Annotated in this window: 203 protein-coding genes, 2 tRNA genes, 1 pseudogene and 1 riboswitch (2 of these 207 cut by a window edge); of the genes and pseudogenes, 124 read left to right on the forward strand and 82 right to left on the reverse strand. The window is 71.8% G+C overall.

The genetic code is table 11. The annotated features are described in order from the left end of the window. The 5 genes in view from IE258_RS02925 to IE258_RS02945 are tightly spaced (at most 58 nt apart) and all read left to right on the forward strand, a layout consistent with a single transcriptional unit that may run on beyond the window. Positions 1-365, forward strand: partial view of a putative T7SS-secreted protein gene (locus tag IE258_RS02925; protein ID WP_189738525.1) — the 3' portion only. The gene continues 1,000 nt to the left of window position 1, outside the view; the window shows 365 of its 1,365 coding nt (coding positions 1,001-1,365); its start codon lies beyond the left edge, outside the window; the stop codon is at positions 363-365. Between the two features lie 17 nt (positions 366-382). After that, the gene (locus IE258_RS02930; protein WP_189738527.1) at positions 383-1,042 is read left to right on the forward strand and encodes a hypothetical protein; all 660 of its coding nucleotides are present in this window, start codon (positions 383-385) and stop codon (positions 1,040-1,042) included. An 18-nt stretch (positions 1,043-1,060) separates the two neighbouring features. Next, complete coding sequence (locus IE258_RS02935) at positions 1,061-1,723, forward strand: hypothetical protein (RefSeq protein WP_189738530.1); 663 nt, start codon at positions 1,061-1,063, stop codon at positions 1,721-1,723. Between the two features lie 58 nt (positions 1,724-1,781). After that, the gene (locus IE258_RS02940; protein ID WP_189738533.1) at positions 1,782-2,657 is read left to right on the forward strand and encodes an LLM class flavin-dependent oxidoreductase; all 876 of its coding nucleotides are present in this window, start codon (positions 1,782-1,784) and stop codon (positions 2,655-2,657) included. 2 nt (positions 2,658-2,659) lie between these two features. Next, a complete protein-coding gene (locus IE258_RS02945) occupies positions 2,660-3,541 on the forward strand; it encodes a class I SAM-dependent methyltransferase (RefSeq protein ID WP_229891914.1) in 882 nt (293 codons plus the stop codon). 33 nt (positions 3,542-3,574) lie between these two features. On the opposite strand, the gene IE258_RS02950 is transcribed toward IE258_RS02945, so the two are convergent. Beyond that, positions 3,575-4,786 carry a winged helix DNA-binding domain-containing protein gene (locus tag IE258_RS02950; RefSeq protein WP_189738536.1) on the reverse strand — a complete coding sequence of 404 codons (1,212 nt, stop codon included), beginning with the start codon at positions 4,784-4,786 and terminating at the stop codon, positions 3,575-3,577. Between the two features lie 1,075 nt (positions 4,787-5,861). Between IE258_RS02950 and phoH2 the strand changes: the two genes are divergently transcribed. From phoH2 to IE258_RS02965, 3 genes are all read left to right on the forward strand, one after another. After that, positions 5,862-7,187 carry an RNA 5'-3' helicase PhoH2 gene (phoH2, locus tag IE258_RS02955; RefSeq protein ID WP_189738539.1) on the forward strand — a complete coding sequence of 442 codons (1,326 nt, stop codon included), beginning with the start codon at positions 5,862-5,864 and terminating at the stop codon, positions 7,185-7,187. Positions 7,188-7,626: 439 nt separating this feature from the next. Then, the gene (locus IE258_RS02960; protein ID WP_229891915.1) at positions 7,627-8,328 is read left to right on the forward strand and encodes an aggregation-promoting factor C-terminal-like domain-containing protein; all 702 of its coding nucleotides are present in this window, start codon (positions 7,627-7,629) and stop codon (positions 8,326-8,328) included. A gap of 163 nt (positions 8,329-8,491) precedes the next feature. Then, on the forward strand, positions 8,492-9,946 hold the full coding sequence (locus IE258_RS02965; RefSeq protein ID WP_189738546.1) for an AI-2E family transporter: 1,455 nt from the start codon (positions 8,492-8,494) through the stop codon (positions 9,944-9,946). Positions 9,947-10,085: 139 nt separating this feature from the next. On the opposite strand, the gene IE258_RS02970 is transcribed toward IE258_RS02965, so the two are convergent. Together IE258_RS02970 and IE258_RS02975 are read right to left on the reverse strand one after the other, a co-directional pair. After that, positions 10,086-10,625 (reverse strand): alkyl hydroperoxide reductase, encoded by a 540-nt coding sequence (locus IE258_RS02970; RefSeq protein ID WP_189738549.1) that lies wholly within the window; start codon positions 10,623-10,625, stop codon positions 10,086-10,088. A gap of 6 nt (positions 10,626-10,631) precedes the next feature. Further along, positions 10,632-11,186 (reverse strand): peroxiredoxin, encoded by a 555-nt coding sequence (locus IE258_RS02975; protein WP_003973945.1) that lies wholly within the window; start codon positions 11,184-11,186, stop codon positions 10,632-10,634. A gap of 138 nt (positions 11,187-11,324) precedes the next feature. On the opposite strand from IE258_RS02975, the gene IE258_RS02980 reads away from it, so the two are divergent. Next, on the forward strand, positions 11,325-12,263 hold the full coding sequence (locus IE258_RS02980; protein WP_189738552.1) for a LysR substrate-binding domain-containing protein: 939 nt from the start codon (positions 11,325-11,327) through the stop codon (positions 12,261-12,263). A gap of 51 nt (positions 12,264-12,314) precedes the next feature. Here the strand turns inward: IE258_RS02980 and IE258_RS02985 are convergent, their stop codons facing one another. The 5 genes from IE258_RS02985 to IE258_RS03005 all read right to left on the reverse strand — a co-directional run bounded on the left by IE258_RS02985 (position 12,315) and on the right by IE258_RS03005 (position 17,250). Beyond that, positions 12,315-14,657, reverse strand: coding sequence for an ABC transporter permease (locus IE258_RS02985; protein WP_189738555.1), 2,343 nt, complete (start codon positions 14,655-14,657; stop codon positions 12,315-12,317). Continuing rightward, positions 14,654-15,343 (reverse strand): ABC transporter ATP-binding protein, encoded by a 690-nt coding sequence (locus tag IE258_RS02990; protein WP_102927099.1) that lies wholly within the window; start codon positions 15,341-15,343, stop codon positions 14,654-14,656. Before IE258_RS02990 ends, IE258_RS02985 begins: the two co-directional genes overlap by 4 nt. Continuing rightward, positions 15,340-15,864, reverse strand: a complete 525-nt coding sequence (locus IE258_RS02995) for a PadR family transcriptional regulator (RefSeq protein ID WP_003973941.1) — start codon at positions 15,862-15,864, stop codon at positions 15,340-15,342. The genes IE258_RS02990 and IE258_RS02995 overlap by 4 nt, the downstream gene beginning before the upstream one ends. A 172-nt stretch (positions 15,865-16,036) precedes the next feature. Further along, entirely contained in the window at positions 16,037-16,315 is a 279-nt protein-coding gene (locus IE258_RS03000) for a type II toxin-antitoxin system antitoxin (protein ID WP_189738558.1), read from the reverse strand. Further along, entirely contained in the window at positions 16,312-17,250 is a 939-nt protein-coding gene (locus tag IE258_RS03005; protein ID WP_159324143.1) for an SPFH domain-containing protein, read from the reverse strand. Before IE258_RS03005 ends, IE258_RS03000 begins: the two co-directional genes overlap by 4 nt. Positions 17,251-17,498: 248 nt before the next feature. Between IE258_RS03005 and IE258_RS03010 the strand changes: the two genes are divergently transcribed. Then, on the forward strand, positions 17,499-19,823 hold the full coding sequence (locus IE258_RS03010; RefSeq protein ID WP_189738560.1) for a transglycosylase domain-containing protein: 2,325 nt from the start codon (positions 17,499-17,501) through the stop codon (positions 19,821-19,823). Between the two features lie 83 nt (positions 19,824-19,906). Here IE258_RS03010 and IE258_RS03015 read toward each other — a convergent pair whose 3' ends face one another. From IE258_RS03015 to IE258_RS03030, 4 genes are all read right to left on the reverse strand, one after another. Continuing rightward, entirely contained in the window at positions 19,907-22,090 is a 2,184-nt protein-coding gene (locus IE258_RS03015; protein ID WP_189738562.1) for a SpoIIE family protein phosphatase, read from the reverse strand. A gap of 297 nt (positions 22,091-22,387) precedes the next feature. After that, positions 22,388-23,098, reverse strand: a complete 711-nt coding sequence (fomD, locus tag IE258_RS03020; protein ID WP_159324145.1) for a cytidylyl-2-hydroxypropylphosphonate hydrolase — start codon at positions 23,096-23,098, stop codon at positions 22,388-22,390. Positions 23,099-23,187: 89 nt separating this feature from the next. Next, the gene (locus IE258_RS03025) at positions 23,188-24,591 is read right to left on the reverse strand and encodes a class II fumarate hydratase (protein ID WP_189738565.1); all 1,404 of its coding nucleotides are present in this window, start codon (positions 24,589-24,591) and stop codon (positions 23,188-23,190) included. 77 nt (positions 24,592-24,668) lie between these two features. Further along, complete coding sequence (locus IE258_RS03030; protein WP_189738568.1) at positions 24,669-26,336, reverse strand: fumarate hydratase; 1,668 nt, start codon at positions 26,334-26,336, stop codon at positions 24,669-24,671. Between the two features lie 200 nt (positions 26,337-26,536). On the opposite strand from IE258_RS03030, the gene IE258_RS03035 reads away from it, so the two are divergent. Together IE258_RS03035 and IE258_RS03040 are read left to right on the forward strand one after the other, a co-directional pair. Next, positions 26,537-27,217, forward strand: coding sequence for a DUF1707 SHOCT-like domain-containing protein (locus IE258_RS03035; RefSeq protein ID WP_189738572.1), 681 nt, complete (start codon positions 26,537-26,539; stop codon positions 27,215-27,217). Positions 27,218-27,322: 105 nt separating this feature from the next. After that, positions 27,323-27,700: a WhiB family transcriptional regulator gene (locus IE258_RS03040; RefSeq protein ID WP_052840899.1), complete on the forward strand. Its 378-nt coding sequence runs from the start codon at positions 27,323-27,325 to the stop codon at positions 27,698-27,700. Between the two features lie 349 nt (positions 27,701-28,049). On the opposite strand, the gene glpX is transcribed toward IE258_RS03040, so the two are convergent. After that, positions 28,050-29,081 (reverse strand): class II fructose-bisphosphatase, encoded by a 1,032-nt coding sequence (gene glpX, locus IE258_RS03045; RefSeq protein ID WP_030145768.1) that lies wholly within the window; start codon positions 29,079-29,081, stop codon positions 28,050-28,052. A gap of 135 nt (positions 29,082-29,216) precedes the next feature. Between glpX and IE258_RS03050 the strand changes: the two genes are divergently transcribed. Continuing rightward, entirely contained in the window at positions 29,217-29,741 is a 525-nt protein-coding gene (locus IE258_RS03050; RefSeq protein ID WP_159324418.1) for a DUF4245 domain-containing protein, read from the forward strand. A 108-nt stretch (positions 29,742-29,849) separates the two neighbouring features. Here IE258_RS03050 and IE258_RS03055 read toward each other — a convergent pair whose 3' ends face one another. Next, entirely contained in the window at positions 29,850-30,440 is a 591-nt protein-coding gene (locus IE258_RS03055) for a malonic semialdehyde reductase (protein WP_003973928.1), read from the reverse strand. A 321-nt stretch (positions 30,441-30,761) separates the two neighbouring features. On the opposite strand from IE258_RS03055, the gene IE258_RS03060 reads away from it, so the two are divergent. From IE258_RS03060 to IE258_RS03075, 4 genes are all read left to right on the forward strand, one after another. Beyond that, positions 30,762-32,036: a nucleotide sugar dehydrogenase gene (locus tag IE258_RS03060; protein WP_229891916.1), complete on the forward strand. Its 1,275-nt coding sequence runs from the start codon at positions 30,762-30,764 to the stop codon at positions 32,034-32,036. After that, positions 32,033-33,496: a glycosyltransferase family 2 protein gene (locus tag IE258_RS03065; protein WP_189738578.1), complete on the forward strand. Its 1,464-nt coding sequence runs from the start codon at positions 32,033-32,035 to the stop codon at positions 33,494-33,496. Before IE258_RS03060 ends, IE258_RS03065 begins: the two co-directional genes overlap by 4 nt. Before the next feature lie 100 nt (positions 33,497-33,596). Next, on the forward strand, positions 33,597-35,129 hold the full coding sequence (locus tag IE258_RS03070) for a polysaccharide deacetylase family protein (RefSeq protein WP_229891917.1): 1,533 nt from the start codon (positions 33,597-33,599) through the stop codon (positions 35,127-35,129). Positions 35,130-35,260: 131 nt separating this feature from the next. Further along, positions 35,261-35,479 carry a DUF4287 domain-containing protein gene (locus tag IE258_RS03075; protein WP_164458779.1) on the forward strand — a complete coding sequence of 73 codons (219 nt, stop codon included), beginning with the start codon at positions 35,261-35,263 and terminating at the stop codon, positions 35,477-35,479. A 4-nt stretch (positions 35,480-35,483) separates the two neighbouring features. Here IE258_RS03075 and IE258_RS03080 read toward each other — a convergent pair whose 3' ends face one another. The 3 genes from IE258_RS03080 to IE258_RS03090 form a co-directional block, all read right to left on the reverse strand. Further along, a complete protein-coding gene (locus IE258_RS03080; protein ID WP_189738584.1) occupies positions 35,484-35,753 on the reverse strand; it encodes an exodeoxyribonuclease VII small subunit in 270 nt (89 codons plus the stop codon). Positions 35,754-35,762: 9 nt separating this feature from the next. Further along, positions 35,763-36,971, reverse strand: coding sequence for an exodeoxyribonuclease VII large subunit (gene xseA, locus IE258_RS03085; protein ID WP_087807451.1), 1,209 nt, complete (start codon positions 36,969-36,971; stop codon positions 35,763-35,765). 395 nt (positions 36,972-37,366) lie between these two features. Then, positions 37,367-38,749 (reverse strand): APC family permease, encoded by a 1,383-nt coding sequence (locus IE258_RS03090; RefSeq protein ID WP_189738586.1) that lies wholly within the window; start codon positions 38,747-38,749, stop codon positions 37,367-37,369. 128 nt (positions 38,750-38,877) lie between these two features. Here IE258_RS03090 and IE258_RS03095 point away from each other — a divergent pair, with 128 nt between their 5' ends. Beyond that, entirely contained in the window at positions 38,878-39,894 is a 1,017-nt protein-coding gene (locus IE258_RS03095; RefSeq protein WP_189738589.1) for a 4-hydroxy-3-methylbut-2-enyl diphosphate reductase, read from the forward strand. A 68-nt stretch (positions 39,895-39,962) separates the two neighbouring features. After that, complete coding sequence (gene ppgK, locus IE258_RS03100) at positions 39,963-40,703, forward strand: polyphosphate--glucose phosphotransferase (RefSeq protein ID WP_159324157.1); 741 nt, start codon at positions 39,963-39,965, stop codon at positions 40,701-40,703. Between the two features lie 73 nt (positions 40,704-40,776). On the opposite strand, the gene IE258_RS03105 is transcribed toward ppgK, so the two are convergent. Next, positions 40,777-41,382, reverse strand: a complete 606-nt coding sequence (locus tag IE258_RS03105; RefSeq protein WP_189738592.1) for a DUF6542 domain-containing protein — start codon at positions 41,380-41,382, stop codon at positions 40,777-40,779. Positions 41,383-41,567: 185 nt separating this feature from the next. Here IE258_RS03105 and ychF point away from each other — a divergent pair, with 185 nt between their 5' ends. Both ychF and IE258_RS03115 read left to right on the forward strand, forming a co-directional pair. Further along, positions 41,568-42,656, forward strand: a complete 1,089-nt coding sequence (gene ychF, locus IE258_RS03110) for a redox-regulated ATPase YchF (RefSeq protein ID WP_189738594.1) — start codon at positions 41,568-41,570, stop codon at positions 42,654-42,656. 227 nt (positions 42,657-42,883) lie between these two features. Further along, positions 42,884-43,562: pseudogene (locus IE258_RS03115) on the forward strand (ATP-binding protein); the annotation flags it as partial. A 25-nt stretch (positions 43,563-43,587) separates the two neighbouring features. Here the strand turns inward: IE258_RS03115 and IE258_RS03120 are convergent. Further along, positions 43,588-46,311 carry a helix-turn-helix transcriptional regulator gene (locus IE258_RS03120; protein ID WP_189739279.1) on the reverse strand — a complete coding sequence of 908 codons (2,724 nt, stop codon included), beginning with the start codon at positions 46,309-46,311 and terminating at the stop codon, positions 43,588-43,590. A 400-nt stretch (positions 46,312-46,711) separates the two neighbouring features. Between IE258_RS03120 and IE258_RS03125 the strand changes: the two genes are divergently transcribed. Continuing rightward, a complete protein-coding gene (locus IE258_RS03125; RefSeq protein WP_189739282.1) occupies positions 46,712-47,632 on the forward strand; it encodes an MBL fold metallo-hydrolase in 921 nt (306 codons plus the stop codon). A gap of 128 nt (positions 47,633-47,760) precedes the next feature. Beyond that, positions 47,761-49,260, forward strand: a complete 1,500-nt coding sequence (locus IE258_RS03130; protein ID WP_189738597.1) for a carboxylesterase/lipase family protein — start codon at positions 47,761-47,763, stop codon at positions 49,258-49,260. A gap of 7 nt (positions 49,261-49,267) precedes the next feature. Here IE258_RS03130 and IE258_RS03135 read toward each other — a convergent pair whose 3' ends face one another. After that, entirely contained in the window at positions 49,268-49,867 is a 600-nt protein-coding gene (locus IE258_RS03135) for a TetR/AcrR family transcriptional regulator (RefSeq protein ID WP_189738600.1), read from the reverse strand. Positions 49,868-50,021: 154 nt separating this feature from the next. Between IE258_RS03135 and IE258_RS03140 the strand changes: the two genes are divergently transcribed. Further along, positions 50,022-50,978, forward strand: coding sequence for an NAD(P)-dependent alcohol dehydrogenase (locus IE258_RS03140; RefSeq protein ID WP_189738603.1), 957 nt, complete (start codon positions 50,022-50,024; stop codon positions 50,976-50,978). Positions 50,979-51,092: 114 nt separating this feature from the next. On the opposite strand, the gene IE258_RS03145 is transcribed toward IE258_RS03140, so the two are convergent. After that, entirely contained in the window at positions 51,093-52,397 is a 1,305-nt protein-coding gene (locus IE258_RS03145) for a M14 family zinc carboxypeptidase (RefSeq protein ID WP_189738606.1), read from the reverse strand. A 285-nt stretch (positions 52,398-52,682) separates the two neighbouring features. Here IE258_RS03145 and IE258_RS03150 point away from each other — a divergent pair, with 285 nt between their 5' ends. Both IE258_RS03150 and IE258_RS03155 read left to right on the forward strand, forming a co-directional pair. Then, entirely contained in the window at positions 52,683-53,885 is a 1,203-nt protein-coding gene (locus tag IE258_RS03150) for a HesA/MoeB/ThiF family protein (RefSeq protein ID WP_189738609.1), read from the forward strand. Continuing rightward, positions 53,882-55,216 (forward strand): hypothetical protein, encoded by a 1,335-nt coding sequence (locus IE258_RS03155; RefSeq protein WP_373309706.1) that lies wholly within the window; start codon positions 53,882-53,884, stop codon positions 55,214-55,216. The genes IE258_RS03150 and IE258_RS03155 overlap by 4 nt, the downstream gene beginning before the upstream one ends. A gap of 33 nt (positions 55,217-55,249) precedes the next feature. Here IE258_RS03155 and IE258_RS03160 read toward each other — a convergent pair whose 3' ends face one another. Beyond that, the gene (locus IE258_RS03160; protein ID WP_189738612.1) at positions 55,250-55,756 is read right to left on the reverse strand and encodes a DinB family protein; all 507 of its coding nucleotides are present in this window, start codon (positions 55,754-55,756) and stop codon (positions 55,250-55,252) included. 28 nt (positions 55,757-55,784) lie between these two features. Then, entirely contained in the window at positions 55,785-56,411 is a 627-nt protein-coding gene (locus IE258_RS03165; RefSeq protein WP_189738615.1) for an SAM-dependent methyltransferase, read from the reverse strand. 236 nt (positions 56,412-56,647) lie between these two features. On the opposite strand from IE258_RS03165, the gene IE258_RS03170 reads away from it, so the two are divergent. Then, positions 56,648-57,220 carry a helix-turn-helix domain-containing protein gene (locus IE258_RS03170; protein WP_159324172.1) on the forward strand — a complete coding sequence of 191 codons (573 nt, stop codon included), beginning with the start codon at positions 56,648-56,650 and terminating at the stop codon, positions 57,218-57,220. A 129-nt stretch (positions 57,221-57,349) separates the two neighbouring features. On the opposite strand, the gene IE258_RS03175 is transcribed toward IE258_RS03170, so the two are convergent. Then, positions 57,350-58,273: a LysR family transcriptional regulator gene (locus IE258_RS03175; protein WP_189738618.1), complete on the reverse strand. Its 924-nt coding sequence runs from the start codon at positions 58,271-58,273 to the stop codon at positions 57,350-57,352. A 99-nt stretch (positions 58,274-58,372) separates the two neighbouring features. On the opposite strand from IE258_RS03175, the gene IE258_RS03180 reads away from it, so the two are divergent. The 9 genes from IE258_RS03180 (at position 58,373) to IE258_RS03220 (ending at position 67,693) form a co-directional block, all read left to right on the forward strand. Continuing rightward, the gene (locus IE258_RS03180; protein WP_189738621.1) at positions 58,373-59,203 is read left to right on the forward strand and encodes an oxidoreductase; all 831 of its coding nucleotides are present in this window, start codon (positions 58,373-58,375) and stop codon (positions 59,201-59,203) included. Between the two features lie 74 nt (positions 59,204-59,277). Further along, positions 59,278-59,619: a YrdB family protein gene (locus IE258_RS03185; protein WP_189738624.1), complete on the forward strand. Its 342-nt coding sequence runs from the start codon at positions 59,278-59,280 to the stop codon at positions 59,617-59,619. Between the two features lie 108 nt (positions 59,620-59,727). Beyond that, positions 59,728-60,861, forward strand: coding sequence for a DUF4190 domain-containing protein (locus IE258_RS03190; RefSeq protein WP_189738628.1), 1,134 nt, complete (start codon positions 59,728-59,730; stop codon positions 60,859-60,861). Positions 60,862-61,008: 147 nt separating this feature from the next. Continuing rightward, entirely contained in the window at positions 61,009-61,761 is a 753-nt protein-coding gene (locus IE258_RS03195; protein ID WP_087807425.1) for a GntR family transcriptional regulator, read from the forward strand. 413 nt (positions 61,762-62,174) lie between these two features. Continuing rightward, positions 62,175-62,366 (forward strand): SPOR domain-containing protein, encoded by a 192-nt coding sequence (locus tag IE258_RS03200; protein ID WP_159324176.1) that lies wholly within the window; start codon positions 62,175-62,177, stop codon positions 62,364-62,366. Positions 62,367-62,492: 126 nt separating this feature from the next. Continuing rightward, positions 62,493-62,906 (forward strand): (deoxy)nucleoside triphosphate pyrophosphohydrolase, encoded by a 414-nt coding sequence (locus IE258_RS03205; protein ID WP_164458762.1) that lies wholly within the window; start codon positions 62,493-62,495, stop codon positions 62,904-62,906. Between the two features lie 58 nt (positions 62,907-62,964). Beyond that, positions 62,965-63,396 (forward strand): ATP-binding protein, encoded by a 432-nt coding sequence (locus tag IE258_RS03210; protein ID WP_189738631.1) that lies wholly within the window; start codon positions 62,965-62,967, stop codon positions 63,394-63,396. A 300-nt stretch (positions 63,397-63,696) separates the two neighbouring features. Further along, entirely contained in the window at positions 63,697-66,324 is a 2,628-nt protein-coding gene (locus IE258_RS03215) for a SpoIIE family protein phosphatase (protein ID WP_189738635.1), read from the forward strand. Positions 66,325-66,565: 241 nt separating this feature from the next. Beyond that, entirely contained in the window at positions 66,566-67,693 is a 1,128-nt protein-coding gene (locus IE258_RS03220) for a glycoside hydrolase family 18 protein (protein ID WP_189738638.1), read from the forward strand. Here the strand turns inward: IE258_RS03220 and IE258_RS03225 are convergent. The 4 genes from IE258_RS03225 to IE258_RS03240 are packed head-to-tail and all read right to left on the reverse strand — an operon-like array spanning position 67,690 to position 71,617. Further along, positions 67,690-68,469 (reverse strand): succinate dehydrogenase/fumarate reductase iron-sulfur subunit, encoded by a 780-nt coding sequence (locus tag IE258_RS03225; RefSeq protein WP_189738641.1) that lies wholly within the window; start codon positions 68,467-68,469, stop codon positions 67,690-67,692. The two genes, IE258_RS03220 and IE258_RS03225, sit on opposite strands and share 4 nt — an antisense overlap. Beyond that, positions 68,466-70,415, reverse strand: coding sequence for a fumarate reductase/succinate dehydrogenase flavoprotein subunit (locus IE258_RS03230; RefSeq protein WP_189738644.1), 1,950 nt, complete (start codon positions 70,413-70,415; stop codon positions 68,466-68,468). The genes IE258_RS03225 and IE258_RS03230 overlap by 4 nt, the downstream gene beginning before the upstream one ends. A 16-nt stretch (positions 70,416-70,431) precedes the next feature. Then, positions 70,432-71,268 carry a succinate dehydrogenase subunit SdhC gene (gene sdhC, locus IE258_RS03235; protein WP_189738647.1) on the reverse strand — a complete coding sequence of 279 codons (837 nt, stop codon included), beginning with the start codon at positions 71,266-71,268 and terminating at the stop codon, positions 70,432-70,434. Between the two features lie 58 nt (positions 71,269-71,326). Beyond that, positions 71,327-71,617, reverse strand: a complete 291-nt coding sequence (locus tag IE258_RS03240; RefSeq protein WP_189738650.1) for an Rv0250c family protein — start codon at positions 71,615-71,617, stop codon at positions 71,327-71,329. 322 nt (positions 71,618-71,939) lie between these two features. Here IE258_RS03240 and IE258_RS03245 point away from each other — a divergent pair, with 322 nt between their 5' ends. From IE258_RS03245 to IE258_RS03300, 12 genes are all read left to right on the forward strand, one after another. After that, positions 71,940-74,234 carry an ABC transporter family substrate-binding protein gene (locus IE258_RS03245; RefSeq protein WP_189738653.1) on the forward strand — a complete coding sequence of 765 codons (2,295 nt, stop codon included), beginning with the start codon at positions 71,940-71,942 and terminating at the stop codon, positions 74,232-74,234. A gap of 132 nt (positions 74,235-74,366) precedes the next feature. Next, positions 74,367-76,283 (forward strand): translational GTPase TypA, encoded by a 1,917-nt coding sequence (gene typA / locus IE258_RS03250; RefSeq protein ID WP_189738656.1) that lies wholly within the window; start codon positions 74,367-74,369, stop codon positions 76,281-76,283. A 910-nt stretch (positions 76,284-77,193) separates the two neighbouring features. Further along, positions 77,194-78,225, forward strand: a complete 1,032-nt coding sequence (locus IE258_RS03255; RefSeq protein WP_159324188.1) for an ABC transporter permease — start codon at positions 77,194-77,196, stop codon at positions 78,223-78,225. 110 nt (positions 78,226-78,335) lie between these two features. Continuing rightward, positions 78,336-80,138 (forward strand): ABC transporter substrate-binding protein, encoded by a 1,803-nt coding sequence (locus IE258_RS03260; protein WP_189738659.1) that lies wholly within the window; start codon positions 78,336-78,338, stop codon positions 80,136-80,138. A 113-nt stretch (positions 80,139-80,251) separates the two neighbouring features. Next, a complete protein-coding gene (locus IE258_RS03265) occupies positions 80,252-81,229 on the forward strand; it encodes an ABC transporter permease (protein WP_159324190.1) in 978 nt (325 codons plus the stop codon). A 10-nt stretch (positions 81,230-81,239) separates the two neighbouring features. After that, positions 81,240-82,301 carry an ABC transporter ATP-binding protein gene (locus IE258_RS03270; RefSeq protein WP_127892959.1) on the forward strand — a complete coding sequence of 354 codons (1,062 nt, stop codon included), beginning with the start codon at positions 81,240-81,242 and terminating at the stop codon, positions 82,299-82,301. Positions 82,302-82,328: 27 nt separating this feature from the next. Continuing rightward, a complete protein-coding gene (locus IE258_RS03275) occupies positions 82,329-83,474 on the forward strand; it encodes an ABC transporter ATP-binding protein (RefSeq protein WP_189738663.1) in 1,146 nt (381 codons plus the stop codon). A gap of 204 nt (positions 83,475-83,678) precedes the next feature. Beyond that, positions 83,679-85,313 (forward strand): peptide ABC transporter substrate-binding protein, encoded by a 1,635-nt coding sequence (locus IE258_RS03280; protein WP_189738666.1) that lies wholly within the window; start codon positions 83,679-83,681, stop codon positions 85,311-85,313. A gap of 9 nt (positions 85,314-85,322) precedes the next feature. Continuing rightward, positions 85,323-86,246, forward strand: coding sequence for an ABC transporter permease (locus tag IE258_RS03285; protein WP_087789635.1), 924 nt, complete (start codon positions 85,323-85,325; stop codon positions 86,244-86,246). Further along, positions 86,239-87,219, forward strand: coding sequence for an ABC transporter permease (locus IE258_RS03290; RefSeq protein ID WP_189738668.1), 981 nt, complete (start codon positions 86,239-86,241; stop codon positions 87,217-87,219). The genes IE258_RS03285 and IE258_RS03290 overlap by 8 nt, the downstream gene beginning before the upstream one ends. 8 nt (positions 87,220-87,227) lie before the next feature. After that, on the forward strand, positions 87,228-88,211 hold the full coding sequence (locus tag IE258_RS03295) for an ABC transporter ATP-binding protein (protein ID WP_127892956.1): 984 nt from the start codon (positions 87,228-87,230) through the stop codon (positions 88,209-88,211). Beyond that, entirely contained in the window at positions 88,204-89,292 is a 1,089-nt protein-coding gene (locus tag IE258_RS03300) for an ABC transporter ATP-binding protein (RefSeq protein WP_189738671.1), read from the forward strand. The genes IE258_RS03295 and IE258_RS03300 overlap by 8 nt, the downstream gene beginning before the upstream one ends. A gap of 148 nt (positions 89,293-89,440) precedes the next feature. Here the strand turns inward: IE258_RS03300 and IE258_RS03305 are convergent, their stop codons facing one another. Next, the gene (locus IE258_RS03305) at positions 89,441-91,564 is read right to left on the reverse strand and encodes a S9 family peptidase (RefSeq protein WP_189738674.1); all 2,124 of its coding nucleotides are present in this window, start codon (positions 91,562-91,564) and stop codon (positions 89,441-89,443) included. A 185-nt stretch (positions 91,565-91,749) separates the two neighbouring features. Between IE258_RS03305 and IE258_RS03310 the strand changes: the two genes are divergently transcribed. The 8 genes from IE258_RS03310 to IE258_RS03345 all read left to right on the forward strand — a co-directional run bounded on the left by IE258_RS03310 (position 91,750) and on the right by IE258_RS03345 (position 99,406). Then, positions 91,750-91,944, forward strand: a complete 195-nt coding sequence (locus tag IE258_RS03310) for a DUF2304 family protein (RefSeq protein WP_087807392.1) — start codon at positions 91,750-91,752, stop codon at positions 91,942-91,944. A gap of 69 nt (positions 91,945-92,013) precedes the next feature. Then, positions 92,014-92,901 (forward strand): N-acetyl-1-D-myo-inositol-2-amino-2-deoxy-alpha-D-glucopyranoside deacetylase, encoded by an 888-nt coding sequence (mshB, locus tag IE258_RS03315; RefSeq protein WP_189738677.1) that lies wholly within the window; start codon positions 92,014-92,016, stop codon positions 92,899-92,901. Further along, a complete protein-coding gene (locus IE258_RS03320; protein ID WP_189738680.1) occupies positions 92,898-93,320 on the forward strand; it encodes a DUF6113 family protein in 423 nt (140 codons plus the stop codon). The genes mshB and IE258_RS03320 overlap by 4 nt, the downstream gene beginning before the upstream one ends. Before the next feature lie 155 nt (positions 93,321-93,475). Further along, entirely contained in the window at positions 93,476-95,806 is a 2,331-nt protein-coding gene (locus IE258_RS03325) for a hypothetical protein (RefSeq protein ID WP_189738683.1), read from the forward strand. 144 nt (positions 95,807-95,950) lie between these two features. Next, the gene (locus tag IE258_RS03330; protein ID WP_189738686.1) at positions 95,951-96,895 is read left to right on the forward strand and encodes an ABC transporter ATP-binding protein; all 945 of its coding nucleotides are present in this window, start codon (positions 95,951-95,953) and stop codon (positions 96,893-96,895) included. Further along, on the forward strand, positions 96,892-97,632 hold the full coding sequence (locus IE258_RS03335) for an ABC transporter permease (RefSeq protein ID WP_189738689.1): 741 nt from the start codon (positions 96,892-96,894) through the stop codon (positions 97,630-97,632). Before IE258_RS03330 ends, IE258_RS03335 begins: the two co-directional genes overlap by 4 nt. Next, the gene (locus tag IE258_RS03340) at positions 97,629-98,795 is read left to right on the forward strand and encodes a sensor histidine kinase (RefSeq protein WP_189738693.1); all 1,167 of its coding nucleotides are present in this window, start codon (positions 97,629-97,631) and stop codon (positions 98,793-98,795) included. The genes IE258_RS03335 and IE258_RS03340 overlap by 4 nt, the downstream gene beginning before the upstream one ends. Then, the gene (locus IE258_RS03345; protein WP_189738696.1) at positions 98,792-99,406 is read left to right on the forward strand and encodes a response regulator transcription factor; all 615 of its coding nucleotides are present in this window, start codon (positions 98,792-98,794) and stop codon (positions 99,404-99,406) included. Before IE258_RS03340 ends, IE258_RS03345 begins: the two co-directional genes overlap by 4 nt. Positions 99,407-99,550: 144 nt before the next feature. Here IE258_RS03345 and IE258_RS03350 read toward each other — a convergent pair whose 3' ends face one another. Together IE258_RS03350 and IE258_RS03355 are read right to left on the reverse strand one after the other, a co-directional pair. Beyond that, the gene (locus tag IE258_RS03350) at positions 99,551-100,447 is read right to left on the reverse strand and encodes a transglutaminase-like and tetratricopeptide repeat-containing protein (protein WP_189738699.1); all 897 of its coding nucleotides are present in this window, start codon (positions 100,445-100,447) and stop codon (positions 99,551-99,553) included. A 104-nt stretch (positions 100,448-100,551) separates the two neighbouring features. Beyond that, entirely contained in the window at positions 100,552-101,568 is a 1,017-nt protein-coding gene (locus IE258_RS03355) for a GNAT family N-acetyltransferase (protein WP_189738702.1), read from the reverse strand. A gap of 140 nt (positions 101,569-101,708) precedes the next feature. Here IE258_RS03355 and fdxA point away from each other — a divergent pair, with 140 nt between their 5' ends. After that, the gene (fdxA, locus tag IE258_RS03360; protein WP_003973842.1) at positions 101,709-102,029 is read left to right on the forward strand and encodes a ferredoxin; all 321 of its coding nucleotides are present in this window, start codon (positions 101,709-101,711) and stop codon (positions 102,027-102,029) included. Between the two features lie 117 nt (positions 102,030-102,146). After that, a complete protein-coding gene (locus tag IE258_RS03365) occupies positions 102,147-103,244 on the forward strand; it encodes a bifunctional succinyldiaminopimelate transaminase/glutamate-prephenate aminotransferase (RefSeq protein ID WP_189738705.1) in 1,098 nt (365 codons plus the stop codon). A gap of 197 nt (positions 103,245-103,441) precedes the next feature. Here the strand turns inward: IE258_RS03365 and IE258_RS03370 are convergent, their stop codons facing one another. Next, entirely contained in the window at positions 103,442-103,873 is a 432-nt protein-coding gene (locus tag IE258_RS03370) for an ATP-binding protein (protein WP_189738708.1), read from the reverse strand. A gap of 380 nt (positions 103,874-104,253) precedes the next feature. After that, entirely contained in the window at positions 104,254-105,222 is a 969-nt protein-coding gene (locus tag IE258_RS03375) for a heavy metal transporter (protein WP_444545797.1), read from the reverse strand. Between the two features lie 83 nt (positions 105,223-105,305). Between IE258_RS03375 and dapE the strand changes: the two genes are divergently transcribed. Both dapE and IE258_RS03385 read left to right on the forward strand, forming a co-directional pair. Continuing rightward, the gene (gene dapE, locus IE258_RS03380; protein ID WP_189738711.1) at positions 105,306-106,385 is read left to right on the forward strand and encodes a succinyl-diaminopimelate desuccinylase; all 1,080 of its coding nucleotides are present in this window, start codon (positions 105,306-105,308) and stop codon (positions 106,383-106,385) included. A 108-nt stretch (positions 106,386-106,493) separates the two neighbouring features. After that, on the forward strand, positions 106,494-107,252 hold the full coding sequence (locus IE258_RS03385; RefSeq protein WP_127895185.1) for an LOG family protein: 759 nt from the start codon (positions 106,494-106,496) through the stop codon (positions 107,250-107,252). A gap of 74 nt (positions 107,253-107,326) precedes the next feature. Here IE258_RS03385 and folP read toward each other — a convergent pair whose 3' ends face one another. Then, complete coding sequence (gene folP / locus IE258_RS03390; protein WP_189739291.1) at positions 107,327-108,187, reverse strand: dihydropteroate synthase; 861 nt, start codon at positions 108,185-108,187, stop codon at positions 107,327-107,329. A 215-nt stretch (positions 108,188-108,402) separates the two neighbouring features. Between folP and IE258_RS03395 the strand changes: the two genes are divergently transcribed. Together IE258_RS03395 and IE258_RS03400 are read left to right on the forward strand one after the other, a co-directional pair. Next, a complete protein-coding gene (locus IE258_RS03395) occupies positions 108,403-108,762 on the forward strand; it encodes a DivIVA domain-containing protein (protein WP_159324211.1) in 360 nt (119 codons plus the stop codon). Continuing rightward, a complete protein-coding gene (locus IE258_RS03400; RefSeq protein WP_189738714.1) occupies positions 108,759-109,343 on the forward strand; it encodes a DNA-3-methyladenine glycosylase I in 585 nt (194 codons plus the stop codon). Before IE258_RS03395 ends, IE258_RS03400 begins: the two co-directional genes overlap by 4 nt. Positions 109,344-109,348: 5 nt before the next feature. On the opposite strand, the gene chcB is transcribed toward IE258_RS03400, so the two are convergent. After that, positions 109,349-110,152 carry a 2-cyclohexenylcarbonyl CoA isomerase gene (chcB, locus tag IE258_RS03405; protein WP_189738717.1) on the reverse strand — a complete coding sequence of 268 codons (804 nt, stop codon included), beginning with the start codon at positions 110,150-110,152 and terminating at the stop codon, positions 109,349-109,351. 380 nt (positions 110,153-110,532) lie between these two features. On the opposite strand from chcB, the gene IE258_RS03410 reads away from it, so the two are divergent. Beyond that, a complete protein-coding gene (locus IE258_RS03410) occupies positions 110,533-110,700 on the forward strand; it encodes a DUF3117 domain-containing protein (protein ID WP_003966491.1) in 168 nt (55 codons plus the stop codon). A 117-nt stretch (positions 110,701-110,817) separates the two neighbouring features. Here IE258_RS03410 and IE258_RS03415 read toward each other — a convergent pair whose 3' ends face one another. After that, positions 110,818-111,516 (reverse strand): O-methyltransferase, encoded by a 699-nt coding sequence (locus IE258_RS03415; protein ID WP_078884611.1) that lies wholly within the window; start codon positions 111,514-111,516, stop codon positions 110,818-110,820. A 245-nt stretch (positions 111,517-111,761) separates the two neighbouring features. Here IE258_RS03415 and sigE point away from each other — a divergent pair, with 245 nt between their 5' ends. From sigE to IE258_RS03440, 5 genes are all read left to right on the forward strand, one after another. Beyond that, complete coding sequence (gene sigE / locus IE258_RS03420; protein WP_127895190.1) at positions 111,762-112,433, forward strand: RNA polymerase sigma factor SigE; 672 nt, start codon at positions 111,762-111,764, stop codon at positions 112,431-112,433. Further along, positions 112,430-113,437, forward strand: a complete 1,008-nt coding sequence (locus IE258_RS03425; protein WP_189738721.1) for an anti-sigma factor family protein — start codon at positions 112,430-112,432, stop codon at positions 113,435-113,437. Before sigE ends, IE258_RS03425 begins: the two co-directional genes overlap by 4 nt. A gap of 541 nt (positions 113,438-113,978) precedes the next feature. Beyond that, entirely contained in the window at positions 113,979-115,919 is a 1,941-nt protein-coding gene (locus IE258_RS03430; RefSeq protein ID WP_444545798.1) for a S1C family serine protease, read from the forward strand. A gap of 147 nt (positions 115,920-116,066) precedes the next feature. After that, positions 116,067-116,537, forward strand: coding sequence for a sec-independent translocase (locus tag IE258_RS03435; RefSeq protein WP_159324219.1), 471 nt, complete (start codon positions 116,067-116,069; stop codon positions 116,535-116,537). A 231-nt stretch (positions 116,538-116,768) separates the two neighbouring features. Further along, positions 116,769-117,443: a hypothetical protein gene (locus IE258_RS03440; RefSeq protein ID WP_189738726.1), complete on the forward strand. Its 675-nt coding sequence runs from the start codon at positions 116,769-116,771 to the stop codon at positions 117,441-117,443. Between the two features lie 73 nt (positions 117,444-117,516). On the opposite strand, the gene IE258_RS03445 is transcribed toward IE258_RS03440, so the two are convergent. From IE258_RS03445 to IE258_RS03455, 3 genes are read right to left on the reverse strand one after another with little or no spacing between them, the layout of a single operon-like run. Further along, positions 117,517-118,650: an Mrp/NBP35 family ATP-binding protein gene (locus IE258_RS03445; protein WP_189738729.1), complete on the reverse strand. Its 1,134-nt coding sequence runs from the start codon at positions 118,648-118,650 to the stop codon at positions 117,517-117,519. A gap of 44 nt (positions 118,651-118,694) precedes the next feature. Beyond that, entirely contained in the window at positions 118,695-119,294 is a 600-nt protein-coding gene (locus IE258_RS03450; RefSeq protein WP_189738731.1) for a DUF1003 domain-containing protein, read from the reverse strand. Continuing rightward, a complete protein-coding gene (locus IE258_RS03455; RefSeq protein WP_189738733.1) occupies positions 119,284-120,597 on the reverse strand; it encodes a magnesium transporter MgtE N-terminal domain-containing protein in 1,314 nt (437 codons plus the stop codon). The genes IE258_RS03450 and IE258_RS03455 overlap by 11 nt, the downstream gene beginning before the upstream one ends. 298 nt (positions 120,598-120,895) lie before the next feature. Here IE258_RS03455 and IE258_RS03460 point away from each other — a divergent pair, with 298 nt between their 5' ends. Beyond that, complete coding sequence (locus tag IE258_RS03460; protein ID WP_189738735.1) at positions 120,896-121,633, forward strand: hypothetical protein; 738 nt, start codon at positions 120,896-120,898, stop codon at positions 121,631-121,633. 15 nt (positions 121,634-121,648) lie between these two features. Here the strand turns inward: IE258_RS03460 and IE258_RS03465 are convergent, their stop codons facing one another. Further along, entirely contained in the window at positions 121,649-122,161 is a 513-nt protein-coding gene (locus IE258_RS03465) for a hypothetical protein (protein WP_189738737.1), read from the reverse strand. A gap of 33 nt (positions 122,162-122,194) precedes the next feature. Continuing rightward, entirely contained in the window at positions 122,195-123,310 is a 1,116-nt protein-coding gene (locus IE258_RS03470; protein ID WP_159324228.1) for a magnesium and cobalt transport protein CorA, read from the reverse strand. Positions 123,311-123,863: 553 nt separating this feature from the next. Here IE258_RS03470 and IE258_RS03475 point away from each other — a divergent pair. Beyond that, positions 123,864-124,460 carry a suppressor of fused domain protein gene (locus IE258_RS03475; RefSeq protein WP_159324230.1) on the forward strand — a complete coding sequence of 199 codons (597 nt, stop codon included), beginning with the start codon at positions 123,864-123,866 and terminating at the stop codon, positions 124,458-124,460. Between the two features lie 68 nt (positions 124,461-124,528). Here IE258_RS03475 and IE258_RS03480 read toward each other — a convergent pair whose 3' ends face one another. Further along, entirely contained in the window at positions 124,529-125,788 is a 1,260-nt protein-coding gene (locus tag IE258_RS03480; RefSeq protein ID WP_189738739.1) for an MFS transporter, read from the reverse strand. Positions 125,789-125,969: 181 nt separating this feature from the next. Here IE258_RS03480 and IE258_RS03485 point away from each other — a divergent pair, with 181 nt between their 5' ends. The 3 genes from IE258_RS03485 to IE258_RS03495 all read left to right on the forward strand — a co-directional run bounded on the left by IE258_RS03485 (position 125,970) and on the right by IE258_RS03495 (position 128,418). Next, positions 125,970-126,620 (forward strand): DUF6758 family protein, encoded by a 651-nt coding sequence (locus tag IE258_RS03485; RefSeq protein ID WP_159324233.1) that lies wholly within the window; start codon positions 125,970-125,972, stop codon positions 126,618-126,620. A 249-nt stretch (positions 126,621-126,869) separates the two neighbouring features. Beyond that, a complete protein-coding gene (locus IE258_RS03490; protein WP_159324235.1) occupies positions 126,870-127,727 on the forward strand; it encodes a PHP domain-containing protein in 858 nt (285 codons plus the stop codon). Between the two features lie 85 nt (positions 127,728-127,812). After that, entirely contained in the window at positions 127,813-128,418 is a 606-nt protein-coding gene (locus IE258_RS03495) for a MarC family protein (RefSeq protein WP_003973815.1), read from the forward strand. A 65-nt stretch (positions 128,419-128,483) separates the two neighbouring features. Here the strand turns inward: IE258_RS03495 and IE258_RS03500 are convergent, their stop codons facing one another. After that, a complete protein-coding gene (locus IE258_RS03500) occupies positions 128,484-128,636 on the reverse strand; it encodes a DUF8834 family protein (RefSeq protein WP_007444413.1) in 153 nt (50 codons plus the stop codon). Between the two features lie 235 nt (positions 128,637-128,871). Between IE258_RS03500 and IE258_RS03505 the strand changes: the two genes are divergently transcribed. Further along, the gene (locus IE258_RS03505) at positions 128,872-129,777 is read left to right on the forward strand and encodes an NYN domain-containing protein (RefSeq protein WP_189739294.1); all 906 of its coding nucleotides are present in this window, start codon (positions 128,872-128,874) and stop codon (positions 129,775-129,777) included. A 36-nt stretch (positions 129,778-129,813) separates the two neighbouring features. Here the strand turns inward: IE258_RS03505 and IE258_RS03510 are convergent, their stop codons facing one another. Both IE258_RS03510 and IE258_RS03515 read right to left on the reverse strand, forming a co-directional pair. After that, positions 129,814-130,710: an alpha/beta fold hydrolase gene (locus IE258_RS03510; RefSeq protein WP_189738741.1), complete on the reverse strand. Its 897-nt coding sequence runs from the start codon at positions 130,708-130,710 to the stop codon at positions 129,814-129,816. Positions 130,711-130,839: 129 nt separating this feature from the next. Then, positions 130,840-133,479, reverse strand: coding sequence for a DEAD/DEAH box helicase (locus IE258_RS03515; protein WP_229891932.1), 2,640 nt, complete (start codon positions 133,477-133,479; stop codon positions 130,840-130,842). Between the two features lie 491 nt (positions 133,480-133,970). Here IE258_RS03515 and IE258_RS03520 point away from each other — a divergent pair, with 491 nt between their 5' ends. Further along, positions 133,971-134,744 carry a ferritin-like domain-containing protein gene (locus tag IE258_RS03520; protein ID WP_189738744.1) on the forward strand — a complete coding sequence of 258 codons (774 nt, stop codon included), beginning with the start codon at positions 133,971-133,973 and terminating at the stop codon, positions 134,742-134,744. Positions 134,745-134,774: 30 nt separating this feature from the next. Here IE258_RS03520 and IE258_RS03525 read toward each other — a convergent pair whose 3' ends face one another. From IE258_RS03525 to IE258_RS03540, 4 genes are all read right to left on the reverse strand, one after another. Next, positions 134,775-135,044 (reverse strand): hypothetical protein, encoded by a 270-nt coding sequence (locus IE258_RS03525; protein WP_127895825.1) that lies wholly within the window; start codon positions 135,042-135,044, stop codon positions 134,775-134,777. A gap of 284 nt (positions 135,045-135,328) precedes the next feature. Continuing rightward, complete coding sequence (locus IE258_RS03530) at positions 135,329-135,556, reverse strand: DUF3107 domain-containing protein (protein ID WP_007444428.1); 228 nt, start codon at positions 135,554-135,556, stop codon at positions 135,329-135,331. 142 nt (positions 135,557-135,698) lie between these two features. Continuing rightward, positions 135,699-136,340, reverse strand: a complete 642-nt coding sequence (locus IE258_RS03535) for a TetR/AcrR family transcriptional regulator (protein WP_061446908.1) — start codon at positions 136,338-136,340, stop codon at positions 135,699-135,701. A 210-nt stretch (positions 136,341-136,550) separates the two neighbouring features. Next, positions 136,551-136,778 (reverse strand): Rv3202a family protein, encoded by a 228-nt coding sequence (locus IE258_RS03540; protein WP_189738747.1) that lies wholly within the window; start codon positions 136,776-136,778, stop codon positions 136,551-136,553. 200 nt (positions 136,779-136,978) lie between these two features. Between IE258_RS03540 and IE258_RS03545 the strand changes: the two genes are divergently transcribed. The 7 genes from IE258_RS03545 (at position 136,979) to moeZ (ending at position 146,073) form a co-directional block, all read left to right on the forward strand. After that, a complete protein-coding gene (locus IE258_RS03545; RefSeq protein WP_189738750.1) occupies positions 136,979-138,028 on the forward strand; it encodes an alpha/beta fold hydrolase in 1,050 nt (349 codons plus the stop codon). 8 nt (positions 138,029-138,036) lie between these two features. Next, positions 138,037-139,635 (forward strand): DUF3152 domain-containing protein, encoded by a 1,599-nt coding sequence (locus IE258_RS03550; RefSeq protein ID WP_189738753.1) that lies wholly within the window; start codon positions 138,037-138,039, stop codon positions 139,633-139,635. A gap of 281 nt (positions 139,636-139,916) precedes the next feature. Continuing rightward, positions 139,917-141,668 (forward strand): DUF3492 domain-containing protein, encoded by a 1,752-nt coding sequence (locus IE258_RS03555; RefSeq protein ID WP_189738755.1) that lies wholly within the window; start codon positions 139,917-139,919, stop codon positions 141,666-141,668. After that, the gene (locus IE258_RS03560; RefSeq protein WP_229891918.1) at positions 141,665-142,921 is read left to right on the forward strand and encodes a hypothetical protein; all 1,257 of its coding nucleotides are present in this window, start codon (positions 141,665-141,667) and stop codon (positions 142,919-142,921) included. The genes IE258_RS03555 and IE258_RS03560 overlap by 4 nt, the downstream gene beginning before the upstream one ends. Positions 142,922-143,032: 111 nt before the next feature. Further along, positions 143,033-144,094, forward strand: coding sequence for an SDR family oxidoreductase (locus IE258_RS03565; protein ID WP_189738758.1), 1,062 nt, complete (start codon positions 143,033-143,035; stop codon positions 144,092-144,094). Then, positions 144,082-144,831: a spherulation-specific family 4 protein gene (locus IE258_RS03570; RefSeq protein WP_189738761.1), complete on the forward strand. Its 750-nt coding sequence runs from the start codon at positions 144,082-144,084 to the stop codon at positions 144,829-144,831. Before IE258_RS03565 ends, IE258_RS03570 begins: the two co-directional genes overlap by 13 nt. Before the next feature lie 63 nt (positions 144,832-144,894). Continuing rightward, positions 144,895-146,073 (forward strand): adenylyltransferase/sulfurtransferase MoeZ, encoded by a 1,179-nt coding sequence (moeZ, locus tag IE258_RS03575; RefSeq protein WP_159324251.1) that lies wholly within the window; start codon positions 144,895-144,897, stop codon positions 146,071-146,073. Between the two features lie 71 nt (positions 146,074-146,144). Here the strand turns inward: moeZ and IE258_RS03580 are convergent, their stop codons facing one another. From IE258_RS03580 to IE258_RS03590, 3 genes are all read right to left on the reverse strand, one after another. Continuing rightward, complete coding sequence (locus tag IE258_RS03580) at positions 146,145-147,686, reverse strand: alpha/beta hydrolase (RefSeq protein ID WP_189738765.1); 1,542 nt, start codon at positions 147,684-147,686, stop codon at positions 146,145-146,147. Positions 147,687-147,827: 141 nt separating this feature from the next. After that, complete coding sequence (locus tag IE258_RS03585; protein WP_189738768.1) at positions 147,828-149,378, reverse strand: alpha/beta hydrolase; 1,551 nt, start codon at positions 149,376-149,378, stop codon at positions 147,828-147,830. An 80-nt stretch (positions 149,379-149,458) separates the two neighbouring features. Next, on the reverse strand, positions 149,459-152,236 hold the full coding sequence (locus IE258_RS03590) for a lysylphosphatidylglycerol synthase transmembrane domain-containing protein (protein ID WP_189738772.1): 2,778 nt from the start codon (positions 152,234-152,236) through the stop codon (positions 149,459-149,461). Positions 152,237-152,421: 185 nt separating this feature from the next. On the opposite strand from IE258_RS03590, the gene IE258_RS03595 reads away from it, so the two are divergent. The 5 genes from IE258_RS03595 (at position 152,422) to nudC (ending at position 162,943) form a co-directional block, all read left to right on the forward strand. Further along, positions 152,422-152,808: an MGMT family protein gene (locus tag IE258_RS03595; RefSeq protein ID WP_308434121.1), complete on the forward strand. Its 387-nt coding sequence runs from the start codon at positions 152,422-152,424 to the stop codon at positions 152,806-152,808. Positions 152,809-153,095: 287 nt separating this feature from the next. Continuing rightward, positions 153,096-156,725 (forward strand): UvrD-helicase domain-containing protein, encoded by a 3,630-nt coding sequence (locus IE258_RS03600; RefSeq protein ID WP_189738778.1) that lies wholly within the window; start codon positions 153,096-153,098, stop codon positions 156,723-156,725. Positions 156,726-156,882: 157 nt separating this feature from the next. Then, positions 156,883-160,407 (forward strand): ATP-dependent helicase, encoded by a 3,525-nt coding sequence (locus tag IE258_RS03605; protein WP_189738781.1) that lies wholly within the window; start codon positions 156,883-156,885, stop codon positions 160,405-160,407. Positions 160,408-160,417: 10 nt separating this feature from the next. Then, entirely contained in the window at positions 160,418-161,830 is a 1,413-nt protein-coding gene (locus IE258_RS03610; protein ID WP_189738784.1) for a dipeptidase, read from the forward strand. Positions 161,831-161,998: 168 nt separating this feature from the next. Next, entirely contained in the window at positions 161,999-162,943 is a 945-nt protein-coding gene (gene nudC, locus IE258_RS03615) for an NAD(+) diphosphatase (RefSeq protein ID WP_189738786.1), read from the forward strand. Between the two features lie 94 nt (positions 162,944-163,037). Here nudC and IE258_RS03620 read toward each other — a convergent pair whose 3' ends face one another. Then, the gene (locus IE258_RS03620; protein WP_030400692.1) at positions 163,038-163,280 is read right to left on the reverse strand and encodes a mycoredoxin; all 243 of its coding nucleotides are present in this window, start codon (positions 163,278-163,280) and stop codon (positions 163,038-163,040) included. Between the two features lie 192 nt (positions 163,281-163,472). On the opposite strand from IE258_RS03620, the gene IE258_RS03625 reads away from it, so the two are divergent. The 4 genes from IE258_RS03625 (at position 163,473) to IE258_RS03640 (ending at position 167,041) form a co-directional block, all read left to right on the forward strand. Next, the gene (locus IE258_RS03625) at positions 163,473-165,680 is read left to right on the forward strand and encodes an ATP-dependent DNA helicase UvrD2 (RefSeq protein WP_189738790.1); all 2,208 of its coding nucleotides are present in this window, start codon (positions 163,473-163,475) and stop codon (positions 165,678-165,680) included. A gap of 164 nt (positions 165,681-165,844) precedes the next feature. After that, positions 165,845-166,177, forward strand: a complete 333-nt coding sequence (locus tag IE258_RS03630; RefSeq protein WP_189738793.1) for a hypothetical protein — start codon at positions 165,845-165,847, stop codon at positions 166,175-166,177. Positions 166,178-166,352: 175 nt separating this feature from the next. After that, positions 166,353-166,721, forward strand: coding sequence for a WhiB family transcriptional regulator (locus tag IE258_RS03635; protein WP_003973786.1), 369 nt, complete (start codon positions 166,353-166,355; stop codon positions 166,719-166,721). Then, on the forward strand, positions 166,718-167,041 hold the full coding sequence (locus tag IE258_RS03640; RefSeq protein WP_189738796.1) for a putative WhiB-interacting protein: 324 nt from the start codon (positions 166,718-166,720) through the stop codon (positions 167,039-167,041). The genes IE258_RS03635 and IE258_RS03640 overlap by 4 nt, the downstream gene beginning before the upstream one ends. A gap of 106 nt (positions 167,042-167,147) precedes the next feature. Here IE258_RS03640 and IE258_RS03645 read toward each other — a convergent pair whose 3' ends face one another. Both IE258_RS03645 and IE258_RS03650 read right to left on the reverse strand, forming a co-directional pair. Continuing rightward, the gene (locus tag IE258_RS03645) at positions 167,148-168,575 is read right to left on the reverse strand and encodes an ABC1 kinase family protein (RefSeq protein ID WP_189738799.1); all 1,428 of its coding nucleotides are present in this window, start codon (positions 168,573-168,575) and stop codon (positions 167,148-167,150) included. Further along, positions 168,568-169,782, reverse strand: a complete 1,215-nt coding sequence (locus tag IE258_RS03650; RefSeq protein WP_189738803.1) for a TOMM precursor leader peptide-binding protein — start codon at positions 169,780-169,782, stop codon at positions 168,568-168,570. The genes IE258_RS03645 and IE258_RS03650 overlap by 8 nt, the downstream gene beginning before the upstream one ends. A gap of 267 nt (positions 169,783-170,049) precedes the next feature. On the opposite strand from IE258_RS03650, the gene IE258_RS03655 reads away from it, so the two are divergent. The 4 genes from IE258_RS03655 (at position 170,050) to IE258_RS03670 (ending at position 173,976) form a co-directional block, all read left to right on the forward strand. Beyond that, entirely contained in the window at positions 170,050-170,646 is a 597-nt protein-coding gene (locus tag IE258_RS03655) for a M48 metallopeptidase family protein (protein WP_189738806.1), read from the forward strand. 138 nt (positions 170,647-170,784) lie between these two features. Continuing rightward, positions 170,785-172,509, forward strand: a complete 1,725-nt coding sequence (locus IE258_RS03660; protein ID WP_189738809.1) for a TerD family protein — start codon at positions 170,785-170,787, stop codon at positions 172,507-172,509. Positions 172,510-172,522: 13 nt separating this feature from the next. Next, positions 172,523-173,203 carry an AIM24 family protein gene (locus IE258_RS03665; protein WP_030145911.1) on the forward strand — a complete coding sequence of 227 codons (681 nt, stop codon included), beginning with the start codon at positions 172,523-172,525 and terminating at the stop codon, positions 173,201-173,203. A 17-nt stretch (positions 173,204-173,220) separates the two neighbouring features. Next, positions 173,221-173,976, forward strand: a complete 756-nt coding sequence (locus IE258_RS03670; protein WP_189738813.1) for an AIM24 family protein — start codon at positions 173,221-173,223, stop codon at positions 173,974-173,976. Between the two features lie 59 nt (positions 173,977-174,035). On the opposite strand, the gene IE258_RS03675 is transcribed toward IE258_RS03670, so the two are convergent. Continuing rightward, positions 174,036-174,551: an NUDIX hydrolase gene (locus IE258_RS03675; RefSeq protein ID WP_189738816.1), complete on the reverse strand. Its 516-nt coding sequence runs from the start codon at positions 174,549-174,551 to the stop codon at positions 174,036-174,038. Next, complete coding sequence (locus tag IE258_RS03680) at positions 174,548-176,002, reverse strand: zinc-dependent metalloprotease (protein ID WP_189738818.1); 1,455 nt, start codon at positions 176,000-176,002, stop codon at positions 174,548-174,550. Before IE258_RS03680 ends, IE258_RS03675 begins: the two co-directional genes overlap by 4 nt. 192 nt (positions 176,003-176,194) lie before the next feature. Here IE258_RS03680 and IE258_RS03685 point away from each other — a divergent pair, with 192 nt between their 5' ends. From IE258_RS03685 to IE258_RS03700, 4 genes are all read left to right on the forward strand, one after another. Continuing rightward, a complete protein-coding gene (locus tag IE258_RS03685; RefSeq protein WP_159324279.1) occupies positions 176,195-177,316 on the forward strand; it encodes an SDR family oxidoreductase in 1,122 nt (373 codons plus the stop codon). A 107-nt stretch (positions 177,317-177,423) separates the two neighbouring features. Beyond that, positions 177,424-177,882 (forward strand): molybdenum cofactor biosynthesis protein MoaE, encoded by a 459-nt coding sequence (locus tag IE258_RS03690; protein WP_161377101.1) that lies wholly within the window; start codon positions 177,424-177,426, stop codon positions 177,880-177,882. A gap of 141 nt (positions 177,883-178,023) precedes the next feature. After that, positions 178,024-178,188 carry a hypothetical protein gene (locus IE258_RS03695; protein WP_189738820.1) on the forward strand — a complete coding sequence of 55 codons (165 nt, stop codon included), beginning with the start codon at positions 178,024-178,026 and terminating at the stop codon, positions 178,186-178,188. Between the two features lie 73 nt (positions 178,189-178,261). After that, on the forward strand, positions 178,262-179,356 hold the full coding sequence (locus tag IE258_RS03700) for a YlbL family protein (protein WP_189738823.1): 1,095 nt from the start codon (positions 178,262-178,264) through the stop codon (positions 179,354-179,356). Positions 179,357-179,396: 40 nt separating this feature from the next. On the opposite strand, the gene IE258_RS03705 is transcribed toward IE258_RS03700, so the two are convergent. Next, complete coding sequence (locus IE258_RS03705) at positions 179,397-179,939, reverse strand: PPA1309 family protein (protein ID WP_161377103.1); 543 nt, start codon at positions 179,937-179,939, stop codon at positions 179,397-179,399. 164 nt (positions 179,940-180,103) lie between these two features. On the opposite strand from IE258_RS03705, the gene IE258_RS03710 reads away from it, so the two are divergent. From IE258_RS03710 to IE258_RS03720, 3 genes are all read left to right on the forward strand, one after another. After that, entirely contained in the window at positions 180,104-183,106 is a 3,003-nt protein-coding gene (locus IE258_RS03710) for a UPF0182 family membrane protein (protein ID WP_159324432.1), read from the forward strand. Positions 183,107-183,191: 85 nt separating this feature from the next. Continuing rightward, positions 183,192-183,265, forward strand: a tRNA-Met gene (locus IE258_RS03715). A gap of 230 nt (positions 183,266-183,495) precedes the next feature. Then, positions 183,496-185,328: a tetratricopeptide repeat protein gene (locus IE258_RS03720; RefSeq protein ID WP_373309708.1), complete on the forward strand. Its 1,833-nt coding sequence runs from the start codon at positions 183,496-183,498 to the stop codon at positions 185,326-185,328. 205 nt (positions 185,329-185,533) lie between these two features. Here the strand turns inward: IE258_RS03720 and IE258_RS03725 are convergent. Then, positions 185,534-185,607, reverse strand: a tRNA-Met gene (locus tag IE258_RS03725). Positions 185,608-185,656: 49 nt separating this feature from the next. After that, positions 185,657-186,073, reverse strand: coding sequence for a Fur family transcriptional regulator (locus IE258_RS03730; protein ID WP_189738831.1), 417 nt, complete (start codon positions 186,071-186,073; stop codon positions 185,657-185,659). Between the two features lie 153 nt (positions 186,074-186,226). Here IE258_RS03730 and IE258_RS03735 point away from each other — a divergent pair, with 153 nt between their 5' ends. Then, positions 186,227-187,678 carry a catalase gene (locus tag IE258_RS03735; protein ID WP_189738834.1) on the forward strand — a complete coding sequence of 484 codons (1,452 nt, stop codon included), beginning with the start codon at positions 186,227-186,229 and terminating at the stop codon, positions 187,676-187,678. 117 nt (positions 187,679-187,795) lie between these two features. On the opposite strand, the gene IE258_RS03740 is transcribed toward IE258_RS03735, so the two are convergent. Continuing rightward, the gene (locus IE258_RS03740; protein WP_164883787.1) at positions 187,796-188,203 is read right to left on the reverse strand and encodes a CBS domain-containing protein; all 408 of its coding nucleotides are present in this window, start codon (positions 188,201-188,203) and stop codon (positions 187,796-187,798) included. A 132-nt stretch (positions 188,204-188,335) separates the two neighbouring features. Beyond that, positions 188,336-189,136 (reverse strand): histidinol-phosphatase, encoded by an 801-nt coding sequence (hisN, locus tag IE258_RS03745; RefSeq protein ID WP_159324295.1) that lies wholly within the window; start codon positions 189,134-189,136, stop codon positions 188,336-188,338. A 157-nt stretch (positions 189,137-189,293) separates the two neighbouring features. Here hisN and IE258_RS03750 point away from each other — a divergent pair, with 157 nt between their 5' ends. Then, positions 189,294-189,905 carry a TetR/AcrR family transcriptional regulator gene (locus tag IE258_RS03750; protein ID WP_189738837.1) on the forward strand — a complete coding sequence of 204 codons (612 nt, stop codon included), beginning with the start codon at positions 189,294-189,296 and terminating at the stop codon, positions 189,903-189,905. A 34-nt stretch (positions 189,906-189,939) separates the two neighbouring features. Here the strand turns inward: IE258_RS03750 and IE258_RS03755 are convergent, their stop codons facing one another. The 4 genes from IE258_RS03755 to IE258_RS03770 form a co-directional block, all read right to left on the reverse strand. After that, positions 189,940-190,263 carry a DMT family transporter gene (locus tag IE258_RS03755; protein WP_003973762.1) on the reverse strand — a complete coding sequence of 108 codons (324 nt, stop codon included), beginning with the start codon at positions 190,261-190,263 and terminating at the stop codon, positions 189,940-189,942. A 156-nt stretch (positions 190,264-190,419) separates the two neighbouring features. Next, on the reverse strand, positions 190,420-191,433 hold the full coding sequence (rsgA, locus tag IE258_RS03760) for a ribosome small subunit-dependent GTPase A (protein WP_189738840.1): 1,014 nt from the start codon (positions 191,431-191,433) through the stop codon (positions 190,420-190,422). Positions 191,434-191,445: 12 nt separating this feature from the next. Further along, positions 191,446-192,762 (reverse strand): 3-phosphoshikimate 1-carboxyvinyltransferase, encoded by a 1,317-nt coding sequence (gene aroA, locus IE258_RS03765; RefSeq protein ID WP_189738843.1) that lies wholly within the window; start codon positions 192,760-192,762, stop codon positions 191,446-191,448. A gap of 155 nt (positions 192,763-192,917) precedes the next feature. Continuing rightward, positions 192,918-193,640 carry a M50 family metallopeptidase gene (locus tag IE258_RS03770; protein WP_159324303.1) on the reverse strand — a complete coding sequence of 241 codons (723 nt, stop codon included), beginning with the start codon at positions 193,638-193,640 and terminating at the stop codon, positions 192,918-192,920. A gap of 50 nt (positions 193,641-193,690) precedes the next feature. Here IE258_RS03770 and IE258_RS03775 point away from each other — a divergent pair, with 50 nt between their 5' ends. From IE258_RS03775 to IE258_RS03820, 10 genes are all read left to right on the forward strand, one after another. After that, positions 193,691-194,506: an SOS response-associated peptidase gene (locus IE258_RS03775; RefSeq protein WP_159324305.1), complete on the forward strand. Its 816-nt coding sequence runs from the start codon at positions 193,691-193,693 to the stop codon at positions 194,504-194,506. Positions 194,507-194,528: 22 nt separating this feature from the next. Further along, the gene (locus IE258_RS03780; protein WP_189738846.1) at positions 194,529-195,164 is read left to right on the forward strand and encodes an alpha/beta hydrolase family protein; all 636 of its coding nucleotides are present in this window, start codon (positions 194,529-194,531) and stop codon (positions 195,162-195,164) included. Between the two features lie 278 nt (positions 195,165-195,442). Next, on the forward strand, positions 195,443-196,126 hold the full coding sequence (gene sigR, locus IE258_RS03785; protein ID WP_003973756.1) for an RNA polymerase sigma factor SigR: 684 nt from the start codon (positions 195,443-195,445) through the stop codon (positions 196,124-196,126). Beyond that, a complete protein-coding gene (gene rsrA, locus IE258_RS03790; RefSeq protein ID WP_007444529.1) occupies positions 196,123-196,434 on the forward strand; it encodes a mycothiol system anti-sigma-R factor in 312 nt (103 codons plus the stop codon). The genes sigR and rsrA overlap by 4 nt, the downstream gene beginning before the upstream one ends. Before the next feature lie 152 nt (positions 196,435-196,586). Further along, entirely contained in the window at positions 196,587-197,909 is a 1,323-nt protein-coding gene (locus IE258_RS03795) for an HD-GYP domain-containing protein (RefSeq protein ID WP_189738849.1), read from the forward strand. Next, on the forward strand, positions 197,906-199,171 hold the full coding sequence (locus IE258_RS03800; RefSeq protein ID WP_189738852.1) for an HD-GYP domain-containing protein: 1,266 nt from the start codon (positions 197,906-197,908) through the stop codon (positions 199,169-199,171). The genes IE258_RS03795 and IE258_RS03800 overlap by 4 nt, the downstream gene beginning before the upstream one ends. A 113-nt stretch (positions 199,172-199,284) precedes the next feature. After that, entirely contained in the window at positions 199,285-200,265 is a 981-nt protein-coding gene (locus IE258_RS03805) for a tetratricopeptide repeat protein (protein WP_059300660.1), read from the forward strand. A gap of 87 nt (positions 200,266-200,352) precedes the next feature. Further along, entirely contained in the window at positions 200,353-201,003 is a 651-nt protein-coding gene (def, locus tag IE258_RS03810; protein WP_087807313.1) for a peptide deformylase, read from the forward strand. A 269-nt stretch (positions 201,004-201,272) separates the two neighbouring features. After that, positions 201,273-202,358, forward strand: coding sequence for an epi-isozizaene synthase (gene cyc1 / locus IE258_RS03815; protein ID WP_189738856.1), 1,086 nt, complete (start codon positions 201,273-201,275; stop codon positions 202,356-202,358). Then, a complete protein-coding gene (locus tag IE258_RS03820; protein WP_189738859.1) occupies positions 202,355-203,731 on the forward strand; it encodes a bifunctional albaflavenone monooxygenase/terpene synthase in 1,377 nt (458 codons plus the stop codon). The genes cyc1 and IE258_RS03820 overlap by 4 nt, the downstream gene beginning before the upstream one ends. 12 nt (positions 203,732-203,743) lie before the next feature. On the opposite strand, the gene IE258_RS03825 is transcribed toward IE258_RS03820, so the two are convergent. Then, positions 203,744-204,712: a GlxA family transcriptional regulator gene (locus IE258_RS03825; RefSeq protein WP_189738862.1), complete on the reverse strand. Its 969-nt coding sequence runs from the start codon at positions 204,710-204,712 to the stop codon at positions 203,744-203,746. A 92-nt stretch (positions 204,713-204,804) separates the two neighbouring features. On the opposite strand from IE258_RS03825, the gene IE258_RS41075 reads away from it, so the two are divergent. Further along, positions 204,805-205,065, forward strand: a complete 261-nt coding sequence (locus tag IE258_RS41075; RefSeq protein WP_229891919.1) for a hypothetical protein — start codon at positions 204,805-204,807, stop codon at positions 205,063-205,065. On the opposite strand, the gene IE258_RS03830 is transcribed toward IE258_RS41075, so the two are convergent. The 6 genes from IE258_RS03830 to IE258_RS03855 all read right to left on the reverse strand — a co-directional run bounded on the left by IE258_RS03830 (position 204,978) and on the right by IE258_RS03855 (position 212,133). Beyond that, the gene (locus IE258_RS03830; protein ID WP_159324324.1) at positions 204,978-206,009 is read right to left on the reverse strand and encodes a ribonucleotide-diphosphate reductase subunit beta; all 1,032 of its coding nucleotides are present in this window, start codon (positions 206,007-206,009) and stop codon (positions 204,978-204,980) included. The genes IE258_RS41075 and IE258_RS03830 overlap by 88 nt on opposite strands. After that, positions 206,009-208,384, reverse strand: a complete 2,376-nt coding sequence (locus IE258_RS03835; protein WP_189738865.1) for a ribonucleoside-diphosphate reductase subunit alpha — start codon at positions 208,382-208,384, stop codon at positions 206,009-206,011. The genes IE258_RS03830 and IE258_RS03835 overlap by 1 nt, the downstream gene beginning before the upstream one ends. A 128-nt stretch (positions 208,385-208,512) precedes the next feature. Beyond that, positions 208,513-208,656: riboswitch (cobalamin riboswitch) on the reverse strand. Between the two features lie 78 nt (positions 208,657-208,734). Further along, complete coding sequence (locus IE258_RS03840) at positions 208,735-209,262, reverse strand: GNAT family N-acetyltransferase (protein WP_189738868.1); 528 nt, start codon at positions 209,260-209,262, stop codon at positions 208,735-208,737. 73 nt (positions 209,263-209,335) lie between these two features. Continuing rightward, on the reverse strand, positions 209,336-210,946 hold the full coding sequence (gene mctP, locus IE258_RS03845) for a monocarboxylate uptake permease MctP (RefSeq protein ID WP_189738871.1): 1,611 nt from the start codon (positions 210,944-210,946) through the stop codon (positions 209,336-209,338). Then, positions 210,943-211,233: a DUF3311 domain-containing protein gene (locus tag IE258_RS03850; RefSeq protein WP_189738874.1), complete on the reverse strand. Its 291-nt coding sequence runs from the start codon at positions 211,231-211,233 to the stop codon at positions 210,943-210,945. Before IE258_RS03850 ends, mctP begins: the two co-directional genes overlap by 4 nt. A gap of 135 nt (positions 211,234-211,368) precedes the next feature. Continuing rightward, positions 211,369-212,133 (reverse strand): GntR family transcriptional regulator, encoded by a 765-nt coding sequence (locus IE258_RS03855; RefSeq protein WP_003973740.1) that lies wholly within the window; start codon positions 212,131-212,133, stop codon positions 211,369-211,371. A 454-nt stretch (positions 212,134-212,587) separates the two neighbouring features. Between IE258_RS03855 and dasA the strand changes: the two genes are divergently transcribed. From dasA to IE258_RS03875, 4 genes are all read left to right on the forward strand, one after another. Beyond that, entirely contained in the window at positions 212,588-213,865 is a 1,278-nt protein-coding gene (gene dasA / locus IE258_RS03860) for a N,N'-diacetylchitobiose ABC transporter substrate-binding protein DasA (RefSeq protein ID WP_159324334.1), read from the forward strand. An 88-nt stretch (positions 213,866-213,953) separates the two neighbouring features. Further along, positions 213,954-214,940 (forward strand): carbohydrate ABC transporter permease, encoded by a 987-nt coding sequence (locus IE258_RS03865; RefSeq protein WP_189738876.1) that lies wholly within the window; start codon positions 213,954-213,956, stop codon positions 214,938-214,940. Beyond that, positions 214,937-215,767, forward strand: coding sequence for a carbohydrate ABC transporter permease (locus tag IE258_RS03870; protein WP_127893046.1), 831 nt, complete (start codon positions 214,937-214,939; stop codon positions 215,765-215,767). The genes IE258_RS03865 and IE258_RS03870 overlap by 4 nt, the downstream gene beginning before the upstream one ends. Positions 215,768-215,775: 8 nt before the next feature. Further along, positions 215,776-217,266, forward strand: a complete 1,491-nt coding sequence (locus IE258_RS03875) for a glycoside hydrolase family 3 protein (RefSeq protein ID WP_189738879.1) — start codon at positions 215,776-215,778, stop codon at positions 217,264-217,266. A 349-nt stretch (positions 217,267-217,615) separates the two neighbouring features. Here the strand turns inward: IE258_RS03875 and nagB are convergent, their stop codons facing one another. Together nagB and IE258_RS03885 are read right to left on the reverse strand one after the other, a co-directional pair. Then, positions 217,616-218,401, reverse strand: a complete 786-nt coding sequence (gene nagB, locus IE258_RS03880) for a glucosamine-6-phosphate deaminase (protein WP_189738882.1) — start codon at positions 218,399-218,401, stop codon at positions 217,616-217,618. Between the two features lie 134 nt (positions 218,402-218,535). After that, positions 218,536-219,288 (reverse strand): SDR family oxidoreductase, encoded by a 753-nt coding sequence (locus tag IE258_RS03885; protein WP_189738885.1) that lies wholly within the window; start codon positions 219,286-219,288, stop codon positions 218,536-218,538. A 96-nt stretch (positions 219,289-219,384) separates the two neighbouring features. On the opposite strand from IE258_RS03885, the gene IE258_RS03890 reads away from it, so the two are divergent. After that, a complete protein-coding gene (locus IE258_RS03890; protein ID WP_189738888.1) occupies positions 219,385-220,029 on the forward strand; it encodes a TetR/AcrR family transcriptional regulator in 645 nt (214 codons plus the stop codon). A gap of 438 nt (positions 220,030-220,467) precedes the next feature. After that, the gene (locus tag IE258_RS03895; RefSeq protein ID WP_059300646.1) at positions 220,468-221,934 is read left to right on the forward strand and encodes a sensor histidine kinase; all 1,467 of its coding nucleotides are present in this window, start codon (positions 220,468-220,470) and stop codon (positions 221,932-221,934) included. Between the two features lie 190 nt (positions 221,935-222,124). On the opposite strand, the gene IE258_RS03900 is transcribed toward IE258_RS03895, so the two are convergent. Continuing rightward, on the reverse strand, positions 222,125-222,382 hold the full coding sequence (locus tag IE258_RS03900) for a WhiB family transcriptional regulator (protein ID WP_003973730.1): 258 nt from the start codon (positions 222,380-222,382) through the stop codon (positions 222,125-222,127). A gap of 320 nt (positions 222,383-222,702) precedes the next feature. Next, the gene (locus IE258_RS03905; RefSeq protein WP_087807298.1) at positions 222,703-223,671 is read right to left on the reverse strand and encodes a diacylglycerol/lipid kinase family protein; all 969 of its coding nucleotides are present in this window, start codon (positions 223,669-223,671) and stop codon (positions 222,703-222,705) included. Positions 223,672-223,798: 127 nt separating this feature from the next. Between IE258_RS03905 and IE258_RS03910 the strand changes: the two genes are divergently transcribed. Beyond that, positions 223,799-224,260, forward strand: coding sequence for a hypothetical protein (locus IE258_RS03910; RefSeq protein ID WP_189738891.1), 462 nt, complete (start codon positions 223,799-223,801; stop codon positions 224,258-224,260). Between the two features lie 34 nt (positions 224,261-224,294). Here the strand turns inward: IE258_RS03910 and IE258_RS03915 are convergent, their stop codons facing one another. The 3 genes from IE258_RS03915 to IE258_RS03925 form a co-directional block, all read right to left on the reverse strand. Further along, positions 224,295-225,359: an RNA polymerase sigma factor SigF gene (locus tag IE258_RS03915; protein ID WP_189738894.1), complete on the reverse strand. Its 1,065-nt coding sequence runs from the start codon at positions 225,357-225,359 to the stop codon at positions 224,295-224,297. A gap of 17 nt (positions 225,360-225,376) precedes the next feature. After that, entirely contained in the window at positions 225,377-225,790 is a 414-nt protein-coding gene (locus IE258_RS03920; protein ID WP_003973726.1) for an ATP-binding protein, read from the reverse strand. Between the two features lie 249 nt (positions 225,791-226,039). Then, positions 226,040-226,300, reverse strand: a complete 261-nt coding sequence (locus IE258_RS03925) for a UBP-type zinc finger domain-containing protein (RefSeq protein WP_127894563.1) — start codon at positions 226,298-226,300, stop codon at positions 226,040-226,042. 61 nt (positions 226,301-226,361) lie between these two features. Between IE258_RS03925 and IE258_RS03930 the strand changes: the two genes are divergently transcribed. Beyond that, positions 226,362-227,954 (forward strand): Na+/H+ antiporter, encoded by a 1,593-nt coding sequence (locus IE258_RS03930; protein ID WP_159324348.1) that lies wholly within the window; start codon positions 226,362-226,364, stop codon positions 227,952-227,954. Positions 227,955-227,991: 37 nt separating this feature from the next. Here IE258_RS03930 and IE258_RS03935 read toward each other — a convergent pair whose 3' ends face one another. Both IE258_RS03935 and IE258_RS03940 read right to left on the reverse strand, forming a co-directional pair. Then, entirely contained in the window at positions 227,992-228,900 is a 909-nt protein-coding gene (locus IE258_RS03935; RefSeq protein WP_189738897.1) for a 1-aminocyclopropane-1-carboxylate deaminase/D-cysteine desulfhydrase, read from the reverse strand. A 115-nt stretch (positions 228,901-229,015) separates the two neighbouring features. After that, on the reverse strand, positions 229,016-229,594 hold the full coding sequence (locus IE258_RS03940; RefSeq protein ID WP_189739304.1) for an N-acetylmuramoyl-L-alanine amidase: 579 nt from the start codon (positions 229,592-229,594) through the stop codon (positions 229,016-229,018). Positions 229,595-229,932: 338 nt separating this feature from the next. Between IE258_RS03940 and IE258_RS03945 the strand changes: the two genes are divergently transcribed. Beyond that, positions 229,933-230,686, forward strand: partial view of a family 2B encapsulin nanocompartment shell protein gene (locus IE258_RS03945; protein ID WP_159324352.1) — the 5' portion only. 653 nt of this gene lie beyond the right edge of the window; 754 of the gene's 1,407 nt are visible here — the first part of the coding sequence; it begins with the start codon at positions 229,933-229,935; its stop codon lies beyond the right edge, outside the window.

The raw sequence follows: 230,686 nt of genomic DNA on the forward strand, positions 1-230,686 counted from the left end.
CCAAGGGATCCTTCGAAGCCACGCGGGCCATTCGCAGGAGTGGGCAAGTGCTCGACTTCTGGCAGCGGGCCGGTACCTACGGTTCCAAGGTTCTTGACGAGGCCGGAGCGATCTCGAACCTGGAGAACTCCATGGTCGCACGAGCGGTGCGTGGCTTCAGCGATCCCGAGGGAGCCGCCAATGTCATTGCCGGTGCTTCGGGCATGGTCGGCGTTGGTACGGGAGGGTTTGGTCTGTACAACAAGGCCGTCGACGCAGAGGACGACGGAATCAAGGATGGTGCTGTTGCCGGCATCGACGGCTCGCGTCTCGTTCTTGATGGCGGAGGCATCGTAGACGTCGCACGATACGTCTTCTGTCATTGAGTAGGAGGGAATGACTCATGGACCCTGTCGCCTGCGCGATTGCATGGGATCACCGCCCCACCCGTCGCGCTTGGGCCGGGCACATGGTGATGAACGTCGTCGGCTTGTTCGGTTGGGTAAGCGGCTGGGTCCTATTGCTCGGCGTATCGGTGTACTCGGCCGATTGGCTCGTCTGGGTGTTTCTTCCGTACTTCGTTTACGGGCCCTACCGTGTACTGACGCAACTGCGCTATTTTCCGGCAGCGCTGTCGATGCTGCGCATCTTGCGTGCCTATAGGTGGCAGCTCCTGCGGGAGGTTCCCCACGGACTGACTGATCGTCCGGAGGTCTCCAGTAGACACTACGGTTGGTTCGAGTTTCCCAACCCTGCTTGTCCAGAGCAGTGGCTACCCATGGTTTTTACCCGGCATCTGCGCTTGGAATGGTGGTCCCGACGTATGGCTCCTCGCGCCAAGCCGCATTTGAAGGCTCAGATCGAGGAAATCTGGTTCGCGGGCGACGCCCGCTTCGCAGGAGTCATCGCCGCACCGGGACGGAATGGAAGGGGCCCTCGACGCATGCACGTCGTGCAACAGCGCAGCACCCCTCTAAACGATGAACGGCTCAACGACTGCGGCGCCGGACCCGACGACGTTGCGCGGGGCCGCCGGGTGGATGGCCCTTCAGCCCGCTTCTGAGCCGGAGAGGAAGGCTCCATGACCACTCCCCGGATTTTGCTGGATGAATCCGTCAAAGACCTGCGAGCGGAGTTGTGGTTCGCTGAACCACATGGGTTCATGCCCATGCCGCTCAACTCCCTCCTGGCCGAACCCGGCTCCTCGGACGCCGATGCGATGCGTGAGGCTGTTGCCCCGCTGCTTGATGGCGCGCCGAGTGAATTGGTGCGTCAGCGGTTCGTTGCGCAGCTTGCGTTGGGGCAGCGAATGCTCGGGGAGCTGTGCGGTTTCGGCACTGTGTACTGCTCGGTCGGCCTGCATCGTGACGACATCGATCCCAGGAGTGCGCACCTGCTCTCGCTCTTCACCATCTCCTGGCGCGACACGAAGGTCGCATCCCGTGGCGTAACGGCGGCCCGCGCTGCCACGTCGGCCAAGGGACACACGCACATCACCTTTGATGAGTTTCCCTGCGGCCCCGCAGTCCTCAGCGAGAACACGTTGCGTTACGCAGCTGAAAGCGGGCTTCCCCAGTTCCCCCTCCTTCAGGTCCACGCTCACCTCCCGCACCCCGACTGCAAGCGGCTGGTCGTGTTGACGATCAGTAGTACCGCGGTCGCGCGTCGGGAGGAGTACCGGGCGTTGTTGAGGGGGATCGTCGAGACCGTTCGTTTCGAGGATCCGATGCGGGTGGCGTCCTAGGTCTCGTGGGCTCAGTAATCACGTTGAGCGGGGCCCCGGTCGGAGGTAGGAAGGCACCATGACTGGACTCGGTGCCGTATTCCGCCCCCAGCTTGCCCCCGAGCGGCTGCGTGCCGTGGCGCGTGTCGCCGACGAGGTGGGGCTCGAGGAGTTGTGGTTGTGGGAGGACTGTTTCCGGGAGGGCGGGATCTCCACGGCCGCCGCTGCCCTCGCGTGGACCGAGCGGGTGCGGGTCGGGGTAGGGCTGTTGCCCGTGCCCTTGCGGAACGTGGCCGTCACCGCGATGGAGGCCGCCACGCTGCACCGGATGTTCCCCGGCCGCGCCGTGCTCGGCGTGGGGCACGGGGTGCAGGACTGGATGGGGCAGGTCGGGGCGCGGGCCGAGTCGCCGCTCACGCTGCTGAGGGAGCATCTCCTCGCGTTGCGGGCGCTGTTGGGCGGGGAGAGGGTGACGACGAGGGGACGCTACGTCCGACTCGACGACGTCGCGCTCGACTGGCCGCCCGAGCAGGCCGTCGAGGTGCTCGCCGGCGCCACCGGGCCCCGTTCGCTGCGGCTGGCCGGTGAGGCCGCCGACGGGACCGTGCTCACCTCGAACACGCCGCCGGACGGGGTGCGCCGCGCCCGGCGGCTCATCGACGAAGGGCGGGCGGCCGCCGGGCGGTCGGAGGCGCACCGGGTGGTCGTGTACCTCCTCACTGCCACCGGCCCCGGCGCCGATGAACGGCTTCGGGACGAGCTGGTCGCCGAAGGTGTCGGGGACGTGCCGGATCTCGGGGTCGCCGGAGACGCGGAGGCCGTCGCCGGCGCCGTGCGGCGGTTGGCCGAGGCCGGGGCCGACACCGTGATCCTCCAGCCGACCGGGGACGAACCCGACCCGGAGGGGTTCGTGCGGTTCGCCGCCGAGCAGGTCCGGCCCCTGGTGGTGGCCTAGTCATGTCCGCCGACCGTTCCTTCGACCCCGACCTCGACCCAGACCCCGACCTCGACCCAGACCGCTCACCGCATCGTTCCGTCCGCCGTGGCTTCGACGACCTCGTGGCCGAAGGCGCCGCCGTTCCCACCGAAGGGTGGGACTTCTCCTGGTTCGAGGGGCGGGCCACCGAGGCTCGGCCGTCCTGGGGGTACGCGCGGTCCGTGGGGGAGCGCCTGGCCGGGGCCACCGCCGTACTGGACGTGCAGACCGGGGGAGGGGAGGTGCTGGACTTCGCCCTCGACGCCGCCGGGGCTCGGCGCGCCCCGCTCGTGGTCGCCACCGAGGGATGGGAGCCCAACGTCGCAGAGGCCACCCGGCGGCTGCGACCGCGCGGTGTCCCTGTGGTCGCCTCGGCGGACGACGCGCCCCTTCCCTTCGCGGACGGCGCCTTCGACCTGGTCGTGAGCCGGCATCCGGTCGAGCCGCACTGGGACGAGGTCGCCCGCGTGCTCGCGCCCGGGGGCACCTACTTCGCCCAGCACGTCGGGCCCGCCAGTGTCTTCGAGCTGATCGAGTACTTCCTCGGGCCGCTGCCGGAGGAGAACCACCGGCACCGTGATCCCGAGCGCGAGCGAGCCGACGCCGAGGCGGCCGGGCTGGAGGTCGTGGAGGTACGGGCGGAGCGGCTGCGGATGGAGTTCTTCGACGTCGGTGCCGTGGTCCACTTCCTGCGCAAGGTGGTGTGGATGGTCCCCGGGTTCACCGTCGAGGCGTACCGGGACCGGCTGCGCGACCTGCACGAGCGCATCGAGGACGAGGGACCCTTCGTCGCCCACAGCTCCCGTCACCTCTTCGACGTGCGCAAGCCGGATGCCCCGAGCCGACCCCACGCGCAGCCCTGAGATCCACCGGACGAGCCCCCGCCGGCGTCGTCCTCACGCGTGCGCCCCCACCGTCACCTCCCCGATCACCAGCTCCGCCTCCGCCTCCAGTACGGCACCCACCCGTTCCGCACAGCCCGCCAGCTCGCGTTCCTGCCGTGCCGTCAGGCGGCCCAGCGGCTCGACGGTGACCGTCGTACGCCGGCCCCGTCGGCGCTGGTGCCAGACGCCCGCCACGACCCCGTCGACCAGCAGCACGGGGAAGTTGCCCGCCTGCCCGCCCGCCAGCGCCCGCTGGTACGCGGCTACCGGGAAGAGCAGTTCCCGCGGCTGCGCGGCGACGACGTACGCGTCGAAGTAGGGGAGCAGGCGCACACCCCGGGTCGGTTCGTCCCGCTCCGCGGCGTCCGGGAAGGCGGTGTCGCCGGCCACTACCCACGCCGGAGTGCCCTCGAAGCCGACCTCCTCGATCTCGCCCGCGGCGGCCAGTTCGGCGTAGCGGGCCCGTGCCCAGGCGGGCGGTGCGGCCAGCCAGCGGGCGAAGTGCTGCGGGGTCGCGGGCCCGTACGCGTACAGGTATCGGCGTACGAGGAGCCGCGACGCCTCCTCGGGCGGCAGCGGGGTGAAGTGGGGCGGGCGGGTGTACGTCACCCGGCGGCCGCGGTTCGGGCCGAAGGACAGGGCGCCGCACTGGCCGGCCCGGTGCAGGACCTGGCGCCAGCGGGGCCACATGGTCTGGAAGGCCGGCATGACCAGGTCGCCGGCCCAGGAGCCGGTGCGGGCGACGACCGCCTCGTCGAGTTCGTCGACGGTCAGGAAGGCGCCGTCGAGCGCCTCGGCGATCGCCGCCACGACCTGGTCGGCCTGCTCGGGCCCGAGGCGTACGTCGCTGGGGAAGGCGGTCGTGCGGCCCGGGACCGCGGGCAGGGCGGCGCACCACATCGGCAGGTCGCGGGCCGGGAGCAGGTGCACCGTGCCGCGCGGGCCGTGGGTCTTCACCAGCGAGGACGAGGGGGCGGGCGGTGGGGGAGGCGTGGTGGGCGGAGCCGTGGGCCACAGGGCCTCGCGTACGTCCGCGCGGGTCACGCCGTCGGCCCGCAGGCCCACCGACAGCTCGGCCGCCGACAGTACCTGGGCGTGGACGCCGAGCATCGCGGCGGCCACGTCGGCGACGGGCGTGCCCGTTCGGGCGGGCATGGCCAGGAACTGCCGTTCGTAACGCCGTGCGCTCGCCGCGGCCCAAGTGATCCCCGTCGTCTTCGTCATGAGGTGACGTTAGGGGAGAAGTAGGGCGGCAGCCGTCCTACTCCTCCCTCCGGACGCTTCGGCCGTCCGGAGGGAGGGGAGAGGGGGACCTTCCGGGCCTAAAGGGCGCACCTTCGCAAATGTCGGCGCGTCCGGAGGCACGGTGCGGAATCACCCGTCGATCCTCACAGGGTTTCCACATCGTTATCCACCGTTGTCCTTCTCGGGTCGAACTCGGCCCACCCGGTCGCGTAAGTTCAAACCCAGGTAATTCGCGTGAGCAAAGCTACGCGCGTGGCACCGCGCAGTGGAGGGGGCTGCGCGGTGCCGGATCGGACGCCGGTCATGCACCGGTCGAGCGGGGACCGGATGCCGGGTCAAGTCCGTGCGGGCCGGGGGCGTCACCCGGACGGGGGAAGCGGGATTCCGTGCCGCGCGCCCGTCGCCGGGCCGGCCGGGCCACTCCCGTCACACGCGAATCGGCCGCCCACCTGGAGATGTGCGGTGATTTGGCCACCGTTCGAGGCGGAATGCGGGCTTCCGCGGTCATCCGGGCGTCGCCGGACGACTTCGGAGAGTAGTTGTGGCACGCCGATGCACGCAGCATCACTTACGAAGGGTTATGGTGGAAACCCCCCCTCGGGCCGGTCCGTATCCCCCCCACGGACCGGCCCGTTTTTTCTGTCCTCCCGGGCGTCCCGTTGAGCGGTGCGCGAGCGGTACGCCCGTAACGAGGAGTTCACCGGTGCGCCGTCCTGTGTCGTGGCATGGCTGCGCTTGTTCGAGGGCATAAGCCAAGCAGGTCGACGCCCGAACCACGGGTGTCGGTTCTCAGCGGACGGCACGGAGCCGTCCGCCCGGGAGGCCCTTTGCACCAGCCCCACCGTGCGGTCACGGCACGGAAGACGCGGCGGAGGACCGGTCCCCGGTCCGCGCCAGTGCAGGGCGGCCCCAGGGACCTGCCTGACGACGACCGTCCGGCGGCCCCCCGACCGGTCGGCTCGTTCCCGCCCTCCCGGCGCGGCTCGTTCCCGCCCTCCCGGCCCAGCGTCCACTCCGTCGCTCCCCGACCTCTTCCGAGGGGGTACGTCCTTCCGTGGTGACCAGCACAAAGCGCCACAAGCCCGACAGGCGCACCTACGTTCTCGACACCAGCGTCCTGCTGGCCGACCCGAACGCCCTGAGCCGCTTCGACGAGCACGAGGTCGTGCTCCCCATCGTCGTGGTGACGGAGTTGGAGGCCAAACGGCACCATCCCGAACTCGGGTACTTCGCCCGGCAGGCCCTGCGCCTGCTCGACGAGTTCCGGGTGCGGCACGGTCGCCTCGACGCCCCCATCCCGATCGGGGACCTCGGCGGCACCGTCCGTGTCGAGCTCAACCACTCGGACCCCAGCGTGCTGCCCACCGGCTACCGTCTGGGGGACAACGACTCCCGCATCCTCGCGGTCGCCCGCAACCTGCAGGCGGAGGGCTTCGACGTCACCGTCGTATCGAAGGACCTCCCGCTCAGGATCAAGGCGTCCTCCGTCGGGCTCCTCGCCGAGGAGTACCGCGCCGAGCTGGCCATCACGGACGCCTCCGGCTGGACCGGGATGTCCGAACTCACCCTGCCCGGTGAGCAGGTGGACGTGCTCTTCGAGGAAGGCCGGGTCTACGTCCCCGAGGCCGCCGACCTGCCCGTGCACACCGGTCTGACCATCCAGTCGGAGCGCGGCAAGGCGCTCGGCCGGGTCACGCCCGACGGGAACGTCCGGCTGGTGCGCGGCGACCGGGAGGCGTTCGGCATCAAGGGCCGCAGCGCCGAGCAGCGGATCGCGCTCGACCTGCTCCTCGACCCGGACGTCGGCATCGTGTCGATGGGCGGCCGGGCCGGCACCGGCAAGTCGGCGCTCGCGCTGTGCGCGGGACTGGAGGCCGTGCTGGAGCGCCGGCAGCACCAGAAGGTGATGGTCTTCCGGCCGCTGTACGCGGTGGGCGGGCAGGAGCTCGGCTACCTGCCCGGCTCCGAGGCCGAGAAGATGAGCCCCTGGGCGCAGGCGGTCTTCGACACGCTGTCGGCGGTCACCAGCCGGGAGGTCATCGAGGAGGTGACCGCGCGCGGGATGCTCGAGGTGCTGCCGCTCACCCACATCCGGGGGCGCTCGCTGCACGACGCGTTCGTCATCGTCGACGAGGCCCAGTCCCTGGAGCGGAACGTCCTGTTGACCGTGCTGTCCCGGATCGGGGCCAACTCACGGGTCGTTCTCACCCATGACGTGGCACAACGGGACAATCTGCGGGTGGGCCGGTACGACGGAGTCGTCGCCGTCGTCGAGAAGCTGAAGGGGCATCCCCTCTTCGCGCACGTCACCCTGACCCGCTCCGAGCGGTCCCAGATCGCGGCCCTCGTGACCGAAATGCTGGAGGACGGGCACATCTGACCCGACTCCCGCCCATCCGGGAACTCCGACCCGACACGGGCCGGTTACCCGTCAGTTCGGCGCCGTCCGGAAAGGCCCAGAGCCTAGCCGGGCGGCGCCTCGGTGTGTGCGGATTTCCGTGAATCGGCTGGGCCAAACGGGATGTGAGCTTTCACACGCAACACAGAATTGCCTCGCCCCGCCGGGTTACGGCAGAGTCTCATTCCTGTCAGGCCCCGCATACGACACAGCTGTACCCCCAGCGGTACGGCGCCCCAGAAGCACCAGATCCAACTCCATAGCAGAGTCGTATGCCGCCCGAGCACCACGCGGCGCTCCCGCCGAGGGAGTTGTCCACCGGGCCCGTGCCTCCCGTGACCCGTAGTTGGGGAGGCCAGTGCCAGGGGCACGATTGCGTCCGCGAGGGTCACCGAAGCGGGCGATGCTGGAAGGAAACCGTGTGAGCCGGATCTCGGTCCGGGGATTCGCAGTGGCCTCGGCCACGGCGGTCACCGCCGTCGGAAGCGTCGTCGGAGTTGCCTCGGGCAGCGTCGCGCAGAACAACGACGACGCGGAGGCGACGGCAGCAGGCACGACGCTGCTCGCCGACATCCCCATGGGTGAGCAGGCGCAGGTGCAGACCGCGTCCCTGACGCAGCAGGCCGACGTACAGGCCATCGCCGCGGACGCGAGCGCCAAGAAGGGCGCCGAGGAGGCGGCCCGCAAGGCAGCCGCCAAGACCGCCGTGGCCAAGCAGGAGAAGGCCAAGCAGGCGGCCGAGGAGGCGGCCAAGAAGCGCGAGGCGGAGAAGGAAGCGGCCAGCCGCGACGCCCAGCGCGAGTCCACCAGCTTCGCCGTCCAGAGCTCCTACAGCACCGGCCAGATCCAGGCGATGGCCCGTCAGATGGTGCCCAGCGGCCAGTTCCAGTGCTTCAGCAACATCGTGGACCACGAGTCCAGCTGGAACTACCAGGCCGTCAACGCCTCCTCCGGTGCCTACGGTCTCTTCCAGGCCCTCCCCGCGGGCAAGTACGCCTCCGCGGGCGCCGACTGGCGGACCAACCCGGCCACCCAGATCAAGTGGGGCCTCAGCTACATGGACAACCGCTACGGCAGCCCGTGCGACGCCTGGGCCTTCTGGCAGGCCAACCACTGGTACTGAGCCCGCCGTCCGCCCGTCGTCACCGTCGGCGCGGCCCACGCTCAACCCCGCGCAGCCCCTCACCGTCCTAGGGTGAGGGGCTTTCGCGCTCCTGCCATGTACGGTCGGACCGGAACGACTCCAGGGGGGAGTGGTGGGGAAAGACGGGGGAAGAGGACGGATCATGTCACGAGTGCCAGGGTGGCTCGGCCGGGTCGGCGCCGGACTGACGCGCATGAGCGAGCGGTTGGAGCAGCGCCGGGAGGAAGCGCGGCGGGAGGACGCCGACGAGGGACCGGTGACCCACTCCGACCACGCGCGAGGGCCCCTGGACGACACCGCCGGGCACGTGACCGAGGGAACGGCCGAGCACGCGAGCGGGGGCGCTGTCGCGGTCGCGGAGCACGCCGGGGCGCCCCGTCCCGGCGCGGGCGACCACCGCCCCGACCCGGCGCAGGCCGTGCCCTGGGGAGTACGGGTGGCCGCGGAGGCCGGCTGGCGGCTGCTGGTGCTCGCGGGCACCGTGTGGGTGCTGATGCGGGTCATCAGCGCCGTACAACTGGTGGTGCTGGCCTTCGTGGCCGCGCTGCTGATCACCGCGCTGCTCCAGCCGGCTGTGGCCTGGCTGCGCCGGCACGGGGTGCCGCGGGGGCCGGCCACCGCGCTGACCGCCATCCTCGGGTTCGTGATCATGGGGCTGATCGGCTGGTTCGTCACCTGGCAGGTGATGGAGAACATCGACAACCTCTCCGACCAGGTCCAGGACGGCATCGACGAACTGCGCAACTGGCTGCTGAACAGCCCGTTCCACGTCACCGACAAGCAGATCAACGAGATCGCCAAGAACCTGCGCGACGCGGTCGGCGCCAACACCGACCAGATCACGTCGGCCGGTCTGGAGGGCGTCACGGTCGTCGTCGAGGCGCTCACCGGCATCCTGCTGGCCGCCTTCTCGACGCTCTTCCTCCTCTACGACGGCAAGCGCATCTGGCAGTGGTCGCTGAAGCTGGTGCCCGCGGCCGCCCGGCCGGGCGTGGCCGGTGCCGGCCCGCGCGCGTGGCGGACGCTGACCGCCTATGTGCGGGGCACGGTGATCGTCGCGCTGATCGACGCCATCTTCATCGGCCTCGGCATCTACTTCCTGGACGTGCCGATGGCCGTCCCGCTGGCCGTGTTCATCTTCCTGTTCGCCTTCATCCCGCTCGTCGGCGCGGTGGTGTCGGGCGCCCTCGCGGTCGTCGTGGCGCTGGTGACGCAGGGCGTGTTCGCGGCGGTCATGACGCTCGTCGTGGTGCTGGCGGTGCAGCAGATCGAGGGGCACATCCTGCAGCCGTTCATCCTCGGGCGCGCCGTGCGGGTCCATCCGCTGGCGGTGGTGCTGTCGGTGGCCGCCGGCGGCATGGTGGCCGGCATCGGCGGCGCCGTGGTCGCCGTACCGCTGGTGGCGGTGACCAACACCGTCGTCGGCTATCTGCGGGCGTACTCCCGTGAGGCGGCCCTGCGGCAGACACCGAAGCCGCACGGGGCCACGTCGACCGACGCCGCCCCGGCGGCCGACCGGGTGCCCGGGCCGCCGAAGACCCCGGATCCGCCGCGGCCCCCGGCGGACGGTCCGCCGTCGGACACCGCCCCGGCGTAGCGACGGCCACCGCCGCACGGCCTCGCCCACGCGTTCCGGCACCCGCGCGGCCACGCGAACGGGCCCCGCCCACCTCTCGGTGAGCGGGGCCCGTGCCGTGTGCGCCGCGTCGGGTCGAGGCCCGCGCGGGAGCGTGGGACTACTGGGCGTCGGCCAGGACCGCCTCGGCGTCCAGCGTGACGCCGACGGCCTCGACCACGGAGGCGATCTTGAACGCCTCCTGGATCGTCTCGCGGTCCACACCGGCCTTGCGGAGCACCTGCTCGTGCGAGTCCAGGCACATGCCGCAGCCGTTGATGGCGGACACCGCGAACGACCACAGCTCGAAGTCGACCTTGTCGACGCCCGGGTTGCCGATGACGTTCATCCGCAGACCGGCGCGCAGGGTGCCGTACTCGTGGTCCGACAGCAGGTGCCGGGTGCGGTAGAAGACGTTGTTCATCGCCATGACGGCGGCGGCCGACCTGGCGGCCGAGTACGCCTCCGGCGAGAGGTTCGCCTTCGCCTCCGGCTCCAGCTCACGCAGCACGATGGGGGAGCGCGAGGCGATGGCGGTCGCCAGCACGGTGCCCCACAGCTGCTGCGCCGGCAGGTCGGAGTTGCCGATGACGGAACCCAGGTTGAGCTTCAGGTCCTTGGCGTAGTCCGGTACGGCGGACTTCAGGGAGTCGAGGGACATGTCAGCTCACTCCCCCGACAGCAGCGCGACCGGGTCCAGGGTCTCGTCGCCCTTGCTCCAGTTGCACGGGCAGAGCTCGTCGGTCTGCAGGGCGTCGAGGACCCGCAGGACCTCCTTGGGGTTACGGCCGACGGAGCCGGCGGTGACCATCGTGAACTGGATCTCGTTGTTCTGGTCCACGATGAAGACGGCGCGCTGCGCGAAGCCGTCCTCGCCCTCGATGCCGAGGTCGCGCATCAGCTCGTGCTTCGAGTCGGCCAGCATCGGGAAGGGCAGGTCGGTCAGGTCCGGGTGGTCCTTGCGCCAGGCGTGGTGCACGAACTCGGAGTCGCCGGAGAAGCCGAGGATCTGGGCGTCACGGTCGGCGAACTCGTCGTTCAGCTTGCCGAAGGCGGCGATCTCGGTCGGGCACACGAAGGTGAAGTCCTTGGGCCATGCGAAGACGACCTTCCACTGACCCTCGTAGGTCTTGTGGTTGATCTGCTGGAACTCCTTGCCCTTCTCCAGCGAGACGCAGGCGGTCAGGTCGAACTCGGGGAACTTGTCACCGACAGTGAGCACGCGCTCTCCAAAAAATGCAGCGAAGAAACACCCATATTGCGAGTGTTTCCCATGGGTTGGACGTCAGTGATGTTGGCACAGAGTGCATTGATTAGTGAAATAGCTACAATCGGTCGAGTTGATCGGAGGTGGCTATTAGTGTCCAGTAAGAAGAGGCAGCCCAGCCTCGCCCAGCTGCGGGCTTTCGACGCGGTCGCCGAGCACCTGCATTTCCGTGACGCCGCCGCCGCGATCGGCATGAGCCAGCCGGCGCTGTCCGGAGCCGTCTCCGCCCTGGAGGAGGCACTGGGTGTCACCCTCCTGGAGCGTACGACGCGCAAGGTGCTGCTCTCGCCGGCCGGTGAACGGCTGGCGGTGCGGACGAAGGCGGTCCTGGCGGAGGTCGGCGCGCTCCTGGAGGAGGCGGAGGCGGTCCGGGCGCCCTTCACCGGCGTGCTGCGGCTCGGCGTCATCCCCACCGTGGCGCCGTACCTGCTGCCGACGGTGCTGCGGCTGGTCCACGTGCGCTACCCCGACCTCGACCTCCAGGTCCACGAGGAGCAGACCGCCAGCCTGTTGGAGGGACTGACGACCGGTCGCCTCGACCTGCTCCTGCTCGCGGTCCCCCTAGGTGTCCCAGGCGTCACCGAACTCCCCCTCTTCGACGAGGACTTCGTCCTGGTCACGCCGCTCGACCACCGGCTCGGCGGCCGGGAGGGCATCGAGCGCTCGGTGCTGCGCGAGCTGAAGCTGCTGCTGCTCGACGAGGGCCACTGCCTGCGCGACCAGGCGCTCGACATCTGCCGCGAGGCCGGCCGCGCGGGCGTCCCGGCGACGACGACGGCGGCCGGTCTGTCGACGCTGGTGCAGCTGGTGGCGGGCGGCCTCGGGGTGACGCTGCTGCCGCGCACCGCCGTCCGCGTGGAGACCTCCCGCTCCAGCCAGCTCCTCACCGCGTCCTTCACCGACCCGGCCCCCACCCGCCGTATCGCCCTCGCCATGCGCACGGGGGCGGCCCGCTCGGCGGAGTACGAGGAACTGGCGGCGGCCCTGCGGGAGGCGATGGCGGACCTGCCGGTCCGCACGGTGCACGACTGAGCGACCGCCCGGTGCGGCGGTCGCTCAGTCACTCCTCGTACGCCGGTGCGGCTACTCCGTCCGCAGCCCCTCCGGCCGCATCAGCCGCAGCAGCGGCGGCAGGCTGCACAGCGTCACCACCAGGACGACCGCGGCGCCGATGCCGGTCATGGACAGCACGCCGGTCCAGTCGACGCCGACGGGGGTGCCCGTCATCTTCAGCAGTACCGTGCCCAGGGTCAGGCCCACGACCATGGAGAGCACCAGACCGAGCACGATGGGAATCGCCGTCTGCCACAGCACCGACAGGCTGAGCGTGCGGCGCCGGGTGCCGAAGGCGACCAGGGCCGACAGCAGCTTCTTCCGCTCGCGCAGCTGCTCGAGCTGGGAGACCAGCAGACTGGCGCCGATCAGCGCCAGCACGCACGCCGCCCCCACGAAGAGACCGGTGCGGATGGCGTCGAACCGGTCGGTCCGCTCGGTCTCCGCCCAGGTCACGGTGTCCGACAGGGGATCGATGGCGGCCGAGGTGTTCCGTACGAGGTCCTGCACGTCCGCCACCGACTGGTCCACCTTGAGGTAGGCGTGCCCGTCCAGCGTCGGCCCGAGCGCGTCCGGCAGCGCCCCCGGCGTGATCAGGAAGCCGCCCCGGTCGGTCCCGGCGACCAGCCCCGGACGCGCCTTCGCCGTCTTGATGCCCTGCGGCACCGTCCAGGGGACCGACTCCCTCGTCGGGCCGCCCTCGTAGGTCGGGTCCGAGTACAGCTTCCGGCCGGGCGCTGCCAGCTTCGACATGTCCTCCCCGGTGTCCCACTCGGCACCGTGAACGGCGAACACGTCCCCGTCCGCGCACGAGGGCAGCTCGGAGACCTCCCGCAGCGACGCGCAGTCGCCCACGGTGATCATCGTGCCGTGCTCCGGGTCCCGGGGGCGGTCGCCCAGGTAGCCCTCGGAGAAGGCGTAGACCGCCCGCACGCCCTTGGTGTCGCGGAACTTCTCGGCCGCCGAGGTCATCGGGACCCCGCTCGACAGCTGTGCCTCCATCTGCGCCCGCGACACGTCCTGCCCGGTGGACTTGGTGTAGTCGTCGTCCACACCGGCGAACAGCATCTGCAGGGCGATCGCGCCGGCGACCGCCACCGCGATGCCGTTGACCATGCGGGCCGCCGTACCGCTGCTCAACTGGAGCCTGCGCACGGCCAGCTGCCAGGCCACGCCGCCGGAGCCGAGCCGGGCGACGGTGCTCTCCACGATCCACGGCAGCAGCGCGGTCACGCCCACCAGGAGCAGGACGACCCCGCCGGTCACCAGGTACTGGTTGAAGTCGCCGTTGTCGCGGCCGTTGCCGATCATCGGGTAGAGCATCGCCAGTCCGGCCAGCGGCAGCAGCAGCCGCCACCACAGCCTGCGCCGGGCCGGACGGCCGGCGCGCACCACGCCGAGCGGTTCGATGACGACCCCGCGCAGCGCGAACAGCGTCACCAGCACCGCAGCCGCGGGCACCGCCACCGCGACCAGCAGGGCCAGCAGCGGCGAGGGATTGAGATAGCTGGGGAACACGCTGATGCGGAAGACCTCGGCGCTGCCCGCCAGTTGCCGCCCGACCATGAAGAACCCGGCGCCGAAGACCAGCCCGAGGAACGCGCCGGCCATGGCCTCACCGGCGGCGATGCGCCGGGTCATGCGACTGTCGGAGCCCACCAGGCGCAGTGCCGCGAGCCGCCGGTCCCGCCGCTCGCCGCCGAACCGCACGGCGGCGGCGATGAACACCGCGACCGGCATCAGCAGCACCACGAAGACGACGAGGATCAGCAGGAGCAGTACCGGGTCGGAATCCTCCTCCCCGGGGTTCGGGTCGCCGAACCGGTCGATGCGCTCGATCCGGCCCGGGGTGATCTGCTCCGCGAGCCCCTCCGCGCCGCGGTAGTAGGCGAGTTCGGCCGAGCCGATCAGCCCGTCCTCCGCGATCGTGCCGACGATCCGGTCCGGCAGCCGCTCGCGCAGCAGCGCGCCGGAGTCCGACTCCAGCAGCTCCTTCAGCGCGGGGGAGACCACCATCTCGCCCACCGCCGGGAACTTCTCCACCCCCGGCGGCAGCGGTGCCCGCGGCCCCTCGGGCTCCAGGGCCCGGCCCCGGACGTCGTCGTCGCGGAAGTAGTCGTCGACGCTGGCGAGCACGAGCGTGTCGTTCGCCTTCGGCATCGGGTCGGAGGCGAAGGTGATGTCGGAGCGCGCCGCCTCCCGTTCGTGGCGCACGCCGAGGGCGTTCGGGATCGCCGTCGTCAGCAGCAGCAGGGCCACGCCGAGCCCGACGCCGACGGCGGTCAGCACGGCCCGGGTCCAGCCCTCGCGGCCGCCGGTGAAGGCGAAGCGGACGCCCAGCGTCAGGTCGGCCGCCCACTGGCGCACGTTCATACGACCCGCTCCATGTCCCTGGACTTGCCGTCCCGTACGACGATCTCGCGGTCGGAGTAGGCGGCCACCCGCGCCTCGTGCGTGACCAGCACGACCGCGGCGTTGGTGGAGCGGGCGGCGTCCGTGAGGAGTTCCATCACGCGCTCGCCGTTGAGGGAGTCCAGCGCGCCGGTCGGCTCGTCCGCGAAGAGCACCCGCGGGTTGGTGACCAGCGAGCGCGCCACCGCGACCCGCTGCCCCTGGCCGCCGGAGACCTCGCCGGGCCGCTTCTTCTTGAGGTCGTCGACCTCCAGCCGCTCCATCCAGGTCAGCGCGGCCCGCTCGGCCTCCTTGCGGGAGGTGCCGTTCAGGCGCAGCGGCAGGGCGACGTTCTCGACGCAGGTCAGCTCCGGCACCAGCTGGCCGAACTGGAACACGAACCCGAAGTCCGAGCGGCGCAGCGCACTGCGCTGGGCGTCGGACATCGCGGACAGCTCGCGCCCGTTGTACGTGATCGTCCCGGAGTCGGGCGTCACGATGCCGGCGAGGCAGTGCAGCAGCGTGGACTTGCCGGACCCGGAGGGGCCCATGACGGCGACGACCTCGCCGGGGTGGATGGAGAACTCGGCGCCGTCGAGGGCGAGGGTGGGGCCGTAGGCCTTGCGGAGCTGGTCCGCCGAGAGCAGGGAGCCTGCGGGGGGAGTCATCGGGTTACCGCCTCACGGAGCTTGTCGAGGCGCGCGGCGGTCAGTTCCAGCCAGCGCAGGTCGGCCTCGAGGTGGAAGAGGGCGTGGTCGCAGATGAGCTGGTCGGCGAGGTCGCCCTTGCGCTTGCGGTCGGTGAGGATGCGCATGCTGCGCAGGTGCTCCGAACGCTGGGTGTCGAGGATGTCGGCGGCGTCGCGGTGGGTGAGCAGCGCGAGGACGACCTTGGTGTACAGCGTCGACTGGAGGTACGGCTCGGGCTTCTCCGGCGTGGCGAGCCACCGCTGTACGTCGGTGATCCCCTCGTCGGTGATCGCGTACCGCTTGCGCTCGGGACCGCCGCCCGCCTCGATGCCGTCGACCACGACGAGGCCGTTCTTCAGCAGGCGGGACATCGTCGAGTAGACCTGGCCGTAGTGCAGCGGCCGGTCGTGACCGAACTTCTCGTCGAAGGCGCGCTTGAGGTCGTAGCCGTGGCGCGGCCCGGACTCCAGGAGCCCCAGGAGGGTGTGACCGATGGACATGCGGAGCACTCTACACACGGTGTATACGCCCCATGTATACGCACCGTGCAGAGATCGTGGCGACGGGTTCATCATGGCCACAGGGATGCAGGTCGGAGGCGATTGTCACGGTTCCGCTACGACGGAGGCCGCACCTCCGCATCGCTGCGGTGGTGCGGCCCGCGCGGTGCGGTCACGGTGGTGGCGCCGCCCCCGGGTCGCCGCCCCTCGGCGGGCGGCCGCGGCGCGGCAGCGGCCCGGTGTCGCCGGGCAGCCGGCCGGCCTCCGCAAGCGCCCTGCGGAGCAGGAACTCGATCTGGGCGTTGGCCGAGCGCAGTTCGTCGCCCGCCCAGCGGGCCAGTGCCTCGTACACCTGCGGGTCGAGTCGCAGCAGCACCTGCTTGCGCTGCCGCGGCCGACGCGTCGGTGCCGGGTCCTCGGACGGCGCGGAGCCCTCGGACGGGGTCGTCACTGGTAGAGCGTCCCCGTGTTCAGCACCGGCTGGGCGGCGCGGTCCCCGCAGAGCACGACCATCAGGTTGGACACCATCGCCGCCTTGCGCTCGTCGTCCAGCTCCACGATGTCCTGCTCGCTGATCCGGGCGAGCGCCGCCTCGACCATGCCGACCGCGCCGTCCACGATCTGCCGCCGCGCCGCGACCACCGCGCCGGCCTGCTGCCGCTGGAGCATCGCCGAGGCGATCTCCGGCGCGTACGCGAGGTGCGTGAAGCGGGACTCGATGATCTGCACGCCGGCCGCCTCCACGCGCGCGTGCAGCTCGACGGCGAGCTTCTCGGTGATCTCCTCGGCGTTGCCGCGCAGCGAGAGGCCGTCCTCGTCGTGGGCGTCGTAGGGGTACTCGATGGCGATGTGCCGCACGGCCGCCTCGGTCTGGGTGGAGACGAACTCGACGTAGTCGTCGACCTCGAAGGTGGCCTGCGCGGTGTCCTCCACCCGCCAGACCACGACCGCCGCCAGCTCGATGGGGTTGCCGTAGGCGTCGTTGACCTTCAGGACGGCCGTCTCGTGGTTGCGCACCCGGGTCGAGATCTTGGTGCGGGAGGTGAAGGGGTTGACCCAGCGCAGGCCGTCCTGCCGGATCGTCCCCCGGTACCGCCCGAAGAGCTGCACCACGCGGGCCTCGCCCGGCGCCACCATGTTCAGCCCGCACATCGCGAGGAAGGCGGCCAGGGCGATCACGATGCCCGCGATGATCAGCACCGCCTTCCCGCCGGTGGAGGCGACCGCGGTGGCGGTGACGATCAGGCCGGCCCCGACCAGCAGCCCGACCAGCCCCAGCAGCAGCGCGAAGCCGCCGCCGATGCTGTGTGCCTGGTTCTCGCGTACCCGGGGTGTCGGCATCTCGGGCACATCGGCGGTGACCTGCGGGGCATCGTGCGTGGACATGGGTGGTCCCCCGTTCTCTCTTTGCTGGCAAACTGATATCACTTTACCCGACGATCACAACCCTGAACCCCTCTCGTACGTCGGTTCCTATGGAACGGGTGCTGATTCTCACGTCCGTACAAGGCTGGATCGGTTGCCGTTTGTCACATCTCCCGGTGTTAGCTTTCTGAGCTGACCTGAGCGACGAACCTGTGTGACGCGTGAGCGAGACGTGCCCACAGATGACCGAAGCGGAGCGGATCGGATCCATGGGACGAGCGGAAGAGAGAAGAGCGCGACAGCGCGGTGGACGCCGCGCGGCGCCGAAACGCCGCCGTTCGTCGGGCGCGGCCCAGGGCGCGGGCGGGAAGAGCCGGATACGCCGGCTGTTCACCTGGAAGAAGATCCTCGGCACCTTCTTCGGCCTCTGCCTGCTCGGCATGGGCGCCTTCATCGTGCTGTACATGATGATCGACATCCCCGAGGGCAACCCCGAGGCCGAGCTGCAGAGCAACGTCTACAAGTACAGCGACGGCAGCATCATGGCCCGCACCGGCGAGCGCAACCGTGAGATCGTCGACCTCGCCAAGATCCCCAAGGACGTCCAGCGCACCTTCGTCGCCGCCGAGAACAAGACCTTCTACAGCGACGCCGGCGTCGACCTCAAGGGCACCGCGCGCGGTGTGCTCAACACCCTCTCCGGCAAGGGCGCGCAGGGCGGTTCGACGATCACCCAGCAGTACGTCAAGAACTACTACCTGACCCAGGAACAGACGGTCTCGCGCAAGCTGAAGGAACTGGTCATCTCCCTGAAGCTGGACCGGGAGAAGTCCAAGGACTACATCCTGGCCGGCTACATCAACACCAGCTACTACGGCCGCGGCGCGTACGGCATCCAGGCCGCCGCCCAGGCGTACTACCGCGTCGACGCCGAGGACCTGACGGTCGAACAGGGCGCGTACCTCTCCGCGTTGCTCCAGGCGCCGAACCAGTACGACTGGGCGATCGCCAGCGAGACCGGCAAGAAGCTCGTCCAGCAGCGCTGGAACTACGTCCTGGACAACATGGTCGAGCAGAAGTGGCTGAGCGCGGGCGACCGGCAGGGCATGAAGTTCCCGACGCCCAAGGAGCCGAAGGCCGCCGCCGGGATGGACGGCCAGACCGGCTACCTGGTGGACGCGGCCAACTTCGCGCTCAAGAAGCAACTCGTCGCCCAGGGCGCCGCCGAGGACATGGAGCAGGCCAAGGCCCTGGTGGACCTCGGCGGCTACACCGTCACCCTCAACATCGACAAGAAGAAGCAGGCCGCGCTGGAGAAGGCGGTCAAGGAGAAGCTCACCAGCAAGCTGGACCCCGACAAGCGCAAGGTCGACGCGGACGTCCAGGCCGGTGCCGCCTCCGTCGACCCGAAGACGGGCTCCGTCGTGGCGATGTACGGCGGCGTGAACTACCTGAAGCACTTCACCAACAACGCCACCCGCGACGACTACCAGCCCGCGTCCACCTTCAAGCCGGTGATCCTCGCCGCCGCAGTGGACCACGACGCCGAGACCCAGGACGGCGTGCCGATCACGGCCAACACCTTGTACGACGGCGACAGCGAGCGCCCCGTGATGGACGGCGACCAGGAGGTCGGCTTCGCCCCGCCCAACGAGGACGACAGGGACTACGGCGAGATCGACGTCCAGGAGGCGATGAACAAGTCGGTCAACTCCGTGTTCGCGCAGATGGGCATCGACGTCGGCATGACCGAGGTCATGAAGGTCGCGGGCGAACTCGGCATGGACACCGAGGGCGAGCAGGCCGTGCCCGCGCAGACCCTGGGCAGTATGGGCGCCAGCCCGCTGGAGATGGCCGGCGTCTACGCCACCCTCGACAACCACGGCAAGAAGGTCACCCCGGCGATCGTGAAGGCGGTCGAGCACAAGGACCGCACGATCGAGATGCCCGACCCCATCGGCGAGCAGGTCATCAGCCGGGAGGCCGCCGACACGGTCACCTCCGTGCTCACCGGCGTGGTCGACGACGGTACGGCCAAGACGTCCGTGCGGGAGAACCCGCTGCGGGACGGTCAGCAGGTGGCCGGCAAGACCGGTACGTCCGACAACAACAAGTCGGCCTGGTTCACCGGCTTCACCCCGGGCCTCGTCACCTCGGTCGGCCTGTTCGGCGAGGACGACAAGGCACCACACCCGCAGGTCCCGATGTACAAGGCCGCCGGCGTCGACTACCGCGTCAACGGCGGTGGCCCCCCGGCGGAGATCTGGGCCGCGTACACCTTCGGCGTCATGGACGAGGTCACCAAGTTCAAGCTGGACACCAAGCAGGGCGCCGCGGTGAAGCCCAGCAAGTCGCCGTCCACCTCACAGTCGCCGACCCAGTCGCCGACCCAGGAGGAGACGACCGAGGCACCGCCCCCGTCCAACGATCCGACGACCGAGGCACCCCCGTCGAACGATCCGACGACCGAGGAGCCGCCCGAGTCGCCGACGCAGTCGCCGTCGAACAGCCCGTCCACCGAGCCACCGCCGGACGGCGGAGGGTCCACGGAGCCGGAGAATCCGGACTTCCCCGGCGGGGACTGGCAACCGTAGCCGCGAGCGGTCGCGGACACGCGCGAAGGGGCGCCCGGTGCTCACCGGGCGCCCCTTCGTCGCTGCTGCTCTTCGACCGCTCCTCAGCCGCGGTTCAGCTCGAACCACACCACCTTGCCGGTGCTCAGCCGTGTGGCGCCCCAGCGCCGGGCCAGCCGGTTCACCAGGTACAGCCCGCGCCCGCCCTCGTCGGTGGCGCGGGCCTGCCGCAGCCGGGGCAGCTGCGGCACGTCGTCGCCGACCTCGCAGCGCAGCACGTCCGTGCGCAGCAGCCGCAGGGTGACCGGTTTCGACGCGTACCGCACCGCGTTGGTCACGACCTCGCTGACGAGCAGCTCCACGGCGTCCGTGAGGTCCTCCATGCCCCAGCGGGCGAGCGCCCGCCGGGCCAGGCGGCGGGCCTTGCCCGGGGCCGCGTCCTCCGGATCCAGGAACCAGTACGAGACGTCGCTGGGCGCGATGCCGTCGAAGCGGGCGGCGAGCAGGGCGATGTCGTCGTCCCGGTCGCCCGGGCCGAGCATGTCGAGCACCTCGTCGCACAGGGCTTCCAGGGGCGGCGGATGGTCGGGACCGGTGAGCTGCGCGGTCGCCGCCAGCCGCTCCCGCAGCTGCTCTATGCCGGTCCACACGTCCCGCAGCCGGGACTCGACCAGCCCGTCCGTGTACAGGAGCAGGGTCGCGCCCGCCGGGGCGTCCAGCTCCACGGCCTCGAAGTCCACCCCGCCCACCCCGATCGGGGCACCGGCCGGCACCCGCAGCACCTCGGCGTGGCCGCCCAGGTGCAGCAGGACGGGCGGCGGATGGCCCGCGTTGGCGACGGTGATCCGGTGCGCGACCGGGTCGTACACCGCGTACAGGCAGGTCGCCATCCGGTCGGTGCCCAGGCGCTGCGCCTGCTCGTCCAGGTGGTGCAGCACCTCCTGCGGCGGCAGGTCGAGCCCGGCCAGGGTCTGCGCCGTGGTCCGCAGCTGGCCCATGATGGCCGCCGAGGTCATGGAGTGGCCCATCACGTCCCCGACGACCAGCGCGACCCGGCTGCCGGGCAGCGGAATGGCGTCGTACCAGTCGCCGCCGACCCGTGCGGTCTCGGCGGCCGGGAGGTAGCGGGAGGCCAGCCGCACGCCGGTGCAGCGCGGCAGGTTCTCCGGGAGCATCGTGCGCTGCAGCTCGTCGGCGATGTACGCCTCGCGCCCGTACAGCACCGCCTTGTCGATGCCCAGCGCGCTGTGCGTGGCGAGTTGCGCCGCCACCAGCAGGTCGTCGGCCTCGAAGGCGATGCGCTCCGGGCCGCGCAGGAACAGCGCGGCGCCGATCACCCGGCGGCGGCCGCGCAACGGGGCGAGGATCGCCCTGCGGCCGTCGGGCAGCGCGAAGTCCCGTTCCTCGCCCAGCAGTTCCGGCAGCGCGGCGCGGGCGGCGGGCGTGTCCGTGAACACCGGGCGCACCCCGCGCAACACCTCGGCCAGCGCGCTGCCCGGCCGCACCTCGCACAGCTCGGCGCCGACCGTCTCCAGCTCGGAGGGCTCCGGCTGGGGCGCCGGGGTGAAACCGCCCTCGGTGTCCCGCTCGGCCGGTATGCGGTCGGTGCGCCGCAGCCGCAGCACCAGGGGGCCGGTGGGCCGCTCGTCGCCGACCGGCAGCGGCTCGCGCAGGTAGACCAGGATGGCGTCCGCGAACGTGGGCACGGTGGCCCGGCACAGCCCCATCACGATCTCGTCGAGGTCCATGCCACGGGCGATCCGCCGGGTCGCGGCGCCCACGAACCGCAGCCGGTCCCCGTCCCGCCGCATGGGCGTGGGCCGGCCGGGCGCGGTGGGCTGTCCGGTGCGCCGGTCCGGCTCCGGCGGCGCGTCACGGCGGCCGGGGTCCGGCGCGCCGGAGTCCGGCCGCACGAGACCGGCCTGCCCGCCGCCCGCGGACACCTCGCCCGGGGCGACGCCACCCGGGGCGACGCCCGCCGAGGCCGTGTCATCCGACGGCGCACCGCCCGGCTGCTCGCCGTCCGGCTGGGCCGGGACGCCCTCGGACGTGGGCCGTGGCCGGTGTGTGTCCGGCTCGGCGGCCTGCTCGGCGCCCGGCTGGGAGTGCTCGAAGGCCCCCGGGGAGCCCTCGCCCGCGGCGGGCGGCGACTGGCCGGCGCCCCCCTGGGCCGGTAACGCGGACCCGGAGGCCCGCGGCGGCACGGGGGTACGCAGGAGCGCCCCGCGGGGATCCGTGGGGTCGGCGCCCGTCGAGGGGCGGTCGAAGGAGGTCGGGTGCTCCGTCACGCGTGTCGAATCCGTCCGTCCGGGACTGCGCGCGGCGCGTGCAGTTCGTCCCGCAGAAATCCCGATACCCGCAATCCGTGCCCAAGGAACGGGGTTCCCGCGTGGTCAGAGGCTGTTCCTGTGTCACCGGCGGACCGTCTGCGGTCCGTCTGCGTGTTGCCCTCGTACCCCTCGCTCACGTCCTGCCGCCCCTCGGTGACGATCGGTCAAGCACAGCGCACGCTCCGCCGGTTGCCGCTGCCGCGCTCTTTGCGGAGGACGATCCTACGTTTCCTGCCGGGGGGCACATCAAGGGTCTCATGAGGAGACGTGCGCGGGCGTGCGATCCCAGTCGCCCGGCAGGGGCGGTACCGGCCACGCGGGATCGGGGCGCCAGTGCTCCCAGCCGTCGGCGAACGGGGATCCCCAGGCGCGGATCTCCGCGACCGCGGCCCGGCCCGCCCGGCGCACCCGCTCGGCCGACGCCGGGTCCATCAGCCGGTCCCGCTGGGCCTGCGCGAACTCGTCCTCGTCCCGCCAGTGCCAGCTGCGGTCGGGGTGCACCGAGATGTCCAGGAAGTGGTCCTCCGAGTCGACCCCGCCCTCCCAACGGGTCAGCGGCTCCTCCAGGTTCACGTACCAGTTCTTGAACCGCCAGCCCGGATCCCAGAACAACCACACCGACCACGCCTCGCCGGGCCGCGCCAGCTTCAGCACGCCCGTGCCGAACCACCGGTCGCGCTGCACGGTGCGCGGCTTGGTGTAGCGCGTGGCCAGCGGCTCGAGGTGCACGGGCGTGCCGTCGGCCAGGACCGGCTTCACGCACTCGGTGCCGGGCGCCAGCCACACGGCGAGCAGTTCGGCGTCGTCCCGTACGACGGTGACGGGGCGCGCGATGTGGACGTGCGGTCCGCCGTTCTCCCGGTACCGCCACAGGATCCGGCTGCCGGGAGCCCAGTGTTTCACCGGGCCCGCCGGACCGTCCGCTCCCGGCCCCGCCGTCGCGCTCACCGCTTCTCCATCTGCCATGGAGAGATATTAGGTGCCATGGCCAATCGACGCGCCGAAGATCGCGGGAGCGTGCGCCGGCGTACGCGCCCCGGCCGCGCCGGGACTCCTCACGGGCGGGTCATCCGCAGCACGTCCAGCGCCTCGTCCAGCTGTTCGTTCGTCAGGTCGCCGCGTTCGACGTACCCGCCCTCCAGCACGACCTGACGGATCGTCTTCCGCTCGGCCAGCGCCTTCTTGGCGACCTTGGCGGCCTCCTCGTACCCGATGTACTTGTTGAGCGGCGTGACGACGGAGGGGGACGACTCGGCGTACTCGCGGGCCCGTTCGCGGTGCGCGACGATCCCGTCCACGGTCCGGTCGGCCAGCAGCCGGGAGACGTTGGCCAGCAGCCGCACCGACTCCAGCACGTTCTTGGCGATGACCGGCAGCATGACGTTCAGCTCGAAGTTGCCGGCCGCTCCGGCGGCGGCGACCGTCGCGTCGTTGCCGGTGACCTGGGCGGCGACCATGAGGACCGCCTCGGGGATCACCGGGTTGACCTTGCCGGGCATGATGGACGACCCCGGCTGGAGGTCGGGCAGCGAGATCTCCGCGAGCCCGGTGCGCGGCCCGGACGCCATCCACCGCAGGTCGTTGGCGATCTTCGTGAGCCCGACGCCGATGGTCCGCAGCTGCCCGCTGGTCTCGACGATGCCGTCCCGGGCGCCCTGCGCCTCGAAGTGGTCGCGCGCCTCGGTCAGCGGCAGCCCGGTCGCGCGGGCCACCTCCTCGATGACGGCCGCGGAGAAGCCGGGCGGGGTGTTGATGCCGGTACCCACCGCGGTGCCGCCCAGCGGCAGCTCGGCGAGCCGGGGGAGCGACGCCCGGAGCCGCTCGATGCCGTACCGCACCTGGGCCGCGTACCCGCCGAACTCCTGGCCCAGGGTGACGGGCGTGGCGTCCATGAGGTGCGTACGCCCCGACTTCACCACGTCGGCGAACTCCTCCGCCTTGCGCTCCAGCGCGCCGGCGAGGTGGTCCAGGGCCGGGATCAGGTCGCGGGTGACGGCGGCGGTGGCGGCGATGTGGATCGAGGACGGGAAGACGTCGTTGGACGACTGGGAGGCGTTGACGTGGTCGTTGGGGTGCACGTCCCGGCCGAGCCGCTCGGTGGCCAGGGTGGCGAGGACCTCGTTGGTGTTCATGTTGGACGAGGTCCCGGACCCGGTCTGGAACACGTCGACGGGGAAGTGCTCGTCCCACTTCCCCTCGGCCACCTCGGCGGCCGCCTCCCGGATGGCCCCGGCGACGTCCTCGTCGAGCACCCCCAGCTCGGCGTTGACCTTGGCAGCCGCGCCCTTGATCCGCGCGAGCGCCTCGATGTGCGCGCGCTCGATGCGCTGCCCGGAGACCGGGAAGTTCTCCACCGCCCGCTGGGTCTGCGCGCGCCACTTGGCGTGGGCGGGCACCCGCACCTCGCCCATCGAGTCGTGCTCGGTGCGGTACTCGGTCCTGTCCTGCTCGTCGGCCATCGACGATCACCTCCACGTGTCACAGCGTCCGCGCCGGGACCACTGTTCCCCGTGGAGGCGAATCGTCACCGCCCTTGTCAGGCGAGTCCGGGACCGCGTACCGGAATGGACGTGAACGTCGGCGCGGGCGCCGGGTCCTGGAAGAAGTCGTTGCCCTTGTCGTCCACCACGATGAACGCCGGGAAGTCCTCGACCTCGATCTTCCAGACCGCCTCCATGCCGAGCTCCTCGTACTCGACGACCTCGACCTTCTTGATGCAGTCCTGCGCGAGCCGGGCCGCGGGGCCGCCGATCGAGCCCAGGTAGAAGCCGCCGTGCGTGTCGCACGCGTCGGTGACCTGCTTGCTCCGGTTGCCCTTCGCCAGCATCACCTTGGAGCCGCCCGCCGCCTGGAACTGCTCCACGTAGGAGTCCATGCGCCCGGCGGTGGTCGGACCGAAGGACCCGGACGCGTACCCCTGCGGCGTCTTCGCGGGACCCGCGTAGTACACCGGGTGGTCCTTCAGGTACTGCGGCATCTCCTCGCCCGCGTCCAGCCGCTCCTTGATCTTGGCGTGTGCGATGTCGCGGGCCACGACCAGCGGACCGGTCAGCGACAGCCGGGTCTTGACCGGGTGCCTGGTCAGCTCGGCGAGGATGTCGTCCATCGGCCGGTTGAGGTCGATCTTCACGACGTCACCCGCCTCGTCGAGGTGCTCGTCCGTCGTCTCCGGCAGGAACCGGGCCGGGTCGGTCTCCAGCTGTTCCAGGAAGACGCCCTCCGCGGTGATCTTCGCGACGGCCTGCCGGTCGGCCGAGCAGGACACGGCGATGGCGACCGGGCAGGACGCCCCGTGCCGGGGCAGGCGCACCACACGCACGTCGTGGCAGAAGTACTTGCCGCCGAACTGCGCGCCGATGCCGATCTTCTGGGTCAGCTCGAAGACCTTCTCCTCCAGCTCCTTGTCCCGGAAGCCGTGCCCGAGCGCCGAGCCCTCGGCCGGGATCTCGTCCAGGTAGTGCGCGGAGGCGTACTTCGCGGTCTTCAGCGCGTACTCCGCCGACGTGCCGCCGACCACGATCGCCAGGTGGTACGGCGGGCAGGCGGCCGTGCCGAGCGAGCGGATCTTCTCCTCCAGGAACTTCATCATGGAGGACTCGTTCAGGACGGCCTTCGTCTCCTGGTAGAGGAAGGACTTGTTGGCCGAGCCGCCGCCCTTCGCCATGAACAGGAACTTGTAGGCGCCGCCGTCGGTCGCGTACAGCTCGATCTGGGCCGGGAGGTTGGAGCCGGTGTTCTTCTCCTCCCACATGGTCAGCGGCGCCATCTGCGAGTAGCGCAGGTTCAGGTTCTTGTACGCGTCGTAGATGCCGCGGCTCAGGGACTCCTCGTCGCCGCCCGCCGTGAGCACGTTCTGGCCGCGCTTGCCCATGACGATCGCCGTGCCGGTGTCCTGGCACATCGGGAGCACGCCCGCCGCCGCGATGTTGGCGTTCTTCAGCAGGTCCAGGGCGACGAACTTGTCGTTGCCGGACGCCTCCGGGTCGTCGATGATGCGGCGCAGCTGCGCCAGGTGCGCCGGGCGCAGATAGTGCTGGATGTCGTGGATGGCCTCCTCGGCCAGCTTGCGCAGCGCCTCCGGCTCCACCTTGAGGAAGGTCCGCCCGTCGGCCTCGAACGTGGAGACACCCTCGGCGGTCACCAGCCGGTACGGAGTGGTGTCCTCGCCCTGGGGGAGCAGATCGGTGTACGCGAACTCAGGCATCTCGCCCATTCCTCACTCGACATCACGCGCGGCTGGATTCCTCAGCAACGACGGCTGGCCTCCATTGGCAGCGCCAACCAGCGTAAAACCTGCCCGTGACGCCGAGCGGGTGAGGTAAGACTCAGTTGGCGGCTTCGGGCCCGCGACAAGGTTGTCCACGGGGCTAGTCGCGATCTATCGCGTTTCGGTACGCTACTGCCGTGGACCTTCACAAGCACGCCCCCGCCGCACCGCGCACCACCGAGCTGCGCGCCTCGGACGCCGACCGCGACCGCGTCGCCGACATGCTGCGCGAAGCCCTCGCCGAGGGACGGCTCACCGCCGACGAGCACGCCGAGCGCGTCGAAGGCGTGCTGGCCGCCAAGACCGTCGGCGAGCTGGACGTCTTCGTGCGGGACCTGCCCGCCGCCCACCGCGGCCGGGACACCACCGCCGCGGCCCCCCACCGCCCCACCGCCGGCGCCATCCCGGCGGAGCCCGACGAGAACGTGGTGGCGGTCTTCAGCAGCGCCGTCCGCAAGGGCCGCTGGCGGGCGAACCGCCGCATCCACGCCTACGCGGTCTTCGGCAGCGTCGAGATCGACCTCAGCGAGGCGGTCTTCGAGTACCAGCAAGTGGTCATCAAGGCGTTCTCCGTCTTCGGCAGCGTCGACGTGCGCGTCCCGGAGAACGTGTCGGTGCGCGGCGCGGGCGGCAGCGTGCTCGGCAGCTTCGAGGTCCACACCGCCGACTCCGGCGAGCCGGAGGCCCCCGTCATCTACATCGACGGCTGGGCCGTGCTGGGCAGCGTGGAGGCCCGCCCCAAGCGCGGGAAGATCGTCGCGGACATCCTCGACCGCGTGCACCGCCGGGTCGAGAAGGGTTTGCGCAAGCACGTGTAGCGCGGCACCGGCAGCGGTTGCGAACCCAGTGCATAGGCACGCGTACAACGGGTAAGCCTTGACGCATCGTCTCTCGCTAGCGAAGCCGTCGTCAGGAGTAGACCCGTGCTGCAACCGCCGCATTCGTCCCTGCAGGTAGCTGCCGTTCCGGCCCAGCGGGTGCCCGTGCGGGACAGGGACCAAGACGCTCCCTGGCACACCGAGGCGGTGTGCCGGCGCGACGAGGCCGGACTGTTCTTCGCCCCCTCCAAGGAACCGACCGCAGCCCGCCTCTCCCGCGAGGAGGCCGCCAAGCGCGTCTGCGCGCGCTGTCCGGTCATGGTCGAGTGCCGCGAGCACGCCCTGCTGCAGCCCGAGCCCTACGGCGTCTGGGGCGGCCTCACCGCCGCCGAACGCCGCGTGGTCCTGGCCCGGCGCCGCCGCCGCGACGTCGAACTCAAGAAGGCCGCCCGCACGACGGGCCGCATAGCCGCGGCCGGCTAGCACCCAGCCACGCGAAAGGGCACCCTCTCCGCACAGAGGGTGCCCTTCCAACGCCGGGGTCCGCAGCCGACCCGAAAGGGGCGCGGGGCTGTGTCCGATCTGCGGCTCCGCCGCGCGGGCGCGACTGGCGGTGCCTTCTGACGCCGGGGGCTGCAGTCAGCCGAGGGGCGCGGGGCTGTGTCCGATCTGCGGCTCCGCCGCGCGGGCGCGACTGGCGGGGCCTTCTGGCGCCGGGGGCACAGCCGACCCGAAAGGGGCGCGGGGAACTGCGCGACCAGCCACGACGGCGCCGCAGACGCCACGCGACACGCGCCCCCAACTCACTGGGCGCCCCGCGCAACCGACAGAGTCACTTCGCCCGGTCGAAATCAATCGCGCTGTAGGCCCGCAGCTTGCTCAACCGGTGCTCGGAGTCGATCCGCCGCACCGTCCCCGACTTGGACCGCATCACGATCGAGTCGGTCGTGGCCGTCTCCGACCGGTACCGCACCCCCCGCAGCAGCTCGCCGTCGGTGATGCCGGTCGCCACGAAGAAGACGTTGTCCCCGGAGACCAGGTCGTCCGTGGTCAGCACCCGGTCCAGGTCGTGCCCCGCGTCGACGGCCCGCTGCCGCTCCTCGTCGTCCTTGGGCCACAGCTTGCCCTGGATGGTGCCGCCCAGGCACTTCACGGCGCAGGCCGAGATGATGCCCTCCGGCGTGCCGCCGATGCCGAGCAGCAGGTCGATGCCCGTGCCCTCGCGCAGCGCCAGGATGGAGCCGGCCACGTCGCCGTCGGAGATCAGCTTGATCCGGGCGCCGGTCTCCCGGACCTCCTTGATGAGGCCCTGGTGCCGCGGCCGGTCGAGGATGACGACGGTGACGTCCTCGGGCGTGCGCCGCTTGGCCTTGGCGATCCGGCGGATGTTCACGGCGACGGGCGCGTTGATGTCGACGAAGTCGGCGGCCTCGGGGCCGGTGACCAGCTTGTCCATGTAGAAGACCGCGGACGGGTCGAACATGGAGCCGCGCTCGGCGGCCGCGAGCACCGCGATCGCGTTGGTCATGCCGTTGGCGGTCAGCGTGGTGCCGTCGATCGGGTCGACGGCGATGTCGACCTCGGCCCCGGTGCCGTCGCCGACCCGCTCCCCGTTGAAGAGCATCGGGGCCTCGTCCTTCTCGCCCTCGCCGATGACGACGACGCCGTTCATCGAGACGGTGTGGACGAGGGTGCGCATGGCGCGCACCGCGGCACCGTCGGCGCCGTTCTTGTCACCGCGCCCGACCCAGCGGCCGGCGGCCATCGCCGCGGCCTCGGTGACCCGCACCAACTCCATGGCGAGGTTGCGGTCGGGGGCCTCCGAGGGGACGTCCAGCTCGGACGGGAGATGATGCTCGGTCATCGGAACGCACCTTTCTGATACGACGACGGCCGGATGAGGGTGTGGCCACGACTCTATCGTCAGTCCGACAAAATGAGCAGGGGACCCCACGTATGAGCGGATCAGGCACCTGCGACGATAGGGGACGTGGCAGGTATGAAAGGCAAGCAGAAGTCGGCCCGGGACATGATTCTGTCCCTCGGGGTCATCGTCCTCGCGGCGGGCGTGATCTGGATCTTCATCCCGCACGACGACGGCGAACCGGACGTCAAGCGGGTCGACTACCGGGTCGAGCTGCTGACCGCGCAGCGCGCCGCGTCGTACCCGGTGGCGGCGCCGGAGGGGCTGTCCGAGGACTGGAAGCCGACCTCCGTGCGCTTCCGGGGTGACGACTCCGACGCCTGGCACCTCGGGTTCAGTGCCCCGGACGGCGAGTACGTGGCGATCGAGCAGTCCACGAAGAAGTCGTCCACGTTCATCCACGACGCCAGCCAGGGCGCGCGGGCGACGGAGCGGACCGAGGAGATCGGCGGCCGGACCTGGACCCGGTACACGGGCGGCCGGTACGACGCGCTGGTGCTGCACGGCACCGACGACATGAAGGGCGCGACGACCGTGGTGGCCGGCACCGGCTCGTTCGAGCAGCTCGGCAAGATGGCGGCGGCCCTGAAGCTGACGTGACCCGTCGGCCCGCCCGCCGGCCGAGTGGCCGCGGCCCGTCCCGCAGGACATGACGAAGCCCCCGGCGGGGATGCCGGGGGCTTCGTCGCGCGTGCGGTGCCGCGTGCCTCAGACCGTGGTGACGACCTGGTCGTAGGCGAGGCGCGGGGAGCGCGGGAACCAGGCGTCCGGGCCCGGACGGCCGATGTTGACGACCATCAGCGGGGTGTGGTCGTCGTCCAGGAACTCCTTGCGCACGCCCTCGAAGTCGAGGCCGGTCATCGGTCCGGCGGCCAGACCCGCGGCGCGGACGCCGACGATGAAGTACGCGGCCTGCAGGGCGGCGTTCAGGGTGGCCGCGCCCTCGCGGACCGGGCGCTCGCTGAAGAAGGCGTCCTTCGCGGCGGGGAAGTGCGGGAAGAGCTCGGGCAGCTCCTCGTGGAACTCGTTGTCCGCGGACAGGATCGCGACCAGCGGGGCGGCGGCGGTCTTGGGCCGGTTGCCCTCGGCCATGTGCGCGACCAGGCGCTCGCGGGCCTCGGGGGAGCGGACCAGCGTGATGCGCAGCGGCGACTGGTTGAAGGCGGTCGGACCGTACTTGACCAGGTCGTAGATGGCCTGCACCTGCTCGTCGGTGACGGGCTCGTCGGTGAAGGTGTTCGCGGTGCGGGCCTCGCGGAACAGCAGGTCCTGGGCGGCGGGGTCAAGAACGAGAGACATGCGTGAACTTTCTCCGGGGGGATGCGTCGGCTCCGCGCGGCTGTGGGGGCCGGGAGCCGTTGACGCCCACGACACTACGACAAAGAAGTTCAAGCTTCAACCAAAAAGGGAGTGCGGTGATCCGCTTCACACGGCCGCACGAGTGCGCTCGCACAGCCGCGCGAGTGCGCATCACGCAGCCGCACGAGTGAAGGGGCCCTGGCGTGTTCGGCGGCATGTGTGTCGGGGGACTGGGGCTTCCCGGGAGTGCGTCTATATGACGATGTGAAATTCAAGCCAGGTTTTTCGAAGAATGATGTATCCGGACCAACCGTCGCGGTCGTGGGACTCGGCTACGTCGGACTCCCCACCGCGCTCGCCCTGCGCGACGCGGGCGCCACCGTCATCGGCATCGACAACAGCGCGGACCGGCTGCGGGACATCGCCCGCGGAGCCGTGGACCTGCTCCCGCTGCACCACGCCCAGCTCGCCTGCGCCTCGGCCGGTGACGGCTTCCGTCTCACCTCGGACGCCACGGCCGTGCGCGCCGCGGACGCCGTGGTCATCTGTGTGCCGACCCCGGTCGACGCCCGGCGCGAGCCCGACCTCACCGCGCTGTCCGCCGCCTGCGCGTCGGTGGTGGAGCACGCCGTGGCCGGTCAGCTGATCGTGCTCACCTCCACCAGCTACGTGGGCACCACCCGGGACCTCCTGGTCGAACCGCTGCGGGCCCGGGGGCTCACCGCCGACGAGGACGTGTACGTGGCCTTCGCCCCCGAGCGCATCGACCCCGGCAACGAAGAACACACCCCCGAGCGCACCCCACGCCTGGTCGGCGGCGCCGGACCGCACAGCAGCCGCGCGGCCGCTGCCCTGCTGGCCCCGACGGCCTCCGTCGTCCGGACGGTCCCCGACCCCGAGACCGCCGAGATGGCCAAGCTCTGGGAGAACACCTACCGCGCCGTCAACATCGCCCTGGCCAACGAACTCGCGGACGCCTGCCACTCGCTCGGCCTGGCACCGGCCCCCGTGATCGAGGCCGCCGCGACCAAGCCGTACGGCTTCATGCCCTTCTACCCCGGACCCGGCGTCGGCGGTCACTGCATCCCCTGCGACCCGCACTACCTGCTGTGGCAGCTGGGCAAGGCCAGGCAGCAGGCGCCGTTGGTCGCCACCGCGCTCGCGGCCAACAGCGACCGCCCCACGCGGATCACCGAGCGGGCCCTGGACCTGCTGGCGGGCGCCGCCGTCCCGCCGCGGGACGCCCGTGTCCTGCTGATCGGCGTCGCCTACAAGGAGGGCGTGGCGGACGTCCGCGAGAGCCCCGCCCTGGAGATCCTCGCCGGGCTCGCCGGAGCCGGCGCGGACGTCGCCTACTGCGACCCCCTGGTGCCGTCTCTGCGCGTCGGCGCGGACACGCTGCACCACGTACCGGATCCGCACACCCGCCCGTGGGACCTGGTCGTCCTGCACACCGTCCAACCCGTGCACGACCTGACCTGGCTGTGCGCCGCCGACGCCCCGCCCGTCCTGGACACCCGGCAGCGCGGCCCCCTCGCCGGGGCGGCGGAACGTGCCGGGAGCGGCGCGCGTTCCGCCGCCGAGGTCACCGCATGACCGTCCTGCGCCCCGGACCCGGTCCGGGCACCCCGGTCCGCACCGGCGTCCGCCACCGCGTCGGCGGCCGACTCGACGCCCTCGAAGCCGGCGTCCGCCGCGACGTCGTACGGCTGCTCACCCTGCTCGCCCTGCTGCCCCTCCTCCTGCTGCTGGCCCGCAGCGCCGTCCGCCTGCCGCACGCCTTCGACCCGCTCACGCTCTACGGCGTGACCGTGCTGGGCGGCACCGTCTGCCTCCTCCACCTCGCCTACAGCCGCTACGACGACCCGGCCGTACGCCCCCTGCGCCGCCGCCCGCGCCACGCCGAGGCATTCCCGGCGCTCCCCGCGCGGCCCCGGGTGAGCTTCCTGATGGCCGTGCGCAACGAACGCGCGCACATCGAGGACTGCGTGCGCTCCATGGCGGCCGTCGACTACCCGGACCTGCAACTGGTCGTGGTCGACGACGCGTCCGACGACGGCACGGCGGACGTCCTGGAACGCCTCGCCCAGGAGCTGCCGCTCACCCTCATCAGGCTGGAGGAGAACCTCGGCAAGAAGGGGGCGCTGGTCCGTGCCTGCGCAGTCGCCGACGGGGACGTCCTGCTGTTCACCGACTCCGACTGCGTCGTCGCGCCGGACGCCGTACGGCACTGCGTCACCGCCCTGGTCCGGCACCCGCAACTGGGCGCGGTCGGCGGACACTGCCGGGCGCTCAACACCGGCGCCGGACTGCTGGCCCGGGTCCAGGACATCTGGTACGAGGGCCAGTTCCGGATCAGCAAGGCCGCCGAGGCCGCCGTCGGCTCGGTGACCTGCGTCTCCGGACCGCTCGCCGCCTTCCGCCGGGAAGCTGTCTGGAACTACCTGCCCGCCTGGGCCGAGGACCGCTTCCTCGGCGCCCCCTTCCGGTTCGCCACCGACCGCCAGCTCACCGGCTACGTCCTGGGCCAGGCCTGGCACGGTCGCGCGCTCAAGGAGCGGCACGCCGACTCCCCCTTCGTCCGCGAGCACGACTACCCCGAGCTGCGCTGGGAGGTCGGCTACACCCGCTCCGCCCGGGTCTGGACCCGGGTGCCGTCCCGGCCCTCCGCCTTCCTGCGCCAGCAGATCCGGTGGAAGAAGAGCTTCATCAGGAACCTGTTCTTCACCGGGCGCTTCATGTGGCGCCGGGGCCCGGCCGCCGCCGCGCTGTACTACGGGCACGCCCTGTGGGTGATCGCGGCACCGGCCCTGGTCGTCCGGCACCTGGTGTGGGCCCCGCTGCACCTGGCCGGCCTGCTGACCCTGCTCTACCTGAGCGGGGTCGTCCTGAAGGGGTGCGTCTGGGGCCTCGCCTACCGCCTCGACCACCCGGGCGACCGCGCCTGGCGCTGCCGCCCCCTGATGAGTCTGCTGTCCTGCTGCGTACTGGCCTGGCTGCTGCCGTACGCCCTGCTCACACTGCGCCGGAACGTCTGGGCGAGGAGCGCCGCATGAGGATCCTGCTGCGCGGGCTGGGCCGCTCGCTCGCCGTCGGCCTCACGTTCGCCGTCATCGCCCTGGTCTACCTGTTCGTCATCACCCGGGGACGGTGGACGTGACGCGCGACGCTTCCCCCGCAAACCGGCCGGGACGGCCCCTGCTGCGTGCCGCCCTCGGACTGCTCACGGCGGCCGTCGTGGCGCTGCCGTTCACCGTGGCCTGGCACTACGACGCCGCCCGGCGCGCGGTCGCCGAGCAGGCCGCCCCGCCCGCGTCCGGTGCCGCCGGCGCGGCGGCCGGCGCCGAGGCGACGCCCGCCGGGGCTGCGCCGGTCGTCCTCGCCTACCACGACGTCGGCCCCGACGGCCGCAGCCGCTACACCGTCTCCCCGGAACGCTTCGACGCCCAGCTGCGCGCCCTGCGCGAGGCCGGCTACCGCACCCTGTCCACCCGCGAGTTCACCGGCTTCCTGAGCGACGGCCGCCTCCCCGGCCCGCGCACCGTCTACCTCACCTTCGACGACGGCACGCACGGACTGTGGACGCACGCCGACCCGGTCCTGGCCCGACACGGAATGAAGGCGGCGGCCTACCTGATCACCGGACGGGTGGGCACCCACCGGCCGTACTACCTCTCCTGGGCCGAGATCGAACGGATGGCCCGGTCCGGGCGCTGGGACTTCCAGGCCCACACCCACCTCAGCCACGAACGTGCCGCCGTGGACGCCGCCGGACACGAGCGCTCGGCGTTCACCAACCGGCTGTGGCTGGCGGACGAAGCACGCGTCGAGACCCCCGACGAGTACCGGCGCCGGATCGCGGCGGACCTCGACCGGTCGGTCCGCGACCTCGTGGCACACGACCTGCCCCGCCCTCGGCTGTTCGCCTACCCGTTCTCGGAACGGCCGGCCGAGTCCAACCTGGGCGCGCACGGCGCCGACACCCTGCGGTCCATGCTGCGCGCGCGCTTCACGGCCACGCTCACCAACAACTCGGCCCGGCCCCTGCCGGCCGGCCCCCGCGCGGCCGCCGCCGGACAGGTGCAACGGCTGGAAGTCACCAGGGACACCACCCCGGCCGGGCTCCTGCGCGAACTGGCCCGGTGGACCCCGGCGGCGCCGTCCGACGCCGACCGGCCGTTGTCCCACCCGGAGCACTGGCAGACGACCGGCGACACCGGGCGGACCGGACCGGGGACGCTCACCGGCGAGGTCCGTCCCCCGGACGGCACGGACTACGTCTCGGCCGCCTACCGCCCGCTGGCCACCGCCGACTGGCACACCTACCGGCTGCGCGCCACCGCCAACGGGCTGCACGGCACCTCCAACGGCGTCGGCATCACCGTACGCGTGGGCAGCGAGCACCCGGTGGCGCTCTCCGTCGGCCACCACACGGCGAGCCTCACCACGAGCGGGCCGGAGGGCACCGGCGACCGGCGGACCTGCCGGCTCGCTCCCGCCGCCGAGCACCGGATCACCGTGTCGGTGACACCCCGGCGGGTGCGGGTGAGCATCGACGGCGAACCCTGCACCTCGGTCCGCGCCGGCCGGTGGCGGGCGGCGGAGGGCGCGGGAGGGTTCTCGCTCAGCGCGCGCAACGAGAGGGCGGAACAGGGCTGGCCCCGCTTCACCTCACTGAAGGTCGAGTGACGTGAGTCGAGTGACGTGAATCACACGAGGTCGGCGACCACTTCCCTCGCCGACCGCGGTCCTACAGGACACATCGCCACTCGTACTTCTTGTCCCGTACCTCGTACCTCGCACACAGGGAGCGCATCGACATGACCGCCACCGTGAAGGGCCCGGCCAGCTACTTCCCGTCCATCGAGAAGAAGTACGGCCGTCCGGTCGCGGAGTGGAAGGACCTCATCCGCACATCGCCGCTCACGAAGCACATGGAACTCGTCGCCTGGCTCAAGACCGAGCACGGACTGGGCCACGGACACGCCAACGCGCTCGTCGCGCACACCCTGGCCGAGGACACGGCGAAGGACGCCTAGCCGGTCAGGCCCCAGGGGTGTCGCCGCTCTCGGCGGCGTCCTCGGCGTCCGCGTCCTCCTCGGCCAGCGCCGCGTCCAGGCGGGCCCGCGCGCCGTCCAGCCGGCGGCGGCAGACCTTCGCCAGCTCCTCGCCCCGCTCCCACAGGGCGAGGGACTCCTCCAGCGTCGTACCGCCGGCCTCCAGGCGCCGGACCACCTCGATCAGCTCGTCCCGCGCCTGCTCGTAACCGAGCGCCTCGGACATCGCCGTCGGCTGCTCCACCTCGCTGGTCATCCACCCACCCTATGCGTCGACTCGTACGGAGAAATCGCCCTCGGACACGCGTGCGCGCAGCGTCTCGCCGGGCTCCACCTCGCCGGGGTCGCGAACGGCGTGGCCGTCGGCCCGCTGCAGTACGGCGTACCCGCGCTTGAGGGTCGCGGCGGGGGAGAGCGCCACCACGCGCGCGTGCGTGTGCGTCAGCTCGGAGTCGGCCCGGTCGAGGTGGTGCCGCAGCGAGCGGCGGCCCCGCTCCAGCAGGGCAGTCACCTGCTCGGCCCGCTCCTCGATCATCCGGTGCGGGTCCTGTATCGACGGCCGGGCCAGCGCGTGGGCCAGCCCGCGCTCCTCGCGGTCGACGAACGCCGCCACGCACCGGCGGGCGCGGTCCCGCAGCAGCCGCACCCGCTCGTACTCCTCGCCGACGTCCGGCACGACCTTCTTGGCGGCGTCGGTCGGTGTGGAGGCGCGCAGGTCGGCGACCAGGTCGAGCAGCGGGCTGTCCGGCTCGTGGCCGATCGCCGAGACGACCGGCGTACGGCAGGCGGCCACCGCCCGCACCAGCTGCTCGTCGGAGAACGGCAGCAGGTCCTCCACGCTGCCGCCGCCGCGCGCGACGACGATCACGTCCACGTCGTCCAGCGCGTCCAGCTCCTTCACCGCCTGCACCACCTGCGGCACCGCGTGCACGCCCTGTACCGGGACGTTGCGCACCTCGAAGCGGACGGCGGGCCAGCGGTGCCGGGCGTTCTCCAGGACGTCCCGTTCGGCGGCCGAGGCCCGTCCGCAGACCAGGCCGATCAGCTGCGGCAGGAACGGCAGCGGCTTCTTCCGCTCGGCCGCGAACAGGCCCTCGCGCGCGAGCGCCTTCTTCAGCTGCTCCAGCCGCGCCAGCAGCTCCCCGACGCCCACCGGCTTGATCTCGGCCGCGCGCAGGGACAACTGCCCGCGCGGCGCGTACCACTCCGGCTTCGCGTGCACGACCACCCGCGCGCCCTCGCCGACCACGTCCGCCACGGCGTCGAACACCTGCCGGTAGCAGGTCACACTCACGGAGATGTCGTACGACGGGTCGCGCAGCGTCAGGAAGACCACACCCGCGCCGGGCCGCCGCGACAGCTGGGTGATCTGCCCCTCGACCCAGACCGCGCCGAGCCGGTCGATCCAGCCCCCGATCAGCCGGGACACCTCGCCCACGGGCAGCGGGCTTTCGGGAGTCGAGTTGGCAGCCATGCGCCCGAGCGTAACGGCCGGGTCCGACAATCCGGCCCCCGCGCGCACGCCCCCGTGGCCCGCTCGCCGGGTTCACGCGCGCGGGGGTGTCCCCGTGGAGCCCCGCCATGCCTCCGCCGGGCCCCGTCACGCCCCGCCGGGTCCGACAATCCGGCCCGCACGTGAGCCCCCGTCGTCCGCTCACCGGGTTTACACGCGCGCGGGGGACGTCCCCGTCGCGCCCCGTCATGCCTCCACTGGGCCGTCACGCCCCGCCGGGTCCGACGACCCGGCCCGCAGGTGCGCCCCCGTCGCCACCCCCTGCCGGGCCCCGTCACACCCCCCGCTGGGCCGTCATGTCCCGCCGGGCCCTGTCACGCCTTCGCCGGGTCTTCGGCGCACCCCCGCTGGGCCCGTCAGGCTCCCGTCGGGTCCGCTTCCCGCCGCCCCCTCCACTGCACCGCCAGCACCACCAGACCCACCGCCAGCCAGATCGCCCCGACCACCTGCGCCGTCCCCGACGCCTCCACGATCACCGCGACCGTGATCGCCGCGCCCAGCACCGGCACCACCAAGTGCCGCCACCAGCTGACCGTGTCCCCGCCGCGCCGCACCACGAACCAGCCCACCACGCTCGCGTGCAGCAGCGTGAACGCGGTCAGCGCGCCGACGTCGACCACCGAGACCAGGTGGTCGAGACCGTCGTCCCGGCGTGCCGCCCACACCGCCGCCGCCATCGTGATCACCGCAGACACCAGCAGCGCCACGCGCGGCACCCCGCCGTCCGTCCGCGACAGCACCCCCGGCAGCCGCCGGTCCCGGCCCATCGCGAACAGCAGCCGCCCGGCCGCCGCCTGCCCGGCCAGCGCCGCGAACGCCGCGCCGATCGCCTTGCTCACCGCCACCAGATCGTGCAGCCAGGTGCCCACCGACGCGTCCACGGCGTCGTAGAACGCCGAGCCCTGCCGCTCCGGCTCGGCCGCAAGCTGAGCCGACGACACCGGCTCGAGCAGCGCCACCAGGTACGTCTGCGCCACGAACAGCACGCCCGCCAGCGCCAGGCAGAACAGCAACGCCCGTGCGACCTTCGCCGAACCGCCGGTGACCTCCTCGGCGAACGTGGCGATCGCGTCGAAGCCCAGGTACGACAGCACCGCCACCGACACCGCCCCGACCACCGCCGACAGCGCGAACGCCCCCTGCGTGCCGTCCCCCGACAGCGGCGACAGCCAGTCGCGCTCCGCCCCGTCCTGCGCAAGGACCACGATGGCCGTGGCCACGAAGACGAGCAGTACGACGATCTCCATGGCGAGCACCAGGAAGCCCACCCGGGCCGCGGTCCGCACCCCCCACAGGTTCAGCAGCGTCGTGACGACCACCGCGATCGCCGTCCACACCCACCGCGACACCTCGGGGACCAGCGCTTCCATGGCGATGCCGGAGAACAGGTACGCCACCGCCGGGATGAGGACGTAGTCCAGCATCGCCATCCACCCGGCGACGAACCCGGCCCCGTTGCCCAGCCCCGCGCGCGCGTAGGCGAACACCGAGCCCGCCTGGGGGACCACCCGCACCATCTGCGCGTAACTGAATGCGGTGAACGCCATGGCGACCGTGGCGACCAGGTAGACGAGGGCGACCGCGCCGTGCGACTTGGCGTCCAGCGTGCCGAAGACGCCGACCGGCGCCATCGGCGCGATGAACAGCAGGCCGTAGACGACCAGGTCCCTGAAGCCCAGACTGCGCCTGAGCTGGTGCTCACCACCGGCCCCAGGGGCCGTCGTATCCGCCTGCGACATCGTGCCTCCGCCAGTGCCTCGGTTCCCGCCCCGGTTTCCGCTTCGGGCCACGCCTCGGAACGTTCCCGCCAGTCTCCCCGGCAACGCCGCACCCACGCGATCTCTGACCCGCCGAACGCGGCCTTACGATGGGTGCCATGACTGCTTCGCCTGGCCGCCGTGTCCTGCTCGCCGCCCCCCGTGGCTACTGCGCGGGTGTGGACCGCGCCGTGATCGCCGTCGAGAAAGCCCTGGAGCAGTACGGGGCTCCGGTGTACGTCCGGCACGAAATCGTCCACAACAAGTACGTCGTCCAGACCCTGGAGAAGAAGGGCGCGATCTTCGTCGAGCGGACGGAGGAGGTCCCCCCGGGGAACATCGTGATGTTCTCCGCGCACGGCGTGGCCCCCGTCGTCCACGAGGAGGCCGAGCGCGGGAAGCTCGCCACCATCGACGCCACCTGCCCGCTCGTCACCAAGGTCCACAAGGAAGCCGTCCGCTTCGCGAACGACGACTACGACATCCTGCTGATCGGCCACGAGGGCCACGAGGAGGTCATCGGCACCTCCGGCGAGGCCCCCGACCACATCCAGCTCGTCGACGGCCCCGAGGACGTCGCGAAGGTCGAGGTCCGCGACCCGTCCAAGGTCGTCTGGCTCTCCCAGACCACGCTCTCCGTCGACGAGACGATGGAGACCGTCGACGCGCTCCAGGACAAGTTCCCGCAGCTCATCTCCCCGCCGAGCGACGACATCTGCTACGCCACGCAGAACCGCCAGCTCGCGGTGAAGCAGATGGGCGCCGAGGCCGAGCTGGTGATCGTCGTCGGCTCGCGCAACTCCTCCAACTCCAAGCGCCTCGTCGAGGTCGCCAAGCAGGCCGGCTCCCGCGAGGCGTACCTGGTGGACTTCGCCGACGAGATCGACGAGTCCTGGCTGGACGGCGTCACCACGGTCGGTGTCACCTCCGGCGCCTCCGTCCCCGACGTCCTGGTCGAGCAGGTCCTGGAGTGGCTCTCGCGGCGCGGCTTCGAGGACGTGGAGATCGTCAAGGCCGCCGAGGAGTCGATCACCTTCTCACTGCCCAAGGAGCTGCGCCGCGACCTGCGCGAGGAGGCGGCCTCCCTGGTCGCGGAGCGCGGCGGCTCGGGGACGGCGGGGGACTGACCGGCCGGGACCTGACCGGCTGGGGCACCGCTTGGGTGACTGTCAGTCGTCCGTCGTAACGTAGGGCCATGCAGATCTTCGGCGTGGACATCGGCGGATCCGGGATCAAGGGCGCCCCTGTGGACCTCGACAGGGGCGACCTGGCCCAGGAGCGCTGCAAGGTGCTGACCCCGCACCCGGCGACCCCCGACGGCGTGGCCGACGGGGTCAAGGAGGTCGTCGAGCACTTCGGCTGGACCGGCCCGGTCGGCCTCACCTTCCCCGGTGTCGTGACGGGCGGCGCGACGGTGCGCACCGCGGCCAACGTCGACAAGAGCTGGGTCGACACCGACGCGCGCGCCCTGTTCGCCGAGCGGCTGGGCGGGCTGGACGTGACAGTGGTCAACGACGCGGACGCGGCCGGCGTGGCCGAGATGCACTTCGGCGCCGGGCGCGGCCGCAAGGGCACGGTCATCCTGCTCACCTTCGGCACCGGCATCGGCAGCGCGGTGTTCACCGACGGGGTCCTGGTCCCCAACACCGAGCTGGGCCATCTGGAGCTGGAGGGCCACGACGCGGAGAAGCGGGCCTCCAGCAAGGTCAAGGACGACCACGACATGTCCTGGGAGCACTGGGCCCACCGCGTCCAGAAGTACCTCGCCCACGTCGAGATGCTGTTCTCGCCCGAGCTGTTCATCATCGGCGGCGGCGTCAGCCGCAAGTCCCACAAGTTCCTGCCCCACATCGAGGGCATCCGCGCGGAGATCGTCCCCGCCCAGCTCCAGAACAACGCGGGGATCGTGGGAGCGGCGATGCGCGCGGCGGGCTGAGCGGGGGGCGTGATCGGGCCGGGCCCAGTCCGAACGGGGCCGGTCAGACCGCGGGGGCGTGCGAGCGGGTGGCTCAGGCGGCCGGGGGCCGGTTGCGGGCGGCGGCCCGTCGCCGTACCAGGCGGATCCGGCGCACGATCACGGCCGACCCGGCGACCAGCGTCCCGCCGTACAGCCACCCGGCCTCGGTGGCCAGCGCGGTGACCAGCCCCATCAACCGTCCGCCGAGACCGTCCCCGCTCTCCGCCACGGGCACCAGGCCCACGGCGAAGGCGATCGGCACGACGACGGGTGCGGTCAGCAGGTCGCCCCGGCGCACCCAGAGCGCGGTGAGCAGGCTCACCGGCACGAACAGCACCCCGTACACGGTCAGGGACGCACCGAAGAGCAGCCCGTCCAGGAAGCCGAGCAGGGTCATCACGGCAGCGCAGAACAGACCACTGCCGAGCCCGGTCAACCGCGGATTGGGCATCCCCCGCAGGGCACGTACGACCCGGGCCACCGGCGAACCCGCTCCCGGAGCCGGACGCGCCGGTTGCACGGGCCGGCCCACCGGCCGCCCGGCCGCCCGGCCCACCGGCGGCCGCGCGGCAGCGGCCCCGCCGCGCCCCTGGGCGGGCAGCGGCGCCCCGCTTCGTCGCGGTCCGTACTGGGCAGGTCGCGTCCTGTGTTGCTCCACTGGACCAACTTAGGTCGGTTTATGTGCCGAATAGGCCGACAGACACGCCGCCGGGCGTGTCTTGGCCAAGCGTTCGACTCCGCGCGGGTCCGGTACGGCACACCCCGTAGACTGGTGGATCGGCCCATGCCTGGCCCGCCCCATCCCACCCGCCCCTCCGCATCTCACGTACGGGAAGTCGCAACGTGTCGCTCACGATCGGAATCGTCGGTCTGCCGAATGTCGGCAAGTCGACCCTGTTCAACGCCCTGACCAAGAACGACGTGCTCGCGGCCAACTACCCGTTCGCCACGATCGAGCCCAACGTCGGCGTGGTCGGCGTCCCCGACCCCCGTCTGGCGAAGCTGGCCGAGATCTTCTCCTCCGAGAAGATCCTCCCGGCGACGGTCGACTTCGTCGACATCGCGGGCATCGTGCGCGGCGCGAGCGAGGGCGAGGGCCTGGGCAACAAGTTCCTGGCCAACATCCGTGAGTCCGACGCGATCTGCCAGGTCATCCGCGCCTTCAAGGACGAGAACGTCGTGCACGTCGACGGCAAGGTCTCGCCGAAGGACGACATCGAGACGATCAACACCGAGCTGATCCTCGCCGACCTCCAGACCATCGAGAAGGTCCTGCCGCGCCTCCAGAAGGAGTCGCGCATCAAGAAGGACATCGCTCCCAAGGTCAAGGCGGTCGAGGAGGCCAAGGAGATCCTGGAGAAGGGCGACACCCTCTTCTCCCAGGGCATCCTCCAGGGCACCGAGCGCGCGGAGCTCCTCCACGACCTCCACCTCCTCACGACCAAGCCCTTCCTCTACGTCTTCAACGTCGACGAGGACGAGCTGACCGACGACGCCTTCAAGGACGAGCAGCGCGCCCTGGTCGCCCCCGCCGAGGCGATCTTCCTCAACGCCAAGCTGGAGGCGGATCTCGCCGAGCTGGACGAGGACGAGGCCCTGGAGCTCCTCCAGTCAGTGGGCCAGGACGAGCCCGGCCTCGCCACCCTCGCCCACGTCGGCTTCCGCACCCTGGGCCTGCAGACCTACCTGACGGCCGGCCCCAAGGAATCCCGCGCCTGGACCATCAAGAAGGGCGCCACCGCCCCCGAGGCCGCCGGTGTCATCCACACCGACTTCCAGAAGGGCTTCATCAAGGCGGAGGTCATCTCCTTCGACGACCTGGTCGAAACGGGCTCGGTCGCAGAGGCCCGCGCCAAGGGCAAGGCCCGCATGGAGGGCAAGGACTACGTCATGCAGGACGGGGACGTGGTGGAGTTCCGCTTCAACGTCTGATACGTCCGGCGAAAGGCCGTCTGACCTGCGACGGAGCGGGTTGGGCGGCCTTTGCTGTCCGCACCGGGTCCGCAGCGCGGTGGTCCACGTCCCCGATATGGCTTTGCCTTCTTCGGCTGCCGATCGGTCCGAGGGCTGGAGGTGACACGGTGGGAGTGGGTCGCTAACGTCTGTGTTACTAACGTTGTCGTTAGTGACATGGAGGTAGTCGGCATGGCGGACTTCGTGCCGCGCTGGTCACCGGCGGTCTGCCGCTGATCTGCGCGGAGTGGCCGCCGGGCGCGGGAGTGTGGGACTTCCTCGGGGAGGCGCTCAGCGATCCGGTCTCGGCCCTGCTGGTGTCGGCCGAGCGCTCGCTGGCTGCCGAATTTCCGCCTCAGGCCCAGGCGCGTACGGTGCTGGCGGCCATCGGCAGTGGCGAGCGGACCTTCACCAACATCGCCCGCGCGGCCGGCGGAATCGGGGCGACGCCGCTTCAGCGAGCGCTGGAGCTGCTCGCCGAGAAGCGGGTCATTGCGGCGGAGCTGCCCGTGTCGCTGCGTCCGTCCAAGGACCGTCGCTACCGGGTGGCGGATCCTTACCTGCGGTTCTGGCTGCACTTGCTCGGCCCGTCCATGGAGGAGATCGAGCGCGGACGAGGTGATCTGACTCTGGCCCGGATCCGGGACAGCTGGACCAGCTGGCGCGGCCGGGCGATCGAACCGCTCATCCGCGAGGCACTGGTGCGCGTACTGCCCGACGACCGGCTACCCGCGGCCCCCGCGGTGGGCGGCTACTGGACCCGCACCAACGACGTCGAGATCGATGCCCCTTCCGGTGGTGGCGGTCTCGCGCAGCGGCGTGGACTCCCCGGGCCTCGACGCCGCGTACGGCCCCGGCGATCTGCTCACCGCCTGGCCGTTGTGAGCGGCGGACTACGGTGAGGGGCGTGTCACCGCGCCGGTGCCGGGTTCGGCAGGGTGTTGTCGAGCGCGTCGCGCAGTTGGGCGCGGGTGGTGATGCCGAGCTTGGGGAAGACGCGGTAGAGGTGGGAGCCGACCGTGCGGGGGGAGAGGAACAACTTCTCGCCGATCTCGCGGTTCGTCAGGCCGCGGGCCGCGAGCCGGACGATCTGTTGCTGTTGCGGGGTGAGTCGGGTGAGTGCGCCGGGTGCGACGCCGTTCGCCTCGATGCCGGCGGCCCGGAGTTCCGCCTTCGCGCGTTCGATCCAGGGGCGGGCGCCGAGCCGGCGGAACGTGTCGAGGGCTTCGGTCAGCAGCGGGCGGGCCTCCGCGATACGGCGTCGGCGGCGCAGCCACTCTCCGTAGTCCAGCCGGGTCTGCGCCCGCTCGAAGGGCCACTGCTCGCCCGCTTCGTCCGCCAGCGCCGCCCGGAAGTGCCGTTCGGTGTGCTCCGGTTCGGCGAGCAGGGCGCGGCTTCGTTCGACCAGGGAGGAGACGCGTGCCGTCAGGCCGGTGCCCAGGTGCCGTGCCGATCGCTCCAGTAGGACCGCGGCGGATTCGCGCCGGTCCCGGCGGACGGCCGCCGCGGCGAGTTCGGCCAGGACGGTGTGGGAGACGTGGTAGTGGACCGGGGCGCCGTCCTCGGTGAAGGCGGATCGGAACCGCGCGTACGCGGTGTCGTAGTCGCCCTCGGCCACCGCGGCCAGCCCCAGGGCGCGGTGGGCGAAGACCGCGACGGAGCGGCTCTCCAGCGGATCGACGAGGGCCAGGGCCCGCTCGGCGTTCCGGCGTGCCTCGGCCGGGTCACCGAGCAGCGCCAGCACGGTCGCGTCGAGGGCTCGTGCGCACGCCTCGGCGTGGGCCAGTCCGGCCTGCGAGGCCACCTCCGTGATCTCGGCGGCCACCGTGCGGGCCTCGGCCCAGCGGCCCTGCTCCAGATAGGCCCAGCCCGCGGCGCAGGCCAGACCGGCCGGCAGCGGACCGAGGGCCTGCCAGCGGCCGAACGCCTCGTCGAAGGTCGCGGCGGCCAGCGTGGTCCGGTCGAGGAGCCAGGCCACGACGGCGAGGGCGGTCAGGGAACCGGCGTCGTCCCCGGCCGCGGCGATCAGCCGGGGCAGCGCCGGGGCCAGGGACGCTCCCGCACCGGTCGGATCGGAGACGGCCAGGGTCCAGGCGCGCAGCGCACCACCCGCGGGCGAGTCCGGCACCTGGGAGAGCAGGGCCTCGATGCGCTGCCGCTGGGACTCCTCGCCCGAGTAGTAGCGGACCACCGCCGCCGCGGCGAGCGCGTCCAGCAGGTGGGGCGACCGGGCGTCCGCCGCCTCCCCGGCGATGCGCGACAGCAGCGCGAAGGCGGCCGTGTGGTGCGCACCCACGGTCATGAGCTGCCCCGTCGCCAGCGCGGCCCGGCTGAGCAGCGCCGGGTCGTCGGTGCGCTTCCGTACCTCGGCGGCCAGGTGTTCCACCCAGCCGAGCTGGCCGGTGAGGACGGCCGTGCCCGCGGCGTCGGCCAGCAGCCGCGCCTGGTCAGCGCGGCGCGGGCTCAGTTGCGCGGCGCGCTCCAAGGCGGCGGCAGCGGCCGCGTGGCCGCCCCGGCGCCGGGCCCGGCCGGCGGATTCCACGAGGGCCGCCGACACCTGCGCGTCGGGCCGCACGGTCGCGGCGGCGAGGTGCCAGGCGCGCCGGTCGGGTTCCTCGCCCAGCAGCCGTGCCAGGGCCAGGTGTGCACGTCTGCGCTCCTCGAAGGGCGCGGCGTGGTAGACCGCCGAGCGGACGAGCGGGTGGCGGAAGGAGACCCCGCCGCTGTCCCGGCGTACGAGACCGGCCCGTTCGGCGGGCGCCCACACCGTGTCGGGCGCCTCGGGCAGGCCCCGTGCGGCCGCCGGGGCGTCCGCCGCGTCGGTGGCGGCGAGCAGCAGCAGGGCGTGGCGGGTGGTGTCGGGCAGGTGCCGCAGGTGCCCCGCGAAGATCCCTTCCAGCCGGTCGGTAACGGGCAGCGGGCCCTCCCGCCCGGCGCCCTTCGGCTGTCCGCTCGCGGCGGCGCGGGCCAGCTCGACCAGGGCCAGCGGGTTGCCCGCCGCCTCCTGGAGGATCCGGGCCCGGGTGCGGCCGGTGGGCGGCCCCGGCTGCTCGTCGAGCAGTCGGTTCGCCGCGTCCCCGCTCAGGGGACCGATCGCCAGGCGCTCGTACCCCTTGTCGAACCCGGGCAGCGCGGCCGCGGCGCGCACGCCCATCAGCAGCGTCACGGGTTCGCTGTCCATGCGCCGGGCCACGAAGGAGAGCACGTCCAGTGACGCGGGGTCGATCCACTGGGCGTCGTCGACCACCACCAGCAGCGGTGCCGGTTCCGCGAGATCCGACACCAGGGTCAGCACCGCCAGGCCGACGAGCAGGGCGTCGGAGGGCGCGGCACGGTCGGCCAGCCCCAGAGCGGCCCGGAGCGAGGAACGCTGCCGTGCGGGCAGTCCGTCCAGGTCACCGAGGACGGGTCGGAGCAGCTGGTGCAGACCGGCGAAGGCGAGATGCTGCTCGGACTCGCTGCCGACCGCTCGCAGCACCCGGTGGCCGGCCCCGCGCGTCCGCCGTACGGCGAGGTCGAGCAGGGTGCTCTTGCCGACACCCGGTTCGCCCTCGACGACCAGCACCGCGCTGCGAGTCCGGCCGGCGGCGACGCGCCGCATGAGCTCCGCGGTCTCGGTCTCCCGGCCCAGCATGGTCGGGCCGAGGTTGGCGGTCTCGGTCTCCCGGCCCAGCGCGGTCGGGCCGAGGTCCGTGGTTTCGGTTTCCCGGCCCAGCGCGGTCGGGCCGAGGTCCGCGGTCTCGGTTTCCCGGCTCACCGCGGTCGGGCCGAGGTCCGTGGCCGGACTCCGGCCCGCTCGAGCGCTTCCACCGTTCGACACAGCTGCTCCAGGAACTGGCATTTCTCCGACAGTAGCGGGACGGCGGCGCGGCCGTGGGGCGGGCGGCGGCGGGACCGCCCCGCCACGGTCCCGCACGGCACGGGCCGGCGCAGTACGCCGGCCCGCCGCAGCCAGGTGCAGTCACGTGACGCATACCGCCGCCCCGGCACCGCGACGCACCCTTGCGGAAGAACTGATCGAACTGGAGCGCACCATGGACACCATCACCCTGGGCGACGTCACCGTGACCCGGGTCCGGGAGTACTACGGTCCCGTCGACCTCACGCCCGAGGCGTTCGTCCCGGACAGCCCGGCTCAGGCGTGGGACACGCACCGTTCCTGGCTGGTGCCGGACTTCCTGGACGCCGAGACCCGCATCGTCAACACCGCGATCCAGACCTGGGTCCTGCGCAGCGAGGGCCGGACCATCCTGGTCGACACCGGCGTCGGCAACCACAAGGACCGGCCGTACGCGCCGGTGTGGAGCCGCCTGGACACCGACTTCCTGGGCAATCTCGCCCGCGCCGGGGTGCGCCCCGAGGACGTCGACATCGTGATCAACACCCACCTGCACGTCGACCACGTCGGCTGGAACACCTACCTCGACGGGCGGACCTGGGTACCGACCTTCCCCAACGCCACCTACCTGATGGCCAAGGCGGACTTCGACTACTGGAACCCGGCCAACGAGATCAAGACCCTGCTCGGCCGCGGCAACCAGAACGTCTTCGAGGACAGCGTCGCCCCCGTGCACGAGGCCGGTCTCACCCTGCTGTGGGAGGACAGCCACCGGATCGACGCGAACCTGCGCCTCGACCTCGCACCCGGGCACACCCCGGGCTCGTCCGTGCTGCGGCTGGAGTCCGGTTCCGACCGGGCCCTGTTCGTCGGCGACCTGATGCACAGCCCGATCCAGATCCACGAACCCGACGCCAACAGCTGCTTCTGCGAGGACCCCGCAGAAGCCCGCGCCACCCGTCACAAGCTCCTGGGCGCGGCGGTCGACAGCAACGCCCTCGTCTTCCCCGCGCACCTCGGCGGCCACGGTGCCGCCGAAGTCGTGCGTGCGGGGAGCAAGTTCGCCATCAAGGGCTGGGCGCCGTTCGCCAAGTACACCGAGGCCGAGCAGGCATGATGCCCGCGCAAGGCCGGGCGAGCCAGACACGCGAGACGGTCACGCGAGACCAGACACGCGAGACGGACACGCGAGACCAGACACGCGAGACGGACACGCGAGACGCACCAGTGAGAAAGACACGCGGCATGAACCAGCACCCCGGACCCGTCGTCACCACCGCGCAGGGCGCCGTCCGCGGCCTGCGCCAGGGCGACACCCGCACCTTCCTGAACATCCCGTACGCCGCCCCGCCCCGCGGCACGAGCAGGTTCGCCCCGCCGCAGCCGCACGAGCCGTGGGACGGCGTACGGGACGCCACCGTGCCGGGACCCAACGCCCCGCAGGCCGCGCGCAGGCTCGGCGACATCGACATGACCCCCTACTTCGGCACCGGCTGGAGCCGCGGCGAGGACTACCTCACCGTCAACGTCTTCGCGCCCGCCGCCGGAGGTGACGCAGGTGACGCCCTGCCGGTCATGGTGTTCGTCCACGGCGGCGGTTTCGTCGCCGGATCGACGCGGGCCGCCCTGTACGACGGCTCCGCGTTCGCCCGTGACGGTGTCGTCCTCGTCACCCTCAACTACCGGCTCGGGATCGCCGGGTTCCTCGACGTCCCCGGGGCGCCCGCCAACCGCGGTCTGCTCGACGTCGTCGCCGCGCTGCGCTGGGTCCGGGAGAACGTCTCCGCCTTCGGCGGCGACCCGCGCAACGTCACCCTCTTCGGCCAGTCGGCCGGGGCGACCATCGTCGGCGGCGTCCTCGCCACCCCCGAGGCCGCCGGGCTGTTCCGCCGGGCGATCGTGCAGAGCGGCAGCGGCCTGGGCGCGTTCACGCCCGAGCAGGCCGCCCGTGTCACCCGCGCCGCGGCCGGGGCCCTGGGCGTCGAGCCCCACGTGGACGCCTTCGGCCCCATCCCGGACGAGCGGCTCGTCGAGGCGGCCGCCGGGCTGGCGGGCATCGACCTGCGGACCGGGACCCACGGCGACCCGCTGATCGGCCTCAGCCCCTTCAGCCTGGTCCTGGACACCCAGCCCGCCGCGTCCGTCGCCGCCGGTCGCGCCGCCGACGTCGACCTGCTCGTCGGCACCAACGCCGAGGAGGGCAACCTCTACCTGGTCCCGGTGGGCAAGTACGCCACCTCGACCGCCGCCGACGTCGACGAGGCCGCCGCACGCTCGCACCCCGATCCCGCGCGGCTCGTCGAGACCTACCGAGCGGCACGCCCCGGGGCGTCCTTCGCGGAACTGCGCTCCGCCATCATGGGCGACGCCCTGTTCGGCGCGGGCAGCCGCGCTCTGGCCGACGCCCATGCCGCCCACCCGCGGTCCGCCACCTACGCCTACCGGTTCGCCTGGCGCTCCCTCGCCCTGGACGGCGAACTGGGCGCCACCCACGGGGTCGAACTGCCCTTCGTGTTCGACCTCGCGGACCGGCCGGAACTCCACGGCCCGGCCGCCCTGCTCGGCCCCGACGACGCCCCCGAGGACCTCGCCGGCCGCGTCCACGAGACCTGGATCCGGTTCGCCAGGACCGGCGACCCCGGCTGGGACCCGTACGACACCGACCGCCGGGTCACGATGTGCATCGACGCCGAGTGGACGAGGGTCGACGACCCCCGCGGCCGGGAACGGCGGGCCTGGAGCTGAACGCGGGTCAGTCGTGGGGGCCGTGTCCGGGCCCGCCCAGGCCCTCGACGGCGATCCCCATGAGCCGGGTGGCGTGCTGCGCGGCGTCGGAGGCGTGTTCGGCCGTGAGGGACACCGCGTTGGCGAGGGAGACCAGTTCGACGACGGTCACGTCGTCGCGGACGGTTCCGTCGTGCTGGGCGCGGGCAAGGAGGTCGCCGCCCGCGTCCATCAGCAGTTGCTCGCAGCGCGAGTCCGGAGAGGACGACGCGGTCGTGCCCGTTGCCTGCAGCAGGGCACGGGCGGCGCCGCGCGTCACGGCACCGAAGACCGCCAGGGACGTCAGCCATTTCGCCAGGGCGGTCGCGGGCGGGTACTCGCGTGCCAGGGACCGGGCCTCGCCGCAGAGCTGCGCCACGCGCTCCTGGAAGACGGCCTGGAGCAGGCCCCACCGGGACGGGAAGTGGCGGTGCAGCGTGGCGGAGCCGACGCCGGCCCGCCGTGCGATCTCCTCCAGCGAGGCGTCGGCTCCGCGCCGGGCGACTTCGGCCGCGGCGGCCTCGAGGATCCGATCGTAGTTGCGGCGTGCGTCCGCGCGCTTGGGCGGGCCCGGATTCTCCCTGCTCACGCTCGTAATCTCCTTCCTCGCCGGTAAAGCGGGGTGCCACCCCATTCTTGCACCGCCGTGCGGCTCCGCCGTTTGACATTAAGTGGGGGGTGCCCCCATATTCAAGAAAGCGGAGGGGCACCCCGTTTTTGTCCACGACACAGGAGACGAAGGCATGCGCGCCGTACAGTTCGACCGATTTGGCCCGCCCGACGTTCTGCGCGTCGCCGACGTCCCCGCGCCCCGGCCGGGCCCCGGCGAAGTCCTCGTCGACGTGCACGCCGCGAGCGTGGACGCCGGCGAGACCGCCTTCCGAGCGGGCAAGATGCGCCGGGTGACGCGCGTGCGCTTCCCGCGCGGCCTGGGCAGCGACTTCGCCGGCCGGGTCGCGGCCGTCGGCGACGGCGTACGCGCCTGGGGCGTCGGGGACGCGGTGTGGGGTCTCATGCCGCACCTCACCTTCGGCGCCATCGCCGACCACGTCGCCGTGCCCGAGCAGCGGCTCGCCCGCGCTCCGGAGAACCTGAGCCCGGTCGAGGCCGCCGCCCTGCCGGTGGTGGGCACCACGGCGATGACGGCCCTGATCGGCAAGGCGCGACTCCAGCCCGGGGAAAGGCTCCTGGTCCGCGGCGCCACCGGCGGCGTCGGCAGCATCGCGGTGCAACTGGGCAAGGCGCTCGGCGCGCACGTGACCGCCCTCGCCGGCGCCCGCAACCTCGACTGGATCACCCGGCTCGGTGCGGACGAGGCCGTGGACTACCGCACGACCCGGCCGGAGGACCTCGACCGCTTCGACGTGATCGTCGACGTCGTCGGCACCGACCTGGGTGCCTACCAGGCGCGGCTGGCCCGCGGAGGGCGTCTGGTCGCCCTCTCCTTCGACTCGGACCGCGTCGTCTCCTCCATGCTCGGCACCGCGCTGCGGGCGGCCGCCGCTCCCCGGCGCGTCAAGATGTTCAGCAACAACCCGTCGGCCGACCGGATCGCCGACCTCACCCGGGCCGTCGAGGCGGGAACGATCCGGCCGGTGATCGACACCGTTTTCCCCGTGCACGACATCGCGGCGGTCCATCGGCGGCTCGAATCCGGCGGTGTGCGCGGCAAGTACGTCATCGACATGCGGCTCTCCTGACCCGGTCCAGGACCGTGCCGGCCGGTCAGTGCGTCAGCGGATCAGTGCATCCGTGCGTGGCGCGGCAGCGCGTCCGCGTACGTCCGTGCGTCGGCGGGTCGGCGGGTCGGTGGGTCAGCGTTTCAGCGCGCACTCCGCCGCCGCCACCACCGTGCGGGTCTGGAGGGCCACCTGGTCGGGCACGGGCACCCAGCGCAGTCGCAGGGACTGCTCGAAGTCCGTGCACCAGGTGGTGAAGAGCTCGTCCAGCTCGTGGTGGAGTACGTCGGCCGCCGGGTCGCCGGCCGCCCGCAGCAGCCGCAGCAGGAGCCCGGCCGCGCGCAGCGGCTGGCGGCGTGCGACGACCTCGAGGGCGCTGATCCCGGCCGTCGTCAGCCGGGGTGGGGCCGCGGTGCGGGAACCCTCGTCCGGCTGCCGGAGCAGGGGCTCCCAGGATTCGGCCACCAGGTCGTACAGGCCGTCGGCCATCCACTCGAGTACGCGTCTGGGCGGGCTGTCCCCGGCCGGCGGCAGGAAGCCCCGGGCCTTCTCGAAGACGGCGGTCACCTGCCGTCCGCTCTCCCGCACCAGCCCGGACAGCTCGCGCAGGGCACCGGTCGGGTCGGGGTGCGGGGACGTGTCGTCGGCCGTACCGGTGGCCCACAGGGGGACCTCGACGATCGCCGTGACACCGCCGTACCGCTGGGGCGCGCACCAGGTGGACAGGCCGATGTTCTCGGAGCCGGCCGCCAGCCGGGCGGTGCTGTCCGGCGGGGGCAGGACGTGGATGCCGGGGGCCGGGTTCTCCCAGTACAGGGCGTCGTACGTGCCGTGCTGGACCGGGACGCCGACCGAGGTGGCGGACGCGCGGAAGGGTGCCGCGAGGCCGGGGAGGCCGCGGGTCAGCTGGACCCACGTGCCGCCGGCGTCGACGCTGTGCAGCGAGCACTGGAGAACGGGCCGCAGCTCGTCGATCGCGTCGAGCAGCGCACGGCTCTCCGGGAGTCGCCGCCCCTCGATGGGCGCCCACTCCGGCTGCTCCGCCGCGACCGGTCGGAAGGCGGCGCGGTAGTAGCGGTCAAGGGTGTGTCCGGGAGCGGCCGTCGCCGCCTCCAGGCCCTCGCTCAGGGCCGCGCCGTCCGGGTCGAGACACAGGACGATGTCCCAGGTGACGGTGTCGGGGTCGGTCGCCCTGGACCGGCGGTCGCCGTCGGCCACCCGCTCCGCCAGGGCCAGCGCGGTCGCGCCGCCCACCGGCTCGTCCGAGTGCGGCCGGGCCACCACCAGGACGTGCCGCGGCCCATGGCCCACGGACAGCATCAGGATCGGTCGGCCGGCCCGGGAGGTGCCGATCCGGCGCAGGCGGCAGGCCCCGGGGAACCGGGAGACCAGCCGCCGCGCCGACTCGGTGACCTCCGCGACCGTGAGGTAGCGCTGCATGGGGCGCGTCCGGTCAGGCGCCGCCGTTGCCACCGCTGTCGCCCGTGGTCTCCTTCTTGTCCAGCGGACGGATCTCGATCTTGTTCGCCATGCCGTCTCCTTCCGATGGTGCCTGCGATGCCCGCCGTGCCCGCAGTACACGAGGTGCCTGCCGTGCCTGTGGTGCACGCGGTGCCCGTGGGTGTGCGGGGCACTCTGTGCCCTTGCCAGCGTTCGCCCACCCCGTCACTGTTGTCAACGTCCCTTGTAGACCGTGCGGTTGGGGAATGCGAGGTTGGCGCGAAAATGACGGTGCACGCGATGCGGCGGCCCCGGATCAAGCCGGAGCACCGCGCCTACCGGACCGTGGACGGGCACGTGCGGATCGGCAGCGTCGTCCACGGCATCGGCGCCGAGGTCAAGGACCCCGACGGCTGGGTCTGGACGCTGGTCCGGGCCATGGACGGGACGCGGGCGGCCGCGGACGTCGTCGCCGAGGTGTCCGGGCGCCACCCGGAACTGCGGCTGGCCGCCCCGGACATCGTCCAGGCGATGACGGACCTGACCGACGCCGGGTACGTCGAGGACGCCGGTGCGCCGCCGCCCGCGGAACTGTCCGAGCGGGAACGCGAGCGCCACAGCAGGGGCATGACCCTGATGCGCTGGATGGACCTGCGGCCCAGGAGCAGTCCCTGGGACCCGCAGGTGCTGCTCCGCCGGGCCCGGGTCCTGCTGGTCGGCGCCGGCGGTACCGGCTCGGCCGCCGCCCGGGACCTGGTGGCGTCGGGAGTGGGACGGCTGCACTGCGTCGAACCGGACGTGGTCGAACTGTCCAACCTCAACCGGCAGACCCTCTTCGGCGAACGCGACGTCGGCAGACCCAAGATCGACGCGGTGCTCGCCGCGCTGCGCGCGCTCAACGCGGGCACCGAGGTCACCGGCGAGCGGCGCGAGGTGCGCGGCCCGGCGGACCTCGAGGACCTGCTGACCGGTGCCGCTGGTGCCGACGGCGCCCCGGGATACGACGCGCTGCTGCTCGCCGCCGACCGGCCCGCCACGATCCGCAGGTGGGCCAACCAGGTCTGCCTGGCCTCGGGGACGCCGTGGGCGGAGGCGGGCTATCGCGGGCCGCTGGTCAGCGTGGGGGTCTTCACGCCGGGCCGGGGCGCGTGCTGGCAGTGCCTGCGCGACGCCGAGATCGAGCGGCGCGACCTGCGGCTCGCCCCGGGACAGGACGAGGACGTGGCCTCGCCCCGGATGCCGTGGAATCCGGCCAACGCCGTGACCGCGGGCCTGTCCGGTGGGCTGCTGGCCCACGCCGCCCTGATGCTGCTGTGCGGCGTCCCGCCGGTGGAACCCGGCTGCCGGTTCGGCCTCAACCTCATGGTGCCGGGCGACCCGGTCCTGCAACGCTCGCCGCGGCGCCCCGACTGCCCGGCCTGCCGCCCGGCGGAGCCCGATCCGGCACCGGCCCAGCGTTCCGGCTCCGGCGGCCGGGGTCCCTCGTGACCGACACCGCCGGGCCCGCGGCCGACGCCTCCGAGGCCGACACCGCGGCCGACGCCGCGGGCGCCGACGCCGCCGTGAGCACCGCCGCCGACGGCCCGCCCCGGATCACGCCGACGACCCGTGTCCTCCTGCACGACCTGGCCGTACGACGGGACCGGGACGAGTGGATCGTGGGCCGCATGGCCACCCGGACCTTCGTCGCCCTGCCCGCGGCCGGGGCGCGTGCGGTGGAACTCCTCGGCGCGGGGCTGAGCGTGGGGCGCACGGAGGAGTCGCTGCGCGCCGAGACCGGGGAGGAGTTCGACATCGCGGACTTCGTCGGGGACCTGGCCGCGCTGGGATTCGTGGCCCGGATCGGCGACCACGCGGTGCCGGATGCCGAACCGCCGCGGGCGTCACTGCCGTGGCTGCGCCCCCGCCACGTCCGCCTCGCCCTGCACCCGGTGCTCCCGCTGCTCGTCGGGGCGCTGCTGGTGGCCGCCGCCGTCGTCCTGGTGCGCCGCCCCGACCTGCTGCCGGGCTACCGCGACCTGCTGTGGAGCCGCCACGGCAGCGTGGTGCTGCTGAGCGGGGCGGCGGCCGGGTGGACGCTGCTGCTGGCCCATGAACTGGCGCACCTGGTCACCGCCCGTGCGGCGGGTGTGCCGGGGAAGATGCGGCTGGGCACCCGGCTCCAGTTCCTCGTCATGCAGACCGACATCAGTGGCATCGAACTCGCCCCCCGACGGCACCGGCTGACGGCCTATCTGGCCGGTATCGCCCTCAACCTGTCCGTCGCCTCGTCCCTGGTCCTGGTCCTCGCCCTGACGGAGCCCGGCACGACCGCCCACCGGTTGCTGGCGGCGGCCCTGTTGCTGGCCCTGCTGCCCCTGCCCTTCCAGTGCATGGTCTTCACCCGCACGGACCTGTACTTCGTCCTCCAGGACCTCACCGGCTGCCGAGATCTGTACGGCGACGGTCTGGCGTACGCCCGGTACCGGGCCCGGCGGTCGATGCGCTCGATGCGGACCGTGCGCCGTGGGGTGCGTGCGGGGGACCGGGACGGCGACCCCAGTGCCCGGTTGCCCGCCCACGAGCGCCGGGCCGTCCGCCTCTACAGCGTCGTCCTGGTGGTCGGCACGGCCGCCTGCCTGACGTTCATGGCCGCGGTCACGCTGCCCGTCGACGTCGCCCTCCTGGTCCGGGCGGTGCGCGGCCTGGGGCCGGGCCACGGCCTCGCCGGGAACGCCGACGCGGTGACGGTGCTGGTGGTGCTGGGCGGGGTCAACGTCCTCTGGCTGGTCACCTGGTGGCGCAACCGCCGCTCACGCGGGTCCGCGAGCGCGGCCTGACGGCTTCCGGCCCCTCGACCGACCGGCGGCCCGTCAGCGCCCCGTGGTCCCGTCGATCAGTTCGCGCAGGATGTCCGCGTGGCCGGCGTGGCGGCCCGTCTCCTCGATCATGTGGGTCAGGGCCCACCGGACGCTGGGCGCCGGGCGGCCGGGACGGGCCCGGGGGAGTGGTTCGCCGAGGTCGGCGCAGGCGTCGAGCACGCGGTTCGCCCGTTCGACGGCCGCGCGGTAGCGGGCGACGACCTCGGCCACGCCGTCCTCGGGAGCGGCCCGGAAGGTGGCCGGCCAGCTCCGTACCTCTTCTCCGAGGAAGAGGGCACGCTCGACGTGGGTCAGGTGGTTGAGCAGCCCGAGCAGGTTGGTGCCCGACGGCACCGCGGCCGTGCGTACCTGCGGTTCCGGGGCGCCCTCGACCTTGCCGGCGATCGAGGTCCGCAGGTAGTCGAGGAACCCGCGCAGGGTCTCGGCCTCGCCGCCGCCGGTCCGGGGCGGCGGGGTGTCCCGGCGGTGGGTGCGAGAGGTGCGGGGGGTAATGGGCATGGTGATCTCCTCGTGGGATCGCGCCGGGTCAGCCCGTGCGGCGGACGAGCAGGACGTGGTCGACGACCTCGGCGGTACGCCCGCCCGGCCCGGTCGCGGTCCGGCGCGGGGCGTCGGCCCGCTCGACCCGCCACGTCGCCGGGTCCAGGGCGAGGTCCGACGCCACCTCCTCCGGGGACGGGAACCGGGCCTCGGGGTCCTGGTCCCACGACCACGGCGCGGTCGAACCGTGGTCGACGACCAGCAGCCGCCCGCCCGGGCGCAGCGCGTGCGCGGCGGTACGCAGCACCGACGCGCGGTCCAGGTCGAAGGGGGTGTGCAGGTAGTGGGCGCAGACCAGGTCGAACCGGCCCTCGGGGAAGGCCGCGCGCAGGTCGTGCCGTACGGCGTCGACCAGGTCGCCGAGGCCGTGTGCGCGGGCCAGCCCCGCGAGCCGCTCGGCCGCCACGCCGGAGATGTCCACGGCCGTGACCCGCCAGCCCCGCCGGGCCAGCCACAGCGCGTCGCCGCCGCTGCCGCACCCCAGGTCCAGCGCGTCACCGGGCGGCAGGCCGGTGACCGTCTCGACCAGGCGGACGTTGGGTCGTGGCGCGTCGGGCGCCGGACGGGCGGCGTACACACCGTCCCAGAACGTGACCGCGTCGGTGGCACTCATCGAAACTCCTTCGGTCGGTTCTCGCTTGCGGCACTGCGCGCCGACGAGGTCTAGCCCGGGGCGTGCGGCCCTCGGCCGGTTGTTGCTCGGCACCTGTCGGCTGTTGTTCGGCCTTCGGCCGGCTGTCGCACCGGCTGCTCGACACGCTCGGTCGGGTGCGAGCGACGGACGTGGCCAGTCTCGACAGCGACCGCCCGATCCGGCACGAAAACTTGCTGTTATGACAAGGTGGCCCGATGGACGCCGGAACGGACGACGTACTCGACGCGGTGGGCCCGCGACTGCGCGCGCTGCGCCGCGAGCGGGGCATCACCCTCGCCCACCTCTCGGCGGCGACCGGCGTGTCGGAGAGCACGCTGTCCCGGCTGGAGAGCGGGCAGCGCCGGGCCACCCTGGAGCTGCTGCTGCCGCTCGCCCGGATCTACGACGTCCCCCTGGACGACCTCGTCGGCGCCCCGCGCACGGGCGACCCCCGCATCCACCTGAAGCCGATCAAGCGCTACGGCATGGTCTTCGTGCCGTTGTCCCGGCGGCCGGGCGGCACCCAGGCGTTCAAGATGATCATCCCGAGCCGCCCCGCACCGCTCGAACCGACCCCGCAGACCCACGAGGGTTACGAGTGGCTGTACGTGCTCGGCGGCCGCCTGCGGTTGCTGGTCGGCGAGCGCGACCTGACGCTGTCGCCCGGCGAGGCGGCCGAGTTCGACACCTCCCTGCCGCACTGGCTGGGCAGCGCCGACGGCGGCGCGGTCGAACTGCTCGTGCTGTTCGGTCTGCAGGGGGTGCGGGCCCATGTGCGCAGCGGCTGACGGCCGTTCGACGGAGCCGGGAGGGGACGCGGTGCGCGATGGGACGAGCTGAGCGTGAGACGGTCGCCCGCGGGAAGCGGCTCCCGGAGGCCCTCGACGAACGGCCCCCGCAGCCCTCCTGAGGGTCCGTCACGCCCGGTCGGTCACCCGGCGGCACGCCTCCACGTACCCGCGCACCAGCGTGCGCCCCTCGTCCTCGCGGCGCCGGGCCAGGACGTAGCGGCTGGGAGCCAGGCCGCGGACCGGGCGGGTGACGACGCCGCCCAGGGTGATCAGCGGCGCGTTGCCGGTGGCCACGAAGCAGATGCCGAGACCCGCGACCAGTGCCTCGTACGTCTCCTCCGTGCCGGATATCTCCGCGCCGACGCGCGGAGGTCGGGCGTCCGGTCCGTCGAGTGCGCGCCGTTCGTCCAGCGCCAGCCAGAAGTCGCGCAGCACGCCCGCCTCCGGGGGCAGCGCGAGGAACGGCTCGTCGGTCAGGTCCGCGAAGTCGATCTCCCCGCGGGCGGTGAGGGGGTGGGTCTCGGGCAGGGCGACCAGGCGGGGTTCCTCGGCGACCACCGTCCAGGCGTAGCGGTCGGCGTCGGGCAGCGGCAGCCATACGTACGCGACGTCGGCGGTGCCGTCGGACAGGCCCGCGGTCGGGTCCTCCCAGGTCATCTGCCGCAGCCGCAGGACCGCCTCCGGGTGGGCCGCCGTGAAGCGGGAGCGGATCGCCGGCAGCAGACCGCCGCGCCCGGGGCTGGTGCTCATGCCGACGACGAGGGTGCCGCGCCGAGCCGCACGCGCCGCCTCCACCGCCGCCGCGCCCTCGGTCCAGTCGGCCAGCACCCGCCGGGCGTGCGGCAGCAGCGCCGCACCCGCCTCGGTGAGGGACACACCATGGGGGTCACGGCGGAACAGCTCGGCGCCCAACTGCCGCTCCAGCGCCCGGATCTGCTTGCTCAACGCGGGCTGCGACACGTACAGGCGCTCGGCCGCACGCGTGAAGTGCAGCTCCTCGGCCACCGCCGCGAAGTAGCGCAGCTCCCGCACGTGCACGTCCGTCGTCATGCCCAGTGGTTATCACCGCGGGTCTTGGACCGGCAACCGACTTGTGGCCCAGGGTGGTTGGCGTCGGAACAGGGGAACCGAGGGAACCAGGGAGTCGGAATGAACAAGGTGTGGCTGATCACCGGTGCGAGCAACGGCTTCGGGCGGGCGCTCGCCGAGGCGGCCCTGGCCGACGGCGACGTCGTGGTCGGTGCGGCACGGCGTCCCGAGGCCCTCGGCGACCTCGTGGCCGCGCACCCGGACCAGATGGAGGCGCTGCGCCTGGACGTCGCCGACACGGCCGCCGCCGGGGACGCCGTACGGGACGTGGTGGCGCGGCACGGGCGGATCGACGTGCTCGTCAACAACGCGGGCCGCACGCACGTGGGCGCCCTGGAGGAGACCGGCGAGGACGAGCTGCGCGCGCTGTTCGACGTGCACGTCTTCGGACCGGCCGCGCTGACGCGCGCGGTGCTGCCGTCCATGCGGGAGCGGCGCTCCGGCGCGATCGTGCAGATGAGCAGCATGGGCGGGCAGATGTCCTTCGCGGGCTTCTCGGCGTACAGCGGCACCAAGTTCGCCCTGGAGGGCATGTCCGAGGGGCTCGCGGACGAGGTCGAGGACTTCGGGATCAAGGTGCTGATCGTCGAACCGGGCTCCTTCCGCACCGGCCTGTTCGAGACCGGCAACGCCGGGATCAGCGCGGACAGCGGCGCGTACCCCAAGGTCGGCGAGACCCGCGGGATGATCGCCGCGGGCGACGGCAGCCAGCCCGGCGACCCCGCCAAGGCGGCGGCGGTCATCCGCGCGGCCCTCGCGGCCGAGCACACCCCGCTGCGCCTGCCGCTGGGGGATGACGGCGTCGGCGCGGTCCTCGGCCACCTCGACCAGGTCCGCGAGGAGGTCGAGACCTGGGAGAAGCACACCAGGGCCACGGCCTTCGACAACTGAGCAGCGCCGGAGAGCCGTTGCTGGCACCTTGGTCACCGCGCCCGACCGTGCCCGCGCCGAACCAGGAGTCCGCCGTGCTCTCGTCCTTGAAGACCCTCAACCTGCTGGTGATGTTCCTGATGGAGCTCGCGGTGTACATCGCGGTCGCGCTCTGGGGGATCGCCGTCGGGGACGGGTGGCCGGTCGAGGTGGCCCTGGGGGTGGGCGCGCCGGCCGTGATGATGACGGCGTGGGCACTGTTCGGATCGCCGCGTGCCCGGTACCCGGCGCGAGGGGGCGGGCGGGTCGTCCTGGAGGTGCTGTGGTTCGGTGCCGGTGCAGCCGCCCTGGCCGCCGCCGGGAGGCCGGGCTGGGCGGCCGTCCTCGCCGGTGTCTTCCTGGTCAACGCGGCGCTCAGACGGCTGTGGGAGCAGTGACGCCCGGCGCGCCCGCGACCCGCGCGGCGCCTCCCACGCGTGCCCCCTTACGATGCGCGAGGCCGCACCCGTCGCCGTACCACCCTCGCGAACAGGAGCACGGTTCCCGTGTCGACACCGCCACCGCCGGGACCCCAAGGGCAGTACCCCCAGGGCCCGTACGCTCCGCAGTGGGGCCACCCGCTCGCGCCGTACCCCCGGCAGGCTCCCGTGAACGGGCTCGCCATCGCCGCGTTCGTGCTCGGTGTGCTGTGCTTCGTGCCGGCGGTCGGGCTGGTGTTCGGCCTGATCGCGCTGGCCCGGATCCGGAAGCGGGGGGAGCGGGGCAAGGGGTTCGCGGTGGCCGGGTGCGTGCTGTCCTCCGTGGGACTGGCCCTGTGGACGCTGACGCTCGCCACCGGTGCCGCGGCCGACTTCTGGGACGGCTTCCGGGACGCCGCGCGCGGCGAGGACACGGCCTACTCACTGGAGAAGGGCCAGTGCTTCACCACTCCGGGCGGCTCCCTCCAAGGGGTGACGTACGACGTCGACGAGGTGCCCTGCACGCAGGAGCACGACGGCGAGGTGTTCGCCGCCTTCGACCTGCCGGACGGGTCCTACCCGGGCGACACGGAGATCACGCGCGCCGCCGACGACCGGTGCTACGCCCTCCAGGACGCCTACGCGATGGACCGCTGGGCGCTGCCGGCCGACGTCGACGTGTACTACCTGACCCCGACGTCCGCGAGCTGGCGGACCGGTGACCGCGAGATCACCTGCCTGTTCGGGAACACGGACGAGCGGGACACGCTGACCGGCTCGCTGCGCAACGACGGCGCGCGGCTCGACCCGGACCAGCACACGTACCTCCTCGCGGAGGGCCACCTGAACCGGGCCATGGACGAGGTGCCCGCGGCGGAGGCCGTCGAGGAGGACCTCGCGGGCTACCGGGTCTGGGCGGGCCAGGTCTCGGAGGCGCTCAGGGAAGAGATCGCGATGCTGGACGGGCACGACTGGCCCACCGGTGCCCGGCGTCCGGTCGCCGAGTTGACCGAGGACCTGCGAGGGGCACAGCGGGAGTGGGGCCTGGCGGCGAAGGCCACCGACCTCGACACGTACTTCGAGCACTACGGCAAGGGCTACGACCTCGTCGTGGCCGACAGCACGGTCACCGCCCGCAAGGCTCTGGGCCTTGCCACCACACAGCCGGACTACGAGGACGGTGGCGACGGCGGGGGAGACGACCCCGGCGTGGAGGTGTGAGAGCGGCCTCAGTGGGGAGAAAGTGCCTGCGTAAAGCCCTCGGGACACATAAGTCATCACATCGAGTGATTCTTTGGCCTTTGCTTGCCTGAGCCAACCTACGGTTGCCACGCTGTTGCTGTCTGTACAACCTGATGGGAGCGGCCAGTGACATTCGGTGAGCAGCCGGCGTATCTGCGTGTCGCGGGTGATCTCCGCAAGAAGATCGCCGACGGCCTGCTGCCGCCCCATACCCGCCTCCCGTCCCAGGCGCGCATCCGCGAGGAGTACGGAGTCTCGGACACCGTCGCGCTGGAGGCCCGCAAGGTGCTGATGGCCGAGGGTCTGGTCGAGGGCCGCTCCGGCTCCGGCACCTATGTGCGCGAGCGGCCCGTCCCGCGGCGCGTCGCCCGCTCCGGGTACCGGCCGGCCGGCGGCGCCACGCCCTTCCGCCAGGAGCAGGCCGACGGCGACGGGCGCGGCACCTGGGAGTCGCGCAGCGAGCAGGCCGAGGCGAGCGGGGCGGTCGCCGAGCGGCTGGGGATCAAGCCCGGCGACCGGGTGATGTGCACGCGGTACGTCTTCCGGGAGGCCGGTGAGGCCGTGATGCTCTCCACCTCGTGGGAGCCCCTGGACCTGACCGGGCGCACCCCGGTGATGCTGCCCGAGGAGGGGCCGCTCGGCGGCATGGGCGTCGTCGAGCGGATGGCCGCCATCGACGTCGTCGTCGACAACGTCACCGAGGAGGTCGGCGCCCGCCCCGGCCTCGCCGAGGAGTTGCTCGCCCTGGGCGGCGTACCGGGGCACGTGGTGCTGGTCGTGCACCGCACGTTCTACGCCTCCGGGCGCGCGGTGGAGACCGCCGACGTGGTCGTCCCGGCCGACCGCTACCGGGTGGCGTACCACCTGCCCGTCCGGTAGTCCGTCAAGTTGCGCCGGAGCCGGGGGAGTTCGCGCCCGATCGCGGCCCGAGTCGGCCTGAGTCGGTGTGAGATGGCGCACGCCTGTCGTGCGCCTCCCGCGCTCCGCCCCCGCGCCCGCACGGCTGTCCGTGCCCGCGGCGCCGTTCGCGCCGGCGCTGCGATCCGGTCGTTCTCCCAGGTCGCCTCGCCCGGCCCCGTCATGCCCGTGACCGGAGGTGTCGGGGTGCGCTGACGGCGCGTTCCGCATCGTGCGCCCCCTGCGTTCTGGCTGGTTGCGTACCTCTTTGTGTAAAGCCGTATTCGCTCCGTGAAGGTTGGGCGTAGGCTCGGGCATATGCGGATTGCGGTTTCCTTGGCGGGCGGGGCGCGGCGGGTGCCGCGGGCGGTGGGAACGGGAAGTGGAGGGGCGCGATGAACGACAGCACGGTCACTCTTCCCTGGCTGGTCTTCCGGCAGGACGACAACGGCAATCGCTACCGCGTGGGCAGGTACGCGACCCGGGCGGAGGCCCAGCAGATCGCGGACACCCTCGACGGTCGCGGGCACAAGCAGCTCTACTGGGTCGAAAAGCTCGGCACGGCCGGAACGCCCACCGCGGACTGATCCACGGCGGACCGATCCACGGCCGACTGGCCACAGGGGACCGATCCACGGCGGACCGACCCGCGACGGCGGACCGACCCGCGACGGTGGGTCGGGCCGGACCCGACAGGCCGTAGGCTCCGGCGCATGACGGAACGGATCGTGGTGGGCGCCGCCCTGGTCGACGGCGGGCGCCTGCTCGCCGCGCGCCGCAGCGCACCCGCCGAACTGGCCGGACGGTGGGAGCTGCCCGGCGGCAAGGTCGAGCCGGGCGAGACGCCCGAGGCGGCGCTCGTGCGTGAACTGCGCGAGGAGCTCGGGGTGGCGGCCGAGCCCGGTGAGCGCGTCCCGGGACAGTGGCCCCTGAGAGTGCCGTTCGTCCTCCAGGTGTGGACCGCCCGCCTGCGCCCCGGCTCCGCCGCCCCCGCACCCCTGGAGGACCACGACGAACTGCGCTGGCTGACCCCCGCCCAGATCTGGGACGTGCCCTGGCTCGACCAGGACGTACCGGCCGTCGAGCGGGTGCTCGCACACCTGGGACTCGAGGTGGGACCGCGGTGAGCGGTACCGGGCCCGGATAAAGGGTATGTGCCCATTAACCCCACGAAAGCGGACAGCGGTGGGGTCGTCGGCCGGGGAAGTGATCGGCGTGGGTGACGGCGAGGGCGACTGTGCCGAGTGGGTCTTTCCCGCGGCGCCGGACGCCGTGCGCACCGCCCGCTCCCTGGTCCGCCGCACCCTTGACGAGTGGCGGCTCGACAGTGTCGGGGACATTGCCGCCCTGCTGGTCAGCGAGCTGGTCACGAACGCCCTGCGGCACGCCACCGGCCCCATCGGCGTCCGCCTGGTGCGCGGACCCGCCGGAGCCGCCGGGGTCCTGCTGGTGGAGGTCTCCGACCCGCTGCCCGACCCGCCCCGCGAGCGCGTCGCCCGCCCCGACGACGAGGACGGCCGGGGTCTGCAGCTGGTGGCGTCCGCCGCGCGACGCTGGGGGACCCGCCCCGGCGAGGCGGGGAAGACCGTGTGGTTCGAACTCGCCCTGCCGCGCTAGCGCGACAGCCTCGTGACGCACCGTTGCCGTCGTACCGGTCGGACATCCGGAATGTCCCGACATCGTCCCTGGTCCCGGCCGTCAACCGGTTCAGGCCAGTGGCAGTTGTGGAACTGCGTGATTCGATGCCGTGTCCGCTGGTTAGAAGACTGGAAGTGTTGTCGCGGTCCGGACCGAAAACCATCGGGACCGTGCTGTGATCGTGAACACCGTGTCGTGCGGCGCCGTAGTGCTGGATACTGCGGGCAGCCGCCTCCGGTGACCGGTGCCGGATGCGGTGAGCTGGAGGGGACGGTTCGCGTGAGCGAGATACCAGCGAGGGCCAAGGAGCCCACGGAGTCCACGGAGTCCGAGGGCCCGTCGGCAGACGCGCCATTCGGTGACGCGGTGTGGCAGAGCAGCCCGCCCGGCTCCATCTACGACTACATCAAGGTCGCCTCCTTCTCCATCGGCCCCGACGGGCTCGTCGACCAGTGGAGCCTGCGCGCGGAGCAACTGCTCGGCATCCGGGCCGAGGACGCGGTGGGCACCGACCCCATCGAGGCGTTCATCGACCCCGACCTGCGCGAGCGCGGCCAGCGCAAGATGACCGAGATCCTCGACGGGCGGGAGTGGACCGGCGTGGTCCCCTTCCGGACACCGGACGAGGCCGACGGGACCGGCCGGCCGGGCACCGGCCGGCAGCCGGGAGAGCGGCGCGGACACCGCGGGCTGGCCGAGGTGTACGTCATGCCGACGCGCACGGAGGACGGGCAGAAGGCCGCCGTCTGCATCGTCGTCGACGTCCGCGTCCTGCGCAGCATCGAGACCGATCTCGCCGCGTCGCAGGCCATATTCGGCCAGTCTCCGTTCGGCTTCCTGCTGATCGACCCCGACCTGCGGGTGCGCCGCGCCAACCAGCGGTTCGCCTCCATCTTCGGCGGCACCCCCGACGACCACCGCGGCAAGGGCGTCCACGACTACCTGCCGCGCGCCGAGGCCGACCGGGTCTCCGCCACCCTGCGCCGGGTGCTCGAGACCGGCGACTCCATCACGGACATGCACGTCACCGGGTTCGTGCCGGGCTCGGAGGAACGCCGCCACTGGTCGGTCAACCTCTACCGCGTGCACAGCGGTTCCGGCCGGCCCATCGGCGTCGCCTGGCTCGGCACCGACATCACCGCCCGCCGCCAGGCCGCCCGTGAGGCCGCCAACGCCCGGCGCAACCTCGCCCTCCTCAACGAGGCCGGCGCCCGCATCGGCAACTCCCTCGACCTGGAGACCACCGCCCGCGAACTCCTCGACGTCGTCGTCCCCGGCTTCTGCGACCTGGCCACCGTCGACCTCTACCAGGGCCTGCTGGTCGGCGACCAGACCCCGCCGGGCCTCGCCGACGGCAGCGCGGAACTGCGCCGCGTCGCCTTCTCCAGCGCCGTGTCCGACGCCCCGTTCCTCGGCACCGGCGAGCGGGTCAAGCTCGGTGCCGTCCACCACTACCCGTTCAACTCACCCTGCGCGGACGCCCTGCGCACCGCCCGGCCGCGCACCGTCCCCGCCGAGGACGGCGGCCTCGTGCAGTCCACGCTCGCCGTGCCGATGGTCGCCCACGACACGGTCGTCGGACTCGTCCAGTTCGCCCGTACCAAGGGCAGCGAGCCGTTCGGCGACCGCGACCGCGAACTCGCCGTGGAACTGGCCGCGCGCGCCGCCGTCTGCATCGACAACGCCCGCCTCTACCGGCGCGAACACGAACGCGCGCTGATACTGCAGCGCTCCCTGCTCCCACCCGGCGACCCCGAGGCGTCCGGCCTCGACATCGCCTGCCGCTACCTGCCGGGCGAGGCGGCCACCGGACGGGCCAGCGAGGTCGGCGGCGACTGGTTCGACGTCATCGAGCTCCCCGGGCACCGCACCGCGCTGGTCGTCGGCGACGTCATGGGCCGCGGCCTGCGCGCCGCCGTCGCCATGGGCGAACTGCGCACCGCCGTACGCACCCTGGCCCAGCTCGACCTCGAACCGGCCGAGGTGCTCGGCCACCTGGACGAGATCGCCCGCGGCCTCGGAACGCCGGGAGGCGTCCAGCAGGCGACCCGCGCCGCCCGCCGCCCCCGCGAGGCCGACCTCTCCGAGGTCTACCTGGCGACCTGCGTGTACGCCGTCTACGACTCGGTGACCCGGCGCTGCACCTTCGCCAACGCGGGCCACCTCCCGCCCGTGCTGGTCGAGCCCGGCGAGTCCGCGCTGATGCTGGACGTGCCGCCCGGCCTGCCGCTCGGCGTCGGCGGGGAGCCCTTCGAGGAGGTGGAGGTCGAACTGCCCGAGGGCGCCCTGCTCGCCCTCTACACCGACGGCCTCGTCGAGAGCCGCGACCACCCCCTCGACGAGGGCCTCCAGGCATTCGTGGGCGCCCTCACCGACCCCGCACAGCCCCTGGAGGACGTCTGCGACCAGGTCCTCAACACCCTCGACAGCCACCACGGCGAGGACGACATCGCGCTGCTGATGGCCCGCGTCCAGGGCCTGCCCAGCGACTCGGTCGGCGACTGGACCCTGCCGCGCGAGCCGCGCAGCGTCGGCCGGGCCCGCGAGTACGCCCGTGCCCAGCTGCTCGCCTGGGACATGGAGCCGCTGGTCGACACCACGGAACTGCTCGTCAGCGAGCTGGTCACCAACGCGCTCCGCTACGGCGAGGGCGAGATCAGACTCCGCCTCCTCCTCGACCGCACCCTGGTCTGCGAGGTCTGGGACTCCGGCCTGGTCCAGCCGCGCCGGCGCCGGGCCCGCGACACCGACGAGGGCGGCCGTGGCCTGCAACTGGTCGGGCTGCTCAGCGCTGCCTGGGGCTCACGCCGTACGCCGCGCGGCAAGACGGTCTGGTTCGAACTGCCCCTGCCGGGTGCCGACACCCAGCTCACCGACCCCGCGGAGGCCCTGCTGAGCCTGTTCTGACCCGGCCCGGAGTCGTACGTGTCCGGGTCCGCCGGGTGCGGCGCACATGCCCGTACCCGGCCAGCACCAGGGCCGCCCCGGCCGTGACCAGGGGCGGCACCAGATCGACGGAGATCATCGTCGCGCACCCCTGACCGCAACCGGAACACCGGTTCGAGTCGTCCCCGCTGGCACCACGCTCGGAGCGTATGCACGGCACCCGGCCACCGCGACCGGAGCCGGGCCACAGGGAGGGGACACCGTGGAGGACACGGAACCGAGAAGCACGGAACCGAGCAGCACCGAACCGAGCAGCACCGAACCGAGCAGCACCGAACCGAAAGCCGCCGACGGCGCTCAGCCCTCACCGGTGCCGAAGAAGCGAAAGCGGCTCCGCCGCACCCGCCGCATCGCCCTCGCCGTCCTCCTGGTCCTGCTCGTCCCCCTCCTCATCGCCGAGACAGCGCTCCGCATCAACTACATGGGCGACCCCGCCGACGGCACCTACACCAGGAACCGCGACGCGATCTGGCTCGGCCACGCGTGGGTCGACGGCCGTAAGGACGACGCGGACCTCGCCGCCTTCGCCCGCCGCGTCAAGGCGACCGGCATCCGCGACCTGTACGTCCACACCGGCCCGATGGAACACGACGGCACCCTGCCGAAGTCCCTCTACCCCAGGGCCCGCTGGCTGGTCGACGCCGTGCACCGCGAGATGCCCGGCGTCCGCGTCCAGGCATTCCTCGGCGACGTCCTCGCCACCGAGAGCCCCGACGGCATGCGCCTGGAGAAGGCCGCCACCCGCGCCGCCGTCGTCGACTCGGCCCGACAGGTCCTGGACGTGGGCTACGACGGCGTCCACCTCGACCTGGAGCCGCTGCACTCGGGCGACCGGAACTACCTCTCCCTCCTCGACGACGTCCACGCCGTCACCCGCGCCCGGGACGCGCAACTCTCCGTCGCCGCCCACCAGATCGACCCGCTGCCCGGCTTCCACTCCTTCTGGGGCACGGTCGCCGGACACCCCAAGTGGTGGTCGCAGGCGTTCTTCGGCCAGGTCGCCCGCCGCGTCGACCAGATCGCCGTCATGTCGTACGACACCATGCAGCCGCTGGAGAGCCTGTACGGCGGCTACGTCGCCCAGCAGACCTCGCTGGCCCTGGAGGCCACCCCGCCGACGACGCACCTCCTGATGGGCCTGCCCTTCTACCACGAGAACCGCTTCGGCCACTGGAACCACGCGGAGACCGTCGCCGCCGCCGTCCGCGGTGTCCGCCTCGGCCTGTCCCGCACGGACGCCGACCGCGAGAGGTTCGGCGTCGCCGCGTACATCGACTTCGCGGCGACGGACGAGGACTGGGAGTCGTACCGCGACGGCTGGGTCCGCTAGGACCCGTCCCGGGACCGGCGTCCGATCTTCGACCCCAGCCAGACCAGCGGGTCGTACTTGCGGTCCACGGCCCGCTCCTTCAGCGGGATCAGCGCGTTGTCCGTGATCCGGATGCCTTCCGGGCACACCTCCGTGCAGCACTTGGTGATGTTGCAGTAGCCGAGGCCGTGGTCGTCCTGGGCCGTGCGCGAGCGGTCCAGGCCCGTGTCGCCGGCGGCGTCCAGCGGGTGCATGTCCAGTTCGGCGACGCGCATGAGGAAGCGCGGGCCCGCGAAGGCGGGCTTGTTCTCCTCGTGGTCCCGCACGACGTGGCAGGTGTCCTGGCACAGGAAGCACTCGATGCACTTGCGGAACTCCTGCGAGCGGTCCACGTCCTCCTGCATCATCCGGTACTCGCCCGGCCCGAGGTCGGCGGGCGGCACGAAGGCCGGGACCTCGCGGGCCTTGGTGTAGTTGAAGCCGACGTCGGTCACCAGGTCCCGGATCACCGGGAAGGCGCGCAGCGGGGTGACGGTGATCGTCTCCTCGCGGGTGAACACGGACATGCGGGTCATGCACAGCAGCCGGGGCCGCCCGTTGATCTCCGCCGAGCACGAACCGCACTTGCCCGCCTTGCAGTTCCAGCGCACCGCGAGGTCGGGGGCCTGGGTGGCCTGGAGGCGGTGGATGATGTCGAGGACCACCTCGCCCTCGTTGACCTCGACCGTGAAGTCCTTGAGGCCGCCGCCCTCCACGTCACCGCGCCACACCTTGAAGCGGGCCTCGTAACCGCTCATTCGGACAGGCCCTCCAGTTCCTCGTCGGCGAGGTACTTCACCAGTTCCTCCTTGTCGAAGAGGGCGAGCAGGTCGGGCCGGATCGGCTCGGTGGTCTGCCGCTCCAGGGCGATCCGGCCGCGCTCCGGGTCCGCCTCCGCGCGTTCGCCCGTCGGGTCGGCCAGCGAGCAGAGCAGGTTGGCCGGGCGCCAGCGCCGGTCCATCGACGGATGGTCCTCGCGGGTGTGCCCGCCGCGTGACTCGGTGCGCTCCAGCGCGGCCCGTGCCACGCATTCGCTGACCAGCAGCATGTTGCGCAGGTCCAGGGCGAGGTGCCAGCCAGGGTTGAACTGCCGGTGCCCCTCCACGCCGGCCCGGCGGGCACGCACCCGCAGCTCCGCCAGCTTCTCCAGGGCCTGCTTCATCTCCGCCTCCCGGCGGATGATCCCCACCAGGTCGTTCATGGTCTGCTGGAGTTCCTGGTGCAGGGTGTACGGGTTCTCCGGTGGCCCCGCGTCGGGCTCGTGCGTCTCGGCGGAGAACGGCCGCAGCGCCTCCGCGGCGGCGGCGTCGACCTGCGCGTCGTCGACCCGGGTGCGCGCGCCCTCGTCGGTCCGTCCCTCCGCGTACTCGGCGGCGTGCCTCCCGGCCCGGCGGCCGAACACCAGCAGGTCGGACAGCGAGTTGCCGCCCAGCCGGTTGGAGCCGTGCATGCCGCCGGCCACCTCACCGGCCGCGAACAGCCCCGGTACGCCGCGGGCGGCGGCGGTGTCGGAGTCGACGGCGACGCCACCCATCACGTAGTGGCAGGTGGGGCCGACCTCCATCGCCTCCGCCGTGATGTCGACGTCCGCCAGTTCCTTGAACTGGTGGTACATGGAGGGCAGCCGGCGCCGGATCACCTCGGCGGGCATCCGGGTGGACACGTCGAGGAAGACCCCGCCGTGCGGTGAACCGCGGCCCTCCTTCACCTCGGCGTTGATCGCGCGGGCGACCTCGTCGCGGGGGAGGAGCTCGGGCGGGCGCCGGTTGTGGTCCGGGTCGTCGTACCAGCGGTCGCCCTCCGCCTCCGACTCGGCGTACTTCTCCTTGAAGACGTCCGGGACGTAGTCGAACATGAACCGCTTGCCCTCGGAGTTCCGCAGCACCCCGCCGTCGCCGCGCACCGACTCGGTGACCAGGATGCCCTTCACCGAGGGCGGCCAGACCATGCCCGTCGGGTGGAACTGCACGAACTCCATGTTCAGCAGCGGCGCCCCGGCCAGCAGCGCCAGGGCGTGCCCGTCGCCCGTGTACTCCCACGAGTTCGACGTCACCTTGAACGACTTGCCGATGCCACCGGTGGCGATCACCACCGAGGGGGCCTCCAGCACGAAGAAGCGGCCGCTCTCGCGCTCGTAGCCGAAGACGCCCGAGACCCCGCGGCCCTCCTTGAGCACGCGGGTGACCGTGCACTCCTGGAAGACCTTCAGCCGGGACTCGTGGTCCCCGGTCTCGCGGAAGTCCTCCTGCTGGAGCGAGACGATCTTCTGCTGGAGGGTGCGGATCAGCTCCAGGCCCGTACGGTCGCCGACATGGGCGAGGCGCGGGTACTCGTGGCCGCCGAAGTTGCGCTGCGAGATCCGGCCGTCCGCGGTGCGGTCGAACAGCGCGCCCCACGTCTCCAGCTCCCACACCCGCTGCGGCGCCTCCTGGGCGTGCAGCTCGGCCATCCGCCACTGGTTGAGGAACTTGCCGCCGCGCATGGTGTCGCGGAAGTGGACCTGCCAGTTGTCCCCGGAGTTGACGTTGCCCATGGAGGCGGCGATGCCGCCCTCGGCCATCACGGTGTGCGCCTTGCCGAACAGCGACTTGCAGATCACGGCCGTACGGGCGCCGCGCTCGCGGGCCTCGATCGCGGCGCGCAGCCCGGCGCCGCCCGCGCCCACCACGACGACGTCCCATTCCTGCCGGTCGACCACGGACATCAGAAGCCCTCACTCATCAGAAGAAGCGCGGATCGTCGAAGGCACCGGACGCGACGAGATACACGTAGAGGTCGGCGAGCGCCACGCTCACCAGCGACGCCCAGGCGAGCTGCATGTGGCGGGCGTTGAGCCTCCCCACGAACTGCCACATCCGGTAGCGCACGGGATGCCGCGAGAAGTGCTTGAGCTTGCCGCCGACGATGTGCCGGCAGGAGTGGCAGGAGAGGGTGTACGCCCAGATCAGCACGATGTTGGCCAGGAACACCAGGGTGCCGAGCCCCATGTGGCCCCACGCGTAGTGCTCGTCGCGGAAGGAGAGCACGGTGTCGTAGGTGAGGATCAGCGCGACCAGGAGGGCCGCGTAGAAGAAGTACCGGTGGACGTTCTGCAGGATCAGCGGGAAGCGGGTCTCGCCGGTGTACTTCTGGTGCGGCTCGGCCACCGCGCAGGCCGGCGGGGACGCCCAGAAGCCCCGGTAGTAGGCCTTGCGGTAGTAGTAGCAGGTCAGGCGGAAACCGAGCGGGAAGATCAGGATGATGATCGCGGGGGAGATGCCCCACCAGGTGCCGAAGAGTTCCCAGTTGGGCCCCGAGCGCATCGGCTCGCAGTTCTCCGCCAGACAGGGGGAGTAGAAGGGCGAGACGTACGGCGCCGCGTAGTAGTCGGCGTTCGCGAACGCCCGCCAGGTCGAGTAGACGACGAAGGCCAGCAGGCCCGCGGCGGTGGCGGCCGGTGCCAGCCACCAGCGGTCGGTGCGCAGGTGCGGGGCGCGGATGGCGGCGCGCGTCGGGGTGTGGACGCCACCGCCCGGGGGGCGGTCTTCGGTGGCTGGAGGTTCGGTGCCAGTGGCCACGGGCGACTCCGGTCGGTCGGGTCGGGTTGAGGGCCTGTCTCGAGTCCCCGGGACGGGCCTAGGGGGCGCGGCGGTCGCGGGCGCCGAGACCCTCGTCGTCCGAGTCCGTCCACAGTGAGCCGTCGTACGGCGTGTCGGGGATCGGGACGAGGTCCGGGCGCCTGGGCGCGTCCGGCGGGGCGACCGCCGCCCGCAGCAGCGCGACACTCTCGCGCAGGTGGTCGGCGTCGACGCGGACCCGGCGGACCTCCAGACCACCGCTGCCCAACTGCTGTTCCAGCCGGGTCACCGTCCGGGACAGGTCGTCCAGGCTGCGTTGTGCCGATGACAGATCGTCGTGCACGGACAAGACGTGACCTCACTTCCGTCGGACACGGCGGCGGGCGGCCGGTCCTGGGGGGTTACGTTCATGCGCCTGAGAGTGTCGCGCGTCACACCAGTCGCTGGGAAGGGATGTGCAGCGATTGGCCGGGGCGTATCGGTGCACCGCGGGTGGCATTGCGCCGCACGGGTGATGTTACGCACCGTCGTCGCCGTGTCTCCCAGCGTGGCGGAACCGTTTCCCCTTCAGTGGCCGCATCCCCGTCCGGATACAAATGATCAACTTGAATACCGCACATACGGCAAATGCGGCACAACGCAGCGAACGCGGCCTTCCGGAGGTAGCAGAGATGTCCCACGTCGGCGTCGGACCGCGCGCGGTCATGCGCTCGGTCGCCTTCCTCACTGCGGGGGTCCTCGCGGTCCCCGCGCTGGCCGGCTGCACCTCCGAGGACCCGTCGGGCAAGCCGCTCGCCGAACAGGACGTCGCCGCCGCGGCCCGCGCCTCCGTCTCCGACGGCGGCACCCTGCGCTGGGCCGTGGACTCCGTGCCGGACACGCTGAACGCCTTCCAGTCCGACGCCGACGCCACCACGACCCGCGTCGCGCAGGCCGTGCTGCCCTCGATGTTCCGGATGGACGAGGCCGGCAGCCCGGTGCGCAACCCCGACTACCTGGAGTCGGCCGAGGTCGTCGACACCGAGCCCAAGCAGGTCGTCGTCTACAAGCTGAACCAGCAGGCCGTCTGGAGCGACGGCCGGGAGATCGGCGCCGCGGACTTCGCCGCCCAGTGGCGCGCCCTGTCCGGGAAGGACAGCGCCTACTGGACCGCCCGCAACGCGGGCTACGACCGCATCGAGAAGATCGAGCGCGGCGCGAACGACCTGGAGGTCAAGGTCACCTTCAGCCGGCCCTACGCCGACTGGAAGGCGCTGTTCACGCCCCTGTACCCGAAGGACGTCACGGGCACCCCGGACGCCTTCAACGACGGCGCGCGGCGGGCCCTCAAGGTCAGCGCCGGTCCCTTCGCCGTCAAGAAGGTGGACACCAAGGGCGACCAGGTCGTCCTCACCGGCAACCCGCGCTGGTGGGGCGAGCCGGCGAAGCTCGACCAGATCGTGCTGCGCGCCGTCCCCCGCGACGAGCGGGTCTCCGAGCTGGTCGCCGGCGAGCTCGACCTGGCCGAGATCGACCCGGAGACCGCCGACGAGGTCGGCCTGGCCGCCGGCCCCCGGAACCCCGCCACCGGCACCCCGCTCATGGGACCGGGGGGCACCCCGGCCGCGGGCCCGCAGGGCAGGTCCGCCGCACAGGCGCTGCGCTCCTGGGCCATCGCCAACGGCTCCGACGAGGAGGCCGCCGAGGAGGAGGTCCTCGCCCGCGAGAAGCGGCGCGAGGCCGAGGCGAAGGCCCGGCGCCGCCAGCAGGCCCTGAGCGGCTTCGAGGTCCGCAAGTCGCTGGAGCCCGCCTACACCCAGCTCGCCCTCAACGGCGCCGACGGCCCCCTCGCCGACGAGCGCGTCCGCAGGGCCGTGGCCCGCGCCCTGGACCGCGAGAAGCTGGCCGAGGCGGTACTGAAGCCGCTCGGCCTGCCCGCCGAGCCCGTGGGCAGCCACCTCGCGCTGTCCGGCCAGCCCGCCTACGCCGACGGCAGCGGCGCCCTCGGCGAGCAGAACGCCAAGGAGGCCCGGGCGCTCCTCGCGGACGCCGGATGGGTCCCCGGGGGCCCGGTGAAGAAGAAGGACGGCGAGGAGGCGGCCGGCGCCGAGAAGGACAAGAAGGACAAGGAAGAGAAGGGCGGGAAGGACGAGAAGAAGTCCGAGGGCGACGACGACGGCACGTACATCGTCGGCGAGGACAACAAGAACACGGACGGCAAGAACGAGGCCGATCGGGACGACCACGCCGACGATGCCGCCGGCGCCGACGACGCGAAGGACGGAGCCGACCGGGAGAGCGGCGAGAAGCACAGCAGCGGCAAGAACACCGCGCAGGGCGGCGCGCCCGGCGCCTACGCCCCCAAGGGCACCGCGGCCCCGGCCGACGCGGCGGCCGCCCCGCTCGCCAAGGACGGCAAGGCGCTCACTCTGCGCTTCGTACTCCCCTCGGGCCCCGGCTCCGAGACCCTGCGCACCGTGGCCGACCGCATCACGGACATGCTCAAGGAGATCGGCATCGGCACCGAGGTCACCAAGGTGCCGGACGAGAGCTACTTCAAGGACCACATCGCCGCCGGCGAGTACGACCTGGCGCTCTACTCCTGGCCCGCCTCCGCCTTCCCCGCCACCGACGCCCGCCCCATCTACGCCAAGCCCGTGCCGGCCGCCGACGGCTCCCTGAACGTCGCGCAGAACTACACCCGGGTCGGCACCGACCAGGTCGACCAGCTCTTCGACCGGGCCATGACCACCCTGGACCAGAAGGAGGCCCGGGGCCTGCTGCGCAAGGCGGACTCGCGGATCTGGGCGGCGGCCGGCTCCGTCCCCCTCTACCAGCGCCCCCAGCTGGTCGCGGCCCGCGAGAACCTCGCCAACGCGGGAGCCTTCGGCTTCGAGACGCCGGTCTACGAGGACATGGGCTTCCTCAAGAAGGGCGCCCAGGGTTCCCGGCCCTCCGCCCCGGCCTCCTCCTCGCCCTCGTCCTGAACCCTCCCGGCAAGCCGCAGCCCTCGGGGCCCCGTACCATTGGGTGAGGCCGTGGCATGTACCGCCCGGCAGGCCCGCGTGACACGGACGTCCGCGACGGCCGTCCTCACACCCTCCGGGAGTAAGCCACTTATGGCCGCGTCTACAACGCGTCACGACATCCGCAACGTCGCCATCGTCGCCCACGTCGACCACGGCAAGACCACCATCGTCGACGGAATGCTGAAGCAGGCCGGCGCCTTCGCCGCGCACCAGCTCGAAGGCGTCGACGACCGCATGATGGACTCGAACGACCTGGAGCGTGAGAAGGGCATCACGATCCTCGCCAAGAACACGGCGGTGAAGTACCACCCGAAGGCTGGCGGCGACGTCATCACCATCAACATCATCGACACCCCCGGCCACGCCGACTTCGGCGGCGAGGTCGAGCGCGGTCTGTCGATGGTCGACGGTGTCGTGCTGCTCGTGGACGCCTCCGAGGGCCCGCTGCCGCAGACCCGGTTCGTGCTGCGCAAGGCGCTCAGCCAGCGACTGCCGATCATCCTGTGCATCAACAAGACGGACCGGCCGGACGCCCGCATCGACGAGGTCGTCAACGAGACCTACGACCTCTTCCTCGACCTGGACGCCGACGAGGAGCAGATCGAGTTCCCGATCGTCTACGCCTGCGGCCGGGACGGCGTCGCCTCCCTCACCAAGCCCGAGGACGGCACGGTCCCCTCCGACTCCACCAGCCTGGAGCCGTTCTTCTCGACGATCCTGGACCACATCCCGGCGCCGACCTACGACGAGGACGCCCCGCTCCAGGCCCACGTCACCAACCTGGACGCCGACAACTTCCTCGGCCGCATCGCGCTGCTGCGCGTCCACCAGGGCGAGCTGAAGAAGGGCCAGACCGTCGCCTGGATGAAGCGCGACGGCTCCGTGCAGAACGTGCGGATCTCCGAGCTGATGATGACCGAGGCGCTCACCCGCAAGCCCGCCGAGAAGGCCGGCCCCGGTGACATCTGCGCGGTCGCCGGCATCCCGGACATCATGATCGGCGAGACCCTGGCCGACGTGGAGAACCCGGTCCCGCTGCCGCTGATCACGGTGGACGAGCCCGCGATCTCCATGACCATCGGCACCAACACCTCCCCGCTGGTCGGCCGTGGCGCCACCGGCAAGGGCGCCGACAACAAGGCGGTCGTCAAGGACCGCAAGGTCACGGCCCGCCAGGTCAAGGACCGCCTGGACCGCGAGCTGATCGGCAACGTCTCGCTCCGCGTCCTGGACACCGGGCGCCCGGACGCCTGGGAGGTGCAGGGCCGCGGCGAGCTGGCGCTGGCCATCCTGGTCGAGCAGATGCGCCGCGAGGGCTTCGAGCTGACCATCGGCAAGCCGCAGGTCGTCACCAAGGAGGTCGAGGGCAAGACGTACGAGCCCGTCGAGCGGATGACGATCGACGTGCCCGAGGAGCACATGGGCGCGGTCACGCAGCTCATGGGCGTGCGCAAGGGCCGGATGGACAACATGTCCAACCACGGCTCGGGCTGGGTCCGCATGGAGTTCGTGGTCCCCTCCCGCGGCCTGATCGGATTCCGGACGGAGTTCCTCACCCAGACCCGGGGCACCGGCATCGCGCACTCCATCCACGAGGGCCACGAGCCCTGGTTCGGCACCCTCACGACCCGTAACAACGGTTCTCTGGTCGCCGACCGCTCGGGTGCCGTCACCGCGTTCGCGATGACCAACCTCCAGGAGCGCGGTGTGCTCTTCACGGACCCCGGCACCGAGGTGTACGAGGGCATGATCGTCGGCGAGAACTCCCGCGCCGACGACATGGACGTGAACATCACCAAGGAGAAGAAGCTCACCAACATGCGGTCGTCCTCGGCCGACTCCTTCGAGGCGATCGTCCCGCCGCGCAAGCTGTCCCTGGAGCAGTCCCTGGAGTTCTGCCGCGACGACGAGTGCGTCGAGGTGACCCCGGAGGCGGTCCGCATCCGCAAGGTGAACCTGGACGCACGCGAGCGCGCCCGCGCCGCCAGCCGCGCCAAGCACGGCTGACCCCACCGCACGACCGACGGCACCGGACACCACGGCTCACGTGGGGTCCGGTGCCGTTTGGCGTGATGCCGACGCAGGCGGGAGGCAGGGCAGGAGGCGGGAGGCAGCAGGCGGGATGCGGGGGTAGGGAAAACCCTCGATTTCCCCGCGGGGCGGCGCAGGGCGGGCAGCGCCGCACTAACCTGCGCGGAAGCACTCAGTCCGGAGTGCGGGCGCCGACGGACGTGCCGGGCGCGGGACATACCTGCGGGTCAGCTTGCACCCCCCGCACGTTACGCGCAATCAATTTCTGTCGCGCGGACGTCCGTTATACGGACAGTCACCACCGTTAGATGTGTAACAAGTCCGTTTCGCAGCGATCTCGTACCAAACCCTTTGTCCGGATTTTGAAAGATCTGGCCCCTATCTGTGATCGAACCGAGACCTCGAACCTGTGGTTCGTTCCCCGGAGGATGGCAGATAGTTAGGCGCGTAGAGCTCGGATAAACGGGTCACGCGCTGACGGGGCGCAGGCTCGCGAGCGTGAGGGTGCGCCGCGATCTCATCACCGGCCGATGGCCGGAATGTGGCGCGCGCTCCTCTTTGCGGTGAACCAGCGGATTCATGAGGAGGAACCCATGCGAGGTGCCACAAGCGCCATATGGGTCGTGTCGTCCCCGATGGCAGGTGTAGGCCCCGCGGGTGCGTTCAGTGCCGTCTCGGTTGATGCGGCAGCGGCCCGGCGTCGCGAACTTCCTTGACGTCGTGCGCCGTCGGTCGGTAGCCGCCGACCGTGAGCCAGGGTTCTCCGGGGGCGGTGTCGCCCCTCCGTCGTTGTTCCCCCTCGTGCGCTGCGCCCAGACGTACGCCGTGCGAAGGCCGTCGGCCGTGTGCACTCCCGACGACCTCCTACCTGTGAAATGGACGAATCATGACGAGTCCAATCGAGATTGAGGGTGCTGAAGCCTCTTCCGTCTTGGACAAAGAGAGCGCGCCGCAGGGCGACGCCCCGAAGCCCAAGGAGCCGGAAGGGCGCAAGCCCGGCCAGTTGATGTGGGCGCGCTTCAAGCGCGACCGGGCCGGTGTGATCTCTGCCTGCGTCGTCCTGTTCTTCTTCGTGATCGCGGCGGCGGCGCCGCTGATCTCGAAGGTCTACGGCAAGGACCCGTACACGCTGTACGGGCAGGACAACCCCGACCTCCTGGACATGTTCACCATGCCCGCCGCGCCCTTCGGCGGCATCGACGGCGACTTCTGGTTCGGCATCGAACCGGGCCTGGGCCGCGACGTGTTCACCCAGCTGCTGTACGGCATGCGCAACTCGATGGCCACCGCGCTGGCGGCGACCATCATCATGACGGTCCTGGGCGTCCTGATCGGCCTGGCCGGCGGCTACTTCGGCGGGAAGATCGACTACTGGCTCGGCCGGATCACCGACTTCTTCATGGCCCTGCCCAGCCAGCTCTTCTTCGTCGCCGCGATGCCCGTCATCACCACGGTGTTCGTCGCTCCGGACAAGGAGACGCCCACGTATGTGCGCGCCGCCGCGATCATCATCGTGCTGTCCTTCCTGGGCTGGATGAGCATGGCCCGCATCGTCCGCGGTGCCACCATGTCGCTCCGGGACCGGGAGTTCATCGAGGCGGCGCGCATCTCCGGAGCCTCGCCCTGGCGCATCCTCCGCAAGGAACTGCTGCCCAACATCGTCACTCCGACGCTGGTACAGGCGACGCTGACGCTGCCGAGCACCATCCTCAGCATCGCGTTCCTGTCCTTCGTGGGCGTGGGATACGTCGAGCCCACGCCGGACTGGGGGCGGATGTTCGCCATCGGGGCCAACATCATCGAGCAGGACCCGTACTACATGCTCTTCCCCGGTGTAGCCATGGTGATCTTCATCGTGGCCTTCAACCTCCTCGGTGACTCGGTCCGGGACGCCTTCGACCCCAAGGGAAACCGCTGAGGACCTGGGGAGCCCCCCACATCCTCGCCCGGCCGGTTCGGCGCCGCTCAGCCCGGCCCCGGCCACGTACCAGCAGTGCTCACTACTCACAGGCAGGTGGATTCGTCCTCATGAGCATTCTCCGTAACCGCACCGCCACGGCCGCCATAGTCGCGGTCGCAGCCGGCGCCCTGACCCTCACCGCCTGCGGTGGTGGCGACAGCGACAGCTCCGCCAAGGACAACAGCAAGAAGAAGGAAGACGCCAAGTCGCAGTCGAAGCCGGTCCAGATCGGCGACGCGCAGGCGTCCACCGGCCCGGCCGCCGAGGTTCCGGGTGCCAAGCCGGGCGGTGTCGCGACCGTCTACCAGGAGGCGGACTTCTCGCACCTGGACCCGGGCCAGATCTACGTCTCCGACGGCAAGCTGCTCAGCCGCCTCATCTTCCGCGGCCTGACCCAGTACGACGAGGACGAGAACGGCAACCTGACCGTGGTGGGCGACCTCGCCACCGACGCGGGCAAGGCGTCCGACGGCGGCAAGACCTGGACGTACACCCTCAAGGACAACCTGAAGGACGCCAACGGCAACCCGATCAACTCGGCGGACATCCGCCACACGGTCGAGCGCCTGTACGCGAACTACATCACCGACGGTCCGACCTACCTCCAGCAGTGGCTGTCCGGCGACGGCACCACCTACCGCGACGCCTACGCGGGTCCGGACAAGGGCAAGCACCTGCCCGACAACGTCCTGGAGACGCCGGACGACAAGACGATCGTCTTCCACTTCAAGGTCGCCCGCCCCGACCTCCCGCAGATGCTGACCATGCCCGGTTACAGCGTCGTCCCGGAGGAGACGGACACCAAGGAGAAGTACGACTCCGCCCCCGTCGCCGTCGGTCCGTACAAGATCGCCGACTTCAAGCCGGGCAAGTCCATGAAGCTGGTCAAGAACACCCAGTGGGACCCCAAGTCCGACTCGGTGCGCCACCAGTACGTCGACGGTTTCAACATCGAGATGAACCACGACGACGAGGACCAGACCAAGACCCTCCTCGCCGACCAGGGCGCCGCCAAGAACGCCATGATGTTCACCGGCCAGGTCGCCACGACGCAGCTGCAGAAGGTCGTCGGCGACAAGGACGCGATGAAGAACCGCACGATCCAGGGCTACGCCCCGTACGTGTGGCAGCTCAACTTCAACCTGGACCGCGTCAAGGACAAGAAGCTCCGTGACGCGATCACCCTGGCCCTGCCCTCCTCCGCCGTCTTCAAGGCCGACGGCGGTGCCTACGGTGGTGAGGTCGCCAACTCGCTGATGTCGCCCACCACCCCGGGATACGACGAGTCGTTCGACCCGTTCAACCGCGCCAAGAAGCCGAACGGCGACATCGAGGCCGCCAAGAAGCTGATCAAGGAAGGCGGCTTCGAGGGCAAGAGCCTCGTCTACGCCTACGGCAACACGCCGACCCGTCAGCAGCAGGCCGTCCTGATCGCCGACGCCCTGGAGAAGATCGGTCTGGACATCCAGAAGAAGGAGATCGACTCCGCCACCTGGTACGAGCAGGTCGGCAAGGTCAAGAACGGCTACGACCTGTACATGACCGGCTGGGGCCAGGACTGGCCGTCCGCGTCCACGGTCATCCCGCCGGTGTACGACGGCACGCAGATCCAGGACGGCGCGTCGAACTACTCGCACATCAACGACGACCACGTCAACTCGGAGATCAAGCGCATCCAGCAGATCACCGACACGGCCGAGGCCACCAAGGCGTGGGCCGAGCTGAACGAGTACATCTCCAAGGAAGTCAACCCGGCCGCCCCGATCTACTACACCAAGGTCTTCCAGATCTTCGGTTCGAACATCGGCGGCATCCGCTACAGCTCTGACTCGAGCTACGTGGACGTGACCCGGATCTTCCTCAAGAAGTAGTCCGCACGGTCGGGAATCCGGTGGTGGGCGCGCGGCGGAGCGCCCGCCACCGGACCCGGATCCCCTCCAGACCTCCCATCCGACTGCCGCAGTCCTGAGAGCAGCTGTCTGCCATGCTTCAATTCCTCATTCGCCGGTCCTTCGGCGCGGTGCTGATCCTGGTGTTGATCAGTGCCTTCACCTTCTTCATGTTCTTCGCGATCCCGCAGGACCCGGCCCTGCTGGCCTGTGGCAAGAACTGCACTCCGGACGCGCTGGAGATCATCCACAAGAACCTGGGCCTCGACCAGCCGGTCACCGTCCAGTACTGGCACTTCCTGGCGGGCATCTTCACCGGTCGCGACTTCGCGGTGGGCCACTGCGACGCTCCCTGCTTCGGCGTCTCCTTCGCCAACAACCAGAACGTCTGGGACACGATCCTCGACCGCTTCCCGCTGACCCTCTCGCTGACCGTCGGCAGCCTCGTGGTCTTCCTCGTCCTCGGCCTGGGCGCCGGCATGGTGGCCGCCAAGAAGCGCGGCACCTGGGTGGACAAGGTGTTCAGCTCCGGCTCCCTGGTCGTCAGCTCCCTCCAGATCTACTTCCTCGGCCCGCTCGTGCTGCTCCTCTTCGTGTACAGCACCGGCTGGCTGGAGAAGCCGAAGTACGTGCCGTTCTCCGAGGACGTCGCGGGCTGGTTCGCGGGCCTGTTGATCCCCTGGGTCGTCATGGCCACCATCTTCACCGCCAACTACACACGTATGAGCCGCTCGTCGATGATCGAGCAGTTGCAGGAAGAACACGTGAAGGCGGCCCGCGCCAAGGGCATGTCGGGCAACTACACCTTCTTCCGCTACGCGTGGCGCGGCTCCCTGGTCCCCATCGTCACCATCCTCGGCATCGACCTGTCCTCACTGATGGGCGGTGGCATGGTGACCGAGCTGACGTTCGGCCTGGCCGGGATCGGCCGGCTCGCGCTGGACTCCGTCACCAACAAGGACCTGCCGATGCTGATGGGCGTCATGCTGGTCAGCGCCGCGCTCATCATCGTCTTCAACCTGATCGTGGACGCCATGTACGCAGTCATCGACCCGCGCGTGCGCCTGTCCTAGGAGAACCACCGTGACCACTCAGACCAAGCCCGAAGAGGCCCCGGCCGCCGCCGCGGGGGACTCGTTTCTCTCGGTGCGCGACCTCAAGGTCCACTTCTCCACCGAGGGCGGCGTCGTCAAGGCGGTGGACGGTCTCTCCTTCGACCTGGAGCGGGGCAAGACCCTCGGCATCGTCGGCGAGTCCGGCTCCGGCAAGTCGGTGACCAACCTGGCCGTCCTCGGCCTGCACGACCGCCGCAAGACCGCCATCGACGGATCGATCACGCTGGACGGCCAGGAGCTGACCGACGCCAGTGAGAAGCAGCTGGAGAAGCTGCGCGGCAAGAAGATGGCGATGATCTTCCAGGACGCGCTGACCGCGCTGTCGCCGTACTACACGGTCGGCCGGCAGATCGCGGAGCCGTTCATGAAGCACAACGGCGCGTCCAAGAAGGACGCCCGGGTGCGCGCCATCGACCTGCTGCAGAAGGTGGGCATCCCGCACCCGCACAAGCGGGTCGACGACTACCCGCACCAGTTCTCCGGCGGTATGCGCCAGCGCGCCATGATCGCCATGGCCCTGTCCTGCAACCCCGACCTGCTCATCGCGGACGAGCCCACCACGGCGCTCGACGTGACCGTCCAGGCGCAGATCCTCGACCTGCTCAAGGACCTGCAGCAGGAGTTCGGCTCCGCGATCATCATGATCACCCACGACCTGGGCGTGGTCGGCAACATGGCCGACGACATCATGGTCATGTACGCGGGCCGGGCCGTCGAGCGCGGCACGGTGCGCGAGGTGCTCAAGTCCCCGCAGCACCCGTACACCTGGGGTCTGCTGAGCTCGATGCCGAACCTCACCTCCGACGTCGACGAGCCGCTGATGCCCATCCCGGGATCGCCGCCCTCGCTGATGAACCCGCCCTCCGGGTGCGCGTTCCACCCGCGGTGCGGCTTCACCGACCTGGTCTCCGGCGAGCGCTGCTCGGGTGAGCGTCCGACGCTCCCGAACGGCCGCGCCGCCGCCTGCCACCTGACGGGCGACCAGCGGCAGCAGGTGTTCATCGAGAAGATTCAGCCCCGGCTGGGCTGAGCGGAAACCGGCGACTGGGGCATCACCATGAGCGACAACAGCAAGACCACCACAGTGGTGGCCGACGACTTCCCGCAGCAGCGGGACGGCGACACCGCACCGCTTCTCAAGGTCAGCGGCCTGTCGAAGCACTTCCCGATCAAGGGCGGCTTCCCGATCAAGCGCACCGTCGGCCACGTCAAGGCCGTCGACGGCGTCGACTTCGAGGTCCACCCGGGCGAGAGCCTCGGCCTCGTCGGCGAGTCCGGCTGCGGCAAGTCGACCACCGGCCGGCTGCTGACCCGCCTGTACGAGCCGACCCAGGGCACGATCGAGTACCGGGGCAAGGACATCACCCGGGCCAACCGGCGGGAGCTGGCGCCCATCCGGTCCGAGATCCAGATGATCTTCCAGGACCCGTACGCGTCGCTGAACCCGCGGCAGACCGTCGGCACGATCATCTCGGGCCCGATGGAGATCAACGGGATCAACCCGCCCGGCGGCCGGGAGAAGCGCGTCCGGGAGCTCCTGGAGATCGTCGGTCTCAACCCGGAGCACTACAACCGCTTCCCGCACGAGTTCTCCGGCGGCCAGCGGCAGCGCATCGGTGTGGCGCGCGCCGTCGCGCTGCAGCCGAAGCTCATCGTCGCCGACGAGCCGGTCTCGGCCCTCGACGTGTCGATCCAGGCCCAGGTGGTGAACCTGCTGCAGGAAGTGCAGCGGGAGATGGGCATCGCGTTCGTCTTCATCGCTCACGACCTGGCGATCGTGCGGCACTTCTCGCAGCGCGTCGCGGTGATGTACCTGGGCAAGATCGTGGAGATCGCGGACCGCGACTCGCTCTACAACCGCCCCCGGCACCCGTACACGCACGCCCTGCTGTCGGCCGTGCCCGAGGCGGACCTCGACGCCGACAAGCGCGAGCGGATCCGGCTGGAGGGCGACGTGCCCTCGCCGATCTCGCCGCCCTCCGGCTGCCGGTTCCGCACCCGGTGCTGGAAGGCGCAGGACAAGTGCGCCACCGAGGAGCCGCCGCTGGTGCAGCTCTCCGGGAACCGCGAGGGCCACCTGACGGCCTGCCACTTCCCGGAGGAGGGCTCCACCGAGGCCAGGGCCGAGGACATCGTCATGGACCCGGGCCTGAAGGCGATGGAGGACGACGCCGACGGCGGCGCGGCGGTCTCCAAGGGCTGACCGGCACACGAAGGCGGCCGGAAAAGGGCGGCGGCGGGAGCAGGACTCCCGCCGTCGCCCTTCCGCATGCCGCCACACCTCCCGCACCCGTCCGGAGGACACCGGCAACCCGTATGGACCGGACGGGTGTGCGCCCCCGAGTACGCCCTTCGAAGCTGGATCGGAACGGACCGGCGGACGAGTCAGGGCACGAGGAGGCACTCCATGCGCGGAGCCGAGCACGCCAAATGGGCCGCTTGCGCGGCGGCGGTAGTCCTCGCGGCGACGGCCTGCGGGGGCGGGGGCGGGGACGGAGGCAGCGGCGGCGGCAGCGGCGGCGTGCTCAGCTCCTCCTGGGGCGACCCCCAGAACCCGCTGGAGCCGGCCAACACCAACGAGGTGCAGGGCGGCAAGGTCCTCGACATGATCTTCCGAGGGCTGAAGAAGTACGACCCCAAGACCGGCGAGGCCAAGAACATGCTCGCCGAGAAGATCGACACCTCCGACTCGCAGAACTTCACCGTCACCGTCAAGGACGGCTGGACCTTCAGCAACGGCGAGAAGGTCACCGCGCAGTCCTTCGTGGACGCCTGGAACTACGGCGCGAGCCTGAAGAACAACCAGCGCAACGCGTACTTCTTCGCGTACATCGACGGCTACGACAAGGTGCACCCCGAAAGCGGCTCGCAGAGCGCCGACACGCTCTCCGGGCTGAAGGTGACCGGCCCGCGCACCTTCACCATCAAGCTCAACCAGAAGTTCTCCAGCTTCCCCGACACCCTCGGCTACGCCGCCTTCGCGCCGCTGCCCAAGGCGTTCTTCGACGACCACGACGCCTGGCTGAAGAAGCCGGTCGGCAACGGCCCCTACCAGGTCGACAACTACACCCGCGGCTCCCAGATGTCCCTGCGCAAGTGGGACGACTACCCGGGGGACGACAAGGCGCAGAACGGCGGCGTGGACCTCAAGGTCTACACCGACAACAACACCGCCTACACCGACCTGATCGCGGGCAACCTCGACCTCGTCGACGACGTCCCGGCCTCCCAGCTGAAGAACGTCAAGAACGACCTCGGCGACCGGTACATCAACACCCCGGCCGGCATCATCCAGACCCTCGCCTTCCCGTTCTACGACAACGACTGGAACAAGTCCGGCTCGGAGAAGGTCCGCAAGGGCCTGTCCATGGCGATCGACCGCAAGCAGATCACCGACACGATCTTCCAGAACACCCGCACCCCGGCCACCGACTGGACCTCGCCGGTCCTCGGCGAGGAAGGCGGCTACAAGCCGGGCCTGTGCGGGGACGCCTGCGAGTACAACGCCGAGGAGGCCAAGAAGCTGGTCAAGGAAGGCGGCGGACTCCCCGGCGGCCAGGTCAAGATCACCTACAACGCCGACACCGGCTCCCACAAGCAGTGGGTCGACGCGGTCTGCAACTCCATCAACAACGCCCTGGACAACGACCGCGCCTGCGCCGGGAACCCGGTCGGCACCTTCGCCGACTTCCGCAACCAGATCACCGACAAGAAGATGAGCGGCCCCTTCCGCGCCGGCTGGCAGATGGACTACCCGCTCATCCAGAACTTCCTCCAGCCGCTCTACTACACCAACGCCTCCTCCAACGACGGCAAGTGGTCCAACGAGGAGTTCGACGGGCTCGTCGACAAGGCCAACGGCCAGACCGACACCGCCGAGGCCGTCAAGACCTTCCAGCAGGCCGAGGAGGTCGTCCGCGACAACATGGCCGCCATCCCGCTCTGGTACCAGAACGGCAGCGCGGGCTACTCGGACCGGCTCTCCAACGTGGAGCTCAACCCGTTCAGCGTCCCGGTCTACAACGAGATCAAGGTCGGCTGAGGGGGCGCCATGGGACGCTATGTCGTCCGGCGGCTGCTCCAGATGATCCCGGTCTTCATCGGGGCCACGCTGCTGATCTTCCTGATGGTCAACGTGATGGGCGACCCCATCGCGGGCCTGTGCGGCGACCGGGAGTGCGACCCGGCGACGGCGGCGCAGCTGCGGCACGAGTTCGGCCTCGACCAGCCCGTGTGGCAGCAGTACGCCACCTACATGGGCAACGTCTTCACCGGCGACTTCGGCACTGCCTTCAACGGCCAGCCGGTCACGGAGCTGATGGGGACGGCGTTCCCGGTCACCATCCGGCTCACCATCGTCGCCATCCTCTTCGAGATCGTCGTCGGCATCATCCTCGGCGTCGTCACCGGCCTGCGCCGCGGCCGCCCCGTCGACACCGGGGTACTGCTGCTGACCCTCGTCGTCATCTCCGTGCCCACCTTCGTCACCGGCCTGCTGCTCCAGCTGCTGCTCGGCGTCAAGTGGGGCTGGATCGACCCGGCCGTCTCCTCCGAGGCTGCCTTCGGCGAGCTGATCGTCCCCGGCCTGGTCCTCGCCTCGGTCTCGCTGGCCTACGTCACCCGGCTGACCCGCACCTCCATCGCCGAGAACCGGCGCTCCGACTACGTCCGCACCGCCATCGCCAAGGGCCTGCCCCGGCACCGGGTCATCACCCGGCACCTGCTGCGCAACTCCCTCATCCCCGTCGTCACCTTCATCGGCACCGACATCGGGGCGCTGATGGGCGGCGCCATCGTCACCGAGCGGATCTTCAACATCCACGGCGTCGGCTACCAGCTCTACCAGGGCATCCTGCGCCAGAACACCCAGACCGTGGTCGGCTTCGTCACCGTCCTGGTCCTCGTCTTCCTCGTCGCCAACCTCGTCGTCGACCTCCTGTACGCCGTACTCGACCCGAGGATCCGCTATGCCTGACCAGGAGCCCTACGAGCCCGAACGCGCCATCGCCGGCACCGGCATGGGCGGCACCATGGACCTCGGCGCCAGCGAGGCGATCACGCTGGAACAGCCGCCCGGACCGGACGGCGCCGACCCGCGGGACAAGCCCCGCAGCCTGTGGTCCGACGCCTGGCACGACCTGCGCCGCAACCCCGTCTTCATCATCTCGGCGCTGGTGATCCTCTTCCTGATCGTCATCTCCCTGTGGCCGTCCCTGATCGCCTCCGGCAGCCCCCTCAAGTGCGACCTGGCCAAGGCCCAGGAAGGCTCCCAGGCCGGTCACCCCTTCGGCTTCAACGGCCAGGGCTGCGACGTCTACACCCGGACCGTCTACGGCGCCCGCACCTCGGTCGCGGTCGGCATCCTGGCCACGCTCGGCGTCGCCGTCCTCGGCAGCGTGCTCGGCGGGCTCGCCGGGTTCTTCGGCGGCGGCGGGGACGCGATCCTGTCCCGGATCACCGACGTCTTCTTCGCCATCCCGGTCGTCCTGGGCGGCCTCGTGCTGCTCTCCGTCATCACCAGCAACACCATCTGGCCGGTCATCGGCTTCATCGTGCTGCTCGGCTGGCCGCAGATCTCCCGCATCGCCCGCGGCTCCGTCATCACCGCCAAGCAGAACGACTACGTCCAGGCGGCCCGCGCGCTCGGTGCCTCCAACTCCCGGCTCCTGCTGCGGCACATCGCGCCCAACGCCGTCGCCCCGGTCATCGTCGTGGCGACCATCGCGCTCGGCACCTACATCTCCCTGGAGGCGACCCTGTCCTTCCTCGGCGTCGGTCTGAAGCCGCCCAGCGTCTCCTGGGGCATCGACATCTCCTCCGCCGCCCCCTACGTGCGCAACGCCCCGCACGCGCTGCTGTGGCCGTCCGGGGCGCTCGCCATCACCGTCCTCGCGTTCATCATGCTCGGCGACGCGGTGCGCGACGCCCTCGACCCGAAGCTGAGGTGAGCCGTCGCATGCTGCTCGAAGTGCGCGACCTGCACGTGGAGTTCCACACCCGCGACGGTGTCGCCAAGGCCGTCAACGGCGTCGACTACGGCGTGGACGCGGGCGAGACCCTCGCGGTGCTCGGCGAGTCCGGCTCCGGCAAGTCCGTCACCGCCCAGACGATCATGGGCATCCTCGACGTCCCGCCCGGCCGGATCACCGCGGGGGAGATCCTCTTCGAGGGCCGGGACCTGCTGAAGCTCAAGGAGGACGAACGCCGGAAGGTCCGGGGCGCCGAGATGGCGATGATCTTCCAGGACGCGCTGTCCTCGCTCAACCCCGTCCTGACCGTGGGCGACCAGCTCGGCGAGATGTTCACCGTGCACCGCGGCATGTCCCGCAAGGACGCCCGCGCCAAGGCCGTCGAGCTGATGGACCGGGTCCGCATCCCGGCCGCGAAGGAGCGGGTGAAGCAGTATCCGCACCAGTTCTCCGGCGGCATGCGCCAGCGCATCATGATCGCGATGGCGATGGCCCTGGAACCCAAGCTGATCATCGCCGACGAGCCGACCACCGCCCTCGACGTCACCGTCCAGGCCCAGGTCATGGACCTGCTCGCGGAACTGCAGCGCGAGCTGCACATGGGCCTGATCCTCATCACCCACGACCTCGGCGTGGTCGCCGACGTCGCCGACAAGATCGCGGTGATGTACGCGGGCCGGATCGTGGAGACGGCCCCGGTCCACGACATCTACAAGGCCCCGGCCCACCCGTACACCCGCGGCCTGCTGGAGTCCATCCCGCGTCTCGACCAGAAGGGCCAGGAGCTCTACGCCATCAAGGGCCTGCCGCCCAACCTCACCAGGATCCCGCCCGGCTGCGCCTTCCACCCCCGCTGCCCGATGGCCCAGGACGTCTGCCGCACCGACGTACCGCCCCTGTACGACGTCACGGAGTCCGACGCCGAGCGGGGCAGCGCCTGCCACTTCTGGAGGGAGTGCCTGCATGGCTGAGACCACGGAGCCCATCCTCGAAGTCCGCGGCCTGGTCAAGCACTACCCGCTGACCTCCGGCATCCTCTTCAAGAAGCAGGTCGGCGCGGTCAAGGCCGTCGACGGCGTGGACTTCGAACTGGCCCGCGGCGAGACCCTCGGCATCGTCGGCGAGTCCGGCTGCGGCAAGTCCACGGTCGCCAAGATGCTGGTCAACCTGGAGAAGCCGACGGCGGGGGAGATCCGCTACAAGGGCGAGGACATCACCCGCCTCTCGGGCCGCGCGCTGAAGACCGTACGCCGCAACATCCAGATGGTCTTCCAGGACCCCTACACCTCCCTCAACCCCCGCATGACCGTGGGCGACATCATCGGCGAGGCGTATGACATCCACCCCGAGGTGGCCCCGAAGGGCGACCGGCGGCGACGGGTCCAGGAGCTGCTGGACGTGGTCGGCCTGAACCCGGAGTACATCAACCGCTACCCCCACCAGTTCTCCGGCGGCCAGCGCCAGCGCATCGGCATCGCGCGCGGTCTGGCACTGCGCCCCGAGATCATCGTCGCCGACGAGCCGGTCTCCGCACTCGACGTCTCCGTGCAGGCCCAGGTGATCAACCTGATGGGCCGCCTCCAGGACGAGTTCGACCTCTCCTACATCTTCATCGCGCACGACCTGTCGATCGTCCGGCACATCTCGGACCGGGTCGGCGTCATGTACCTCGGCCGCATCGTGGAGACCGGCCGCGACGCCGAGATCTACGACCACCCGACCCACCCCTACACCCAGGCGCTGCTGTCCGCCGTGCCGGTGCCCGACCCGGAGGCCCGGGAGCACCGCGAGCGGATCATCCTGTCCGGCGACGTCCCGTCCCCGACAAACATCCCCTCCGGCTGCCGCTTCCGCACCCGCTGCTGGAAGGCGCGGGAGCGCTGCGCGCTGGAGGTGCCGGCGCTGGCCGTCCCCGCCGAGTTCCGCTCGGTCTCCGGGCCAGCGGCCCACGACTCCGCGTGCCACTTCGCGGAGGAGAAGCAGGTGGTGCCGCCGGAAGGCGAGGGCGAAGGCGAGGGGGAGGGCAGGGGCGGGGGCAGCGGGCCGGGGTGACATGGTCCCCGGCCCGCTTACGGCACCCGCACGGCCGTACGCGGATCAGCCTCGCGCGGCCGTGTGTCCTGGCGGCTTCGGTGAAGTTACCCGCGTGTCAAAGGCGTTGGCACACGGGTGACGCGGAACGGGCCGGGATGCGCGGCCGTCAGGACGGGGCGGGCAGCGACCGCTTGAGGAAGTCCACCTGGAGCAGCAGCAGGTTCTCGGCGATCGACTCCTGCGGGGTCATGTGCGTGACGCCGGACAGGGGCAGCACCTCGTGCGGGCGGCCGGCCGCCAGCAGGGCCGAGGACAGGCGCAGCGAGTGGGCGACCACCACGTTGTCGTCCGCGAGACCGTGGATGACCATCATCGGCCGGTGCGGCTCGGCGGCGTCGACCAGTCCGGCGTCGTCGATCACCGAGTTGCGCCGGTAGACGTCCGGCTGCTCGCCGGGGTGGCCGAGGTACCGCTCCTGGTAGTGGGTGTCGTAGAGCCTGAGGTCGGTGACCGGGGCGCCCACGACGGCGGCGTGGAAGACGTCCGGCCGGCGCAGCGCGGCCAGCGCGGCCAGGTAGCCGCCGAAGGACCAGCCCCGGATGGCGACGCGGTTCAGGTCCAGCGGGAAGTCGGCTGCCAGCGCGTGCAGTGTGTCCACCTGGTCCTGGAGCACGACGGCGGCCACGTCGTCCTTGACGGCCTTCTCCCAGGCCGGGGAGCGCCCCGGAGTGCCCCGCCCGTCCGCGACGACCACCGCGAACCCCTGGTCCGCGAACCACTGGGAGGTGAGGTGGGCGTTGTGCGCGGCCACGACGCGCTGGCCGTGCGGGCCACCGTAGGGGTCCAGGAGGACGGGGAGGGGGGTGTCACCGTGGTAGTCCGATGGCATAAGCACGGCGCACGGGACACGTCGTGCGCCCCCTTGGGTGAGCGTCACGCGCGGGGACAAACCGGGGTCTTCCGCGTACGAGGCGATGGTCGCCGCGGGCTTCCCGTCCCGCAGTACCTGTACTCGGGCTCCCGGCCGGTCGAGCGTCGCGGAGACGAGCACGGTCACGCCTCCCGAGCGCACCGCCGAGTGGACGCCCGGCTCCTGCGACAGGCGCTCCACACCCAGTTCGTTCACCCGGTAGACGTGCACCTCGCCGGTCTCCGCCTCGGCCGCCTCCTCGCCCGCCGAGGCGGAGACCAGCACGTCGTCGGCCCCGACGTCCAGCACCGCCCGCAGGTGCAACTGGGCGCCGGTGAGCGGCCGTTCGCCCACCGCGAGCACCCGCGCCCCACCCTCGTCGGCGATCCGCACGAGGTGGCCCGAAGGGCTCCAACAGGGCACCCCGGGGAAGAGTTCCAGCCAAATTGGATCTTCGTCGGCGTGCACCATCCGGGTCGTTCCCGACTCGGTGTCCACCGCCAGGAACAGCTGGCTGCGCTGGTCGCGCGCCTGTACGAGGATCAGCGGTGCACCCGCCGCTGACCAGTGCACTCGCGCCAGATACGGATACCGCGCCCGGTCCCAGAGGACCTCCGTGCGCCCCCCGTCCAGGCCGACGAGGAACAGCCGTACGTCCGCGTTGGCGGTGCCCGCCGCCGGGTACGGAACGTGTTGTGGATCACGTCCGGGGTGGGCCGGGTCGGAGATCCACCAGCGCTGGACCGGCGTGTCGTCCACGCGGGCGACCAGCAACCGGTCGGACTCCGGGCTCCACCAGAAGCCCCGGCTGCGCGCCATCTCCTCGGCCGCCACGAACTCGGCGAGCCCGTACGTGACGCCCTCGCCGTCCGCCTCGGCCAGCGCCCTGTCCCCGTCACCCTCGGCGCCGACGACCCGCAGGGCGCCCTGGGCGACGTAGGCGACGTGCCGGCCGTCGGGGGAGGGGCGCGGGTCGATCACCGGCCCGGGGGTGGGCAGTTCGCGCGCGGTGCCGACCCGCAGCTCGGCCGCGAAGAGCCGCCCCGACAAGGCGAAGGAGGCGAGCTCGACCGCCGAGTCGGTGGCGTAGCCGACGATCCCGGCGCCGCCCTCGCGGCTGCGCTCGCGCCGGGCCCGTTCCTCGGGCGACAGACGCTCCTCGGTGCCGCCCAGCAGGGTGCGAGGGTCGGCGGCGATGCGCTCCCCGCCCTCCTCGACGTCCAGGACCCACAGGGAATTCGCCCGGTCCGTACCGGTACCGGAGCGCAGGAAGGCGACCCGTGAACCATCGGGTGCCACGGTGAACGAACGCGGCGCGCCGAGCGTGAACCGCTGGGTGCGGGCGTGCCGTTTGGGGAAGGAGTCGGACTCGGTCGTCATGCCTTGACCATATTGGCCATGCGCCCCCTTGTGCGGCCGTGCGCCGAGAGATGCGCGCGCACGGATAGTTATGATCACTAGCGCATAGTGGGTATCAACCAGGTGCCCGCCGCGTGGATTTATCTGCTCCGAGCTTTGACCGCGACCGACCCCCATGTCCCTGGGCCCATTGGAGGTGAGCCGCCGTGGCACTCTCGATTTCGGCGGTTGTGCTGCTGGCGATCATCGTCTTCCTGCTGGTCAAGAAATCAGGTCTGAAGGCGGGACATGCGATCGTGTGCATGCTCCTCGGCTTCTACCTGGCCTCCTCGACGATCGCTCCCACGATCACTGATCTGACGACCAACATCGCGGGGATGATCAGCGACATCAACTTCTGACCGTGCCGGTGGCGAAGCGGCCCCGGGCCTCGGGCGCCAGTACGAGCCGGGCCTCATAGGGTGGACCCCATGAAGGTACTCCCCGGCCGGCGTCTGCTGCTGGTGCACGCGCACCCGGACGACGAGTCGATCAACAACGGCGTCACCATGGCCCGCTACGCGGCCGAGGGCGCGCACGTGACGCTGGTGACCTGCACCCTCGGTGAGCGGGGCGAGGTCATTCCGCCCGCGCTCGCCCACCTCTCCGGAGCCGCCCTCGGCGGGCACCGCAGGGGTGAGCTGGCGGCCGCCATGCGCGCGCTCGGCGTCGAGGACTTCCGGCTGCTCGGCGGGCCGGGGCGGTTCGCCGACTCCGGGATGATGGGGCTGTCCGACAACGACGACCCCGGCTGCCTGTGGCAGGCGGACGTCGACACGGCCGCGGACCTGCTCGTCGACGTGATCCGCGAGGTGCGCCCCCAGGTGCTCGTCACCTACGACCCGAACGGCGGCTACGGCCACCCCGACCACGTCCAGGCCCACCGCATCGCCATGCGCGCGGTCGAGCTGGCGGCCGAGGCCGGGTGCCCCGTCGACAAGGTCTACTGGAACCGCGTGCCGCGCACCCACGTGGAGGACGCCTTCGCCCGGCTCCGGGACGACCTGCCGGGCCTGCCGTTCGAGAAGGCGGCCGGCGTCGAGGACGTACCGGGCGTCGTCGACGACGAGCGGATCACCACCGAGATCGATGGCGAGGGCACCGCGTACGCCGCCGCCAAGGCCGCCGCGATGCGCGCGCACGCCACCCAGATCACGGTCGCCGAACCCTACTTCGTCCTCTCCAACGACCTCGCCCAGCCCCTCCTGGCCACCGAGCACTACGAACTGGTGCGCGGCGAGCGGGGCGGCGGCGACGGGCGCGAGAGCGACCTGTTCGCCGGGATCACCGCGGCCCAGGAGAGCGGGGCGGCCTCGTGAGCGGCCGCAACGAGCCCGCGAGCTCAGCCCTCGCACAGCCGCTGCGCCCGCCCTCGCTCGGCCGGGCCGCCCTGTACGTCGGTCTCTTCGTACTCGGCGCCGTCCTGGGCGTCGCCGGCGCGCTGCTGCAGCCGGCCTGGTTCCCCGGCGGACTGCTCCTCGCGCTGGCCGCCGAGGCCGGGCTGTGCCTCGGTGCGGGCCGCGCCGTGGGGCGCCGCGGCGGGGCCGTCGCGCCCGCCCTCGGCTGGGCGCTCGCCGTGGTGCTGCTCACCACCAGCCGACCGGAGGGCGACTTCCTCTTCGCCGCCGGTGCCGGCTCCTATCTCTTTCTGCTCGGCGGGATCGCCGTTGCTGTGATCTGCGCCACCCTCGCGCCGGTGCGGCAACCGGACGGCGGCTCCGCCCGACTTCGCAAGTGACGTACCGCTTCGCCGTGCCGCGGGCGTGCGAGTCCCGTGTGGGTTTCCCCGGCGGTCACGGGATACGCGCGAGAAGTGGCCAGTATGGTGGTGCGCGCCGCCGAGCCGCCCGCTGAAGGCGTGACGGGCGGCGGAGCCAACCGGGAGAACCTGCCTTGAGTCGTGAAACTGACAGTTCGTCCTCCGGGCCCCACGGGCGCGGCGGAGCCGCATACCCGTCGGGCACCCCGCCCTACGGGACACCCACGGCTTCCGACGCCGGTGCGGACGCGGGCCGTTCGGCCGCGCGACCGGAGGAGCGCAAGACCGAGACGACGCTGACGACCCGGATCCGGATCAACATCCCCGGGTCGCGGCCCATTCCGCCGGTCGTCGTGCGCAAGCCCGTCGCGGACGCTGCGGACAGCGCGGACGCCGCCGACGACACGGAGACGACGGGCGAGCGGCCCGCGCCGGCGCCGAGCGCCGCCGCGCCCGCGGCCGCCGCCCCCGAGGCTCCCGCCGAGACCGCGCCGCCCGCCGAGGAGAAGCCGACCAGCGACTGGTTCGCGCCACGCAAGTCGGGTCCGGGCAAGGGCACTCCGGGTGGCGGCTCCACCAACGGTGCCGGTCTGCCGGGCGGTTCGGCGGCACCCGCCGGACCGGGCACGCAGGGCGGACGCGGGGCGGGTACGACGGGTGCGGGTGCTTCGGGCGCCGGTGCGCGGCCGGGCGGCGGGAGTGGCCGTCCCGGTGGCGTCGTGGGCTCCATGAGCGCGCCCGGCGGTTCCCGGCCCGGACCCGCGGGCGGCGCCGCCCGCTCCGGTGCGACCGGCGGGCCGGTGGCGCCCGGCCACGGTGGCGGCACCGGTTCCTTCGACGTGACCGAGGCGCTGGCGGCCGGTCCCCTGGGCGGCAACGGCAACGGCAACGGCAGCGGCAACGGCAACGGCGCCCGGCCGGGCACCGACGCCGGTACCGGGCCGCGCCGCGACGACCTGCCGTACTTCGCGGGGGAGGGGCAGGGCGACCCCGGCCCCGGTGCCCCCGGCGGCCAGCAGAACGGCCTGAACGGGCAGTCCCCGTACGGCAACGGGCCCCAGGGTCCCACGGGCCCGACGACCGGTCCGGCCACCGGCGACAGCCGGCTGTCGCCGCCCCCGGTCGGCGACCTCGGCGACCTGGGGATGCCGGGCGGCCGCCCCGGAGCGCCGGCCGGGCAGCGCGAGCCCGCACCGAACGGCCTGCGCGGCCCGGGGAGCCTCGCTGGGCCTGGCGGGCCGGCGGGCCCGGGTCCCGGCGCGGGCCCGGACGCCGGACGCCCCGGCCCCGGCGGCGGGCTCAGCGACGACACCGCGATCCTCACCCCGCAGCGGCCGGTGCCCCCCGGCATGGGCAACCCGGACAACATCTCCGGCAACACCGTCACCAGCGGCATCCCCGTCGTACCGGGCGAGCGCACCGCACCGTTCCCGCCCGGGTGCGGCGACGGACCGCTGCACACCCCGCCCAAGCTGCCCGAGCCGGTCTCCGCACCGCCGGCGAGCCCCGCCAAGCCCGCCAAGAAGAAGCGCGGCAAGCTCCCGCTGCTGGTCGGCGGCCTGGTCGTCGTCGCCGGTGTCACCTACGGCGCCGGCCTGCTGATGAACCGCTCCGACGTGCCGAAGGGCACCACCGTGCTCGGCGTCGACATCGGCGGCGGCACCCGCGACGACGCCGTCGAGAAGCTGGACAAGGCCCTGGGCGAGCGTGCGGCAAAGCCGCTCAAGCTCACGGTGGGCGGCGACACCGTCTCCCTGAAGCCGGACCAGGCGGGGCTCCAGCTCGACACCCAGGCCACGGCCAGCGACGCGGCGACGAGCGACTACAACCCGATGTCCGTGATCGGCTCGCTCTTCGGCCAGAAGCGGGTCGTCGACCCGGTCATGCCCGTCGACGAGGAGAAGCTGCACGCGGCCCTGGAGAACGCCGCGGGCGGGGCCGGTTCGGTGACCGAGGGCAGCATCAAGTTCGAGTCGGGCAAGGCCGTCCCCGTCTACGGCAAGGCCGGCAAGGGCATAGACGTGGCCAAGTCCACCGAGGCCGTGCAGGCCGCGTACCGCGCCCAGGTGGAGACCGGCACCGCCACCGCGGTGAACGTGCCGACGACCACCAAGCAGCCCACGGTCTCCAAGGCCGAGGTCGACCGGATGCTGACGGAGTTCGCCGAGCCGGCCATGTCGGACCGCGTGACCGTGCAGACGGACCCGGCCCACTCCATCCCGATGAGCCCCGAGAAGTCGCTGTGGAAGTTCCTCAGGGTCACGGCCGTCGACGGCAAGCTCGTCGACAAGCCCGACCTCAACGCCCTCAAGGAGCTCTACGGCCAGACCTTCGACGGTGTGCTCATCACCCGGGCCAACGGTGAGAAGACCGCCGTCACCCCCCAGGACGTCTACGGCGCCATGCGCCAGGCACTGAAGAGCAAGACCAACCGGGTCGCCGTCATCGACACCAACCCCAGCTGACGCGGGCACCGAAGAGAGGGGCGTCCGGCACTCGCCGGGCGCCTCTCGCGGCGTAGGCGGCCGGGTGCCGCATGACATCTGTCATCCGGCACCCGGGACCGCCGACACTGCCGGACGACCGCCCGCCGCGGCCACCATGGGGCCATGACGAGGACAACGGTGGTCGGCTTCGACCAGGTGACCAAGAGGTACGGCGACGTCCGCGCCGTCGACGGACTGACGCTCGACCTGCACCCCGGACAGACCGTGGCCCTGCTGGGACCGAACGGGGCGGGCAAGTCGACCACGCTCGACCTGCTGCTCGGCCTGAGGCGCCCCGACACCGGCACCGTTCGCGTCCTCGGCACCGAACCGCGCGAGGCCATCGTCGCCGGACGGGTCGGTGCCATGCTGCAGAGCGGCGGCCTGATGGACGAGGTCACGGTCGCCGAACTCGTCCGGCTGGCCTGCGCACTGCACCCCAGGGCCCACCCGGCCGCCGAGGTGCTGGCCCGCGCCGGACTCACGAAGATCGCCGACCGCAGGGTCGACAAGCTGTCCGGCGGTCAGGCCCAGAGGGTTCGCTTCGCACTCGCGACCGCCGGCGACAGTGACCTGATCGTCCTGGACGAGCCGACCACCGGCATGGACGTGACCGCCCGCCAGGCGTTCTGGGCCACCATGCGCGAACAGGCCGACCAGGGCCGCACGGTGCTGTTCGCCACGCACTACCTGGAGGAGGCCGACGCCATCGCCGACCGGGTGCTCGTCCTGCACCGGGGCCGGCTGCTGGCCGACGGCACCGCCGCCGAGATCAAGGCCAGGGCCGGCGCCCGCCGGATCTCCTTCGATCTGGACGGCGGCCCGGACGGGACCGTCGACGAGGCGTCGCTGCGCGCGCTGCCCCACCTGACCTCTCTCACGCTGTCCGACGGCGGCTCCGCCGCGGGCTCCCGCCGGACCGTGCGCATCCAGTCCGCCGACGCCGACGCCACCGTGCACGCCCTGTACGGGCTCGGCCTGCACCCCCGCAACCTCGAAGTCGCCGGCCTCGGACTCGAGCAGGCCTTCGTCGCCCTCACCGCCGCCGAGGAGGCCAGGCAGCCGTGAACAGCCTGATCCGGCTCGAACTCACCCGAGCCCTGCGCAACCGCAAATTCCTGTTCTTCTCGGTGATCTACCCCTCGGCCCTGTTTCTGCTGATCGCGGGCAGCGCCGACGGCACCAGCGAGGTCGACGGCACCGGACTGACCCTGCCGACCTTCTTCATGGTCTCCATGGCCTCCTTCGGCGCCCTGACCGCCGTACTGATGGGCAACAGCGAACGCATCGCCAAGGAGCGGGAGAACGGCTGGGTGCGGCAACTGCGGCTGACCACCCTCCCGGGCCGCGGCTACGTCCTCGCCAAGACCGCGAGCGCCGCCGTCGTCAGCCTGCCCTCCGTCGTCGTCGTCTTCGTCGTCGCCGCGACTGTGAAGGACGTACGCCTGCACGCCTGGCAGTGGCTCGCCCTCACCGGCGCCATCTGGGCCGGCAGCCTGGTCTTCGCCGCGCTCGGCGTGGCCATCGGCTACCTGGCGACCGGGGACGCGGTCCGCCCGATCACGATGATCGTCTACTTCGGCCTCTCCATGCTCGGCGGCCTGTGGATGCCCACCACCACCTTCCCGCGGTGGCTGAGGGACATCGCCGAGTGGCTGCCCACGCACGCGTACGCTGCCCTCGGGCAGTCGATCGAACAGAGTCACGCCCCGCACGCACAGGATCTCGCCGTCCTCGCCGTCTCCTTCGTGCTCTTCGCGGGCGGCGCGGCCTGGCTGTACCGGAAGGACACGCTGAAGGCGTGAGCGGCGTCGGCATCGGGCAGCGCCCGGAGAATCGCAGGCAGAAGACCGTCAAGGTCATGTGGACGGCCATCTGGCTGGCCTATCTGAGTGCCCCCGTCAGCGACCTGCTGCACGGCTCTCACGCCGTGGGCGTCCGGATCCTCGGCTGGACCGGCCTGGTGGCCTTCGTGGTCTGGTACATGCTGCTGCTCTTCCGCACCGGCCGCGGCGACCGGACCAACCTCGTCCTCGGCTCCCTCGCCGTCCTCGCGGCCCAGTCCACGCTCCTCGCCCTCACCCTGGGCCGCGAGTGGCTGGTGCTCTTCGTGTACGTCGCGATCGCCTCCGGTGCCGCCCTGCCGCTGCGGCTGGCCCGCTGGACGATCCCGGGTGCCTCGGCGCTGCTGACCCTCGTCGCGCTCGCGGTGCCGGACGGGACCTCCTTCATCGCCGCACTGCTGCTCCCGGCGCTGCTCGGCGGCTTCGCCATGACCGGCGTGCGGGAACTGATCCGGACCACCATCGCGCTGCGCGAGGCCCGCGCCACCGTCGCCCAGCTCGCCGCCAACGAGGAACGGCTGCGCCTCGCCCGCGACCTGCACGACCTGCTCGGCCACTCGCTCTCCCTGATCACCCTGAAGAGCGAGCTGGCGGGCCGCATGCTCCCCGCCCACCCCGACAAGGCCGCCCAGCAGGTCGCCGACATCGAACAGGTCAGCCGCCAGGCCCTCGTCGACGTCCGTGAGGCCGTCACCGGCTACCGCCGCGCCCGCCTCACCACCGAACTGGCGGGCGCCAAGGTCGCGTTGACGGCCGCCGGGGTGGTCGCCGAGCTGCCCGCCGAACCGGACCTGACCGACGTCCCCGAGGAGTCCGAGACGGCGCTGGCCTGGGCGCTGCGCGAGGCGGTCACCAACGTCGTACGGCACAGCGGCGCCCGGCGCTGCGTGGTGGAGCTGCTGGGCCGCCAGACGCTGGACGGCGCGGTGCTCGAGCTGTCGGTTCAGGACAACGGCTCCGGCCGCCCCACCGCCGCGGCCGCCCCGGGCAACGGCCTCACCGGGCTCGCCGAACGCCTGGCGAAGGCGGGCGGCACACTGGAGGCGGGCGGGTCCCACCGTGGATTCAGGCTGGTCGCACGCGTCCCGGCGGCCGCGCCCGCCGACGTAGGATCCGGGGCATGAGCCGCACGATCAAGGTCCTGCTGGCGGAGGACCAGGCGATGGTCCGCGAGGCACTGGCCGCCCTGCTCGGCCTGGAGGAGGACATCGAGGTCGTCGCCCAAGTGGCGCGCGGCGACGAGGTACTGGACGCCGCCCGTGCGCACGGTGTGGACGTGGCCCTGCTGGACATCGAGATGCCCGGCGCGACCGGTATCGAGGCGGCGGCCCTGCTCCACCGGGAACTGCCGGCCGTGAAGCTGGTCGTCCTCACCACCTTCGGCCGCCCCGGCTACCTGCGCAGCGCCATGGAGTCCGGCGCCGACGCCTTCCTGGTCAAGGACGCCCCGGCCGCCCAGCTCGCCGACGCGGTGCGCAGGGTGCTGGCGGGCGAGCGGGTCATCGACCCGACCCTGGCCGCGGCGGCCCTCGCCGACGGCGCCAACCCCCTCACCGACCGCGAACGCGAGATCCTCCGCGCCGCCGCCGACGGCTCCACCAACGCCGAACTGGCCACGGCCCTCCACCTCTCCCAGGGCACGGTCCGCAACTACCTCTCCACGGCCATCCAGAAACTGGCGGTGAGGAACCGCGCGGAGGCGGTCCAGGTGGCAAGAAACAAGGGCTGGTTGTAAAAAACCCCCACCTGCGGGCAGCCGTGCCGCTGGGGCGATGGGGGCCCCACTCGAGCGAAGCCGAGAGTGGGGGAGGGTGGGCGCAGGCGGCACCCTGTGAGCAGCGGGCAAGCGACCCCACCCCCGGCTCGCACCCCCCGACGCTCAGTTCAACATCGCCCGAGCCGCCCGAGCCTCCCCCCGCACCTCCTCCGCGACGGCCTGATCCACCGCCCCCACCACCTCCGCATACGCCTCCAACTCCCCGGCCCCCGCCGCGAACTCCCCCCGCTGCACCAGCAACCGCGCCCGCTCGTACCGCAACCGCGCCGCATGCGCAGGCAACAGCAGCGCCAGATCGATCGCCCACAGACCCACCGCCGACTGCTCCGGCCGCCTGGCCGCCCACGCCCGGATGTTGTTCAGCACCCGGGCCACGACGTCCAGCGGCGCCGCGGGCTCCAGCATCGACGCCCGCAGCTCCGCCCCCGTCGCCCCCGCGACCAGCACCTCAGCGTCCTGCCCGCTCAGCACCCGACCCCCGTCGAACGGGTCGACGAGCACCCGCTCCTCCAGCGACCCGGACAGCGACCCGGACTCCTGCCCCGACTCCGTACCGAGCCCGACCACGAAGTGCCCCGGCAGCGCGACCCCGTACACCGGCGCCCCCGCCCGCCGGGCCACCTCCAGCCACACCACCGACAGCAGGATCGGCAGCCCGCGCCGCCGTCGCAGTACCTCGTGCAGCAGCGACGACTCCAGCCGCTGGTAGTCGGCCGCGACCCCGTGGAACCCGTACCGCTCGCCCAGCAGGTCCCGCAGCGCCACCGCCCAGGCCCGCGGCGTACCCGGCCGGAACGGCAGCTGCCCGGCCAGCCGGTCCAGTTCCACCTGCGCGGCGTCCAGCCCCGCCTCGTCCAGCGTCCCGTCCGCCTCCGCACCCACCAGCAGGCACAGGGTGGCCAGATCGGGCCGCTCGGACCGGGCCTCTTCGGCGAACCGCCGCCGCAGTTCGGCCGAACGTTCCGGCGACGGGGGCCGGGGTGGACGAGGATGACGCATGGCCGGATCGTGCCCTTTCACAGTGATGTCCCAGCGATGTCACAGTGAGTCACGGCGAGTCACAGCGAGACACGGCGATGCGCCAGCGAACTCACGGCAACGGCTCACCGGTCCGTCCCGGCGTCCCCGGGCTCCCGGTAGTGGTGGTAGGCGTGGTGCAACGCGAAACCCATCCCGGCGTACAGCGCCCGGGCCCCCGTGTTGTCCGTCTCCACCTGCAGCCACGCCGCCGACGCGCCCTCCTCGAGCGCCCGCCGGGCCAGCGCGGCCATCACGGCGGTCGCGAGCCCCCGGCGCCGCTGCGCGGGGTCGACCTCGACGGCCGCGAAGGAGGCCCAGCGCCCGTCCACGACACACCGGCCGATCGCCGCCGGGGCGCCGGTCGCGTCCGCGCCGGGCACCGTCGCGAACCACACCGACGGCCCCGCTCCCAGTACCCGCAGGGCCACGTCGCTCACGCCCTTGCGCTGGTACCGGGCCAGCCATGCCTCGTCCGCCTCCCGGGACAGGGCCACACCCGTGCCCTCGGCCAGATCGGCGACCGGCGCGAGCGGGCCGGTCCACACCTCCGCCGTCACCTCACGGACCCAGCCCCGCCGCTCCAGCTCCGCGCACAGCAACTCCTGCGTGCCCTCCGCGCCGGTGGCGGTCTGGACGTACGCGGGCAGCCCGCGCTCGCCGTACCAGCGGCGCACGGCCGTCAGCGCCTCGTCCAGCGGCAGCCCCGGATCGCCGAGCGGCAGCACGGAGTTGGCCCGCCGGGTGAAGCCCCCGGCCGCCCGCAGCCGCCACGCGCCGAGCCACTCGTCCTCGACGGGGGGCCAGGCCCGCGCGGTGACCCGCGCCAGCTCCTCGTAGGACGCGGCGGGACCCCGACGGCGGGCGGGTGCGGCCGGCACGACCTTTCCGGCGACCAGGGCTGACTCCGCGACACGGACGGATTCGCCACTCTTTCGTGTGATCAGCAGCACACCGTCGGTCCATGTTGTGAGAACACCGACCGTGTCGGTGAACTTCTCACCTGCGACACCAGCTTCGCTCAAGCGCCGTACGGAGACTCGTTTGCCCACGTCAGCAGTGGTGATACGGACATCGAGCCGCCCGGCGGCAGAGATTTCCACGGGTCTGTCCACCCCTCCTGTTCGGATCATGCCCAAGAACGGAGATACTAGGGGCGGGCATCGACGACGCCGCGCTCCCGCGCGCCAGGCGGCGGAGCCTGAGGAGGCCCGCCAGCGCCCTATCGAGGAGGAACGACAGCGTGACCTACGTCATCGCGCAGCCTTGTGTCGACGTGAAGGACAAGGCGTGCATCGAGGAGTGCCCGGTCGACTGCATCTACGAGGGCCAGCGGTCCTTGTACATCCACCCGGACGAATGCGTCGACTGTGGTGCCTGTGAGCCGGTCTGCCCGGTCGAGGCGATCTTCTACGAGGACGACACTCCCGAGGAGTGGAAGGACTACTACAAGGCGAACGTCGAGTTCTTCGACGAGCTCGGTTCGCCGGGCGGGGCCAGCAAGCTGGGGCTGATCGAGCGCGACCACCCCTTCGTCGCCGCGCTGCCGCCGCAGAACCAGTAAGAGCGGCCCGCACCCGCGCCGCCTCGGTCCCGTACGGCCTGATCGCCCCGATCGGCGCCGCACGGGACCGAGGCGTTTGCCGTGCCGGTCACTCACGAGGAAAGGGAGCCACCCACCGTGTCCGCAGTCTCCGACCGACTTCCCACCTTCCCCTGGGACAAGCTGGAGCCGTACAAGAAGACGGCCGCGGCCCACCCCGGCGGCATCGTCGACCTCTCGGTCGGCACCCCGGTCGACCCGGTCCCCGAGCTGATCCAGAAGGCCCTGGTCGACACGGCGGACTCCCCGGGCTACCCCACCGTCTGGGGCACCCCGGCACTGCGCGACGCGATCACCGGCTGGGTGGAACGCCGTCTCGGCGCCCGCGACGTCACCCACCGCCACGTGCTCCCGGTCGTCGGCTCCAAGGAACTCGTCGCCTGGCTCCCGACCCAACTGGGCCTCGGCCCCGGTGACAAGGTCGCCTTCCCGCGCCTGGCCTACCCGACGTACGAGGTAGGCGCCCGCCTGGCACGCGCGGAGTACGAGGCGTACGAGGACCCGACCGAGCTGGACCCGACGGGCCTGAAGCTCCTCTGGCTGAACTCGCCCTCCAACCCGACCGGCAGGGTCCTGTCCAAGGCCGACCTGACCCGGATCGTGGCCTGGGCCCGCGAGCACGGCGTCCTCGTCGTCTCCGACGAGTGCTACCTGGAGCTGGGCTGGGAGGCCGACCCGGTCTCGGTCCTGCACCCGGACGTCAACGGCGGCTCGTACGACGGCCTGGTAGCCGTCCACTCCCTCTCCAAGCGCTCCAACCTCGCCGGCTACCGCGCCGCCTTCCTGGCCGGCGACCCGGCCGTCCTGGGGCCGCTCCTGGAGATCCGCAAGCACGGCGGCATGATGACCCCGGCGCCGACCCAGGCGGCCGTGGTGGCGGCCCTCGGCGACGACGAGCACGTCCGCGTCCAGCGCGAGCGCTACGCCGCCCGCCGCACGGTCCTGCGCGAGGCCCTGCTGGGCGCCGGCTTCCGCATCGAGCACAGCGAGGCCAGCCTCTACCTCTGGGCCACCCGCGACGAGTCCTGCTGGACCACGCTCGCCCACCTGGCCGACCGAGGCATCCTGGTGGCCCCGGGCGACTTCTACGGCCCCGCAGGCGAGAACTTCGTCCGAGTAGCCCTGACAGCAACAGACGAACGCATCCAGACGGCAGCAGAACGCCTGAAAGCCTGACCGCCCCGGCTGTGGGCAGTCGTTCCGCAGGGCGATGGGGGTACCTCCCATGCCCTTCAGGCAATGGGGGAGGGTGGGCACAGCCCCCGACGCGGGGCCACGGCCAAGACACGCCCACCGCACCGGCGTAAGACACCAAAACGCCGGGCCCTGGGAACCCCAGGACCCGGCGCCGTACAAGCCCGGCGCAGCCGCCGTCAGCCGATCGGAAGCCCCTGCACCGGCAGCCCACCCTTGCCCAGCGCGTCCGTCGGCAGCCCACCCTTCGTGGCGGTCGCAGCCGTGTCACCCACGATGTCCCCGGCGGAGCCCGCCGCGTCCCCGGCCGCGTTCTGCGCCGCCGGCGTGGCCTTCTTGACGACCGATCCACCGGTCTTGCCGGCGGTCGGCACGGCCTTCTTGACGGCCTTGCCGCCGGTGTCGCCCGCGGTCTCGGTGACGCTCTCGGCCGCGGAGGCGGCGGTGTTGCCGACGTTCGCCCCGTCCAGGGCGGTCAGTCCCCCGAGGTTCGGGGTGGCAGGCAGTTCGGGAGCCGCGCTGGCGGAGCCGGCCGCACCGACCCCGGCGGCCGCTCCCGCAGCGACGAGCAGCGCGGCACGGGCGATCCGGCGGGTCAGGGGGAGGGACATGATGCTCCTTGGACGTAAGTCGACAACGACGATGGAAAATCCGACCGGGCCCGGAGGACGACCGGTGAGTGACCGGAGAGTGATCGACCGGGCTCGGACGCAGTGACTACCGCTCGAAGGCGACGAAGGTTGCGGCGGCCCAACGTAAAGAGTTGGTAATGCGTCGCATTATCAGGTGCACAGAAAAACGGGCAAAAGGGCGCCGGTCGGAAAGTCTGCTGAATCCTTACGGCCCTTGATTTTCCTGGGCTCCGACGCATTCCGGGGTGAGGGTGCGAAAACCCGTGCTCCACGTCGACTTCGCGCCGACGCGGGTCACTCGCGCGGATGACGCTTCGTACGGGCGGGCTACCGGGTGGATGACGCTTCGTACGGGCGCGCTACCGGTTGGACGTGATCCGCACCGCTCCAGCCGCCCGCTCCGCACCCTTGGCGCCCGCGGTGCCCGTCGGGTTCCACTTGCTGTCGGTGTTGCCCGCGGTCCACTCCCGGCCCGCGTAGGTGACCCGCTGGATGTGCAGCGAGGAGGCGTTGGCCACCGCCCAGTGCGCCAGCTGCCAGCCGCGCCGCCCGCGCTCCTCGGCCGACCCGGAGCCGGTCCCGCCGGTCACCGGCAGTGTCACCGTCCGCTCGTCGGAGCCGGCCGCGGGCCGGGGGGAGGCGGAGCCGGCGCCCGCTTCCGTGCCCGCCGGACGGAGCACGTCGTGCCCGAAGTCCCGTACCAGCGCCGCGCGTACCGCGTCCGGCCCTTTCTCCTGGGTCGCGCCGGGGCGCCCGTCGCAGGTCAGGGTCGCCGCGGACCGTCCGGTGAGCGCGGCGGCGAGCAGCTCGGCGTCCGGTTCGTGCTTGGCGTACGCGTCCGGGAAGCCGCTGCGCTGCACGCGCTGCGCGGCGACGGTCAACGGCAGCTCCTGATAGTCCGGCACCTTGACCAGGTGGTCGTAGAACTCGCCCGCGGCGTACGCGGGGTCCATGATCTCCTCCGGCGTGCCCCAGCCCCACGAGGGCCGCTGCTGGAACAGGCCGAGCGAGTCCTTGTCGCCGTGGTCCAGGTTGCGCAGCGCCGACTCCTGCAGCGCGGTCGCCAGCGCGATCGTCACGGCCCGGTCGGGCAGCTTGCGCGCGGTGCCCACCGCGGTGATCGTCGCCGCGTTCACCGCCTGCTCCGGCGTGAACTCGTAGGTCGTCCGGTCGCCCGTGCCGCTCGCCACCTTGCACCCCGGAGCGCCCGCGCCCCCGGTGACGTACTGCACGGCCAGATATCCGGCGACCGCGAGCAGGACCATGGAGGCGGCGCCCGAACGGGCGAGGCGGCCACGGCGTTTGCGGGGTGGGGACGGCTGAAGCACGCGTACAAGGTACTGGAGGGTAGGGTCCGGTGTCCGCCGGGTACGCACTCTGCCCGAAAGGGCACCGCGTTAGGGTCGGGGCCATGGCCGATACCCCGCTTGACCTCACCTTGGACGCCGCGGAGCTTACCGCGCGGCTCGTCGACCTCCCGTCCGAGAGCGGCACCGAGGAGCCGCTGGCGGACGCGATCGAGAGCGTGCTGCGGTCCCTGCCCCACCTGTCGGTCGAGCGGTACGGCAACAACGTCGTCGCCCGCACCGACCTGGGCCGCGCGGAGCGCGTGATCCTGGCCGGGCACATCGACACCGTGCCGATCGCCGACAACGTCCCCTCCCGGCTGGACGAGGACGGGGTGCTGTGGGGCTGCGGCACCTGCGACATGAAGGCGGGCGTCGCCGTCCAGCTGCGCATCGCGGCCACCGTCCCCGCCCCCAATCGCGACCTGACCTTCGTCTTCTACGACAACGAGGAGGTCGCCGCCGAGCTGAACGGCCTGAAGCACGTCGCCGAGGCCCACCCCGAGTGGCTGGAGGGCGACTTCGCGGTGCTCCTCGAACCGTCCGACGGCCAGGTGGAGGGCGGCTGCCAGGGCACCCTGCGGGTGCTGCTGAAGACGGCGGGGGAGCGGGCGCACTCGGCGCGCTCCTGGATGGGCTCCAACGCCATCCACGCCGCCGCCCCCGTCCTCGCGCGCCTGGCGGCGTACGAGCCCCGGTACCCGGTCATCGACGGCCTGGAGTACCGCGAGGGCCTCAACGCGGTCGGCATCACCGGCGGGGTCGCGGGCAACGTCATCCCCGACGAGTGCGTGGTCACCGTGAACTTCCGCTACGCCCCGGACCGCAGCCCCGAGGACGCCCTCGCCCACGTGCGCGAGGTCTTCGCGGACTGCGGGGTGACGGAGTTCGTGGTCGACGACCACAGCGGAGCGGCCCTGCCCGGCCTGTCCCACCCGGCCGCGGCGGCCTTCATCGAGGCGGTGGGCGGCACCCCGCAGCCGAAGTACGGCTGGACGGACGTGTCCCGGTTCTCGGCGCTCGGCGTCCCGGCGGTCAACTACGGCCCCGGCAACCCGCACTTGGCGCACAAGCGCGACGAGCGGGTCGAGGTGGCGAAGGTCCTCGCGGGTGAGGAGCGCCTGCGGGCGTGGCTCACGGCTTGATCCAGTACGGGTTTGGACCGCTGCGTGGCGGACATGCTGAGGTCCCTCGTACGTAACCCGCGTAGATCTACGCTGAGGTGGAAGAACCTGCAACTGGAGGGAGCGCGCATGGCTACCGGCAACCCCGAGGGCAAGAAGCGGCCACCGGAGGAGCAGCGCCTCGGCCCCGTGCTCCGGCGGCGGGGGCAGGTGCAGGAGAGCACCACGGACCAGCGCCTGCTGGACGAGCGTGCCCCGACGGACTGGGTCCACACCGACCCCTGGCGGGTGCTGCGCATCCAGTCGGAGTTCATCGAGGGCTTCGGCACGCTCGCCGAACTTCCGCCCGCCATCAGCGTCTTCGGCTCCGCCCGTACGGCTGTGGACTCACCGGAGTACGAGGCGGGCGTGCGGCTGGGCCGCGGTCTGGTGGAGGCGGGCTTCGCCGTCATCACCGGCGGCGGACCCGGCGCCATGGAGGCGGCCAACAAGGGCGCCCTGGAGGCGAAGGGAACGTCGGTCGGCCTGGGCATCGAGCTGCCCTTCGAGCAGGGGCTCAACCCCTACGTCGACATCGGCCTGAACTTCCGCTACTTCTTCGTGCGCAAGATGATGTTCGTGAAGTACGCACAGGGCTTCGTCGTGCTGCCCGGCGGCCTCGGCACCCTCGACGAACTCTTCGAGGCCCTCACCCTGGTGCAGACCCAGAAGGTGACCCGCTTCCCCATCGTCCTGTTCGGCTCGGAGTACTGGGGCGGCCTGGTCGACTGGCTCCGCGGCACCCTGGTCGCCCAGGGCAAGGCCGCGGAGAAGGACCTCATGCTCTTCCACGTCACGGACGACGTGGACGAGGCCGTGGCCCTGGTCTCCAAGGAGGCGGGCCGGTAGCGCAGGCAGGTCACGGGCGGGGCGAAGCCCTGGGCCGAGCCCCGTCGAAGCCCTGGGCCGACCCCGCCGGCCCGCTAGGCCAAGCCCCGCCGGGCCACCGCCGGTGCCCGGTGCCCGGCGATCGTCGCCACCATGTCCAGCACCTGCCGCGTCTCCGCAACCTCGTGCACCCGGTACACCTTGGCGCCCAGCCAGGCCGAGACCGCGGTCGTCGCCAGGGTGCCGATCAGCCGTTCCTTCACGGGCCGGTCCAGCGTCTCCCCGACGAAGTCCTTGTTCGACAGGGACACCAGCACCGGCCACCCCGTCTCCACCATCTCCCCGAGCCGCCGTGTCGCCTCCAGGCTGTGCCGGGTGTTCTTCCCGAAGTCGTGCCCGGGGTCGATCAGCACCGACTCCCGCGGCACCCCCAGTGCCACCGCACGCTCGGCCAGCCCCAGGGTCACCCGGAGGATGTCCGCCATGACGTCCTCGTACGTCACCCGGTGCGGCCGCGTCCGCGGCTCGGCGCCACCCGCGTGGGTGCACACCAGGCCCACCTCGTACCGGGCGGCGACCTCCGCGAGCTTCGGGTCGACGCCGCCCCACGCGTCGTTCAGCAGGTCCGCACCCGCCTCGCACACGGCCTCGCCGACCTCGTGCCGCCAGGTGTCCACGCTGATCACGACGTCCGGGAACCGCCGCCTGACCTCCGCGACGAAGCCCACCGTGCGCCGCGCCTCCTCCGCGGCCGACACCTCGTCCCCGGGGCCGGCCTTCACCCCGCCGATGTCGATGATCGCGGCGCCCTCGGCCACCGCCTGCTCCACGCGCGCGAGGGCGGGCTCGTCGCGGAAGGTCGCCCCCCGGTCGTAGAAGGAGTCCGGGGTCCGGTTCACGATCGCCATGACCACCGGCTCGTGCGCCGCGAATTCACGCCTGCCCAGCCTGAGCATCCCCTGTGACATCTCCTCGTCCACACCGTTCTCTCGTGCCGTTCCCGACGTCGGGGGCGCGTTCCTTCGACTGCCGCGGCCCCGGCTGCCAGACTCGCATGGCACGATCGGACCCGACACAACCGACTCCGACAACGACTCCGGCACGACCGGCTCGGCACCACCGCCGACCCCGGCTCCTGCCGGACTCCGACCCGACCATGGGGGCGCCAGCGATGGTCATGTTCCTGTTCCTCGTCATCGCGCTGGCCGTCGTCGTGGCCGCGGTGACGCTCGCCGTGGTGGGCGGCGGCGAGAGCGGGCCGCTGCCCGACGCCGCACCCGAGCGGGTACGGGACGCGCTGCCCCCGGACCGTCCGGTGGACCGCGGCGACGTGGAGCGGCTGCGCTTCCCGCTGGTGGTCCGCGGCTACCGCATGGCGGACGTCGACGACGCCCTCGGCCGCCTCGGCGCCGAGCTGGCCGAGCGGGACGCCAGGATCACCGACCTGGAGTCCGCACTGGCGGGTGCCCGGGCCGCCGCCGCCCACCGCCACGTCGTCATGGACAAGCCGGCCCAGGAGGAGCAGCAGTGAGCGCCGGGGAGGCCCTGGCGGGCCCGGACGGCGCGCTGCGCTGCCCCTGGGCGCTGTCCACCGAGGACTACATCACGTACCACGACGACGAGTGGGGCCGCCCGGTCCACGGCGACGACGCCCTGTACGAACGGCTCAGCCTGGAGGCATTCCAGTCCGGCCTGTCCTGGATCACGATCCTGCGCCGCCGCACCGGCTTCCGCAGCGCGTTCGCCGGCTTCCGGATCGCCAAGGTCGCCGCCTTCACCGACACCGACCGCGAGCGCCTCCTCGCCGACGCCGGCATCATCCGCAACCGGGCCAAGATCGACGCGACCCTGGCCAACGCGCGGGTGCTGGCCGGGTGGGCCCCCGGCGACCTGGACGAGCTGATCTGGTCGCACGCACCGGACCCGGCCGGACGACCTGCCCCGAAGACCCTCACCGACGTCCCGGCCGTCACACCGGAGTCCACGGCGCTGTCCAAGGCCCTGAAGAAGCGGGGCCTGCGCTTCGTCGGCCCGACGACGGCGTACGCACTGATGCAGGCATGCGGCCTGGTCGACGACCACCTGGCCACCTGCGTCGCCCGCCGGGCCTGAGCGGCCTACCGGCCCAGGTACTTCGGCTTCTCCTTCTCGACGAACGCCCGTACCGCGATCGCGTGGTCCTCGGAGGCCCCGGCCCGCGACTGCAGCTCGTCCTCCTTGTCCAGCGTCTCGGAGAGCGAGTGGGTCAGCCCGTACGCCATGGCCTCCTTCAGCGCCGCGTACGCCACGGTCGGACCCGCGGCCAGCGCACGCGCCGTCTTCTCGGCCTCGGCGCGCAGGTCGGCGGCGGGCACGACCCGGGTGGCGATGCCCAGCTCGTACGCCTCCTGCGCGCCGACGCTGCGCGGGAAGAGCAGCAGGTCGGCGGCGCGGCCGGGGCCGACGACACGCGGCAGCGTCCAGGAGATGCCGGAGTCCGCGGTGAGGGCCACGCCCGCGAAGGAGGTGTTGAACGCCGCCGTGTCCGCGACGATCCGGTAGTCCGCCGCGAGCGCGAAACCGAGGCCCGCCCCCGCCGCCACGCCGTTCACGGCGGCGACCACCGGCTTCTCGGCCCCGGCGAGCGCCCGGACGATCGGGTTGTAGTGCTCGCGCACCGTGCTCATCGTCTGCCCCGAGCCCGTCTCCCGGTCGGCGGCCAGCAGCCCGATGTGCTCCTTGAGGTCCTGGCCGACGCAGAACGCCCGCTCCCCGGCCGCGGTCAGCAGCACCGCCCGTACGGCGTCGTCCGCCGCCGCGGAGCGCACCGCGTCCCGGAGCGCGACCTTGGTCTCGATGTTCAGCGCGTTCATCGCCTCGGGGCGGTTCAGCGTGATCGTCGCGAGCCCGTCGCTCACTTCGTAGAGCACGGTGTCGGCCATGGGAAATCCCCTCCGTGTCGTGTCGTGCGGTGCCTTGCGGTCTCATGCGGTGGCATGCGTCCGCAGACAGCATGACGGAGATCACCGGGAACGGATCGTTCACGAGGTGTGACCTGCGTCAAAGAAATCCGGTCCGTATCCATTCGGTGGAAGTGGCCGAGGGCGCGCAGTATCGCAGTCACATCGCCGAATTGAGTGGTTTTGCTCGCGCGCGTTGCCCAAGCGATGCCGACCGATGTTGGTCATCGGGTCCTGGGATGCGGGATAATGGCTGGGAAGCAATGTGTTCGATGCCGGTGTCGCGCGTCCATGCCGGACTGCGCGTGCCCTCACGGGCCGTCGGCGGTGACGGTGAGCTGGTATCAGGAAGGGGAACGAGCATGGCGGCCATGAAGCCGCGGACGGGCGATGGCCCGCTCGAGGTGACCAAGGAGGGGCGGGGCATCGTCATGCGCGTTCCGCTCGAAGGCGGCGGGCGGCTCGTCGTCGAGCTGACCCCCGACGAGGCCGACGCGCTCGGCGACGCCCTCAAGAAGGTCGTCGGCTGACGCGCGAGCGACCATACCCGTTCAGTCGCTCCGGTACCGCACCTGGTGCCGGGGCGACTGTCGTGTGACGGCCCTTCCCGGGCGCCGGCGCCCCGGTCCGCGCGCCGGTGCCTTTCCTCAGCGCTTCACGGCGCACAGCAGTCCGTCGCCCACCGGGAGCAGCGACGGCACCAGTTCCTGGCTCTCCCGCACCGCGCGCAGGAGCTCCCGCACCCGCAGCACCTCGGTGGGCTGCGGCCCCGAGTCGATCGTGCGGCCCGCGCCGAAGACGCCCTCGAAGGCGACGAGACCCCCGGGACGCAGCAGGCGCAACGATTCAGCGAGGTAGTCCAGGTACTCCAGCCGGTCGCCGTCGCAGAAGACCAGGTCGTATCCGGCGTCCGCGAGCCGGGGCAGCACGTCCAGGGCGCGCCCGGGAATGAACCGGGCGCGGTTGCTGGCGAAGCCCGCGGCCCGGAATGCCTGGCGGGCGAACTGCTGGTGCTCCGGCTCCGGGTCGACCGTCGTCAGTACTCCGTCCGGCCGCATGCCGTGCAGCAGATGGATCCCGGACACACCGCAGCCGGTGCCGATCTCCGCGACCGCCTTGGCGTCCACGGCGGCGGCGAGCAACCCCAGGGCGGAGCCGGTGCCCGGAGTCACCGAGCGCAGACCCGCCTCGCGGGCCCGGTCGCGTGCCCAGAGCAGCGCGTCGTCCTCGGCGACATAGGCGTCGGCGAACGCCCAGCTCGTCTGCCGGTTGCCGGTAATGACCCTCTCCTGTCCCCGTCGTTGCCTCGGCGTGACTGTATCCGTTGGCGTCGGGAACCCGCAGATGGGACCAGTCGTTAAAAGGGGAAGCAAGAAGGCGGGACGAAGAGACGACCGAGCGGGCCGGGGACGAGCCGTACCGGCTCAGATCAAATTCTCGTAAAACCGCTTATCCGGAGCTAACGGGCGAGGTGGCTATGGTAGGGGCTCCACTGGACACCACCAGAGCCGACAGGGGAGGTGCGGCCGCACCCGCGGATCGGGGCGGAGTGCTGCGGCGCTTCCTCGGATCGGCAGGCAGGCCGAAATCCGTGAACGACACCGCTGCTGACCACAGCCACTCCGACGGTCCCGCCACGGGGCCCGCCCAGACCGCGACCTTCTCCAGCGACGCGGACGGACAGGCGTGGACTCCGCCCACCTGGGAGGAGATCGTCAGCACCCACAGCGGCCGGGTCTACCGCCTCGCCTACCGCCTCACGGGCAACCAGCACGACGCCGAGGACCTCACCCAGGAGGTCTTCGTCCGCGTCTTCCGGTCCCTGTCGACCTACACGCCGGGCACCTTCGAGGGCTGGCTCCACCGCATCACCACCAATCTCTTCCTGGACATGGTCCGCCGCAAGCAGCGCATCCGGTTCGACGCGCTCGGCGACGACGCGGCCGAGCGCCTGCCCAGCAGGGAGCCCACCCCGCAGCAGCTCTTCCACGACGCCCACTTCGACGCGGACGTCCAGCAGGCCCTGGACACCCTCGCGCCCGAGTTCCGCGCCGCCGTCGTCCTGTGCGACATCGAGGGGCTGTCGTACGAGGAGATCGCCGCGACCCTCGGCGTCAAGCTCGGCACGGTCCGCTCCCGCATCCACCGCGGCCGTTCCCAGCTGCGCAAGGCGCTCGCGCACCGTTCCCCCAAGGCGCGGGCCGACCGTCGCTCGTTCGCGGCCGGCGTTCCCGCACTGGGAGGAGGGGGCACGAGCGCGTGAGTGGGTCACGGCCTGAGCCCGAGGGACACCTCGCAGAGCAGCATCTGGGAGACCGACTCTCCGCCCTGGTGGACGGAGAGCTCGGTCATGACGCGCGTGAGCGCGTGCTGGCGCACGTGGCGACCTGCCCGAAGTGCAAGACGGAGGTCGACGCGCAGCGCCGGTTGAAGAACGTCTTCGCCCAAGCGGCCCCACCGGCCCCGTCCGAGAGCTTCCTGGCCCGCCTCCAGGGCCTTCCCGGCGGCGGTGACGCGGACGACGGCGGCTCGCCGTTCGCCTCACTGGCCGGAGGCTTCGGCACGTCCGCGAGTTCCGGCGTCTTCGGCTCCGGGCGGGGCGAGCGGTTCGAGTTCGACTACGTCCCCGCCCGGCCGCACGCCGCGGTGCTGCCGCCCTCCTCGTCCGGACGCGGCTTCCGCATCCACGACGTGAACAGGGACGCGCACAGGCAGGAGTCCGACCGTTCGGCCTCCCGCGGCCTGCGGTTCGCCTTCGCCGCCGCCGGAGCGGTGTCGCTGGCCGCGATCGCGCTGGGCGGTGTCACCCTCGGCACACCGGACACCACCACCGAGGCGCGCGGCTCGGGCAGCGGCAGCAACGCGACACCGCTGCGCACCCCGGGCTCGGCCGCGGCCACCGGCTCCGAGAGCCAGCGCCGACGCACGGGCGGTCCGCTGCTCCAGCAGGGCCAGCGCGTACTGGGCGACACACCCGTCGCGTCCACCACGGCCTCCGCGCCGCTGCTGCCCGGGATGCCCGCCCCCGCCGCGAACGACGCGCGGCAGCAGGCCGTCCGGGCGCTGACCACTCCGGTGACGGCCGGCGCCGCCGCCATGTCCCCGCTGATACGCCCGCTGGAGGCCGTTCCACCGCTCTCCCTGAGCTCCTCCTGGCCGGCGGCGGCCCCGGAGGTCAGGCCACCCGGCCTGCTCGCCGCCCCCGACCCGGCTCCGTCCCCCTACCCCGCGGCTTCCCCGGCCGCCTCCTACCCTCCGGTTCGCTGACGGGATCTGCGCCCCGGTCCGCGAACCTGATTGAATCCGGGGTGGCGCCAGAGCTCTTGGAGCCGACGATCTGCGGCCGGCTGCGGGGGAGAACATGAACGAGGGGAAGCCCACGAAGGCGAAGTGGTGGAGTCGTCCCCGCGCGTCCGAAGACGCACCCGACGGCGACTTCGAACTGGAACGCCCCCGCCCGACCCACACCACGGGCACGGCCGACGCGGGCGGCGGGGGCGACTTCGAGCTGGAACGCCCGGCGGCGCCCCGCGCGACCGACGGCGACTACGAGCTGGACCTGCCCCTGCCCGAGCGGGACGACCCGACGGGCGCGCCCCCGCACCCCCGCACGGCCCGCGACGCCGACCCCACGGCGGCCCCGGACCGTCAGCCAGGCGCCGACGCCACCGAGCGGGCGGATGCAGGCGGGCATCGCCAGGAGGCGTCTCCTCCCGGTCCGTCGACGGCCGCCGACCCGCACCGGCAAGGGGGCGCCGCCGCCCCGCAGCCGTTGGACGCGGGTCTGTCCCGGCAGGGGGGTGGCGAGATCCCCGTGTCGCCGGACGCGGGTCCGTCTCTGCAAGGGGGTGCCGAGGTCGCCGGGTCGCCGGACGCCGGTCTGCCCCGGCAAGGGGACCGGCACGGTGCCCCGGTGGCCGACGCGGAGTCGCCCTACCCTGCGGGGACCGCCGCTGCCCCGGCCGCCGACGGCCCGTCCGGCGCCGAGCGGCCCAAGCCCCTGCACGAACCCGACCCGTACAGCACCCCGCCCTACGGTGAACCCGGCCCCTGGGCCCCCGCACCGCCGGTCCAGCACCCGGCGGCCACCCCCGCGCACGGCACGGCGACACCGCCCGCACCCGCGCCGGTGCCCCCTCCGGGTGCGGTGCCGGACCCGGCGTTCGCGGACGGTCCGCCTCCGGTGCCGCGGGGCCAGCACCCGGGCCCCGCCCCGGCGCACGACACGGTGACGGCGCCGGTGCCGCACGCCCCGGTCCCATCCGCGACGGCGGGCCCGCACGCCCCGGCTCCGCCCCCGAGCGCGTCGCCGGTGTCCCCGCCTCCGGGTGCGGTGCCGGACCCGGCGTTCGCGGACGCTCCGCCTCCGGTGCCGCGGGCCGGGCAGGAGCAACACCCGGCGCCGGCTGCCCCGGCGTACGACACGGCGCCCCATGCCGCCGCCCCGGCGACCACCGCCGTACCCGCCACCCCGTCCTCCGACCCGTCGCCGGTGACGATGCCCGACCCGTGGGCCGGGCCGGCCGCACCCGCGTCCGGAGCGGAACCCGCCGCCGATCCGTGGGGGCGTTACGACCCCTGGGCCGCCGCCGCCCAGCACCACGATCCGGCCGACCGCGTGCCCGGGCGGCGACGCCGTCCCGCCGCGAAGGTGCTCGTCGGCGGGGCGCTGCTCATCGCCCTGGTCTCCGGCGGCATCGGCGGCGCCGTGGGCGCCCACCTGGAACGGAACGGCGGCATGGGCACCGTCGAGCTGCCCCAGGCCGGCCCCGAGGCGGCCGAGCGGGACCCGGACAGCGTCGCCGGCATCGCCGCGCGCGCCCTGCCCAGCGTGGTGACCCTGCACGTGAGCGGGAGCGAGGCGGCCGGCACCGGCACCGGGTTCGTGCTCGACGACCGGGGCCACATCCTGACCAACAACCACGTCGTGGAGCCGGCCGGCTCCGGCGGTGAGATCACCGTGACCTTCAACAGCGGCGACACCGCCGAGGCCGAGGTCGTCGGCCGGGACAGCGGGTACGACCTGGCCGTGGTGAAGGTCAAGGGCGTCACCGGCCTCACCCCGATGCCCCTCGGCAACTCCGAGAACGTGCGCGTCGGCGACCCCGTCGTCGCCATCGGCGCCCCCTTCGACCTGGCCGGCACGGTCACCTCCGGCATCATCAGCGCCAAGGAGCGGCCCATCACCGCGGGCGGCGAGGAGGGCGACGCCAGCGACGTCTCCTACGTCGACGCCCTGCAGACCGACGCGCCCATCAACCCCGGCAACTCCGGCGGCCCCCTCCTGGACGCGCGGGGCCGGGCCATCGGCATCAACTCCGCCATCCGCTCCGCCGACAGCGGCAGCGCCGAGTCGGACGGCGGCCAGGCCGGTTCGATAGGTCTCGGCTTCGCCATCCCCATCAACCAGGGCAAGCGCGTCGCCGAGGAGCTGATCAACACCGGCAGGGCCACCCACCCGGTCATCGGCATCACCCTCGACATGAACTACACGGGGGACGGCGCCCGCGTGAGCGCCAAGGACAGCGACGGCGGACCCGCGGTCACCACCGGCGGCCCCGGCGCGAAGGCCGGCATCAAGCCGGGGGACGTGATCACCGCGGTGGACGGGCAGCGCGTGCACTCCGGCGAGGAACTGATCGTCAAAACCCGCGCCCACCGCCCCGGCGACCGCCTGGAGCTGACCCTGGAACGCGGCGGCAAGGAGACGAAGGTCTCACTGGTGCTCGGCTCCTCCGGCGGCGACTGACCGTCCGGAAGGTCCCGACAACGTGCCAGGAAGGCAAATAATTCGGAAAGCGGTCACGTACACCCAGTCGGGGCTCTCGGGACGGTACCGGTCGGACGGGGTCGGCGGGTACCGTGGTGGCGGCCCGGACATCCCAAGGAGCTTCAGGTGTTCAATGACATAGGCGCACTAGAGCTGGTGACGCTCGTCGTCCTCGCCGTGCTCGTCTTCGGTCCGGACAAGCTCCCCAAGGTCATCCAGGACGTGACCCGCACCATCCGGAAGATCCGGGAGTTCTCGGACAGCGCCAAGCAGGACATCCGCCAGGAGCTGGGCCCCGAGTTCAAGGACTTCGAGTTCGAGGACCTCAACCCCAAGACGTTCATCCGCAAGCAGCTGGACAACGACGAACTGGGGCTCAAGGAGATCCGCAACGGCTTCGACCTGAAGAAGGAGATGGCCGAGGTCACCGACGCGGTCCACGGTCGCGACCCGGAGCCGTCGTCGTCCGGATCGTCGTCCTCCGCGTCCGCCGGCTCCGGCGGCGGACGGATCGACATGTCGAAGAAGCCCGAGACGCCGGCAAAGACCGACAAGCCCGGCGACGACCGTCCGCCCTTCGACATGGACGCCACCTGATCCCACCCCGTCCGCGTCCGGCCCCGCGGCCGTGAACGTGACGTGTCTCATACTCCGGACGGGGCGCACAGGCCCTCAAGGCGACGCCCGCGCGGCTCACGCGCCGGGCGATTTCCCGGCTGCCGCCGACGGGGTGGCTATGCTGCCCGAGTTGTTGTGCGGACCGGACGAGTGCGCCCGAAGGGGGGCGGGCCGTTCCGGTCCGACGAGAGCGAGGAGGCGTCCGGGCACATGGAGACGACGAGTCGGGCAGTCGCGCAGGCGCCGGCCGCGGAGGACGGACCACAGTCCCCCTCCGGCCGGCGTACGGTCGACGGCTACCTGCGTGCGCCCTTCCCGTGGTACGGCCTCGACGAGGCATTCACGGGACGGCGCTGGCTGATGCAGATCGGTACGGCGGCCGACGGGGCCGTGGAGCACGGCTCGATCGGGCACGGCGACGAACCGTCGGTGCGCAACGAGCACGTGGCGGGCGACGAGCAGGACGCCAAGGAGAAGTTCGCGGTCGTCGTGACCGTCGCGGCCAACCCCGACCGCCGCAGCGCCGACGGCACCGGCCTGCTGGAGGCCACCTCGGTGTCGTCGGCGGCCTGGCTCGCCGGAGTGGGCCTGCTGTCCTTCACCTGGCCCGGCCAGATGGACCACTCGCTGCGCGACGACTGGCTGGAGCAGCAGACGGAGACCGCGTGGGTCCTCGCGGACGACCTCGACGGCGAGGACTGGACGACGCTGTCCCTGCCGGTGGACGGCGTGCCGACGCCCTTCCACTACCGGGAGTCCGAGTTCGGCTGGGTGCTGGCCGGCTCGACCGAGCAGGGCGTCCACCTCGGCGCGTACGGGCGGGGCATGAGCGCGTACGGGCTGGCCTTCGCCGTCGTCAAGGACATCGCCGCGTACGACGCCTAGCAGGCGGTCGCGGGTACGAGGAGGGGCGCCGTCCCCGTGGACAGCGCCCCCACTCCCGTACCCGAACGGGACGTCAGAACTTGTTCTTCGGCGTGATCCCCAGCGACAGCCCGGAGAGGCCGCGCTGACGGCCGCCGAGCTTGCCCGCGATCGAGCGCAGGGCCGCGCCCGCCGGGGAGTCCGGGTCGGACAGGACGACGGGCTTGCCCTCGTCGCCGCCCTCACGCAGCCGGACGTCGATCGGGATGGAGCCGAGGACCGGCACCGACGCACCGGTCGTACGGGTCAGGCCGTCGGCGACCGCCTGCCCGCCGCCGGTGCCGAAGACGTCGACCATCTCGCCGCAGTGCGGGCAGGGCAGCCCCGACATGTTCTCGACGACGCCGACGATCTTCTGGTGGGTCTGCACGGCGATGGCGCCGGCCCGCTCCGCCACCTCGGCGGCGGCCTGCTGAGGGGTCGTCACGACCAGGATCTCGGCGTTCGGCACCAGCTGCGCCACCGAGATGGCGATGTCGCCGGTGCCGGGCGGCAGGTCGAGCAGCAGGACGTCCAGGTCGCCCCAGTACACGTCCGCCAGGAACTGCTGGAGCGCGCGGTGCAGCATCGGCCCGCGCCAGACCACCGGCGCGTTGCCCGGGGTGAACATGCCGATCGAGATGACCTTCACGCCGTTGGCCGAAGGCGGCATGATCATGTTCTCGACCTGGGTGGGACGCCCGTCGGCGCCCAGCATGCGCGGCACCGAGTGGCCGTAGATGTCGGCGTCGACGACACCGACCTTCAGACCGTCGGCCGCCATCGAGGCCGCCAGGTTCACCGTCACCGAGGACTTGCCGACACCGCCCTTGCCGGACGCCACCGCGTACACCCGGGTCAGGCTGCCGGGCTTGGCGAAGGGCACCTCGCGCTCGGTCTGCCCGCCGCGCAGGGCGGTGGCCAGCTCCTTGCGCTGCTCGTCGCTCATCACGTCCAGCTCGACGTCGACGCGCGTGACACCCTCGACCGCCGCCACCGCGTCCGTCACGCGCTGCGTGATGGTGTCCCGCATGGGACAGCCGGAGACCGTCAGGTACACGGCGACCGCGACCGCTCCGTCCGCGCCGATCTCCACCGACTTGACCATCCCCAGCTCGGTGATGGGCCGGTTGATCTCGGGGTCGTTCACCGTCGCCAGTGCTTCGCGCACCGCGTCTTCCGTAGCCATAGGGTCGATGGTACGGCGCCGCCCACGGGGCACGGAAAGCCCCGTCAGCGGTCGTGTACGTCACGCCCCGAGGACCGATCCGCCGGGAATACCCCGCGGTCGGGGTGATGGCCGTTCTGCCGCTCCTCCAGGTCCTTGACCAGGTCCTGCAGCTCGGAGCGGATCCAGTCCCGGGTCGCGACCTCGCCGAGCCCGATGCGCAGCGCGGCGATCTCCCGGGTCAGGTACTCGGTGTCGGCGATCGACCGCTCGTTCTGCTTGCGGTCCTGCTCCAGGTTGACCCGGTCCCGGTCGTCCTGCCGGTTCTGCGCGAGCAGGATGAGGGGAGCGGCGTAGGAGGCCTGGAGCGACAGCATCAGCGTCAGGAAGATGAACGGGTACTCGTCGAAGCGCAGTCCGCTCGGCGCGGACACGTTCCACACCACCCACACGATGATGACGACCGTCATCCAGACGATGAACCGCCCGGTGCCCAGGAAGCGCGCGACGCGCTCCGACAGTCGGCCGAAGGACTCCGGGTCCCACTCGGGCAGCAGCCTGCGGCGCGGCGGACGCGGCTGGTCGAGGCGGGCCCGGGCCCGGGAGGACGCGGTCGCCCCCGAGGTGGCGCGCTCCCGCGTCGTCGTCTCGCGCTCAGGCACCATCGGCGCCGACCTCCCCCGTCGTCGTTCCCGTCGTCCCCGTCGCCTCGTCCAGGTGGTACTCGGTCTCCCGCCAGTCGTCGGGCAGCATGTGGTCCAGTACGTCGTCCACGGTGACCGCGCCGAGCAGCGACCCCGAGTCGTCCACGACGGGCGCCGCGACCATGTCGTACGCGGCGAAGAACCCGGCGACCACGGGCAGCGCGGCGTCCGGCTCCAGCGGCTGCAGGTCGTCGTCGAGGATCGAGCCGACCAGCGTGTACGGGGGGTCCCGCAGCAGGCGCTGGAAGTGGACCGTGCCCAGGTACTTCCCGGTCGGCGTCTCCTCGGGCGGACGGCAGACGTAGACCTGGGCGGCGTGCGCCGGGGACAGGTCGGGGTTGCGGATGCGGGCCAGGGCGTCGGCGACGGTCGCGTCGGGCCGCAGCACGATCGGCTCGGTCGTCATCAGACCGCCGGCCGTGTGCTCCTCGTACGCCATCAGGCGCCGCATGTCGGCCGCGTCGTCGGGCTGCATCAGGCTCAGCAGCCGTTCCTTGTCCGCCTCGGGCAGCTCGCCGAGCAGGTCGGCGGCGTCGTCGGGGTCCATCGCCTCCAGGACGTCCGCGGCGCGCTCCTCCTTGAGCTTGCCGAGGATCTCGATCTGGTCGTCCTCCGGCAGCTCCTCCAGCACGTCGGCCAGCCGGTCGTCGTCGAGGGCGGCGGCGACCTCGGCGCGGCGCTTGGCGGACAGGTGGTGCAGGACGTTGGCGAGGTCGGCGGGGCGCAGCTGCTCGAAGGTGGCCAGCAGGTTCTCGGCGCCCTGCCCCTGTTCCTCGACGGAGAAGCCGGAGACGCCGGACCACTCCACGGTCAGCGTCTCGCCCTTGTTGCGGCGGAAGGCACCGCCCTTCCTGCCCTTGCGGACGAAGACCTTGTCGATCTCCCAGTCCCGGCGGGCGGGCAGCTGCTGCACCGACAGGTCCAGCACCGTGACCTCCTCACCCGTCTCGGTGAGCGTGACCCGCCGGTCGAGCAGCTCGCCGAAGACGAGGCGTTCGGTGGGCCGCTGCTCGAACCGCCGGACGTTGAGCACGCCGGTGGTGATCACCTGGCCGGACTCGATGCCGGTGACCCGGGTCATGGGCAGGAAGATCCGGCGGCGGGTGGTGAGTTCGACGACCAGCCCGAGCACGCGCGGGGGTTTGCGGCCGACGCGGAGCATGACGACCAGATCGCGGACGCGTCCCACCTGGTCACCGGCCGGGTCGAAGACGGCGATGCCGGAGAGGTGGGAGACGAAGATCCGGGGGGCGCCCGCTGCCATGGCCGCGGCTCCTTTCCTCACGTCCTCGCGCTGCGCGGAGCCGAGCGGGAGAACGCGGAAGTCGAGTGAGTCGAGTGGGAGTGCGTGAAAGCTGTTTCGTACGGGTCTCTTTTCCGAATTGCCCGCTCGGACGCGCTTCAGGCTAGCCCGTCCCGATCGCCCTCGCCCTGGTGGCCGGTCCGGACGGACTGGCTCCGTTGGCCCCGTACGGCCCCGGTACGCTGCGGCCTGGCCCGGTCGGCGCGATGCCGATGCCCGTCGGCCCCGTGTCAGCCCTGTCAGAAAGGCAGTTTCACCTGTGTCTGTGACTCCCCGGCGCCGAATCCGCAGGGCCGCCTGGCTGGGCGCGGTGTGCGCCCTGTCCGTCGCGGGAGCCGGGCTGACGGGATGCAGCAGCGAGGACCCGGACGCGGGCACCAACGGCCTCGGGAAGCTCCCGGCCGACAAGATCCAGACGAAGGCCGCCGCGGCCGCCCAGGCCGCCGAGACGGTGCGCCTGCACGGCACGGTGGACGCCGGCGGCAACAGGTACACCCTCGACATGCGGCTGAAGGCCGACGGCGGGACCGGTTCGGTCGCCGCCCAGGGGACCACGTTCGGACTGCTGCGCGTCGGCGAGCAGCTCTTCCTCAAGGCCGACGCCGGGTTCTGGAGCCACGACGACGGCGACGCCAAGGCGGCCGAGAAGCTCGCCGGCAAGTACGTGAAGGTGCCGCAGAGCGACCCCGTGTACAAGAAGTTCAGCGGCTTCACGGACAAGGACGTCCTCCTCGGCGGTCTCATGACCCTGCACGGCACGGTGAAGACGGACGGCCGCCACGAGCAGGCGGGCGTGCGCACCATCCGGATCACCGGCGACGACGGCGACGGCGGCTCGCTGGACGTCTCCCTGGAGGGCACGCCGTACCCGCTGCGGCTGGTGCGGGCGGGCAGCGCGGGCACGATCGGCTTCTCGGACTGGAACAAGGACTTCGCGCTGGAGCAGCCGGCCAAGGACGACACCCTGGACTACGGCAAGCAGCTGCCGGCGTCCTGAGCCGTCCCGGGGCCGTCAGCGCCGTCTGCGGCGCTTCAGCAGCAGGCGCGGCAGTCCCGCCGGCGCCGGCTGCCGGGTCGTCGCCGGGCTCGGCAGCGGTGCCTCGGCCAGCGAGGCGTCGGGCAGCGGCGCCGTGGTCCCCGTCGGCTCCAGGCGCAGCACCCGGCACTCGCGGGCCCAGCGGTCGGTCATGGCCTCGCCGTCCGGTGCGTTCAGCCGCTTGCCCTTCAGGTCGCCGACCGCCGCCTGCCACGCCTCGGAGCCGGACGGCAGCTCCACGACCCGAGCGGTCCAGGAGACCAGCCGGCCGCCCTTGTCCTTGCTGCGCACCGTCACCTCGGCCGCGCCCCCGTCGGACAGCCCCGGCAGCGGCTGCTCGCCCGGCCCGTCGCCGACGACGCAGGCCGCGCCCTCGTGCCAGACGTGCCACAGCGCCCGGGCGGGCACCCCGGGGCCCTTGACCCAGATGAGGCCGGACTTCTTCGTGGCCTCCTCGACGAGGGCCTGCTCCAGCAGCTCGCTTGTCATGCGGTCAGCCTATCCAGGGGGCCCGGGGCCGGTTCAGAGCCAGCCGTTGCGCTTGAGCGTGCGGTGGATGCCCAGGCAGATGCCGACCGTGATCGACAGGACCAGCGGGTAGCCGTACCTCCAGTGCGTCTCCGGCATGTGGTCGAAGTTCATGCCGTACACCCCGCACACCATCGTCGGCACGGCGATGATCGCGGCCCACGAGGTGATCTTGCGCATGTCCTCGTTCTGCGCGACGGACGCCTGGGCCAGGTTGGCCTGGAGGATGGAGTTCAGCAGTTCGTCGAAGCCGATGACCTGCTCCTGCACCCGTGCCACGTGGTCGGCGACGTCCCGGAAGTACTTCTGGATCTCCGGGTCGATCAGCCGCATCGGCCGCTCGCTGAGCAGCTGCATGGGACGCAGCAGCGGCGCCACCGCCCGCTTGAACTCCAGCACCTCGCGCTTGAGTTGGTAGATCCGGCCGGCGTCCGTGCCGCGCGGGCTGCCCTTGCGGCCCGGCGAGAACACCTCCGTCTCGACCTCGTCGATGTCGTCCTGCACCGCGTCGGCGACCGCGATGTAGCCGTCGACGACGTGGTCGGCGATGGCGTGCAGCACCGCCGAGGGGCCCTTGAGGAGCAGCTCGGGGTCCTCCTGGAGCCGGCGGCGCAGCGCCCGCAGCGAGCCCTGTCCGCCGTGCCGGACGGTGATGAAGAAGTCCCGCCCGGTGAAGCACATCACCTCACCGGTCTCGACGACCTCGCTGTTGGCGGTGAGCTGGTCGTGGTCGACGTAGTGGACGGTCTTGAAGACGGTGAACAGGGAGTCGTCGTAGCGCTCCAGCTTGGGCCGCTGGTGGGCCTGGACCGCGTCCTCCACGGCCAGCGGGTGCAGCCCGAACTCCCGGGCGATTCCGGCGAACTCGTCCTCGGTGGGCTCGTGCAGGCCGATCCACACGAACCCGCCGTCGCGGCGCACCTGGCGCATCGCCGTGTGCGGGGTCAGCGGCACGTCGGTCTCGACGCGGTGGCCGTCGCGGTAGACGGCGCAGTCGACGACGGCCGAGGTGGCCGCCGGGTCCCGGGTGGTGTCGTAGGGGCCGCTGTCCTTGCGCAGGGAGACGCGGGACGGGCGGACCGCGGCGCGCAGGTCACGGATCATCGACATGGCAGGCTCCTTCGCGGCAGGCAGCGAACGAGGCCGGTGACGGGTGGAACCGCCCGGAATGAGGACGTCCTGACCACGCGTGCTCGGCGCGTCCACAAAGCGGGGGGCACCGCACCGTCGCGGTGGCCGACTTCGCTGCTGATTCAGCTGCTGGCCCGGATCGACACGGTCGACGCGGATCGACGGTGAACGCGTCGATCGACCCGGATCAGACAAAAGATCAGGAAAAAACGGGACGAAGTGCTCTTCCGTGGGAAGGCGCGCAGAAGAAGCTGCGGCAGGAAGGCCGAAACGGCTGCGTCAGCGGTCGGAAGAGCGGGTGGTACTGCACGGTCGACTTCGGTCCATGCCGCCCACCTCCTCCGGCCGGTCCCTCGTGAGGGACGATCCATTCCCCTTGTTTGAAGGGGTTCCCCGTAGGGGAGAGTTCACAGCGTCGGGGGCTTGATCGCGACGCGCTGCGTGCTGCCCCGAACCGCTGGCTCACAGTACCAGTCGCGCGACGTGTCAAGGCGCCGCTTTGCCTCTTCACGACGAGTTCTATGCTCGCCGCATGGCTGATGTTCTTCCTCTGGTCGAGGCCCGGTTGCACACCGCGCTGGGCGAGCCGGACGCGCGCGCGGCGGTCACCTTCCTCGGTACCGACCGCATCGAGGTGCTGCGGTTCCCCGCCTCCGGCCAGGAGGGCGACGTCGTCCGCTACGCCACCCTCGGCATGTCGGCCCAGCCCATGGCGGATCCCACGGCCGCGCTCGCCGACCCGGTCAAGGGCCCCCGCGCCGAGCTGCTGCTCTCCGTGCGGGCCGGGGCCGCCGACACCGACAAGGTGCTCCGCCCGCTCGCCGTACTGGCCGCCTCCCCGCAGGTCGAGGGCGTGATCGTGGCGCCCGGCGCGTCTCTCGACGTGGGCGAGCCGTTGTGGCCCGGGGCCCCGTTCACCTCGGTGCTGGTCGCCGAGCCGGGGGGCCTGGTCGAGGACCTGGAGCTGGACGCCCCGCTGGACCCCGTGCGGTTCCTGCCGCTGCTGCCGATGACGCCGAACGAGGCCGCCTGGAAGCGTGTGCACGGCGCGCCCGCCCTCCAGGAGCGCTGGCTGAACCACGGAACGGACCTGCGTGATCCGTCCCGCAGGTCCGTCCCGCTGGACTGACGCCCCCGAGCGACGCCGCCGCAGCCGTGCGTCGGAGCCGAGTGACGCAACTCACCGGTTCCGTCTGGTCAGTTGGCGAAGACCGTGACCGAGTCCTCACTCGCGTGCTTCGGCTCAAGCTCCTCGGCGATGGGGGTCCCCCCGCTCGAGCGAAGCCGAGAGTGGGGGAGGGTCAGCGCCCGGCGCCGTACGACGACCACGACCGCGCCGAGCAGGGCGGTCACCGCCGCCACCACGAACGGGATGTGGACGTCGGTCCACTCCTCGATCTTCGGCGCGAAGTAGGGCGCGGCCGCCGCGGCGAACCAGCGCACGAAGTTGTAGCCCGCGCTCGCCACCGGACGCGGCGCGTCCGAGACCCCGAGGGCCAGCTCGGTGTAGACGGTGTTGTTCACGCCGATGAACGCGCCGGACAGGATCGTGCAGACGATCGCCGCGGTGTGGTTGCCGTAGCCGAGGACCAGGACGTCGGCCGCGAGCAGCACCAGCGAGCCGCCGAGCACCTTCAGCGAGCCGAAGCGGCGCTGCATGCGCGGTGCCACCAGCACGGAGAAGACGGCGAGCAGCACGCCCCACGCGAAGAACACGGCGCCGGACTTGTACGGCGTCATGTTCAGCACGAAGGGGGTGAAGGCCAGCACGGTGAAGAACGTGTAGTTGTAGAAGAAGGCCGAGACCGCGGCGGAGGCGAGGCCGCCGTGGCCCAGTGCCCTGATCGGGTCGAGCAGCGACGTCTTGCGGGCCGGCTTCGGCTGCTCCTTCAGGAACACCGTGATGCACAGGAAGCCGATCGCCATCAGGAAGGCCGTGCCGAAGAACGGGTAGCGCCAGCTGGCGTCGCCGAGCAGCGCGCCGAGCAGCGGGCCGCAGGCCATGCCGAGGCCGAGGGCGGACTCGTAGAGCAGGATCGCGGCGGCGCTGCCGCCGGCCGCCGCGCCGACGATCACCGCGAGGGCCGTCGAGACGAACAGCGCGTTGCCCAGGCCCCAGCCGGCCCGGTAGCCGACGAGCTGGCCGACGGTGTCGGAGGTGCCGGCGAGGCCCGCGAAGACCACGACGAAGGCGAGGCCCAGCAGCAGGGTCCTGCGGCCGCCGATGCGACTGGAGACGAAGCCGGTGACCAGCATGGCCAGGGCGGTGATGAGGAAGTACGAGGTGAACAGGAGGGAGACCTGACCGGCGCTCGCGTCCAGGCCCTTGGCGATGGACGGGAGGATCGGGTCCACGAGCCCGATGCCCATGAAGGCCACGACGGACGCGCCCGCGGTCGCCCACACGGCCTTGGGCTGCCGCAGGATGCCGCCCGCACCGGCGTCGAAGGGATCCATGCTTGCTCTCCAATACCGAGAGATCGATGCCAAATGGTTGGTGTATACACATAGTAAGTTAGCTCTGCTAATTAATGCAACGTGCAGCTAGTTGCTCGGGGGTCTGCCCGGTCGGCGCCCTTCCGTCCGGATGGGTGATCGTCCTTGACGTGGGGGAGCGAGGGTAGGACCGTGGGGCTCTATGAGGGGCGAACCCAGTTGCCCGAAGTGTGGTGGCCGGGTCAGGGCTCCCGGCCTCTTCGCCGATTCCTGGCAGTGCGACCTGCACGGCACCGTGCACCCGGTCCAGCCCGTGATCCCGCCCAGCGTCGAGGCGCTCGGCGTCGTGGTGCACCGCACTCAGGTGCCGGTCTGGATGCCCTGGCCGCTGCCGGTCGGCTGGTTGTTCACCGGCGTTGCCTGTGCGGGCGACGACCGCAGCGGGGGCCGGGCCACCGCCGTCGCCTGTTCCGGACCCGGTCCGCTCGGCGGCATCGGTGAGCTGATCCTGGTCGCCGAGGAGCTCGGCGTCGGCCTCGGCGCACGGTACGCGGGCCTCGACGCCCCCGACCCCGGGCCGTACCTGGACGTCGAGAAGCCGCCCCAGGTCAAGGTGCTGGCCGCGGGCCGCCCCACGCCCCTGTGGCACGTCTCCGGCGGTCCGGTCGACCGTGCCGTCTTCGCCGGGGAGGCCCTCGGCATGTGGCTGTGGGCCGTCGTGTGGCCCGAGCGATCGGGGCTGCTGATGTACGAGGAGCTGGTGCTGACCGACCTGCGCGACGCGGGCGCCGAGGTGGACCTGGTGCCCTGTGGGGCGCTGTCGCCGCGGCTGATCGAGCCGACGGTGCCGTAGCGGCTGCCGTAGCGGCGACGTGGGCGGGCGGGGCGGAGGGCCATGGCCGCGGGGTCCGAGGCGCGGGGCGCATGAGCCCCGCGGGTGCACGGGCGCCGCGGGTGCACGGGCGCCGCGGGTGCACGGGCGCGTAGATGGTGCAGGGGTGCGTAGGGGGTGCAGGGGTGCTGCGGGTGTGACGGCGGGGGGTCGATTTCCGGTTATCCTTGAGCGTCCCCGTCCGTCCCGTCACCGCTTGGAGTCAGCGTCGTGCGCATCGATCTGCACACCCACTCCACCGCGTCCGACGGCACGGACACCCCGGCCCAGCTGGTGCGCAAGGCCGCCGCGACCGGCCTCGACGTCGTCGCGCTGACCGACCACGACACCACCCGCGGCCACGCCGAGGCGGTCGCCGCGCTGCCCGAGGGGCTCACCCTCGTCACCGGCGCCGAGCTCTCCTGCCGCCTCGACGGCGTCAGCATGCACATGCTGGCCTACCTCTTCGACCCCGAGGAGCCCGCCCTGCTCGCCGAGCGCGAGCTGGTCCGGGACGACCGGGTGCCGCGGGCCCGGGCCATGGTCGCCAAGCTCAACGAGCTGGGCGTGCCCGTCACCTGGGAGCAGGTCGCCCGGATCGCCGGGGACGGCTCGGTCGGCCGGCCACACGTGGCCACCGCCCTCGTGGAACTGGGCGTCGTCCCGACGGTGAACGACGCCTTCACCCAGGACTGGCTGGCCGACGGCGGCCGGGCCCACGTGGAGAAGCACGAGACCGACCCCTTCGAGGCGCTCCGGCTGATCAAGGCCGCCGGCGGGGTCGCCGTGTTCGCGCACCCGGCCGCCGCCAAGCGCGGCCGTACGGTGTCCGAGGCCGCGATCGCCGACCTGGCGGCCGCCGGGCTCGACGGCATCGAGGTCGACCACATGGACCACGACGCGGCGACGCGGGCACGGCTGCGCGGGACGGCGAAGGAGCTGGGCCTCCTGGTGACCGGCTCCAGCGACTACCACGGCAGCCGGAAGACCTGTGTGCTCGGCGAGTACACCACCGACCCCGAGGTGTACGGGGAGATCACGCGGCGGGCGTTCGGGGCGTTCCCCGTCCCGGGGGCCGGCGGGGCCTGAGCCTCACCTCCCGCGCGCCTGTCACGGCCCTCCCCCGGGCCTCCTTCCCCTCTTCCCACTCCTCCGCAAGGCCAGTAGCTCACCCATGTTCGACGTCGCCGTCTTCGGCTCCCTCTTCCTGACCCTTTTTGTCATCATGGATCCCCCCGGGATCACCCCGATCTTCCTCGCGCTGACCTCCGGCCGCCCCGGCAAGGTGCAGAAGCGGATGGCCCTGCAGGCCGTCTGCGTCGCCGGTGGCGTGATCACGGTGTTCGGTCTGCTCGGGCACCAGATCCTGGACTACCTGCACGTGTCCGTGCCCGCCCTGATGATCGCGGGCGGGCTGCTGCTCCTGCTGATCGCCCTCGACCTGCTCACCGGCAAGACGGACGAGCCGAAGCAGACCAAGGACGTCAACGTCGCCCTCGTACCGCTCGGCATGCCCCTGCTCGCCGGGCCCGGGGCGATCGTGTCGGTCATCCTGGCCGTGCAGAAGGCGGACAGCGTGACCACGCAGGTCTCCGTGTGGGCGGCGATCCTCGCCATCCACGTGGTGCTGTGGCTGGTGATGCGGTACTCGCTGCTGATCATCCGGGTCATCAAGGACGGCGGTGTGGTCCTGGTGACCCGCCTGGCCGGCATGATGCTCTCCGCGATCGCCGTACAGCAGATCATCAACGGGGTCACCCAGGTGATCCAGGGCGCGTGAGCACGAGAACAGGGCCCCGCACGGAGTTCCGTGCGGGGCCCTGTTCTCGTGTGCGAAGGTCCGCGCTACAAGGCCGAGGTGTCGGCGGGGCGGATCCACAGGCGCTGCCCGATGGCGGCGGCCTGCTGAACGATGCGGTTCACGGAGGCGGCGTCCACGACAGTCGTGTCCACGGGGGTCCCGTCGACGTCGTCGAGTCGCATGACTTCAAAGCGCATGGCCTCTCCCTTGATCTGGTCATCCTCCTGCGGAGAACTACTGGTGTGGCTCCTGGGTCGTCGGTGCCCGGGCTTCCGTAGTGCTCAACGGCATGCCCTCTGCAAACATTCCCTACGCTAAGGAAATTTTTCGCACGACTAATTACTGACAGGTAAGTGGCTTGTTACCGCGCGATAGGTGTCTCGTACAAGACTGACCGGGACCGGTTGTGTTCGTAGCGTGACCGCCGGGACAATGGAGGCGATGAACGACGACCTCGCGCCCCTGAACGCTCGTATCGATCGCACGAACGAGCTGCTCCAGCGCATGCTCGCCGAGGTGGCGAAGACCCCCTCGACCCACGCGATCTTCGTCGACGCCGGATATCTGTACGCGGCGGCGGGGCGGCTGGTGGCCGGGACCGAGGACCGCCGGGCCTTCGACCTGGACGCCGACGCCCTGATCGAGGCCCTCATCGACAAGGCCCGCACGGTCTTCGCGGACAGCCGCCTGCTGCGCGTGTACTGGTACGACGGCGCCCGCCGCCGCATCCACACCGCCGAGCAGCAGTCCATCGCCGAGCTCCCCGACGTCAAGGTCCGCCTCGGCAACCTCAACGCCAACAACCAGCAGAAGGGCGTCGACTCCCTCATCCGCACCGACCTGGAGTCCCTCGCCCGGCACCGCGCCATCAGCGACGCGGCCCTGCTCGGCGGCGACGAGGACCTCGTCTCCGCGGTCGAGGCCGCCCAGGGGTACGGCGCCCGTGTCCACCTGTGGGGCATCGAGGCCCCCGAGGGCCGCAACCAGGCCGAGCCGCTGCTCTGGGAGGTCGACAGCCAGCGCACCCTCGACCTCGACTTCTTCAAGCCGTACGTCTCCCGGCGCCCGACCCACACCGGCGAGATGCCCGGGGGACTGCGCCCCGGCCGCGAGGACGTCCGCTTCGTGGGCGCGCAGATCGCGGCGAAGTGGCTGGCGTCCCGGGGGCGCGAGTCGCTGGTGGAGCTGCTCCCCGGCCACCCCTACCTCCCCGGCTCCGTGGACCAGGACCTGCTGGTGGAGGCGGAGGGGCTGCTCCAATACTCGCTGCGCGGCCAGGCCGACCTGCGCCGGGCGCTGCGGGACGGCTTCTGGGAGCACCTGCGGGCGCAGTACTAGGCCCTCTCCGGCCTCCGTACCAGGCCCTCTCCGGCCTCAGCGCACGTACGGCCGGGGCGGCGCGGGGTGGTCGTCCCAGAAGTCGGCGAGGGCGCGGGCCGTCGGCAGGGGCTGGTCGGTGTTGGGGGAGTGCTCGGCGCCCGCGACGACCGTACGGCGCGCGTTCAGCCGCAGGGCCATCTCGTCCAGGAGGGGCACCGGCCAGGTGTCGTCGAAGGCGCCCGACAGCACGTGGAAGGGCAGCGGTGCGGCGGCCAGCTCGGCGACACGGTCCGGCTCGGTGCACAACTGGCGTCCCGTGGCGAGCAGTTGCGCCGGCCTGGTGCCCAGCCAGCGCTCGCGCAGCCGCTCCGGGTCCTCCCTGCCGCCGGCGGGGTCGGGGGCGCCGGCCTCCTCCGGCGGTCCCATGGCCTGCATCACCTTCCAGACCTCCGCCATCGTCATCGTGTCCAGCGCGTCCCGCAGGAGCTTCACCCGCTGCCGCTGCGACTCGGAGATCCGCGCCGGGCCCGAGGACATCAGGGTGAGGGACAGGAACGGGGCGGCGTCGAGCAGGACCGCGGCCCGGGCGATCTGGCCGCCCAGGGAGTGCCCGACGAGATGCACACGCGTCCCGAGGGCGGCGGCCTGCGCGAGCACGTCCCGGGCCAGCTCGGACCGCGCGTACACGGACTCGTCGTGCTCGGGTCCGTCCGACTCGAACTGCCCCCGTCCGTCCACCGCGACCGTGCGGTACCCGCGGGCCCCGAGCGGCCGGTGCAGCAGCGTGAAGTCCTCCTTGCTCCCCGTGAAGCCGGGCAGCATCATCACCACGCCCCTCGGCGCGACCCCGTCGGCCACGGGCGAGTCGACGACGGCGAACTCACCGCGCGCGGTACGCAGTCGGTAGGCGCGGGCGTCCGGGGGCGGGCTGAAGGCGGCGTTCCTGCTCACGGGCTGAGGCTATCGGGCGGCGACCGGCGGACGGTGACACGGGCGGTGACACGGGCGTGACAACGCCGTTCGGCCCGGTCCCGCGTGGGTCGCGGGACCGGGCCGACGGTCCGGGTCGAGCCGGGCGGATCAGCTTTCGCCGCCCTCCGCGGGCTGCGCGGCGGCCGCGGCCGTCTTGCGGGTGCGGCGGGCCTTGGGCTTCGCCTCAGCCGGGTCGGCGGTCGCCTCGACCGTGGTCGTGGCCGCGGCCTTGCGGGTCCGGCGCCGCGGTGCGGCCTCCGGCTCCTGCGATGCCTGAGCCGGGATCTCGGCGGCGGCCTCGGGGGCCGCGGCGGTCTTCCGGGTGCGGCGGTCCTTGGGCTTCGCCTCGGCGCCCTCGACCGTGTCGGCGGCGGCTTCCGCCTTGGCGGCGGCCGTCTTGCGCGTACGGCGGGGCTTGGCCTCGGCCGCTGCCTCCTCCGGAGCCTGCACGGCCGGTTCCGCGGCCTTGCGGGTCCGGCGGGTCTTGGGCTTCGTGTCCGTGGCCTCGGCGGTCTCGACGGCGGCCTCTGCCTTGGCGGCGGCCGTCTTGCGCGTACGGCGCGGCTTGACCTCGGCCGCTGCCTCCTCCGGAGCCTGCGTCGGCTGCGCCGGGATGTCGGCCGCGGCCTCGGTGACCTCGGTCGGCTCGGTGGCAGTGGCCTTGCGGGTGCGCCGGGTCTTGGGCTTCGCGTCCGTGGCCTCGACCGTGTCGGCGGCGGCTTCCGCCTTGGCGGCGGCCGTCTTCCGGGTGCGGCGGGGCTTGGCTTCGGCTGCCGCCTCCTCCGGAGCCTGCACGGCCCCGGCGTCGGCGGCGGCCGCCTTGCGGGTGCGGCGGCGCGGCTTGGTCTCGGCCGGCTCGGCCGCGGGGTCGGTCGCTCCCTCGGCCGTGTCGAGCGCGGCCTCGGCGGCCGTGGCCTTGCGGGTACGGCGGCGCGGCTTCTCGGCGGGCGCCTCGGTGGGCTGCTCGGCGGCGGGGGACTCGACGACCGTCGGGGCTGCCGCGGCCGTCGGGGTCTCCACGACCGTCGCCTCGGCCGCCGTCGGAGCGGACTCGAGCGGGGCGGCCTCCGCGGACTTGCGGGTGCGGCGGCGGCGCGGCTTCGCCGGGGCCTCCACGACCTCCGTGGCCTCCGCCGTTTCCACGACCGGGGCCTCCACGACCTCCGTGGCCTCCGCCGTTTCCACGACCGGGGCCTCGGAAGGCGCGAGTGCGGCGTCCTCGGCGGTCTGCGCCGCCGGGGCGTCGGTGTCGAGCGTCGCGCGGGTCTCCTGGCGGCGCGAGGGCTCACCGCTGCGCGTACGGCGCCGGCGGCGCAGCGTGCGGGGACCCTGGGCGGCGTCGGTGCCCGCGTCGGCGGCGCCGTCCGCGCCGCCGGTCACGGCCTCGGGTGCCGCGGAGGTCTCCGCGTCCACCGGCGCGCCGCCGCGCATCCGACGGCGGCGACGCGGCGTACGGGAGGAACGGTCACGCTCGCGGTCGCCGGAACGCGCGTCGTCGCGCCCGCCGCGGCCACTCCGGTCGCCTCGGTCGCCGCGCCCGCGGCCACCGCGGCCGCCGGGCTCGCCCAGGTCCTCCAGCTCCTCCGCGTCGAGCCCGGCGCGGGTGCGCTCCGAGCGCGGCAGGACGCCCTTGGTGCCCTCGGGGATACCGAGGTCGGTGTAGAAGTGCGGGGAGGTGGAGTAGGTCTCCGCCGGGTCGTTGAACCCGAGGTCCAGCGCCTTGTTGATCAGCTGCCAGCGCGGGATGTCGTCCCAGTCGACCAGCGTGATCGCCGTACCCTTGGCGCCCGCGCGGCCGGTGCGGCCGATGCGGTGCAGGTACGTCTTCTCCTCTTCCGGCGACTGGTAGTTGATGACGTGCGTCACGCCCTCGACGTCGATGCCGCGGGCGGCGACGTCGGTGCAGACGAGGACGTCCACCTTGCCGTTGCGGAAGGCGCGCAGGGCCTGCTCGCGGGCGCCCTGGCCGAGGTCGCCGTGGACCGCGCCGGAGGCGAAACCGCGCTGCTTGAGCTGGTCGGCCAGGTCGGCCGCGGTGCGCTTGGTGCGGCAGAAGACCATGGCCAGACCGCGGCCGTCGGCCTGCAGTATCCGGGCCACCATCTCGGGCTTGTCCATGTTGTGCGCGCGGTAGACGAACTGCTTGGTGTTCGCGACCGTCGCGCCCGCGTCGTCCGGCGAGGTGGCGCGGATGTGCGTGGGCTGCGACATGTAACGGCGGGCCAGGCCGATGACCGCGCCCGGCATGGTCGCCGAGAACAGCATCGTCTGACGCCGGGCCGGAAGCAGATTGATGATCTTCTCGACGTCGGGCAGGAAGCCCAGGTCGAGCATCTCGTCGGCCTCGTCGAGCACCAGGCACTTGACGTGCTTCAGGCTCAGCTTCTTCTGACCGGCCAGGTCCAGCAGGCGGCCCGGGGTGCCGACGATCACGTCGACGCCCTTCTTGAGGGCTTCCACCTGCGGCTCGTAGGCACGGCCGCCGTAGATCGCGGTGACGCGCACGTTGCGGACCTTGCCGGCGGTCAGCAGGTCGTTGGTGACCTGCTGGCACAGCTCACGCGTCGGGACGACGACGAGGGCCTGCGGCGCGTCGGTGAGGGACTCGGGTGCGGCGCGGCCCGCCTCGACGTCGGCGGGGACGGTGACGCGCTCGAGGAGCGGGAGGCCGAAGCCCAGCGTCTTGCCGGTGCCGGTCTTGGCCTGGCCGATCACGTCCGTGCCCGACAGGGCCACGGGGAGCGTCAGCTCCTGGATGGGGAAGGGAGTGGTAATGCCGACGGCTTCGAGGGCTTCGGCGGTCTCGGGGAGGATCCCGAGGGATCGGAACGTCGTAGTCAGGGTGCTGCCTCTTCTGTGTACGTGGTGCGAGGCGAGCGCGCGGGTCGTGCCGGACCGTGTCGGGGACGTCGGCTGCCTTACGGGTGAGCCGTAAACACGGGACCTCTGTCGACGCTCCAGCGCTCGTACCACTGAGGGTCCCCCTCCGGAATCCGTGCGCAGCGTGGCGTACGGCAAGGAGGGCTGTCGGGTCGGAGCCGATCGGGCCACCGACCGGGCATCCTCATGCGTGCGGCCCGACGACGATGTCACGTACCCGTACGTCACATACTCGGCAGGCGCACTACCACCATACCCCGGATTCGCGCACACGCGATGGCCGATTTGCTCACGTAGTCGTCGTCACACTGATTGACCAGGGACTTACCACCGCCGAAGAGCGGGCTATTGTGCGCTGCATGACGAGCTCTGACAAGCCTGGCACTGCCGCAGACGCCCCCGCCGAGACCGCCGCCCCCGCCGGTACCGCCGGAGGCACGCCGGTCGCCGCCCGCGACTGGGCGACGGCCGCGTCCGACCCGCAGTACCGCGCCGCGGTCGTGGACCTGCTCGGCGCGCTCGCGTACGGCGAGCTGGCGGCGTTCGAGCGGCTGGCGGAGGACGCCAAGCTCGCGCCCACGCTGGCGGACAAGGCGGAGCTGGCGAAGATGGCGTCGGCGGAGTTCCACCACTTCGAGCGGCTGCGCGACCGGCTGGCCGAGATCGGCGAGGAGCCGACGGGCGCCATGGAGCCGTTCGTGGCCGCCTACGACGGCTTCCACAAGCAGACGGACCCCTCGGACTGGCTGGAAGGTCTCGTCAAGGCATACGTCGGCGACTCCATCGCCAGCGACTTCTACCGCGAGGTCGCCGCCCGTCTGGACACGGACACCCGCGAGCTGGTCCTCGCCGTGCTCGACGACACCGGGCACGCCGGTTTCGCCGTGGAGAAGGTGCGCGCGGCGATCGACGCCGACCCTCGGGTGGGCGGGCGGCTCGCGCTGTGGGCGCGGCGGCTGATGGGGGAAGCGCTCTCGCAGTCCCAGCGGGTGGTGGCCGACCGGGACGCGCTGTCGACGATGCTCGTGGGCGGGGTCGCGGACGGCTTCGACCTGGCCGAGGTCGGCAAGATGTTCTCCCGGATCACCGAGGCGCACACCAAGCGGATGGCGGCGCTGGGCCTGGCCGCCTGACCCGCGTGGGCGCGGTACGGCGGCTGTCGCTCAGGCGGCCGCCGAGCTGCGCCGGAGCCGTCCCGCGGGGCGCAGCAGCAGCGACAGCGAGGCCGCGGAGAGCGCCGCCGAGCCCAGCAGCACCAGTACGAACCCTCCGGCGCCCAGCGCGGAGTGCGTGACGAACGCCCCGAAGAGGGCCCCGGCGATGCCGGTCGGCAGGACCAGGAGCGGGGCGGGCAGGCGGTGGGGCAGACGGCGCGCGGCGGCCCATGCCAGGGCGAGGCCGAGGAGTACGGCGCTGAGCGCTTCCAAGATCATGTCGGGGTCCCTCCCACATGGCCTGCCTGCCCCAAACGGTCACAGCCGACTTACCCCTGACCTGCGGAATGCAATCCTCCCCCTGTGGGTGAACTGTGCTCCGCCCGTGAACGCGCGGGAGGGGGAGCGGCAGAGAAGCCGGAACGAGAACCGAAACCGCGCGGGACGGGTCAGGTCGGACGGTGGCCTGACGGGCAGACGGGCAGACGGGCAGACGGGTGGGGCCCGGCGGTGTGTCACCGCCGGGCCCCACCCGTTCTTCGTCAGTCGTCCCGCGTCGGCGGCTACAGCGCGCCGAAGCCCACCTTGCGCGGGGCCGGCTCACCGATCTCGACGTAGGCGAGCCGGTCGGCCGGCACCAGGACCTTGCGGCCGTGTTCGTCCACCAGGCTCAGCAGCTGCGACTTGCCGGCCAGTGCCTCGCCCACCACGCGCTCGACCTCCTCGGCGCTCTGACCGCTCTCCAGAACGATCTCGCGGGGCGCGTGCTGCACGCCGATCTTGACCTCCACGGCTATGTCCCTCCGACGGTCAGTAAGTGCGCGATCTTCCGCGCCGTACCAGCACACATTAGCCCGGTGAGGGGACGTACACGCTGCGTCGGAGAACGCCAGGAGCGAACAGCGGGCGGGAACAGAACCGGCGCCGTGGCGGTCAGTGCTGCTCGGTGCCGTGCAGCGGGAAGCCGGCGATGCCGCGCCAGGCCAGCGAGGTCAGCAGCTGGACCGCCTGGTCGCGGGGCACGCTGCGGTCGCTGTGGAGCCAGGAGCGGGCCACCACCTGCGCGAGACCGCCCAGGCCCGAGGCCAGCAGCATCGACTCCGCGCGCGAGAGGCCGGTGTCCTCGGCGATGACGTCGCAGATCGCCTCCGCGCACTCGTTCGTCACCTTGTCCACGCGCTCGCGTACGGCGGGCTCGTTGGTCAGGTCCGACTCGAAGACCAGGCGGAAGGCACCGCCGTCGTCCTCGACGTAGGCGAAGTAGGCGTCCATCGTCGCCCGGACGCGCTGCTTGTTGTCGGAGGTCGAGGCGAGCGCGCCGCGCACGGACTGGATCAGCGCCTCGCAGTGCTGGTCCAGCAGGGCGAGGTAGAGGTCGAGCTTGCCGGGGAAGTGCTGGTAGAGCACCGGCTTGCTGACGCCGGCGCGTTCGGCGATGTCGTCCATCGCGGCCGCGTGGTACCCCTGGGCCACGAACACTTCCTGTGCGGCGCCCAGCAGCTGGTTGCGTCGGGCTCGGCGGGGAAGGCGTGTGCCCCGCGGGCGTACCGCCTCTGTCTGCTCGATGGCTGTCACGCCGCCTCCCATAGTCGTCCTCGTGCGGTGTGCGCCGCGTCGACATCGTACTTTTCGGTAACCCTGGTGTGTGTGCTGCGAGCGCAGAATTTCACGGACCGGACGGTGGCGAAAGCTGCACAACAGGTTTCAAAAGGGTCCAGGCCGGGCAAAGATCGGCCTCCCTTCCTGTCCGGCGAGGCTCGTCCCACCTGTCCGGCGGGGCTCGTCTCAGCGGTAGTCGTCCTCGTCGTGCGAGACGACGCGGGCCTGCTCGGCCAGGTCGGCCTCGTTGGCGCGGTCGGGCTCGACGCCGGTCAGCGGCTCGTCGCGCTCCTGCCCCACGTCCGTCCGCTGTTCGGCGGCGTCGGCGTCGGGCGTCTCCACGTCGCGGTCCTCGGGGTCCGGTGCCTGTGCCTCGTCGTCGAAGGTCTCGGGGTCGGTCGGGTCGACGGTCATGCTGGGCTCCCTTCCTGCTTCCTGCAGACGTCCCCGGGATGCGGGGGGTCACACGCGGGTGCCCACCTCACGAGCCTAGGAGACACCCGATCCGGACGCCATGCCTCGCCGGCATCCGTACCCCGCCGGCGCGCCGCCCCGGCGCTGCTTGTGACGGCGAACACATGAACCACTGCGTGATCGTCTCGTAACATTGCTACATGCCTTCGACCGAGCCGCCGTCCGTGCCGCCCGCCAACGTGCTGCCGAAGGTCGCGGCCATCAGGGCCGCGGACGGGGAGCGGCTCAGGTCGGTGCACCTGCCCGGCATGACCCTGACGGTGCGGTCGAGACGACCCGCCCGCGAGGGACTGCCGCCCGCCCTCTACGTCCACGGTCTCGGCGGCTCCTCGCAGAACTGGTCGGCGCTCATGCCGCTGCTGGACGGCGTCGTCCACAGCGAGGCCCTCGACCTCCCCGGCTTCGGCGACTCCCCGCCGCCGGACGACGGCGACTACTCGATCACCGGCCACGCGCGCGCGGTCGTCCGTCACCTCGACGCGTCCGGGCGCGGACCCGTGCACCTGTTCGGGAACTCGCTCGGCGGCGCCGTCGTCACCCGCGTCGCCGCGGCGCGGCCCGACCTGGTGCGGACGCTCACCCTCGTGTCGCCCGCGCTGCCGGAGATCCGCGTGCAGCGCAGCGCCGTGCCGACGGGGCTCCTTGCGGTGCCGGGGGTGGCGGCGCTGTTCACCCGGCTCACCCGGGAGTGGACCGCGGAGCAGCGGGTGCGCGGCGTCAGGGCACTCTGCTACGGCGACCCGGAGAGGGTGAGCGAGGAGGGCTTCCGCAACGCCGTCGAGGAAATGGAGCGGCGGCTGCAACTGCCGTACTTCTGGGACGCGATGGCGCGTTCCGCGCGCGGAATAGTGAACGCCTACACGCTCGGCGGCCAGCACGCGCTGTGGCGGCAGGCCGAGCGGGTTCTCGCACCCACGCTCCTGGTCTACGGTGGACGGGACCAACTCGTCGCCTACCGCATGGCCCAGCGGGCCGCCCGCGCGTTCCGTGACTCCCGGCTGCTGACCCTGCCGGACGCGGGACACGTGGCGATGATGGAGTATCCGGAGGCCGTGGCCACGGCGTTCCGTGAACTCCTCGCGGACACGGCGGACACCACGGACACGGTGGGTACCGGGAAGCCGGTGGGTGACGAGAGGACAGACGGGGCCGTCGACGGCGAGCCCGCCAACCAGACCACAGGAGGCTGAGGCGCGACGTGGGACGCCACAGCCGTCGCGGGCCCGCTCCCAAGGCAGACGCCGCGGACACGGCCGCGACACGCGAGAACCGGTCCGGGCGGCCAGATCCGCGCCGGACGAACGGGCCGACGCAGGAGCCGCAAGGGCCGTACCGGCCGCAGGCGCCCGACGGGACGCCCCGCGGGGCGGCGCCGGGAGATGCCCCCGGCATCCGTCACGGGTACCCGGGACCCGGTGGACCCGGTCCCGGCCAGGGGCGGGTTCCGGGCGCGCGGTTCCCGGACGCGACGCCCGCCCACGGCTTCCCGCAGATGGCGGACGGCACGCCCGCGCGGGGCGTCCCGAGGCTCCCCGACGGCACCCCGGCGCACGGTGTGCCGCGGGTCCGGGGCGGGCACCCCGAGCAGCGGGAACCCGGCGGCGGATGGGGCGAGTCGGGCGGGCGGCCCGGTGCCGGGTACGGGCCGGGCGTGGGGGCGCGCCCCGGGGGCCCAGGGGCTCCCGGCTCTCCGGCGTCCTTCGCGCCGTCGTCGCCGTCCGGGCCGCCGGCGCCCTTCCCGAGGCAGCGACAGGCGCCCGGGGAAGGCCCGCGGCAGGACTACCTGGACGCCTTCGGGGAGGACGACGACGTCTTCGCGGCCCGCCCCCAGCGACGTGCCCCCGGTGCGGTGCGGCCCGCCGACCCGTACGCCTCGGTCACCGACTGGAGCGCCGCCGACGGAGCGGGCAACGGGGGCGGCGGCATTCCCGCAGACCTGGGCGCGGACGCCGACGATCAGCCGCCCACCGGGGACCCCGCACCGGTCAAGGGCGCCAAGGGCCGGACCTTCACCGGAATCGCGGCGGCCGCCGTCACCACCGTGCTGGCCGTCGTGGTGGCCGGTCAGGTCGCCGACGGCTCGGACGGGAGCGACATGCGCGCCCAGTCCGCCACCGACCAGGCCCGGGGCGCCCACGACCCGGCGTCGCGGAACGACGAACGTCCGACGCCCTCCGCGTCCGAGACCGCGAAGCCGCTGACGTACGAGCAGAAGATGGGCAAGACCTACCCGCTCAGTGCCACCCTCAAGGCCTCCGGGAAGTTCGACGCGATCCCGGGTATCGCCAAGGGGACCGGGAAGGGCGAGCGGTACACCTACCGCATCGACGTGGAGCAGGGGCTCGGCCTCGACGGCGAACTCTTCGCCGAGGCCGTGCAGAAGACCCTCAACGACGACCGGAGCTGGGCCCACAACGGTGCCCGCACCTTCGAGCGCATCGAGTCGGGGCAGCCCAGCTTCGTCATCGCGCTGGCCAGCCCCGGCACCACCGCCGAGTGGTGTGCCAAATCGGGCCTGGACACCACCGAGGACAACGTGTCCTGCGACTCGGCCGCCACCCAGCGCGTGATGATCAACGCCTACCGCTGGGCCCAGGGCGCCGCACCGTACGGCGACGCGATCCACGCGTACCGGCAGATGCTGATCAACCACGAGGTCGGTCACCGCATCGGCTACAACCACGTCACCTGCGACAAGGACGGCGAACTCGCCCCTGTCATGCAGCAGCAGACGAAGTTCGTCGACCACGACGGAATCGACTGCCGCCCCAACCCCTGGGCGTATCCGAACGGCTGACCGGACCAGGCCGGACCGGGTCGGACCGGGTCGGGCCGTTCCGGGTCGGACCACTTACGGCCAAGCCGTATCAGGCCGGGCCAGGGCATCACGCATGGTGAATGCATGATCTCTTAGCGCGACCGAACGCGCCTCGCACGGGAAAGTTACGACCGTTCACCCCTTTTGGTGGTGCGATGGACAACCGTCCATCGCACCACCTCCTAGTCCGCATACGTTCGTCCCGCTGCGAGCCGCCGGGCCAACGGCGGCTCCCCAAACGGGAGATCGGGGGTGCGCGCGTGCGCATCGGACTGCTTACGGAGGGTGGCTATCCGTATGTGAGCGGTGAGGCCGGGCTCTGGTGCGACCGGCTCGTACGCGGCCTGGAGCAGCACGAGTTCGACCTCTACGCGCTCAGCCGCAGTGAGAGCGAGGAGACCGAGGGCTGGGTCCCGCTGCCGCCGCAGGTCGGCCGGGTGCGCACCGCCCCGCTGTGGGAATCCGTGGACGACCACATCGTGCACGGACGGCGCGCGCGCCGGCGCTTCGCCGAGTGCTACGGCGAACTGGCCACGGCCCTGTGCACCGCAGGCCCGGGGAATCCGTCCGCAGAGCCGGAGAGGGAGCCGGAAGGGCAGTCGGCCCTTGAGGCGGACCGTTTCGCCAGTGCGCTGTACGGCCTCGCCGAACTCGCCCGCGACGAGGGCGGCCTGCCCGCCGCGCTCCGCTCGGAGACCGCCGTACGGGCCCTGGAACGCGCCTGTCGCGCGCCCGGCGCCCACCGCTCCGCGCGCGAGGCGCGCGTTCCCGATCTGCTGACCGTCACCGCGCGCCTCGAACGCGCCCTGCGCCCGCTGTCCCTCGACTGGTACGAGGACGACGACCTCGGTTCGGTGGACCTGTGCCACGCGGCCTCCGGTGGTACGGCAGCCCTGCCGGGCCTGCTCGCCCGGTACTTCTGCGACGTGCCCCTGTTGGTGACCGAGTACGGCGTGCGGCTGCGGACGCACTACCTGACGGAACCCGATTCCTCGCCCGCGATACGGTCGCTGCTCGCCGCCTTCCACGGCCGGCTGGCCGCCGAGACCTACCGGCGCGCGGCCGTGATCACCCCCGGCAACACGCACGCCCGACGCTGGCAGGAACGCTGCGGCGCCGACCGCGCCAAGCTGCGGACGGTCCACCCGGGCATGGACGCCGCCCCGTTCGCGGAGGCGGGGGAGTCCCCGGAGTACGCCGACCCGCAGACCCTCGTCTGGGTCGGCCGCGTCGAGCCGGCCAAGGACCTGGTCTCGCTGCTGCACGCCTTCGCGGAGATCCGCAGGGCGGAGCCCGGCTCCCGGCTCAGGATCGTCGGTGCCCCCTCGGGCCCCGAGGGCGCCGCGTACCTGATCCACTGCAAGGCGCTGGCCGCGCAGCTGTTTCCCGACGAGGCCGACGGTCCGCACGCCGTCGGCCGCAACCCGGTCTCCTTCGAGGAGACCGGCGGTCCCGAACTGCCGTCCCGCGCCGACGCGTACGCCTCGGGCGCCCTGGTGGTGCTCTCCAGCGTCGTCGAAGGGTTCCCGGCCGGGCTCGTCGAGGCCATGTTCTGCGGCCGCGCGACGGTGTCCACGGACGTCGGCGCGGTGGTCGAGGCCATCGGCGGCACCGGACTCGTGGTGCCCCCGCGCAATCCGCGGGCGCTCGCCGAGGCATGCGTCGCTCTGTTGCGCGACCCGGAGCGCCGGGCCCGCCTGGGCGCCGCCGCGCGCGCCCGTGCGCTGGAGCTGTTTACCGTCGAGCAGAACATCACGGCATTTCACGGCATTTACCTGGAGATCCTCTCGCGTACACCGGCCCGCCGCGTCCTTCTCGACGACACCGGCGAACCCCTGCCCTTCGGTGTCCCCGCCGAGGCGCACGTCCCCGGTCGCTGGAGTGACCCCACGGCCCGGGTCGCGTCCCGGGGCGGTCCCGGCACGGCCCGCAGCGGCCCCGGCTGGGCTGTGGAGGCCGGACCGACCCGGCCGAAGACGTCGGTTGCGGCGAGCGAGGGAGCGGCCCGATGAGCGGCCTCGACGGCAAAGGCACCGGTCGCGAAGGCAGGGACCGCGAAGGCATCGGTCTCGACGGCACTGGTCTCGAAGGGACCGGTCGCGAAGATGCCGGTCGGGCGGTGGGTGTCGCCGTCGGGGAGGCCCGCGACGCCGGGAAGTCGTCGTCCGCGTCCGCCGTCCGCCGTGCCGCCGCGGACCCCGTGAAGGGGCTGCTGCACCGGCACCGCGACCTGTGCGAACGCGCCGTGGACCCGCTGGAGATCGCCGCGGGCCTGGAGGCGCACGGCGTCACCGACCGGACCGCCGCACGCTTCCGCCACCGGGACGTCTTCTCCCTTGCGGAGGAGATGTACGCCCGTGTCCCGCGCGACCGCGACACCCCCGCGAGCCCCGAGGACGCGCCGACACCCGGGCCGCGCGGGCCACGCACCGCCGGAGTCGTTCTCGCGCTGCTGCCCGGTGCGCTGTGCGCCGCCGCGGTGATCGGACTGCGCCTGACGGAGGGCCGGCCGCGCCTGATCGCGGCCGTCGTCGCGATCCTCGCGGTGACGCTCGCCCTGGGTGCGGCACTGCGCCGGGGGCCGCTGAGCGCCGCCACGCGCACCACCAGCACCTGGACCTGCTGGCTCGTCGGCTACGCCCTCCTCGGCGACGGACTCCTGCGTACCGCGCTCAGCGGCGGGCCCGACGGTCTCCCCGACGGCAGCGCCGACGGTCCGTGGCCCGTCACCGTCGCCCCAGTCCTGGCCCTTGCGCTGTCCTACGCCCCCGCGGCCGGATGCGCGCACCTCTTCGCCGCCGGTGCCCGCAGGAAACTGACGTCCAGCCGGGGCCTGGCCGATTTCTCCGCCTCCGTACGCCCCCTGCTCCTCGGCGCGTTCGTCCTGTACATGGGCGCACTCGCGGGTCTGCTCGCGGTGACCGGAGCCGTGCTCGGCGAGCCCGCCGGACACCCTCAGGGCCTCGGCCTGGGCGCACTGCTGCTGCTCGCCCGGCTGCTCATCGTGCACGGCCATGCCCACGCCCCCATGCTCGTCCTCACCGCAGCGGCCGCCGCGGAAGCAGCCGCCCTGGCCACGCTCTTCGCCGGCCGCCTCCCCGGCTGCGGCTTCCTGGCCGCCCCCGTGGAGGCGCTGGTCGCCGCCTGCGGCCCGGCCGGTGTCCCGACGGCCGCCTGCGGCGTCGGCGCGCTGACCCTCCTGATCCACGCGTGCCGTCGCCTGACCAGGGCGTCGGCCCACGCGTCGACGGAGCGAACGAGATGAGCGTGCGCACGGACAACCCCTCACACGCCCCCGACCCCCTCGCATCACCCCTTGAAGGAGCCCCCAGATGACCACCTCCCGACCCGACGCCTCGGCACCGGGAGCCGCCCGATGAGAGTCCTGCTGATCGGAGCCAACGGCTACATCGGCCGCTTCGTCGCCGACCGTCTGCTCGCCGACCCGGCCGTCCAGCTCACCGCCCTCGGCCGGGGTGACGACGCCGACGTCCGCTTCGACCTCGCCACCGGAAGCCCCGGCGCCCTCACCCGCTTCCTCGACGCGGTGCACCCCGGAGTGGTCGTCAACTGCGCGGGCGCCACCCGGGGCGGCGCCCGCGAACTCACCCGGCACAACACCGTCGCCGTCGCCACCGTCTGCGAGGCCCTGCGCCGCAGCGGCTGCGGCGCCCGCCTGGTGCAGGTCGGCTGCAGCGCCGAGTACGGTCCCAGCCAGCCCGGCTCCTCGACCGCGGAGGACGCCGTGCCCCGCCCCGGTGGTCCCTACGGCGTCAGCAAACTCGCCGCGACCGAGCTTGTGCTCGGCTCTGGCCTGGACGCCGTCGTCCTGCGGGTCTTCTCGCCCGCGGGGCCCGGCACGCCCGCCGGCTCCCCGCTGGGCCGGCTCGCCGAGGCGATGCGCCGCGCGATGCAGTCCGGCGACGGTGAGCTGCGGCTCGGCGGCCTCGGCGCGCAGCGGGACTTCATCGACGTCCGGGACGTCGCCCGCGCGGTGCACGCCGCCTCCCTCTCCGCCGCCCAGGGCGTCATCAACATCGGCTCCGGCCGCGCCGTCCGCCTGCGCGACGCCGCCGCCACGCTCGCCCGGGTCGCCGGTTACGGCGGCGCCCTGCACGAACTCGACGGCCCCCCCGGCGCGTTGCGGCCCACCATCGGCCACCCCCGCACGGAGTCCGTCGGCCACCGCGTCGACGCCCTCGGTCACCACCGGGCCGACGCCCTCGGCCATCACCGCCCGGACCCCCTCGGAGGCCGAGGCGAGCGCGCCGACTCCGAGCACGCGGCACCGGCCGCCCCCCACCCGTACCCCGACGGCTGCGGCAGCTGGCAGCAGGCCGACGTGCGCACCGCGCGTGACCGGCTCGGCTGGCGGCCCCGGATCGGCCTCGAAGAGTCCCTCGCCGACATCTGGATGGAGGCGGCATGCCGTATCTGACCAGTACCAGAGTGGGCACCGCGAGCACCGGTGTCCGAACCGGACTGGGTGTCCCGGGGCTGGCCCACCCACTCGTCGCTCCCGACGAGTGGGCCGGCCTCACCTGTCCCGGCACCCCGCTGCACTGGGTCGTCCTCAACATCGCCGACGGCCCCGGCGCGCACCCCGACCCGCGGTGCCTGGAGGCCGCCGGTCGTCTGCGCAACGCGGGCGTCCGCGTCCTCGGCCATCTCGAGACCGCGTACGGAGCCCGCAGCCTGGGCGAACAGATCTCCGACGCCCACCGGTACCTCGACTGGTACCAGGTCGACGGCTTCCTCCTCGCCCACTGCCCGTCCGACCGGGCCGCCCTCCCCGAGGTCCGCCGCACGGTCACCACCCTGCGGACACTCCGTGACGATGCCCACATCGTCCTGGGCCACGGCACCCACCCCGCCCCCGGCTACGCCGAGAACGCCGACCAACTCGTCACCTTCTCCGGCACCTGGGCCGACTACCGCTGGTCCCAGGCGGCCGAGTGGAGCGCCGACTATCCGCCGGAGCGCTTCTGCCACTTCGTGCACGGTCTGCCGCGCGGGCACCTGGAGGAAGCGCTGCGCATCGCCCGCTGGCAAGGAGCCGCGACGATCTACTTCACCGACCGCACGGACCGCGGCGGCCGAGCCGACCCCTGGGAGACGATGCCCGGTTACTGGGACGAAATCGTCTCGCGAGTCGGGACGGGTGTCTCGGAATGAAAAAGGCCGTGGCAGTGTTACTGGCAGAACAACCGTAATTACTGACCGACCAACGGAGTCCCCGTGTCGCTGCCACCCCTGGTCGAGCCGGCCGCCGAGCTCACCGTAGACGAGGTCCGCAGGTACTCCCGCCACCTGATCATCCCCGACGTGGGGATGGACGGGCAGAAGCGGCTGAAGAACGCCAAGGTGCTCGCCGTGGGCGCGGGCGGCCTCGGTTCGCCGACCCTGATGTACCTGGCGGCAGCCGGTGTCGGCACGCTCGGCATCATCGAGTTCGACGAGGTCGACGAGTCGAACCTGCAGCGGCAGGTCATCCACAGCCAGGCCGACATCGGCCGGCCCAAGGCCGAGTCCGCCCGTGACACCATCCAGGGCATCAACCCGCTGGTGGAGGTGATCCTGCACCAGGAGCGGCTCGAGGCCGACAACGTGATGGACATCTTCAACCAGTACGACCTGATCGTCGACGGCACGGACAACTTCGCGACCCGCTACCTGGTCAACGATGCCTGCGTGCTGCTGAACAAGCCCTACGTCTGGGGCTCGATCTACCGCTTCGACGGGCAGGCGTCCGTCTTCTGGTCCGAGCACGGCCCCTGCTACCGCTGCCTCTACCCGGAGCCCCCGCCCCCCGGCATGGTCCCCTCCTGCGCCGAGGGCGGCGTGCTGGGCGTGCTGTGCGCGTCCATCGGTTCCATCCAGACCAACGAGGCCATCAAGCTCCTCGCCGGCATCGGCGAGCCGCTGGTCGGCCGCCTGATGATCTACGACGCGCTGGAGATGACCTACCGCCAGGTCAAGGTCCGCAAGGACCCCGACTGCGCGGTATGCGGTGAGAACCCGACCGTCACCGAGCTCATCGACTACGAGGCATTCTGCGGCGTCGTGTCCGAGGAGGCCCAGGCGGCCGCCGCCGACTCCACGATCACTCCCAAGCAGCTCAAGGAGTGGATCGACGACGGCGAGAACATCGAGCTCATCGACGTCCGCGAGCCGAACGAGTTCGAGATCGTCTCCATCCCGGGCGCCCGGCTGATCCCGAAGAACGAGTTCCTCATGGGCTCGGCCCTGGAGAGCCTCCCGCAGGACAAGAAGATCGTCTTGAATTGCAAGACGGGTGTCCGCAGTGCGGAAGTCCTCGCGGTCCTCAAGTCCGCCGGCTTCTCGGACGCCGTCCACGTCGGCGGCGGCGTGATCGGCTGGGTCAACCAGATCGAACCGGAGAAGCCCGTCTACTGACCGGCTTCCCGACCCGCTTCCCGGACGGCGGGGGTTTCGCGCACCGCAGGTGCCCGAAGCCCCCGCCGCCGTCATGAACAGACCTTGCCGTCCTTCGGTACCGTCCCCTTCAGCAGGTAGGCGTCCACCGTGGAGTCGACACAGTCGCTCCCGCTCCCGTAGGCGCCGTGCCCCTCGCCCTTCCAGGTCAGCACCACGCCGACGTCCTTGCCCAACTCGTCCGCCATCCTGCGGGCACCCTCGTAGGGCGTCGCCGGGTCGCCCGTGTTGCCGACCACCAGGACCGGGGCCGCGCCGGGCGCGCTCACCTCCGGCGTCTCGTGCTGACCGGCCACCGGCCAGTCGTGGCACCATCCCGCGGTGTCCCAGCCGAGGAAGGCGCCGAAGACCGGCGAGACCTTCTCGAACCTCGGCAGCAGCTTCTTCGTCTCCTCCACGGTCGGCCGCTGCTTGTCGTCCAGGCACGATATGACCCGTTGCGAGTGGGTCGTCGTGCCGTAGCGTCCCGAAGGATCACGCTCGTTGTAGCCGTCGGCGAGCGCCAGCAACTCCGAGCCGTCGCCCTCCTCGGCCGCCTCCAGCGCACTGGTCAGGGTCGGCCAGCCGCTCTCGCTGTACAGCGGCAGCACGATGCCGGTGAGCGCGAGCGTCTGCGTCAGCTTCCGCCCCGGCGAGGAGGTCGGCAGCGGCTCGGCGTCCAGGCGCTCCAGCAGGTCGGCGATCTTCCGGGAGCCCTGGGCGGGGTCCTGCCCGGTCGACTCCAGGTAGTCGTCCAGCGCTCGCTGGAAACCCCGGGCCTGATTCTCGGCGTGGCCCATCGTGTCGGCGCCCGGATCGACCACGGCGTCGAGGATCACGCGACCCACGTGCTTGGGGAACAGGTGGGCGTACACGCCGCCGAGCTCGGTGCCGTAGGAGATGCCGAAGTAGTGCATCTTCGCGTCGCTCAGCACATGCCGCATCAGGTCCATGTCGCGAGCGGTGTCCGTGGTCGAGACGTGCTCCATGAGCTTGCCGGCGGCCTTCTCGCAGCCCTCGCCGAAGTCCGCGGCGTCCTCCAGGTATGCCTGCTCCTCGGCCGGGGTGTCCGGCGTGGAGTCCACCGACTCGGCGGCCTCCATCGCCTCGTCGGTGCGGCAGCGGACGCCTTCGCTGGCGGCCACCCCGCGCGGGTCCCAGCTCACCAGGTCGTACCGCTCGTGCAGGGAGGAGACGGTGTCGGCGTAGGACGGCATCATGGAGACGCCGGATCCGCCGGGGCCGCCGAAGTTGAACAACAGGGAGCCGATGCGGTCGTCCCCGCTCGCCCGGGACCGGATCAGTGCGAGATCGATCGTCTCGCCGTCCGGGTCGGACCAGTCCAGCGGTGCCTTGAGCGTGGCGCACCGCCAGTCGCCGTCCGGCGCCGGGGCGTCGTCGGTGCCCTTGCAACGGGTCCAGTCCAGCGTCTGGGACGCCAGGGCCTGCGGCACTCCGGACGGGGCCGCCGCCGAGGGTCCCGCGCTGCTCCTGCCCCCGGCGTCCTTGTCCTCGTCGGACGAGCCGCCGCTGCAGCCCGCCGTCAGCAGTGCGGCGGCGGCCGTCAGAGCCGTCCACCGGACGAGATGCGCCATGTCCTCTCCCCCCTGGCAAGCCGTCCGCGCCGTGCGGCGGATGGCGTTCCTGCCATGGTAGGCGGCGCGGGCAGCGCCCGCCGACGCCTGTGGATAACGCTCTGACCTGCCCGTTCGCTCGATCCGTGGCGCCGGGCGCGGTCAGGAGCACACGGTCCCGGCCGCCGGTACCCGGCCGTCGAGCAGATAGCCGTGCACCGCGTCCTGCACGCACCTGTTCTTGCTGTCGTAGGCGCCGTGTCCCTGGCCCTTGTAGGTCAGTTCCACGCCTACGCCCTTGCCGAGCGCGTCCACCATCCTCCCGGCGCCCTCGTACGGCGTCGCGGGGTCGCCGGTGTTGCCGATCACCAGGATCGGCGGTGCGCCGGGGGCGCTGACGTCCGGATGGTCGGCGGCTCCGGCGACCGGCCAGTCGGTGCAGCTGAGCATGGACCAGGCGAGGTAGTCGCCGAACAGCGGGGAGGCGTCCCGGAACTCGGGCAGCTTGCCTTCCACGTACGCGGGGTCGTAGCGGGGTTTGTCGTCGGCGCAGTTGATGGCGACGTTCGCCGCGGTGATGTTGCTGTACTCGCCGTCCTCGTTGCGCCCGTTCAGGGCGTCCGAGAGCACCATGAGGACCCGTCCGTCCCCGTCGTACGCCTGCTCCAGGCCCTCGGTGAGGTACTCCCAGAAGTCCTTCGAGTACAACGCCTGCGCGATGCCGCCGGTCGCTGCGGTCTCGGTGAGTTCGCGGGGGAAGACGCCGGGGATCGGTTTGCGGTCGAGGCCCTTCAGCAGCCGGGCGATGCGTGTCTTGACATCCTCGGCCGTGTCCCCGACGGGACAGTCCTCGGTCTTCGACACGCAGTCCTCGGCGAAGTTGTCGAGCGCCAGCTGGAACCCCTTCGCCTGGCCCAGCGAGCTCTGTTCCGCCGTCTGCGTCGGGTCGACCACCGCGTCGAAGACGGCACGGCCCACGTGCCGGGGGAAGAGGTGGGCGTAGACGCCGCCGAGTTCGGTGCCGTAGGAGATGCCGAAGTAGTGGAGCTTGTCGTCCCCGAGGACCTGGCGCATCAGGTCCATGTCCCGGGCCGCGTCGGTGGTCCGCACGTGCGGCAGGGTCTTCTTGGAGTTCTTCTCGCAGGCCGCGTTGAACTTCTCCGTGTTGTCCACCAGGTCGGTGCGTTCGGCCTGGTCGTCGGGGGTGGCGTCCTGCTGGAAATAGGTGTCGAGCTGCTTGTCGTCCAGGCACTCCACGGGGTCGCTGCGGCCGACGCCGCGCGGGTCGAAGCTGACCAGGTCGTAGCGGGTGCGCAGTTTCGCGTAGTCCTGACCGAACGCGGGCAGCGTGGTGACCCCCGACCCGCCCGGCCCGCCGAAGTTGAAGACGAGAGAGCCGATCCGCCGGTCCGCCGCGCCGCTGGCCTCGGCGCGGATCAGCGCCAGGCCGATCGTGTCGCCCTCGGGGTCGTCCCAGTCGAGCGGGGCCCTCATGGTGGCGCACTGCCACTCGTCGCCGTCCGGCAGGGGAGAGGGGGCCGCGCCGCCGCCCTCGGCCTCGGACGGTGCCGGGCAGTCCTTCCAGTCCAGTTTCTGGCCCGTCAGATCCTCGTCGTCCTCCTGCGACCCGCCGCCGCAGCCCGCCAGCAGGCCGGACAGCACGAGGGCGGTGGCGGTCAGAGCGGCGGCGCGCAGCCGGGAGGGATTCGGCATGCGTCCATCGTGCGGTCGCGCGGGAGCACTTGCTCGGGGCCAGGGCCGTACGGGGTACGGAGCGCCCCTCCCGCGTCCGGTTACAGGGCCTCTTTGCGCGTGAGGTGGTTGAAGACCAGCCAGCCCGGCAGTACGGGCAGCCACAGGGTGAGCAGCCGGTAGAGCAGCACCGCGGGCGCGGCGACCTCCTTGGGCAGGCCGACGGCGATCAGACCGACCGTCAGCGTGGCCTCCACCGCGCCCACACCGCCCGGCGTCGGCGCGGCGGACCCCAGGGCGTTGCCCGCGAGGAAGACGACCGCGACGCTCGCCAGACTGATCGACGACGACTCGTCGCCGAAGGCGCGGATCGAGGCGTCCAGGCACATCACGAAGCAGGCCGTGAGCAGCAGCATGCCGCCGATGCCGGTGATCAGCTTCTGCGGCCGCTGCAACACGTCCAGCATGCGCGGTACGACCCCGGCGAAGAGCGACCGCACGCGCGTGACGACGAATTTGCGCAGGAACGGCACCGACGTCACCACGAGCACCAGGACCGCCACCGTCAGCAGGCCCGCGATGACCGTCCTGGACGGCGACAGCGACGGCGTCTTCTCGGTGCCGGTCAGATAGCCGAAGGACAACAGCATCAGGATGTGGCAGCCGAGCCCGAACAACTGCGACGCCCCGACACTCGCCACCGCGAGTCCGGGGCGCACGCCCGCGCGTTGCAGGAAGCGGGTGTTCAGCGCGACGCCGCCGACGGCGGCGGGGGCGACGATCTTCACGAACGATCCGGCGACCTGCGCGGCCACGGTCCGCAGGAATGGCACCTTCTCCGGCACGAAGCCCAGCAGGGACATCGCCGCCGCGACGTAGCTCGCCGCCGAGAACAGCACGGCCGCCGCCACCCAGCCCCACTGGGCGTTCGAGATCAGGGGGCCGAACTCGATGTGGGTGAGCTGCGTCAGCAGGAAGTAGGCGCCGATCGCGCCGGCGATGAAGCTGATCAGGGTGCGCGGCCGCACCCGCTCCAGCCGGGCCGGCTCGACGGGCGCCTGCGGCCTGATGCGCAGCACCGCGTGGCGGATCTGGGTGAGCAGATCCTCCTCGCGGGCCTCCTCGATGGCCTCGTCCACGGCCCGCTTCTCGGCCCGCTGCTCGGCGCGTACGGCCTTCTTGTCCGGTCTGTCGGCCTGGGTCGGCTGGTCGGCTTTACCGGACGCGGGGCTCGTGGCGTCGTGGCCGGCCGCCTCCGCGCGTGCCAGCTTGGCCTGCCGGGACGACTCCAGGACCGCCTCGCGCTCGCGCTGGGCGCGTTCCCGCGCCAGCCTGCGCAGGGTCGCGCGCGTGGAGCGGCTGAGCGCGATGGGCTGGAGCATGGGCAGGCAGTCCGCCACCGTGTCGGGGCCGAGGACGGCCACCGCGGAGGCGACCGCGCGTTCGGCGCCGACCCGCAGGCCGAGTGTCACCAGGAGCTGGGAGATGTCCATGCGCAGCAGCAGGTCGCCGGCGGCGATCTCGCCGATGCGCAGGTCGGTGAGGATCACCGTGCCGGAACGATCCACCAGGATCGCGTCGCCCACCAGCCTGCGGTGCGCGATGCGCCGCGACTGCAGGGCCTGTACCTGCTCCCAGGTGCCGCGCAGCAGGTCGTCGGTGATGTCCTCGTCCGCCAGCGAGTCCAGGGTGCGCCCGCCGGTGTGCTCGTAGACGAGCATCACGGCGTCGGGACCCAGCTCCGACGTCGCGATCAGCTTGGGGGCGTTGGCACCGGCCGCGATGGCGGCGTAGGCGAGCAGCGCCTCCTGCTCCAGGGCCTGCCGCAGCGAGGGGAGGCTGCTGCGGGTGGCGAAGCCGCGCAGCGTCAGGTTGCGCCAGGCGCGGTAGAAGAAGCCCTGGGCCTGCTGTTCCCGGTCCACCACCGTCACGTCGAGCGGTCGGCCGTCCTCCAGCGTGACGAAGTAGCGGCGGCCGCGGTCCCCGGTCTCGACGCTGTCGGACGGCGCCTCCTGCCGGGCCGCGGTCACCGGCCGGAAGCCGACGTGCCGCAGGCCCGCCATCAGCGTCCGGCCGGTGGGCCGGACGTTCGGGGAACCGACGGCATACAAGGTGCCGTAGGCGACGGTCCAGCCGATGAGGACGGTCAGGATGATCGAGAACGGCGTCGTGTAGCCCGTGACGAGCATCGAGAAGGCGTCGAGGAGCAGCACGATCCACAGCACCGCGCGCCAGCGGGGTCTGCGGGACATGCCGACGGCCGTCATGTACGCGATGACCGGGGCGAGGTAGCCGTGCACGGGGTCGGTCAGCGCGTGGATGTCGCCCGGGGACGGCTGGGTGAGCGCCTCCTTGATGGAGCCCGGAGCGGCCTTGGCGACCCACAGGTCGGTGGCGAGGGTCACTCCGTGCGCGAGGACCGCCGCCAGTACGCCGTCGGCGATCCGCAGCCCGTCCCGTTTGATCAGCCGCTCGATCGCGAACGCGACGGGCACCAGGAGGATCGCGATGCTGGAGGCCAGCCCCGCGATCTTGATGAGGAGGTCGGGGGCCTGCCCGGTGCCCTTGTTGATGTCCTGTTCGAGGCCCGAGGTGGTGCCGTGGGCGAAGGCGGCGATGGCCAGGAGTACGGCGACGGCGAGTACGCCCACCAGGAGGCGCACCAGGTCGGAGGGGCGGTGCACGCGCGCGGGGAGCAGTGGTTCGTCGCCCTCGACCTCGTCGATGTGCGCCACGTCGTCGGGGTCGGCGGCGGTCGCCGACGGGCCTTCGGCCACCCGCTCGCCGGTCTCCCCGTCGCCCGCCTCCGCGGCGTCCGGGCGCGACGAAGCGTCAGAGGTGCCCTCGGCGTCCTCGGGGTGCACACCCTGCTGCTTCATCGCCTCTTCTTGCTCTCGTATCACTGGTCACCGCCCGCACGATGGTGGCATGCCGCGTCGGACTCGGCAGGCATCAGGGTGCCCGTGCGGGCCGCACAGTCTGCCCGAAGAGCCGCTTGCGGGCGAGGGACGCGGGCCTTCGGGAGTGCGTCGCGTTGTCGGAGGGGTACGGCAGGATGGGGCGGATGAGCGAGCAGAGCCTTCCGGACGGAGTCCGTCCGGAGAACGCGGACGCGCTGCCCGAGTACGCCGAGCGGGTCCTCGACGTGACCGAAGTGATCCCGCCGGGCCGCGTCATGACGTACGGGGACGTGGCCGAGTACCTGGAGGAGGGGGGACCCCGCCAGGTCGGCCGGGTGATGTCCCTCTACGGGGGAGGCGTCCCCTGGTGGCGTGTCGTCCGCGCGGACGGGGTGCTGCTCGCGGGGCACGAACTGGAGGCCCTCGACCGCTACCGCGAGGAGGGCACGCCTCTGAAGGAGGCGAGCAGAGCCGCCGAGGGGCACCTGCCGCGCCTCGACCTGAAGCGGGCGCGGTGGGACGGCGGTGGACGCGCACAGGAGCACGGCTGACGCGCACGGGGTCACACCTGACAGCTTCCGCCATCCGACCGGCCGATGTGTGACGTGTGATCCGTACGAGGTAAACCGGACACTTCGGGCATGTCCGTGGCATGACGTACGTTCGTGGGGCAGGGGGCGCTCGTGCCTCGAGTGACCCGAGGGAAGAAGAGGAAGCGCTGCTTCCGCCTCTTTCGTCGGCGTAGCGTCGGCCGCACGCGTCCCCCTCATCCCGTGGCCACCGCCCCACCCGGGGCGCGGACGGCCCACCAGCACACCCACCAGGACCGGCGAACCACGTGAGCTCCTCTTCCTCCACCGGACACCCGTCGCACCCCCAGGTGCGACGGGGGAGCCGTGGCGCTTACCGACTGGTGCGTACCCCGCCGGCACGCGTGGGCCCCCCTCGTCTGGACGCCGCACAGCGCGCCGTGGTTGACCACCGGGCCGGACCACTGCTCGTCCTGGCCGGGCCAGGCACCGGCAAGACGACCACACTGGTCGAGTCGGTGGCGGAGCGGATCGCCAGGGGCGGCGACCCCGAGCGCATCCTGGTGCTGACCTTCAGCCGCAAGGCGGCCGTCGAACTGCGCGACCGGATGGCGCTGCGCATCGGCGCCGCGCGTGCTCCCCGGGCGACGACCTTTCACTCCTTCGGTTACGCGCTGGTCCGCGCCCACCAGGACAGCGACCTGTTCGTGGAGCCCCTGCGACTGCTGTCCGGCCCGGAGCAGGACGTGACGGTGCGCGAACTGCTCGCCGGCCAGGTGGATCTGGAACGGCTCGGGCTCGCCCATGTGCGCTGGCCCGACGAGCTGCGGGCCTGCCTGACCACACGCGGCTTCGCCGACGAGGTCCGCGCGGTGCTCGCCCGCAGCCGCGAACTGGGACTCGGCCCGGATGCCCTCGGGGCCTTCGCCCGGCGCATCGGCCGCCCCGACTGGCGCGCCGCCGCCCTCTTCCTCGCCGAGTACCTCGACGTGCTCGACCTGCAGGGCGTACTCGACTACGCCGAACTGGTCCACCGCGCGGTGCTCCTCGCCCGCCGTCCCGAGGTCGCCGCGCACCTGACCGCCCAGTACGACGCGGTGTACGTCGACGAGTACCAGGACACCGACCCGGCCCAGGTGCGGCTGCTGCACGCCCTGGCGGACGGCGGGCGCACCCTCGTCGCCTTCGGCGACCCCGACCAGTCGATCTACGCCTTCCGGGGCGCGGACGTCAACGGCATCCTGGACTTCCCGACCGCCTTCCCGCGCGCGGACGGCCGGTCGGCGCCGGTCGAGGTGCTGCGGACCGCCCGCCGGTCCGGGGAGGCCCTGCTGACCGCCACCCGGCTGCTGACCCGGCGCATGCCGCTGACCCGCCTTCCCGCCGACAAGGTCCGCGCCCACCGTGAGCTGACCCCGGCGCGGGACGGCGGGCGGGTCGAGGTGTACACATACCCGACCTCCGGCACCGAGCTGGACAACATCGCCGACATCCTGCGCCGGGCGCACCTGGAGGACGGTGTCCCGTGGAGCGAGATGGCCGTCCTGGTACGCGCCGGTTCGCGCACGATCCCCACGCTCCGCCGGGTCCTCACCGCGGCCGGCGTCCCTCTGGACATCGACGGCGACGACCTCCCCCTGCGCCACGAGCCCGCGGTGGCGCCCCTGCTGACGGCGCTGCGAGCCGTGGCGGAGGCGGCGACGGGGGCGGGGGAGCAGCCCGGGAGCGGAGCGGACGGGAAGGCGGCGGACGGGAAGGCGAGGGAGGCGCGAGCCGACGGACCGCCCGGTGGGCAGCCCGACGGACCGCCCGGTGGGCAGGCCGACGGACCGCCCGGTGGGCAGGCCGACGGCGCGGACAGGGCCGACACCGGCACCGACGCCGCGGCCGAGCAGGCCGTACCCGAGGCGGCGTCAACGGACGCACCCGCGCGCGAGCCCGTGGCCGACGAGGAGGCCGACGCCGCCACGGACGCATACACGGACGACGCCACGGACGCCGACACCGAGGCGGAGCCCGCGCGCGGTGAACGCGCACACCGCGCGGACGAGCCGTGCTGGCTGCCCACCGAGACCGCCCTCACCCTGCTCACGTCCCCCCTCGCCGGTATGGACGCAGCGGACCTGCGCCGCCTCGGCCGTGCACTGCGCGACGAGCAGCGAGCCGCCGGCAACCCACTGCCGCCGCCCTCGGACGAACTGCTCGCGCGGGCGCTGGCCGAGCCGGAGCGACTCGCCGTGCACGACCCCGCGTACGCGCGCGGGGCCCAGCGGCTCGGCGCGCTGCTGCGCCGGGCACGTGAGCGCCTGGCGGGAGGCGGCAGCGCCGAGGAGGCGCTGTGGGACCTGTGGGACGGCACCCCGTGGCCCAGCCGCCTGGAACGCTCCGCCCGGCGCGGCGGCGCGGCCGGCCGCAACGCCGACCGCGACCTGGACGCCGTGTGCGCGCTGTTCGCGACGGCCGCCCGCGCGGAGGAGCGCTCCGGTGGCCGGGGCGCCCTGAACTTCCTGGAGGAGGTCGATGCCGAGGACATCGCGGCCGACACCCTCGCGCGGCGTGCGGTACGCCCCGACGCCGTCCGTCTGATGACCGCGCACCGCGCCAAGGGCCTGGAGTGGCGGCTGGTCGTCGTCGCGGGCGTCCAGGAGGGCCTGTGGCCGGACCTGCGCCGCCGCGGCTCCCTCCTGGAGGCCGACCGGATCGGCCGCGACGGACTCGCCGAACCCCTCACCCCCGGAGCCCTGCTCGCCGAGGAGCGCCGCCTGTTCTACGTGGCCGCCACGCGCGCGCGTGAACGTCTCGTCGTGACCGCGGTGAAGGCCCCGGCCGACGACGGCGACCAGCCGTCCCGGTTCCTGACCGAACTCGGCGTGGAACCCGCCGACGTCACCGGTCGTCCGCGCCGCCCGCTGGCCGTCGCGGCACTCGTCGCCGAACTGCGGGCCACCACCGTCGACCCCCGCGTCTCCGCGCCCCTGCGGGAGGCCGCCGCGCGGCGTCTGGCCCGCCTCGCGGCGCTGACCGACGAGGACGGCCGCCCCCTGGTGCCGTCCGCCCACCCCTACCGCTGGTGGGGAATGTGGGACCCGACCGAGAGCAAGGTGCCCCTGCGCGACCGCGACCAGCCCGTCACCCTTTCCGGAAGCGCCCTGGACCAGTTGGCCAACACCTGCGCCCTGCAGTGGTTCCTCGGCCGTGAGGTGAAGGCCGACGCGCCCGCCACCACGGCCCAGGGCTTCGGCAACGTCGTGCACGTGCTCGCCGACGAGGTGGCCTCCGGACACACCCCCGCCGACCTCGCCGTCCTCATGGAGCGCCTGGACTCCGTGTGGAACGCGCTCGCCTTCGACGCGCCCTGGAAGTCGGCCCAGGAGAAGGCCACCGCGCGCGTGGCACTCGAACGCTTCCTGAAGTGGCACGTCATGGACCGTGCCGGGCGCACCCCGGTGACGAGCGAGCACGACTTCGACGTGACCCTGGAGGCGGGCGACTACCAGGTGCGCATCCGGGGCCAGATGGACCGCGTGGAGGCCGACGGCGACGGCCGCGCCTACGTCGTCGACTTCAAGACCGGCAAACACGCGCCCACGTCCTCGGAAGTGGCCCGCCACCCCCAGCTCGCCGTGTACCAGCTCGCCGTCCGCGAGGGCGCCGTCGACGAGGCCTTCGACGGCGTACGCCCCGAACCGGGCGGCGCCGAACTCGTCCACCTGCGCCAGGGCGCGCCCAAGCGGGACGGCGGCGAGACCCTGCCCAAGGTGCAGGCGCAGGACTCGCAGGACGGGCCCGAGGGCGAGTGGGTCGGCGACCTGCTGGCCACGGCCGCGGGCAAGGTACTCGACGAACGGTTCACCCCGACTGCGGGCCAGCACTGCACCCACTGCGCCTTCCGCGCGTCCTGCAGCGCACGGCCCGAGGGGCGGCACGTCGTGGAGTGAGCGACGGGAGCCGGGGACCGGCGTAGGGACCGGAGTCGCGCCGGTCAAGCCGAGCAGCCGGTGTGACACGTCGCACCACATGCTCTGACCTGCGCTTCCCCGGCCCCGAGAGGCCATCCGGCACCCGCTGTCAGTGACCGCAGCTAGCCTCTCTGACGTGCCCGCCCACATCACCGATCCCGAGCAGCTCAAGGAGCTCCTCGGCATCCCCTTCACCCCGGAGCAGACGGCCTGCATCGTCGCGCCGCCCGCCCCGCAGGTGATCGTGGCCGGAGCCGGGTCGGGCAAGACGACGGTCATGGCCGCGCGCGTGGTGTGGCTGGTCGGCACCGGCCAGGTCGCCCCGGAACAGGTCCTGGGCCTCACCTTCACCAACAAGGCGGCCGGCGAACTCGCCGAACGCGTCCGCAAGGCCCTGATCAGAGCGGGCGTGACCGACCCGGACGTGATCGACCCGGACGACCCGCCGGGCGAGCCGGCGATCTCGACGTACCACGCCTTCGCGGGCCGCCTGCTGACCGACCACGGCCTGCGCCTCGGTCTTGAACCGACGTCCCGCCTGCTCGCCGACGCCACCCGCTACCAGCTCGCCGCGCGGGTCCTGCGCGAGGCCCCCGGTCCCTACCCGGCGCTCACCCGGTCCTTCGCCGACCTGGTCAGCGACCTCCTCGCCCTCGACGCCGAACTCGCCGAGCACCTCGTACGCCCCGAAGACCTGCGCACCTGGGACGCCGGCCTCCTGGACACCCTGGAGGGCGTCCGGCTCGGCAACGCCGATCTGCGCAAGGTCCCCGAGGCCGCCGCCGCCCGCCGCGAACTGGCCGACCTGGTGATCCGGTACCGAGCCGCGAAACGCGAGCGGGACCTGCTCGACTTCGGCGACCAGATCGCCCTGTCGGCCCGGCTCGCCGGGCTCCCCGAGGTGGGCCGCGTGCTGCGCGACGAGTACCGGGTCGTGCTGCTCGACGAGTACCAGGACACCTCAGTGGCCCAGCGCATCCTCCTCGCGGGTCTGTTCGGCGGCGGCACCGGCCATCCCGTGACCGCCGTGGGCGACCCCTGCCAGGCCATCTACGGCTGGCGGGGCGCCTCCGTCGCCAACCTCGACGACTTCCCCGAGCACTTCGCCCACGCGGACGGACGCCCGGCGGCCCGCCAGGCGCTGAGCGAGAACCGCCGCAGCGGCGGCCGCCTCCTCGACCTCGCCAACGGCCTCGCCGAGCCCCTGCGCGCCATGCACGCGGGCGTGGAGGCCCTGCGCCCCGCCCCCGGCGCCGAACGCGACGGCACGGTCCGCTGCGCCCTGCTGCGCACCCACGCCGAGGAGATCGGCTGGATCGCCGACTCCGTCGCCCACCTCGTGCGCACCGGCACGGCGCCCGGGGAGATCGCCGTCCTGTGCCGCACGGCGACCGACTTCGCGGAGATCCAGGGCGCGCTGGTCGCCCGCGACGTCCCCGTCGAGGTCGTCGGCCTCTCCGGACTGCTGCACCTGCCCGAGGTGGCCGACCTGGTCGCCGTCTGCGAGGTACTCCAGGACCCGGGCGCCAACGCCTCCCTGGTGCGCCTGCTCTCCGGCCCGCGCTGGCGCATCGGCCCGCGTGACCTGGCCCTCCTGGGCCGCCGTGCCCGGCTGCTGGTGAGCCACGCGCGCGTGGAGGGCGACGACGACCCCGACCGGAGGCTCGCCGAGGCCGTCGAGGGAGTCGACCCGTCCGAGGTGATATCGCTGGCGGACGCCCTGGACACCTTCCTGGAGACGCCGCTGGACGGCACCGGGGACGATGACGGGCTGCCCTTCTCGGCCGACGCGCGCGTGCGGTTCGCCCGGTTGGCCACCGAGCTGCGCGATCTGCGCCGGTCCCTGTCCGACCCGCTCATGGACGTCCTGTACCGCGTCCTCGCCGTCACAGGTCTGGAGGTCGAGCTGTCGGCGTCCCCGCACGCCTTGGCGGCCCGCCGCCGCGAGACCCTGTCCAACTTCCTCGACGTCGCCGCCTCCTTCGCCGCGGGCGACGGTGAGGCCACCCTGCTCGCCTTCCTGGGCTTCCTGCGCACCGCCGCGCAGTACGAGAAGGGCCTGGACAACGCACTGCCGGGCGGCGAGAACACCGTCAAGGTGCTCACCGCGCACAAGTCCAAGGGCCTGGAGTGGGACGTCGTCGCCGTGCCCGGCCTGGTCACCGGGACCTTCCCCAGCGGACAGGGCCGGGAGAAGTGGACCGCCCAGGGCAAGGTGCTGCCGCACGGCCTGCGCGGCGACGCCGAGACCCTGCCCGACGTCGTCTCCTGGGACTCCCGCGGCCTGAAGACCTTCCACGAGGCCATGAAGGACCACCAGCACACCGAGGAGCTGCGCCTCGGCTACGTCACCTTCACCCGCCCCCGCTCCCTGCTCCTGGGCTCCGGACACTGGTGGGGACCCAGCCAGAAGAAGCCCCGCGGTCCCTCGGACTTCCTCACGGCGCTGTACGAGCACTGCGCCGCCGGACACGGCGAGATCGAGGCATGGGCGGACGAACCGGCCGAGGACGAGGAGAACCCGGCCCTGCACCGGGCGACCGTCGACGAGGTCTGGCCCCTGCCCCTGGACGACGAGGCACTCGCCCGGCGCCGGGCCGCCGCCGAGACGGTCCTCGCCCACCTGGACGGCCTCGCCGCTGCGGAAGACGGCCACGCCGACCTCGATCCCGACACCTACGACGACCCGGACTGGCCGCCACCCCCGGCGGACGAGGAGGCGTTCCCGGAGGAACGGGACCCCGACCGGGCGAAGGGCCCCGCGGACCGGGATTCGGCTGGGGACCCCGCCGACTGGGACACCTGGACCACGGATCGTCCCGCCGTCCCACGGGAGAGCCTCGCGGTCCCGCACCAGGCGACGCGCCACCAGCAGCCACCGGGCCCCGCACCCGCACCCCCAACCCCGCCCGTCCCCGCACCCGCCCGCCTCACGCCGGAGGAGGCCCGCACCGTCGCCTCCTGGGACCGCGACCTGGACGCGCTCACCGGCGAGCTCCTGCGTGCCCGCGAGAGCGTCACCGAAGTGCCCCTGCCGGCGTCGCTGACCGCCTCCCAGTTGCTGAGCCTGGCCGCCGACCCGGACGGCTTCGCCCAGGAGCTGGCCCGCCCCATGCCCCGCCCGCCGCAACCCGCCGCCCGCCGCGGCACCCGGTTCCACGCCTGGGTCGAGGCCCGTTTCGAACCCCTGAGGCTGCCTCTGCTGGAACCGGAGGAGCTGCCCGGCGGCGACGCCGAGATCGCCGACGAACAGGATCTGGAGTTCCTGAAGGACGCCTTCGAGCGCACCGAGTACGCCCGTCGCACTCCCTTCCGCGTCGAGGCGCCCTTCCAGCTCTCGCTCGCCGGCCGGGTCGTACGCGGCCGCATCGACGCCGTCTACAAGGAGGGCGACGGAGACACCGCGACGTACGAGATCGTCGACTGGAAGACGAACCGCGCCGCCACCGCCGACCCGCTCCAGCTCGCGCTCTACCGCATCGCCTGGGCCGAGCAGCAGCACGTGCCGCCCACCTCCGTGACGGCCGCCTTCCTGTACGTGCGCACCGGAGAGGTCGTCCGGCCCCAGGGGCTGCCGGACCGGGCGGCGCTGGAGAAGCTGCTGCTGGCCGAGCCGGTCGGTGACGAACCGCACGATCGGGGTGTCCGCGCGGGCCGATAGGCTCGTAAGCATGAGCCACCCCGTTGACAATGCTGTCAGCGCTGTCCGCACGTACATCGAACAGCACCGCGCCGCCTTCCTCGACGACCTCGTCGACTGGCTGCGCATCCCGTCCGTGTCGGCCCAGCCCGAGCACGCGACCGATGTGCGCCGCAGCGCCGACTGGCTCGCCGCCAAACTGAAGGAGACCGGCTTCCCGACCGCCGAGGTCTGGCCCACCGACGGCGCCCCCGCGGTCTTCGCCGAGTGGCCCTCAGGGGACCTGCAGGCGCCGACGGTCCTCGTCTACGGCCACCACGACGTACAGCCCGCCGCCCGCGAGGACGGCTGGCACAGCGACCCCTTCGAGCCCGTCGTCCGCGAGAACCGCCTCTACGCGCGCGGGGCGGCCGACGACAAGGGACAGGTGTTCTTCCACACACTCGGTGTCCGCGCCCACCTCGCCGCCACCGGTCGCACCGCCCCCGCGGTGAACCTCAAGCTGCTGATCGAGGGCGAGGAGGAGTCCGGCTCCCCGCACTTCCGCACCCTCGTCGAGGAGCGCGCCGAGCGGCTCACCGCCGACGCGGTGATCGTCTCCGACACCGGCATGTGGTCCGAGGACACCCCCACCGTCTGCACCGGCATGCGGGGCCTGGCCGAGTGCGAGATCCACCTGTACGGACCGGACCAGGACGTCCACTCGGGCTCCTTCGGCGGCGCGGTCCCCAACCCGGCCACGGCCGTTGCCCGCCTCGTGGCCGGCCTGCACGACGAGCACGCGCGCGTGGCGGTCCCCGGCTTCTACGACGGAGTGGCCGACCTCACCGACCGCGAGCGGGAGCTCTTCGCCGAGCTGCCCTTCGACGAGCGGCAGTGGCTGCACACGGCCAAGTCGTACGCCGCCCACGGCGAAGCCGGACACACCACCCTGGAGCGGATCTGGGCCCGCCCGACCGCCGAGGTCAACGGCATCGGCGGCGGTTACCAGGGCCCCGGCAGCAAGACGGTCATCCCGTCGTCCGCCATGGTGAAGCTCTCCTTCCGCCTGGTCGCGGGCCAGGACCCGGGCCACGTGGAGAAGGCCGTCCGCGCCTGGGCCGCCGACCGGGTTCCGCCGGGCATCCGCTGCGAGATCACCTTCGGCTCCGCCACCCGCCCGTGCCTGACGCCGCTGGACCATCCGGCACTGCGGTCCGTGGTCCGCGCGATGGGCCGCGCCTTCGGGAAACCGGTCCGCTTCACGCGCGAGGGCGGCTCCGGACCGGCCGCGGACCTCCAGGAGGTCCTCGGGACGCCGGTGCTGTTCCTCGGCATCTCCGTCCCGTCCGACGGCTGGCACGCCCCCGACGAGAAGGTCGAACTGGATCTCCTCCTCAAGGGCGTCGAAACCTCCGCCCACCTCTGGGGCGACCTGGCGGAGCACTGGCGTCACGCCCCCTGACCGCCGCGCACGTCCGGGACCCGCCCGGCGCCGCGCGCGGCACACTGGAAAGGCCGCCCGGCACCGCCCGCCACGGCCGCGCCCTTCGGGCCCGGTCACCGCCCGCCGTACGAACCTCTGAACCCGCCTGCCGAACCGAACCGCTCACCGGGGGAGTTGGAAGCACCCGTGACCACCTGGACCGACCACACCGCCGACCGTCCCATCTCGCTCACCGCTCCGAGCGGCATCGACCGCGCCGCCCACCACCGCCTCGACGAGGCATGGCTCGCGGCGGCGTGGAGCCACCCCTCGACGCGCTGCTTCGTGGTCTCCGGCGGCCAGGTCCTGATCGACGAGACGTCCGACGGGGCCACCGAACTCGTCATGACCCCCTCCTTCGAGGCTCCGCTCACCGAGGCGCACCGCTACTTCCTGGGCACCGACGAGGACGGCACCAGCTACTTCGCCCTCCAGAAGGACTCCCTGCCCGGGCGCATGGACCAGTCCGCCCGTCCCGCGGGCCTGCGCGAGGCCGGCCTGCTCCTGTCCCCCCGGGACGCGGGACTGATGGCCCACGCGGTCGCCCTGGAGAACTGGCAGCGCCTGCACCGGTTCTGCTCCCGCTGCGGAGAGCGCACGGTCATCGCCGCGGCCGGCCACATCCGCCGTTGCCCCGCCTGCGGCGCCGAGCACTACCCGCGCACCGACCCGGCGGTGATCATGGCGGTCACGGACGAGGAGGACCGCATCCTGCTCGGCCGCCAGGTGCACTGGCCCGAGGGCCGCTTCTCGACCCTGGCCGGGTTCGTGGAGCCGGGGGAGTCCATCGAGCAGTCGGTGCGCCGCGAGGTCCAGGAGGAGGTGGGCGTCACCGTCGGTCCGGTCGAGTACGTCGCCAGCCAGCCGTGGCCCTTCCCGTCCAGCCTGATGCTCGGCTTCATGGCCCACGCCACGTCGACCGAGATCAACGTCGACGGCGACGAGATCCACGAGGCCCGCTGGTTCTCCCGCGAGGAACTGGGCGCCGCCTTCGAGTCCGGCCAGGTGCTGCCGCCCTACGGGATCTCGATCGCGGCCCGCCTCATCGAGCTCTGGTACGGCAGGCCCCTGCCGACGCGCAGCGCCTTCTGAGCCCGACGTCACAAGAGGGGCGGCCCACTCCCGCAACGGGGAGGGGCCGCCCCTCTCTACGGATTCCGCGACTGACCGTGTCCCGGCGTACCGGCTACGCGCCGATCTTCTGCTTCACCTGCGCCAGCGACGGGTTCGTCAGCGTCGAACCGTCGGGGAAGAGCACGGTCGGCACCGTCTGGTTTCCGCCATTCGCCTTCTCCACGAACGCGGCGGACTCCGGGTCCTGCTCGATGTTGACCTCGGTGTACGCGATGCCCTCGCGGTCCATCTGGCTCTTCAGCCGACGGCAGTAGCCGCACCACGTGGTGCTGTACATCGTCACAGTGCCCGGCATGTCTCTCGTGCTCCTTCGGCGACTCGGGAAGCGGCGGCTCGGGATGAGGTCGCAGGAGGAGAACGTCCGTGACGGCGGGACCATTCCCGTCGAGCGTTCCGCCGCGTGACACCTGTCGCATCAGTACGACTATCGGTGCGTGCCTGTGGACAACCGACTCACCCGTCTCGCGAGACCTGGCAGCATGGCGGTGTGACAGCAGCAACGCACTCCACCCTCTTCCCGCAGGTACCGGACTCGGCCGACGCGGTGCTCGAAGGGCTCGACCCCGAGCAGCGCGAGGTGGCGACCGCCCTGCGCGGCCCGGTGTGCGTGCTGGCGGGAGCCGGCACGGGCAAGACCCGGGCGATCACCCATCGCATCGCCTACGGGGTGCGGGCCGGAATCCTCCAGCCCTCCAGCGTGCTCGCCGTCACCTTCACCAACCGTGCGGCCGGGGAGATGCGCGGCCGGCTGCGCCAGCTCGGCGCCTCCGGTGTACAGGCCCGCACCTTCCACTCGGCGGCGCTGCGGCAGCTCCAGTACTTCTGGCCGAAAGCGATCGGTGGCTCCCTGCCCCGACTCGTCGACCGCAAGATCCAGCTCGTCGCCGACGCGGCCGCCGCCTGCCGCATCCGCCTCGACCGGGGAGAGCTGCGCGACGTCACCGCGGAGATCGAGTGGTCCAAGGTGACCCAGACCGTCCCCGCCGACTACGCCCCGGCGGCGGCCAAGGCCGGTCGTGAGGCGCCCCGCGACCCGGCGGAGATCGCGCAGCTGTACGCCGCCTACGAGGACCTCAAGCGCGCTCGCTCCGTCATCGACTTCGAGGACGTGCTGCTGCTGACGGTGGCCGTCCTCCAGGACCGGCACGACGTCGCCGAGCAGGTCCGCGCCCAGTACCAGCACTTCGTGGTCGACGAGTACCAGGACGTCAGCCCCCTCCAGCAGCGCCTGCTGGAGCTGTGGCTCGGGGACCGCGACGACCTGTGCGTGGTGGGCGACGCCAGCCAGACGATCTACTCGTTCACGGGAGCAACCCCCGACCATCTCCTCGACTTCCGCGTCCGCCATCCCGGCGCCACCGTCGTCAAGCTGGTCCGCGACTACCGGTCCACCCCCCAGGTCGTCCACCTCGCCAACGGCCTGCTCGCCCAGGCCCGGGGCCGGGCCGCCGACCACCGTCTGGAGCTGGTCTCCCAGCGCGCCGCGGGCTCCGAGCCGGTATACACCGAGTACACCGACGAGCCGGCCGAGGCCGAGGGCGCGGCGCGCCGCATCCGCGAGCTCATCGACTCCGGGGTCCCCGCCGCCGAGATCGCCGTCCTGTTCCGCACCAACTCCCAGTCGGAGACCTACGAACAGGCGCTCGCCGACGCCGGGGTGCCCTACCAGCTGCGGGGCGCGGAGCGCTTCTTCGACCGGCCGGAGGTGCGCAAGGCCGGCAGCGCCCTGCGGGCCGCGGCGCGCTTCGGCGGCAACGACTCCCTCCTCGATGACGTTGTCGACCTGCCCTCGCAGGTGCGCGCGGTGCTGTCCGGGGAGGGCTGGACGACCGAACCCCCGGCCGGATCGGGTGCCGTGCGGGAGCGCTGGGAGTCACTGGCCGCACTGGTCGGCCTGGCCCAGGACTTCGCCGCCGCCAGAGCGGGGGCCACCCTGAGCGATCTCGTCGTGGAACTCGACGAGCGTGCGGGTGCCCAGCACGCGCCGACGGTGCAGGGCGTCACCCTCGCCTCCCTGCACTCGGCCAAGGGCCTGGAGTGGGACGTCGTGTTCCTGGTCGGTGTCGCCGAGGGCATGATGCCGATCACCTACGCAAAGACCGACGAGCAGATCGAGGAGGAGCGCCGCCTTCTCTACGTCGGTGTCACCCGCGCGCGTGAGCGTCTGCACCTGTCCTGGGCACTGGCCCGGTCGCCCGGCGGCCGGCCGAGCCGCAGGCCCAGCCGGTTCCTGAAGGGGCTGCGGCCCGGTTCGGGCACCGCAGGCGGGCGAGCGGCCGCCGGGGGCTCCGGAGGCGTGGAGCGCGGGTTCCGAGGCGGCGCCGGCGGTGCCGCGGTCGCCGCGCCGAGACGGACGCAGCGGACACCGGCCCGCTGCCGGGTCTGCGGACGCACGCTCACCGACGCCGGTGAGATGAAGCTGATGCGCTGCGAGGGCTGCCCGTCCGACATGGACGAGGGCGTCTACGAGCGACTGCGCGAGTGGCGGGCGGTGCAGGCGGGACGCAGCGGACAGCCCGCGTTCTGCGTCTTCACCGACAAGACGCTGATGGCGATCGCCGAGTCCGTCCCGGAGGACGAGCGGGAACTGGCCCGGATCCCCGGGGTCGGAGCCCGCAAGCTCAACCGCTACGGGGCCGACGTCCTGGCCATCTGTGCAGGCCAGGAGGGCGTGGGGCTTGACGGGGACGACTGATACAAACTCGTCGAAAAAATAGTTTGCGCATGCCCCGGGAATCCCCATAGGTTCTTGGTCACGGGAACAGCGGCCTTCCCGGAGGCCCTGAATCCGTGTTGTACTTGCATATCCGCGGACTGGTTCGTCCCAGTCCCCCGAGACGCCGAGAGGAGGCGAGTCCAGTGATCAGCATCAACAGCAGCTTCATCGTCAGCTCCACCGCCAAAATGACCGATCGCTCGGCCGCCTCCCTGTGCACGCTCGGCGCTTCTCACTCGGGCACCGGTCTGTCCGGCATTCGTGCCGTGCGTCCGGCTGCCGCCGCCTCTGCTCCCGCGGGCCTTCCCATCCGCGAGCGCAATGAGCGACCGACCAAGGCACTGGAAGCAGCAGTAGCGGCACAGGCGCAGGCCTATGCCTTTACCGCGACCGGTGCCGGATTCCGGAAGCAGACGACGCAGCACCACCTGATGTGGGCCTTCCGTGGGCCAGAACCCTGGAGTGATCCAGCCTGATCGCCGATCAGGCCGGCGCCTTCAGGGCCGCGGAACCCCACCCGGGATCCGCGGCCCTTCTGTTTGTCCCCGAACGGGGGCGACAGCACGAAGGAGCCTCGGGACAAGAAAAGAACCCGGTACCAAGCCGCCACCCGGTCAACCGGCCGGAACGAACAGACGAGGAAGACCACCCGTGCAACTCGAAGCGCACGCCCCGTCCGTACCGCCTTCCGACACGATCCCCAAGCCCTGTTCCACGGAGGACTCCACCTTGACCCCGCTCACCGCGCTCACCGCGCTCGACGACGCCATCGAGAACCTCGGCGTGCCCGTCCCCTGCCGCTCCTACGACCCGGAGGTCTTCTTCGCCGAGTCGCCGGCGGACGTGGAGTACGCCAAGTCCCTCTGCCGCACCTGCCCGCTGATCGAGGCCTGCCTCGCCGGTGCCAAGGAGCGGCGTGAGCCCTGGGGTGTCTGGGGTGGCGAGCTGTTCGTCCAGGGTGTCGTCGTTGCCCGGAAGCGGCCCCGTGGTCGCCCGCGCAAGAACCCGGTTTCGGCATGAACACCGCAGGAACGATCGACCGCCCCCTCACGTACGACCCCCAGAAGCAGGCCCCGATGAAGCCGTCCACCCACGACATCGCAGGCACCGCGCCGGAAGACTTCACCACCAGTGGCGCGAAGGACTCGCGTCAGAACAGGACCCGTGAAATGCAACTCATCCCAGAAGCCCTGGCACGTGCGCATATGCACGACCGCCTGCGTGAGGCCGAGCAGGAACGCCGGGCGCTGCGCCTGGCGACCGCTCGCCGGATGCAGCGCCGGGCGGAGCGCGCCTCGATGCGTGCCCGGCGGGCGCTGGCCATGGCGGTCATGCAGTAACCGACACACCTGAAGCGGTGGTCTCCCGGCGGGAGACGAAGCTCCGCCCCCGGGGGCCGGTCCGTCCGAACGGACCGGCCCCCACGGCGTGTTCGGCCCCGGTGGATCAGGCCTCGGCGGCCGTCTCCTCCGCCTCGGCGGCGTTTTCGTCCTTCTCGGCGGCGTCCTCCTCCACTTCCCCGGCCCCGGCCCCGGCCTCGTCCTCGGCGAGGAACCCGGGCAGCCACTCCTCCAACTCGTCGCGCAGCCGAACGGTGGCCCCGAGCTGGCACAGCACACCGATGGTGCTCAGGGTCACGCGGTGGATCAGGAGGTACGCCGGCGGCAGGTTGAGCTGCTTGGCCAGCTGGTAGGCGGGGGAGCGGGGATCACCGATGCGGGCGGCCTGGCTCCGCATCCAGCCTCGGGTGAAGGTGAACGCGTCGACCCTGGCCGGCTCGATGATCGGCAGGAGGTAGTCGAGAACGGCGTCGGGGTCCAGCTCTATCGACTCCTTGACGAAGCCTTCCGCGCAGAGCATCTCGTAGACGGCCTCCGCCTCGCCGTCCAGCGTCATGCGCAGCGCCTCGCCGATGATCTCGGGCAGGCCGCCCGGGAGGCGGTCGACCGTGCCGAAGTCCAGGACGCCCAGGCGCCAGTCGTCCTCGCCCTGGGGTCCGCCGGGCAGCAGGCGGAAGTTACCGGGGTGCGGGTCGGCGTGCAGGAGCCCGGTGCGCGCGGGACCGGAGAACAGGAAGAGGGCCAGCAACTGACCGGCCCGGTCGCGCTGCTCCTGCGTGCCGTTCGTGATGATCTCCGACATCGGGATGCCGTCGATCCACTCGGTGATCAGCACCTGCTCGCACTGGTGGACGACGTCCGGCACCACGATGTCGGGGTCGTCGTCGAACACCTCGGCATGCGTCCGCTGGGCCTGCGCCTCCAGGTCGTAGTCCAGCTCTTCCGAGACCCGGTCCTTCAGCTCCGTGATCAGCGGCTTGATGTCCATGCCGGGGACCAGCGGCCCGAGCAGACGGGCGAAGCGGCTGAGCTGGTTCAGGTCGGAGAGCAGGGCCTCGCCGGCGCCCGGGTACTGCACCTTGACCGCCACCTCACGGCCGTCGTGCCACACCCCCCGGTGCACCTGCCCGATCGAGGCGGCCGCGGCGGGCTTGTCCTCGAACTCCAGGAACAGCTCCTGCCAGTCCTCACCGAGCCGCTCCGCGAGCACGGCGTGCACGGTGCGCGTCGGCATCGGCGGCGCCGCCTCCTGCAGCTTGGTCAGCGCGGCCCGGTAGGGGCCGGCGACCTCCTCGGGCAGCGCCGACTCGAAGACGGACAGCGCCTGCCCGAACTTCATCGCCCCGCCCTTGAGCTCGCCCAGCACCTTGAACAGCTGATCCGCGGTGCGCTGCTGCAGTTGCTGGCCGACGATCTCCGCGGACTCGCCCACGATTCGCTTGCCGAGCCCCCAGGTGGCCCGCCCGGCGAAGCCGAGCGGAAGCGCGGCGAGCTTGGCGGTCCGGGTGACCGCCTTGCGCGGAAGATCAGACATGCGCCCTCCAAGTCCCAGCCGGCCGTGTCGGTTCCGCCTCGTGGCGTACTTCCGTTGACGGCCCTTGCCCCGCCATTGTCGCGCGCCGCACCCCGTCCTCGGGGATGTGTTCTTGCCTACCCTTCTCGGCCGCTCCGCACGGGCACCCGGGATGGGGCCCGACCGGTCGCACCTGCCATCGCAGACCGGGCAGCGCGACCTCCCAGCGCGCACCGGTGCTCGACGGCGTCCGGCCGTCCAGGAAGGCGAGCGCGTGAGCCGCCGCGAACCCGGCGACGGTCGTCGCGAGGGTGAGGTCGCAGGGCGGTACCCGGCGCTGCCGGCCGGAACGCCACTGCGCGACGAGCCGCGGCCAGGCCGGGTCCCGGTCGGTGCGGTCGGCGTGCAGGCATCCGGCGCACCCCGTCTCGCCGGGCAGGACGAGAGGGCCGACGACACCGGTTCCCTCCACGACCCCGGCGTACAGGTGGGGCGTGCCGGAGGCCATCAGGGATTCAGCGGCGGCGGGGTCGGGCGTGTGCACCGAGACGTCGTCGCGCGGGGCGAGGACCACCAGGGAGAGGCCCGGGGCGTCTGCCTCGGGCGGTGTCGTCGGGCCCCGGCGCGGCGGCCGGTCGGGGGCGGCCCGGCGGACGACACGGCGGGCCGTCTCGTCCCGGCGGTCGCCGACGGACTCGGCGGGCAGGCCGCCCGGAGCGACGTCCCACGGCTCGACGCGTCCGCCGTCGCGCACGTCGATCCCGCCGACGCCCGCGCCCGACAACAGCCCCGCCAGTACCGCACCCACTCGTCCCGCACCCCGCACACCCACCCGCAGGGCCCGCCGGGCGGCCAGGTGTCTGATCGCGTCGCCCGGATCCGAGGTGGTCAGGGAGAGGGAGGCCAGGTCGGGTCGGAGCCGGTCGAGGACCTCCTTCTTCGCCCGCAGGGCGTCGGCGGCCGGCCCGCCGCCCCGGGAGTCGTCGAGGAGACCGGCCCGCGCCAGTCGCTCCACGACCCGGTCGACATGCCCGTCCGGCAGGTCCATGCGCTGCCCCGCCTCCCGCAGGAGCGCCGGGCCACGGGTGCCGTTGAGCAGTTCGAGGAAACTGCCCGTCGCCGTGTCCACCGGGGCCAGCGTCAGTGCGTGCGCCGGTGTCATCCCGAACTGCACGGTGTTCAGGTCGCGCCAGCCGCGCTTGAGCGCGGGCTTCACCATCGGATGCATGCCAGGTCCCCCGTACGTGTTGAGTATGGCCGGCCTCGCCGGCGCGCGTCACCCCGTGTCCGGCTGCGGAGTCGTCGCCGCATCCGGGCGCGGATCCGGCGACGGGAGCCAGCATGCCCGGATGCGCTCGGAGGCGTCGAAAGTTGTCCACAGGCAGTGGGTATTCGTCGTACGAATCAGCCGCGCATCTGCCAGGACGAGTGGCGGATCGGCACCGATGCGTCCCGGAGCCGGGACTTCCCCGTGTGCAGCGGGTAACGTCGTGGCGTGTCCGCCGACCCACTGCACCGCGCCGGGGCGCCCCCGCGCACACCGACGAATCCGCCTCCGAACGGCTCGGGGACGAGCCCGATCGAGGTGCGCAGGAGCACCCGGCGACGCCGGACGGTATCCGCGTACCGCGAGGGCGATCGCACCGTCGTGCTGATCCCCGCCCGGATGTCCGAGGCCGAGGAGCAACGCTGGGTGAGCGTCATGCTGGACAAGCTGGCCGCCCAGGAGAGCAAGCGCGTCCTAGGCGACGCCGAGCTGGCCGAGCGTGCCGGGCGCCTGTCGGGGCAGTACTTCGAGGGCCGGGCCCGCCCCACCTCGGTCCGCTGGGTCACCAACCAGAACACCCGCTGGGGGTCGTGCACCCCGTCCGAGGGAAGCATCCGGCTGTCGCACCGCCTCCAGGGCATGCCCGAGTACGTCGTCGACTACGTCCTCCTGCACGAGCTGGCGCATCTGCTGGTCCCCGGACACGGGCCCCGGTTCTGGCGGCTCCTGGAGGCATATCCGCGCACCGAGCGCGCCAAGGGCTACCTGGAGGGTGTGGTCGCCGCGGACCGGCTGCCGCACGTACCCGGCGCCCGCAGCGAGTAGCGGACGCGAGCCCGGCGGCCGTCCGGCACGGCCGCGCACGGGTTTCGTACCGGGTCTGTACCGACTTCCTCCGGTGTCGGTGTTTGCCGTTAGCCTGTCGCGACGCACTCGCATTCGGATGGGGGACGGTCGTAACGCATGGCCAGGGAATTTCAACGCGGCCACAAGGCCAGGATCAGTGATCTCACCGCGGGCACGGATCTGTACGTAGGCGTGCAGATCTCCGGCCCCGGGCTGAGCTTCGACATCAGCTGCTTCGGTCTCGACGCCGACGAGCGGTTGTCGGACGACCGGTACTTCGTGTTCTTCAACCAACCGAAGACCCCGGAGGAGTCCATCCAGCTCCTGGGTGCGCAGGCGGGTGACACGGAGTCCTTCCGGGTCACCCTGGACAGGATCCCGCAGCAGATCCAGAAGCTGTCCTTCACCGCCACGATCGACGGCGCCGGACAGATGTCGCAGGTGGGGCCCGGGTACATCCGGATCGTCGCCGGTGGCGAGGAGGTGGCCCGGTACCCGTTCAGCGGCTCAGAGTTCTCCACCGAGCGCGCCGTGATGCTGGGCGACTTCTATCTCAAGGACGTGTGGCGGTTCGCCGCCGTCGGGCAGGGCTTCGACGGCGGGCTCGACGCGCTGCTGAGGAACTTCGGCGGCGAGGTGGCCGAGGACGAGGCGCCCGCCCAGCAGCAGCCCGAGCAGCCGCAGGCCGGTGCCGCCCCGGGCTTCGCCCCGCCCGCACAGGCATCGGCCCCGCCGGCCTTCGGCGCGCCCGCCGCGTCCGCGCCGGCCCCGGCTCCCGCGCCCCAGCACGCCCCGCAGGGCTTCGCCCCGCCGCCCGCCGCCACGCCGCCACCGGCTCCCGCTCCGACGCCCGGCCCGGACGTGCACGCCGCGCAGACCATCGTCGCGCCGATGAACACGCCGCCCGGCGGCGCCCCGGTGCCGCCCCCCGCTCCGGCGCCCGCGCCGTACGGCCAGCAGCCGCCGTACGGCCAGGTCCCCGGCCAGACCGCGCCGCCGCCTCCCGGCTACGGCCAGCCGCCGGCCCCCCAGGCCCCGGCCCCGCCGCCGGGGTACGGCCAGCCGGCCGCGCCCCCCGGCTACGGGCAGCCCGGCCCGCCCGCGGGACACGGCCAGCCGACGCCACCTCCCGGCTACGGTCAGCAGCCTCCCCAGGGCATGCCCCAGGGCGCACCGCAGGGCGCCGGTGTGATCGCGGCGCTCCAGCAGTTCAAGGAGACGGCGACCGGACAGCGCTGGACGCAGCAGAACAAGAAGCTGGTCCGCGTCGACCTCGGCGCCGAAGGCCAGCCCGTGCTCGCCCGGCAGGGCAGCATGGTGCTCTACCAGGGCAAGGTCGACTTCAGCTACAAGGGCGCCGGATTCGCCGGCCGGCTCGTGGGCAACGCCACCGGCCAGGAGATGCAGCTGATGCGCTGCACCGGCAAGGGGCAGGTGTTCCTCGCGGACAACTCCGCGATGCTCCACCCCATCGAGCTCCAGGGCGACGCCGTGTGCGTCTCCGCGGAGAACGTCCTCGCCTTCGACGAGAGCCTCCAGTACGAGGTCCGCCGCATCGAGGGGCACGGCATCCCGGGCGGCGCGCTGTTCACGATGCAGTTCCAGGGCACCGGCACGATCGTCGTCAAGACGCGCGGCGTACCCGTGGTGCTGCCGGTCACGCCCACGACGTTCGCCGACTGCAACGCCGTGGTCGCCTGGTCCGCAGCCGCGCAGGTGGTCGTCTCCAGCCAGGTGCGGATGCGCCGCAACTCCTACGCGGGCGACACGGGCGAAAGCGTCAACCTGCAGTTCCGGGCCGCGCCCGGCAGCTTCGTCGTCGTCCAGCCGTACGAGATCTGAGGGAGAGCCCGACATGAACCAGCCGCTCGCGGGCTACGCTCCCGCACCCGTCGCCGCCCGCATGGAGAACCACGGCAATCACATGCTGAAGGTCGCCATGCAGACCGGAAACGACCTCCTCGCGCGCGTGGGCTCGATGGTCGCCTACGAGGGCTTCGTCCAGTACGAGCCGAACCCGCCGGCCGTCCGCCAGATCGCCAAGGACTGGATGACCGGCGAGGGGGCGCCCCTGATGAAGTGCTCCGGCGACGGACTGCTCTACCTCGCCGACTACGGCGCCAACGTCGTCGTCATCAACCTCAACGGCGACGGGATCTCCGTCAACGCCACCAACCTGCTCGCCTTCGACGCCCACCTGACGTGGGGCGTGGAGCGGGTCAAGGGCCTGGCGAAGTTCGCCGGCCAGGGCCTGTGGAACACCAAGATCTCCGGACAGGGCTGGGTCGCGCTCACCTCCCGGGGCAAGCCGATCGTGGTCGACTGCGGCGGCGGCGAGGACGAGACCTACGTCGACCCGGACGCGCTCGTCGCCTGGTCCCCGAACCTCAAGGTGAAGGGCAAGCGCAGCTTCAAGGCGCAGTCGCTGATCGGCCGCGGCAGCGGCGAGGCCTTCCAGATGGCCTTCTCCGGTCAGGGCATCGTCGTCGTCCAGCCCAGCGAGGACAGCACCGACCGCCTCCGGGTCCGGGGCTGAGGGGGAGCCAGAACATCATGCAGAGCCCGATTTTCGCCTACAACGACCAGCAGACCCAGGAAGCCTGGAGCCTGCAGAACAAGCACATGCTCCGCGTCGCCCTGACCGGCCACGACGACGTGCTCGCCCGCAAGGGCACGATGGTCGCCTACCAGGGGCTCGTCGAGTTCGACGCCGAGTACCAGAGCAACAGCCAGTCGCGCTCGCGTGCGCACACCGGTGAGGGCCTGGACCTGATGCGCTGCCACGGGCAGGGCACGGTCTACTTCTCCAACCTCGCCCAGTGCGTCCACGTGGTGGACGTCGACCAGGACGGTCTCACCGTCGACAGCAGCTACGTGCTCGCGATGGACTCGAACCTCCACCACGAGGTCATCGCGGTGGACAGCCTCTACGGCATCTCCGGCTCGGGGAAGTACCAGCTCAACATCACGGGCCGCGGGAAGGTCGCCCTGATGACCTCGGGCTCGCCGCTGTTCATGCAGGTGACGCCCGACAAGTACGTCAACTGCGACGCCGACGCCATCGTCGCCTGGTCCACCGGGCTGCGCGTGCAGATGCAGGCCCAGACGCACTCCTCCGGAGTGTGGCGGCGCCGCGGCAACACCGGCGAGGGCTGGGAGCTGAGCTTCATGGGCAGCGGCTACGCGCTCGTCCAGCCCAGCGAGCTGCTGCCGCCGCAGAACGCCCAGGTCGGGCAGGGTGTCGCCGCGCAGTACGGCATGGGGCAGCACGGAGCCCGCGGTCAGAACCAGGGCAACGTCTGGAGCTGAGCGCCTACACGGCCGCAGTTCGGTAAGGGGTGATCGCCAGGGCGGTCACCCCTTACCGGTCACAGGCGGGCGCGAGTCGCCGCCAGCAGGCGTACGACGGACTCGTCGGCCACGTCCGCGACCTCGGCGTACGGGAACCAGCGCAGGTCGAGGGACTCGTCGCTGATCGCCTCCACGGCCCCCTCGGGGGCCACGGCCGCGTACTGCACGTCCAGGTGCCAGGCGCAGGGCGTGTGGTGGCGGTCCAGGCGCACGGGACCGCCCGGAAGCAGCGTCAGCCCGGCGATGCCCGACTCCTCCGTGCCCTCGCGCAGGGCCGCCCGGGCGAGCGTCTCGTCGACCGGTTCGCAGTGACCGCCCATCTGCAGCCACATGCGCATCTTCTTGTGCAGGGTCAGCAGGACCCGCCCGCGCGAGGGGTCGATCACCATGGCGCTCGCCGTGACGTGCCCGTCGGCGCAGGCCTTCCACATCCCGTCGGGGTGCGCCGCGAGATGGTCCAGGTAGACCTGCCGCAGCTCGTCCTGGCCCTCGTACGCCTTCAGGACCAGGACCGCGTCGTCGTGGAGGCTCACTCGCGGCCGTCGCCCTTGGGCTCGTCCCGGCCGTCGTCGCCGTCCTCGCCCTGGTCCCGCTTCTTCAGGTCGGGCTTGCCCGCCGCCTCGCCGAGCATCTTGTCCAGCTCGGAGAAGTCGAGCTGCTCGCGGTGCACGAAGCCGTCCGGGTCGTCCAGGTCGGTCGCGGTCGGCAGCATGTCCGGGTGGGCCCACAGACCGTCCCGGCCGTCGACACCGTGGGCGTCCGTCAGGGACGCCCACAGGCGGGAGGCGTCGCGCAGTCGGCGCGGGCGAAGCTCCAGGCCGATCAGCGTCGCGAACGTCTGCTCCGCGGGACCGCCCGAGGCGCGACGGCGGCGCAGCGTCTCGCGCAGCGCGTCGGCGGAGGACAGGCGCGGCTTGGCGGCGGTGTGCACCACCGCGTCCACCCAGCCCTCGACGAGCGCCAGGGCCGTCTCCAGACGGGCCAGGGCCGCCTTCTGCTCCGGGGTGTCCTCCGGCTGGAACATGCCCTGCTGGAGAGCCTCCTGCAGCTGCTCGGGGTTCTGCGGGTCGAACTGGCCGACCACGTCCTCCAGCTTGGCCGTGTCGACCTTGATGCCGCGGGCGTATCCCTCGACGGCGCCGAACAGGTGCGAGCGCAGCCACGGCACGTGCGCGAAGAGGCGCTGGTGGGCGGCCTCGCGCAGGGCCAGGTACAGCCGCACCTCCTCCTGCGGCACGCCGAGGTCCTTGCCGAACGACTCGATGTTCACCGGCAGCAGCGCGGCCTTGCCGGCCGGGCCGAGCGGCAGGCCCACGTCGGTCGAGCCGACGACCTCGCCGGCCAGCACACCGACGGCCTGCCCGATCTGCGTGCCGAACATGGCGCCGCCCATGGACCGCATCATGCCGATCAGCGGGCCGGCCATGGCCTGCATCTCCTCCGGCAGGACGTCGCCCATGGCGTTGCCGACGCGCTCGGCGACCGGGTCGACCAGCTCGCGCCAGGCGGGCAGGGTCGCCTCGACCCACTCCGCGCGGCTCCAGGCCACGGAGGTGCCCGCACCCGACGGCAGGGCCGTGGCGTCGTCCAGCCAGAGGTCGGCCAGACGCACGGCCTCCTGGACGGCATTGCGCTCGGCGGGACCGACGCTGGCGTCCTTGCGGCCGTCAGGCGTGCCCTGGGAGACCGTCTGGCGGGCGATCTGCTTGGCCATGTCCCAGTTCACCGGGCCGCCCTCGTAGGAGAGCATCTGGCCCAGCTGCTGGAACGCGGCGCCCAGGTCGTTGGGGTTCATGGAACCGAACATGGCAGCGAACGGGTTGTCCGCGCCGGGGCCGCCCGGGCCTCCGGCTCCGGACATCCCGAAACCGAACGGGTTGGCCGGTCCCTGACCACCGCCGCTCTGCTGGTCCTTCTTCTTGCCTTCGTCGCCGTCGTCCGGCTCCTCCGGCGGAAGGCCGAATCCGAATGGGGTGTCACTCACGGGGTTCCTCGGCTGGTAGGGCCGCCGGTTCTTTCCGGCGGCACGGCTGCCCGACTTCACCACCCAGCGTAGACACCCGAAGCCGATCGGGCCTCGGTGCTTCGCCGACTGACGGCCTGCGGCAGGATGGATGCCACCTGGTACGCACGCGTCGCTCGCGCTCGTACTGAAGACAACCTCTGGAGACGCCCGGTGAGTTCCCCAGATCCGCAGGTTCGCGCAGCGCGAAACCAGTCAACCAGTTCCGCCCGCTCCGGCGCGCGCGGACCCGTCGTCGCGGTCACCGGTGCCGCGTCCGGGGTCGGGGCCCTGCTCACCGCGCGGCTCGCCGCATCCGACGAGGTCAGACAGGTCGTGGCCATCGACGAACGGCGCGGTGGGTGCGAGGCGGCCGAGTGGCAGATCCTGGACGTACGGGACCCGGCCATCGCCGAGAAACTGCGTGGTGCGGACGTCGTGGTGCACCTGGCGCTCGACCTCGACCTGGAAACGGACGCGGCCGCCCGTACGGCTTACAACGTCCGGGGGACGCAGACCGTGCTGACCGCCGCCGCGGCGGCCGGCGTGCACCGGGTCGTGCTCTGCACCTCCGCGATGGTCTACGGCGCCCTCCCGGACAACGAGCTGCCGCTGTCCGAGGACGCCGAGCTGCGCGCCACGGCCGAGGCCACCGGCGTCGGGGACCTGCTGGAGATCGAGCGGCTCGCGCGGCGCGCGCCCCGGGCGCATCCCGGCCTGAACGTGACCGTGGTGCGGCCCGCCGTGCTGGTCGGAGGCATGGACACCGCGCTGACCAGGTACTTCGAGTCCCCCCGGCTGCTGGTCGTGGCCGGATCGCGGCCGGCCTGGCAGTTCTGCCACGTCGACGACCTGTGCAGCGCCCTGGAGTACGCCGTCCTGGAGAAGGCCGACGGCGAGCTGGCCGTCGGGTGCGACGGCTGGCTGGAGCAGGAGGAGGTCGAGGAGCTCAGCGGCATCCGGCGCATGGAGCTGCCCTCCGCGGTAGCGCTCGGCGCGGCGGCCCGGCTGCACCGGATCGGACTGACGCCGTCCCCGGCGGGGGACCTGGCGTACACGATGTACCCCTGGGTCGTCAGCGGCAGCCGCCTGCACGATGCCGGATGGCGTCCCAAGCACACGAACGAGGAGGTCCTGGCGGAGCTGCTCGAGGAGGTCTCGGGTCGGCACACGGTCGCCGGGCGGCGCCTGGGGCGCAAGGACGCTACGGCGGCGGGGGCCGCCGGCGCGACGGTGGCGCTGCTGGGCGCGGCCGCGGTGGTGCGCCGCGCGCGCAAGGCCCGGCGCCGCATCTGAGACGGATCCCGGCCGGCGGCCTCCGTAGGAGGCTCCAACGATGTACGCGCGCGTGCCGGGCGATCACGCTATTCCGCGCCGTCCGCGGTGTGGGGCACGATGGGCGTATGGCAACCACGAACGACCACCCCGGCGAGCTGGCCGCAGCGGACCCCGTCAAGCTGATCGGCATCCGCGAGACGCCCCTGTCCGTGGACGAGGTCTTCCGCGCGGTCGGCGACGACGCGTCGGGCGGCACCGCCCTGTTCGTGGGCACCGTGCGCAACCACGACGGGGGCACCGACGTCGACCGGCTCGGGTACTCGTGCCACCCGAGCGCCGAGGCCGAGATGCGGCGGATCGCCGAGAAGGTCGCCGCGGAGTACCCGGTACGGGCGCTCGCGGCGCTGCACCGTGTGGGGGACCTGGAGGTCGGGGACCTCGCGGTGGTCGTCGCCGTGTCCTGCCCGCACCGGGGCGAGGCATTCGACGCCTGCCGGAAGCTGATCGACGACCTCAAGCACGAGGTGCCCATCTGGAAGCACCAGACGTTCTCCGACGGAACCGAGGAATGGGTGGGCGCCTAGGGCCTTACGCCCGGTGGCGGGAGCGGCGACCGGCCCGTGGCTCCGGTTGCGTAACCCGCCCCCCGGCGTGAGCGTTGTCACTGCGAATGGTTAATCTGCTGATCAGTCAGTCGCGGACACTCATGGGGTTGGGAGGTCGGCATGGGAGCGCTCGCCTGGTTGCTGTTTCCGCTGGTGGCCGCTGTCGGTGCGGGCCTATGGGGAAGCTGGGCCAACCGGACCCGCAAGGCCCGGAGCGACGGCCCCGAGCTGGACGGGTACGCCCGGTTCCGTGAGGCCATGGAGAAGCCCCGCACGGGTGCCTGACGGCCCTGTGACGACCACCGGACGACCGCAGCCCTGACGGTGTTCTGACAGCCGCGTCCCGTACTGTCGTGCCATGCCACGCCGCACCGCGACGATGCTCGCCTCCACCCTGATGCTGATCGCGCTTCTGTGCGCGGGTGTGTTCATCCCCGTGCCGTACTCGGAGATGTCACCCGGGCCGACGGTGAACACCCTCGGGGACCACGACGGCGAGCCGGTGCTCCAGATCTCCGGTCACAAGACCTACGAGGCGAGCGGCCATCTGAACATGACCACCGTCCGGGTCACCAGCGCCGAGTACAAGATGAACCTCGTGGAGGCCGTCTACGGCTGGCTGGCGCACGACAACAGCGTGGTGCCGCACGAGACCCTCTACCCGGACGGCAAGACCGAGGAAGAGGCCACCCAGGAGAACGCGGAGGAGTTCAGCCAGTCCCAGGAGACCGCGAAGGTGGCCGCCCTCAAGGCGCTCGACATCCCGGTGAAGTCCTGGGTGGTCGTCTCCGCCGTCGTCAAGGACTCCCCGTCGCAGGGCAGGCTGCACGCCGGTGACGTGATCAAGGCCGTGGACGGTACGGCCGTCAAGAAGCCCACGGACGTCGCCGAGCTGGTCACCAAGCACGAGCCGGGCGAGGACACCGTCTTCACGATCGTGCCCGCCAAGGAGCAGGCCGCCGCGGAGAAGGAGGGCCGGACGCCGACGAAGACGGAGAAGGTCACGGTCACCACCGAGACCTCCGACGACGCCGGCGAGAAGCGCGCCGTCGTCGGGATCTCCGCCGGAACCGACCACACGTTCCCGTTCGACATCGACATCAAGCTCGCCGACGTCGGCGGCCCGAGCGCCGGCCTGATGTTCGCCCTCGGCATCTACGACAAGCTGACCCCCGGTGACCTCACCGGCGGCAAGTTCGTCGCCGGCACCGGGACGATCGACGACAACGGCAAGGTCGGCCCGATCGGCGGCATCGGCATGAAGACCATCGGCGCGCACGACAAGGGCGCCCAGTACTTCCTCACGCCCGCGGACAACTGCGCGGCGGCCGCCGAGGACACCCCCGACGGGCTCACCCTGGTGAAGGTCGACACCATCGACGACGCCCTCGGCGCGCTGAAGGACATCCGTTCCGGCAAGACCGCCGACCTGCCGAAGTGCACGGAGGGGTAGCCCTCCCGCACAGCCTCCCGGCGGTCGGCGTCCGGCGGGCCTACTCCTCGAACGTCGCCGTCAGCGCCTCGGCCAGACCCGGCACCAGGTCGGATCCGGTGAGGACCTCTGTGGCCGCGTCCTTCTCCCGCAGCCGCAGGGCCGAGTCGCGGGCGCCGTCGCGCAGGACCGCGACCGTCATGCGGACCTCCTGACGGTCCGGGTGCTCCGCCACCCACTGCGCGAGCTTCTTCTCGTTGAGGCCCGAAGGCACCTGCGCCTCGGCCGAGGGCGGCAGCATCAGCCGCTCCACGGTGAGCGCGCAGCCGACCACGGCGTCGGGCCAGGCGATGGTGCCAAGGAACTCGTCGAGCGCCTGGCCCGTTGGAATCTCGTCCTGCTCGATCGGGGTGAGGCCGGAGGACTCCGACTCCTCCTGCAGACCGAGCCGGTCCGCGAGCGAGGGCTGGTCGGCCCGCAGCCGTGCGGTGTCGACAAGGGCGAAGAGGCGTGCGGGCTGGTCCCAGCCGAGGCCGGAGACGTACTCGTCGATCTCGAGTACGGCCCGGGTGAGGGGGCTCGCTGCCATGGGGGTGTTGGACATGGTCACAATCCTGCCTCGTTCATGGCCCGAATCGGGAACCGAGTAAACGATGAGTAAGTTGCATAAGTGTGGGCCCACGATCACGGGGGCGCACGGGGGGCCCGCGAACCCGAGGGCCTGACGGATCAACAGCGAACTTCGAGGTGCGCACCTTGGCTTTCCAGATGCCGGACCGCGGCGGAGGCCCCCCGACGGGGCCGCGGATCAGAGTGGGCCGCCCGTCCCGGCGTGTCCGAACCCTGCTGCTGACACTTGGTGTCCTCGCCGTGCTCGCCATGGCGTTCACCATGTTCGCGGGATTCTGGACGGACTGGCTCTGGTACCGGTCGGTCCACTACTCGTCGGTGTTCACGACGACCCTGTGGACCAAGATCGGTCTCTTCTTCGTCTTCGGCCTGCTGATGGCGCTCGCCGTCGGGTTCAACATCTGGTTGGCCCACCGCCTGCGCCCGCCGCTGAGCGCCATGTCGATGGAGCAGCAGAACCTCGACCGGTACCGGATGGGCATCGCCCCGTACAAGAAGTGGCTGCTGCTCGGAATCACCGCTCTGGTCGGCCTGATCGCCGGCGCCTCGGCCTCCGGCCAGTGGCGCACCTGGCTGATGTGGGTCAACGGCGTGCCCTTCGGGCAGAAGGACCCCCAGTTCAAGCTGGACGTCTCCTTCTACGCCTTCGACCTGCCGTGGTACCGGTTCCTGCTCGGCTTCGGCTTCGCAGCCGTGATCATTTCCGTGATCGCCGCCGCGCTCACCCACTACCTGTACGGCGGGCTCCGCGTCACCAGCCCGGGCGCGCGTGCCACGGCCGCGGCCACCGGGCACCTCTCGGTGCTCATCGGCGTCTTCGTCGCCCTCAAGGCGGTCGCCTACTGGCTCGACCGGTACGGCCTCGCGGTGAAGTCCAGCGACTTCAAGGCGACCGACAACTGGACGGGCCTGAGGTACGTCGACGCCAACGCCTACCTGCCGGCCAAGACGATCCTGTTCTGCATCGCCGTCATCTGCGCCCTGCTGTTCTTCGCCACCCTGTGGCGGCGCACCTGGCAGCTGCCGGTGATCGGCTTCGGCCTGATGGTGCTCTCCGCGATCCTCATCGGCGGCCTGTACCCGGCGCTGGTCCAGAAGTTCCAGGTCCAGCCGAACGAGCAGGCCAAGGAAGCTCCGTACGTCGAGAAGAACCTCGCGGCCACGCGTGACGCATACGGCATCGAGGGCACCCAGGTCACCGAGTACGCGGGCAAGAGCGAGACCAAGGACAAGACGAAGCTCCGTGACGACGTGGACGCCGCCGCGTCCATCCGCATCATGGACCCGAACGTCATCTCGCCGACCTTCCAGCAGCTCCAGCAGATGCGTAACTACTACGCGTTCCCGACCAACCTGGACGTCGACCGCTACGCCAAGGACGGCAAGGACCAGGACACGGTCATCGGTCTGCGCGAGCTGAACCTGGCGGGCATCCCGAAGAAGAACTGGATCAACAACCACTTCCGCTACACCCACGGCTACGGCGTGGTCGCGGCGAAGGGCACCCAGGTCGACTCCGAGGGACGTCCGGTCTTCACCGAGTCCAACCTGCCGTCCGAGGGCGACCTCGGAAAGTACGAGCAGCGGATCTACTACGGCGAGAAGACCACCACCTACTCGATCGTCGGCGGTCCCCAGAAGGAGATCGACTACTCCGACGACACCGGGGAGAAGACCTTCAGCTACAAGGGCGACGGCGGCGTCGACCTGTCCAACCCGATCAACCGGGCGGCGTACGCGGCCGCGTTCAGCGAGCCGCAGATCCTCTACTCCGGTGCGATCGGCGACGGTTCGCGGATCCTCTACAACCGCACGCCCAAGGAGCGCGTCGAGGCGGTCGCGCCCTGGCTGACCATCGACGGCGACGCCTATCCGGCGGTGGTGGACGGCCGTATCCAGTGGATCGTCGACGCCTACACCACGACGAACGGCTATCCGTACGCCTCGCGCACGACGCTCGGTGACACCACGGCCGACTCGCTCACCGCGAACAACAACTCGCGCGCGGTGGTGGCCCAGCAGAACCAGGTCAACTACATCCGCAACTCCGTGAAGGCGACCGTCGACGCGTACAGCGGTGACGTGAAGCTCTACCAGTGGGACACCCAGGATCCGATACTGAAGACCTGGATGAAGGCGTTCCCGGACACGGTGAAGGACAAGGGCGAGATCTCCAAGGAGCTGATGGCGCACCTGCGCTATCCGCAGGATCTGTTCAAGGTCCAGCGCGAGCTGCTCACGCGCTACCACGTGAAGGACGCCAACACCTTCCTCAGCGGCAGCGAGGTGTGGCAGGTGCCGGACGACCCGACCAACAAGTCGGGCGACGCGGTGCCGCCGTACTACCTGAGCATGAAGATGCCCGACCAGGACGCGCAGGCGTTCTCGCTGACGACGACGTTCACACCCAACGGGCGTGACAACCTCAGCGCGTTCATGGCGGTCGACGCCGAGGCCGGCACCAGTGACTACGGCAAGATCAGAATCCTGAAACTGCCGACGAGCACGACCGTCGACGGACCCAAACAGGTGCAGAGCCAGTTCAACTCCGAACAGGACATCGCCGAGTCCATCAGGCTGCTGAGAGGCGGCGACTCGGAGGTGGAGTACGGCAACCTGCTGACGGTGCCGCTCGACGGCGGCCTGTTGTACGTCGAGCCGGTCTACGTGCGCGGTGGCGACCTCAAGTACCCGCTGCTGCGCAAGGTCCTGGTGAGTTACGGGGGCAACACCGCCTTCGAGAACACCCTCGACGCGGCCCTCAACAAGGTCTTCGGAGCCCAGGCCGCGGAGAACGAGCAGCCACCGGACGAGGGCGACGACACCACGGAGCCGCCACCGACGTCCACCAACCCCACGGTCCGGGAAGCGCTGAGCGATGCGCAGAAGGCCTTCGACGCCGGGCAGAAGGCCCTGGAACAGAAGGACCTTGCCGCGTACGCCGAGGCGCAGAAGGACCTTGAGGAGGCGCTCCAGCGGGCCGAGGACGCACAGGCCAAGGCCGACCAGAGCGCCGGCGGCAAGAACGGCGACGACAAGAACACCGGTGACAAGAACAGCGGGGACAAGGCCGGAGACGACAAGGCCAGTCCGGACGCGACACCGACCGGTGATGCCGGGGGAGGGTCGGACACCGGCTGACCGAGAGCCTCGTCGGGCGTCCGCGCCGGGCGTTCGAGCTGGTCAAAGCCCATCCCGCGCCGTGCTAGGGTTGTGAACACAACGGCGCGGGGTGGAGCAGCTCGGTAGCTCGCTGGGCTCATAACCCAGAGGTCGCAGGTTCAAATCCTGTCCCCGCTACTGAAGTCGTGAGCTACGTGCGAGCGACCACGAAGGCCCGGATTCCACAAGGAATCCGGGCCTTCGTGATGTGCGAACGCATGTACCGGCGGACACGACGGCCGCGCCGCCAAGGGGAGTTGGGCCGATCTGTGTTTGACTTGTCTCCCTGTGGGCATGTCGACAAAACGCTGAAGTGACCTCACTGACTGCGGTATACCGGATGTACCGAGGTTGCGGGTGGTGCGACGATGAACGTTATGGGGGACATGGCAAATCTGTTCGGGACGGGGCGTTTTGCGCAGCCGTCCGGTCAGCCGTCGGATCAGGAGGAAGCCGCGGACGAGGCTCAGGAGGCCGCCGACGAGGCCGCCGAGGAAGTGCGTCTGCGGCTCGCCGTCGACGGTGGTGACGTCGAGGCGATGAGCGTGCTCGGCGCGATGCTGCTGCGCCGCGGCGACTTCGACGGGGCCGAGTCCCACCTTCGTGCCGCCACCGCGGCCGGCGACCGGGCCGCCGCCAACAACCTGGGCGTCCTGCTGCACCAGCGCGGGTACGCCGAGGAGGCCGCCGGATGGTGGCGCATCGCCGCCGTCGCCGGCTCCGCCGCCGCCGCGCACGCGCTGGGCCGCCACTTCCGCGAACGCGGGGACGAGCCCGCCGCCGCCTACTGGCTGTGCCAGTCCGCGGAACAGGGGCACGTACTGGGCGCCTACGCGCTCGCCGACCTGCTGGAGCACCGCGGGGAAGAGCCCGGGTCCGAGCGGTGGATGCGGGCCGCGGCCGAACGCGGGCACCGGGAGGCGGCGTACCGGCTGGCGCGGACGCTGGACCGGCGGGCCGGGCAGGACGGCGACGACAAGGCCGCCGCTCTCGCGGCCGACGAGGCCGAGCAGTGGTACCGGCAGGCCGCCGCGCGTGGCCACCGGCGGGGCGCGCTGCACCTCGGGACGATCCTCGAGAAGCGCGGCGAGCTCAAGGAGGCCGGACGCTGGTACCTCACGTCCGCCAAGGACGGCGAGGCCCGCGCCGCCTGCGCGCTCGGCTTCCTGCTGCGCGACGCCGGGGACACCGAGAGCGCCGCCGTGTGGTGGCTGCGCGCCGCCCAGGACGGCGACGGCAACGCCGCCAACGCCCTGGGCGCGCTGCACGTCGAGCGCGGCGAGCCGCAGACCGCGGAACGCTGGTACCGGGCCGCGATGGACGCCGGTGACGACAACGGGGCGTACAACCTCGGGCTGCTCTGCGCCGAGCAGGGCCGCACCACGCAGGCCGAGCAGTGGTACCGGCGGGCGGCGTACGCCGGGCACCGGGAGGCGTCCAACGCGCTGGCCATCCTGCTGCTGCGCGCCGGGGACGAGAGCGGTGCCGAGCCGTGGTTCTCCAAGGCCGCCGAGGCGGGCAGCGTCGACGCCGCCTTCAACCTCGGCATCCTGCACGCCGGGCGGAGCGAGGAGCGGGCGGCGCTGCGCTGGTACGAGCGGGCGGCCGCGGCCGGGCACACCGAGGCCGCGCTCCAGGTCGGGATGGCGCGGCTGCGCGCCGGGGACGAGCGCGAGGCGGAGCGCTTCCTGCGCTGTGCGGCCGGGGGCGGCAGCGCGGAGGCCGCGTACCGCCTGGCGACGGTCCTGGACGCGCGCCGGCCGCCCGCGCCCGCGCACGAGCTGGGCGAGCCTGCGCAGGAGAAGTCCGAGTGTGAGGAGTGGTACGAGCGGGCGGCCTCCCAGGGGCACCGGCGGGCCCAGGTGCGGGTCGGGATGCTCGCCGCGGCGCGCGGCGACGTGGTGGAGGCGGCGCGGTGGTACCGGGAGGCGGCCGAGGCGGGGTCGCGGAACGGTGCGTTCAATCTGGGGCTGCTGCTGGCGCGCGAGGGGAGCGAGCCGGAGGCCGTCGTGTGGTGGCGCCGGGCGGCCGACGCCGGGCACGGACGGGCGGCGCTGCGGCTGGCGCTGGTGTTCGCACGGCGGGGTGAGCTGGCGGAGGGGCAGCGGTGGGCGGACCTGGCGGTGTCGCTGGGGCCGGCGGAGGTGGGGGAGCGGGCGGCGCGGCTGCGGGACGCGTTGCGGCAGGAGCTGTCGGCGTGACGCTGCGCTGAGCTTGGGCGCGTTGTGAGGTGCCCGGAGTTCGGCTGGGCGGGGGTGGGTGACGCGGGCCGGCGCCGACCGGGTGCCGCCTGCGCCCACCCGTGCCGCCCCAGCGGCACGACTGCCCGCAGGCGGGGGCGGCTGGCGACTGCCCGCAGTTACACCTAGGGCCGGGATCCTTGCGGATCCCGGCCCTAGGTTTCAGTAGCGGGGACAGGATTTGAACCTGCGACCTCTGGGTTATGAGCCCAGCGAGCTACCGAGCTGCTCCACCCCGCGTCGATGAATGGAACACTACGTCAACACGAAGACGAGAAGCAAATCCCGCTCACGTCGACGCGCAGTTCGGACAGGTGCCGCGGTACGTCACCTCGACGTCCGACACCGTGAAGCCGAAGCGCTCCGAGTCGGGGAGGTCGGCCAGCGGGTCGCCGGTCGGGTGGACGTCGCGGATCGCGCCGCACCGGGCGCAGACCAGGTGGTGGTGGGGCCGGTGCGCGTTCGGGTCGTAGCGCTTGGCGCGCTTGTCCGTCGCGACCTCCAGCACCTCCCCGAGTGAGACCAGCTCCCCCAGGGTGTTGTAGACGGTCGCCCGGGAGATCTCGGGGAGCCTGTCCACGGCCCGGGAGTGCACCTCGTCGGCCGTCAGGTGAACGTGTTCGCCGTCGAGGACCTCGGCCACCACGCGTCGCTGCGCGGTCATGCGCCAACCGCGCCCACGCAGCCGTTCCAGAAGGTCACTCATACAGATCAGCCTAACAGCAAGGGGGACCAGGTCCCGAACAGGTGTGACTTTGGAGTTCTGCTTGACTTAGACATTGTCTATTGTAAGATCGAGAACGGCTTTGGCCAAGCGACAGGACTTGCAGGATCGCCAGGATTGGCACAGGAGGAGTACGTGACTCAGGGACCGCTCACTACGGAGACAGGTGCTCCCGTAGCCGACAACCAGAACAGTGAGACCGCGGGCGTCGGCGGCCCCGTGCTCGTCCAGGACCAGCTCCTGCTGGAGAAGCTGGCCCACTTCAACCGTGAGCGCATCCCGGAGCGCGTCGTGCACGCCCGCGGCGCCGGTGCGTACGGCACCTTCACGGTCACCGCCGATGTCACCCCGTACACGCGTGCGGCCTTCCTCTCCGAGGTCGGCAAGGAGACGGAGACCTTCCTCCGCTTCTCCACCGTGGCCGGCAACCTGGGCGCGGCGGACGCCGTCCGGGACCCGCGCGGCTTCTCGCTGAAGTTCTACACCGAGGAGGGCAACTACGACCTCGTCGGCAACAACACCCCGGTGTTCTTCATCAAGGACGCCATCAAGTTCCCGGACTTCATCCACACCCAGAAGCGCGACCCCTACACGGGTTCGACCGAGATGGACAACGTCTGGGACTTCTGGAGCCTGTCGCCGGAGTCGACGCACCAGGTGACCTGGCTGTTCGGGGACCGCGGCATCCCGGCGTCGTACCGCCACATGGACGGCTTCGGCTCGCACACCTACCAGTGGAACAACGAGGCGGGCGACGCCTTCTGGGTCAAGTACCACTTCAAGACCGACCAGGGCATCAAGAACCTCACCCAGGCCGAGGCCGACAGGCTCGCCGGCGAGGACCCCGACTCCCACCAGCGCGACCTGCGCGAGGCCATCGAGCGCGGCGACTTCCCGTCCTGGACCGTCGGTGTGCAGATCATGCCGGTGGCCGAGGCGGCGACGTACCGCTTCAACCCGTTCGACCTGACCAAGGTGTGGCCGCACGCGGACTACCCGATCGTCTGGTTCGGCAAGCTGGAGCTCAACCGCAACCCGGAGAACATCTTCGCCGAGGTCGAGCAGTCGATCTTCTCCCCGGCGCACTTCGTGCCCGGCATCGGGCCGTCCCCGGACAAGATGCTGCAGGGCCGCCTCTTCGCCTACGGTGACGCCCACCGCTACCGCGTCGGCATCAACGCCGACCAGCTGCCGGTTAACCGCCCGCACGCCACCGTGGCACGCACCAACTCCCGTGACGGCCACCTGTACGACGGCCGCCACAAGGGCGCGAAGAACTACGAGCCGAACAGCTTCGGCGGCCCGTTCCAGACGGACCGGGCCCTGTGGCAGCCGGTCGCGGTCTCCGGCGTCACCGGCGAGAGCGCGGCGCCCTCGCACGCGGAGGACGACGACTTCGTCCAGGCGGGCAACCTCTACCGCCTGATGACCGACGCGGAGAAGGAACGGCTGATCGGCAACCTGGCCGGTGCCTTGTCCGGCGTCTCGCGCGAGGACATCGTCGAGCGCGCGATCGACAACTTCCGTCAGGCCGACGGTGACTTCGGCAAGCGGCTGGAGGCCGCGGTCCAGGCCCTGCGCGGCTGACATCCAGCACTGGACCGCTTGTCGTAGCGGCGGGCCGGATCCCCGGGAACGGGGGCCCGGCCCGTTCGTCGTTGCGGCCGTGCGCCCTCCCGGCCGGTCGGTACCTCGCCGGCCCCGTCAGGCGGTCACCACCGGCGCGTGGTGCGGGGCGCGCGCGGGCGCCCAGCGGCGGATGATGTCGCGCACGGAGACGATGCCGACGGGCTCGCCGCCGTCCAGGACGATGAGGTGGCGGAAGCCGCCGTGCGCCATCGCGCCCGCCGCCTCCTCCACGGTCCAGGTCGGGGCGGCGAAGACGACGTCGGTGGTGGTGTGGCCGTGGGCGCGCTCGGTGTCCGGGTCCTGGCCCCGGCCCACGGAGACCAGGACGTCGCGTTCGGTGAGGATGCCGATGCCGTCGGCGTCGGGGTCGTACACCACGGCCGCGCCGACGCGGCGTGCGGACATCAGGGCGGCGGCCTGGCGGAGTGTGTGGGCGGGACCGATGGTGAGGACGACCGTGCTCATGACTTCGCGGACGAGCATGGGTGGAGCCACCTCCTGCCGGTGATCCATGAGTTAGTTCATGGATTCACAAGTTCACAAGTGGGGGAACTCTCAGAGTGGCAGGTAAAGCACGGGTCAACAAGGGGGCGTGGAGGGTGAGTCGGCGGGCGCTCAGTAGCGCTGGTTGAGATACCCGAGCAACTCGTCGTGGAGCCGTCCGTTCGACGCGGCCGCGTTGCCGCTGTGCGGGCCGGGGCGGCCGTCGAGGCCGGTGAAGGTGCCTCCGGCCTCCGTGACGATGATCGCGTTCGCGGCCATGTCCCAGAGGGAGAGCTCGGGTTCGGCGCAGATGTCCACCGAGCCCTCGGCGACCATCATGTACGGCCAGAAGTCGCCGTACGCGCGCGTGCGCCACACCTCACGGGTCAGGTCCAGGAAGCCGTCGAGGCGGCCCTGCTCCTCCCAGCCGCTCAGCGAGGAGTACGCGAAGGAGGCGTCGGAGAGCGTGGAGACCTGGGAGACGTGGATCCGGGAGGCGGAGGTCAGACTGCGGCCGGTGAACGCGCCGTGGTCCTGGACCGCCCACCAGCGGCGGCCGAGGGCGGGTGCCGAGACGAGGCCGACCACCGGCTGGTAGCCGCCCTCCCTGGCCTCCATCAGCGCGATGAGGGTCGCCCAGACGGGGACGCCGCGCACGTAGTTCTTGGTGCCGTCGATCGGGTCGATCACCCAGCGGCGGGGGCCGGTGCCCGCCACGCCGAACTCCTCGCCGTGTACCGAGTCGCGGGGGCGGGCGCGGGCGAGGTGACCGCGGATGAGTTCCTCGGCGGCCTTGTCCGCCTCGCTCACCGGGGTCATGTCCGGCTTCGTCTCGACCTTCAGGTCGAGGGCCTTGAAGCGGTCCATCGTCGCGGCGTCGGCGGCGTCGGCGAGAACGTGGGCGAGGCGGAGGTCGTCGAGGTAATCGGCCATGCCGTCACGCTATCTGTCGCGGGCGGGGCGGGGCTACCAGGGGTTTGGCGGGCGTGGCGGGCACGGGAGGGCGGTGGGAAGGCGGCGCGAGGACCCTTGACAGTGCTCCCGTACCCGTCAAATCTGGCAGCAAGTCGCTCGGCCGAGGGAGGCGAGGGTGCCTGCAGCCCGGGAGTCCCTGCTCGATGCCGCTTACACGGCGCTGGCGCGCCGGCCGTGGTCCGCCGTGCGGATGGTGGACGTGGCGGCTTCCGCCGGGGTGTCCCGGCAGACCCTCTACAACGAGTTCGGCAGCAAGGAGGGCCTCGCCCGGGCGCTCGTGCGGCGGGAGGCCGACGGCTACCTCGCCGGGGTGGAACGCGCCCTTTCCGGACCCAGCGACCCGCGTGAACGTCTCACCGCGACCGCCGAGTGGATGATGTCGGCGGCCCATGACAACGCGCTGGTGAGGGCCATGCTCACCGGGTGCTGGAGCGAGCGGCTGCCCTCGCCGGCCCTGACGGCGGTGCCCTCCGCCTCCGCCGTGCCGGCCCAGCGGCGGGCCGACGGTCCGCTGCCCTCGCCCGGCGACTTCGTGGGCCTCGTCCGCGACCGCGCCGTGGCCGTGCTGGGCGGCGCCGGTCCGCCCCCGCCGCCGGACGCCGCCGAACTGGCCCGCTCCTGCGAACTGGCCGTGCGGCTCGCCCTTTCCTGTGTCGCCGCGCCCCCTGCCGAGGGCGGGGTGGGTGACCTCCTGCGCACCGCCCTGCCGCGCCGGTTTACGGTGTAACGGCCGGTCAGAACCGGTCAGGGCCGGACAGGTCCTAGTGAGCCGAGCCGGACAGCTGCAGCCCGATCACGCCGATGATGACGAAGCTGATCGAGACGATCTTCAGGGTCGAGACCAGGTCGCCGAGGAAGATCATGCCGTAGATGGCGGTGCCCGCCGCGCCGATGCCGGTCCACACGGCGTACGCGGGGCCGACGTCGAGCTTCTTCAGAGACATCGTCAGCAGGCCGAAACTGCCCAGCGCGAAGGCGCAGAAGGCGATGGTCGGCCAGAGCCGGGTGAAGCCGTGCGACAGCTTCAGACAGACGGCGAAGCCGGTTTCGAGCACTCCGGCCACTATGACCAGCAGCCACGCCATGTCTTGTCCTCCCGTGGTCCCCTACCGCGACCGCTGTGTCGGTGTCGATCAGTGGCTTCGTCCGACAGCGACTTCGTCCGGCTTTGCTCAGGCTTGGTTCCGGCTTGGTGCGATTATGCACTTACCGGTTGCACGGCACGGCAAACAACGCGGGGGTCAATCCCCTTCCTTGCGTTCCCGCGTCGACAGCAGTCGGCGCAGCGAGTACAGCCGGGCCGGGTCGGCGTGTCCCTCGGCGACCCAGGCGTCCAGCGCGCAGTCGGGCTCGTCGTGGCTGCACGCCCGCGGACAGCCCTCCGTGCCGGGTACCAGGTCGGGGAAGGCGTTGATCACCCGGGACGGGTCGATGTGCGCCAGCCCGAACGACCGTACGCCCGGGGTGTCGACGACCCAGCCGCCCTCCGCGGAGGACAGCGGCAGGGCGAGGGCGGAGGTCGTGGTGTGCCGGCCGCGGCCCGTCACCGCGTTCACATGCCCCGTCACCCGACGGCGGTCCTCGGGCACCAGGGTGTTGACCAGGGTCGTCTTGCCGACGCCGGAGTGGCCGACGAAGGCGGTGATCTTCCCGTCCAGATGCTCGCGCACCAGGTCCGCGGCGGCGCCGTTCTCCAGCTCCTCGCGGCTGGTGACGACGTACGGGATGTCCAACGCGCCGTACAGGCCCAGGAGTTCGTCCGGCGGTGCCAGGTCCGACTTGGTCATCACCAGCAACGGGGTGAGGCCGCCGTCGAACGCCGCGACCAGGCAGCGGTCGATCAGGCGCGGGCGCGGCTCGGGGTCGGCGAGGGCGGTGACGACGGCGAGCTGGTCGGCGTTGGCGACGACCACCCGCTCGTAGGGGTCGTCGTCGTCGGCCGTGCGGCGCAGCACGGAGACGCGCTCCTCGATGCGGACGATCCGCGCGAGCGTGTCCTTCTTGCCGGACAGGTCGCCGACCAGGGCCACCCGGTCGCCGACGACCGCCGCCTTGCGGCCCAGTTCGCGGGCCTTCATCGCAATGACGACCCGGTCCTCGACCAGGCAGGTCAGCCGGCCTCGGTCCACGGTGAGGACCAGGCCCTCGGCGGCGTCCTCGTGCTTGGGCCGGATGTGGGTGCGCGGCCGGTTGCCCTTGCGGTTGGGGCGCGAGCGGATGTCGTCCTCGTCGGTGTGCTTGCCGTAGCGGCGCATGGCGAACCGTCCCTACGCCCCGAGCATCCCGGTCCACAGGTCGGGGAAGTCGGGCAGGGTCTTGGCGGTCGTCGCCACGTTCTCGATCTGGACGCCCTCGACCGCGAGGCCGATGATCGCGCCGGCGGTGGCCATGCGGTGGTCCTCGTACGTGTGGAAGACGCCGCCGTGCAGCCGGCGCGGGCGGATGTGCAGACCGTCGGCGGTCTCGGTGACGTCACCGCCGAGTTCGTTGATCTCCTTGGTGAGCGCCGCCAGCCGGTCCGTCTCGTGCAGCCGCAGGTGGGCGACGCCGCGCAGGGTCGAGGGGGAGTCCGCGAGGGCGGCGACGGCCGCGATGCCCGGGGTCAGCTCGCCGACCTCGCCGAGGTCGACGTCGATGCCGCGGACGGCGCCCGATCCGGTGAAGACGAGACCGTAGTCGGTCAGTTCGCAGGAACCGCCCATGTCGGTGAAGATCTCGCGCAGCCGGTCACCGGGCTGGGTGGTGCGGGACGGCCAGTCGGGGATCACCACCCTGCCGCCGGTCACCAGCGCCGCCGCCAGGAACGGCTGGGCGTTCGACAGGTCAGGCTCGATCGTCAGGTCCCGGCCGAGCAGCGCGCCCGGCGTGACCCGCCAGACGTTCGGCTCGCCGCCGGACTCCGGCGTGTCGACCTGGGCGCCGACCGCGCGCAGCATGTCGACCGTCATGCGGATGTGCGGCATGGAGGGCAGCGCGGAACCGGTGTGGCGCACCTCGACGCCCTGGTTGAAGCGCGGTGCGGACAGCAGCAGGGCGCTGACGAACTGGGAGGAGGACGACGCGTCGATCTCGACCGGCCCGCCCTCCAGGGCGCCGCCGCCGTGCACGGTCATCGGCAGCGCGCCCCGCCCGTCGTCGTCGATGCGGGCGCCCAGGGCGCGCAGCGCGTCGATCACACCGTGCAGCGGACGCTCGTACGACCGAGGGTCGCCGTCGAAGCGGACGGTGCCGTCGGCCAGCGTGGCGACCGGCGGCAGGAAGCGCATGACCGTGCCGGCGTTGCCGACGTCGACCGTGGCCGGGCCGCGCAGACCGGCCGGGATGACCCGCCAGAACTCGCCGGTGCCCTCGGGGCCGACGCCCTCCTCGATCTCGACGCCCATCGTGCGCAGGGCCTCGGCCATCAGCAGGGTGTCGCGGGAGCGCAGCGGGCGCCGCAGCCAGCCGGGCTCGGAGGCGAGGGCGGCCAGCACCAGGGCACGGTTGGTGACCGACTTGGACCCGGGCACGTGGACGGTCGCGTCGACGGCTCCGCTCGCGTGCGGGGCGGGCCAGAGGGCGGTGTGCGCGGGGTTCACGGTCATGGGCCCCACTTTAATGGCTGAGGACGATCGGAGATCTTGATCAAAAGCGGCGAAACCTGACCGAAAACGCAACAGTGCACTTGCCGTGCATATATGCGGAGCGGGCGGACCGCAGCTTGGGCCTCACAGCTCCAGCAGCCGGCGCCCGCTGGGCCTCACAGCTCCAGCAGCCAGCGCCCGCCGCCGATCAAGGAGCACAGCGACACCGCGTGGAACAGGAAGAACCACACCCCCGCCGGCGCGTGCGTCAGCCGCGCCAGCTGGTCCGCGTCCGAGTCCCCGGCGCCGCCCCGCGACCGCTTGGCCTGCAGCTCGAAGGCCGGGCGCACCCCGCCGAGCAGCAGGAACCACACCACCGCGTACGCGAACGCCGCCTGCACCTGCGGACCGGCCAGCCAGGACACCAGGACGAAGGTGCCGCCGGTGACCACCACCGTCAGCACCCCGTAGGCGTTGCGGACCATCACCAGCAGGGCCACGAGCAGCGCCGTCGCCAGCCAGAGCAGCAGGGTGATGCGCCCCGCCGCCAGCAGCGCGGCGCCGCCGAGTCCGAGCAGCGGGGGAGCGGTGTAACCGGCGACCGCGGTGAGGATCATGCCGAGGCCGTGCGGCTTGCCCCGGCTCACCGTCAGGCCGCTGGTGTCCGAGTGCAGGGTGATCCCGGTCAGGGTGCGTCCGGTCAGCAGGGCCACCAGGCCGTGGCCGCCCTCGTGGGCGATGGTGATGGCGTTGCGCGCTATCCGCCACGACCCACGGGTGACGACGACGGCGAGCGCCGCCACCAGGGTCGCGATCACCACCCACAGGTCGGGATCTGGCTGGGTGCCGGAGACCTCGTCCCACAGGGAGGTGAGAGAGGCCGTCGCGAGGTGGTCCATGTTGGGTGAGGGCTCCTCGTTCGTGCGCGGGGTCTGGCAGTGTGGCACGTATGTGCGGACGGTATGCGGCGAGTCGTCGACCCGAGGATCTCGCGGGAATCTTCGAGATCGAGAAGTGGGAGCCCAAGGAGAGCTTGGAGCCCGACTACAACGTGGCCCCGACCAAGGAGGTCCACGTCGTCCTGGACCGTGCTCTGAAGGACGTCGAGGACCCGAAGCCGGTTCGCCAGTTGCGGAAACTGAAGTGGGGTCTCGTCCCCTCCTGGTCCAAGACGCCCGAGGGCGGCGCCCGGATGATCAACGCCCGCGCGGAGACCGTCCACGAGAAGCCCTCCTACCGCCGCGCCTTCAGCACCCGGCGCTGCATCCTGCCCGCCGACGGCTACTACGAGTGGGTCACCGGCAAGCAGGAGCGGGACCTGGAGGTCGAGGGGCGCAAGAAGCGACCGCGCAAGCAGCCGTACTTCGTCACTCCCGCCGACGGCTCCGTGTTCGCCATGGCCGGGCTCTACGAGTTCTGGCGGGACAGGACCCTCCCCGACGACCACCCGCAGGCGTGGTGGGTGACGTGCTCCGTGATCACCACCGAGGCCGAGACCGCGCCGCTCGCCGTCGCCCCGGCCGACGGCCCGCACGCCCTGGCCGACATCCACCCCCGGATGCCCCTGATGCTCACCCCGGACCGCTGGGACGACTGGCTCGACCCCGCGCGCACCGACCCCGACGAGCTGACCTCCCTCCTGGCCCCGCCGCCCGCCGGACTGATGCGGGCCTACCCCGTCTCGACGAGCGTGAGCAACGTCCGCAACAACGGGCCGGAGCTGCTCAAGGAGCTGGAGGCACCGGAAGAGGGCACACTCTTCTGACGTGACGGATGCGACAGAGGCTGTGACAGAGACGGTCGAGACGGATGCGGGTCCCGCCCGCATCACGTGGCACCCGGCGAAGCGGCCCCGACTCGTCCTCGCCGCGAGCCACGGCGCCGGCGGCGGCATCGAGGCGCGCGACCTGAAGGCGCTGGCGGCCGCACTGCCCGAGCACGGGGTGAGCGTCGCCCTCGTCGAGCAGCCCTGGCGGGTGGCCGGCAAGAAGCTGGCGCCCGCGCCGAAGACCCTGGACACCGGCTGGCGGGGCGTCTGGCCCGCGCTCGCCGCGCCCGGCCTGCCGGTGGTCTCGGGCGGCCGCAGCGCGGGGGCCCGGGTCGCCTGCCGCACCGCGGCCGAACTGGGGGCCCACGCCGTCCTCGCCCTCGGCTTCCCGCTGCACCCGCCGGGCAAGCCGGAGAAGTCCCGCGCCGACGAGCTGCTGGGGGCCGGGGTGCCCACCCTCGTCGTCCAGGGCGGCAACGACCCCTTCGGCAGACCGGAGGAGTTCCCCGAGGCGCCCGCGGGGACCTACGACCTGATCGAGGTGCCGTACGGCGACCACGGCTTCGCCGTGCCCAAGCGGGCGGAGATCAGCCAGGAGGAGGCGCTGGAGCTGATCACCGACGGCGTCCTGAAGTGGACCGGCTCACTCGGCTGAACGCCCGGGAATGACCGGCGGACGGCCGCTGTTGTGCGGTGCATACGTTGCTGAGAATCAGCACCGACGCCGTAGGAGAGGAAGTCCGCCGCATGGGTTCAGCCTTCTGCCCGAGTCGCAGCAGCCGCGCCGACCTGGACTGGACCGTGCTGCACGCTGCCAAGACCGCCCCTATTCGGGCGGCGGGCGGACCGGATCGGCAAGCGTCCCCGACCGCAGGTCGTCTATCCTCCGATTCGAGTGAGACCGGTCTCGGTTTCACGACGACATCGGAGGAGGTGGGTCCGGTCACTGGGACCGACGCAGGGACCGAACACGGCCAGGCGGAGCAGCCCGAGGGCCGGGGTACGGGCGCGGAGTCGACCGCGGAGCGCAGCGCGCGCTTCGAGCGGGACGCGCTGGAGTTCCTCGACCAGATGTACTCGGCCGCGCTGCGCATGACGCGTAATCCGGCCGACGCCGAGGACCTGGTGCAGGAGACCTACGCCAAGGCGTACGCGTCCTTCCACCAGTTCCGCGAGGGCACCAACCTCAAGGCGTGGCTGTACCGCATCCTCACCAACACCTTCATCAACTCGTACCGCAAGAAGCAGCGCGAACCCCAGCGCAGCGCGGCCGAGGAGATCGAGGACTGGCAGCTCGCGCGTGCCGAGTCGCACATGTCGACGGGTCTGCGCTCCGCGGAGTCGCAGGCGCTCGACCACCTGCCCGACTCGGACGTGAAGCAGGCGCTCCAGGCGATCCCCGAGGAATTCCGTATCGCCGTGTATTTGGCGGACGTCGAGGGCTTTGCCTACAAGGAGATCGCAGACATCATGGGGACACCCATCGGAACGGTGATGTCCCGGCTGCACCGTGGACGCCGTCAGCTGCGCGGCATGCTGGAGGACTACGCCCGCGACCGCGGTCTGGTCCCGGCCGGCGCCGGAGAGTCGAACGAAGCGAAAGGCTCGGGGTCATGAGCTGCGGAGAGCCGCACGAGACGGATTGCAGCGAAATCCTCGATCATCTCTACGAGTTTCTCGACAAAGAGATGCCGGACTCGGACTGCGTGAAGTTCGAGCACCACTTCGAGGAGTGCTCGCCCTGCCTGGAGAAGTACGGGCTGGAGCAGGCCGTGAAGAAGCTGGTCAAGCGATGCTGCGGCCAGGACGACGTGCCGGGTGACCTGCGCGCGAAGGTCATGGGCCGACTGGACCTGATCCGGTCCGGGCAGTCCGTGCCCGAACACGACGTGACGGCCGCGCCGTCGGCTCCGCAGGAGTCCTGAGTCGTTCCTGAGCGTCCTCGGTCGTTCCTGGCCGAGCGTCCTGAGGCGTTCAGAAGTCACTCGTACGTGCTAATCCGCGGGTTATCTGCCCGCGGCCTCCCACCGCCGTCCTAGGCTCCGGAGCCTGACAGACGTGGCCGGGGGAGGGGCTCATGGACGCGGTACCGGCGCGGGCACGTGTGTACGTCGCCGGTGTCGTCCTCGCCGCCCTGCTCTGCCTGCGGCCGCTGCCGTCCGTGCACGCGCCCTGGTGGGCGGTGGCGCTGCTCGCCGGACTGTACGCGGGTTCCGAACTCGTCGCGCGGTCCCGCTTCGTCGGGACCTGCTATCCCGTCCTGCTCGCCGGTGCCTTCCTGCTGCCGCCCCCCGCCGCCGCGCTCGTGGCCCTGCCCGGAGCGCTGCTGTCCCCGGTGCCGCGACGCCCCTTCGGCCTGCGGCGCCTGTGGCGGGCCGCCCAGCTGACCCTCGCCGTGTGGGCCGCCTCCTGTGTCCACTGGCGGCTCGGCGGCCGGGACGCGGTGGTCGAGCCCGCCTTCCCGTACGCCCTGGTGCCGGCCGGCGCCGCGGTGCTCGTCTTCTGCCTCGTGCTCACGGTGCTGGACGGCGGCATCCGCGCCCTCGCCGACCACGTGCCGCCGAGCCGGGCCTGGCGGGGGCTGCTCTCCCGGTCGCTCGCGCCGATCGCCGTGCACGGGCTCGCCGGGCTGATGATGGCGGTCCTGTGGCGCAGCCCGTACGGTCCGGTGTCCGCGCTGCTCGTGCTGCTGCCGATGTGCGTGGCGTGGTGGGCCTTCGCCCAGTACCACCGCGAGCGGGCCGCGCACCAGGCGACCATCCGCGCCCTGGTGCAGGCCGTCGACATCAAGGACGGCTACACCCGCGGCCACAGTGAGCGCGTCGGCCAGGCATCCATGATGATCGCCCGCGAGCTGGGCATGGACGACGAGCGCGTCGAGACCCTGCGCTTCGCCGGGATCCTGCACGACGTGGGCAAGCTGGGGGTGCCCACCCGGCTGCTGCGCAAGGACGGGCCGCTGACGCCCGAGGAGCGGCGGGTGATCGAACTGCACCCCGAGTACGGGCACGAGATGGTGCGCGGCATCCGCTTCCTGGGGGAGGCCCGCGCCGCCGTCCTCCACCACCACGAACGGCTGGACGGCAGCGGCTACCCCTACGGACTGGCCGGCGACCGGATCCCCGAGTCGGCCCGGGTGGTGGCCGTCGCCGACGCCTTCGACGCGATGACGTCCACCCGCTCCTACAGCAGGGCCCGCCCCGTCGCGGTGGCCCTGGAGGAGCTCCAGCGGTGCGCCGGGGGCCAGTTCGACCCGCGGATGGTGCGGGCGCTGGTCCACGTCCTCGGCCGCCACGGCTGGCGCCCGTCGGTGACGGCGGACGGCACTCCCGCGTTCCCCGCCCCGTCCCCGGGCCGTGGCGAGGGCGCACGGGACAGCGTCGGCAGGGGCGCGCCATGACGCCCTCGCCACCACCGGCCCAGCCCCCGCCGCCGATCGCCCCGCTCCTCGTACCCGGCTGCGCCGGGATCCTCGCGCTCGGGTGTCTCGCCTCCGTGCTGGGGTCGGGGCCGGTGCAGCGGCCCGTCGCGCTGGCCTTCGGGGGCCTGGTCGTCCTCGGTGAGCTGACCCGGCGCACCGGCGCCGAGGCCCGGGAGGCCGCGCCGCTCGGAGCCGCGGGGGCCCTGGCGTACGCGCTGCTCGGGGACGTCGCCGGGCAGCCCGCGCAGCACGGCGTCGCCCAGACCGTCACCGTCGTGCTCGCCGCCTCGCTGCTCGGCAGCGTGCCCTACGTCGCCCGCGGCAGTGGACCGGTCCTCGACCACCTGGCCCGACGGGTGCTCACCGTCGGCTTCGCCGCCGTGTGCTACCGGCCGCTGTCCCAGCAGGACGTCTTCGACGACTGGAGCGGTCCCGCCCACGCGCTGCTCCTGCTGGCACTGCTCGCCCTGACCAGCCTGTGCGACGCCGTGCTCGCCGCCGCTCCCGCGCACGCGCGCACCGGGTGGCCCTTCGGACCGCTGCTGCGCGAGGAACTGCGCGGCATGGTCGGGATCACGTCGGCGGTGTGCGCGACCGGCGCGGTGATGGCGCTCGCGGTGAGCGTCGCGGGACTGTGGGCGCTCCCCGTCTTCTGCGTGCCCCTGCTGCTCGCCCAGCTGTCCTACCGCCGGTACGCGGCCGTCCGCGCCACCTACCGGCAGACCATCGCCTCCCTGGCCCGCGCCACCGAGATCGCCGGGTACACCCCGGCCGGGCACGCCCGCCGCGTCGCCGGACTCGGGGTGGCCGTCGGACGCGACCTGGGGCTGTCCGGGGCCGAGCTGACCGTGCTGGAGTACGCGGCCCTGATGCACGACATCGGCCAGCTCAGCCTGGTCGACCCGGTCCCGGCGGGAGCCACCGCCGGGCTGCCCGTCACCGAGCAGCGGCGGATCGCGCTGCTCGGCGGAGCCGTCGTCCGCCAGACCGGCGTCGACGCGGCGGTCGCGGTGGTGGTGGAGCGGCAGGCGGACCCCTGCCGGGAGCAGCCGGTCGCCGCGCGGATCGTGCGCGTCGTGAACGCCTACGAGGAGAAGGTCCGGGACGCGGGTCCGGGCGGCGTCCTGACGGCCCTGGAGGAGCTGCGCCTGGCCACCGCGGGCGACTACGCTCCCGAGGTGGTGGAAGCACTGGCCCGAGTCCTTTCCCGGGGCAGCCTTACCGGGCCCTTGGCTGGGTAACCCATGGGTAATGAGCGCCTCTGCAGCCGTACGTGGTTTGATGCCCAGGAGAGGGTGTCCGGGGGCGCGAAAGGCACAGCCAGCCCACTGAACGGAACTGGCAGGCGGGAATCGTGAGGATCTTCGGCAAGGCACGGCACCGGCCCTCCGCCTCCTGGCGGCAGGCCACCGACCGCGCGTTCACGCTGATCGGCGACGGTCGCTACGAGGACGCGGGTGCGCTGCTGACCCGGGCGGCCGACCTGGAGCCCTGGCTGTCGGAGTCCTGGTTCAACCTGGCCCTGCTGCACAAGTTCCGGCACGACTGGGAGCAGGCCAGGGCGGCCGGCCTGCGGGCCGTCGCACTGCTCGACCGGGACACCGGAGCCCCCGACTGGTGGAACGTCGGCATCGCCGCCACCGCCCTCCAGGACTGGCCGCTGGCCCGCCGGGCCTGGCAGGCCTACGGGCTGCGCACCCCCGGGGACGCCACGGACGCCGGTGAGCCGCTCGGCATGGACCTCGGCAGCGCGGCCGTACGGCTCTCCCCGGAGGGCGAGGCCGAGGTGGTGTGGGGGCGGCGGCTCGACCCCGCCCGCGTCGAGGTGCTGTCCATCCCGCTGCCGTCGTCCGGGCGGCGCTGGGGCGAGGTCGTCCTGCACGACGGGGTGCCGCACGGAGAGCGGACGACCAGTGCCGGGCACTCCTACCCCGTCTTCGACGAGATCGAGCTGTGGGCGCCGTCGCCCGTGCCCACCTGGGTGGTCCTCCTGGAAGCCGCCACCGAGGCCGACCGGGACGCCCTCGAGCAGCTGGCCGCCGACGCCGGGTTCGCCGCCGAGGACTGGTCGTCCTCCGTGCGGCTGCTGTGCCGGATGTGCTCGGAGTCCCGGATGCCGTCCGACGAGGGCGAGGGCGAGCACCTCGACCCGCACGACCACAGCGAACCCGGACACCCCGGGCCCCTGGGACACCGCACCGACGGGCAGCTGTGGGTGCCGGAGCGGGAGTGCGGGGTGGCTGCGCCGGCTGGGCTGGTGAAGGGGTTGCTGGACGGGTGGGTGGCGGACAGTCCTGATTCCCGGGACTGGCGGGACCTGGAAGAGGTCTGCTGAGCGGCCCCGTAGTCTTTGTCAGGACGCTCCAGCAGCAGTCGCCATCAAGCATCACCCTTGGTTGTACGAGGAAGGCATACGTCGGTCATGGCCCAGCAGGACACCGATCAGCAGCACCCGGGCGTGCTCCCCGTGGACGACGAGGGCTTCGTCGTCGACACCCAGGACTGCGAGGAGCGCGAGGCCGACTGGCGTGGGCGCGGCACCTCGCGCCCGATCACGGTGGTCGGAAACCCGGTGCTGCACAAGGAGTGCGAGGACGTCACCGACTTCGGCGAGGAGTTCCAGCAGCTGGTGGCCGACATGTTCGCCAGCCAGCGCACCGCCGAGGGCGTGGGCCTGGCCGCCAACCAGATCGGCGTCTCCAAGAAGGTCTTCGTCTACGACTGCCCCGACGACGAGGGCGTCCGCCACGTCGGCGTGGTGTGCAACCCCAAGCTGGTCGAGCTGCCGGCCGACCGCCGCCGCCTGGACGACAGCAACGAGGGCTGCCTGTCCGTGCCGACCGCCTACGCGCCGCTCGCCCGCCCCGACTACGCCGAGGTGACCGGGCAGGACGAGAAGGGCAATCCGGTCAAGGTGCGCGGCACCGGGTACTTCGCGCGGTGTTTGCAGCACGAGACGGACCACCTGTACGGGTACCTGTACATCGACCGGCTCTCCAAGCGCGAACGCAAGGACGCGCTGCGGCAGATGGCCGAGAACGAGCCGCGCTACCCCGTGGTCGCGAACGACTGACACCGCCTCACCCGTCACACATCTCCCTTGCGCACGGCGCCCGTTCGGGTCTTCCCCGAGCGGGCGCCGTGCGTCTGTGCGCGTCGGTGTTCATCCATGGAAAGCCGTCACACAACAGGAGAATTCCGGCATCGAGGGGTAGTGAATGGAGCAAATCCGTTCCCAGAACGGTCAGTTGTGGTGCTGAATGGGAAGTGCGGGGATACGCAACGGCGCACGCCCCGCTCAGCGAGAGGAGTGCGCCACCGGCGGCTGAGAGGGGTTTGTTCGTGCATGCTTTCTCACACGGCACCACAGCGACACCGACCGCGATCGCAGTACCGCCATCGCTCCGTCTCCCGGTGATCGAGGCGGCATTTCCCCGGCAACTGCACCCGTATTGGCCCAGGCTCCAGGAGACCACCCGCACCTGGCTGCTCGAAAAGCGGCTCATGCCGGCGGACAAGGTCGAGGAATATGCCGACGGCCTGTGCTACACGGACCTCATGGCGGGCTACTACCTGGGCGCCCCCGACGAGGTCATGCAGGCGATAGCGGACTACAGCGCGTGGTTCTTCGTCTGGGACGACCGGCACGACCGCGACATCGTCCACGACCGTCCCGGCGCCTGGCGGCGACTGCGTGGCCGACTGCACACGGCACTCGACTCACCCGGGGACCACCTGCACCACGAGGACGCGCTGGTGGCCGGGTTCGCCGACAGTGTGCGGCGGCTCTACGCCTTCCTGCCGGGCAACTGGAACGCCCGGTTCGCCCGGCACTTCCATGCGGTGATCGAGGCGTACGACCGGGAATTCCACAACCGCACGCGCGGAATCGTGCCCGGCGTGGAGGAGTACCTCCAGTTGCGCCGGCTCACCTTCGCGCACTGGATCTGGACCGATCTGCTGGAGCCGGCTTCGGGCTGCGAACTCCCCGACGCCGTACGGAAACACCCGGCATATCGCCGGGCGGCGTTGCTCAGTCAGGAATTCGCCGCCTGGTACAACGACCTCTGCTCGCTGCCCAAGGAAATAGCGGGCGACGAGGTCCACAATCTCGGAATCAGTCTCATCACCCACCATTCACTCACACTGGAAGAAGCCATCGGAGAAGTCAGGCGACGCGTCGAGGAGTGCATCACCGAATTCCTCGCCGTGGAGCAGGACGCCTTACGGTTCGCCGACGAACTCGCCGACGGGACCGTACGCGGAAAGGAACTGAGCGGCGCCGTACGGGCGAACGTCGGCAATATGCGGAACTGGTTCAGTTCCGTCTACTGGTTCCACCACGAGTCCGGCCGGTACATGGTCGACAGCTGGGACGACCGGTCCACGCCCCCGTACGTCAACAACGAAGCGGCAGGTGAGAAATGACCGTCGAGTCCGTCAACCCCGAGACCCGGGCGCAGCCGGCTCCGGAGCTGCGCGAACCGCCCGTCGCGGGCGGCGGCGTACCGCTGCTCGGCCACGGCTGGCGGCTGGCCCGCGACCCGCTGGCCTTCATGTCGCAGCTGCGCGACCACGGCGACATCGTGCGCATCAAGCTCGGCCCCAAGACCGTCTACGCGGTCACGAACCCGGAGCTGACCGGCGCCCTCGCCCTGAACCCCGACTACCACATAGCCGGTCCGCTGTGGGAGTCGCTGGAGGGCCTGCTCGGCAAGGAGGGCGTGGCGACCGCCAACGGACCGCTCCACCGCCGCCAGCGGCGCACCATCCAGCCGGCGTTCCGGCTCGACGCCATCCCCGCCTACGGGCCGATCATGGAGGAGGAGGCGCACGCGCTCACCGAGCGCTGGCAGCCGGGCGAGATCGTCGACGCCACCTCCGAGTCCTTCCGGGTCGCCGTGCGCGTCGCGGCCCGCTGTCTGCTGCGCGGGCAGTACATGGACGAGCGGGCCGAGCGGCTGTGCGTCGCGCTCGCCACCGTCTTCCGGGGCATGTACCGCCGGATGGTGGTCCCGCTCGGACCGCTGTACCGGCTGCCGCTCCCGGCCAACCGCCGATTCAACGACGCGTTGGCCGATCTGCATCTGCTGGTCGACGAGATCATCGCCGAGCGCCGCGCATCCGGTCAAAAGCCGGACGATTTGCTCACGGCATTGCTGGAGGCGAAGGACGACAATGGCGACCCGATCGGGGAACAGGAGATCCACGACCAGGTGGTCGCGATACTCACCCCCGGCAGTGAAACCATCGCGTCCACGATCATGTGGTTGCTCCAGGCACTTGCCGACCATCCGGAACATGCCGACCGCATACGCGACGAAGTCGAAGCGGTCACCGGCGGACGTCCCGTGGCATTCGAGGACGTCCGGAAGCTCAGGCACACCGGCAATGTCATCGTGGAGGCGATGCGTTTGCGTCCCGCCGTATGGGTATTGACCCGGCGCGCGGTGGCCGAGAGTGAACTCGGTGGCTATCGCATTCCGGCCGGTGCGGACATCATCTACAGTCCGTACGCAATCCAGCGCGATCCGAAGTCGTACGACGACAACCTGGAGTTCGATCCCGACCGGTGGCTTCCGGAACGCGCGGCGAATGTGCCGAAATACGCCATGAAGCCGTTCAGTGCGGGCAAGCGGAAGTGCCCCAGCGACCACTTCTCGATGGCGCAGCTCACCCTGATCACGGCCGCGCTGGCCACGAAGTACCGCTTCGAGCAGGTGGCGGGCTCGAACGACGCGGTCCGGGTCGGCATCACACTGCGCCCGCACGATCTGCTGGTCAGGCCGGTGGCTCGGTGACGAACTGACGGCTCAGGCGGCGGCCTCCGGGCCCCGGAAGGTGCGCCGGTAGGCGTGCGGGGTGGTCCCCAGGGCCCTGGTGAACTGGTGCCTCAGGGCCGCCGCCGTGCCGAAACCGGCGCGCCAGGCGATCGTGTCCATCGTCTCGTCCGTCGCTTCCAGCAGCCGCTGGGCCAGCAGCACGCGCTGGCGCAGGACCCAGCGGTACGGGGTCGTCCCCGTCTCCTGCTGGAAGCGGCGGGCGAAGGTGCGCGGGGACATGTGCGCCCGGACCGCGAGCTGTTCGACGGTGACCTCCTCGTCGAGGTGCTGTTCCATCCAGGCCAGCACCTCGCCGACGGTGTCGCACGAGGAGCGCGGCAGCGGCCGTTCGATGTACTGCGCCTGCCCGCCGTCCCGGTGCGGCGGCACCACCATGCGCCGGGCGATCCGGTTGGCGACCTCCGGCCCCTGCTCCTTGCGCACGATGTGCAGGCAGGCGTCGATGCCGGCGGCGGTCCCGGCCGAGGTGATCACCGGGTCCTCGTCGACGTAGAGCACGTCGGGCTCGACCTGGGCCCGCGGGTGCTGGCGGGCCAGCTCGGCCGCGTGGTGCCAGTGCACCGCGCACCGCCGCCCGTCCAGCAGGCCGGCGGCGCCCAGCACGAAGACGCCGGAGCACACGCTCAGCACGCGGGTGCCCCGGTCCGTCGCCCTGCGCAGGGCCTCCAGCAGCTCGGGCGGGTACTCCCGGCGGACGAAGTCGGAGCCGGCCGGCACCGCGATGAGGTCGGCCTCCTCCAGCCGCTCCAGGCCGTACGGCGTGGAGACGGTCAGTCCCCCGACGTGGGTGCTCAGCTCGGGCCCCTCCGCGGAGACCACCGCGAAGTCGTACCCCGGCAGGCCCTCGTCGCTCCGGTCGATGCCGAAGACCTCGCAGATCACGCCGAGTTCGAAGGGATGCGCACCGTCCAGCAGGACGGCGGCCACGTTCTGCAACATGCCGCCAGTGTGCCTCGTCGGTGGCAGGAAATCGAGGTCTTACGGCAGTCCTGCCACTGACCGTAAGGAGTCTCCGGCGCGACAGTGGTGTCATGACCGGAAACCAGATAGAAGGCCTTGTCGGAATGCTCGTGACCTTCGGACTCCTCGTCCTCATGGTCCTCCCCTCCGTGATCGGCATCGTGCGCGACAGGCGCATCGACCGCCAGATCAGGGAGGCCCAGGAGGGGAGGAGCCAGGAGGAAAGGAGTCGGAGGAAGGAGACTCAGAAGTCCTCGTCCAGGTCGACGGTGCCCTCCACCGCCACCTGGTACGCCGAGGGACGCCGCTCGAAGAAGTTGGTCAACTCCTGAACGCCCTGCAGCTCCATGAAGGAGAAGGGGTTCTCGGAGCCGTACACCGGGGCGAAGCCGAGCCGCGTCAGACGCTGGTCGGCCACGCACTCCAGGTACTGCCGCATCGAGTCGGTGTTCATCCCCGGGAGGCCGTCACCGCACAGGTCGCGCGCGAACTGCAGCTCGGCCTCGACGGCCTCCCTCAGCATGTCGGTGACCTCCTGTCGGAGCGCGTCGTCGAACAGCTCCGGCTCCTCCTTGCGCACGGTGTCGACGACGTCGAAGGCGAAGGACATGTGCATCGTCTCGTCCCGGAACACCCAGTTGGTGCCGGTGGCCAGGCCGTGCAGCAGACCCCGGCTGCGGAACCAGTAGACGTAGGCGAAGGCGCCGTAGAAGAACAGGCCCTCGATGCACGCCGCGAAGCAGATCAGGTTGAGCAGGAAGCGACGCCGGTCGGCCTGCGTCTCCAGCCGGTCGATCGACTCCACCGAGTCCATCCACTTGAAGCAGAACCCGGCCTTCTCCCGGATGGACGGGATGTTCTCCACGGCCGCGAAGGCGGCGGCGCGGTCGTCCGGGTCGGGCAGGTAGGTGTCGAGGAGCGTCAGGTAGAACTGGACGTGGACGGCCTCCTCGAAGAGCTGGCGGGACAGGTACAGCCGCGCCTCGGGGGAGTTGATGTGCTTGTAGAGGGTCAGCACCAGGTTGTTCGCGACGATCGAGTCACCGGTGGCGAAGAAGGCCACGAGGCGCCCGATCAGGTGCTGCTCCTCGGGGCTGAGCTTCGCCAGATCGGCGACGTCCGAGTGGAGGTCGACCTCCTCGACGTGCCAGGTGTTCTTGATGGCGTCCCGGTAGCGCTCGTAGAAGTCCGGGTAGCGCATGGGCCGCAGCGTCAGCTCGAAGCCCGGGTCGAGCAGGTTCTTGGTGGTGGGGTTCGCGGGGGTCTCGGTGGTCATTACTGGCATGCCTCGCAGGACTCGGGGTTTTCCAGGGAGCAGGCGACCGCTTCGGGGTCCGGGCCGGCCTGCACGGGGACGGTGGTGGCTCGGGCCGCGGCGCGGGCGATCCGGGTCGCCGGGCGTGAGCGCAGGTAGTACGTGGTCTTCAGGCCCTGCTTCCAGGCGTACGCGTACATCGAGGAGAGCTTCCCGATGGTCGGCGTCTCCAGGAACAGGTTCAGCGACTGGGCCTGGTCGAGGTACGGGGTGCGGGCGGCGGCCATGTCGATCAGGCCGCGCTGCGGGATCTCCCAAGCGGTGCGGTACAGCGCGCGCACGTCCTCGGGGATCCAGGTGAAGCCCTGCACAGAGCCGTTGGCCTCGCGCAGCGCCTCACGGGTGCGGGCGTCCCACACGCCGAGCCGCTTGAGGTCGTCCACCAGGTAGGAGTTGACCTGGAGGAACTCACCCGACAGCGTCTCGCGCTTGAACAGGTTGGACACCTGCGGCTCGATGCACTCGTAGACACCGGCGATGGAGGCGATGGTCGCGGTCGGCGCGATGGCCAGGAGCAGGGAGTTGCGCAGCCCGGTGATGGCCATGCGCTCGCGCAGCGCGGCCCAGCGCTCCGGCCAGACGGGCTCGACGCCGTAGTGGTCCGGGTGCAGCACGCCCTTGGCCGTACGGGTCTTCTCCCAGGCCGGCAGCGGGCCGCCCCGCTCGGCGAGGTCGGCGGAGGTCTCGTACGCGGCGAGCATGATCCGCTCGGCGATACGGGTGGACAGGGCCTTCGCCTCGGGGGAGTCGAAGGGCAGCCGGAGCTGGAAGAAGACGTCCTGGAGGCCCATCGCGCCGAGGCCCACCGGACGCCAGCGGGCGTTGGAGCGGCCCGCCTGCTCGGTCGGGTAGAAGTTGATGTCGACGACCCGGTCCAGGAAGGTGACCGCGGTGCGGACGGTGGCGTCCAGGCGCTCCCAGTCCATGTCGCCCGTCGCGGGGTCGGCGAAGGCGCCCAGGTTGACCGAGCCCAGGTTGCAGACCGCGGTCTCCCCGTCGTCGGTGACCTCCAGGATCTCCGTGCAGAGGTTGGAGGAGTGGACGACGTGACCGGGGGTCGCGGTCTGGTTGGCCGTGCGGTTGGCGGTGTCCTTGAAGGTCATCCAGCCGTTGCCGGTCTGCGCGAGGGTGCGCATCATCCGGCCGTACAGCTCGCGGGCGGGCAGCGTCCTGCGGGCGAGCCCCGCCTCCTCCGCCCTGCGGTAGGCCGCGTCGAACTCCTCGCCCCACAGGTCGGTCAGCTCCGGCACGTCTGCCGGGGAGAACAGCGACCAGGTGCCGTCGGCGTCCACGCGGCGCATGAACTCGTCCGGGATCCAGTGCGCGAGGTTCAGGTTGTGCGTACGGCGGGCGTCCTCGCCGGTGTTGTCCCGCAGCTCCAGGAACTCCTCGACGTCCGCGTGCCAGGTCTCCAGGTAGACGGCGGCCGCGCCCTTGCGCCGACCGCCCTGGTTCACGGCGGCGACCGAGGCGTCCAGCGTCTTGAGGAACGGGACGATGCCGTTGGAGTGCCCGTTGGTGCCGCGGATCAGCGAACCCCGGGCGCGGACGCGGGAGTAGGCGATGCCGATGCCGCCGGCGTGCTTGGACAGGCGGGCCACCTGGTGGAGGCGGTCGTAGAGGGAGTCCAGCTCGTCCTTGGGGGAGTCCAGGAGGTAGCAGGACGACATCTGGGCGTGCCGGGTGCCGGAGTTGAAGAGGGTGGGGGAGGAGGGCAGGTAGTCCAGGCGGCTCATCAGGCCGTACAGGGCGGCGACCTCGTCCACCGCGCGGACCGTGTCGTCCTCGGCGAGTCCGGCGGCGACCCGCAGCAGGAAGTGCTGGGGAGTCTCGACGGCCTTGCGGGTGATGGGATGCCGGAGCAGGTAGCGGCTGTAGAGCGTACGCAGGCCGAAGTAGCCGAAGCGGTCGTCGGCGTCCCGGTCGATCAGCGCGTCCAGGCGGTCCGCGTGCAGCCGTGCGAAGGCCGCGGTGCGGTCGGCGATCAGGCCCTCGCGGTGGCCGGTGGCGACGGAGTCGGTGAAGGTGACGACGCCCTGGGAGGCGGCCTCGGCGCGGATGCCGATGGTCAGCAGGCGGGCGGCCAGCCGGGAGTAGACCGGGTCCTCGGAGATCAGGCCGGCGGCCGCCTCGGTGGCCAGCTCCCGCAGCTCGGCCTCGTCGGCGTGGGCGGACCGGCCGCGCAGCGCGGCGGCGGCCACTCGGCCGGGGTCGGCGCCGGGGAGGTCGGCGGTCAGCCCGGTCAGGGTCCGCAGCAGGGCGGCACCGGGTCCGTCGGGTTCCCCGGTCGCCGTCACCGGGGTCGCTGAAGCCGGATCGGCTGGCGCGATGGTCACGTGGAGCACTCCCTCGCTCGGCACGGGGCCCGGCGGAGGGAGGGCAGGGGGCAGCTCACGAGCGCACGCGGCGTCGCGTCCACCGGCCCACTCCACGAGGCCCGGACGTCATGGCACCCGGGCCAGGGCGGCCGGGCGCACTGTCGGCAGGTCCTCGGACTGGACAGGCGTGCGCGCACGTGCGAAGACGTACGGATGCACGCAAGTACACCGTTGCGGGACAGTTCCGGATTCGCACCGGATTCCCCTGCGGCGACAGCGAGCACGAGCATACATCTTGTGCCGGGCGACGCGAGCACCCCCAGATGTTGTGTCTCAGCGGGGTGTTGTGGCGGGGTGCCGCGCCCGTGTCAGAGGGTGCCGCGCCCCTGTCGGAGCGTCAGTTCGTAAGTGAGCAGCATGATGTCGTCCAGCTCCGGCAGGGGGTTCCAGTCGCGGTCGGGCGTGCGGACGAAGCCCAGGCGCTCGTAGAGGCGGTGGGCGGTGCGCATGGCGGTCTGGGTCGACAGCACGACGCCCGTGCAACCGGCCACCGTCCGGGCGCGGTCGACGCAGGCTCGTACGAGCGCCTCGCCCGCCCCGCGGCCGCGCGCCTCGCGGGCGACGGCGAGCATGCGTATCTCGGCCTCGCCGGACCGTGAGATGTCGGCCATGGGGCCGCCGGACGGCACGAACGTCACGCCGCCGAGCACCCGGCCGTCGGCCACCGCGACCAGCACCTCGGCGGCCGCCGCGCGCTTGGCCACGTCGCGCAGCTCGTCCAGGTAGGAGTCGCTCTCCCCGAAGTCGAGGAGGCCGTCGCGCAGGTATGCCTGCGCGGTGATCTCGCCGAGGGTGTCGTACTCCTCGGCCGTCGCCCGTCGGATCACGAAGTCCATGACGCCGAGTGTGCCCGACGGGTACGACAACGGGCCGCCGGATTTCTCCGACGGCCCGCTGATCAGGGCTCTTCTAGTGCGAGCTGCCCGCCGTGGCCGGCGGCAGTTCCACCTGGACGCCCGGGTCGCCGGCGTCCGCCGTGTAGTCGCCCGGCTTGGTCTCGTCGATGCCGTCGGGCGCCTTGGCCGCCCTGAGGACGAAGGTCAGGACCACGGTGACCACGACGTTCAGCACGAAGGCGGTGAGACCGATGTAGCCGATCTCGCCGATGCCGGGGATCTCGTCGGAGGAGCCGCCGAAGTGCTTCTGCGTCGGCGAGGCGACACCGTAGGCGGCGACCGTGCCGTAGACCATGCCGACCGCCCAGCCGCCGAGCAGCGCCCAGCGGTGGAACCAGCGGGTGAACAGGCCGCCGACCAGGGCCGGGAAGGTCTGCAGGATCCAGATGCCGCCCAGCAGCTGGAAGTTGATCGCCACGGTCTTGTCCATGCCCAGGACGAAGATCAGCGCGCCCACCTTCACCAGCAGCGACACCAGCTTGGAGACCTTCGTCTCCTGTGCCGGGGTGGCGTCGGGCTTGATGAAGTCCTTGTAGATGTTGCGGGTGAAGAGGTTCGCGGCCGCGATCGACATGATCGCCGCCGGGACCAGGGCGCCGATGCCGATCGCCGCGAAGGCCACGCCCGCGAACCAGTCCGGGAACATGTTCTCGAACAGCTGCGGGATCGCCAGCTGGCCGTTCTCCACCTTGACCCCGGCCGCGATCGCCATGAAGCCGAGCAGCGCGAGCAGACCCAGCATCAGCGAGTACAGCGGCAGGATCGTGGTGTTGCGGCGGATCACCTCACGGCTGCGGGAGGACAACGTGGCGGTGATCGAGTGCGGGTACATGAACAGCGCGAGCGCCGAGCCGAGCGCGAGGGTCGCGTACGTCCACTGGCCGCCCGCGTTCGGTACCACTCCGCCCGCGCCCGTCTCGGTGAACTTGTCGCTCGCCGACGCGAAGATGTCGTCGAACCCGCCCAGCTTGATCGGGATGTAGATGATCGCCACCGCGATGACGATGTAGATCAGCGTGTCCTTCACGAACGCGATCAGCGCGGGCGCCCGCAGCCCCGACGAGTACGTGTACGCCGCCAGCACACCGAAGGCGATCAGCAGCGGCAGGTCCTTGATGAACCAGTTGGTGTCCTCGCCGCCGCCGACGCCCATCACGTCGAGCACGGCCTGGATGCCGACCAGCTGGAGCGCGATGTACGGCATGGTCGCCAGGATGCCGGTGACGGCGACCGCCAGCGACAGCCCCTTGGATCCGAACCGGCCGCGCACGAAGTCCGAGGTCGTCACGTACCCGTGTTTGTGCGAGACCGACCACAGGCGGGGCAGGAAGGTGAAGATCAGCGGGTAGACCAGGATCGTGTACGGCACCGCGAAGAAGCCGGACGCGCCCGCCGCGTAGATCGCCGCCGGCACGGCCACGAAGGTGTACGCCGTGTACAGGTCGCCGCCCAGCAGGAACCAGGTGACCCAGGTGCCGAACGAGCGGCCGCCGAGGCCCCACTCGTCGAGGCTGTGCTCGTTCTCGGCCCGGCGCCAGCGGGCGGCCAGGAAGCCCATGGCGGTGACGAGGACGAAGAAGAAGATGAAGACGGCGAGTGCGACGCCGTTCACGCCGTCGTTCATCGCGACTCACCGCCCTTCGGGGCGGCGGGGGCGGCCGTGGAGCGGGCCGCGCGCCCGCGCTGGTCGTGCTGCCACAGCTTGTAGGCGGTCATCGTCAGCACGGTGGAGATCAGTACCCAGGCCATCTGGTACCAGTAGAAGAACGGGATGCCGATGAAGGTCGGGTCCGTCTTCGTGTACGAACCGACCCAGAGCATGGCGACGAACGGTGCGACGAGGCAGATCCCGATGACGACGCGCACCGGCGTCACCACCGGCTCTCTGCTCACTTCTGTGTCTTCTGACATGCGCGGCTCCGTCCCCTCGCTGATCACCTCGTGCAGTGCGCACGAAATGTAGGTGACGGTGTCAAGACAGCGGAAGACCTCGTCCGTATATCGGTCCCCAACCGCAATCTGGGGCCCGGACGAGGGGCCCCTGGTCTAGTCCTGGGGCCGCTTGAGGCGGGCCACGAACTTGTAGCGGTCGCCCCGGTACACCGAGCGCACCCACTCCACCGGTTGGCCGGTGCGGTCCTGCGAGTGCCGGGAGAGCATCAGCATGGGCAGGCCCACGTCGGTGCCGAGCAGACCGGCCTCGCGCGGGGTGGCCAGGGAGGTCTCGATGGTCTCCTCGGCCTCGGCGAGATGGACGTCGTACACCTCGGCGAGCGCGGTGTAGAGGGACGTGTACTTCACCAGCGAGCGGCGCAGGGCGGGGAAGCGCTTGGCGCTGAGGTGGGTGGTCTCGATCGCCATCGGCTCGCCGTTGGCCATGCGCAGCCGCTCGATGCGCAGCACCCGGCCGCCGGCCGTGATGTCCAGCAGCCCGGCGAGCCGGTCGTCGGCGGTGATGTAGCCGATGTCCAGCAGTTGCGAGGTCGGTTCGAGGCCCTGGGCCCGCATGTCCTCGGTGTACGAGGTGAGTTGCAGCGCCTGCGACACCTTGGGCTTGGCGACGAAGGTGCCCTTGCCCTGGATGCGCTCCAGACGGCCCTCGACGACCAGCTCCTGCAGGGCCTGGCGCACCGTCGTGCGCGAGGTGTCGAACTCGGCGGCCAGGGTGCGCTCGGGCGGGACCGGGGTGCCCGGGGTCTGGGTCCGGGTCATGTCCAGCAGATGCTTCTTCAGACGGTAGTACTTGGGCACGCGCGCGGTACGGACGGTCGCCCCACCCTCGTTCTCCGCACTGCTGACGTCGGTGCTCATGCTCTGCCTTCCCGGCTCCGGATGCCGAAGCGACCGCTGTCCCTGTCGGCCACGGCTCACATCGTGGCACGGCTTCGTCCGGGGTGGCCCCCGCACGCTCCGTGATCCCATCTGTATACCCGCGGGAACACCCTTGGTCTAGTCCACAGGCCAGTCAGGCGTCGCTGGTACGCGCGTTCGGAGTCGTCCCCGCACGTCATTCGGTGGGGGGTGGTACACCCGGTCCCGGTCCGCCCGATCTGTCGCTTGCGCAATGAAAGGTCCCTGCATATCTCGGTCCCATCACGGAGGCAAGGACTGGGTTTGAACACCCTTGACAGTCCTATTGGTCTGGGCCAAGCTCCCCGTACTGGTCTACACCATTGGTCCAGGTCCCGGCCCCAAGGGCGGTCCGCGTCGACGAGCAACCGCGGGGAGGCAGGGGGGTTGTGTGGCATCCCTGAGGAGGGTTGGCGTGAAGCGCAAGCTTATAGCCGCGATCGGTATCGCGGGCATGATGGTCTCGATCGCCGCGTGCGGGGGCGACAGCGACGACGACGGCAAGAAGGCCGGCGCCGACGGCTACGCCGGCGAGACGCTCACCGTCTGGGTGATGGACGGCTCCTCCCCGGACGACTGGCAGGCGGACCTCGCCAAGGAGTTCGAGGCGAAGACCAAGGCCAAGGTCAAGTTCGAGATCCAGAAGTGGAACGGCATCCAGCAGAAGCTGACCACCGCCCTCTCCGAGGAGAACCCGCCCGACGTCTTCGAGATCGGCAACACCCAGACCCCGGCCTACGCCAAGACCGGCGGCCTCGCGGACCTGAGCGACCTCAAGGGCGAGATCGGCACCGACTGGTCCGAGTCCCTCAACAAGTCCGCCGTCTTCGACGGCAAGCAGTACGCGGCCCCGTGGTTCGTGGTCAACCGCGTCGTCGTCTACAACAAGAAGATCTGGGCGGACGCGGGCATCAAGGAACTGCCCAAGACCCGCGACGAGTTCTACAACGACCTCAAGACGATCGGCGAGAAGACCGACGCCGAGCCGATCTACCTGCCCGGCCAGAACTGGTACCACTTCGTGGGCCTGGTCATCGGCGAGGGCGGTGAGCTGGTCAAGAAGGACGGCGACAAGTACGTCTCCAACCTGTCCGACCCGAAGGTCGCCGCCGCCACCGAGACCTACAAGAAGTTCCAGGCCCTGTCCAAGGCGCCCAAGGACAAGGACGAGGCCACCCCGCAGCAGGGTGAGATCTTCGCCAAGGGCAAGACCGGCTCGTTCATCGGCATGGGCTGGGAGGGCGCCACCGCGATCGCCACCAACCCGGCGATCGAGAAGGACCTCGGCTACTTCACCATCCCCGGCCCCACCGCCGACAAGCCCGAGGGCGTCTTCCTCGGCGGCTCCAACCTGGCCGTCGCCGCGGGCAGCAAGAAGCAGGAGCTGGCCAAGGAGTTCCTGAAGCTCGCGCTCTCCGACAAGTTCGAGGGCGGGCTGGCCAAGGCCAACGGCGTCATCCCGAACAAGGAGGCGCTGCAGAGCAACCTGAAGGGGAACGCCGCCGCCGAGGCCGCCGCGCCGGCCGCCGGTACCGGTGACACCACGCCGCTGATCCCGGAGTGGGCCGCCGTCGAGAACGACCCGAACCCGATCAAGACGTACCTGACGGCCGTCATGAAGGGGAAGTCCCCGGCCGAGGCCGCCAAGCAGGTCGAGGGCGAGTTCAACAAGCGCCTGGCGCAGCAGCAGTAGCACCGGGTGAGCCGGGGCGGGGGCTGACACACGACGGCCCCCGCCCCGGCGTCGAGGTGAACAGGTCGAGAAGAGAGAGACCGCGAGCATGACCGTGCAGACCGAACGGCCGCCCTCAGGCCCGTCGGACGTCCGCAAGGCGGACGGTGGGGGAACCGGCGGGCCCAGAGCGAGAGCCGCGTCGCGTGCCGGCGCGCTGGCCCCGTATCTGCTGCTGCTGCCCGCCGCCGCGGCCACCGTGCTGCTGCTCGGCTGGCCGCTGGTGAAGGACGGCCTGCTGTCCTTCCAGAACCTCAACATGGCGCAGCTGATCCAGCACGTCACCGAGTGGACCGGCTTCGACAACTACAAGGAGGTCCTCACCGGCGAGGACTTCTGGCGCGTCACCGTCCGTTCCATCATCTTCACCGCGGTCAACGTCGTCCTCACCATGGTGGTGGGCGGTCTGATCGGCCTGCTGCTCGCCCGCCTCGGCAGGGCGATGCGGTTCGTGCTGATGATCGGTCTGGTCCTGGCGTGGGCCATGCCGGTGGTCGCCGCGACCACCGTCTACCAGTGGCTCTTCGCCCAGCGCTTCGGCGTCGTCAACTGGGTGCTCGACAAGCTCGGCTGGCACTCCATGGCCGACTTCAGCTGGACCGGCAGCCAGTTCTCGACCTTCTTCGTCGTCACCGTGCTGATCGTCTGGATGTCCGTCCCCTTCGTCGCGATCAACCTGTACGCGGCGACCACCACCATCCCCGACGAGCTGTACGAGGCCGCCGCCCTCGACGGGGCCGGCATGTGGCGCAGCTTCACCTCGGTCACCCTGCCGTTCCTGCGCCCGTTCCTCTACGCGACGACGTTCCTCGAGGTCATCTGGATCTTCAAGGCCTTCGTCCAGGTCTACACGTTCAACGGCGGCGGACCGGACCGTCTCACCGAGATCCTGCCCGTCTACGCCTACATCGAGGGCGTCGGCAACCAGCACTACGGCATGGGTGCGGCGATCGCGGTCCTGACCATCCTGATCCTGCTCGGCCTGACCGCGTACTACCTCAGGATCGTGCTCAAGCAAGAGGAGGACGAGCTGTGAAGCGCTCGCTCTTCGGCCGCGTGTGGCCCAACGTCACGGCCGTCGTCCTGTTCATCGGCCTGGTCTTCCCCGTCTACTGGATGTTCGCCACGGCCTTCAAGCCGACCGGGGACATCATCTCGGAGAACCCGGTCTGGTTCCCGACCGACGTCACCTTCGAGCACTTCAAGACCGCGACCGAGGCCGACCACTTCTGGACGTACGTGAGCAACTCGCTCATCGTCACCGTCTGCGCGGTCGTCTTCTCGCTGATCATCGCGCTGGCCGGATCCTTCGCTCTGGCGCGGATGCGGTTCAAGGGCCGGCGGGGCTTCATCGTCGGCTTCATGCTCGCCCAGATGGCGCCCTGGGAAGTCATGGTCATCGCGATCTACATGATCGTGCGCGACGCGTCGATGCTGAACAGCCTGGTGCCGCTCACGCTCTTCTACATGATGATGATCCTGCCCTTCACCATCCTGACGCTGCGCGGCTTCGTCGCCGCCGTGCCGAAGGAGCTGGAGGAGTCGGCGATGGTCGACGGCTGCACCCGGGTCCAGGCGTTCCGCCGCGTCATCCTGCCGCTGCTCGCGCCGGGCCTGATGTCCACCTCGATGTTCGGCTTCATCACCGCCTGGAACGAGCTGCCGCTCGTCCTGGTCGTCAACAAGGAGGCGGAGTCCCAGACCCTGCCGCTGTGGCTGACCAGCTTCCAGACCGTCTTCGGCGACAACTGGGGCGCGACCATGGCCGCCTCCTCCCTGTTCGCCATCCCGATCCTGATCCTCTTCGTCTACCTCCAGCGCAAGGCCGTCAGCGGCCTGACCGCCGGCGCCGTGAAGGGATAGCACCACCGATGACGACCCTCGCGAGGGCCACCGACACCCTCACGCGCGACGCGCTCGCCGTTCTCCAGCCCGGGTTCGCCGGCACCACCGCCCCCGACTGGCTGCTGCGCCGCATCGGCGAAGGGCTGGCCTCCGTCGCCCTGTTCGGGCGCAACGTCACCTCTCCCGAGCAGGTGGCCGCCCTGACCGCGCAGCTGCGTGCCGAGCGCGAGGACCTGCTGGTCGCGATCGACGAGGAGGGCGGCGACGTCACCCGGCTCGAGGTGCGCACCGGCTCGTCCTTCCCCGGCAACCACGCCCTCGGCGCGGTGGACGACGTCGGCCTCACCCGGGCGGTGGCCGCGGAACTGGGCCGCCGGCTCGCCGCCGCGGGCGTCAACTTCAACTGGGCGCCGTCCGCCGACGTGAACTCCAACCCGGACAACCCGGTGATCGGGGTGCGCGCCTTCGGCTCCGACACCGACCTGGTCGCCCGGCACACCGCCGCCTACATCACCGGGATGCAGTCCGCGGGCGTGGCCACCTCCGCCAAGCACTTCCCGGGCCACGGCGACACGGGCATCGACTCCCACCACGCCATGCCGCGCATCGACGTGGGCGCCGACGTGCTGGCCGAACGCGATCTGGTCCCGTTCCGGGCCGCCATCGCCGCGGGCAGCCGCGCGGTGATGAGCGCCCACATCCTGGTCCCGGCACTGGACCCGGAGCTTCCGGCAACGTTGTCCCGGCGCATCCTGACCGACCTGCTCCGCGGCGAGCTGGGCTACGACGGACTCATCGTCACCGACGGCATCGAGATGAAGGCCATCGCCGGCACCTACGGCATCGAACGCGGCACCGTCATGGCCATCGCCGCCGGTGCCGACGCGATCTGCGTGGGCGGCGGCCTGCACGACGAGGGCACCGTACGGCGGCTGAGCGACGCGCTGGTCGAGGCGGTCCGCGCGGGCGAACTGCCCGAGGAGCGCCTGGCCGACGCGGCCGAACGCGTCCGGTCCCTGTCCCGGTGGGCGGCGGAGAACCGTCCCGCCGACGGGGCTTCGGACACGGCCGACGGAGACGTCGGCCTGCGTGCCGCCCGCCGCGCGCTGCGCGTCACCGTCGCGGGGGAGCCCGCGCCGCTCACCGAGGCGCCGTACGTCGCCGCGCTCACCCCGGTGGCGAACATCGCCGTCGGCGACGAGACCCCCTGGGGCGTGGCCGCCGAGCTGATCCGCCTGCTGCCGGGCACGGAGACGGGCAGCTTCAACGGGGCCGACGCGGGCTCCGAGGCGCTGGCCGCGGCGGGCTCCCGCCGTATCGTCGCCGTCGTCCGCGACGAGCACCGCCACCCGTGGATGGCGGCGGCCCTCGACGTCCTGCTGGCGGCCCGGCCCGACACGGTCGTCGTCGAGATGGGCGTCCCGCGCGCGGAGCCCCGCGGCGCCGTCCACCTCGCCACCCACGGCGCGGCCCGGGTCTGCGGCCGAGCGGCGGCGGAGGCCATCGCGGGCGTCTAACGACCACCCGCCGCCCCGCTGAAGGCGCCGGTCCCTCGACGGGGCCGGCGCCTTCAGCGTGGGTGGCCGCGCGAGGCTCCGGCGAAGGGCGGGCACGCGAGCCCGGACGGAGGGTGGGCACGCGGGCCCGGATGGAGGGTGGGGCGGGCCGTCGCCAGGCGGGCGCGGGGCGAGTGCCGGCGCCGACGGGAGCGCGGGCACGGGGGCTGGTGCCAGGGGAGGTGTGGCCGGGACGTGGGCGCCGTGCCGGTGGTGGTGCGGGTACGACGAAGGCGCCGGGGCCCTGTGACGGGATCCGGCGCCTTCCGCGCGCGTGGACGTCCGCCCCGCGGACCGGGGACGGGGCGGGTCAGATGCCCTGCCAGTCCGGCTTGTGGGCGTAGGTGTGCCGGAAGTAGTCGGCGAGCTTCAGCTTGGACGCGGCCGCCTCGTCGACGACGACCGTGGCGTGCGGGTGCAGCTGCAGCGCGGAGGCCGGGCACACGGCCGCGACCGGGCCCTCGACGCTCGCGGCGACCGCGTCGGCCTTGCCCTCGCCGGTGGCGAGCAGCACCACGTGCCGGGCCTCCAGGATGGTGCCGATGCCCTGGGTGATCACGTGGTGCGGCACCTGCTCGATGTCGCCGTCGAAGAAGCGCGCGTTGTCGACCCGGGTCTGCTCGGTCAGGGTCTTGATGCGCGTCCGCGAGGCGAGCGAGGAGCACGGCTCGTTGAAACCGATGTGCCCGTCGGTGCCGATGCCCAGCAACTGGAGGTCGACCCCGCCGGTCCCGCCGAGCGCCGCGTCATAGGCGTCGCACGCCGCCTGCACGTCCGCGGCCGTCCCGTCGGGACCCATGAACGCGTCCATGCCGATGCCGAGCGGTTCGAGCACCTCTCGCCGCAGCACCGAGCGGTACGACTCGGGGTGCTCCGCGGGCAGCCCCACGTACTCGTCGAGCTGGGCGATCCGTGCCCGCGCGGTGTCCACGGCACCCGAGCGCACCTTGGCAGCCAGCGCCTCGTACACGGGCAGCGGCGTCGAGCCGGTGGCCACCCCGAGCAGGGCGTCGGGCTTGCGTCGGAGCAGCTGTGCCATGGCTTCGGCTATGAGTTCGCCGCCCGCCTTGGCATCGGGAACGATGACAACTTCCACGCTGGCCTGCCGTTTCGAAGAGAGGACTCACCCGGGGCCCGGGACTGGCTATGTGGTTTAGACCAATCTAACAGAGCGGAGCCGCGCGGTCGCGCTGAAACGGTCAGGCGAGTGGTGGTGCGCCGGCGGCGGTGTCAGGTCAGTGAACCTCCCGTGGCGTCCACCCAACTGCCCGTGACCCACCGGCCCCCGTGCGAGGCGAGGAACGCGACCACGTCGGCCACCTCGGCCGCCGTCCCCACCCCGCCCAGCGCGGAGAGCGCCGCGGCCCGCTCCCAGCCGCCCTCGCTCCCGTGCAGCATCCCCGCCGTGTTGTCCGTGTCGATGATGCCGGGCGCCACCGAGTTCACCGTGATGCCGCGGGCGCCCAGCACCTTGGAGAGGTCTCGCGAGAGCACGTCCAGCGCACCCTTCGTCATCGCGTACGCCATGTTGTCCGGCATCACCGCCGTGCGGGCCAGGCCCGACGAGATGTTGACGACCCGGCCGCCGTCGCGCAGCCGCCCCATGCCGTGCTTGAGGATGAAGAACGGTGCCTTCACGTTGACCGTGAAGACCGCGTCGTACTCCGCTTCCCCTATCTCCCCGATGGGGCGGGTGTTGCCGATCCCCGCGTTGTTCACCAGGACGTCCAGGCCCTCGGCGTGTCTGTCGAACTCCTCCCACAGGGTCTCGGCGGCGCCCGGAGCCGCCAGGTCGGCCCTGATCGTGAACGCCGAGCCGCCCGCGGCCTCGATCGCGGCCACCGTCTCCTTCGCCGCGGCCTCGTTCCTCCCGTAGTGCACCGCGACCCTGGCGCCGTCGCGGCCCAGTCGCTCCGCGATGCCCCGCCCGATGCCCCTGCTCGCCCCCGTGACGAGTGCTGTCCTGCCCGCAAGCACGCCCATGACGACGCCCCCTTCGTATTCACTAGTGGTCGCTACAAAAATGACCGTACAGCAGTCCGGCAGCTTTTTTCTAGTGGCCGCTATAAAATGCACTCCATGGTGAGCGGCGAGAAGAGTGAACGGTCCGGGGCACCCGCTCGGAGTGGTGCGGCCAGGACCCGCGGCCGTCCGCGCTCCTTCGACCGGGCGACGGCGCTGGAGGCCGCGCTGCTGGCGTTCTGGGAGCACGGTTACGAGGCCACGTCCGTCTCCGACCTGACGCGGGTCATGGACATCGGCGCCCCGAGCCTCTACGCCGCCTTCGGCGACAAGCGCTCGCTCTTCGAGGAGGTCGTCCAGGAGTACGGCGCGCGGTACGGCTCCTTCGGCGACCGTGCCCTCGCCGAGGAGCCGACCGCGCGGGCGGGGGTGGAGAGGATGCTGCGCGAGGCCGCCGCCGAGTACACGGCCCCCGGCCGGCCGCACGGCTGCCTCGTCATCCACGCGGCCGCCAACTGCTCGACCGCCGAGGTCGAGGAGTCCCTGCGGGAACGGCGCAACGCCAACATCGCCTCCATCGAGCGCAGGATCGGCGCCGACGTGGCGGATGGTGCCCTGCCGCCGGACACCGACGCCGCCGCCCTCGCCCGGTACACCGGCGCGATGATCCAGGGCATGTCCCAGCAGGCGCGCGACGGTGCGACCCGGGCGGAGCTGGAGGCACTCGCGGAAATTGCCCTGGCGGTCTGGCCCCGAGGTTGAGCCAACAGGGTTAGGCTTCTGGCGGCTGTCCGGACGGCGGTGCGGTCGGACACGAGCCACCAACGACAAACAACGTCCACCGCATGGACACGGTTAGTGGTCTAGTCCACAATGGTGACCGAGGCACCGACCGTGTCGCTCGCGCAAGGTGATCGTCAGGCTTCCGTCCTCCCCGCACAGGAGGACGGACCGAGGAACCGGAGCTCTCTGCCCTGACTGCCCCGGCTCCTCATCCTTCGGCCGACCGGGACCGCACACCCCACGGCCGATGTTGCTCCGGGCTGCGGTGCCGGGAGGGTTGAGGGTCCCTCTCAGGCGCCGCGGCCCGCGGGTGTTCCCGGGGCCTCGCGGGCCGCGTCCGGGGGCGGGGGAGCAGTGGAGAGTGGCTGGTTTCGATCGCTGTCCGTACCGCCAGGTACGCTCAGCCCCGTGCCCTCCATGAACGAACTCGTACGCCAGCACACCGCGCTCGACGACTCCGACCTCGAGTGGCTCCACCTGCTGGTCTCGGAGTGGCAGCTCCTCTCCGACCTCTCCTTCGCCGACCTGGTCCTGTGGGTCCCCACGCGGGACGGCACGCGCTACGTCTCCGTCGCCCAGATGCGCCCCAACACGGGACCCACCTCGTACCAGGACGACATGGTCGGGCACCTCGTCCCGCGCGGTCGGCGGCCCATGCTGGACGCCGCCCTGGACGAGGGCCGCATCGTGCGCGAGGGCGACCCCGAGTGGCGCGAGGAGGTCCCGGTCCGCGTCGAGTCCATCCCCGTACGCCGTCAGGGACGTGTCCTCGGGGTCATCGCCCGCAACACCAACCTGCTCACCGTGCGCACCCCGAGCCGCCTGGAGCTGACCTACCTGCAGAGCGCCTCGGACCTGGCGCAGATGATCGCGGCCGGCGCCTTCCCGTTCGAGAACCAGCAGGTCGACATGGACGCCTCGCCCCGCGTCGGCGACGGCCTGATCAGGGTCGACGGCGACGGCATCGTCCAGTACGCCTCCCCGAACGCCCTGTCGGCCTACCACCGCATGGGACTCGCCGCCGACCTGGTGGGCCATCACCTCGGCCGCACCACTGCCGAACTGGCCCCCTCCCGCGGCCCGGTGGACGAGGCGCTCGCCAAGGTCGCCAGCGGCTGGGCGCCGCGCGAGTTCGAGATCGAGGCGCACGACGGGGTGATCCAGTTCCGCGCCATTCCGCTCAAGCCCAAGGGCACCCGCATCGGTTCGCTGGTCCTCCTGCGCGACGTGACGGAACTGCGCCGCCGCGAACGCGAATTGATCACCAAGGATGCCACCATCCGGGAGATCCACCACCGGGTGAAGAACAACCTGCAGACGGTGGCGGCCCTGTTGCGCCTGCAGGCCCGGCGCATCGAGTCCGACCGGGGCCGCGAGGCGCTGGAGGAGGCCGTGCGCCGGGTCGGCTCGATCGCGATCGTGCACGAGACGCTCTCCCAGAACCTGGACGAGCGCGTGGAGTTCGACGAGATCGCCGACCGCGTGCTGGCGATGGTGGCGGAGATCTCGCCGGGCAAGGTCACCGGCCGGCGCACCGGACGCTTCGGCATCCTCGACGCCGAGGTCGCCACCCCGCTCTCCATGGTCCTGACCGAGGTGCTGCAGAACGCCCTGGAGCACGGCTTCCGGGACGGCGACACCGGCACGGTCGAGGTCTCCGCGGTCCGTGGCGGTACGACGAAGGAGGCCCGGCTGCTGGTCACCGTCCAGGACGACGGTGTCGGCCTACCCGAGGACTTCGACCCGCACCGCTCCGGCAACCTGGGCCTGCAGATCGTCCGCACCCTGGTGGAGGGCGAGCTGGGCGGCACCTTCGACATGGTGCCCGCCTCGGAGCGCGGCACCCGCGTCATCCTCGACATCCCGGTGCCCGCCGAGAAGTAGCGGCGAGCACCGGCACCGGGACGGACGTGGGCACAGCAAAAAGCCCCGGACCGGTGAAGGTCCGAGGCCAGTGCTCGTGCGATACATCGTCCGATGCGCATCGGGGGTACTGCGCGCTGCGGCTCGGGAGCGGGGGATGCGTACTCGCTGTACACGCCGCCAAGCTGAGGCTGTCAGTAGGGGTGGGTTGTCAGGCGGAGGCCTGACGAGCCCGGTTGCGGGCGGCACGGCGCTTCATCGCGCGGCGCTCGTCCTCGCTGAGACCACCCCAGACGCCGGAGTCCTGGCCGGACTCGAGCGCCCACTGCAGGCACTGCTCCATGACGGGGCAGCGACGGCAGACGGCCTTGGCTTCCTCGATCTGCAGCAGCGCGGGACCGGTGTTGCCGATGGGGAAGAAGAGCTCGGGGTCTTCCTCGCGGCAAACGGCGCGGTGACGCCAGTCCATGGCTGCTACCTCTCCTTGGTATTACATGCTGGGATGCTTGTGAATGTGAACGCTTTCACGAATCCCTCAACAAGGGAAGGGCCTACCGCCAGGTTCCCTGGCGTGGTCCTGTGGTTTGAAGAGGGGTTCCGGTGATCTGTGGATGCCGGTCCTGCGGGCTGTCCCGATCGCCAAGAAGAGACTCGCAAACCTCGGCGGCGGATACAACCCCTTCCGGAAAGTTTTTTTTGATTCTTCGGTGTCGACTAGGTCACAGCCGTACTTCCATGGGGTGGACCCTGGTCTAAACGTTCGAGTGAAAGGACTTTCGCCCCTTCTGCTCACACAATCACACGCAGTGCACGGCGTACGCCTGTGAACGCCACGCTGGTACGCAACCCGAGGTGGTCACCGTCCATCTGGAGGGGCAGAGGCACCTTCGAATGCAAGGTGAAGTCGGTCAGATCGTGCAGGGAGACCGCGTGCCGACCGCGCGGCCCGCGCTCGGGGGACGAAGTGAGCAACTGGGTGCCATACCGGGCAACCGCGGCCGTCGACAGCCTGCTGAGCCCGAAGACGTCGAGCGCGGTGTCGAACGAGGCTTCGGGGGAGGCGTAGATCGGGCGGTTGCCGAGGAACGTCCAGGGGCAGGTGTTCGAAACTATGGACAGCACCAGATCGGTGACCGGGTCCTCGCCCGCCCGCTCCAGGGTGATCGTCCCGCTGCGGCGGTGCGGCTCGCCGATGAGCTGGCGCACCACCTGGCGGACATAGAGGGCGTGCGTCGACTTCTTGCCGCGCTCGCGGTGCTGCTCGACGCGGCCGACCACGCCGGCGTCGAAGCCGAGGCCGGCGTTGAAGGTGAACCAGCGGGCCGGGACCCCCTCGTCCTCCGAGCCCGGCGTACCCGACGCGAGGCCCAGACCGACGGTGCGCTCGCTGCCCTCGCGCAGGGCGTCCAACAGGGCTCCGGTGGCCTCCACCGCGTGGTTGGGCAGGCCGAGGGCACGGGCGAAGACGTTGGTGGAACCACCGGGGACCACCGCGAGACCGGGCAGGTGCTCGGGGTCGGGGCCCGCGTGCAGCAGACCGTTGACGACCTCGTTCACCGTGCCGTCGCCGCCGAGAGCCACCACCAGGTCGATGTCGTCGCTCTGCGCCGCCTGCCGCCCGAGGTCGCGCGCGTGGCCGCGGTACTCGGTCGTGACCGCTTCCAGCTTCATCTCGCTCGCGAGGGCGTGGATCAGCACGTCGCGCGTGCGCGCGCTCGTGGTGGTTGCCGCCGGATTGACCACGAGAAGTGCACGCATGCTGTGCAGGGTACCTACTGGGTGGTACTCGGCCCAGACCGAGGTGAAGAACCCCACCGGCACACCGTGCGCGTGATACGCCCGACACCCGGGCGGACACACATGGGCCGAGGGCTACCCTTCAGGGGTGAGCAGTGAGCAGACCCCCACCACCCCCGCCTCCGCAGCCGCCGACGCCGAAGAGGCGGGCCCTCGCCCCGGGCGGCTGACCGCCGCGGCCGCGCTCGCCGCGGTGGAGGGGCTGGCGCTCGTCGTCGGCGGTGCCTGGATGCTCGTGGAGGGCCTCACCGGGCACCCGGACGACCGGACCTCGGCCGTCACCGGCGGCGTCACCCTGATCGTGCTCGCCCTGCTGCCGCTGCTCGCCGCCCGCGGACTGGTCGGCCGGAAGGGCTGGAGCCGTGGGCCCGCCGTGATCACGCAGATCATGGCGCTGCCCGTCGCCTACAACATGGTGCGCGCCGACAGCCTGGCCGTCCCGGCCGGCATCGTGCTCGGTGTCGTGGCCGTCACCGCGCTGGTGCTGCTCGTCAATCCCACGACCACCCAGGCCCTGGGCATCCGGGGACCCGGCAGCGCCGAGAAGTAGCTCCAGGGGCCCCGGGCGGCGCCGGACCCGGCGGCTACTCCTCGACCAGGAGCTTCTCCCGCAGCTGTGCCAGCGTGCGGGCCAGCAGCCGGGAGACGTGCATCTGCGAGATCCCGACCTCCTGCGCGATCTGGGACTGGGTCATGTTGCCGAAGAAGCGCAGGAGCAGGATGCGCTTCTCGCGCGGAGGCAGGTCTTCGAGGAGCGGCTTGAGGGACTCCCGGTACTCGACCCCCTCGAGGGCCTCGTCCTCGGCGCCGAGGGTGTCGGCGACCGCCGGGGACTCGTCGTCGGTGTCCGGGACGTCCAGGGACAGTGTGGAGTAGGCGTTGGCCGACTCCAGGCCCTCCAGGACCTCCTCCTCCGAGATCGACAGCTTCTCGGCCAGCTCGTGGACCGTGGGGGAGCGGCCGTGCAGCTGGGAGAGTTCCGCCGTGGCCGTCGTCAGGGCCAGCCGCAGCTCCTGGAGCCGGCGCGGGACACGCACCGCCCAGCCCTTGTCCCGGAAGTGCCGCTTGATCTCGCCGACGACCGTCGGGGTCGCGTAGGTGGAGAACTCCACCCCGCGGTCCGGGTCGAAGCGGTCCACCGACTTGATCAGTCCGATGGTGGCGACCTGGGTGAGGTCGTCCAGCGGCTCGCCGCGGTTGCGGAAGCGCCGCGCGAGGTGCTCGACCAGCGGCAGGTGCATGCGGACCAGCCGATTGCGCAGCTCCGCGTACTCCGGACTGTCCTTCGTCAGGGTGCGCAGCTCGGCGAACAGGAGGCGCGCACCGCTGCGGTCCTGCGGGTCGTGCCGTGTGCCCTGCGCGCCCCGTGCGCCCGGCGTCTGCCCCTCGGAGTGTCGCTCGTGCTCGCTCATCGTCCCGCCCGTTGCCCTTTCCCGAGCCCTCGCCTCCGCTCGGACGGGGCGGACGGGGGTGTCCCCGGTCCGCTGCCCGTCGCCCGGAACGACGGCCTCGGGCGAGGTCTCGTCCTCCGGATGCGGCCGGGCCTGCTCGGGGATGCCGTCGATGCCGTCCGCCGTGCGCCGTGCCTCGTTCGGAGAACGTGTGCCCTCGGCCGGCAGCTCCCGTGCCCCGCGCTCTTCGTCCCGCACCGGCCCGTCCCCGTCCCTCACGTCGGCCCGGGTCCCGCGCCGCGCTGTTTGTAGAGGCTGATCGAAACGGTTTTGTCCTCGTCCACGGCGGAGGAGACCTTGCCCGCGAGGGCGGAGAGCACCGTCCAGGCGAAGGTGTCCCGCGAAGGGGCGTGGCCGTCCGTGGTCGGCGCCGAGACGGTCACCTCGAGCGAGTCGTCGACGAGACGGAAGACGCAACTGAGCACCGAGCCGGGCACGGCCTGCTGAAGCAGGATCGCGCAGGCCTCGTCGACTGCGATGCGCAGGTCCTCGATCTCGTCGAGGGTGAAGTCCAAACGAGCTGCGAGGCCGGCCGTCGCCGTACGCAGCACCGACAGGTAGGCACCCGCGGCCGGCAGCCGGACTTCGACGAAGTCCTGGGTCGCGGGCTCGCCTGCGATCTGGGACACCCTCACCTCCAAGGTGGTACAAGCGTTACAGGGCCGAGGGACGCCCCTCGGGATAACGCGATACGTGGTTCAGCGGTGACGTTATCGCGCTCCGAAGTTTCCTGTCCCCGAGACCCCAACCCCATGCTGTCACTCATAGTAAACACGCGAACACGCACAGTGGCTAGGGGGTGGGCGGCTCAAATCGGAAGAGCGCGCGCCGGGTTGACGTACCCAGACGTCAGACGGTCGAACCGTCCCGGGCAGAGGTCACACGAGGACGTGGTCGACGAAGCACCAGCGCCAGCTCTCCCCGGGCTCGAAGGTCCGCATCACCGGGTGGCCGCTCTCTTTGTAATGCGCCGTCGCGTGCCGGTTCGGCGAGGAGTCGCAGCAGCCGACATGACCGCAGCTCAGGCACAGCCTCAGCTGCACCGGGTCCGTGCCCTCGGCCAGGCACTCGGGACAGGTCTCGCCGCACGGCTCGGGTTCCGGGTGCGGCAGCGCGTCGGCGTGCGTGCACTGTTTCATGATTGCCAGGTTACGACGGGTGTGCGGATGACCGCGCGGAAGACGAGGGCGGGCGAGGACGATGGACGTGATGCCGCTGCTGCTGTTGGTGGCGGGCAGCGCCGCGGTCGCCGCGGCGGGACGACGGGTGCCGGTGCCGGTGCCGCTGCTCCTGGTCGCGGCGGGCCTGGCGGTGAGCTACGTGCCCGGTGTGCCCGACTACACCCTCGACCCGCACATCGTCCTGCCCCTGCTGCTGCCCCCGTTGCTCTACACGGCGGCCACCGACAGCTCGTACCTGGACCTGCGGGCGCAGGCGCGGCCCGTGGCGCTGCTCTCCGTGGGCTACGTCCTGTTCGCCACCTTCGTCGTCGGCTGCGCCGCGTACCTCATCGTGCCGGGCCTGCCGCTGACCGCGGCCCTGGTGCTCGGCGCGGTGGTGGCGCCCCCGGACGCCGTCGCCGCCACGGCCGTCGCCCGCCGCGTGGGGCTGCCCTCCCGGATCACCACGATCCTCCAGGGCGAGTCCCTGGTGAACGACGCCACCGCCATCACCGCCTTCAAGGTGGCCCTCGCGGCGGCCGTCGGCGAGGGCGCGACCTGGGCCGGCGGGATCGGCGAGTTCCTGATCGCGGCGGTGGGCGGCGTCGGCGTCGGACTGGTCCTGATGGTGCCGCTGCACTGGCTGCGCACCCACCTGACGGAGGCGCTGCTGCAGAACTCGCTCTCCTTGCTGATCCCGTTCGTCGCCTACGCGGTCGCCGAGCAGGTGCACGCCTCGGGGGTGCTCGCGGTGGTCGTCGTCGCGCTCTACCTCGGGCACCGCGCGTGGGAGGTCGATTTCGCCACCCGGCTCCAGGAGGAGGCGGTGTGGAAGATGGTCGCCTTCGTCCTGGAGTCGGCCGTGTTCGCCCTCATCGGACTCCAGCTGCCCGTCGTCCTCAAGGGCCTGGGCGAGTACGAGGGGATCGACGCCGCCTGGTACGCCCTCGCCGTCTTCCTGGTGGTCGCCGTGGCGAGGTTCGTGTGGGTGTACCCGGCGACCTTCCTGCCCCGGCTGTCGGCACGGGTACGCGCGCGCGAGGGCGACCTCTCCTGGAAGGGGCCGTTCGTGATCGGCTGGGCCGGGATGCGGGGCGTGGTCTCCCTGGCCATCGCCTTCTCCATCCCGCTCACCGTGCACGGCGGCGAGCCCTTTCCCGAGCGCAACCTCATCCTGTTCCTCACCTTCACGACCGTCATCGGCACGCTGGTCGTCCAGGGCGTCAGCCTGCCGCCGCTGATCCGCCTGCTGAAGTTCCCGGCGCACGACGTGCAGGCCGAGACGCTGGCGGAGGCCAACGCGCAGGCGCAGGCCTCGCGGGTCGCGGAGCTGCGCCTGGACGAGCTTCTGGCCGACGAGCGCAACGCCCTGCCGGCGCCGCTCGCCGACCGCCTCCGCATGGTCCTGGAACGCCGGCGCAACGCCGTCTGGGAACGGCTCGGCCAGGTCAATTCCGTCACCGGCGAGACCGTCGACGACACCTACCGGCGACTCTCCCGGGAGATGATCAGCGCCGAGCGCGAGGTCTTCGTCCGGCTCCGGGACGGCCGCTACATCGACGACGAGATGCTCCGGACCTTGCTGCGCCGGCTGGACCTGGAGGAGGCCGCCGCGTACCGGGAGGCGACGTGAGCACGCGCGCGCGTACGGGGTGCTCGTCCGGTCGGGCTCAGGGGAAGGGGCGGCCGGTGACGACCGCCGCCAGGGTCGTCCCGCGCGGAAAGGCGCCCTCCTCGGTGAGAGCGAGCAGGGCGTACAGCATCTTGGCGACGTAGACGCGCTCCACGGGGAGGCCGTGGCGGCGTTCGAAGTCCTCGGCGAAGGCGTCCAGCGCCGGTGTCGTGCGGGCGTAGCCGCCGTGGTGGAAGCGGTCGTCCAGGCTCCAGGTGCCGCGCGGACCGCCGAACGCGCGTTCCTGGAGCCGCCGTATGTCGCCCTGTAGGAAATCGCCCCTGAGCACGGGTACGCCGAGGGCCCGCCGCCCCCGGGGAAGTCCGGCGGCCAGCCCGGCGAGGGTGCCACCGGTGCCGCAGGCGAGGGCGGCCACGTCGGCGTGCTCGCCCAGCTCCTCGCCCAGGGCGCGGCAGCCGCGGACCGCCTCCGCGTTGCTGCCGCCCTCGGGGACGACGACGGCGCCCTCCGCGTCCACCGCCCGCAGGAGGGCCGCCAGCGTCTCCGGTTCGGACTTGCGCCGGTACGTCGAGCGGTCGACGAAGTGCAGCCGCATCCCGTCGGCGGCGCACCGGGCCAGCGAGGGGTTGAGCGGTCGGTCGGCCAGCTCCTGACCGCGGACCACGCCCACCGTGGACAGCCCGAGCAGCCGGCCCGCGGCGGCGGCGGCCCGCAGGTGGTTGGAGTAGGCGCCGCCGAACGTGACGACGGTGCGGCCGTCCGCCGTGGCGAGAACCGGTGCCAGCTTGCGCCACTTGTTGCCGACCAGCTCGGGGTGGATCAGATCGTCCCGCTTGAGCAGCAACCGGACACCGCGCCGTTCGAACCGTCCGTCGGTCACCTCGTGCAGGGGAGAGGGCAGACGGGGCCGCAGGGCGGCGAGGTCGCGGGTGTCGGTGCCGGTCACCCGGCCATTGTCACGCCGCCGCCCGGCGAACACCTCCCGCGGCCCGGTCCCGGGGCCGCTGCGCCCGGCCCGCGGATCTGTCCGCCCGGTCCCGGATCCTCCGGCCGGTGCGGGGTCACTTCAGGCGGTCGCGGATGCGCTCCCGCATGGACGTCATCGTGAAGCCGCGCGGGTCGACCTTCCCGGGCTGCCACTCGAGGTGTCCGATCACGGACCGCTCGTTCCAGCCGTGGTGGCGGCACAGGGCCGCGGCGGCCCGCTCGATCGCCTCCAGCTGGGCCGCCGGCCAGGGGTCGTCGCCGTCGCCGAGGTTCTCGCACTCGAAGCCGTAGAAGTGCCGGTTGCCGTCGGTGTTCGCCTCGTTGTCCCGGGGCAGCGCCTTCTCCGCGATCACGGCGCGCAGAACGTCGTCGTCTCCGAGACCGGCGTGATTGGCCCGGCCGTGGCCGACCAGGTGCACACGGCCGTCCTTGGTGATGACGCCGTGGCACAGGGGGCCGGGCAACCCCTCGTAGCCCTTGCGGCAGATGTCCACCGTCCGCGCGCTGCCCCGGGTCACGGTGTGGTGGATCATCACCCCGTGCACCGGGCCCCAGGCGCCCTTGTGGTTGCGGTTGTGGTCCCGCCAGTCGCCGACCTCGACGACGGTGAGGCCCTCCGCCTTCAGTGCCTTGAGGAAACTGCTCGCGGACATGGGTGAGGCCACGGCGGGCTCCTTCACGCTGCGCGACGACCGCCCGACGCGACCGCCTCGTACGGAGCTTGTACCGAAACGGAGCACCTCCTATTACTTGCTCGGCCGGTGTGCGAATCGTTTCGGACAATCTCATCCAGGCCAGTGGTGCCGAACAGGGCCCGATGGATCCGGACAAGTCGTCGAGACGCCGAACAAGCCCCCATATCTGCCCCGGCCGCAAGTGATCCATTCCCGCTCTTTCGTGTAATAGCACCGGCACGCTCCGTGAGGAAGGCTGGTCCATGCACATCGATGCCGGGCGCAGCCGTCCGGCATGACCGGGAGGGCAATTCCTTATGTCGGTAGGCGAAGAGGTCCGCACCGAGCAGACCAGGCCGCAGCAGAGCCTCGGCACGGCGGCCGCGCGGAACCTGGCCACCACCACCAAGTCCGTTCCTCAGATGCAGGAGATCAGCTCCCGCTGGCTGCTGCGCTCGCTCCCCTGGATCGACGTCCAGGGCGGCACGTACCGGGTCAACCGGCGCCTGACCTTCGCCGTCGGCGACGGTCGCGTGACGTTCGTGAAGACCGGCGACCGCGTCGAGGTCATCCCCGCGGAGCTGGGCGAGCTGCCGGCCCTGCGGTCGTACGAGGACGACGAGGTCCTGTCGGAACTCGCGCAGCGCTGTGAGCAGCGGGAGTTCGGCCCCGGCGAGGTCATCGCCTCGTTCGGCGGCCGGGCCGACGAGGTCTACCTGCTGGCGCACGGCAAGATCGAGAAGATCGGCACCGGTCCCTACGGCGACGACGCGGTGCTCGGCGTCCTCGCCGACGGCGCCTACTTCGGAGACCAGGCGCTCCTCGACGGGGACGCCATCTGGGAGTTCACCGCCCGCACGGTCACCGCCTGCACGGTGCTGGTGCTGCCCCGCCAGGAGGTGGAGCAGGTCGCGGAGCGGGCGGAGTCCCTGCGCGAGCACCTGGAGCAGCGGCGCTCGATTCCGGAGCAGCGCACCAACAAGCACGGTGAGAAGGAGATCGACCTCGCGGCCGGTCACAGCGGCGAGCCGGACATCCCGCACACCTTCGTCGACTACGAGGCCCGGCCCC

Source organism: Streptomyces tendae (assembly GCF_014650435.1).
GTDB lineage: Bacteria > Actinomycetota > Actinomycetes > Streptomycetales > Streptomycetaceae > Streptomyces > Streptomyces tendae.

Coding starts and splice junctions, on each gene's coding strand:
- IE258_RS02930 (WP_189738527.1), top strand. CDS start 383: ATGGACCCTGTCGCCTGCGCGATTGCATGGGATCACCGCCCCACCCGT.
- IE258_RS02935 (WP_189738530.1), top strand. CDS start 1,061: ATGACCACTCCCCGGATTTTGCTGGATGAATCCGTCAAAGACCTGCGA.
- IE258_RS02940 (WP_189738533.1), top strand. CDS start 1,782: ATGACTGGACTCGGTGCCGTATTCCGCCCCCAGCTTGCCCCCGAGCGG.
- IE258_RS02945 (WP_229891914.1), top strand. CDS start 2,660: ATGTCCGCCGACCGTTCCTTCGACCCCGACCTCGACCCAGACCCCGAC.
- IE258_RS02950 (WP_189738536.1), bottom strand. CDS start 4,786: ATGACGAAGACGACGGGGATCACTTGGGCCGCGGCGAGCGCACGGCGT.
- IE258_RS02965 (WP_189738546.1), top strand. CDS start 8,492: ATGTCACGAGTGCCAGGGTGGCTCGGCCGGGTCGGCGCCGGACTGACG.
- IE258_RS02970 (WP_189738549.1), bottom strand. CDS start 10,625: ATGTCCCTCGACTCCCTGAAGTCCGCCGTACCGGACTACGCCAAGGAC.
- IE258_RS02985 (WP_189738555.1), bottom strand. CDS start 14,657: ATGAACGTGCGCCAGTGGGCGGCCGACCTGACGCTGGGCGTCCGCTTC.
- IE258_RS02990 (WP_102927099.1), bottom strand. CDS start 15,343: ATGACTCCCCCCGCAGGCTCCCTGCTCTCGGCGGACCAGCTCCGCAAG.
- IE258_RS02995 (WP_003973941.1), bottom strand. CDS start 15,864: ATGTCCATCGGTCACACCCTCCTGGGGCTCCTGGAGTCCGGGCCGCGC.
- IE258_RS03005 (WP_159324143.1), bottom strand. CDS start 17,250: ATGTCCACGCACGATGCCCCGCAGGTCACCGCCGATGTGCCCGAGATG.
- IE258_RS03010 (WP_189738560.1), top strand. CDS start 17,499: ATGGGACGAGCGGAAGAGAGAAGAGCGCGACAGCGCGGTGGACGCCGC.
- fomD (WP_159324145.1), bottom strand. CDS start 23,098: ATGGCAGATGGAGAAGCGGTGAGCGCGACGGCGGGGCCGGGAGCGGAC.
- IE258_RS03025 (WP_189738565.1), bottom strand. CDS start 24,591: ATGGCCGACGAGCAGGACAGGACCGAGTACCGCACCGAGCACGACTCG.
- IE258_RS03030 (WP_189738568.1), bottom strand. CDS start 26,336: ATGCCTGAGTTCGCGTACACCGATCTGCTCCCCCAGGGCGAGGACACC.
- glpX (WP_030145768.1), bottom strand. CDS start 29,081: ATGACCGAGCATCATCTCCCGTCCGAGCTGGACGTCCCCTCGGAGGCC.
- IE258_RS03050 (WP_159324418.1), top strand. CDS start 29,217: ATGAAAGGCAAGCAGAAGTCGGCCCGGGACATGATTCTGTCCCTCGGG.
- IE258_RS03055 (WP_003973928.1), bottom strand. CDS start 30,440: ATGTCTCTCGTTCTTGACCCCGCCGCCCAGGACCTGCTGTTCCGCGAG.
- IE258_RS03065 (WP_189738578.1), top strand. CDS start 32,033: ATGACCGTCCTGCGCCCCGGACCCGGTCCGGGCACCCCGGTCCGCACC.
- IE258_RS03075 (WP_164458779.1), top strand. CDS start 35,261: ATGACCGCCACCGTGAAGGGCCCGGCCAGCTACTTCCCGTCCATCGAG.
- IE258_RS03080 (WP_189738584.1), bottom strand. CDS start 35,753: ATGACCAGCGAGGTGGAGCAGCCGACGGCGATGTCCGAGGCGCTCGGT.
- xseA (WP_087807451.1), bottom strand. CDS start 36,971: ATGGCTGCCAACTCGACTCCCGAAAGCCCGCTGCCCGTGGGCGAGGTG.
- IE258_RS03090 (WP_189738586.1), bottom strand. CDS start 38,749: ATGTCGCAGGCGGATACGACGGCCCCTGGGGCCGGTGGTGAGCACCAG.
- IE258_RS03095 (WP_189738589.1), top strand. CDS start 38,878: ATGGGTGCCATGACTGCTTCGCCTGGCCGCCGTGTCCTGCTCGCCGCC.
- ppgK (WP_159324157.1), top strand. CDS start 39,963: ATGCAGATCTTCGGCGTGGACATCGGCGGATCCGGGATCAAGGGCGCC.
- IE258_RS03120 (WP_189739279.1), bottom strand. CDS start 46,311: ATGCTGGGCCGGGAGACCGAGACCGCGGAGCTCATGCGGCGCGTCGCC.
- IE258_RS03125 (WP_189739282.1), top strand. CDS start 46,712: ATGGACACCATCACCCTGGGCGACGTCACCGTGACCCGGGTCCGGGAG.
- IE258_RS03130 (WP_189738597.1), top strand. CDS start 47,761: ATGAACCAGCACCCCGGACCCGTCGTCACCACCGCGCAGGGCGCCGTC.
- IE258_RS03140 (WP_189738603.1), top strand. CDS start 50,022: ATGCGCGCCGTACAGTTCGACCGATTTGGCCCGCCCGACGTTCTGCGC.
- IE258_RS03145 (WP_189738606.1), bottom strand. CDS start 52,397: ATGCAGCGCTACCTCACGGTCGCGGAGGTCACCGAGTCGGCGCGGCGG.
- IE258_RS03150 (WP_189738609.1), top strand. CDS start 52,683: ATGACGGTGCACGCGATGCGGCGGCCCCGGATCAAGCCGGAGCACCGC.
- IE258_RS03160 (WP_189738612.1), bottom strand. CDS start 55,756: ATGCCCATTACCCCCCGCACCTCTCGCACCCACCGCCGGGACACCCCG.
- IE258_RS03165 (WP_189738615.1), bottom strand. CDS start 56,411: ATGAGTGCCACCGACGCGGTCACGTTCTGGGACGGTGTGTACGCCGCC.
- IE258_RS03170 (WP_159324172.1), top strand. CDS start 56,648: ATGGACGCCGGAACGGACGACGTACTCGACGCGGTGGGCCCGCGACTG.
- IE258_RS03175 (WP_189738618.1), bottom strand. CDS start 58,273: ATGACGACGGACGTGCACGTGCGGGAGCTGCGCTACTTCGCGGCGGTG.
- IE258_RS03180 (WP_189738621.1), top strand. CDS start 58,373: ATGAACAAGGTGTGGCTGATCACCGGTGCGAGCAACGGCTTCGGGCGG.
- IE258_RS03200 (WP_159324176.1), top strand. CDS start 62,175: ATGAACGACAGCACGGTCACTCTTCCCTGGCTGGTCTTCCGGCAGGAC.
- IE258_RS03205 (WP_164458762.1), top strand. CDS start 62,493: ATGACGGAACGGATCGTGGTGGGCGCCGCCCTGGTCGACGGCGGGCGC.
- IE258_RS03225 (WP_189738641.1), bottom strand. CDS start 68,469: ATGAGCGGTTACGAGGCCCGCTTCAAGGTGTGGCGCGGTGACGTGGAG.
- IE258_RS03230 (WP_189738644.1), bottom strand. CDS start 70,415: ATGTCCGTGGTCGACCGGCAGGAATGGGACGTCGTCGTGGTGGGCGCG.
- IE258_RS03245 (WP_189738653.1), top strand. CDS start 71,940: ATGTCCCACGTCGGCGTCGGACCGCGCGCGGTCATGCGCTCGGTCGCC.
- typA (WP_189738656.1), top strand. CDS start 74,367: ATGGCCGCGTCTACAACGCGTCACGACATCCGCAACGTCGCCATCGTC.
- IE258_RS03255 (WP_159324188.1), top strand. CDS start 77,194: ATGACGAGTCCAATCGAGATTGAGGGTGCTGAAGCCTCTTCCGTCTTG.
- IE258_RS03260 (WP_189738659.1), top strand. CDS start 78,336: ATGAGCATTCTCCGTAACCGCACCGCCACGGCCGCCATAGTCGCGGTC.
- IE258_RS03265 (WP_159324190.1), top strand. CDS start 80,252: ATGCTTCAATTCCTCATTCGCCGGTCCTTCGGCGCGGTGCTGATCCTG.
- IE258_RS03275 (WP_189738663.1), top strand. CDS start 82,329: ATGAGCGACAACAGCAAGACCACCACAGTGGTGGCCGACGACTTCCCG.
- IE258_RS03280 (WP_189738666.1), top strand. CDS start 83,679: ATGCGCGGAGCCGAGCACGCCAAATGGGCCGCTTGCGCGGCGGCGGTA.
- IE258_RS03285 (WP_087789635.1), top strand. CDS start 85,323: ATGGGACGCTATGTCGTCCGGCGGCTGCTCCAGATGATCCCGGTCTTC.
- IE258_RS03290 (WP_189738668.1), top strand. CDS start 86,239: ATGCCTGACCAGGAGCCCTACGAGCCCGAACGCGCCATCGCCGGCACC.
- IE258_RS03295 (WP_127892956.1), top strand. CDS start 87,228: ATGCTGCTCGAAGTGCGCGACCTGCACGTGGAGTTCCACACCCGCGAC.
- IE258_RS03300 (WP_189738671.1), top strand. CDS start 88,204: ATGGCTGAGACCACGGAGCCCATCCTCGAAGTCCGCGGCCTGGTCAAG.
- IE258_RS03305 (WP_189738674.1), bottom strand. CDS start 91,564: ATGACGACCGAGTCCGACTCCTTCCCCAAACGGCACGCCCGCACCCAG.
- mshB (WP_189738677.1), top strand. CDS start 92,014: ATGAAGGTACTCCCCGGCCGGCGTCTGCTGCTGGTGCACGCGCACCCG.
- IE258_RS03330 (WP_189738686.1), top strand. CDS start 95,951: ATGACGAGGACAACGGTGGTCGGCTTCGACCAGGTGACCAAGAGGTAC.
- IE258_RS03345 (WP_189738696.1), top strand. CDS start 98,792: ATGAGCCGCACGATCAAGGTCCTGCTGGCGGAGGACCAGGCGATGGTC.
- IE258_RS03350 (WP_189738699.1), bottom strand. CDS start 100,447: ATGCGTCATCCTCGTCCACCCCGGCCCCCGTCGCCGGAACGTTCGGCC.
- IE258_RS03370 (WP_189738708.1), bottom strand. CDS start 103,873: ATGTCCCTCCCCCTGACCCGCCGGATCGCCCGTGCCGCGCTGCTCGTC.
- dapE (WP_189738711.1), top strand. CDS start 105,306: ATGGCCGATACCCCGCTTGACCTCACCTTGGACGCCGCGGAGCTTACC.
- IE258_RS03385 (WP_127895185.1), top strand. CDS start 106,494: ATGGCTACCGGCAACCCCGAGGGCAAGAAGCGGCCACCGGAGGAGCAG.
- folP (WP_189739291.1), bottom strand. CDS start 108,187: ATGCTCAGGCTGGGCAGGCGTGAATTCGCGGCGCACGAGCCGGTGGTC.
- IE258_RS03395 (WP_159324211.1), top strand. CDS start 108,403: ATGGTCATGTTCCTGTTCCTCGTCATCGCGCTGGCCGTCGTCGTGGCC.
- chcB (WP_189738717.1), bottom strand. CDS start 110,152: ATGGCCGACACCGTGCTCTACGAAGTGAGCGACGGGCTCGCGACGATC.
- IE258_RS03410 (WP_003966491.1), top strand. CDS start 110,533: ATGGCGGCCATGAAGCCGCGGACGGGCGATGGCCCGCTCGAGGTGACC.
- IE258_RS03440 (WP_189738726.1), top strand. CDS start 116,769: ATGGAGACGACGAGTCGGGCAGTCGCGCAGGCGCCGGCCGCGGAGGAC.
- IE258_RS03445 (WP_189738729.1), bottom strand. CDS start 118,650: ATGGCTACGGAAGACGCGGTGCGCGAAGCACTGGCGACGGTGAACGAC.
- IE258_RS03450 (WP_189738731.1), bottom strand. CDS start 119,294: ATGGTGCCTGAGCGCGAGACGACGACGCGGGAGCGCGCCACCTCGGGG.
- IE258_RS03455 (WP_189738733.1), bottom strand. CDS start 120,597: ATGGCAGCGGGCGCCCCCCGGATCTTCGTCTCCCACCTCTCCGGCATC.
- IE258_RS03465 (WP_189738737.1), bottom strand. CDS start 122,161: ATGACAAGCGAGCTGCTGGAGCAGGCCCTCGTCGAGGAGGCCACGAAG.
- IE258_RS03470 (WP_159324228.1), bottom strand. CDS start 123,310: ATGTCGATGATCCGTGACCTGCGCGCCGCGGTCCGCCCGTCCCGCGTC.
- IE258_RS03475 (WP_159324230.1), top strand. CDS start 123,864: ATGGCTGATGTTCTTCCTCTGGTCGAGGCCCGGTTGCACACCGCGCTG.
- IE258_RS03480 (WP_189738739.1), bottom strand. CDS start 125,788: ATGGATCCCTTCGACGCCGGTGCGGGCGGCATCCTGCGGCAGCCCAAG.
- IE258_RS03485 (WP_159324233.1), top strand. CDS start 125,970: ATGAGGGGCGAACCCAGTTGCCCGAAGTGTGGTGGCCGGGTCAGGGCT.
- IE258_RS03495 (WP_003973815.1), top strand. CDS start 127,813: ATGTTCGACGTCGCCGTCTTCGGCTCCCTCTTCCTGACCCTTTTTGTC.
- IE258_RS03500 (WP_007444413.1), bottom strand. CDS start 128,636: ATGCGCTTTGAAGTCATGCGACTCGACGACGTCGACGGGACCCCCGTG.
- IE258_RS03505 (WP_189739294.1), top strand. CDS start 128,872: ATGGAGGCGATGAACGACGACCTCGCGCCCCTGAACGCTCGTATCGAT.
- IE258_RS03520 (WP_189738744.1), top strand. CDS start 133,971: ATGACGAGCTCTGACAAGCCTGGCACTGCCGCAGACGCCCCCGCCGAG.
- IE258_RS03525 (WP_127895825.1), bottom strand. CDS start 135,044: ATGATCTTGGAAGCGCTCAGCGCCGTACTCCTCGGCCTCGCCCTGGCA.
- IE258_RS03540 (WP_189738747.1), bottom strand. CDS start 136,778: ATGACCGTCGACCCGACCGACCCCGAGACCTTCGACGACGAGGCACAG.
- IE258_RS03545 (WP_189738750.1), top strand. CDS start 136,979: ATGCCTTCGACCGAGCCGCCGTCCGTGCCGCCCGCCAACGTGCTGCCG.
- IE258_RS03560 (WP_229891918.1), top strand. CDS start 141,665: ATGAGCGGCCTCGACGGCAAAGGCACCGGTCGCGAAGGCAGGGACCGC.
- IE258_RS03565 (WP_189738758.1), top strand. CDS start 143,033: ATGAGAGTCCTGCTGATCGGAGCCAACGGCTACATCGGCCGCTTCGTC.
- IE258_RS03570 (WP_189738761.1), top strand. CDS start 144,082: ATGCCGTATCTGACCAGTACCAGAGTGGGCACCGCGAGCACCGGTGTC.
- IE258_RS03580 (WP_189738765.1), bottom strand. CDS start 147,686: ATGGCGCATCTCGTCCGGTGGACGGCTCTGACGGCCGCCGCCGCACTG.
- IE258_RS03585 (WP_189738768.1), bottom strand. CDS start 149,378: ATGCCGAATCCCTCCCGGCTGCGCGCCGCCGCTCTGACCGCCACCGCC.
- IE258_RS03590 (WP_189738772.1), bottom strand. CDS start 152,236: ATGAAGCAGCAGGGTGTGCACCCCGAGGACGCCGAGGGCACCTCTGAC.
- IE258_RS03595 (WP_308434121.1), top strand. CDS start 152,422: ATGAGCGAGCAGAGCCTTCCGGACGGAGTCCGTCCGGAGAACGCGGAC.
- IE258_RS03610 (WP_189738784.1), top strand. CDS start 160,418: ATGAGCCACCCCGTTGACAATGCTGTCAGCGCTGTCCGCACGTACATC.
- IE258_RS03620 (WP_030400692.1), bottom strand. CDS start 163,280: ATGCCGGGCACTGTGACGATGTACAGCACCACGTGGTGCGGCTACTGC.
- IE258_RS03640 (WP_189738796.1), top strand. CDS start 166,718: ATGAACACCGCAGGAACGATCGACCGCCCCCTCACGTACGACCCCCAG.
- IE258_RS03645 (WP_189738799.1), bottom strand. CDS start 168,575: ATGTCTGATCTTCCGCGCAAGGCGGTCACCCGGACCGCCAAGCTCGCC.
- IE258_RS03650 (WP_189738803.1), bottom strand. CDS start 169,782: ATGCATCCGATGGTGAAGCCCGCGCTCAAGCGCGGCTGGCGCGACCTG.
- IE258_RS03660 (WP_189738809.1), top strand. CDS start 170,785: ATGGCCAGGGAATTTCAACGCGGCCACAAGGCCAGGATCAGTGATCTC.
- IE258_RS03665 (WP_030145911.1), top strand. CDS start 172,523: ATGAACCAGCCGCTCGCGGGCTACGCTCCCGCACCCGTCGCCGCCCGC.
- IE258_RS03670 (WP_189738813.1), top strand. CDS start 173,221: ATGCAGAGCCCGATTTTCGCCTACAACGACCAGCAGACCCAGGAAGCC.
- IE258_RS03690 (WP_161377101.1), top strand. CDS start 177,424: ATGGCAACCACGAACGACCACCCCGGCGAGCTGGCCGCAGCGGACCCC.
- IE258_RS03695 (WP_189738820.1), top strand. CDS start 178,024: ATGGGAGCGCTCGCCTGGTTGCTGTTTCCGCTGGTGGCCGCTGTCGGT.
- IE258_RS03700 (WP_189738823.1), top strand. CDS start 178,262: ATGCCACGCCGCACCGCGACGATGCTCGCCTCCACCCTGATGCTGATC.
- IE258_RS03705 (WP_161377103.1), bottom strand. CDS start 179,939: ATGTCCAACACCCCCATGGCAGCGAGCCCCCTCACCCGGGCCGTACTC.
- IE258_RS03710 (WP_159324432.1), top strand. CDS start 180,104: ATGCCGGACCGCGGCGGAGGCCCCCCGACGGGGCCGCGGATCAGAGTG.
- IE258_RS03720 (WP_373309708.1), top strand. CDS start 183,496: ATGAACGTTATGGGGGACATGGCAAATCTGTTCGGGACGGGGCGTTTT.
- IE258_RS03730 (WP_189738831.1), bottom strand. CDS start 186,073: ATGAGTGACCTTCTGGAACGGCTGCGTGGGCGCGGTTGGCGCATGACC.
- IE258_RS03740 (WP_164883787.1), bottom strand. CDS start 188,203: ATGCTCGTCCGCGAAGTCATGAGCACGGTCGTCCTCACCATCGGTCCC.
- hisN (WP_159324295.1), bottom strand. CDS start 189,136: ATGGCCGATTACCTCGACGACCTCCGCCTCGCCCACGTTCTCGCCGAC.
- IE258_RS03755 (WP_003973762.1), bottom strand. CDS start 190,263: ATGGCGTGGCTGCTGGTCATAGTGGCCGGAGTGCTCGAAACCGGCTTC.
- rsgA (WP_189738840.1), bottom strand. CDS start 191,433: ATGCGCCGCTACGGCAAGCACACCGACGAGGACGACATCCGCTCGCGC.
- aroA (WP_189738843.1), bottom strand. CDS start 192,762: ATGACCGTGAACCCCGCGCACACCGCCCTCTGGCCCGCCCCGCACGCG.
- IE258_RS03770 (WP_159324303.1), bottom strand. CDS start 193,640: ATGGACCACCTCGCGACGGCCTCTCTCACCTCCCTGTGGGACGAGGTC.
- IE258_RS03775 (WP_159324305.1), top strand. CDS start 193,691: ATGTGCGGACGGTATGCGGCGAGTCGTCGACCCGAGGATCTCGCGGGA.
- rsrA (WP_007444529.1), top strand. CDS start 196,123: ATGAGCTGCGGAGAGCCGCACGAGACGGATTGCAGCGAAATCCTCGAT.
- IE258_RS03795 (WP_189738849.1), top strand. CDS start 196,587: ATGGACGCGGTACCGGCGCGGGCACGTGTGTACGTCGCCGGTGTCGTC.
- IE258_RS03800 (WP_189738852.1), top strand. CDS start 197,906: ATGACGCCCTCGCCACCACCGGCCCAGCCCCCGCCGCCGATCGCCCCG.
- def (WP_087807313.1), top strand. CDS start 200,353: ATGGCCCAGCAGGACACCGATCAGCAGCACCCGGGCGTGCTCCCCGTG.
- IE258_RS03820 (WP_189738859.1), top strand. CDS start 202,355: ATGACCGTCGAGTCCGTCAACCCCGAGACCCGGGCGCAGCCGGCTCCG.
- IE258_RS03825 (WP_189738862.1), bottom strand. CDS start 204,712: ATGTTGCAGAACGTGGCCGCCGTCCTGCTGGACGGTGCGCATCCCTTC.
- IE258_RS41075 (WP_229891919.1), top strand. CDS start 204,805: ATGACCGGAAACCAGATAGAAGGCCTTGTCGGAATGCTCGTGACCTTC.
- IE258_RS03830 (WP_159324324.1), bottom strand. CDS start 206,009: ATGACCACCGAGACCCCCGCGAACCCCACCACCAAGAACCTGCTCGAC.
- IE258_RS03840 (WP_189738868.1), bottom strand. CDS start 209,262: ATGGACTTCGTGATCCGACGGGCGACGGCCGAGGAGTACGACACCCTC.
- mctP (WP_189738871.1), bottom strand. CDS start 210,946: ATGAACGACGGCGTGAACGGCGTCGCACTCGCCGTCTTCATCTTCTTC.
- IE258_RS03850 (WP_189738874.1), bottom strand. CDS start 211,233: ATGTCAGAAGACACAGAAGTGAGCAGAGAGCCGGTGGTGACGCCGGTG.
- IE258_RS03855 (WP_003973740.1), bottom strand. CDS start 212,133: ATGAGCACCGACGTCAGCAGTGCGGAGAACGAGGGTGGGGCGACCGTC.
- IE258_RS03865 (WP_189738876.1), top strand. CDS start 213,954: ATGACCGTGCAGACCGAACGGCCGCCCTCAGGCCCGTCGGACGTCCGC.
- IE258_RS03875 (WP_189738879.1), top strand. CDS start 215,776: ATGACGACCCTCGCGAGGGCCACCGACACCCTCACGCGCGACGCGCTC.
- IE258_RS03885 (WP_189738885.1), bottom strand. CDS start 219,288: ATGGGCGTGCTTGCGGGCAGGACAGCACTCGTCACGGGGGCGAGCAGG.
- IE258_RS03890 (WP_189738888.1), top strand. CDS start 219,385: ATGGTGAGCGGCGAGAAGAGTGAACGGTCCGGGGCACCCGCTCGGAGT.
- IE258_RS03895 (WP_059300646.1), top strand. CDS start 220,468: ATGAACGAACTCGTACGCCAGCACACCGCGCTCGACGACTCCGACCTC.
- IE258_RS03900 (WP_003973730.1), bottom strand. CDS start 222,382: ATGGACTGGCGTCACCGCGCCGTTTGCCGCGAGGAAGACCCCGAGCTC.
- IE258_RS03905 (WP_087807298.1), bottom strand. CDS start 223,671: ATGCGTGCACTTCTCGTGGTCAATCCGGCGGCAACCACCACGAGCGCG.
- IE258_RS03925 (WP_127894563.1), bottom strand. CDS start 226,300: ATGAAACAGTGCACGCACGCCGACGCGCTGCCGCACCCGGAACCCGAG.
- IE258_RS03930 (WP_159324348.1), top strand. CDS start 226,362: ATGGACGTGATGCCGCTGCTGCTGTTGGTGGCGGGCAGCGCCGCGGTC.
- IE258_RS03940 (WP_189739304.1), bottom strand. CDS start 229,594: ATGTCCGCGAGCAGTTTCCTCAAGGCACTGAAGGCGGAGGGCCTCACC.